Consider the following 224667-nt stretch of genomic DNA (forward strand, 5'->3'; position numbering starts at 1 on the left):
AGCCGTGGATCTGCAGCTCCATGGGGTCGCCCATGGGGGCCAGCTTGACCACCGTCACCTCCGCCCCGGGCACCATGCCCATATCCAGAAAATGCTGGCGCAGGGCACCGTCGCCCCCCACCTGCCGGATCACGGCGCTTTTTCCAACGCCCAATTCTCGTAATGTCATGGCCTCTGCTCCCTTGCTTTTGAATGCGGTCTTTTTGGGTCGAACTCAGTATAGTAGCGCAGCGGGAAAAAGTCAATCCGGGGGATTTCTCATTGTACTCCCAGGCGAAAGAGGATAAAATAGCCGTAAGAGAGGAGAGGGGACGATGGAAATGGAAAAACTGCTGACGCAGCAGCGGGCCTGGTTCCGAACGGGGGCCACCCTGGGGTCAACGGCCCGGAAAAAAGCGCTGGAGGCCCTGTATCAGGCGGTAAAGGATATGGAGGGGGATATCGCCCTGGCCTTGGAGCGGGACCTGGGCAAGGCCCCCTGCGAGAGCTATCTGTGCGAGACGGGGCTGGTCCTCCACGAGATCCGATATCACCTGGCCCATGTGAAGCGATGGATGAGCGCCGGCCCCGGCCCGGTGCCCTGGCTCCACTTCCCCGCCCGCAGCGAGATCCGGTCCCGGCCCCTGGGGGTGTCCCTCATCATCAGCCCGTGGAACTATCCCTTCCACCTGTGTCTCATGCCACTTATCGGGGCGCTGTCGGCGGGGTGCTGCGCGGTGGTCAAGCCGTCGGAGTACGCCCCGGCCACGGCGGAGGTGGTGGAGCAGGTGCTGAAGCGGGCCCTGCCCCAGGAGCAGGCGGCGGTGGTCCAGGGGGGCCGGGAGGAGACGGAAAAACTGCTGGAGCAGCCCTTTGACCACATCTTCTTCACCGGCTCCCAGGCGGTGGGCAAGGCGGTGATGGCGGCGGCAGCCAAAAACCTCACCCCCGTCACCCTGGAGCTGGGGGGCAAAAGCCCGGTGATCTTGGACCACACCGCCGACCTGAAGACGGCGGCCCGGCGCATTGCCTTCGGCAAAGTCTTGAATGCGGGCCAGACCTGCGTGGCCCCGGACTATCTGCTGCTGGAGCAGGGGCTGCAAGAGAAGTTCCTGGCCCACTACCGGGCGGCCCTGGAGGACTTTTTCCCCGGCGGGAATCTAAGCCAGATGGCCCGCATCGTTTCCCGGCGGCATTTTGCGGAGAAAAAGGCCCTGCTGGCCGGACAGAACGCCGCCATCGGCGGGGGGTGGGACGAGGAGACGGGGAAGATATCCCCCACGGTGCTGGTGGATGTTGACCCGGCCTCCCCGGTGATGCAGGAGGAGATCTTCGCCCCCATCCTGCCGGTGATCCCCTGGCAGACGCTGGACGAGGCCATCGCCTTTGTACAGGAGCGTCCCCGGCCCCTGGCTCTGTACCTGTTCACCGGGGACAAGGCCGTGGAGCGGCGGGTGCTGGGAGCGTGCGACTTTGGCGGCGGCTGCGTCAACGACACCATTATCCATCTGGCCTCTCCCGGTCTGCCCTTCGGCGGCGTGGGCCCCTCCGGCATGGGGCAGTATCACGGAAAGTACAGCTTCGACGCTTTCAGCCATCCCCAGGCCATTGTCCACCGGGGGAACCGGCCCCATATCCCGGTGCGGGACCTGCCCTATACAAAAGAAAAGGAGCGGCTGGCTCGGTGGCTGCTGAAATAAAAATACCGCCCGCCCCATCGATTCACAAATGGGGCGGGCGGTGTGTCGTTTTCAATCAGAGCAGCTCCTCGGCCAGCTGGGTGAGCTGTCGGCGGCTGTCCTCGTTCAGGGCGCTGCGGATGGTGACGGCGGTGGGGCAGAGGGTGATGTTCTTCATCTCCTCCAGCCTGGCCCGCATGAGCCGGGCGGCGGTGGGCGCCCAGGAGCCGTTTTCCATCAGGCCGACCTTGCGGCCCTGGAAGTTTTTCGCCTTCAGGTGGTTCAGCAGCTCCTCCACCGGGGGGAACAGCCCGCCGTCATAGGTGATCCCGGCCAGCACCAGCTTGCCGCAGTAGAAGGCCTGGGTCAGGGCGTCGGACACATGGGTGGCGGTGAGGTCGCAGGTGGTCACGGCCACGCCCCGCTCGGTCAGGATGTCGGCCAGGGCCAGGGCGGCCTGCTGGGTGTGGCCATAGATGGAGGCATAGGCCACCAGCACCCGGTCTGGCTCCTCCGGGCGATAGCTGGACCACAGGTCGTAGAGCTCCAGGCAGCGGCTGATCTCCTGGGTGAGCACCGGGCCGTGGAGGGGAAGAATGGCCTCCACCGGCAGGGGGGAGAGCTTTTTCAGCAGGGCCTGGACCTGAGCGCCGTATTTGCCCACGATGTTCAGGTAATACCGCCGGGCCTGGGGTGCCCAGGGGTCCTTCTCGGTGAGAGACAGCGCCCCAAAGCGGCCAAAGGCGTCGGCGGAGAAGAGCAGCTTTTCGCTCTCCTCATAGGTCACCATCACCTCGGGCCAGTGGACCATGGGGGCCATGAAGAAGCGCAGCCGGTGGCTGCCCAGTTCCAGAGCGTCCCCCTCGCCCACGGTGACCAGGCGGTCTGCCGGGGCGGCGTCGGGGCCGAAGAACTGGCCCATCATGGCAAAGGTCTTGGCGTTGCCCACCAGTTTCATCTCCGGGTAGCGGGCGGACAGGCGGGCGATGTTGGCGGCGTGGTCCGGCTCCATGTGGGAGATGACCAGATAGTCGGGGGTGCGGCCATCCAGGGCGAAGTCCAGGTTCTCCAGCCAGGCGTCGGTGGCCCGGGCGTCCACCGTGTCCATCACGGCGATCTTCTGGTCGGTGATGACATAGGAGTTATAGCTCACGCCGGCTGGCTGGACGGGATACTGCCCCTCGAACAGGGTAAGATCCGGGTCATCCACGCCCATATAGGTCACCGCGTCGGTGACAGGATAAGCGTTCATAAAAATGTCCTCCTCAAGCGCAGATTGGGAAAGGATATTTGGGTGAAAACACAGCGGCTCCGCCAAAGGGGGAGCCATTGGGCATAGTATAGCAGGGGCGGGGAGCCAGTGCAAGAGATAATTCATAAGACCGAAAAGAATGCAGGAAAAAGACGGGGAGACGTTAAAAAATACAGCGGAGACTTTCCAAGCAAAAGTGTGGACCTTTGTGCAAAATATCTCTTGACTCAAAGTTGACTTTAACTAGTATGATAGGAGTATCAAAAAAGCCGCGTCGTCAGGCGCGGCGTGAGCAGAGAGGAGCAAGTACATATGGCGGCACTGATCGCGTTTTATTCCCGGGCGGACGAGAACTATTTCGGCGGCGACCTGCGCTATATCAAGGTGGGCAACACCCAGCGGGCGGCGGAGATGATCCAGGAGGCCGTGGGCGGGGAGCTGTTCCAGATCCGGCAGCAGGAGCCCTATTCCGCCGACTATCGCACCTGCGTGGACCAGGCCAGACGGGACTGGCAGGAGAAGGCCCGGCCCGCCCTGGCGGCCTTTCCCGAAAGCCTGGAGGGCTATGACGACATCTATCTGGGCTATCCCAACTACTGCGGGGACATGCCCATGGCGGTGTATACGTTTCTGGAGCACTTTGACTGGTCCGGCAAGCGCATCCACCCCTTCTGCACCCACGAGGGCAGCGGCATGAGCGGCACCGAGGGCAAGATCGCCCAGACCTGCCCCGGGGCGACGGTGTGCAAGGGCCTGGCCATCCATGGCTCCCACATCGAGGACAGCCGCAAGACCATCCAGAGCTGGGCCGCGGGCAAATAAAAAACCAAAAAGCAAGATAGAAAGCACGGAGGTAAGCGTTATGAAAATTCAGGACAAGCAGAGCTTTGAGCAGCAGAATATGTTCGGCACCGGCACGGCCAACACCGCCTATGCCCAGTTTTTCATCGGGGATTCCTTCCTGAACCCCCTCACCGACCCCAAGGGCGGCCTGTTCGCCGCCAACGTGACCTTTGAGCCCGGCTGCCGCAACAACTGGCACATCCACCACGCGACAAAAGGCGGCGGCCAGCTGCTGCTGTGTACCGCCGGCGAGGGCTGGTATCAGGAGGAGGGCAAGCCCGCCGTCAGCCTGAAGCCGGGCAGCGTCATCATGATCCCCGCCAACGTGAAGCACTGGCACGGAGCCAAGGCGGACAGCTGGTTCAGCCACATCGCCGTGGAGGTCCCCGGCGAGGACTGCAAAAACGAGTGGTGCGAGCCTGTCAGCGACGAGGAGTACGGCAAGCTGGAGGGCTGAGACCCGATCTGACAACTTAAATCGATAAAAAACGCCGCCTGCTGGAGGGAAGAAACTTCCGGCGGGCGGCGTTTTTTGCGCGGAGAGCGCTTAGGACAGGCTTTGATACCAGGCCAGCACCGCCGCCAGGTTCTCCTCCCGCACCCGGTGGGCGCCATGGAACATCATGTCCAGCATGTCCGCCTCGTCAGGGGTGCGGTCTGCTTTGGCGGCCAGTTTTTTTCCGGCGGTCTTGACCATGATGGTCATCATCAGGCGATAGAGTCCCCGGAGCTTTTTCAAATCGAAGTTTCCTTGCAGGGTGAACAGGGGGATGCCGCCGGGGATGGCCGACTTGCCCCGGATGACGTCGGTCTGGGTCCCCGTCCGGGCCATGGCCACGGCGCAGACGGCCCGGACCCGGTATTTTTTCGCGGCGGCGGGATAACCCTGGACCTGGCCCGCCCGGACCCAGCCCAGATAGAGGACCTCCGCCCCGGGGGAGAGGGACTGGTCTGCCTGAGACAGGGGGAAAGCGGGCAGGCCGGTGGCCTGGGACAGCAGGGCGGCATAGCGCTGGGTGCTGCCGGTGTTGGTGGTGTAGAGAATGGCGTCCATGATGATCGACCTTTCCTGTTTATAGTGATGAGTTAGGAGTGATGAGATAGGAGTTAGGATAACTCATCACTCCTACTTCCTAACTCCTAACTGAGTGACAAGGTTTAGGGCTGTGTCTGGCTGCCGCTGATGTTTTCCACCCGGGAAATGAAGCGGTCTATGTGGCTGTTCAGGGTGGCGAATACCGCCGGTTTGTCCTCCGCCCCATCATAGAGGGCGTAAAGCAGGTAGATAGGGCCGTAAAACTCCAATGCCAGCTGCGCGCCCAGGTCCGCGTCCCCGGTGAGACCCTGGAATACCTCCGCCATGTATTTGGTGGGGCCGGAGGCCAGATAGGTCTGGAACAGCTGGCCCAGGGCCGGGTCGTGATACTGCTCCAGGGTGAGCATCCGGCGGAAGGCGGCGGAAAATGGCTCCTGGGTCCAGTGGGCGAATTGAGCCTGGGTATAGGCCCGGATCTTGTCCGCCGGGGCCTGTAAATAGGCCTGCGCCGCGCCGCTGTCCCGGGCCAGGGGCATCTGATAGTCCCGGGCGCGCTGCTCGTCCAGTTGGTTCATATGGGCCACGATCTGGTCTAAAATGGACTGTTTGCTGGGAAAATGCTTATAAAGGGCCGCCTTGGTCAGCCCCAGCTGCTTTGCGATGTCGCTCATAGAGGTGCCCAGATAGCCGCTTTGGGCAAACAGCTCCAGGGCGGCGGATAAGATGCGTTCTTTTGTCTCCCCTGCCATGATATGTCCTCCTGAAAACAAAAAGTGACCGATTGGTAACTTAATTATAGTTATCGAGCGGTCACTTGTCAAGAGAAAGATCATAATGGTAGTGTGTTTTGCGCCGCACGGATGGATTTTGCCCATTTTGTCAAAAAGAGGCAGGGCGGAACGCGCATAGCCGGGGCGCTGGGGGCCATGCTAGCAGTGGATGTTCCATCCACGACCCAACAAACCAAAAAAGAGAAAGGGAGAAACAAATCATGTCTAACTCTAACAACAAGGGCAACAACATCATGGTCCCCAACGCGCGCCAGGCTATGGATCAGTTCAAGATGGAGGCCGCCAGCCAGGTGGGCGTGAACCTGAAGCAGGGCTATAACGGCGACCTGACCAGCCGCGAGGCCGGCTCTGTGGGCGGCCAGATGGTGAAGAAGATGATCGAGGCCTATGAGAACGGCATGAAGTAAACCCAAGCCTGCTAAGAAGTAGGCAAGCCTGCGTCCGCCCCTTCGCGTTTGAGGGGGCGGGCGTGTTTTTTGTGAAAAGGCGACACCGGGCGGGCTTTGTCTCTTGCGGCGGGGCGGCAAGACCGATATAATGATTTTATACCCAACGGAGACATATAAGATACACGGGCGGCGGAAACGCGGCCCGGAGGAGGATATGACCATGGAGAGTAACCAGATGTTTCATGTGACCATGGGCCAGACGGCCCGGGACTATCCCGCCGGAACGACCTTTCAGACCATCGCGGACCAGGTGCAGGGGGACTATCCCCACGACATTTTGCTGGTCAACCGGAACGGCAAGCTGTGTGAGCTGCACAAAAAGCTGGACCGGGACTGCACCCTGACCATGGTCACGGCGGCGGACCGGCCCGGGATGCAGACCTATGAGCGCACCGCCCTGCTCCTGCTGCTGAAGGCCTTTTACGATATTGTAGGCCGGGATAACGTGCGCCGGGTGCGGGTGGAGTATTCCCTGAGCCACGCCCTGTTCCTGCGGGCGGCGGGGGACTTTACCCTGGACAAAGCCCTGCTGGAGCGGGTGGAGGCCCGGATGCGGACCCTGGCGGCGGAGAAGACGCCCATCGTCAAGGAGTCTATCAGCACCGACGACGCGGTGGAGCGCCTGCGGAATATGGGCATGGAGGACAAGGCCCGGCTGCTGAGTTATCGCATGAGCTCCCGGGTGAACCTGTACAGCATGGGGGATTTCACCGACTATTTCTACGGCTACATGGCCCCCCACGCGGGCTATGTGAAGTGCTTTGCCCTGGAGCCGTTTGAGGACGGCTTTGTCCTCCGTCTGCCCAGCCAGAGTGACCCGGAGCACCTGGGGGCGTTCCAGCCCTCCATCAAAGTATTTCACGCCATGCACGACATGGCCCGGCGCACGGCGGCCCTGCACATCGACAACGTGGGGGAGATCAACGACATGATCTCTGCCGGACTGTCCACCCAGATGATCCTGGGCCAGGAGGCCCTGATGGAAAAGCAGATCGGCGACATCGCCCAGGAGATCGCGGACCGCTCCGACGTGCGCTTTGTGATGATCGCCGGGCCCTCCTCCTCGGGCAAGACCACCTTCTCTCACCGGCTGTCCACCCAACTGATGGCCTGCGGCCTGATGCCCCACCCCATCGCCACGGACAACTATTTCAAAAACCGGGTGCTGGCCCCCAAGGACGCCGACGGGCAATATGACTTTGAGTGTCTGGAGGCCATGGACGTGGAGCAGTTCAACACGGACATGGGCCGCCTGCTGCGGGGGGAGACCATCGACCTGCCCACCTATAACTTCAAGAAGGGGGAGCGGGAGTATAACGGTGAACAGCTGACCCTGGGGAAGAACGACGTGCTGGTCATCGAGGGCATCCACTGTCTCAACGACCAGTTCCCCTATGCCCTGCCCCGGGAGAGCATGTTCAAGATCTATATCAGCTGCCTGACCACCCTGAACGTGGACGACCACAACCGCATCCCCACCACAGACGCCCGGCTGCTGCGGCGCATCGAGCGGGACGCCCGCACCCGGGGCTACAGCGCCCAGGCCACCATCCGTATGTGGCCCTCCGTCCGCCGGGGGGAGGAGCGGAACATCTTCCCCTATCAGGACAGCGCCGATGCGGTGTTCAACTCCGCCCTCATCTATGAGACGGCCCTGCTGAAGACCTATGTGGAGCCCCTGCTCTTTGGCGTGCCCCGGGACAGCCAGGAGTATGTGGAGGCCAAGCGTCTGCTGAAATTCCTCAGCTATTCTCTGCCCATTCCCGCCGACGACGTGCCCAAGACGTCTCTGGTGCGGGAGTTCATCGGCGGCGGGTGCTATAAAGTCTGAATAAATAAAAAATTTCAGTCAAAATACACATTGACACATGAGAGCCTCCCATGGTATAAAAAACTCGTTCGTTTTTTCGGACGCTGAGTGCCAAGCGCACGTTTTGACCATCCCCCATCCGGGGGGATCGAGGCTACACGGACGGCCGGGTCAAATGCCGAAAACCCGTCGAAGAGCCGGGGACCGCACCGCGGGTGCGGATTGGCAACGTGGTTGCCTTATTGATCGGGCGGAAGGGCCCGGATTTTATAAGTTCTGCGCCAAAGGGCGCGCACCGCTTGTAAAATGGTCAATAAGCGTGATAGGCTTCTGCACGGCAGAGGGGTGAACGAGCGTCACGGGAATGATCTAAGACAGTACAGGGTATCGGTGCGCCGCAAGCGCAGACCGATACCCTGTTTTTGTGCCTGGAGAGAGCGGGGGAGAGGAGGGAAGAAAACAGAAGGAGACAGGCGTGATTCTGAAATAGAAAGCTGTGTGTTGATGATGAAGCACGTTATGAACAAGCCCAACAAGCTCCTGTCCCTGGCGCTGGCCCTGGGGATGTCCGCCGCCCTGCTGGCCGGGTGTGGACAGCAGAGCGCCCAGAGCGCCCAGAGCGATTCCGCCAGCGCGTCCTCCGCCGTCTCCGGAAGCCAGAGCGCGCAGGACGGGGAGAAGGTCCGGGTGGGCCTGGCCTGGCTGGCGGATTTTGAAAACGGCCAGGTGGACGAGGACACCCAGGCCTATATCGACGCGGTGACCCAGGCCGGGGGCGAGCCCGTCCTGCTGGAGCAGGCCACCGACCTGGACAGCGCCAAGGCGGCCCTGGACACGGTGGACGCCCTGATCCTCACCGGGGGCGAGGACGTGGACCCCAGCTATTACAACGAGGCGCCCGACCCCATGCTGGAGGAGCCCAACCCCGCCCGGGACACCTCGGACTATTGGATGATGACCGCCGCCCTGGACGAGGATTTCCCCACCCTGGCCACCTGCCGGGGGATGCAGGTGATGAACGTGGTGTGCGGCGGGACGCTGTATCAGGATCTGCCCACCCAGTTTGACAGCGACGTCCAGCACCGGGACCCGGAGCTGGTGGACTTCACCTATCACGACGTGACCATCGAGGATGGCAGCCTGCTCGCCCAGATCATGGGCGCGGGCAAGCTGAACGTGAACTCCTGGCACCACCAGGGGGTGAAGACCGTGGGGGAGGGCCTCACCGTCACCGCCCGCTCTGACGACGGCCTGGTGGAGGCCCTGGAGATGCAGGACAAGACCTTTATGCTGGGCGTCCAGTTCCACCCCGAGTGGCGGGTAGTGGAGGGGGACGACTCCTTCCTGCCCTTCTTCACCGCCCTGATGGACGCGGCCAAGTAAACAGACCCGAAATAAAGCCAAAATAAATCCAAAACAAGGCCCGGCGCGCAGTGTGTTTCTGCGCGCCGGGCTTGCTTATGCCTGGGTCATATCCTGCTCTGTGCGGCCAGGGCCTTCGCCCGGTCCAGGGGGAGCTTTTTGTCCAGATAGTCCTGATACAGCCCACAGAGCGGCTGAGTCTCGCCAAAGGCGATCTGCCGCCCCTTCTCCAGCCAGAGCACCTTGGTACACAGCTGGCGGATCTGCTCCAGGGAGTGGGACACCAGAATGGTGGTGGCGCCCCCGGCGATGATCTCCCGCATCTTCTTTTCGCTCTTTTTCTTAAAGGCCCCGTCGCCCACGGATAGCACCTCGTCCAAAATCAGAATGTCCGGCTGGACCAGGCTGGCGATGGAGAAGGCCAGGCGGCTCTTCATGCCGGAGGAGAGCTGCTTAAAGGGCCGGTCCTGAAAGTCACGCAGCTCCGCAAAGTCGATGATCTGGTCATAGGTCTGGTCCATGAATCTGCGGGTGTAGCCCAGCATGGCTCCCCGGAGATAGGCGTTCTCCCGCACGGTCAGGTCGCCGTCGAAGCCGCTGGCCAGCTCCAGCAGGGCGGCGATGCTCCCCCGGCGGGTGACACGGCCCTGGGTGGGCTCCATGATGCCCGAGATGGCCTTCAGCAGGGTGGACTTGCCCGCGCCGTTTGTCCCGATGATGCCCAGCATGTCCCCCTTTTCCAGGGAAAAGGTCACGTCCCGGTCCGCCCAGAACTCCGTCACGTGATAGTTGCGCTTGATGCGCCGCAGGACGTATTCCTTCAGACCGATCTCCTTAAAATCCCCGGTGATATAGCGGATGGACACGTGATCTAACTCTAAAATACTCATGACGCGCCTCCGTTACACATAGTACAAAAACCGGTGGTTGTACTTCTTATACATCCAGCACCCGATCCCCAGCACAATGGCCACGTCCGCCGCCATGAGCAGGTGGAACCAGAGGGTGGGCACCGTGGCCTCGATGACGATCTTGCGGAAATAGCGGATGAACAGGTAGACCGGGTTCAGGAGGAAGAGGCACTGGGCCGTGTAGCTGTACCGGTCAATGGTATAGAAGATCGCCGACATATACATGAGCAGCTGAGTAAATACCGTCCACAGGTACTGAATATCCCGGAAAAACACGAACATAGCGGATAAGATCAGCCCTACGCCGATGTTGAACAGGACCAAACAGCCAATGGGATACAGCAGCAGCACGAACCGCCAGGTGAACGTGATCCCATCCAGCACACAAAATACGAAGAACACACACAGGGTCAGGCCGAAATTGATGAGGGTCTGCACGTTCTTAGAAAACAAAAAGAGATACTTGGGCACGTTGACCTTGGTAAAAATAGCGGAATTGCCCATCAGGGAGGCCATGCCCTGAGACGTCGCCTCGCTGAAATAGCTGAATACCAGGTTCCCGCAAAACAGATAGGTGGTATAGTGCTCCGTTCCCCGGCCAAAGAACTGGGTAAAGACCAGTTTCATGACCAGCAGCATCAGCAGGGGAGACAAAATGCTCCACAGCATCCCCAGCACGGTCCGCTTATATTTTTTCTTGAAATCTCGCTTGACCAGCTCCTCAAACAGGAATTGGTGTTGCTTTAGCTTTTGAATCATAGCCGCTCCTCGTCAGTCCCGGAAGTAGAGGTCCCGGGTGTATACCTTGTCCATCACCGGCTCCAGCTCCGGGCTGTAGCGGTTGGCGATGATGACCTGGCTGACGCACTTGAACTCCTCCCAGTCCCGCAGGACCCGGCTGCCGAAAAATACGTTCTCTTTCAGGGTGGGCTCATAGATGACCACCTGGGCCCCCTTGGCCTTGATTCGCTTCATGATGCCTTGTATGCTGGACTGGCGGAAGTTATCGGAGTCGGCCTTCATGGTCAGGCGGTACACGCCGATGACGCAGGGGTTCCCGGAGGAGCCGTTCCGCCCCTGGCCGTCGGGGCCGTAATACCCCGCCTTCTCCAGTACCCGCTCGGCAATAAAATCCTTGCGGGTGCGGTTGGCCGCCACGATGGCGCCGATGATCTCGTTGGGCACCTGGTCATAGTTGGCCAAAAGCTGCTTGGTGTCCTTGGGCAGGCAGTAGCCGCCATAGCCGAAGGAGGGGTTGTTGTAATAATTTCCGATCCGGGGGTCATAGCCCACGCCCTCGATGATCTGGCGGGTATTCAGGCCGCGCACCTCGGCATAGGTGTCCAGCTCGTTGAAGAAGGACACCCGCAGGGCCAGATATGTATTGGCGAACAGCTTCACCGCCTCCGCCTCGGTGGCCCCCATCCGCAGGACGGGCACGTCCTCCTTCAGCGCCCCCGCCCGCAGCAGCTCAGCAAAGGTCTCTGCCGTCGCCACCAGGGGCTTGTCCTCCGTGGGCGTGCCCACGATGATCCGGGAGGGATAGAGATTGTCATACAGCGCCCGCCCCTCCCGCAGAAATTCCGGGGAGAAGAGGATGTTTTCACAGCCGTATTTCTCCCGCAGCGATGCGGTATAGCCCACGGGCACGGTGGATTTAATGACCATCACAGCGTTGGGATTCACCGCCATGACCTGGCGGATCACCGCCTCCACCGAGGAGGTGTCAAAGTAGTTTTTCACCGGGTCATAGTTGGTGGGCGTGGAGATGATGACATAGTCCGCCCCCCGATAGGCCTCCTCCCCGTCTGTGGTGGCGGTGAGCTGGAGGGGCTTTGTTGCCAGATATTCTTCAATTTCCCGGTCCGCCAGGGGCGACTTGCGGGCGTTGATCTGGTCCACCTTCTCCTGCACCAGGTCCACCGCCACCACCTGGTTCTTCTGACTAAGCAGCACGGCGTTGGCAAGGCCAACGTAGCCGGTGCCCGCGATTGCGATTTTCATAACCTTCCTATTCCCCTGTATTATAGTTCTACCAGCGCCGGATAAAATTGCGATAGGAATCTTTTTATTGTCTTAAATTCCTTCCAATCTTCTTCCGAATATGGTTGTATTCCTGCCTCCGCCAGTCGCGAAAAATACAGTGCGCGCATGCTTTGTGGAATTGTATCTACGAAGTTAGTATTTAATTTTTCATAGAACTCAAGTGATAATTGCTCCACTAACTTCAACGCTTCATCAGGTATATTACTCACGGTGTTTGATACAATGTCCCTGCCAACATGCTTCAATTCGTACAGGCTTAAAAAATCAAGGGCAAAGTTCGTTCCAAAGGAAACGATATTTTTCTTATCTGGAATCTCACATTCGCCCAGGTCTATGTCTCGGTTAAATCTTTTGCACACGATTTCAGTCAAAATTCGTTTTCGATATTTCTTTTCAGATTTAGGTGCTGCTAACGATTGCAGGGAATCCGCTATAATTTCCGGCATAAAATGTGTCACTATAATAGCAGTTCCAACTTCGGTTAATCCGTTTACGAGCCGTACATCCTTCAAACCGAGTTCTGAAAATGGGAGTGTTTTTACATTATAGGCAGCGGGAGGTCTTTCCCAAAACTGCCCAATAGTTGCTTCTAAAATCGTGCCAAAAATATTGTATCTTGCTCCAGTAGCGGCTTGAAACAGGAGCGCTCCGCTTCCCATAAAAGTCCAAGATTCTCGATCATATTTCAGCTTTCGAAAGTTTGTTTTCAATATGTATGGACGAAACCTTTCGAAAAATACCGCCTCACGCTCAAACCATCCGCCAAAATCGACTGCAACTAATTTTGTAGAATCCTCTGGCAATAAACACATCGCAGCTAAACTGTCAAAGCCGCCGCTGAAATTCAACATAGCAATTTCGCGGCTTTCCGGTAGTGATTTCACACAGTGTCCTTTTGTTTGGACTTCTGCACCTGTAAATTTTTTGATACTGTTTACACACTCGGTTGAAACTTCTACGTCAAAAAGAATGCTATGATATGTTCTCCCACACAGAGTTGCCAATGCAAGAGCTATCGCATCGGTAGTTATATTTTTGACCGGTGGATTTGTTTCGAATGTTAAAATATCGGCATTTTCTCTTTTACTGGATTTTACTTTACAAGAAAATGTTCCTGCTTCTATACAAAAATCAGTGAATTCTATTTTTTCGCTCATTATCTTAGCGCCTCCATCAGGTAATCGTAATTACTAGGAATACTATAAAAACTCCTATTATGTTTACAAATTTCAAATTCTTTTACTAAACTATCCAGGCTGGAGGATATCTCAGTTTCTCCTCCAGTTCCTGCCTGTTTTTGTGTTTTTAAATTGTACACTGTAGTATTTAATGCGAGATCCGCATAGCTGTCCTTCACTTCATCCCAAATTTGTGCCGTAATCAATTTTCGTTTTAGTTCAAGTAATGCCTCAGAAAACAGCATTGGTGTTAAGTGAACCGTACTCTGTAAACTCGTTCCCGTGTCTACTCGATAATGCACAAGCACCTGATTTACTACCGTAATTTTTTCAGCCTGAGCCATTGCTGACATTGTGAAGGCTAAGTCATTACACCGCTTTATCTGCTGAAAAGATAGACCTTTTTCTTTAATAAACTCGCTTCTAAACAACTTCGTCCATGGAGCCGGGCTGGTAATCTGGAAAATGTATCGTGAACAGTCTTTCCGATTAAACGGCAATTTTTTTGGCGCTCTTTTAACATTGAGAAGCCAGTTAGCTGGTTCATATATACCAGTATTTGTATGGTATCGGTCAGCTCCACACAAGCAAATATCGGCTTTGTCTTCCTCTACTTTATGCACCATTGTTTCCAGCATATTCGGTTCAAACAAATCATCCGCATCCAGAAAGAGCAAATATTTTCCACGTGCGGATGCCATTCCATTATTCCTTGCAACACTGGCATAAGCGTTTTTTTGTTGAATAAATAATATACGCTTGTCGTGCTTTGCTAAGTCTGAAATAATCTCTTTTGAACGATCTGTTGAGCCATCATCTACACATATCAGCTCGAATGCTGTAAGTGTCTGAGATAAAATACTTTGAATGCACGCTTCTAAGTACTTTTCAGCATTGTATACCGGAACAATAACGGACACTATTATGCCGCATTCATTGACTTTTTTTGAATTTGCGTGTTTGAAAGTCTGACGTTTTTTGTTCCTGTGTAGGGCGACATAGATATCCTCTAGCCCAAGGTGTGAAAATACACGCATGATAGTATATTCCCACCCATGCTCCTTGTAACAACGGATGGCACCTCGAACCTTTCGAGGGATAAATGTAATAAAACGCCCAATCCTATATGTTGCAGAATCATGGATAGCATTTATTTCTTTGTGAAGGCTTACTACCTGATGCTGCAAATAGTTAATTGTCCTGGAATCTTCATCTTTGCGTCCGGTGGGCAGTGGTGTTATTGCTTTCTTTTCCGCTATTGCACTTGTGGACGCAGTGTAGGGCATTTTTTCAAATAAGGCTCTGTAGCTGATCCACTCTCCTTGAAGTAATTGCCGCTTTGCTTTTTCTGACAATTGCTCAAAAGTAGTTTTGCTTGCGCGGTACATCCGCTCGACGCGAAGTAATAACCCATCGCGCCCTTCTGTTTCCATCCAATCAGTTTGCAGATATTCCATCAATAAGTTGGCAAATACAATGAACTGACCGTCAAAATTCCGAACACTTTTCTGTGCGGTCATGGTTGAGTTTTCCCGAACCCGACGCATGTATAGATTATCTGAAATGCATTTGGCTCTGGATGCTCTGACTAATACCAGCGGGGTAAATAATTCGTCTTCATGAATGATTCCTTCAAAAAAGCGAATACCTGTCTGTTTCAAAAAACGTTGATTGAAGAACTGTAAAGGAACACCACTGCGGAACCGGTCCTTTTCCCCGAATAATTGAAGTAGTTTTCTACCCGTAACCGCTTTTTTTGTTAAGTCTTTTCTATGATAGTATTCGAGATAAGATAAATGCGTTTTCTGCAACTCTCTGTTTTCAAAAAAACTGTCTCCGCCGAAAAATAAAATATCGAGTTGCTCTGCTTCTGCGCATTCGTATAAACATTCCAAAGCTGTGTCTAAGATATAATCATCACTATCCAAAAAATAAAGATAATCTCCTTGTGCCAAGTCCATACCCTTATTTCGCGCAGATGATTGACCACCATTTTCCTTGGAATAAACGAGAATTCTGGCATCTCTATGAGCATACTCGTCCAAAATTCTTTTCGAGTCGTCCGTAGACCCATCATCTATGCAGATAACTTCGATATCCTGCAATGTCTGATTCACTACACTGTCCAGGCACTGTCTCAAATATTTTTCTGTATTATAAACAGGGACAATTACTGACACTTTCGGCATTTCTTTCTCTCTCATTTCACATTATTGTTATAATTCCTGTGCCACTCTATCTATATTTCCGCTTCACAATGCAGCCCTTTACGCCCCAAATCCGCACCCCGGCGACGATATGCCGCACTCGGTTTTTCAGACTCCTCAGGTCTTCTTGGCCGTCCGTTCCATTTTCCCGCAGCTGCTCACAGACCCGCCGCCAGGCATAGGGAAACGGCAGCGCGGCCATGGGGGAGAGGTCCACTTCTTTTAAGAACTCTTGTAACTGCCCCAGCACCGCCGCCCGGTTTTCCTCCGGCGCGCTGCGCGCCACGGCCAGCAGGTCGGTCATGCTGCAATCTGTCAGCATGGCCCGCACTGCGGGCGGCTGGTCTGCCATGGCCTGTTCCGCGGACCGCCAGGCAAAAAACAGGCTGTCCAACTGCCGCCACCGGCCATTTCCCGTCAGCGCGGCGCGGTTTTTCACCTGATAGCAGACACCGCAGTCCATCAACAGACTGACCGCCTGGGCCCTTGCCAGCCACCGAAAGTAAAAGCCCCGGTCATTTCCGCAGGGAATCTCGTCGAACCGGAGCCCGTTTTCCTTCACCCAGCTGCGGCGATACAGCTTGTTCCACGGCGCTACCGTGTTATACATGAAAAGCGCCGGTTCCCGGAGGAAGGAGGTCACCCGCTCCCGGCCATTCAGCAGACAGGGGACCAGCTTCTCCTCCCCGGTCTCCCGGTCCCGGACCCGGTATTGAAAAACGCAGACCTGCGCCCCCGTCCGCTCCAGACTGTCCACCGCCCGGCGGTAAATGCCGGGACACACCGTATCGTCCGCGTCCAGAAAGTGCAGATAGATCCCTCTGGCATGGGCCATTCCGTTGTTTCTGGCCGCCCCCGCCGAGCGGTTTTTCTGGCGGATCAGCTGAATTCTGGGGTCCTCCGCCGCCATCTGTTCGATAATCGTCGTGCTGCGGTCTGTGGAACCGTCGTCCACGCAGAGTATTTCTAAATCATGTATCTCCTGCGCCTGAACGGACCGCAGGCAGCGGCTGATCGTCTCCTTCGGCGTTAAACACCGGAATGACGACGGAAATCGTTGGTTTCTCCATGCTCACTCCCCATATATGTGCGCTCGATTCGCCGGGCGACGTCCGCCACATCGAATCCGCCCTGGCGGACCTGTTCTGCGCCAGACGTTTGTTCGGCTTCAGGTAATTTTAGCAGTGCGTTTGCCCACGCAGCAGCGCCCTCATCCAGCGGCAGCCGGGTCACCAGCGGGGTGACCGCCGCCTCCGGGGGCACATGCTCCGAGCAGACCACCGGCAGTCCCGCCGCCTGGGCCTCAATGGCCACGATGCCCAGGCCCTCGAACAGACTTGGGAAGGCGAACACGTCCATGGCCCACAGCAGCCGCTCCGGGTGCTGTGTCGTGCCGTAAAACAGCACCCGGTCCGTCAGCCCCAGCCGTTCCGCCTTCTCCTTCAGTGCGTTCAAATCGCCGCCCTCGCCCACCAGGAGCAGGCGCAGGTCGGGCCGCAGCTTCGCCCCCTGGGCCAGGACATCCAGCAAAAAGCTCTGGTTTTTCTGTTGGCACAGCCGCCCGATATTTCCGATCACAAACTGGTCCGTCAGCCCCAGCTCCCGGCGGACGTCTTCCCGAACAGCGGCATGGAAGCGGAAGCGTTCTGTGTCGATACCGTTGGGGATAAACGTGAAGCCGCACCGGGCCAACAGCTCTGTCGGGAACAGGAACCGGGCCGCCCGCTCCGAGCAGGCCCAAAGCGCCGTGGCGTCCGCCGCGCAGCGCTGACTGCACCGGCGATGGAGCCACAGCTTCAGCGGACGGGTCAGGCTCTGCCGCAGGTCGGTGTTGTGGCTGTGGGCGATTCGCACCGGGACCCCCGCCCGCTTCGCCAGGTGCGCGTAGTACAGGGACATCCCCTGGAAAATATTCAGGTGGACCACGTCATAGCGTCGCTCCCACAGCAGGGCCGCAAAGCGCCGGTGGTTCTCCGGCAGGTTCCGCTGGCTGCCCGAGAGCTCCCGAAACCGGACCCCGTGCTCCCGCAGCGCCTGGGTGAACACGCTGTCTTTCAGCTGCGCGGCGACGATGTCCACCTCCAGGCCGGTCAGGTCCATGCGGAGGAGGATGTTGTGCAGAAAGGACTCAATGCCGCCGGACTCCCAGCTCTCGCAAAAGCAGCAAATTCGCCTCATCTCACTCCCACCCCACGTACAACCGCCACAAAATGATTCATAATTATTATTACGTAACAATTTAATGCGGCATAACAACATAGATATTCTTTTATACCATAACACTTTTAGACAATAAAAACAAGGCTGAATGCGGGATATATGAGACGAAAATTAAATTATGAAAATCATTGGACCAACCCCAGCTTATCCAGCTGCCGAAGGTACTCTTTCCCCGTGGACATGAGGTAAATCCGTGTGGTCTCAATGCTGCTGTGCCCCAGCACGTCGGCCAGGCGCACCACGTCGTGGCAGGAGCCGTAGAAGGACCGGGCGAACAGACTGCGGAGGTTGTGGGGAAACACCTTGCTCCGCTCTACGCCCGCCGCCTCGCAGAGGGCTTTCATGCGAGTCCAGATAGATTGTCTTGAAACAGGTAAACCGTCTTGGGTGAGAAATAGCTTGCCCGAGGCGATTTTTTGCTGTTTGGCGTACTTTTGCAGCTTGCGGCACAGGCGGTGGGGGAGCAGGATGGTCCGAATCTTGCCCTTCAAGGCAATCTCCGCCACGCCCGCCCGAATTGCCTCTACGGTGATGTACTTTAGTTCCCCCACCCGAATTCCAGTGGCACAGATGGTCTCTAAAATCAGCTCCATCCGCAGGTCGCCCTTCTCATGGGCCGCCTGGACCAGACGCTGGTACTCCTCCTTGGACAGGTCCTTTTCGGATTTGCGGAACATCTGCCGCTGGAGCTTGAGATACTTCACCTTGCAGTCCTCCCGCCCCATGCAGGTGAAGAATTTGTTCACCGCCGCCAGCATGGCGTTTACGGAGATGGGGCGATAACCGGACTCGGACAGCGCCGTTTTCCACTCCATGGCCAGTTCCTTGGTGACGGCTTGGCCATCCGCCCACTCCGCAAAGCGGGTCAGAGAGCGGAGGTAGGCCTCGATGGTGCTTTCTTCTCGCTCGTCGTGGCGCAGGTAGTCCTCGAACTGGTCAAATTCCCGCTCTGTCAGCTGTAACTTCTTTTTCATGATAAAGTCCTCCAATATTAAGTGTTGAAACTATTGTAACAGTAGCAGGCGGAGCGGCGCTGATTTGGCCGAAAAGCACAGGATATCTTGGCAGGGGAGTGGGGCTGATCGGCTGGCTCCCAACCATTTTCCAGTTTACTTGGAAAAAGGATTGACAACCGGTAACAAAAGTGTTACAATTCAGTTACAGTTTTAAATGACGAGGAGGAATTCCATTGGCAAGCGAGAATATTCCTCTTTCCTATAAAGGGCACCCCCTGCGTCGGAAAGACAACCTGATTTATTACGGCACCATGGCCGAGAAATACATTGTTATGCTGCGGATCCTGTCCACCAAGAAGGTGGACGGCCTGGAGATGGCCGACAAAGTGGACGTTCAGCTCCAGCTCACCGACCCCGACCTGAAGAGCCGGGACCGGGTGGTCAAGAAGAGCGAGAAGGACAGCCTGTATTCCGCCATGGACGTGGCGTCTGTGTGGCTGGAACGGGCTCTGAGCTCCAAGTAACAAACCTGCCGCTTTACACAAGCTGCATCAGTAGAGAAAGGAAGGAACTCCGACATGCACTTTAATAAGACCTTTGCCGCCCGTATCCTTGCGGGCTTGATGATCGCCAGCACCATGGCTGTTCCCGCCATGGCCGTCAGCGGGACCGTGAACTCCGGCAACACCACCCTGAACCTGCGGGAGGGGGCCAACACCGAGAGCAAGGTCCTGGCTGATCTGCAAAACGGCAGCAAGGTCGAAGTGCTTGCCACCGCCGAGAACGGCTGGTATCAGATCGCCGTGGACGGTCTGACCGGCTTCGCCTTTGGCGAGTATCTCATTCTGGACGGGGCGGAGAACGCCGTCACCGCAGCCGCCTCCAGCTCCCCCGTAGAGGCCGCTGCCGCTGCGGAAGAGGTGGCCCAGGCCGCCGAGAGCGCCGTGCAGGCCACCCGCTATGGCCAGGTCATTGCCTCCAGCCTGTACATCCGCACCGGCGCCGGGACCAACTATGACAAGGCTGGCAGCCTGAAGAACGGCGCCATCGTCACCATCACCGGCGAGACCAACGGCTGGTACAAGATCAGTTCCGGCTATGTGAGCTCTGACTACGTGTCCATCGTGGACGAGGCCACCGCCAAGGCCGCTCAGGCCGCCGCCGCCAACACCTCCAACGGCCAGAAAATGGCCGAGTTCGCCCTGAAGTATGTGGGTTACCCCTACGTCTATGGCGGCAGCAGCCCCAAGGGCTTTGACTGCTCCGGCTTTGTGAAGTATGTGTGCAACCAGTTCGGTTACAACGTCAACCGCACCGCCTCCGCTCAGATGGACAACGGCACCTCCGTCTCCCGGGACCAGCTTCAGCCCGGCGACCTGGTGTTCTTCCGCAAGTCCGGTAGCTCCAGCCGCGCCTCTCACGTGGGCATCTATGTGGGCGGCGGCAAGTTCGTCCACGCCTCCACCTCTAAGGTGGGCGTCATCGTCAGCGGCATGAACGAGGCCTATTATACCTCCGGCTTCGTGGGCGCCCGCCGCCTGGGCTGAGTTCCCCAACATTAAAGTGCATACATATAAACGCCCTGCTTCTGAAACGAGAAGCGGGGCGTTTTCGTGTCTATATGTCAGCCTGTTAGGGATAAAAGAGCTAAAAGCGGCATAGGCTTTTATCGGTGATGAAATGGTGAGACGGGTTTTACGCGTTTTGCCCTGGGTGGTGCTGACGGAGGGCGTGGGCGGGCTGTCTGCCTGGCTGACCCGGGATGGCATGGCGGAGCTTGACGCCCTGCGCCAGCCGCCCCTGACCCCGCCCAGGGCGGTCTTCCCAGTGGTGTGGGCGGCGCTGTATGCCCTGATGGGCTGGGGCGCCGCCCGGGTGGCCGCAGCGGCGTCGGGACGGGCGCGAGCGAGGGCGCTGACCGCCTTCTTCTGCCAGCTGGGGGCCAACGCCCTGTGGACCGTCCTGTTCTTCGGCCTGGGCTGGCGGGGCACGGCGCTGCTGTGGCTGGTCATCCTGTGGGAACTGATCCTGTGGATGCTCCGGGCCTTTTCACAGGTGGACCCCCTGGCCGGGCGGCTCCAGCTGCCCTATCTGCTGTGGGTGACCTTTGCGGGGTATCTGAATCTGGGAATATGGTGGCTGAATCGGTAAAAAAGCGGACCGCTGCGGGTAGATCGCAGCGGTCCGTTGTTTCGTTGGCGCTGATTTTAGTTGGCCCGGAAGGCCGGGTCGGGGTTTTCCAGCCGGGCGTAGGCGTGTTTCCTGGCGACCAGGAAGAAGATAAGGTGGGCCAGGCCGGTGATGGTCCAGGTGACGGGATAGGAAAAATAGAGGGTGGCAGGGCTGTGGAACAGGGGGAAGACGGTGGCCACCCACACCAGCCGCAGGCCGCAGGCCCCCACCAGGGAGACCACCATGGGGATGACGGAATAGCCGATGCCCCGCAGGCCGCCCACCATGGTGTCCATAAAGCCGCCCAACAGATAGGGACAGCAGATGAAGCTCATGCGGATCAGGGCCTGACGGATGACCTCCTCCTCGCCGGGGGCGTAGATGCTGACCAGGGGGCGGCCAAAGAGATAGGCCAGGTTGCCCAGCACCAGGCCGGTGGTCATGGAGAAGGTGACGCACAGGAACAGCGTTTTATCTACCCGCTTGCACTTGGCCGCGCCGTAGTTCTGGCCGCAGAAGGTGAGGGCTGTCTGGTAGAAGGAGTTCATGGCGGCGTAGACAAAGTTCTCGATGTTGGAGGAGGCGGCGGAGCCGGCCACCAGGGCCGCGTCGTTAAACGAATTCAGGGAGGACTGGATGACCACGTTGGACAGGGAGAACACGATGCCCTGGAACCCGGCGGGCAGGCCCACCTGAAGGATGCGCCGGACCACGGACCACTCCAGCCGCAGCTTGCGCAGCTCCAGATGGAGGGGACCCGTCTCGCCCATGAGACAGCGGAGGACCAGGGCGGCGGAGATGTACTGAGAGATGATGGTGGCCAGAGCCACGCCGCCCACGTCCATGCCCAGGCCGATGACGAAGCACAGGTTCAGGACCACGTTGACGATGCCAGCCGCCGTGAGGAAGTACAGGGGCCGCTGGGTGTCCCCCTGGGCGCGAAGGATGGCCGCGCCGAAGTTATAGAGCATGTTGGCAGGCATCCCCAAAAAGTAGATGCGCAGATAGACGGTGGCCAGGTCGATGACGTCGGTGGGGGAGCTCATCCACTCCAGCAGCTGGCGGACCATAATAACGCCGAACACGGCCATGCCGACGCCGCTGATGAGGGCCAGGGTGATGGAGGTGTGGACGCTGCGGCTGACGTTGTCGTGCCGCCCGGCCCCCAGATCCCGGGCCACCACCACGTTGGTGCCCACGGACAGGCCCACGAACAGGTTGATCATCAGGTTGATCAGGGCGGAGTTGGAACCAACCGCCGCCAGGGCCTCCTTGCCCGCATAGCGGCCCACCACCACCACGTCGGCGGCATTGAACAGCAGCTGAAGGATGCTGGAGGCCATGAGAGGCAGGGCAAAGAGAAGGATCTTGTTCCACAGCGGGCCATTGCACATATCAATATGATGTTGTCGGCGGATCATAGCGAGAAAATCACCTCTTCCGGGGATCTGGGCGGGGAGTTTAGCCGATCCCGCCCAGAGCAAAGCCCAGGATCAGAACAAGAATGGTCAGGGGCACATAGACATAGCGGCCCACTGCGCCGAAGGCGGCGCTGATGGGCTTTTTCCGGCCCAGCTGGAGCTCCTGCCGCAGCTTGGGCCAGCCCAGCACATAATAGACGGACACCGCGCCCATCACTGCGCCGATGGGGACCACGCCGATGGTGATAAAGTCCATCCACTGGCCCACGTTGGGCTCCGCCTCCAAAAAGAGGCCCACGCCCAGCGTGATGGCGGAGCACAGTAAAACGGCCAGCTTGCGATTTAAATTGAAGTGGCTCTGCCAGCTCTCCACCACCGCCTCGAACATGTTGATGAGGGAGGTGATGCCCGCAAAGAACACGGACAGGAAGAAGAACACGGCAAACAGCTGGCCCATGGGCATCTGCTGGAACACGGCGGGCAGCGTGAGGAACATCAAAGAGGGGCCCCGGGCCACGTCCAGCCCATAGGCGAACACGGCGGGGATGATGGCCACGGCGGAGAGCATGGCGGCCAGCGTGTCGAAAAAGGCGGTGCGGAGGGAAGCACCGGGGATGTCCGCATCCTTTTTCAGATAGGCCCCGTAGACGATCATGCCGGAGCCGGTGATGGACAGGGAGAAGAATGCCTGGCCCATGGCCATGATCCAGGTCTCGGCCCGCAGCAGCTGCTCCCAGTGGGGGACGAACAGGAAGCGATAGCCCTCGCCGGCTCCGGGCAGAGTGAACACCCAGGCGGCCAGCACAAGAAACAGCAGGAAAAACAGGGGCATGAGCACCTTGCTCACCCGCTCGATGCCGGCGGACACGCCGAAAATGAGCACCAGACAGACCACGGCCACCACCACGGTATGCCATATGGGGTTGCCAAAGCTGGAGGCGGCGGCCTGGAAGAAGGGGGCGGGATCGGCGCTCATCAGCTGACCGGAGACGAAACCGGCCAGGCTGTTGAGTACCCAGCCCAGGATCACCGCATAACCGATGGCGATGCCCAGCGAGCCCATCAGGGGCAGCCAGCTGAGTGCGCCGCCCAGCTTTTTCTTTCCCCGAGCGGCAAAGCAGTATTCATAGGCCCCGATGGTGCCCGTTCCGGCCAGTCGGCCGATGCCGAACTCGGCGGACAGGCCCACCCAGCCGAAGAGAAGGACGAAGAACAGATAGGGGATGAGGAAGGCTGCGCCGCCATACTGTCCCAGACGGTAGGGGAACATCCAGATGTTGCCCAGGCCCACGGCGGAGCCTACGCAGGCGATGATAAACCCGAAGGACGAGCCGAAGCCGCCGTTGCGGTGGCCGGAATGTGAAGTTGGTTCAGACATGATAAGAAACCTCCGTTTGGTCGTATTTGGGGGAGTGCCCGGTCAGCCCTTGGCGGGGAGGATCTCAATCCAATAGCCGTCGGGATCAGAGATGAAATAGATACCCATGGCGGGGTTCTCAAAGCAGATACAGCCCATAGCCTTGTGCTTTTCATACATGGCCTGAAAATCGTCGGCGGTGAAGGCCAGATGGAACTCGCACTCGCCCAAATTATAGGGCTCTTTCCGATCCCGCAGCCAGGTCAGCTCCAGCTGAAAGGGGCTGCCTGTGGCGTCGGCCAGATAGACCAGCTTGAAGGACTGGTCCGCCGCCTCCTTCTCCCGCACGGGGGTCAGGCCCAGGGCCTGCTTGTAAAAGGCCAGGCTGCGGTCTAAGTCCAGGACGTTGAAATTGAAATGATTGAATCGAAGCATACATGATCTCCTTACTCAGCGGCGTCACCGTATGATATTTGACTATGCTTATTATATCGAAGGTGTGGAAAAAAAGCAATGAAAACCGGTCAAAACAGACAAAAGGCGACGGAGGACCGGCAGCAAAGGTCCTCCGTCGCGGGGATTCAGATCAAATTAGAAGGGGCGATCACAGAGATCAGCCGGTGAAGCCATGGACAAAGAACTTGATGAAGGCGATGGTCTGGGGCTGATAGATGATGTCCACCAGGAAGGCGCCCACGATGGGCACCACCATGAAGGCCCGGCGGGACATGCCATACTTCTCGGTGACGGCGGTCATGTTCACGATGGCGGAGGGAGTGGCACCCAGGCCGTGGCCGCACAGACCGGCGCACATGACGGCGGCGTCATAGTTCCGGCCCAGGACGCGGAACACCACGAAGTTGGCCACCAGGATCATGAAGATCACCTGGCACACCACGACCAGCAGCACGCCGCCCACCAGACCGGCCAGCTCCCACAGCTTCAGGGTCATCAGGGCCAGGCCTAAGTACAGGTTCAGCATTACGTCGCCGATGCCGTCCACCAGGGAGAAGCTGAAGTTGTACAGGTGGAAGCGGTCATTCAGGTTGCGGACGATGACGGCCACGAACATAGCACCCACATAGGTGGGGAAGCTCATGTCGATCAGCTGGCCGATCTTGCCGGAGATAACGGTGCCCACGGCCATGCAGACCAGGATGACCACCACGTTCTTGATGACGTCCAGGCCGGTGAGCTTGGCGCCGCTGGCGGCGTTGACGCTCTCGATGTCGTCGTAATTCTCGTTGTTCTCCTCGGGCTTCAGGTCATACTTGACGATCAGCCGGCGGCCCACGGGGCCGCCGATGAGCACGGCGCTGATCAGGCCGAAGGTGGCGGCGGCAGCGCCCACCAGCTGGCCCTGGTCATAGCCCATCTTCACAAAGGTGCTGCCATAGGACAGAGCCGCGCCGTGTCCGCCGATCATGGAGATGGCGCTGGACAGCAGGGCATAGGGGGCGGGCAGGCCCACCGCAGTGCCCACGGCGATGCCGATGACGTTCTGGAAGATGGAGATGATGCCGGCGGTGAGCCAATAGATAATCAGCAGCACGCCGCCCTTTTTCAACAGGGAGAAGCTGGCGCCCAGGCCCACGGTGGTGAAGAAGGCCAGCATAAAGGGATCCTGGAAGGTGTTGGTGAAGTTGAAGGTGAAGGTGTTGGTGGAATATCCGGCCCAGGTGATGAACATGAACAGGAAGCCGCCCACCACGGGGGCGGGGATGCAGTATTTATCTAAGAGCGTGACCTTTTTCTTGATCCAGAAACCGATCAGCAGCAGGATACCAGCCATGGCCGTGGTCATGACGGTGTCGGTGCTGATGGTCAGGATATTGTCAACCGTTTCGAATGTCATGTTGAAATTCCTCCTCAATAACAGCGTGTTTTTGCGCGGTCTTGCCTGCCTTTGCGTCCTCCACCGGTGCTGCCAGCCTATGTATCAAAAGCATATGACTCCGGGGCGCACAAAAGCACTCTCCTTTGGGATTTTATTTTGCAGGAAAGGCGTCCTCTCCCACTTAAAATCCTTAGATTAAGTATAGCTGTTTTTTTTTCTTTTTTCAAGTGGGGGCGCGAAGGAGGGCGAGAAATGCAAGTCGCGGATCATAAGAGGGGAAGATATACCTCTTGACATCTGCACGGAGGAAAACAGAGAAAAACAAAGGGCAGCGCCCGGGCCGTCTGGCGGACGGTCCGGGCGCTGCTGGTCAGATCAAAGAGGGAGATAAGAGAGATTTTTGTGTGATGTGTTACTTGTTGTCGTTCTCGTGGAGCTTTTTGCCCGCGTGGGCGATGACCTGGAGCATGGTCAGGGCGGCCAGCCGCTCGGTGCAGCCGGTGGGATCATAGGTGGGGGCGACCTCCACCAGGTCCATGGCCACCACCTTGCCGGTCTGGCAGATGGCCTTCAGCATGTCCATGCTCTCGTCATAGGTGATGCCGCCGGGCAGGGGGGAGGCGGCGCCGGGGGCCAGAGGCATGTCATAGCCGTCGATGTCGAAGGTGATGTAATAGGCCTCGGCGTCGGGGATTTGGTCCAGCACCCACTGCACGCCGTTGGCGTGGAGCTGGCGGGCGGAGATCAGCTTGCTGCCATAGGCCCGGGCGTCGTCATAGTCGCTCTTCTTGCCGCTGCCCATGCCGCGCAGACCGATCTGCACCATTTCACCGATGTGGTCCATCTCAGACATGCGGCGCATGGGGCTGCCGTTGCCCTGGACCAGGGGACCCACGTGGCTGGTCCAGTCCAGGTGGGCGTCGAACTGGATGACGCAGATCTTCTTGCCATACTCCTCCAGGGCCCGGCCCACGGGGATGCTGATGGAGTGGTCGCCGCCCATGACGATGGGGATGGAACCGGCGCGGATGATGCGGCGGACGGCCCGCTCGATGCACTGGAAGGAGTAGTCCCGGTCACCCTGAAGCACGTCGGCGTCGCCGCAGTCGGCGATGGTGATGGGGGCGGCCAGCATCTGCTCGTCGGCCTCGTAATCATAATAGCCCACGTTGCCCCGGCCATACTGGGTGGAGGCCTCGCGGATACGGCGGGGACCCATGCGGGCGCCGCTGAGGAAGCCCACGCCCATGTCGAAGGGCACGCCCAGCACGCCGAAGTCGGCCTTCAGTTCGTCCAGATCCAGACAGATGGGATAGCGGCCAAAGGAACAAATGCCCGTGATGGGCTGGCTGATGAGTTCAGGACGCATGATAAATGACCCCTTTCAAAATTCTAAAATTCCTGTTTTTCACACCGAAATACGTTTCCGTTCCCCGACGGGCCCTGTTTGGCATCCGGCCCCGTCGGCGCTGCTTTGTTTATCGTTTATGCCCAAATTATACTCAAAACGCCGCCCCTTTTCAATCGCTTTTACAAAGTCAGGAGGATTTTTTGGGAAAGAAAACAAGATTCTTTTTCGGCCAACGCTTAACGATTTTAAAACCGGCCCTTTCCGGGCACACAGAAAGCTCTTTACAACGGGGGCGAGATACCGTAAAGTGAAGGAGAGATATTTTTTCCCTGCATCTGCGCTTAGCGGGTGCGGAATGAGACAAGGCGAGAAAGGAACAAAAAACATGGCAAGCAAACAGACGAAATTTGTAACGCCGGAGGAGGCCGCCGGGGCGGTGCGGTCCGGCGACTGGGTGGATTATGGCTTTGGCGCGGGCTTTCCCGAGCTGGTGGACCGGGCCCTGGCTGCCCGGAAGGGCCAGGTGAAGGACGTGAAGGTCCGGGGCGGCCTGGTCATCCGCCCCCGCATCGAGATCGTGGAGCAGGACCCGGAGCGGGAGAGCTTCTCCTATTACAGCTGGCACATCGGCGACTATGAGCGCAAGCTGCAAAAGCGGGGGCTGGTGACCTTTTTGCCGGTGGTGCTGCGCTCCCTGCCCTATCTCTATCGGGATGGGCACATCCGCTGCGACGTGGCGGTGGTCCCCGTGTCCCGGCCCGACGGGGAGGGCTATTGCGGCCTGGGCATCTCCAACTACGCCTGGCGGACCATTTTCGAAAGCGCCCGCACGGTGATCTTCGAGATCAACGAGCACTATCCCTGTCTCCAGGGGGTGGACGGCTCCCACCGGGTCCATCTCAGCGAGGCGGACTTTGTGGTGGAGGGGGTCCACGAGCCGCTGCCCCAGCGGTCCTATCGGGAGCCCAGCGCCACGGACATGGAGATCGCCCGCCGGGTGGTGGAGCTGATCCCCGACGGGGCGGTGCTGTCCCTGGGCGTGGGCGGCGTGCCCTACACCGTGGCCAAAATGCTGGCCCAGTCGGACAAGAAGGACCTGGGCTGCCACACCGGCACCATCAGCGACCCGTTTCTGGAACTCTACAAGGCGGGCAAGCTGACCAACGCCCGAAAGGAGCTGGACGCTGGGCTGTCCGCCTGGAACCTGGCCATGGGCAGCCAGGAGCTGTATGACTGGCTTGCCGCCGAGCCGGGCCTGTTCCACCCCGGGGACCTGGACTACATCCACTCGGTGGACCGCATCAGCCGCCTGAGCAACGTCATCAGCATCAACGGCGGCGTGCAGCTGGACCTGATGGGCCAGGAGAACGCGGAGAGCGCCGGGTCCCGCCAGCTGTCCGGAATCGGCGGGCAGATGGACTTTCTGGAGGGGGCCTTCCGCTCCAAGGGCGGCAAGGGCTTCATCTGCATCAACTCCTCCCGGGTGACCAAGGAGGGGGAGCGCAAGTCCAACATCCTCCCCGCCATCCCCGCGGGCAGCACGGTGAGCGCCCCCCGGACCATGATCCAGTATGTGGCCACGGAGTATGGCGTGGTCAGCCTGCCCGGCAAGTCCCTGCGGGAGCGGGCCGAGGCCATGGCCTCCATCGCCCACCCAGACTTCCGGGAGGAGCTGCTGCGGTACGCCCACGAGCACTTCTAAGTAATAGAGAAGAGAAAGACGCGGACGGCCCAGACACACATTTATATAAAATAGTATAAATCTCGGGAAAGCTGGAAAAAATCCTTGCATTGCGGGGAAAGCTATGGTAGAATATCAAAGCATTATGCGTGGGAGTGTGGATTTTTCGCCCGGTGCCCGGCTTGCCGGGTTGGCGGGAAATATGAAGCCCCCAGAAGAATTCAACTGAAATTTAGGAGGAAATAATCATGGCAGTCGTATCTATGAAGCAGCTGCTGGAGGCCGGCGTTCACTTCGGCCACCAGACCCGTCGGTGGAACCCCAAGATGGCCACCTACATTTACACCGAGCGCAACGGTATCTATATCATCGACCTGCAGAAGACCGTGAAGAAGCTGGAGGAGGCCTATAACTTCGTCCGCGAGCTGGGCGAGAAGGGCGAGACCATCCTGTTCGTCGGCACCAAGAAGCAGGCCCAGGAGGCCATCAAGGAAGAGGCCAGCCGCGTGGGCATGTACTGGGTGAACGCCCGTTGGCTGGGCGGTATGCTGACCAACTTCAAGACCATGCGCGGCCGCGTGGACCGTCTGAACCAGCTGAAGAAGATGCAGGAGGACGGCACCTTCGACATGCTGCCCAAGAAGGAAGTCATGAAGCACATGGGCGAGATCGCCAAGCTGGAGAAGTATCTGGGCGGCGTGACCGAGATGAAGAAGCTGCCCGGCGCCCTGTTCGTCGTTGACCCCCGCAAGGAGCGCAACGCCATCAACGAGGCCCGCAAGCTGAACATCCCCATCGTAGCCATCGTGGACACCAACTGCGACCCCGACGAGATCGACTATGTCATCCCCGGCAACGACGACGCCATCCGCGCCATCAAGCTGATCTCCTCTGTCATGGCCAACGCCATCCAGGAGGGCAAGCAGGGCCAGGACGAGGCCGCCGCTCCCGCCGAGGAGACCGCTGAGTAATTTTTCCCGGCACACATCTGATCTGTGAAACCAAGGTGCGCCCGCCCGTGCGCGGGCCGGGCGCGCCTTTTTTAAAACCAAAATAACGGAGGTAATGTGATTATGGCGATCACTGCGAAAGACGTACAGGCCCTGCGCGAAATGACCGGCGTGGGCATGATGGACTGCAAGAAGGCCCTGACTGAGGCCGAGGGCAACATGGACAAGGCCGTGGAGATCCTCCGCGAGAAGGGTCTGGCCGCCTCTCAGAAGAAGGCTGGCCGCATCGCCGCCGAGGGTATGGCTTATGCCGCCGTTGTGGACGGCGTGGGCGTGGTGGTCGAGGTCAACGCCGAGACCGACTTCGTGGGCAAGAACGAGAAGTTCGTGGACTTCGTCAAGGGCGTGGCCGCCGTTGTGGCCAAGGTCCAGCCCGCCGACCTGGAGGCCCTGATGGCCGCCGACTTCGGCAACGGCCGCACCGTGCAGGAGGAGCAGCAGGAGATGGTCCTGGTCATCGGCGAGAACATCAAGATCCGCCGCTTCGCCTTCTTTGTGGACGGCGTCTCCGTGCCCTATATCCACGCCGGCGGCAAGATCGGCGTGCTGGTCAACCTGGACACCGACCTGGCCCCCGAGCAGGTCGCTGAGGTGGGCAAGGACATGGCCATGCAGATCGCGGCTCTGAATCCCCGCTTCCTGGACAAGTCCGAGGTGGACGAGGCCACTCTGGAGGAGGAGAAGAAGATCCTGCTGGTCCAGATGGAGAACGACCCCAAGATGGCTGCCAAGCCCGACAAGGTGAAGCAGGGCATCGTCACCGGCAAGCTGCGCAAGTTCTATGAGGAGAACTGCCTGCTGCAGCAGGAGTTCGTGAAGGACAACTCCATGAGCGTGGAGCAGTATGTGGCCAAGGTGGCCAAGGAGCAGGGCGGCTCCATCAAGCTGAAGGCCGCTGTCCGCTTCGAGAAGGGCGAGGGCATCGAGAAGAAGCAGGAGAACTTCGCCAAGGAGATCGCCAAGCAGCTGGCCAAGTAATTTGCCCCCTGTTTGCAGCATCTTTTCTGAATACAGCAAGACCGCCGCGTGGAGATTTCCATGCGGCGGTCTTTTGTCATAACAGGGAGAGAAAGGAGTTCACGCCTCCAGCGCTTCAAAAGCCTCCAGCAGCCGGGCAGGACCCTGGGTCCACATGCCGGTGTCCAGGTCATAGAGGGCGTCGTACACCGGGGAGGAGATGAGCTGGATCAGGGCCTGCTCTGTGGGGATGTTTCGCTTCTCCGCAAGCAGTTCCACCGCCATGCGCAGGGTCTCTCCCGCCAGATGCTCCTTGGCACCGGTGGTGGTCCGGGACGCCTGCTTGACCACCGGCTGCAGGCTGTCCAGGGCCCGCTGGGTGGCAAAGCAGTACAGGTCGGGCAGCGTCCTGGGCGGGAGGAGGTTCTGGATGGACTGGGCCAACTTCTGGTCGTCGTGTTGCTCCCAGGGGTCCAGAGCGCCGATCATGTTGACGTTGATGATACGGTCCATGTCCTCGTCCGGGAGCTTGCTGGCGAGGATGTCGTGATCGGAAGGAAAGGGCTGCCCCGCCCGGCCCGCGGACATCCGCCGCAGCCAGGGGACGGTGAAGGGCGGGATATACAGCACGTCCAGGGTCCTGTCATCCAGCCAGTCGAAGGCGGTGACGACTCCCCGGAGGTCGGCGGGCGTCTGCCCCAGGCAAGCCGCTTTGTGGGCCGCCTGCCGGGCCAGCACCCGGGCCTGGACCAGGTCATCGGTCAGGTAAAAGCCGGGGCCCATGTCCCCGGAGGAGAAGCACAGGTCAGGCTCCAGGCGTTCCGCCGCCTGACAGCCCCAGTGATAGAGGATCATAGCGTCACCCCGTGATGGACCAGAATTTTATCCATATCGTCCAGAATGTACTCGTCACCGGACAGGCTCAGGAGGCCGTAGCACTCTGAGACGAAGCCGAACAGGTCGTGCTCCTGAAACAGCTTCAGCGCCGCCCACTTGTCCAGCTGGTGCCGAGCCATAAAGCCCCGAAACAGCTGGACCTGCATGGAGAGGATGTCCGAAGTCTGATCGTTTTCGTCTTCCAGAAAATCTTGACCTGCCATAGTAATCGCCGCCTCCTGTTGTTGGATACCCCCATTATAGGAGAAAATACACGCCTTTTCAACCTGAGTTTTTGCGCAAAAGCCCCGCCGACACTTGACACCGCCGCCGGGGGATGATAATATAATAAAACTGTAAGCGCGTAGAGCGGAAAGAGTAGCGGCTTGGTCCAAAGAACAGAGAGGGCCCTTCATCGGCTGGAAGGGGGCCTGCGGCGGCAAGGCGTGAAGTGCGTCCGGGAGCGCGGGGCGTAATGGCCCCCGGCTTGGCCCCGATAGCGGCCAGCAAAGTGAGAAATGAGAGTGGAACCGCGAGTTTTCAGTCGCCTCTTATGCCCGTGTGGGCGTAAGGGGTTTTTGTTTTTCCCGGGACAAGTCCGGGGGAGGAGAGGAAACGCAGATGTTTAAAATGCTCAACGAGACGCTGGAGGCCTATCAGCGGCGGGACCCCGCCGCCAGGTCCAAGCTGGAAATTTTGCTGCTGTACCAGGGCGTCCACGCGGTGCTGTATCACCGGGTGGCCCACTGGCTCTACTGTAAGAACTGGCGGTTTTTGGCCCGGTGCGTGTCCCAGTGGAGCCGCTTCTGGACGGGCATCGAGATTCACCCCGGGGCCAAGATCGGACGCCGCCTGGTCATCGACCACGGCATGGGCATCGTCATCGGCGAGACCGCCGAGGTGGGGGATGACTGCCTGATCTACCACGGCGTGACCCTGGGCGGCACGGGCAAGGACCAGGGCAAGCGCCACCCAACCATCGGCAACAACGTGCTCATCAGCTGCGGGGCCAAGGTATTGGGTCCCTTTAAAGTGGGGGATAATTCCCGTATCGCCGCCAACGCCGTGGTCCTCAGCGAGGTGCCCGACGACGCCACCGCCGTGGGCATCCCCGCCCAGATCGTCCGCATCGCCGGACGGACCACCCACTTCGCCGACGACGTGGACCAGACCAGCGTGGAGAATCCCACCCTGGAGAAGCTGGCCGCCCTGGCCGACCGGGTGGAGCAGCTGGAGCGCCAGCTGGCCCAGAAAGAGAACTGACCCACAACAGGGGCGACGCCCCATTACCACAGAAGAAGGAGAGAACACCATGCTTTTGTATAATTCCGCCACCCACAAGAAGGAGACCTTTCAGACCCACACCCCCGGCCACGTGGAGATGTACACCTGCGGCCCCACCGTGTACCACTTCGCCCACATCGGCAATCTGCGCTCCTATATCATGGAGGACGTGCTGGAGAAGTTCCTGCGCTACGACGGCTATGACGTGAACCGGGTGATGAACATCACCGACGTGGGCCACCTGGCCAGCGACGCGGACACCGGCGAGGACAAGATGCTCAAGGGCGCCCGCCGGGAGCACAAGACGGTGATGGAGATCGCCCAGTATTACACCGACGCCTTTTTCCAGGACTGCCGGAAGCTGAATATCAAGCGGCCCGACGTGGTCCAGCCCGCCACCGGCTGCATCGACGAGTATATCAAGATTGTCTCCGCCCTGCTGGAGAAGGGCTATGCCTATGTGGCGGGAGGCAACGTGTACTTCGACACCTCCAAGCTCAGCCGCTACTATGTCTTCAATGACCACGACGAGGAGGATCTGGCCGTGGGCGTCCGGGAGGGCGTGGAAGAGGACGTGAACAAGCGCAACAAGAACGACTTTGTCCTGTGGTTCACCAAGTCCAAGTTCGAGGACCAGGCCCTGAAGTGGGACTCCCCCTGGGGCGTGGGCTATCCCGGCTGGCACATCGAGTGCTCCGGAATCTCCATGAAGTATAACGGCGAGTATCTGGACCTGCACTGCGGCGGCATCGACAACGCCTTCCCCCACCACACCAACGAGATCGCCCAGTCCGAGAGCTATCTGGGCCACCCCTGGTGCCCCCAGTGGTTCCATGTCCACCACCTGAACACCACCACCGGCAAGATGTCCAAGTCCAAGGGGGAGTTCTTGACCGTCTCCCTGCTGGAGGAGAAGGGCTATGACCCCCTGGCCTATCGCTTCTTCTGCCTCCAGAGCCACTATCGCAAGGGCCTGGTGTTCACCTGGGAGAACCTGGATAACGCCGCCGGGGCCTATCAGAAGCTGGTGAATAAGATCGCCGCCCTGGACCCCAAGGACGGGGAGGTGGACCAGGCCGTGGTGAAGGAGTATGAGGACAAGTTCCGCCAGCAGATGGGCAACGACCTGAACACCGCCCAGGGCGTCACCGCCCTGTACGACGCCCTGAAGGCCAAGACCAACGGGGCCACCAAGCTGGCCATCCTGGGCAGCTTTGACGGGGTGCTGTCCCTGTCCCTGCTGGAGAAGGCCCAGGCCCGCCGCCAGGAGCAGGCGGAGCTGCTGGCCAAGGAGAAGGCCACCTCTCAGGGGGGCTACACCGTCACCGGCGAGGGCGACGCGGACATCGACGCCCTGGTCCTGGCCCGTGGCCAGGCCAAGAAGGCCAAGGACTTTGCCAAGGCCGATCAGCTCCGCGACCAGCTGAAGGAGATGGGCGTGGAGGTCACCGACGTCCCCGGCGGCGCGGTGTGGAAGCGCGTGTGAGTCTGAAAACAGCATAATATTTAGGATAAACTCCCTTCGTCCCCCGGCGCGCAGCCGGCAGGGCGGAGGGAGTTTTTTAAAATTCCCCTTGACAGGGCAGAATAAAAGACGTATGATAGACCCATAAATAAGAATAATTCTTATTAATAGAATTGAGGAGGAAAATTAAGATGCCTGAACTGAAGGGAAGCAAGACCGAGCAGAACCTGCGCACCGCCTTTGCCGGGGAGACCCAGGCCCGCACCAAGTATGACTACTTTGCCTCGAAGGCCAGAAAGGACGGCTATGTCCAGATCGCCAAGCTGTTTGAGGAGACGGCTGCCAACGAGAAGGAGCACGCCAAGATCTGGTTCAAGCTGCTGAACGGCATCGGCTCCACCGAGGAGAACCTGAAGTCCGCCGCCGAGGGGGAAAACTACGAGTGGACCGACATGTATGCCCACATGGCCCAGGAGGCCCGGGAGGAGGGCTTTGACCACATCGCCGACCTGTTCCAGCAGGTGGGCCAGATCGAGAAGGAGCACGAGGAGCGCTATCGCAAGCTGCTTGCCAACGTGGAGAACGGCCTGGTCTTCTCCCGGGAGGGGGACATGGTGTGGCAGTGCAGCAACTGCGGCCACATCGTGGTGGGCAAGCAGGCCCCCGAGGTCTGCCCCGTCTGCGCCCATCCCCAGGCCTATTTCCAGCTGAGAGCGGAAAATTATTAAGAGAGAATAGCAAAAACGTCCTGCCGCAGGGGCCATCTGGCTTTGCGGCAGGACGTTTTTTGTTTGGATGTCTTACAGGACCTTGGACAAAAACAGCTGGGTGCGGGCGTTCTGGGGGTGGTCGAAGAACTCCTTGGGGGTGTTCTGCTCCAGGATGTGGCCGCCGTCCATGAACAGGACCCGGCTGCCAACCTCACGGGCAAAGCCCATCTCGTGGGTGACCACCACCATGGTCATGCCCTCGTCGGCCAGCTGCTTCATGACCTCCAGCACTTCGCCCACCATCTCGGGGTCCAGGGCGGAGGTGGGCTCGTCAAACAGCATCACCTTGGGCTGCATGGCCAGGGCCCGGACGATGGCGATGCGCTGCTTCTGGCCGCCGGAGAGCTGGTTGGGATAGGCGTCCGCCTTCTCCTCCAGTCCCACCCGCCGCAGCAGGGTGGTGGCCAGGTCGTCGGCCTGGGCCTGGGCCATCAGGCCGGTGCGCACCGGGGCCAGGGTGATGTTCCTGCGGATGGTCATGTTGGGGAACAGATTGAAGTGCTGGAACACCATGCCCATCTGCTGGCGGATCTTGTTGATGTCTGCCTTGGGGTCGGTGATCTCGGTGCCCTGGAAGGTGATGGTGCCCTTGGTGGGGGTCTCCAGCAGATTCAGGCAGCGCAGGAAGGTGGATTTTCCAGAGCCGGAGGGGCCCAGCACCACCACCTTTTCGCCGGGGGCGATGTGCTCGGAGATGTCGTCCAGTACCAGGTGGTCGCCGAAGGACTTGGACAGATGTTTAACGTCGATCACTTTGACGCAGCCTCCTTTCCAGCTTGCCCTGGAGCCAGGTGAGCAGCATCACCATGACCAGGTAGATGACGGCGATGCCGAGATAGGGATACATCACATCATAGGTCTTGCTGCCCACGGCCTTGGCCGCGTAGACCAGTTCCTTGCCGCCGATGATGTTGATGAGGGCGGTGTCCTTGAACAGGGTGATGAACTCGTTGCCCAGAGCGGGCAGCACGTTCTTAAAGGCCTGGGGCACCACGATAAAGCGCATGGTGTCCAGATAGTTCAGCCCCAGGGAACGCCCGGCCTCGTTCTGGCCGGAGTCCACGCTCATCAGACCGCCCCGGAAGATCTCGGCGACATAGGCCCCGGAGTTGATGCCCAGGGTCAGGGTGCCCACCAGGGTGAACTCCCGGCTCTTGCTGAAGATGACAAAGCCCATGATCAGCAGCTGGACCATCATGGGGGTGCCCCGGATGATGGTGGTATACACTTGGCAGACGGTGTTGAGCAGACCCAGGACAGGGTTCTTGCGGCCGGGGCGCTGCTGGTCGTGGGCAGTGCGGACCACGGCCACCAAAATGCCCAGAATCACGCCCAGGATCAGGGCCATGGCGGTGATGCGCAGGGTGTTCAGCACGCCGTCGATATACAGCTGCCAGCGGCCCCCGTCCACAAAGGCCTTGTAAAAGCCCACAAAGGTCTTTTCCGCAAAGGGGAGCGTCTCTCCCCCCATGATGCGCTGGTTCAGGGAGGAATACAGTTCCGCCAGGTTCACAGACATGCTCCTTTCTGTTTGTTCTCATAGGGAAAAAGGGCGGCACAGCGCCGCCCTTTTTCTGCAAGCCGCGACGGATTTAGTTCGCGGAGATGTACTTGTCCACGATGGACTGGATGGTGCCGTCAGCGGTCAGCTCCTCCAGCGCGTCGTTGATGGCATCCAGCAGAGCGGTGTTGCCCTTGGCCACGCCGATGGCGTAGTCCTCGTTGGTGAACTCGCCGTCCAGGATCTTCAGACCGGGATTAGCGGCCACATACTCCTGAGCGGGCATGTTGTCGATGACCACGGCATCGATCTGGCCGTTCATCAGGGCCTGGACAGCGGCAGCGCCGTCATCATAGGGGGTGACGTGGTCCTCGCCGAAGCCGCCGTTCTCCACGGTGTCGGAGCAGTAGATGTAGCCGGTGGTGCCCATCTGGCAGCCGATCATGTTGGCGTTGGCCAGGTCATCCACGGTCTGGATGGGGGAGTCCTCCTTCACGATGACCACCTGCACGCCGTTGGCATAGCTGTTGGAGAAGTCCATCACAGCCTGGCGCTCCTCGGTGACGGTGACACCGGCCATGACCATGTCGCTCTTGCCGGTCTGAGCGGCCTGCAGGGCGGCATCGAAGCCCATGTCGTCCACCTGAAGCTCCAGGCCCAGCTTCTGGGCGATGGCGCCGGCCACCTCGATGTCGATGCCCTCGAAGGAGCCGTCGTCGGCCACCATCTCATAGGGAGGGAAGGAGGCGTTGGTGGACATGGTCAGCTTGCCGGGGGTGACGGTGGTAAAGGCCGCGTCGCCGTTGCTGACAGAGCCGCTGGCAGAACCGGAGACGGAACCGGCGGCAGAGCTGGAGGCGGCGGAATTGCTGCCGCCGCAGGCGGACAGGCCCAGCGCCATGACAACAGCCATGGCCATTGCAAGAATCTTTTTCATAGTAATGGGATCTTCCTTTCTTATTTCCCCGGGGCGGACCCCAGGGCGTTAGCTTGAGTATACCCCAGCAGCCTATGCACAGTCAATAGATAAATATACAAATAACCCGGAAAAACAGGGATTTTTTCGTGATACGGGAAAATCAGGGCCGGAGAAAGGGAAAGAACACAAAATGAATATACAGAAAAATATGTATATTGCTGAGGCGGGCAGCAGAAAAATTTTTCTGCCCCCTTGCTTTTTTTCGCCGGCGCGGTATGCTATTACACATGAACCCGGGCCTGGGGGCCCTGATCTCTAGGAGGAAACCATGATACAAAAAGAAAGAAAACACCCCCTGCAGTGGCTGCGGCGGGACATTGGGGAGCATCTGGACCGATATTTGGCCCGGTTGGTGTTCCTGCTGGGCCCCTGGCTGTGCCTGTGGATGGTGGAGGTGCTCAACCAGAACGATGTATTCCAGGACCTGGATGTCTGGCAGGTGGCCATGAACCTGATCTGGTACTATGCCCTGTTCTTTGTCTGCCGTCTGATCCTGGGCCGGCTGCGCCGGGCGGCAGCCTTGGGCGCGGTCCTGTCTTTCCTGGTGGGACTGCTGAACCACTATATCCTGCGCTTTCGCGGGCGCATTCTGTTCCCTGCCGACGTGGCTGGGTGGCGGACGGCGGCCAACGTGGCCGACGGCTTTGACTATTCCATGGACCAGTACATCGTCCAGGCGGCCATTCTGCTGGTGGGCTATCTGTTCCTGGTGTGGATGTGCGCCCCCCAGCGGAAGCGGGCACGGCTGCCCCTGGCGGCGTCCATCCCCCTGTGGGCGGCCATTCTGGGCTATACCTACGCCTTTTTCTTCACCGGGATGCTGCCCGCCCTGGACATCTATACCCAGCAGTGGGTCACCCAGCGCAACGGCTTTCTGCTGAACTTCACCGTGGCCCTGCGGTACAGCTCGGTGGACAAGCCCCGGGATTATTCCAAGCAGGCGGTGCTGGACCTGATGGAGCAGTACCCCACCGTGGCGGGGGACGACAGCGTCACCCATCCGGTGAACATCATCGGCATTATGGACGAGTCCTTTGCCGACTTTACCATCTTCGACAGCTTTGAGTCCTCAGAGGACCCCACGCCCTTCCTTCATTCCTTGAAGAAAAACACGATCAAGGGCTGGATGTACTCCCCCGTCACCGGCGGGGGCACGGCCAGCGTGGAGTTTGAGTATCTCACCGGCTTCTCCACCTATTTCCAACCGCCCCACACCGTGGCCTATCAGCTGTATGTGGACGAGGGGATGCCCTCCCTGGCGGCTCTGGCGGGGAGCCAGGGGTATGAGACCACCGCCTTTCACCCTTATAAGTCCTCCGGCTGGAACCGGCCCCTGGCCTATCACGACCTGGACTTTGATGACCAGATGTATGAGGAGGACGTGGTGAATCCCCAGTATATCCGCCACTATGTGTCCGACGCGTCGGACTTTCAGATGATCTTCCAGACCACCCAGCAGCAGGTGAAGTCCTTCTTCTTCAACGTGACCATGCAGAACCACAGCGGCTATGCCCAGGGGTGGAACAACCTGGAGCGGACCATCTCTCTGCCAGACAGCCTGAAGCTGGCAGACAGCAACGCCGAGCAGTATTTCGCCCTGGCCCGCCAGACGGACAACGCCCTGCGGGAGCTGATCGGCTATTACAGCCAGTGTGACGAGCCGACTATGATCGTCTTCTTCGGCGACCACCAGCCCCCCCTGAAAAACGCCTTTTACGAGCGGCTGTATGGCAAGCCCCTGGACCAGCGGACCACGGAAGAGGTGATGCGGCAGTATGCCGTGCCCTTCTTCATCTGGACCAACTACGACCTGAGCGGGGCAGAGGCGGACATGCAGACCGAGGACGTGGTCATCAGCCCCAACTATCTGGGGGTGCTCACCGCCAAGCTGGCCGGGCTGCCCCTGACGGGCTATATGAACTTTCTGGACCAGATGTATGCGGAACTGCCCGCCATCACCCCCGTGGGCTTTGTCACCCGGGATGGAGACTTCCTGTCCAAGAAGGAACTGAGCGACCAGCAGCAGGACTGGCTGGACCAATACGCCATTTTGAACTACTGCGGCATGGTGGACCTGTTCGACCAGGCCCGGCCCATGTTCTGCATGGACGAGAATTAAAACAAGGCTGCTGCCCTGACACCAGAGCAGCAGCCTTTTTGTGCGCTTTTTTGCCTTCCCACTGCCAGGGGGAAGGTGGCATGGCGAAGCCATGACGGATGAGGGTGACCATCGTGGGTGCGGTGGCCATCGCGGGCGGACACAGAGGTCCGCCCCTACATTCGATGTCGATGGTCTGGTGTAGGGGCGGATGTCCTCATCCGCCCGGACAATGACCCGACAAGCATCGACGGGCCGCTGAGGACAGCGGCCCCTACAGGCGGCCTGCGTAACACGCCGTAGGGGGCGACCTCTGTGTCGCCCCGCGTTCACCCCTTCGGCTTACTCTTAAACACCGCGGCCACCACAAACCCGAAGAAGATCGCCGCCGTGATGCCTCCTGCGGCTGCGGTGACGCCGCCGGTGAGGGCGCCCAGCAGGCCCTGCTCCGCCACCGCTTTCCGCACACCCCGGGCCAGCAGATGGCCAAAGCCGGTGAGGGGGACGGTGGCCCCGGCTCCGCCCCAGTCAGCCAGGGGCTGATAGAGACCAAAAGCGCTGAGCAGCACCCCGGCGGTGACATAGCCGGTGAGGATCTTGGCGGGGGTGAGGGCGGTGCGATCGATCAAGATCTGCCCCAGGGCGCACAGCAGCCCGCCCAGCAGAAAGGCACGAATATATTCCATAGAGCATGACTCCTTTTTAAGTTCCCTCCGGGGCGGTCAGGGCCACGGCGTGGCAGATGCCGGGGATGGACTCCCCCTGGGCGGTGGCCACGGGGGAGTGGAGGGCCCCGGTGGGGCAGAAGAGCAGGTTTTTCCACCGCCCCTCCGTCAGCCCAGTGAGGAGATAGCCGGTGAACACCGCGGCGGAACAGCCGCAGCCCGAGCCGCCGCAGTGGACGTCCTGGCGCTTCTGGTCAAAGAGGAGACAGCCGCAGTCGGTGTGGTTGTCCAGGACGATACCCCGGCGCTCCAGCAGCTCCAGCAGCAGCTGACTGCCCAGCCGCCCCAGGTCCCCGGTGACGATCAGGTCATAGAAGCCGGGGCTGCGGCCCGTGTCCTGAAGGTGGGCGGCGATGGTGTCGCAGGCGGCGGGGGCCATGGCCGCCCCCATGTTGTTGGCGTCCTTCACCCCCAAGTCGACCACCCGGCCCACGGTGACGTGGGTGATCTTTGGTCCCCTGCCGGAGCGGGACAGGATCACCGCCCCGGCGGCGGTGGCCGTCCACTGGGCGGTGGGGGTGCGCTGGCCGCCATATTCCAGGGGCGTGCGGTACTGCCGCTCGGCGGTGCAGAAGTGGGAGGAGACCACCACCCCAGCCCGCTGGCCAAAGCCGCCGTCCAACGTCATGGCCGCCAGACACAGGCCCTCCCCCAGGGTGGAGCAGGCCCCGTACAGCCCAAAATAGGGCAGACCGTGGGCTCGGGCGGCATAGGACGCGCCGATGCACTGGTTCAGCAGATCCCCGGCAAACAGCCAGTCGGGCTGGGGCGCGCCGGGGCCAGCCCGGTCCAGGGCCAGGGAGAGGGCCTGCTGCTGCATCAGCCGCTCCGCCCGCTCCCAGGAGGGCTGCCCCAGAGAGTCGTCCTGGGCCACCACGTCGAAATAAGGCCCCAGGGGGCCCGCCCCCTCCTTTTGGCCCACCACATTGGCCCAGCCCGCCAGCACCGGGGGACAGGCCAGGGCGGCGGTCTGTCCGCCCAGCTTCTTTTCCGTCATAGAGCACCACCTCGCCCAAACATTGCGGGATTAGCTTGCCCGAGACAGACGAAATTATGCCGCTTTTCAGAAATGCTGGGAAGAAAACGGCGGAATGCTTGCAATATGGTCCATCCTATTGTAAAATAAACAGAAGTGCCCATTTTAGAAATGAGAGACGAGAGCGGAGAGGCGGTGAAGCATCGTGAGCATGACGGTCATCCAGTCGGTGGACCCCAGAAGTCCGGCCCACCGGGCGGGGCTGCGGGTGGGGGAGACCCTGACCCACATCAACGGCCACCAGATCGTGGACGTGCTGGACTATAAGTTCTTCAGCTATGACACCCGGCTGGAGCTGGTGCTGCGGGAGGAGGACGGCTCCACCCGCACCGTCCGCCTGCGCAAGCGGGAGGGGGAGGACCTGGGGCTGGAGTTCCAGACCTATTTGATGGACCGGGCCCGCTCCTGCGCCAACAACTGCATCTTCTGCTTTGTGGACCAGATGCCCCCGGGGATGCGGCCCAGCCTGTATTTTAAGGACGACGACGCCCGGCTGTCCTTTTTGCTGGGCAACTATCTGACCCTGACCAATATGTCGGACCGGGAGGTGCAGCGGATCATCGACCTGCGCATCTCGCCCATCAACATCTCTGTCCACACCACCGACCCGGAGCTGCGGGCCATGATGCTGAAAAACAAGCGGGCGGGCCGGACCATCGACATTATGCGCCGCTTTGCCGAGCATCACATCATCATGAACTGCCAGATCGTCTCCTGCCCCGGCATCAACGATGGGCCTGCTCTGGACAAGACGCTCAATGACCTGGCGGAGATGTTCCCCTCGGTGAACAGCGTGTCGGTGGTGCCCGTGGGGGTGACCAAGTTCCGGGAGGGGCTGTACCCCCTAAAGCCCTATACCCAGGAGCAGGCCGGGGCGGTCATCGACCAGGTGGAGGCTTTTGCGGCCAGGCACCTGGAAAAGCAGGGGACCAGGCTGGTGTGGTGCTCGGACGAGTTCTATCTCATCGCCCGCCGTCCTCTGCCCGAGGAGGAGTTCTTCGAGGAGTTCACCCAGCTGGACAACGGCGTGGGGATGCTGCGGATGCTGATGGAGGAGTTCCACCGGGGGCTGAAGCTGATGGAGCCGGAGGAACTGGCCCAGGCCCGGCCCTTTGCCATCGCCACCGGCGTGTCCGCCGGACCTTTTTTGGCCCAACTGGTTGACCTGGCCCGGGAGAAGTGTGATACAATAAAGGGGACCGTATACCCCATCGCCAACCGGTTCTTCGGGGAGACCATCACCGTGTCCGGCCTGGTCACGGGGGGCGACCTCATCGACCAGCTGCGGGGCAGGGACCTGGGGGAGCGGCTGCTGATCCCCACCAATATGCTCCGGGCGGGGGAGCGGGTGTTCCTGGACGACGTGAGCCTGGACGACGTGGAGCGGGAGCTGGGCGTGCCGGTGATCCCGGTGGCCCAGGACGGCTATGAGCTGCTGGACGCCATGTGCGGTCTGGCCACCGCCCCGCCGGACTTTAAGCCCAACCTGCCCGAGGACGAGTATTACCGCTATAACCCGGGGACACGATAAAGAGAGACCAACAGCGGGCGGCTTTCGCCCGGGAGAAAATAGGAGTGAGTGATCGCGTGAAACCTTTAGTAGCCATTGTGGGACGGCCCAACGTGGGCAAGTCCATGCTGTTCAACAAGCTGTGCGGCCAGCGGCTGTCCATTGTGGAGGACACCCCCGGCGTCACCCGGGACCGGCTGTATGCCCAGTGCGAGTGGCGCAACCGGGTGTTCGACATTGTGGACACCGGCGGCATCGAGCCGGGCACCGACGACCAGATCCTGTCCTTTATGCGGGAGCAGGCGGAGATCGCCATCCAGGCGGCCACCGTCATCGTCTTTGTGTGCGACATCAAAACGGGCATGACCGCCGCCGACCAGGAGGTGGCCAACATGCTCCTGCGCTCCCGCAAGCCGGTGGTGCTGGCGGTGAACAAGGCCGACCAGACCGGGCGGGAGAACCCGGACGTGTATGAGTTCTATAACCTGGGCCTGGGCGACCCCATCTCCGTCTCCGCCCTCCACGGCCACGGCACCGGCGACCTGCTGGACGCCTGCTTCCAGTTCTTCCCCCCGGACGAGGAGGAGGAAGAGGAGGATGACGTCATTAAGGTGGCCGTCATCGGCAAGCCCAACGTGGGCAAGTCCTCCCTCATCAACCGCATTCTGGGGGAGGAGCGGGTCATCGTCTCCAACGTGGCGGGCACTACCCGGGACGCGGTGGACAGCTACTTTGAAAACGCCAAGGGCAAATACCGCTTTATTGACACCGCCGGAATGCGGAAGAAGTCTAAGGTGGACGACCGCATCGAGAAGTTCTCCGTCCTGCGGGCCACCATGGCCATCGAGCGCAGCGACGTGTGTCTCATCATGATCAACGCCCAGGAGGGCGTCACCGAGCAGGACACCAAGGTGGCCGGTCTGGCCCACGAGGCGGGCAAGGCCTGCATCATCGTGGTGAACAAGTGGGACGCCATCGAAAAAGACGGCAAGACCATGGACAAAATGCGCCAGGACGTGATGCGGGATTTGAGCTATATGACCTATGCCCCCGTCCTGTTCATCTCCGCCCTGACGGGCCAGCGGGTGGACCGGCTGTTCGACCTCATCAACTACGTGAACAACCAGGCCGCCACCCGTATCTCCACCGGTATGCTGAACACCGTTCTGGCCGACGCCACCGCCCGGGTGCAGCCCCCCACGGACAAGGGCCGCCGCCTGAAGATCTACTATATCACCCAGACGGGCATCCGTCCCCCCCACTTCGTCTGCTTCTGCAACGACGCCCGGCTGTTCCACTTCTCCTATCAGCGCTATCTGGAAAACCAGATCCGCAGCACCTTCGGCCTGGAGGGCACCCCCGTGCGCATGACCATCCGGCAGAAGGGCGACAAGGAGGGGTAAGGCGTGGGTGCGCTGGTTTATTTCCTTGTGGGCTACAGTCAGCTGTGGCTGGCCGCCCTCGTCGCCTATTTCTGCGGCTGCTTCAACGGGGCGGTGATCGTCTCCAAATATATCCTGCGGGACGATGTGAGAAACCACGGCAGCGGCAACGCGGGGCTGACCAACTTCTTCCGCACCTTCGGCGGGCCGCTGACCGTTGTGGTCATCCTCACCGATGTGCTGAAGGCCATCGTCGCCATTCTCGTCTCCGTGTGGCTGGGCGGGCTGTTCGACCCCCGTATCCTGCCCACCACGCCCCTGGAGAACCAGGCCATGATCCTGGTGTTCTTCAAGTATTGGGGCGGCCTGTTCTGCCTGCTGGGGCACATGTTCCCCTGTATGTTCCACTTCAAGGGGGGCAAGGGCATTTTATCCGGCGGCACCATCGCCATTATGATCGACTGGCGCGTTGCCCTGGTGGTGTGGGGCGGCTTCCTTATTTTGGCCGTGCTTACCCGATATGTGTCCCTGGGTTCCTGCTGGGCGGGGGCCAGCTTCCCCTTCATCACCTGGTTTGTCTATCGCAGCGTGCCCGTGACGGTGTTGGCCGTCATCATCGGCGGGCTGATCCTGTACATGCACCGGGGCAACATCCACCGTCTGCTCACCGGTACGGAAAATAAATTCACTCTGCACAAAAAATCCTGACAAGGAGGACGCAGCTATGAAGATCACAGTATTGGGAAGCGGCGGCTGGGGCACGGCCCTGGCGCTGCTGCTGCTGGAAAACGGAAACGACGTGACCCTCTGGTCCTATCACCAGGCGGAGTCTGACACCCTGCGCACCACCCATGAGAACCCCCTGCTGAAGGGGGTCGTCATCCCGGAGGAGATGAAGTTCACCTGCGACCTGTCCGCCGTGAAGGGCTGCGGCCTGGTGGTCATGGCCACCCCCTCCTTTGCCGTGCGGTCCACCGCCGCCCAGGTGAAGGACCTGCTGGACCCGGGTACCATCGTTGTCTCCGTGTCCAAGGGCATTGAGAAGGACTCCTCCCTGCGCTTAAGCCAGGTCATCGAGGCGGAGATCGGGGACAAGTGCCCTGTGGTGGTGCTGTCCGGCCCCTCCCACGCCGAGGAGGTGGGCCGCCACATTCCCACCGGCGTGGTGGCCGCCGCCGACGACCCCAAGATCGCCGCGCAGGTCCAGGATCTGTTCATGAACCAGCGCTTCCGGGTGTACACCAGCGATGACAAGATCGGCACGGAGATCTGCGCCGCCCTGAAGAACATCATCGCCCTGTGTGCCGGCTGCTGCGACGGCATGGGCTGCGGGGACAACACCAAGGCCCTGCTGATGACCCGTGGCCTGGCGGAGATGGCCCGGCTGGGCGTGGCCCTGGGCGGCAAGAAGGAGACCTTTACAGGCCTTGCGGGCGTGGGCGATCTGATCGTCACCTGCTGCTCCATGCACTCCCGCAACCGCCGGTGCGGCATCCTCATCGGCCAGGGCAAGCCGGTGCAAGAGGCCGTGAAGGAGATCGGCGCGGTGGTGGAGGGCTATTACGCCGCCGCCAACGCTCGCACCCTGGCCCAGAAGACCGGGGTGGAGATGCCCATCGCCCAGGCGGCCTATGAGGTCCTGTACGAGGGCCGCGACGTCCACGGCGTGGTCACCGACCTGATGACCCGCTCCAAGCGCTCCGAGCACGACGAGAGCTGGGAGAGATAAGTTCAAATCAGCCAATCAGGGGCTGCCGCATGAGCGTTTTGCTTGTGCGGCGGCCCCTTTCTGCCGGAAGAGACAAAAACAGCGAAATCACAAATTTGTGAACTTCTCCTCCAACGGATTGACGGGACAACGGCGGGGATGATATACTAACTTAGTTTGAAATTGTTTGTAACGGCGAGGTGCGCGTATGTGGTATTCCAAAGACTGGAAGGACTATGAACTCATCGACTGCGGCCGGGGGGAGAAGCTGGAGCGCTGGGGCGACCAGCTGCTGGTCCGGCCCGACCCCCAGGCCATCTGGAACACCCCCAGGACCAACCGGGGGTGGAAGCACAACTCCGGGCGCTATGCCCGTTCCTCCACCGGGGGCGGCCAGTGGCAGAACAAGTCCATGCCGGACCGGTGGACTGTGTCCTATCGGGACCTTACCTTTAATGTAAAGCCCATGAACTTTAAACACACCGGCCTGTTCCCCGAGCAGGCGGCCAACTGGGACTTTGCCCGGGAGCAGATCGAAAAGGCCGGGCGGCCCATCAGCGTGCTGAACCTGTTCGCCTACACCGGCGGGGCCACCGTGGCCTGCGCCGCCGCGGGGGCCAGCGTGTGCCACGTGGACGCGGCCAAGGGCATGGTCCAGTGGGCCCGGGAGAACGCCAAAAGCTCCGGCCTGGAGCAGGCCCCCATCCGCTGGATCGTGGACGACTGCGCCAAATTCGTGGAGCGGGAGATCCGCCGGGGCAGAAGATACGACGCCATCATCATGGACCCGCCCTCCTATGGCCGGGGCCCCACCGGCGAGGTGTGGAAGCTGGAGGACAACCTGTATCCTTTTGTGGAGCTGGTAGCTGGGGTGCTGTCTGACGACCCGCTGTTCGTCATTCTCAACTCCTATACCACCGGCCTGGCCCCCAGCGTGGCCACCTATATTCTGGAGACCATCGTCTCCAAGCGCTTCGGCGGACACACCCAGGCGGACGAGCTGGGTCTGCCCGTCACCGAGAGCGGACTGTTCCTGCCCTGCGGGGCCACCGGGCGCTGGACCCGGGGCTGACCGAAGAGGTATAACCTGGCGCGACGCGCCCATAAAAAGGAAAGATAGATATGGATAAGCCGATCATCAAAACAGAGGGCCTGCGCTTTTCCTACACCACGGCGGAGGGCGTGTCCCCGGTGGTGCTGGACGGCGTGGACCTGGACATCCAGGAGGGGACCTTTGTGGCCGTGCTGGGTCACAACGGCAGCGGAAAGTCCACCCTGGCCAAGCACATGAACGCCATCCTGCTGCCCTCCGGCGGAAAAGTGTACGTGGATGGCATGGACACCGCTGACGAGACCCGGCTGCTGGACGTGCGCCGCACGGTGGGCATGGTGTTCCAGAACCCGGACAACCAGATCGTGGCCAACGTGGTGGAGGAGGATGTGGCCTTCGCCCCGGAGAATCTGGGCGTCCCCCCGGAGGAGATCCGCCGCCGGGTGGACGACGCCCTGAAGGCCGTGGGGATGTATGAGTTCCGGGAGCACGCCCCCCATCTCCTCTCCGGCGGCCAGAAGCAGCGCATCGCCATCGCCGGGGTCATCGCCATGCAGCCCCGGTGCATCGTCCTGGACGAGCCGACGGCCATGCTGGACCCCATCGGCCGGGCGGACGTGATCCGCACCATCAAGCAGCTCAACCGGGAGCGGGGGGTGACGGTGGTGCTCATCACCCACCACATGGACGAGGCCGCCCAGGCAGACCGCCTGGTGGTCATGGCCAAGGGAAAGGTGGTGGCCGACGGCAGCCCCAAGGAGGTCTTCTCCGACGTGGAGGGCCTGCGGAAAGTGGGCCTTACCGTGCCCTATACCACCCAGCTGATGTGGGAGCTGCGCCAGGCGGGCTATGACGTGCCCCTGGACGCCCTCAGCGATGAGGAGTGCGCCGCGGCGCTGTTCGACCTGCTCCAGAACCATCAACAGGCGGGCTGAGCCCGCTGGGACCTGGGCGTGATCTTGCAAGAGACATGCACCACGAGAGATAAAAGGACTGACGCTATTTTGAACGCCATTATAGAGACAAAGCAGCTGACCCATATCTATTCCGCCGGCACCCCCTTCGAGCGGGGCGCCCTGCTGGAGGTGGACTTCTCCGCCATGGAGGGGGAGTACCTGGGCATCATCGGCCACACCGGCTCGGGCAAGTCCACCCTGATCCAGCATCTGAACGCATTGCTGAAGCCCACCTCCGGCCAGGTGCTCTTCCAGGGCCAGGACGTGTGGGCCGACCCCGCCCGCACCCGTCAGACCCGTTTTCAGGTGGGGCTGGTGTTCCAGTATCCCGAATACCAGCTGTTTGAAGAGACCGTGTATAAAGACATCTCCTTCGGCCCCAAGAACATGGGCCTGGACGAGAAGGAGGTGGACCGCCGGGTGCGGGAGGCCGCGGCCTTTGTGGGCCTGCGGGACGACCAGCTGGAGAAGTCCCCCTTCGAGCTGTCCGGCGGCCAGAAGCGCCGGGTGGCCATCGCGGGGGTCATTGCCATGGAGCCGAAGGTGCTCATTCTGGATGAACCCACCGCCGGGCTGGACCCGGTGGGCGTGGAGTCCATCCTGGGCAACATCCGGGACTATCACCAGGCCCACAACGCCACCGTGATCCTGGTGTCCCACTCCATGGAGGAGGTGGCCCGGACGGTGGACCGCCTGGTGGTGGTGAACGACGGGAAGATCCCCTTCCAGGGCACGCCGCGACAGGTGTTCCAGCACGGGGACGAGCTGGAGCGCATGGGCCTGGGTGTCCCCCAGCTGACGAGGGTGTTCCACCGGCTGCGGGCCATGGGGGCCGACGTGGACCCCTCGGTGTATACCCTGGAGCAGGCCAAGACCGCCCTGCTGGAAAGACTGGGCCACGCTGGAAAGGGGGCGGTGTAAATGGCGCTGAAGGATATCACCCTGGGGCAGTATTTCCCCGGCAGCTCCCCCGTACACCGCCTGGACCCCCGGACGAAGATCCTGGCGGTGGTGCTGTATATCACCGCCCTGTTCCTGGCCAAGTCCTTTGTGACCTATGGCATCATGTTCCTGGTGCTGTGCGCCTCCATCGCCCTGTCCAAGGTGCCGGTGAAGTCCATCCTCCGGGGCTTAAAGCCCGTGCTGTTCATCGCGGTATTCACGGCGGTGCTGAACCTGCTGTACACCCCCGGCGAGCACGTGCTGGCCAAGCTGTGGATCTTTACCATCACCCTGGAGGGCGTGTTCACCGCCTTCTTTATGGTCATCCGCATTATGATGCTGATCGCGGGGACCTTTTTGCTGACCTATACCACCTCGCCCATCCTGCTCACCGATGGGCTGGAGTCCCTGCTGGGGCCGCTGAAGAAGATCAAGGTGCCCGTGCACGAGCTGGCCATGATGATGTCCATCGCCCTGCGCTTTATCCCCACCCTCATCGAGGAGACGGACAAGATCATGTCCGCCCAGCGGGCCAGGGGGGCCGACTTTGAAAGCGGCAACCTGATGCAGCGGGCCAAGGCCATGATCCCCCTGCTGGTGCCCCTGTTCATCTCCGCCTTCCGCCGGGCCGACGAGCTGGCGGTGGCCATGGAGTGCCGCTGCTATCACGGGGGAGAGGGCCGGACCCGTCTGCGCCAGCTGAAATACGGCGGGAACGACTGGACCGCCCTGATCCTGTTTTTGGTCATCACCGTGGCGGTGGGCGTGCTGGGCCGGTTCGGCCTGTAACTTCACCCATTTTAGGAGGGGACTATGGAACGGAATATCGCCCTGAAACTGATGTATAACGGCACGGCCTATCACGGCTGGCAGGTGCAGAAGAACGCGGTCTCCGTGGCGGAGACTTTGGAAAAGGCCCTGGCCACGGTGGTGTGCCACCCGGTGAAGTGTACCGGGGCGGGGCGCACCGACGCCCATGTCCACGCGGAGACCTATGTGGCCAACTTCCGCACCACCTCCACCATCCCCTGTGACCGCATCCCCCTGGCGGTGAACACCCGCCTGCCCAAGGACATTGTGGTGGTGCGGGCCACAGAGGTCCCCCCGGAGTTCAACGCCATCGGCTCCTGCCACAAGAAGGAGTATACCTATCGCATCTATAACTCCCGCCTGGGCAACCCCTTCTATGTGGACCGGGCCTGGTTCTATCCCAAGCGCCTGGACGAGAAGATCATGCAGCGGGCGGCGGACCAGTTTGTGGGCACCCACGATTTTCGGGCCGTCCGCTCCGTGGGCACCGAGACCCGGACCACCGTGCGCACGGTGTACTATTTCAACGTGGAGCGCCGGGGCGACCTGATCGAGAGCCGGGTATGCGCCAACGGATTTTTGTATAATATGGTCCGGGCCATGGTGGGCACCATCGTCTATGCCGCCGAGGGCAAGCTGGCCCCGGCGGACATCCCCGCCATCCTGGACTCGGGCAATCGCACCCTGGCCGGGCCCACTGTGCCCCCCGGGGGGCTTTACATGACCCAGCTGTGGTATGACGAGGACGTGCTGTAACGAACGGGAGCGAGAGACATGAGCGAACAGCAGGAGAAAAAACCGAATATTTTTCTGCGCCTGCTGGCCTTTCTGGTCACGCTGGCCCTGGTTTTAGGGGCGCTGGCCCTGGTGGTATACCGGGACCGGCTGAACTTGGACGCGGTGAAGCGCTGGCTGTCCTTCCGCAAGGTAGAGACCGGGGACACCGGCGAGGCCGCCCCCTTCACCCACGCCGGGGGCGACAAGCTGTCTGTGGAGTATCTGGAGGACGGGGTGGTGATGACCTCCGCCTCCGGCGTCCACTACTACTCCTTCTCCGGCGAACCCTATGCCGAGGAGGTGGTCACCATGGAGAACCCGGTGCTGTGCGCCGGGAGCCGGGCCGCCGTGGCCTATGACGTGGGGGGCCAGTCCCTGTTCGTGCTGCGGGGGAAGAGCGAGACCATGGACCTGTCTCTGGACAGCGGCGAGCTGCTGTCCGCCCGGGTGAACGACAGCGGCTATCTGGCCGTCACCGCCCAGCAGAGCGGCTATAAGGGCGCGGTGACCCTGTATAATGCCGGGGGAGAGAAGGTCATCCAGATCAACCTGTCCTCCACCTTTCTGGTGGATGCGGCCCCATCCCCCGATGGGCGGACAGTGGCCGCTGTGGCTATCGATTCTGACGGGGGCAGCTTCCGCAGCCGGGTGCTGTTCTATCAGGTGAACCAGAAGGAGCCCAGTCTGGAGGTCTCCCTGGGCGGCTCGTCGGTGCTGGACATGCGCTATACCGACAGCGGCCTGTGGGTGCTGGGGGAGAGCAGTCTGATGATCGTCTCCCCGAAAGACGGCAGCGTGCAGACCTATTCCTTCGGGCGCTCCTACTTAAAGGGCTGCGATTTAAGCGGCGACGGCTTTGCCCTGGTGCTGCTGGGCCGCTATCGGGCGGGTTCCGCCGACCAGGCAATTACCGTGAACGCCCAGGGGGAGCAGCAGGCCGTGCTGAGCTTGGGCGGCCAGGTGCTGGACTTCTCCGCCGGGGGCAGCTATTGCGCCGTGCTCACCGGCACGGGCCTTACCGTGTATGACCCGGACATGGAGCAGGCGTCGTCCATGCAGTCCACCATGGGGGCCAGAAGGGTGGACATGGGGGCCGACGGCACCGCCGTCCTGGCCGACAGCCAGCGGGCCTGGCTGTATATCCCGGGCTGATCTGCCCTTAAGCCCAGCGCCGCAGTTTTGAATGGAGGCAAGCATTCTTTATGAGCAATGTGTTAGATATCATCATCATCGCCGTGGTGGCCGTGGCGGCCTGGCGTGGCTATCGCAAGGGCCTGGTCATGACCCTGTGCGGATTTTTGGCCGTGTTTGTGGCCCTGGCCGGGGCCACTGTGGTCTCCAACGCCCTGGCCGGACCGGTGAGCCAGGCCATCCGCCCGGCGGTGGAGCACCAGATCCAGACCGCCTTTCAGCACAAGGCGGACGAGACGGCCCAGTCCGCCATCGACAACAGCCAGAGTGCCGCAGACCCCACCATGGAGGAGGCGGTGACCATCCTGAAGGACTCTAAGGTCTATCAGGGCTTTGTGGAGGGCTTTCAAAAGGCCCTGAACGACGGCATCGTGGCCGCCACCACCAACGCCGCCCGGGCCATCTCGGACTATGTGGCCCGGCAGATCGCCAAGACGGTGCTGTATGCCGTGGCCTTTGTGCTGATCTTAGTGCTGTGGACCATCCTCAGCCGGGTGCTGGACCTGGCCTTCAAGCTGCCGGTGCTGTCCACCCTGAACCGCTGGAGCGGCGGGGCGGTGGGCCTGTGCGAGGGCGTGCTGCTGGTGTTTGTGGTGTGTACCCTGCTGAAGGGCGGCGTACTGCCAGAGGAGGTCGTGGAGAACTCCCACCTGCTGAAGCTGCTGTAATGGCCCAAAATGCAAGCCGCGCCCTGGGAACAGGGGGCGGCTTATCAAAAATTGCCGCCCGACGCATAAAGTGGAAGCCGGAGGGGGACCTTTTCCGGCCCCAATTCACGACAAGTTCATAATTGTGCGTTATAGTATCATCTAAGAAACCCTTTTCCCGAAAGGAATGTTGTGTTATGCAGCCGACTATGTGCAGCCGCTGCGGCAAAAACGTCGCAGTGATCTTTATCACCAAAATGGAAAACGGCACCACCAAAAACGAGGGTCTGTGCCTGAAATGCGCCAGAGAGATGGGCATCAAGCCCATTGACGATATGATGAAGAAGATGGGCATCAACGACGAGGACCTGGACAACCTGACCACCGAGATGATGTCCGCCTTTGGCGGGGCCGAGGGCCTGGAGGGCCTGATGAACCAGCCCCAGGGCGAGGACGGGGAGGAGGACGACGGGCGCACCGCCACCTTCCCCTTCTTAAACCAGCTCTTCGGCGGCGGAGTTGCCCCTCAGCAGCCCGCCGGGGGAGAGTCCGGCCAGAAGAAGGAGGGGGAGGACGGAAAGAAGTCCGGCCCCAAGCACCCCAAGCGGAAGTTTTTGGACAGCTACTGCATCTCCCTGTCCCGCAGGGCCAAGGAGGGCAAGCTGGACCGGCTCATTGGCCGGGACCGGGAGCTGGACCGGGTCATTCAGATTTTGAACCGCCGCCAGAAGAACAACCCCTGTCTCATCGGCGAGCCCGGCGTGGGCAAAACGGCCATCGCCGAGGGCCTGGCCCAGAAGATCGCCCAGGGGGAGGTGCCCTATAAGCTGCTGGACAAGGAGGTCTATCTGCTGGACCTGACCGCCCTGGTGGCGGGCACCCAGTTCCGGGGCCAGTTCGAAAGCCGCATGAAGGGCCTGATCGAGGAGATCCGCAAGCTGGGCAACATCATCCTGGTCATTGACGAGGTCCACAACATCGTGGGGGCCGGAGACGCCGAGGGGTCCATGAACGCGGCCAACATCCTAAAGCCCGCCCTGTCCCGGGGGGAGATCCAGGTCATCGGTGCCACTACTCTGAACGAATACCGCAAGCACATCGAAAAGGACACTGCCCTGGAGCGGCGCTTCCAGCCTGTGATGGTGGAGGAGCCCTCCATCGAGGACAGCGTGAAGATCATCGAGGGCATCGCCCCCTATTACGAGGCCTATCACCAGGTGACCGTCTCCCCGGAGATGTGCCGCCGGGCGGTGGTGATGAGCGAGCGGTATATCACCGACCGCTATCTGCCCGACAAGGCCATCGACCTTATCGACGAGGCCTGCTCCAACGTGAACCTGCACAACCAGGCCCTGGCCCGGGTGGCGGCCATCAACAAGGAACTGGCCGACCTGGCCAAGGAGCAGGAGGTCATGTCCGCCGCCGGAACGGAGGACGCCTATCGCCGCCTGGCCGAGATCAAGAGCACCCAGCTGAAGCTGGAGGGGGAGCGGCAGGGTCTGGAGGAGCAGCCCCAGCCCGAACTCACCGAGGAGAACCTGGCCAACGTCATCGAGCTTTGGACCAACATCCCCGCCAGCCGCATCCAGGAGACAGAGTATCAGCGCCTGGCCCAGCTGGAGCAGCGCCTGGAGAGCCACGTCATCGGCCAGAACGAGGCCGTGGAGGCAGTGTCCGCCGCCATCCGCCGGGGCCGGGTGGGCATCAGCCCCAAGCACAAGCCCGTGTCCTTCATCTTTGTGGGCTCCACCGGCGTGGGCAAGACGGAGCTGGTGAAGCAGCTGGCCGCCGACCTGTTCGACAGCCCTGACGCCCTCATCCGTCTGGACATGTCCGAGTTTATGGAGAAGCACGCCGTGTCCCGCATCATCGGTTCCCCTCCGGGCTATGTGGGCTATGACGAGGCGGGGCAGCTGACGGAGAAGATCCGCAGAAAGCCCTATTCCGTGGTGCTGTTCGACGAGATTGAAAAGGCCCACCCCGACGTGCTGAACATCCTGCTGCAAGTACTGGACGATGGCCGGGTGACCGACGCCCATGGCCGCACGGTGAACTTTGAAAACACCGTCATCGTCATGACCACCAACGCCGGCAGCAACACCAAAGTTGGCTCCGTGGGCTTTGGCCGCACCGCCAACGAGCAGGGGAAGGACCGGGCCATGAAGGCCCTTCAGGACTTCCTGCGGCCGGAGTTCATCAACCGGGTGGACGAGATCGTCTACTTCAACCAGCTCACCCGGGAGGACTTTAAGGGCATCGCCGCCCTGATGCTGGGGGAGCTGGCCCGGGCCATGGAGGAGAAGCAGATCGCCTTCACCTGGGACAACGCCCTGCTGGAGCACCTGGTGGAGAAGTCCTACTCCGCGACTTACGGCGCCCGGAACCTGCGCCGCCTGATCCAGAAGGAGCTGGAGGATACCATCGCCGTCCGGCTCATCGAGGGCTATGCCCACCCCGTAAGCCAGATGCAGGCCACCGCAGCGGACGGCCGCATCCAGCTGACCGCCATGTAACTCTCCGGGCGGACCGAAGGCTTTTCCAGGCCGCCGGTCCGCCCGGTTTTTCTTGACAACCCACAGTCGATATAGGATAATACTCACATATGACGCATTTCGCGCCCGTCCAGAAGAAGGAGCTGTTCGCCATGGTAAAAGTCAACCAGAACTATTTAAAGCTGCCCGGCAGCTATCTGTTTTCCGAGGTGGCCCGGCGCATCGCCGCCCACTCCGCCGCCCATCCCGAGGCCAAGATCATCAAGCTGTCCATCGGCGACGTGACCCGCCCCCTGGTCCCTGCCGTGGTGGAGGCCATGCACAAGGCGGTGGACGAGCAGGGGACCTATGAGGGCTTCCATGGCTATGGCCCCGAGCAGGGCTATCCCTTCCTGCGGGAGGCCATCGCCCAGTTCGACTATCAGAAGCGGGGCGTGGACATCCAGCCCCAGGAGATCTTCATCTCTGACGGCGCTAAGAGTGACTGCGGCAACATCGGGGACATCTTCGACGTGGACAATGTGGTGGCCGTGTGCGACCCCGTCTATCCTGTGTATGTAGACACCAACGCCATGGCGGGCCGGGCCGGGGACTTTGTACCCGAGCTGGGCCGGTGGAGCCGCCTGGTGTATATGCCCTGCGTAGAGTCCAACGGCTTTATGCCCGAGCCCCCCAAGGAGAAGGTGGACATCATTTATCTCTGCTTCCCCAACAACCCCACCGGCTCTATGGCCACCCGGGAGCAGCTGAAGATGTGGGTGGACTATGCCAACAAGAACGGCTCCATCATCCTGTATGACTCCGCCTATGAGGCCTTTATCTCTGACCCCGACATTCCCCACACCATCTTCGAGATCGAGGGGGCCCGCACCTGCGCCATCGAGTTCCGTTCCTTCTCCAAGACCGCCGGCTTCACCGGCACCCGCTGCGCCTATACCGTGGTGCCCATGGAGCTGGAGCGGGACGGGGCCAAGCTGAACACCATGTGGAACCGCCGCCAGACCACCAAGTTCAACGGCGTGCCCTACATCGTCCAGCGGGGCGCCGAGGCCGTTTATACCCCCGAGGGCCGCCGCCAGATCATGGAGTCCATCGCCTATTACCAGAACAACGCCAAGGTCATCCGCGAGGGGCTGACCGCTGCGGGTCTGGAGTGCTTCGGCGGCGTGAACGCCCCCTATATCTGGATCAAGACCCCCAACGGGATGCCCTCCTGGGACTTCTTCGACTTGGTGCTGGCCAAGGCCAACGTGGCCACCACCCCCGGCGCGGGCTTCGGCCCCAGCGGCGAGGGCTTTGCCCGGCTCACCGCCTTCGGCGACGCTGAGGCCACCAAGGAAGCCGTGGAGCGGGTGAAGTCCGTCCTGTAAGGCCAATGCCCCCATAAAAACGTCCCCGGCTGCGTACAGCGCGGTTACTGTACGGCAGCCGGGGGCTTTGGCATATGCATATAGAGAAAACGGGTCACAGCCGCACGGGCACGGGGTCCGCTGCCGTCAGGCTGTCCGGGGTGACGGAGCAGCCCAGGGCAAACACCTCTACCCCGGCGGCAGCGGCCTGGCGGAGGGCCTGGCCGAACTGGGGGTGGGTGACGTCGTTGGGCTGGACGTATTTGGCCCCGGCAAGCTGGACGATGAAGCACAGGGCGGCCTGATACCCCGCCTGACGGGCGGCGGCCAGCTCCTCCAGGTGCTTCACCCCCCGCAGGGTGGGGGCGTCGGGGAAGCGGACCACGCCGTCCTCCTCCAGAGTGACCCCCTTCACCTCCACAAAGCCCCGGTCTGACGCCGTCTCCCAATAGAAGTCGAAGCGGGAGGTACCGAAGGTGGTCTCCGGTTTGAGCAGGGTCAGTCCCGGGCGGAAATGGCCCGACTGGGCCCACTCCAGAAAGACCCGGTTGGGGGCCTGGGCGTCCATGTTGACCAGCAGGGGGCCGTGGGCCGTCGCCTTTTCCACGGCGACCAGGTCATATTTCGTCTTTCGGGCGGGATTGCTGCCCGGGACGAGATAGACCCGGCAGCCGGGGAGGAGCAGCTCCCGGCAGCGGCCCGTGTTCTTCACGTGGCAGGTCTCGGTGCGGCCATTTAGCTCCACCTGGGCCACAAAGCGGTTGGGCCGGGACAGAAACGTCCCGGGGATACAACTGGAGTATCGCATAAGCATTACCTTTCAAACGCAGATCAAGACGGCCAAGTAGCGGGGCCGCAAGACCCAGTATAAACCGACAGAAGGGAAGAGACAAGACCCATGGAGAAGGAAGAGAGAAACGCCTGTTTCAGCATCGTCATGGCCGCCGCCCTTTGGGGCTGCATGGGCGTGTTTTTGCGGCTGCTCACCGGGGCGGGACTGCCCTCTAACGCGGGGGTGGCCCTGCGGGGCTGCCTGTCGGCCCTGCTGTATGGGCTTTATCTGGCCATCAAAGAGCCGAAGGCCCTGAAGATCGATCCCCGGCACTGGTACTATTTCTTCGGCAGCGGCGTGTGCTCCCTGATGCTGTCCGGCATGTGCTATTTTCACACCATCCAGGCCAGCTCCATGGCGGTGGCGGCGGTGCTGCTGTATACCTCTCCGGCCTTTGTCATTCTGCTGTCCGCCCTGTGCTTCCACGAGAAGATCACCCTGCAAAAACTGGGGGCGCTGGTGGTGACCTTTGCGGGCTGCGTCCTGGTCACGGGGCTGTTCCCCCTGGGGCAGCAGTCGGTGGCCCCCGGGGTGATCCTGTGGGGATTGTGCGCCGGGTTCACCTATGCCCTGTATCCCATCTTCAATAAGCTGGCCCTGCGGGACTATGGGGTGAACACGCTGACCTTTTATACCTGCCTGTTTATGGGCCTGTCCGCCCTGCCCTTCTCCGGCCTGGTGCAGCATCTGGACCGGCTGGCCGACCCCAAGGCGCTGGTGGGGGCCGTGGGCATCAGCGTGTTCTGCTGCATCGCCCCCAATCTGCTGTATAACCGTGGCCTGCGCCACACGGAGACGGGGCGGGCGGCCATCCTGTCCACGGCGGAGCCCATGGTGGCCGCCCTGCTGGGGGTGCTGGTCTATCACGAGTCGGTGACCGTCTATAAGCTGGCGGGCATCGCGGCCATTCTGGCGGCGGTGCTGTTGATGAACGCAGGAGGCCGGAAGCGGTGATTTACAACGGCCCGGAAGTGGGCTATACTAGATAGAAATCAAAACATTCGAGGTACTCTATGAAAAAACGCATCATTCCCCTGCTGCTGGCCCTTGCCCTGGTGTTGACCGGGTGCGGGGGCGGCAGCTCTGCCGACACGGACAACGCCCGGCTGCGGGTGGTGACCACCACCTATCCCATCTATCTCTTCGCCAGCGCCCTGACCCGGGACGTGGACGGAGTGGTGGTGGAGCGGCTGGACACCGGGTCCACCAGCTGCCTTCACGACTATACCCTGTCGGTGAACGACATGAAAAAGCTGAATCACGCCCAGGTCATCGCCCTGAACGGGGCGGGGCTGGAGGACTTTATGGACGACGCCCTGGCCACCTCTGAGGCGGCGGTGATCGACTGCGATGAGGGGGTGGACCTGCTGCCCGCCCTGAACAGCCACGACGTGGAGGAGGATCACGCGCACGACGCGCATGACCACGACCACGAGGACCACGACCACGGGGACATCGACCCCCACTATTGGATGGACCCCCGGCGGGCGGTGCAGATGATGGAAAACCTGGCCGATGGGCTGAGTCAGGCCGACCCGGCCCACGCCCAGGACTACGCCCGAGCAGCCCAAAGCTGCACGGCGCAGCTTAGCGGCTGGGCGGAGGAGCTGAACGATCTGTTTGACAGCGCCCGGCGGCAGGAGGTGGACTTCTCCGGCCTGATCACCTTCCACGACGGGTTCCAGTATTTTGCCGCCGCCTATGACCTGCCCCTGCTGGCCTCCATCGAGGAGGAGGCGGGCAGCGAGGCCAGCGCCAAAGAGATCGTGGAGATCACCGACCTGGTGAAGGAGAAGGGCATCCCCGTCATCTTCACCGAGGTCAACGGCTCCGACGCCACCGCCCAGGCCATCCACCGGGAGACGGGCTGCGCCGTGGCACAGCTGACCATGGTCATGGACGGGCCGGACGATCAGCTGGTAAACTATTATAACGCCCTGCTGGCCAACGCCAAGGCCGTGATCGACGGCTTTGCGGGAGAGGAACTGGTGAAGTAACGTGAGACAGATCAAACACGGCAAGCTGGCCGCCGGATGCGCCGACGCCTGCTGCCTGAAGCTGGCGGACCTGTCCGTCAGTATGCAGGGGGACGCCATCTTACAGGATGTGTCCTTCCACCTCCACTGCGGGGAGATCGTGGCCCTCATCGGTCCCAACGGGGCGGGCAAATCCACCCTGTTCCGCAGCATCCTGGGCCAGCTGCCCTATAAGGGTTCCATCACTTTCTCCCCGGCGGGGGGACCGGCCATCCGTCTGTCAGACGGGTCGGTGACCGGGGGCAAGCGCCCGTTAGTCGGCTATGTGCCCCAGGCCCCCAGCTTTGACCGGGGGGACCCGGTGTCCGTGCTGGACTTCTTCGTGGCGGCCACGGCCAAGTGGCCCGTGTGGCTGCCCATCCCCAAGAAATACCGGGACCAGGCGGCGGCCTGTCTGGCCCGGGTTCACGGAGAGGACCTGCTGGACCGGCCCATGGGCGGCCTGTCCGGCGGCCAGGTCCAGCGGGTGCTGCTGGCCCTGGCATTAGAGCCAGTGCCCCACATCCTGATCCTGGACGAGCCTCTGTCCGGCGTGGACATCGAGGGGGAGCACCAGCTGCTGGAGATGCTGGACGAGCTGCGCACCCAGTATGACTTGTCCATCTTCCTGTCCACCCACGACTTTGCCACCCTGGACCAGTACGCGGACAAAGTCATCCTGCTGGACCACAAGGTGCTGAAGATGGGTCCCCCGGACGAGGTGCTGTCCTCCCCGGAGTTTTATCAGACCTTCCATCTGCGCATGGGGAAAGGGGGGGAGCACCAATGACCTGGTGGTATTCCCTGGTGTCTCTGCTGCCCTTCGAGTGGGCCGCGCCGGACACCATGCTGTTCATGAAAAACGCCCTGCTGGCGGTGCTTATCATCTCGCCCCTGTTCGGCATCCTGTCCACCATGGTGGTCCACAGCCGTATGTCCTTCTTCTCTGACGCCCTGGGCCACTCCGCCTTCACCGGCATGGCCATCGGGGCCATCTGCGGCTTTCAGGAGCCGACGTGGGCGGCGGTGATCTTCGCCATTCTCTTCGCCCTGCTCTTCAATGTGGTGCGGCGGCGGTCCGCCCTGGGCAGCGACACGGTGATCGGGGTGTTCTCCTCCACCGCCGTGGCCCTGGGCATCTTCCTGTCCACCCTGAACGGGCGCTCCTTCACCAAGTTCAACAACCTGCTCATCGGCGACATCCTGTCGGTGGAGCCGGGGAAGATCGGGGTGCTGGCCCTGATCCTGGTGCTGGTCATCGCCCTGTGGGTGCTGTCCTTCAACCAGCTGATGCTCTCCGCCGTCCATCCCGCCCTGGCCGATAGCCGGGGCATCCGGGTGTTCTGGCAGGAGACGGTGTTCTCCATCGCCATCGCCGTGGTGGTCACCCTGTCCATGACCTGGGTGGGCCTGCTGGTCATCAACTCCCTGCTGGTGCTGCCCGGCGCGGCGGCCCGGAACGTCGCCCGGAACATGTGGCAGTATCACCTGCTGTCCTTCCTGGGGGCGGTGTGCGCAGGGGTGGCCGGACTGCTGACCTCCTACTACATGGGCCCCTCCGCCGGCGCGTCCATCACCCTGTATTTGGCGGCGTGGTTTTTGGTCACATTTTTGCTGCGGAAGAAGAATTAAGAGATATAAAAATAAGGGGACCTGTGGGAAAAACACAGGTCCCCTTGTTTGAGAAATACCACGTCAGCGGGTGAGCAGAGCAAAGAGTTGGTATACGTAGAATGTTAAAAAGAGCATTTTAAATAATTCGCTCTGGATACGCATACGTTTAAAGAAGTTATCGTTGCCTAGCACTACGCTATAAATAACAGGAACAACGGCAATAGAACCTAATTTTATAACTAAGTCGGTGTCCATACTCGCAAAGCTCACCCCGTTACTAATAATAATTTTGTCCATCAAGTTTCAGATTTGTAAGTGCCATTGTTATAAAAGATTTTCTGAACCTTTCCGTTCTTCATGAAAATTCCCTCCATTCAGAATATTTTAGAGATTAGAGCGGTTCTAACGTCTGCCGTGAAGTGAAATTACAGAAAACGGCAAAATTAACTAAAAACATTTGACTTATATCCAATCTTTTTGTTTGTATTGACATTATAATGGCTTTTAACACATCTGTCAATAGACGGCACGAGTTGCACACGGGCTAAATGTTTAAGATTTTCTTAAATCTGTTATAGCCTACTTGAAAGACGGGAGCACAAGATGATAAGTTGAGGATACCAAATAGGCAGAACAGGAGGGCCGCAGATGAGAAACGAAAAGAACCGGATGAAGTGGGTGGCGGCGCTGTGGACTGCGGCGGCGGTGGTGTGGGCCATGGTGCTGCTGCTGGATGTGGTCTATGACAGACATACCTCCGGCGGCCTGGTCCTGCTGCACCTGGCAGCAGCGGGGCTGAATATCGCGGCGGCATGGCTGGCGTGGAGGAGCTGCCGGAGACATTGAGGCGAAAAAACAGCCGCTGGTTAGGCGGCTGTTTTTCTGAAAATTTCAGGTGTCGATATCCACCAGCACGTTATCTGTGCCATGTTCTTCAAATTCGGCGATGTAGGCGTCAATGCGGCTGGTGAGTTCGGCGTAGTTGCTCTCGTCGATGGGCACGTCGTCCATATCCCGGCGGGCCAGGTCCTCGGCCAGGATGTCAAAAAAGACGTTGTTTTCATACTCGGCGATGGCCTCGTGGATGCCGCCCTCCACAAAGGCTCGGGAGGGGACGATCTCCCCCTGATACAGCTCGGCCAGGCCGGGCATACCCTCTATGGCGGCCCGGGCGAAGACCAGGCTCTCCACCTCGTCATAGTCGGCAAAGCGCTCCTGTCCCCGGGTGGAGTTCAAGATCCAGTTGCCGATGTAGACCAGGTCCAGCAGACGGCGAAACTGTTTTTTGCTCAATTCCAGCTTCATAGATGGGACCTCCTTTCCTGGAGTTAGAAACTGGGTCATTCTTATTATAATCGGCGGGGCCCATTTGTCAAATGGAAGAAAAATTTCCCCTTGTCATTCCGATGGAAATGGCATAAAATAAACTCTGCCTGAATTTGGGCCCCCAGCCTTTACAAGCGGGGGCAAAGCGTGTATAATACCCCCACCTGTGGACGTCTCTGGGCGAACGTGGGAATGAGAGCCATTTGGAGGCGGAACAATGGAAAAAGACGTGGTCATCTCCATCAAGGGGATGCAGAAATACGAGGGCAACGACCCGGACACCGTGGAGCTGGTGACAGCGGGCCGCCTGATGAAGGACAAGGCCGGTTACACCCTCAGCTATCAGGAGAGCGAGATCACCGGCCTGGAGGGCACCCTGACCACCATTCAGGTGGAGGGGGAGCAGGTGACCCTGATGCGCATGGGAGAGTTCAACTCTCAGATGGTGTTTCAGGAGGGCCGGCGGCATCTCTCCATGTACAATACACCCTATGGCGCAATGTCCGTTGGGGTGAATACCCGGCACCTGCTGGCCGACCTGAGCGACAAGGGGGGCGACATCGAGATCGACTATGCCATCGAGATCGACCACGCCATCGCCGGACGCAGCGTGTTCCAGATCAAGGTGCGGGAGGCCGACGGTGCCACCCTGCGGCAGTAAAGCCTTTATGCGTTTTCGCCCCGTTGGGGCGAAAACGATGTGTGAGTTCGATTTTGATAGAAAAGGTGATAATATGAGCAACATGATCCAGGCCGCCCGGCAGCAGGTGGCCCAACTGACCCAGGCCGCCTATGAGAAGGCGGCCCAGGCCGGCGTTCTGCCCGCCGGGGTGGAGGTGAACGCCACCATCCAGATCCCCAAGGACACCGCCCACGGGGACTATGCCACCTCCTTCGCCATGGCCGGGGCCAAGGCCATGCACATGGCCCCCCGGGCCATCGCCCAGGCCATCGTGGACAACCTGGAGCTGGAGGGCAGCTTCTTTCAGAAGGTGGAGATCGCCGGGCCCGGATTTTTGAACTTCACCCTGGGCCCCAAGTGGTTTGGCGACGTGCTCTCCGCCGTGGAGACCCAGGGCGCGGCCTATGGCTCCGGGGACGAGGGCCACGGCAAGCGGGTGATGGTGGAGTTCGTCTCCGCCAACCCCACCGGCCCCATGCACATGGGCAACGCCCGTGGCGGCGTGCTGGGCGACACCTTGGCCAACGTGCTGCGCCGGGACGGCTGGGACACCTGGAAGGAGTTCTATGTGAACGACGCCGGCAACCAGATCCACAAGTTCGCCGTGTCCATCGACGCCCGCTATCGCCAGATCATCCAGGGGGAGGAGAACGTGCCCTTCCCCGAGGAGGGCTATCACGGGGACGACATCAAGGCCCTGGCCCAGGCGGTGTACGCCGCCCACGGGGACAGTTGGCTGAAGCTGCCCGAGGAGGAGCGCCTGGACAAGCTGGCCGAGTATGGCCTGGCCGTGAACATCCCCAACATGAAGGCCGACCTGAAGCGCTATGGCATCGAGTATGACCAGTGGTTCTTCGAGTCCAGCCTGCACCAGTCCGGCTATGTGGCCGAAACAGTAGCCCTGCTGGGAGAGCGCGGCTATACCTATGAGAAGGACGGGGCCCTGTGGCTGAACACCACTCAACTGCTGAAGGAGAAGTATCTGCGGGAGGGCAAGACCCAGGAGCAGGTGGACAAGCTGGACCTGAAGGACGACGTGCTCCGCCGGGCCAACGGCTTTTACACCTATTTCGCCGCCGACATCGCCTATCACCGGAACAAGCTGGCCGTGCGCAACTTCGACGTGGCCATCAACATCTGGGGTGCCGACCACCACGGCCATGTGGCTCGCCTCCAGGCCGCCCTGGACGGCCTGGGCCTGAACGGCTCTGAGCGCCTGGTGGTGGTGCTGATGCAGCTGGTGAACCTGATGCAGGACGGCAAGCCCGTGCGCATGTCCAAGCGCTCCGGCAAGGCCATCGCCCTCCACGATCTGCTGGACGAGATCAGCGTGGACGCCGCCCGGTATTTCTTCAACTCCCGGGCCTCCACCAGCCCCCTGGACTTTGACCTGGACCTGGCCGTGCGCCAGGACAGCGAGAACCCGGTGTACTATGTCCAGTATGCCCACGCCCGCATCTGCTCCCTGACGGCCCGCCTGGCCGAGGAGGGCTCCGCCGTCCCCGCCGCCGCCAACGTGGACGCCGCTCTGCTGAATGCCCCCGAGGAGCTGGCCCTGGTGAAGGCCCTGGCTCAGTATCCCGAGGAGCTGCACCTGGCCGCCCGGGACTATGACCCCAGCCGCATCAACCGCTATCTGGTGGCCCTGGCCGGGGATTTTCACCGGTTCTATAACGCCTGCCGCATCAAGGGGGAGGAGCAGCACCTGCTGCTGGCCCGCCTGAAGCTGGCCGACACCGTCCGCGCCGTCCTGGCCAACGGCCTGGGCCTGCTGGGCGTGTCCGCACCCGAAAAAATGTGATAAAATCATTCCCCCCAACGGGGGGAATGAAAAATTGCCGCCGTACTGCTGTGCGGCGGCTTTTCTTTGGAAGGAGGGAGCTTATGGCCCAGCTGACTGATGACTTGGCCCGGCTTTTGGCGGGGCGGCAGCCCGACCTGATGGACAAGCGGGGGGAGTTCTCCGTGTTGGTCCCCCTGGTGGAGGGGGACGAGGGACTGTCCCTGCTGTACGAGGTGCGGGCAAAGACCATGCACAGCCAGCCGGGGGAGATCTGCTTTCCCGGAGGCCGGGCGGAGGGGAACGAGACGCCGGAGGAGTGCGCCCTGCGGGAGACCTGGGAGGAGCTGGCCATCCCGCCCCAGGCGATTCAGATCTTGGGACGGCTGGACTTCATCGCCCACCGGGCGGGCTTTCTCATGCACGCCGTGGCCGCGAAAATAGACCGGGCGGCGGCGGAGCATATGCGCCCCAGCCCCGCGGAGGTGGCCGAGACCTTTCTCGTTCCCCTGGACTTCTTTCTGAAGAATCCCCCTCTGGACTTAAGCTATGACCTGGTGCCAAATCCCGGGGACGACTTCCCCTATGAGCAGGCGGGTATCCCCCGGGACTACGCCTGGCGTCTGGGGCGGGAGACCGTGCCCGTCTACCGCTGGCGGGACCGGGTGATCTGGGGGCTCACCGGACGCATTACCCGGAACCTGGTGAGCTATGTCCGCCGCCTGGCCGGGGAAACATAAAAAATTTTTCAAAATCCCCCAAAAATCCCGCCGGAGCTATTGACAGAGGGCGGGCGTGCTGATAAAATAACAGAGCCGCTTTGAGTGGGACATCTGTGCGTTCAGATGGACAAGCGGGGTAAATAAACCCCCTCCCAGGAGAGCGAGTCCGTAGTGAAGGAGTTGAAATAAATGCAGGCAATCATTGTTACCGGCGGCAAGCAGTATAAGGTGAGCGAGGGCGACGTCCTGTTCATCGAGAAGCTGGAGGCCGAGGCCGGTCAGAGCGTGGTGTTCGATCAGGTGCTGGCCGTTCTGGATGGCGATAAGGCCACCTTCGGCGCTCCCACCGTGGAGGGCGCTTCTGTGGATGCCACCGTGGTGAAGAATGGCAAGGGCAAGAAGATCCGTATCTTCAAGTATACCCCCAAGAAGGGCTACCGCAAGCGTCAGGGCCATCGTCAGCCCTACACCAAGGTGCAGATCGGCGCGATCAAGGCCTAAATGACCACCGTGACCTTCTGTTCCGAGGGCAGCCGCATCGTGGGCTTTGAGGTCAAAGGCCACAGCGGATACGCCCCCCAGGGCGAGGATATCGTCTGTGCCGCCGTTACCAGTGCCGTCCGGCTCACCGAGTGCGCCATTAACGACGTGCTGGGGCTGGAGGCCGCCGTGAAAGTGCGGGAAAAAGACGCGTCCATCACCCTGAAGCTCCCCAGCACCCTGGGCCAGACCAACGAGAGCACCTGTCAGGCACTGCTGACGGCGCTGATGGTCCACTTCGTCCAGTTGGCTGAGGAGTACCCCGACTATATTTCTGTCTTGGAGGTGTAAGTTTATGCTGAATATCGGTTTGCAGTTTTTCGCCCACAAAAAGGGCGTTGGTTCCACCCGTAACGGCCGCGATTCCGAGGCCAAGCGCCTTGGCGTGAAGCGGGGCGACGGTCAGTTCGTTCTGGCCGGCAACATCATTGTCCGCCAGCGCGGCACCCACATTCACCCCGGTGTCAACGTGGGTAAGGGCAGCGATGATACCCTGTTCGCTCTGAAGACCGGCAAGGTCAAGTTCGAGCGTCTGGGCAAGGATCGCAAGCAGGTCTCCATCGTTGAGGAGATCGCCCAGTAATTTTTGCTGACAAAAGCCGCAAACGGAAACCGTTTGCGGCTTCTTTTTTCACAAGCTGTCCGCCGCGCAAAGCAGCGGGCGGCCCGAGCAGGCTTTGTGAGGAGGGCTTTTTGATGGAATATCGGAAATTTCCCCAGGGCTATGTGCTGCGGCTGGACCCGGGGGAGGAGATCGTGGACGGTCTCACCCGTCTGGCCCGGCAGGAGGACATCCAGCTGGCCAGCGTCACCGGACTGGGGGCGGCCAACGACGTCACCGTGGGCATCTTCAACAACACGGAAAAGCAGTTTCAGGCCCGGCACTGCCAGGGGGAGTATGAAATCGCCTCTCTGGTGGGCGGCATCACCCGGAAGGACGGGGAGCCCTACCTCCATCTGCACATCACCTTCGGCAGCCCCACCACCGGGGAGGTGTACGCGGGCCATCTGGCCAAGTGCGTCATCAGCGCCACGGCGGAGCTGTTCGTCCAGACCTGGGACGGACAGGTGGGGCGCAGATTCAGCGACCAGATTGGCCTGAATCTGCTGGATTTTTAATATAATATATCATGAAAGGAGGCGCATCCTATGGCAGCGCCTTTTGTAGATACCGCGCGCATCACCGTCCGTTCCGGCAACGGCGGCAACGGCGTGGTCTCCTTTCACCGGGAGAAATATGTGGCCGCAGGCGGCCCTGACGGCGGCGACGGCGGACGGGGCGGCAACGTGGTGGTCACGGTGAATGACCACATGTCCACCCTGATGGACTTTCGCTATAAGCGCAAGTATGTGGCCGAAAACGGCATGGACGGCCAGGGCAAGCGCTGCACCGGCAAAGACGGGGCCGACCTGATCCTGCGGGTGCCCCGGGGCACCATCATCCGGGACGCAGAGACCCGGGAGATCATCAAGGATATGTCGGACGAGCAGCCCTTCATCCTGTGCAAGGGCGGCCGGGGCGGCTGGGGCAACAAGCACTTTGCCACCCCCACCCGCCAGGTGCCCCGCTTTGCCAAGGCGGGTCTGCCCGGGGAGAGCCGGGACGTGGTGCTGGAGCTGAAGCTGCTGGCCGATGTGGGTCTGGTGGGCTTCCCCAACGTGGGCAAGTCCACCCTGCTGTCGGTGGTCAGCCGGGCTCAGCCCAAGATCGCCAACTATCACTTTACCACCCTGTTCCCCAACCTGGGCGTGGTCTATGTGGAGGAGGGGGTCTCCTTCGTCATGGCCGACATCCCCGGCATCATCGAGGGGGCCGCCGAGGGTGCCGGACTGGGCCACGACTTCCTGCGGCACATTGACCGCTGCCGCCTGCTCATCCACGTGGTGGATGTGTCAGGCTCTGAGGGCCGGGACCCCGTGGAGGACTTTGAGGCCATCAACGCCGAGCTGGAGCAGTATTCCCCGGAGCTGGCCTCCCGGAAGATGATCGTGGCGGCCAACAAAGTGGACATCATGACCGACCCCAGCCTGCTGGAGAAGCTCCGCGCCCACGTGGAGAGCAAGGGCTATGAGCTGTTTGAGATCTCCGCCGCCGCCCACCAGGGGGTGCGGGAGCTGGTGAAGCGGGCCGCCCAGGAGCTGGCCCAGCTGCCCGCCGTGGTGGTGTATGAGCCCACCTATGTGGAGCGGCCCCCGGAGGTGGATACCTCCGGCGAGGTGAGCATCCAGCAGTTCGACGAGACCTGGGTGGTGGAGGCCCCCTGGCTCCAGCGGCTCATCGCCAACGTGAACTTCTCTGACTTCGAGTCACGGAACTGGTTTGACCGGATGCTCCGCCAGTCTGGCCTGTTCGACAAGCTGGAACAGATGGGCATCCACGACGGCGACATCGTCTCCATGTACGACCTGGAATTTGAATATCAGCGCTGAGTAAAACCGCCCCCGGCTGCCGCTTGTTTCTATGCGGCAGTTGGGGGCGGTCATCATACCGCATTACTTCTGGCGGAACTGGGCGGTGAGAGACAGAACGGCGGTGCGCTTGTCCTTGCTGCCCAGGCACATCCACTCCGTGGAGGAGATTACATAGCCGGGGTGCAGAGAAAACCACCAGCGATAGAACGAGGTTATCATGGTGCGATTCATAGCAAAGTCTCCTTATATCAAATGTTCTTCTCAACAAGCGCTTGTTTTGATTACGGTCATAGTGTATCATAGGATATATAATTAGAAAAGCGAATTATTTAAATGTGTATTATGAGAAAAAATAATGGACAAGGGAGAGAAAAACGCCATGGCGACCAACATCCAGAAGTATCTGGCCTTTTTAAAGACGGTGGAGTATGGCAGCTTTACCCGGGCGGGGGAACTGCTGGGCTACACCCAGTCCAACATCAGCCACATGGTCAACGACCTGGAGACGGAGTGGCGGGTGTCATTGCTGGAGCGGAAGCACAGCGGCGTCAGCCTGACCTCTGACGGGGTGGCGCTGATGCCATACATCCGGGCGGTGTATGACGATTATCTGAAATTGCAGGCCCAGGTGGATGCCCTAAACGGCCTTCAGATGGGCATTCTGCGCATCGGGACGCTGTCCAGCGTGGCCACCAGCTGGCTGCCAGGGGTGCTCAAAGATTTTCGCCAGGATCACCCGGGCATAGATATTGAGCTGCTACTGGAGGAACAGGAGGGCATTGAGCGCTGGCTGATGGAGGGGCGGATTGACTGCGGCTTTCTCCGCCTGCCCACCCGGGGGGAGTTCGACAGCACCTTTTTGTGGACGGACCGGCTGCTGGCCATCCTGCCGGAGGGGCACCACCTGTGTGCCTATGACCGGGTGCCCATCCAGGCCCTGGGGGACTATCCTTTTATCTTCCCGGAGCGGGAAAATATGAATGAGATCCTGGAGATCATGGACATTCTGAAAGCCAAGGGCGTGCGGATGAAGCCCCACTTCATCACCGGGGACCACTATTCCATACTGGCCATGATCGAGATCGGGCTAGGCATCAGCGTGCTGTCTGAGCTGGCATTGCAGCGGGTGTCCTATAAGATCGTGGCAAAGGAGTTTGACGAGCCCCAATACCGCCAGGTGGGCTTTGTCCTGCGCCGGGGGAGCACCCTGTCCGCTGCTGTGCGGGTTTTTGCAGAGCATGTGAAGAGCCTGTGGGAGGAGAGCGGTCAGGCCGACTAAAAGGCCGTCCGTACCTGCACCCCCGGCCTGCCCTGCTTCATTGCCTCGACCAGCAAGAGGGAGGGGGCGTGTTTGGGGCTGTGGGAGAGAAGGGTCAGGCGCTTGGGCTCCAGGCCGTGGGCCCGGAGGGAGCAGATTATGTCGGCCAACCGCTCCGGCCGGTGACACAGAGCGAAGCGGCCCCCGTTTTTCACCAGATATCCGGCGGCGGCGCACAGCTGGTCCAGGGTGCAGAACTCCTCGCTGCGCGCCGGGCCGCCGCTGCCCCCGGTGTTCACCGGGAAATAGGGCGGGTTGGAGACAACTAAGTCAAACTGCCCCGCCGGGAGAAGCCTGTTCCGCAGGTCGCCGGTGATGACCTCACCCGTCAGATTGTTTTGAGCCAGGTTGTCCCGGGCGGTCTGGGCGGCCAGGGGGTCCCGCTCCACGGCGGAGAGGGCCAGGTCGGGCGCCCGCCGGGCCAGCAGAAGGAGCAGCGCCCCACTGCCCGTGCCCAGGTCGCACACCCGCCAGCCCCGGCGCAGGGTGGCGAAATCCCCAAGGGCCAGGGCGTCGCTCCCCAGGGGGAACACGCCATCGGGCCAGGAGAGGGTATAGGGGTCTAAATATTCGGTGTGCATGGTTGCCGCCTCCTGATATGATACAGGTTGTGTTTCCTGCCCCCGAAGGGGGCGGGAAACACGTGGTCTATCTGAAAAGAATATACCACAATCCGCCCCGCTGTGCTATAATAAACGAAAAACAACGCCCGGTCCCGTTTTCCTCCTGAAGGGAGCGCGAAACGAAAAAATCGGGCGAAAGGAGTATTTCATGGCAGGCACGCTTTATCTGGTCCCCACGCCCATCGGCAACCTGGGGGACATCTCCCAGCGCATGGCCCAGACGCTGGCAGAGGCGGACTTTATCGCGGCAGAGGACACCCGGGTGTCCATTAAGCTGCTCAATCACCTGGGGCTGAAAAAGCCCATGCTGACCTATCACCGCCACAACACGGAGACGGGGGGCCAGGCGGTGCTGGACCGGCTGCTGGCGGGGGAGAACTGCGCCCTGGTCACCGACGCGGGGATGCCCGCCATCTCCGACCCGGGGGAGGAGCTGGTGGCCCGGTGCGCCCAGCAGGGCATCCCCGTGGTGACCATCCCCGGCCCCTGCGCCCTGGTCACGGCCCTGGCCGCCTCCGGCCAGCCCACCGGGCGGTTCACCTTTGAGGGCTTTTTGGCCATGAACAAGAAAAACCGCCGGGCCCACTTAGACGCCCTGCGGGACGAGGAGCGGACCATGATCTTCTACGAGGCCCCTCACAAGCTCCAGGCCACCCTGAAGGACCTGTGCCAGACCTTCGGAGCGGACCGGCCCGTGTCCCTGTGCCGGGAGCTGACCAAGCTCCACGAAGAGATCCGCCGCACGACCCTGGGAGAAGCGGAGGAGTATTACCGGGAGAACCCACCCAAGGGGGAGTTTGTCCTGGTGGTCCGGGGCGCGCCCCCCAAGCGGGAGGAAGAGGCCACCCTGGAGGACGGCCAGGCCCTGGTGGAGGAGCTGATGGCCCAGGGGACCTCTCAGCGGGACGCGGTGAAGCAGGCGGCCAAGACCTTAGGGCTGTCCCGCAACCAGCTGTATGACGCCGTGGTGGGCAAATAAACGCCAGACAAGTACAAACAAAAAGAGAAAGTCCCCACGCCGAAGGCTCCAAACTTCGGCGTGGGGACTTTTATGTATTTGGGGGTCAGCTTACAGCTTGCCCTCCCGCAGGGCCTTCAGGCAGCCAGCACAGATGTTCTTCCCGTGGAAGACCGTGATGTTGTCGGCCTCATCGCAGAAGATGCAGGCGGGCTGATATTTCTTCAGCACGATGGACTCGCCGTCCATGTAGATCTCCAGACAATCCTTTTCTGCAATGTCCAGAGTGCGGCGAAGCTCGATGGGGAGCACGATGCGCCCCAGCTCGTCCACCTTACGAACGATACCGGTAGATTTCATACCAACAGATCCTTTCTCTTTTCGTGTCCTATATAAGCGAGTGTTGTCATTTCGTCAACGGTATTATTCTAGCGAAAAAGGGGAAAATTGTCAACTGTTTTCCGTGCATTTCTTTGAAAAGAATGAAGAAAATTTTTAGAATAGAACTCACGTTCTGGTATAACGCTGAATTATACGTCATATCATGGAAAAAAGGGGGCAGATGGCGTGGTTATGTCGATTCTGTGGACGGGGATGACGGCGGCATCCATACTATTTGGAATAGCTGGGGGCCGGGGAGAGGCGGTGGCCGCGGCGGCGGTGACGGGGGCGAAGGACGCGGTGGAGCTTTGCCTGTCCATGGCGGGGATGCTTTGTCTGTGGACGGGGGTGATGGAGGTCATGCGCCAGTCCGGCCTGGCCGGGGGATTATCCCGGCTGCTGCGCCCGGTGCTGGGGCGGCTGTTCCCCGGCGCGGCCCGGGACGGGGCGGTGATGGACAGCCTGTCGGCCAACGTGTCCGCCAACCTGTTAGGGTTGGGCAACGCGGCCACGCCCTTAGGGATCGAGGCCGCCAAGGGCATGAGCCGGAGCAGCCCCGGCGCGGCCAGCGACGAGCTGTGCCTGCTGGTGGTGTGCAACACCGCGTCCATCCAGCTGCTGCCCACCACGGTGGCGGCGGTGCGGGCGGCAGCGGGGTGCGAAAGCCCCTTCGATATTCTCCCGGCGGTGTGGCTGGCCTCCGCCCTGTCGGTGGGGGCGGGGATCTTGGCCTGCAAGCTGCTGTCCCGGCTGTGGCGGGGGAGGTGAGGGCATGGAGCTGATGACCCAGATGCTGGTGCCCTGCGTGCTGGCGGGGACGGCCCTTTATGGCACCCTCCGCCGGGTGGACGTATACGGGGCCCTGGTCCGGGGAGCGGGGCAGGGGCTGGAGACCCTGGCCCGAATTCTCCCGGCCCTGGTCTGCCTGCTGACGGCGGTGTCTATGGTCCGGGCGTCTGGGCTGCTGGAGGCCCTGGCGGGCTGCCTGGCCCCGGTCTTGGGGCGGCTGGGGCTGCCGTCGGAGCTGCTGCCCCTGATGCTGGTGCGGCCCATCAGCGGCTCGGCGGCCCTGGGGGTGGGGGCCGACCTGATAAACGCCTACGGCCCCGACTCTGCCCTGGGGCGGACGGCGGCGGTGATGCTGGGCTCCACCGAGACCACCTTTTACACCATCGCCGTCTACTTCAGCGCCGCAGGCATTACCCGCACCAGATACGCCGTTCCGGCGGCCCTGTGCGCCGATCTCGTCGGCTTTCTGGCCTCCGCCTGGGCGGTGGGGGTGGTGTTTGGGTGAGGCTTATTCCTCCGGCCCCTCCGATTCTTCCGATTCCTCCGGCCTGGGGGCGATGGGCAGGATGACCTGGGTGATGAACTTGCTGGGGTCCTTGTGCTGGGGCGGGCCCTCCAGATAGGTGTGGCGCAGGGTGCCCAGGGGGACCAGCCCCCGGGCGTTGGCGTGGTCCAGCAGGCGGCGGCCCACGGCGGGCAGCTCCTCATAGGCCCCGTGGTGAAAGATGCACAGGGCCTGGAAGGCGGGCAGGGTCTCCACAAACTCCCCCCGGCTCTCCGGAGGCACGGCCACGCAGAAGGCGGCCCGGGCCGGGTCGGCGATGGGATACTCCACAAAATACATCCGCCGGGTGGTGTCCGTGCCATGGGAGCGCATGGCCTCCAGGGCCGTGGAGCGCAGCAGGGCCGTCCGCTCCGCCACCGACTGGCTGCGATAGACCCGGCGATACACCCGCTGGGGCGGCAGGGCGATGGCCTTGACCTGGGCGGGGGTGACCTTGGAGCGCTCATAGAGCTTTTCAATGTTCAGATTCAGCTCGTCCCGCATCTTCTCCAGGCGGCGGATCAGGGGCGTCAGGTCGGCGGAGCCCTGGAAATAGTCCCGGATCTCGTCCAGGGTCAGCCCCAGATTTTGCAGGCTGCGGATGCTGCGCAGCTGGGTGAAGGTGTCGATGGTGTAATACCGGTTGCCCGTGGCCCCGTCCCGCCCGTCGGGCCGGATGAGCCCCCGCTCCTCATAGTGGAGGATGATGCGCCGGGTCACCCCCAGGGCCTTGGCGATCTCCCCGATGGAGAACAGGTCTTGATCGTTTTTCATAAATTTAACCTCGTGAGAGAAAAAAGTTCTTGCATCGTACATCGATGTACGGTGTATGATGCTATCATACATGATTCGGGCAAAATTGCAAGTGGAATGTGGAGCCGTCACCCGTCCTAGGCGCAATTTGGCCCGCCCGCCGAAACAGACCGCGGTCTGTTGTCCTCCGCACACGGAGGACAATGTTCCTCGGCCCCATCGGCGGGAAACCGGAGAGACAAAGAACGGGAGGAACGAGCCATGAAGAAAAAAGCCCTGAGCCTGCTTCTCACCCTGGCCCTGTGCCTGTCCCTGCTGCCCACAGCAGCGTGGGCAACAGAGGACGAGGGCGGAAGCAGCCCTGCTGCGCAGAGCGGGGAGACACACACTGATCACCCCGTCTGTGGCAATCTGGGGAGCGATTGCCCTGATCCTGGCCACAGCGGACATACTAACCTCACGGGCTGGATAGCAATCAGTGATGAAGCTGGTCTGAACGCCGTACAGAAAAATGGTCACTATTATTTGACCCGGGAGGTTGAAATCAACCGGACTTGGGAGCCTAAGGACGGCGTAGTGCTGTGTCTGAACGGTAATACCCTCCAGGCCAACGGCGATTTTGATGCGATCAAAGTCGACAATGGTTATACCTTTACTCTGACGGATTGCGCGAATAACGGTACGGTCACACACGATACGGGGAAAACCGGCAGCGGCGTATATAATTATGGCGGAAAGTTCAATATGTACGGCGGCAATATCACCGGAAACAGTGCTAGTATTGGTGGTGGTGTAAACAACTACGCAACGAGAGACGCGATATACCAGTATAATACCTATCCAGCCACCTTCAATATGTACGGCGGCAGCATCACAAATAACGCCGCTGTAAGCAGCGGCAAGAACGACAGCAGCGGCAACGGAGGCGGTGTGTATAACTATACAACGCCAGGTCATGCAGGTACGTCACAGTCGAATGTTTGGGGTACTTTCAATATGTACGGCGGTAGTATTGCCAATAACAACGCTGTGAACGGCAGTGGTGTATACAACTGGGGCGGTGACATCAAAATAACTGACGGTAGCATTACCGGCAATACCGCCACCTCCCACGGCGGTGTGTACCTCAACGACGGTGAGTTGAGAGTCGAGCGCGGCGCGGAGATTGCTAGAAACAAAACGGACGATGGGGCAAACAGTAATGTGTATCTCCTGACTGACGAAACAGTAATCGTTGATTCGAGCTTTGACGGCGAAGTCGGCGTGACCTCAATGAATCCTGCTGCGGGTCTTGTTGTCGCTTCTCCGGCCTATGGCCAGACGTTGAACAGCACCCACGCCGAGAACTTCTCCAGCGACGATGACGGCTATGAAGTCAAGCTCAGCAGCAACAAGCTGGTGCTGACTGCAAAGCCCAACGAGCACAAGCACTTCCTCTGCGGCGGCGATGTCTGCACTGAGGTGGGCGACCACACCGACACGAATACCACGTTTACAGCGTGGAATGAGACGGACAAGCTGCCTGACACTGCGGGCAGCTATTACCTGAAGGATAATGTGACGCTGTCCAGCACGTGGGAGCCTGTCAGTGGCACGGTGCTGTGCCTGAATGGAAAGACTGTCCAGGCCAGCGGCGACTTTGATGTGATCACCATTGGCAATGACGTTACCTTTACCCTGACGGATTGCACAAATAACGGCAAGATCACGCACGTCAGCGGCAAAAGAGGCCGTGGCGTGTATATGATGAAGGACAACCAATTTGATGCGACCTTTAACATGTATGGCGGCAATATTGTCGGCAATAATACAGTAGGTGAGTACCAGAGCGGTGTCGGTGTTCTGGCCCATGGTACGTTCAACATGTATAACGGCAGCATCTCCGACAATCATACCCTCAGTGACTGGAGTTACGGCGGCGGCGTGCAGTTTACCGGCACCTTCAATTTGTATAACGGGACCATCACCGGGAATAGCTGCACACGCGGCGGCGGCGGTGTAAATGCGGAACCCGGTTATATCAAGGGAAAGTACACCGCCAGCAACTTTACGATGTATGATGGTATCATCAGCAACAATACCTCCAGTGCCAATCCCGGTGGTGGTATGTCCGCAAATGGTGATTTCACCATGCACGGTGGCAGTATCACCAATAACAGGGCGACGGTTGGCGGTGGTGTCTATGGCGGCTATAGATTTACTATGACTGGCGGCAGCATCACCAATAATAGTATTACGAGTCAAGACAGCCCCAGCGGTGGCGTATACCTTAGTTTGGATGCCAAGATCACCTTCTCCGGCGATGTGGTTATCTATAACAATACAAATGCCAGCAACAAACAGAGCAATTTCTATTGGCGTAATAGTGCCCAGTATTACGTTGCCCCCATTGCGATCGGAGAAGGCGGACTGGGGGCCAATGCCAAGATCGGTATTACCACCTATAAAGAACCCACCGAATCGAAGCCGCTGGTCATTGTGGGCGCAAACGAGACGAATTACAGCGAGAAGTTTATCAGCGACGCAGGATATTATGTCAACTATAATGACAGCAAGCAGCTGGAACTTTCACTGACAGCGCAGGGTCACACCCACACCTGGAACAAGTATGTTCTGGACCCCACGGACCACAGCCGGGTCCTGCTGTACTGCTCTGACAGCACCTGCAATGCTTCCGGCGGTTCCGTTACCGTTAAGGCCCCCACAAAGCTGACCTATGCCGGTACGCCTCCCCGCGCCACGGTGGAGACGAGTGCGGATTGGAAGGGTCCCGAAGCTGGCAATATCACCATCTTGTATGTGAAGAAACTCGGTGAAGGCAGTTGGACTATCTTTAACACGGAGCCTTACACTGGAACTGGGACCCACTATGCTTATATTCGGTTCCTCAACAATAATAATACCATCGTGGAGGCCTATGCGGAGTATGACCTCGTTGAGAAAAACGACGTCACCGACAAGATCACCTTCGACGGCGGGACGCTGACCTACACCGGTTCTGGTCTGCGCTATGAAAAGGCGACCATCAGCGAGGGTTATAACGGCAAATTTACCTATACCTATTGGGTCCCCAAGGGCGGCAGCACCGGGGAACTGGACGCCAACGGCCTGCCTCTGGCGGTGGGTACTTACACCGTGATCGCCACCTATGAGGACGATGACAACTACGGCACCGCCCGCGCCATCCTGGAAGTGGTGGCTGGGTCCAACAACAATAATTCTTCCTCCTCCGGCGGCGGAGGAGGCGGGCGGACCAGCTATCCTGTGAACGCCCCCAGCAAGAGCGACAACGGCACCGTGACCACCAGCCCCAAGAATGCTACCAGCGGCAGCACCGTGACCATCACCGTGAAGCCTGACGAGGGCTATGTGCTGGACACCATCACTGTCATTGACAGCAAAGGCAACACCGTGAAGCTCACCGACAAGGGCAACGGCGACTATACCTTCACCATGCCAGCCGGCCAGGTGGACGTGAAGGCCACCTTTGCCAAGGCGGCGGAGGAGGAGACCAGCCCCTTCGACGACGTGGCCCGCAGCGACTATTATTATGACGCCGTGAAGTGGGCGGCGGAGCAGGGCATCACCGGCGGCACCGGCAGCGGCAAGTTCAGCCCCGCCGACGCCTGCACCCGTGCCCAGATCGTCACCTTCCTGTGGCGGACCGCAGGTTCTCCCGCGCCCAAGGGCATGAGCAGCTTCACCGACGTCCCTGCCGACGCCTATTATGCCAAGGCGGTGGCCTGGGCCGTGGAGAACGGCATCACTGCCGGGACCTCGGCGGACAAGTTCAGCCCCGACGCCACCTGTACCCGCGCCCACGCCGTGACCTTCCTGTTCCGGCTGGCCAAGGGCTCCGCCACCGGCGCCCCCGGCTTCCTGGACGTGGCGGCGGACGCCTACTACGCCCAGCCGGTAAAGTGGGCGGTGGACAACGGCATCACTGCCGGGACCTCGGCGGACAAGTTCAGCCCCGACGCCACCTGTACCCGCGCCCACGCCGTGACCTTCCTGTTCCGGCTGGCCAAGGGCTCCGCCACCGGCGCCCCTGGCTTCCTGGACGTGGCGGCGGACGCCTACTACGCCCAGCCGGTAAAGTGGGCGGTGGACAACGGCATCACCAGCGGCATCGGAAACGCCAAATGTCAATACTAAAACCCGAATTTCTTTGAAAAATTTTTTATAGGCTTTATAGGCTTGCAAGAAACACGTTGAAAAGTTCCGCAGAGGTGTGCCAGTCCAGGATTAGCCGTGGGTAATTATTTATCCAGTCCTGGACCCGGCGCACCTCTTTTTGTGTTACCTTGCGGAAGTCCGTGCCCTTGGGGAAAAACCACCGGATAAGCTGGTTCTGTTTCTCGTTGCTGCCGCGCTCTCCGGGGGACCTGGGGTGGCAGTAGTAGACGTGGGTGCGCTTCTCTCCGGGCAGCAGACAGGAGCGCTCCATGCCCTTGCAATCTGCAAATTCGCTCCCGTTGTCCACGGTGATGCTCTTGAACACCTGGCGGAACATAGCGGTCCCCATGCGGCGCTCCAGTCGGTCCAGAACGCCCACGACGCTGGCGGCGGTGTCGTCGTGCATCTTGCGGATGATCTCGTCCCGCGTCACGCGTCCGGTGAGGACGCACAGGGCGGCCTTGGTGCCCTTCTTACCCACTACGCTGTCCATCTCCCAGTGGCCCGGCTCCTCCCGGTTGTTGATGTGCTCCGGGCGATGCTCGATGCTGTCCCCTCTGGGGGCTTTCGCTGCTTTCACGCGGTTGTAGGTCCGCTTCTGGTCACTCTTGTAGCGCAGCTCCTTGTTGGTCAGGGGCCACAAGTCCCCGTTCTCGATGTACTTATACACAGTCTGACGACATAATGTGCAGGAGAAGGTGGTCTCCGGCGTTTTGCCCAGCATGGAGCAGGCAGCAGACGGGGAATACCCCTCGGAGATGGTTTTGACCAGCCACCGGGCCAGCCGGTGGTCTTTGCCTATTTTCAGAGGCTTTTCCATGTTCTTCTTGCGGTCCAGGTGGTAGTCCTTGGCGACATCGGCGGAGTAGGAGATATAGGTGGTCAGGTCGCTGCGTTTCAGCTCCACCGCGCCCCTCCGGCACTCGTCGTAGACCGTGCTGTGATGCACGCCCAGATAGCGGGCGATCTGCGGCTTGCTGTACCCCTCGCGGAGCATTTTTTCAATGGTCAATCTGTCGTTCCAGGTCAAGTGTGCGTCCTTATATCTCGGCATAGGAAAACCTCCATTTGCAATACTTTTGCATAGCATTTGTATATCTTTAGCACACTTTTTTCGGCCATGTCAATAGCGCCGGAAGATGCAAAAATCCCCCTACTATCCGTAGGGGGATTTCAAAATTTTTTATTCTTTTCCGGTCAGCCAGTCCATCGTCACGCCCAGGACATCGGCAAAGATCATCAGCTCGTAGTCCGTCACGAAGCGGTCCCCGGTCTCTATCTTGCTGATGGCCTCCCGCTCGATGAACACGCCCTTGACCTGCATCCTCGCAGCGAGGTCCGCCTGGGAGATGCGTTTGGTCGCCCGCACCTGGTGGATGCGGTCCCCGGAGATATTCTTTTGTCCCTCAAAATCGTAAATCTTCACACGCAGCCCCTCCTTGGCACCTTGACAGTACCACGGAAAAGGACTATCTTTGTAATAAAGATTTACAACCTTTATCGTTTTGGTACAAAAAGTGGGAATGTCTCACTTCACGTCCGGCAGCTTCTCCAGCATACCGGCGGCCTCCAGCAGATTGTAGATGATCTGGGCCGTGGCCTCGCGGGTGATGGGCTTCTGCCATCCGTAGTTGCCCGCACCGTCTCCGGCGAAGATACCCTTGCGCTTGCAGTAGTCGGTAGCCTCCTTGGCCCAGGCGGAGGGGTTGTCCCCGGTGTCGGCGCAGCTCGTGAGCTGTTTGGTGTCCATAGCTTCTTCATCCTTTCCGGCCTCTGCGGCCTCCAGTCTTTTGTTGACTTCTGCGGCGATCTGGCCGTGGCGGCTGTAAAGCCAGTCACCAGGGCAGGCTTTCGCCGCAAACCAGCGGTGGACGGTCATGTTCTGCTGGTCCACTTTCCCGATAAGGGACTTGTCGCCCTTCCAAAGCAGCCTGGGGATGCCGTTGCGCTGGCAGATGTCCACCAGCAGATCAATGAGGGACTTGTAGGCCGCGTCGGAGACCGGCCACGGGTCCTTGGCAACGGTGTTCGCCACCTCGATGGTGACGGCCCGGTTGTCGTTGCTGGCGGAGGAGGTGCACCACGAGCGGTTGGCCTCGTCCACATACAGACCGATGCGCCCGTCGCTGCCGATGCCGTAGTTGCTGCTGGCCTGGCGTTCCTTGTTCTGGAACAGTTCGCCGCAGCGCTCAACGGACAGGTTCCCGGCCATACAGTGGATGGAGATGGTGTCGATGGCGTGCTTGCGCTTGCCGGAATGGTTGGGGGACAGCTTGGTGTAGCTGACCAGCGGGCTGTTACTCATTGCCCGCACCTTCTTTCAGAACGCCGTGGTTGAGTTCGTAGACGGCGGCCTCAATGAGCGCGTCGATGCGGTCCTCGTCCAGGGTGATGCCGTGCTCCGCCAGCCAGTTGAGGACGTAGGCTTTCTTCTCCTCGCCGCGCCCGCTGCCACGGTAGATTTGCTCCGCCGCCGTCACGGCGATTTTCACCCAGGCATTGATCTCCGCCTGCTGCTGGGCCGTGGTCCGGCTCTTGATATAGGGAATGACCACGGCGGTGATGACGGCAGCCGCAAGGGCAGCCGCCGCTTCAATGATGGTCGTAATATCCATGATGCGCTTCCTCCTTTAATCTTCGCTTTCCTTAGTCACGCCGCGAACTGCCGTCTGGAGCAGGAAGCCCAGCAGAAACCATACCTTGTCCTTGATCTTCTCCATGCAGATTTCTGCCCCCATCTTTTCGTCATAGTTCTCCGCGCTGACGCAGGCGCTACTTTCTACAAGCTCGAAGCCGTTCCGAAGCGTGGCGCGGACAACGGTAACTTTGCCGCCCAGGGTCGATACCTCCTTGGCAGAGATGAAATTATCCACCATTTCCTGGCTGATGGATGGCTTAGAGGTCCGCAAGTTCGGGTTTGTTGTCAGTTCCAGATATGCCTTTTCAAACACGGCCTTGGGGCTGAAACTCTCGTAGCCGTCCGGGTAGCGGACCTTATAGCCCTCCTCCACGGGGTCCATGCTCTTGGGGGTGGGCTGGCCCTCCTCGTAGACCCTGCCGCCCTTGCGAACAGCGGGGACCGCCTCAATGATTTTCGTGCCGATATAGGTTTTCATTTCGATTTCCTCCTTTAGCAATCTCGTTTGATTTTCTTCTCCGGTGCGTTGCTCTTGCCGAACACCGCCCCGTCGTTGTGCTCGAAGATGTTCTCCACCACCTTGAGGACGTTCACGCCCAGGATGGTCTCGATGGCCTGCTCGGACAGGTCCACCACCGGGAACACTTGGCCCAGGCGCACCGTGGCGTACAGGGCGATGAGGTAGGACATCGTGACCCACCCCAGCGCGGCGATCTGCGTTGTCACGAACAGCCGCCGCGTGGTTGTCTTAATGTTCTTCATCTCGTACCGCCTCCAGATGGTCAATGCGGTGGTGTGCGGACTTGGCGCTGGCCTCCACGGCAGCCAGACGGCCCTCCACCGCTGTGTTGGTCTTGCGCTGCTCTCGCTGTTCCGTCTTGATCTCGTCCGTGTTGGACTTGATGTACCCCAGCTCTGTCAAAACGGTGCCGAGCTGTTGGCCGCTGCTCCTGTCGTCTTTCCCCTTGTTTCGGGAGAAGGTGGCATAACTGATGACAGCGCCCAGCACCGTGCATACCAGTCCCACAATGATGTTCCACTCCATTGGTATCACCTGCCTTTCCCATTGAGCATATCAAAGCCCCACGTCCTTTTCGCCCCGAAGCAGATAAAAATTTGAAAGAGAGGGTCCACCTATGAAAGCCTTGGTCTATATCGTGTGCGTCGCCGTAGCAGCGATGGTGCAAACCGCCATAAGCATGAGCGGTGTACAACTCGGCGGCCTCCCCGTGGTCCTGCTGTATGGCGCGGCCTTGGTTGTCGCTACCGCCGCTTGCAAGGCCGTCCAGCGCAGGAAAATGCGTCCGGCCATACCGAAAGAACGATGGTACACCTGCCCGAAGTGTGGGCAGCTCGTCCCGGAGGGAAAGCCGTGTGACTGCGAAAGCCTTTCTCCCCAGCCAGGGAAGAAGTTGTGCGGCACACCGTTCATCCAGGCGGGCCAGACCCCGCCCGGAGTTGAAACCGAACAACCGAAGCCGGGAAAGCGGTCTCCGGTGGTCCCGCTTTGCATAGCCGTTGCTTTGCTGGTGGTATGCACCTGCATCCTTGGATACCGTGTCTCCGTGCTCACGGCAGCGCGGGATGACCTGGCAGTGGAGAATAAGCAGCACCAGGCGGAGATAAGCAGCTTGCGGAACGCATCCGCTCCCTCATTTTCGTCGTGGTCCGAATGGAAAAAGCTGTCCGATGCGGGGTGCATCGACATCTCCTATGATGAATGGCTCACATTCATGGGTGAGCGGGAGAATGGGGCTGCCAGCAGCTTCTTGAGGGAAAAGGCAGAGGCGCAGCGTGAGGAAGCGGACCGCGAATACGGGCCGACGGCGTATGGCAGCACCTGCTGGAGGCTCTGGAGTGATTTGTCAGATGCCGGATATACCGGCAGCACATTTGAAGATTTTGCGGAGGCATACTCCGCCCAGAAGGGTGGCAGTCTCACACTCACGCAAGAGAGTACCGGGAAAACCTGGCACTCCAAATAAGAGAAACCGGGCAGCGGATTGCTGCCCGGTCTTTCTTTCGGAGCTATGATGATGACCCGCTTGCCCTGCTGCCGGAGCCGGCCGCCAAGACACTGGAGCGTCACCGTCTTGCCCGCGCCGGTAGAGCCTCCGATCCACCAGTTTCCGTTGGTGTATTTGTAGTCATCGTAGGGATCCAGAAAGACCGGAGATCGGTTGTAGAGGTTCAGACCGAGGAAGATACCGTTGTGGTCACTCAGCTCGTAGGAGGCAAAGGGAAAGGCCGCAGCAACGCCCGAAGTCAGGGCATTGCGCCGGGCCTTGCGCTCAATGTCGGGGTCAAGCGCCAGGATCGGGAGCGAAGAAAGGAACGCCTGCTCGTTTTTATAGTCACAGCGCCGCGCAATCATATCAACGGACACACACAGCTTTTCCACTTCCGTGACCCGCTGTTCCAGTGTCTCAGTATCGGAGGCAGTCACTTCGATCAGAGTGTGCATATAGTAGAAATCCTCGCCCTGACGGTTCATAACATCCTTCAGGTAAAGACCGGAGCTGATAGCGCTGTCCAGTTCCTCATAGTCCTGGCGGGTATCGCCCACATCCCGCATACGGGAGCGGTTGACCATGGTAGTTTGCGAGATTTTGGATAGGATTTTTTCTTTTGACTGCCGCTTAACAAGAAAGCTCATATTGACGCCTTCTCCGGCCGCCACCAGAGGCGCAAGCCAGCAGGAGCCAACCGTGGTGGTATATCCGTACCCCGTGACATAGAGGTAGGTATGAAAAACACCGTCCACTACGATATAGTCACGGCTTTTGGTGTCCACGGTGGTCGGAGACAGAATATCCAGAATGGTGGTGGAGCCCGCTTCCAGCTCTGTGAGATTGGGTTTCTCTTCTCCAAAAATCAGCGTCTTCAAAAAGGGCTGCTTTTCATTCTGCTGCTCTTCTTTCGCCTGCTTCTCCTTTTTCGACTTTGCGGGGGTGGATTTTACCGCCGCCTTTTTTTTGAGTTTCTTTTTAGCCTGCATAGTCTCACTCCTCGTAAATGCCGTGTACGGCAGTAGTCATATCAAAGACACCATCGGGCAACCGGACTCGTTGGCTGGTCTTTTTGCTCAGGATCTCGTACAGGAGCTTCAGGATGAAGTTGTCACAGTAACGGGGTTCCAGAACTTCCAGTTCGCAGATATCCAGATACCGTCGCGCAGTGTCCGCCTCTTCATTGAGCCGCTGCACGATGGCCTGCACAGTGTTTCGCTTCGCCCGCATATTTGCTTCATACTGAAACGCCAAAAAGAAGCGGTGCCGCATGGCATTACTGGCTATGCCGAGCCCGATCTCGTGGATATTGTCCTCGATCATCTCCCGACATGCTTCATTGTCCTCATTCTCCGCATAGCGCTGCATCTGCTCAACATACGCCTGTGTATCCGCAGGCAGAGTGCGTGCCACCATCTGCAGCGTATCCGGTGCGATTTTCAAATAGGCCGCAAAGTACGATATCCTATCGTAGCTGACTACGCCGGGATAGCGGTGAGAATACTGGTCCCGCACCGTATGAAGTTCCGCTGCTGGAATCTCCAACAGTAGAAAATGAGTCGTATTCTCTGTTTGATACCCCGCTTGATTTAAGTCAAGTGGATTACATCAAATATGGAGATGCGATCATTTCCGCAAATGATCAGTAAAAAGGGAAAGACTGACTGAAAAACGAGCAGATCGGCTTTTGAGGCTGATCTGCTCGTTTTCTATGTATTATTGCTGCGCTTTCAGGTGCTTCACGGCGGTATCCACCAGCTCCAGCTTTTGCTCCGTGGAGCAGGGCAGCTTCTGGAGGGATTTCAGCGCCTGTTCTGCCTGAAATTTTGCAAGCTCATGGGCAAGTTCCTTTTGTGCTTGCTCTGACTTTGGATAGATTAGAAATACTTCCATGGCTGCCCTCCTTTCCGAAGCTTTTGATGCTTAATTCTATGTGCGTTTTCCGATGCATATGCCGTATCTGAATATCCCCAGACTTCAAATTCAGCATACCACCGAGGCTTGGCCGCAGTTACCAGATGGGTCAAGCTGAAATATGCTGCCATGAATCTTAAAAAATTAGCAATTTGGAGCTGGAAAAGCTCCCTTTTCTCTTGCCTATTACGCTATTTCTCCGATAATTCTAAGAAAACCCCCGTCCTCATTTGCTGAGAACAGGGGTTCTTTGACGATCGAGTATACTCGAATCGGGGAGACTTTTGAAGTTTTTTGACAGACTGAGGGGCGGCGGTAAGCACTGCTTACCGCCGCCCCTTACTGACGTTTTACTGATCTGCGCTATTTTAAACATGAGCATTTGAACCCATGGGGTATCGTCTGAACTCCCCAGGACGCATTCTTCAGATCCCCAAAAAGAACCCCTGGCCCAACAATTCCTCAATGTCGGACAGCGACTCCATGGCGTGATCATGATCCTGCATTGCCACTGCCGCCAAAAGATAGTTGCAGACACAAAATAGCGCGGTCAATGAGCTCTTATACGACACTCCTGTCGTCTGACAAGGCAAAATGATGTCTCCATACGGATGGATCTCTGAATTTCCGGCCTTGGTAAAAAGGATTACTTTTACACTTTTCCGCTTGATCCAGGAAACCAGATTGGCCGTCATCCGGGAATACCGCGGGGTCAAAAAGGCGATGCACACATCCTCCTGCTGAATGCCGATCACCTGCTCTGGATAGGCCAGGGAAACGCCATCCACCAGGTGCACGCCCGGCTTGATCTGGCCCAAGCGATACCCTAAATAGTGGGCCACGGAAAAATTACCGCGGGTACCAATGATATAGACACTTCTGGCATGAACGATGGCGGAGACTGCTTCGGCCAGGACAGCCTCAGACAAAACGGACAGGGTCTCCTGTATGTTATCCACATCCGCCTGAAATGTCTGGAGAAGCAGGTGGTCTTCCTTTTCTGCCTGCACGGAACTCTTCAGCCGTTCAGGCAGGCTGACTTTTCCAAGAATGCTCTGCTGCAGATCTTGCTGCATATCCCCATAGCCTTGATACCCAATGCTGCGGGCAAATCTGATGATAGAGGTAGTGCTAACGCCGATCTGATCCGCCAGCTCCTCCAATCTTTTGAAGGGAAGCGTATCTAAATGCTCCAGAAAGAAATCCGCTATGGTGTGCTGCGTATTCGTCAAATGGTCATACGCATTTTGAATTTTCTGTTGAAACTCTCTCATGGAATCCTATCCTTCCTGCTGGAGCGTCATCTTTCGGCCAGAAGCGGCCGCTGCCCTACTGGGAATGATAACCTAATTATACCGTGGTTTTTAGTGTTTGACAAGAGCGTTTGGAAATTCAGCAGCTTTCTCACCGGCCATATGTGGTCTTAGGGGTGCTGAAAATACGCCGGGTGGAACAGCTCCGTAAGATCGCGCAAATGGCTGCCGGGGTTTTCGCTGCTGGCGCGAAGCAGCGAGTTGATCTTGTCCAGCCGCTCCCCTGACTTCGGCGCTCCGTTTTTGGAGATGGGCGCTTCCAGGGCCAGGGCCAGATCGGCCACGATATCTCCCACAGCGCCGCCTGAACGTCCAGAGGGTATGGTGATCATGCCGTAGCTTTGGGCATAGGCATGGGTATCCAGCGCCTCTGTGATCGTACCGACCTGGTTGGGTTTTAGAATGAACCCATCCAATGCATCGCACTCATGCGCTTTTTGAAGCCGCTTCTGATTTGTGACAATGAAATCGTCCCCGATCAGCTTGACCCCCTTCAGCCTTTGGTGCGCCTTTATAAAGCCATCCCAGTCGTCCTCGGACATCAGGTCTTCAATAAACAAAATGGGATACTTCTGTATCAGCTCGGCAGCGCGGTCGATCAATTCCTCTCTGGACACCCGGTGTCCGGCATAGAGATAGGTGTCCGACTGCTTGTCATACATTTCGCTGGAAGCGCAGTCTAGGCAGTAAGCCATCTTGTCGCTGCACCCGCATTCCTCCACCGCCTGTGCCATCAGCTGCAAAATGACATCGGGATCATCACTTGGAGCGGCCCATCCGTAGGAACCGCCCAGGAAGGGCTTCTTGCCGCCTAAATACCGGCCGATCACCTGTTCCAGATGCTGATACACTTTCACTGCCAATTCAACGGCCTCCTCCACCGAGTCCGCCTTCCAAGGTGCCAGCATAAATTCGTTAAAGGGCTGCGTCAGCTGCGGATACCGCCCTCCGTTGATCACATTAAACGTGGGCAGCGGGATCCCCGTCAGCGCACCGCCCTTGAGATAGCGGTATACCGGCACCTTGTGGGATGCGGCGGCGGCCCGTAGGCAGGCGATCGAGACACTGTAGATCGAATTTCCGCCCAGGCGCTCCTTATTCTCCGTCCCATCCAGCTCCAGCATACGCGTATCGACCGCCCGCTGATCGGATGCGTCCATCCCGAGCAGCGCGGGAGCAATGATTGTCTCCACAACATGCACAGCCTTGTGGACGCTCAGGCCATCGAACTCCTTTGCGTCATGATCCCGGAGGATAAACGCCTCGTGTGCCCCCACCGATGTCCCCGTCGGAGCGGCTCCGCGGCCCATGCTGCCGTCGCCGGTAAATACATCCACCTCCACCATGGGTCTGGCCTTGCAATCCAGCACTTGACGCGCCGTGATTTTTTGGATCGTCGTATTCATTCTTTATTCTCCTCTCCGCCGCTTATCTCCGGCACATACATAATGTTTAAATCGCACAGGTTCGTCCCTGTGTTGCCGGTCAAAACCGCGCAGCCAACGGCGGAGAGCGCCTCGCAGCTGGAATGCCCCCGCAATGCGCCATAGACATCCACGCCGCCCCGCTCCATATCGGCCATACTGCTCGAATCGGTGATCCCCCCGGCATATGTCGTAGTCCCATCGGTTCCCTCCGTATCAATGGAGAGCAGACAGACTCCCTTGGCCTTGGCCGCAGTCACCGCAAAGCTCAGCGTCATCTCCTGAGAGGGGCCGCCGTGGCCGGTGATCACGCAGCCTTCTGGGATAGTGGTCACCGACTCTCCCGCTGAAATGATCACACACGGGGCCTGAACGGGACGGCCGTAGGACTGTATCTCTCTTGCGATGGAAGCCATAAGCGTCCCCATGTCACGCGCTTCCCCGTCGATAAAAGTGGAAAGAATCACCGCGGGAAGGCCCATCCTCTCGGCGGCACGCTGTGCCGCCGCTGCGCTGTCCGGCAGGGTATTGATCTGATAATAGGTGTTCTGCGGGAACGCCTTGGGTGTCTCTCCCGCCGGCCCGCAGGTGGTAAGATACTGTATGACCGAGCTTGGGAGCCGCTTCCAGAGATCATATTTCTGAATGCAGTTTAGTGCGTCCTGGATCGTGGTCTGATCCGGTCCCATCGGGGTGCCGAAATAGTTCTGCCACGGGACGGAGATGTCACGGGTGGGCGGATTGGATACGGAGTCGCTGATGTTGAATCCGATGAGCTCGGCTCCGCGCTCCGCGATACGGCGCGCCATCTGCCCCCCGTTCATGCGGGAAATATGTCGCCGCACCGCGTTGATCTCTAAAATGGCGGCTCCAGATTTCAGCAGAATATCCGTGGCCTTCTGCTCATCCTCTAAAGAGATGCCATCCACCGGACAACTCATCAAAGCGGAAGAGCCTCCGCTCATCACGCACAGGAACAGATCCTCCTCCGCTGCATGATCAATGAGATCCAGTATTTCCAAGCAAGCCTCATAGCCGTCCTGATTGGGGATGGGGTGTCCGCCGATCCTGACTCTGGTGCGCACGAACCGATCTTCCGGCTCTAATATCTTCACCACCGCGATCCCATCGGTCAGACGATCTCCCAGCGCATCCTCCACAGCCATCGCCATCGCGTTGCAGGCTTTTCCTGCTCCAATTAGATATACATGCCGCTTTTTGCTCAAATCCCAGCAGCGCTCGCCGATCTTCAGCAGATTTCCCTCGCATTTTAAGATAGAGCGGATCCTGCCATAGGCATCCAGCTCCTTTAGCACTGAGTCTGTAATATCAAGGACGACCCTTCGCGACTGCCGACACCCGTAAGAAAGAAGTTCCTCGCGATTTTTAATTTTCCATCTCATAAACAAACCTCCAAACAGCTATTCTCACCAGGTTCAACAATGTATGATCCGATACATTTTGCGGTTCCGAGCCTATGAAATAGTGCGCTGGCTTAGAATTCTCTTATAAGTTGAATGGCCTCTCTGTAAATCGCTCGGTAAAAAAAGTATAACATTGTACAACGCAGCATTCAATACAGCAATATCAACAGAAAGCGGACCGTCATTTTGTCTAAAATTTTTAGTTCATATCGCAATAAATATATTGACATGTTCAATTTTTACGTTGTATACTGTTTATAGTCTCAGATGTGTATGGAAGTATTCAGACATTAACGGGTTGATTTAACTAGATGAAGGGATGTGTGTCAATGTATCGGATCGGTATTGACGTAGGCGGAACCTTTACCGATGTTACGCTGCTAAACGCAGAAACAGGTGCCTACTATACCTACAAATTGTCCTCCACCTTGCATGACCAGTCTGAAGCAATTGCAAACGGAACCAAAGAGACGCTGGAGCTCTATGGGATTCCTGTGGATCAGCTGGAGTATTTTGGCCACGGAACTACCGTTGCAACCAACATGATCATCGAACGAAAGGGCGCAAAAACCGCTCTGCTCACCACCAAGGGCTTCCGCGATCTGCTGGAGATTGGCCGTCAGGTCCGTCCCTCGCTGTATGACATCATGGAGGATAAGCCGGAAACCCTTGTGCGCCGCGCATTGCGTTGCGAGGTAGACGAGCGCACCATGGCCGATGGCTCTATCCTTCGCACGGTGGACCGGGACGAGGTGATGCAGGTGCTCGACCGCCTGAAGAAGAAAGGCGTAGAGTCGGTAGCGGTGTGTTTCCTTTTCTCTTTCCTGAATCCCGAAAACGAGCGGATCGTGGAGCAGTGTATCCAGGAGACTTGGCCCGAGGTCTATTGCTCTATCTCATCCACCATTCTCCCTGAATTTCGTGAGTTCGAGCGTCTGAGTACCACCGTCATCAACTCCTATCTGGGGCCCAGAATGAAGATGTACATCCACAATCTTCAGGAACGCATCCGCGAGATTGGCGTAAAGGTCGAGCCCTATATCACCCAATCCAACGGCGGCGTAATGTCTATCTCGTCCACCATTCAGACCCCTGTTCAAACCGCTCTGTCCGGTCCAAGCGCCGGTGTTATGGGAGCCATCTATGTCGCCAAGGCGGCCGGCTTCCAGGATATCATCACCTATGATATGGGCGGGACCAGCACGGATGTCTCGCTGGTAAAGGGTGGCATCGCCGAGTACACCACCAAGCGCAAGGTCTGCGGCCTGCCCTCGGGTGTCCCCATGATCGATGTCCATGCAGTTGGTGCCGGAGGCGGTTCTATCGCCCACATCGACAATGCGGGTGCGCTGAAGGTGGGGCCGGAGAGCGCAGGGGCCAACCCCGGTCCGGTGGCCTATAATCTGGGCAACCAGCAGCCCGTTGTCACCGATGCCAATTTGGTCTTGGGACGCATCAATCCCCATTATGTGTTAGGCGGTCGGCTGAAAATCGATGCTCAGCTGTCCCGCGCAGCCATGAAAAAGCAGATTGCGGATCCAATGGGGCTCTCCGTCGAGGCGGCAGCCCAGGGCGTGATCAGCGTGGTCAACTCCAACATGGCGCGCGCCATTCGAGTGATCACCGTGGAAAAGGGCCACAACCCCTCTGATTTTGCCCTGGTGGCATACGGCGGTGCAGGTCCGCTTCACGCCGTCCATCTCGCTCAGGAGATGGGCATCCGCACCGTGCTGATCCCACCCGCTCCCGGAGCACTGTGCGCACTGGGTCTGCTGACGGCTGACATTAAGAAATGCTATGTAAAGACCTCGCTCATTCCTTACGATCAGGCAACGCCGCAGCAGATCAACCAGGCCGTTTTGGCTCTGATGGAGGAAGGAAATCAATGGCTGGCCTCTGAAAATGTTCCCGAGCAGCGGCGCAAGTTTCACAATGTGGCCGAGATGCGCTATGTGGGGCAAAACTACGAGCTTCAGGTGGAAATCCCCTCCGGTGCCATCACCCAGTCGGACTTGGTGCAGATGAAGGAGGACTTCTTCCGGGCGCATGAAATGAACTACGGTTACTATAATCCCAACGCCCCCGTCCAATTCGTCAACTTCCGCAGCGAAGCCATTGGCGAGGTGCAAAAGCCTACCTTGGCCGAACTGACGGAAACCATGGAGGAGCCTTCCGGTGCGGTGATTGAGTATCGCGACGTGTACTTCGAGGAAACCGGAATTGTTCGCTGCCCCGTCTATGACCGCAGCAAATTTGGCCGCTGTCCCCGCGTGAACGGGCCGTGTATCGTGGAGCAGATGGATTCCACCACCGTCATTCCGCCCGACACTTGGTTCAAGGTGGATCTCCACGGCAATTTGATCGTAAATGCATTCGGCGACAAGAAAGGAGGAGACGAGGCGTGAAAATTGACGGCATCTTGCTTGAGGTCATCGGAAACACATTTATGTCCATCGCTGAGGAGATGGGTGCCGTGCTGGTCAAGTCCGCGTACTCCACCAATATCAAGGAGCGCAAAGACTGTTCCTGCGCATTGTTTGATGCAGAAGGACACACCATCGCTCAGGCGGAGCATATTCCCATGCACCTTGGCTCCCTCCTCGGCCTGATTGGGGAGATCAAGAAGAACTACGCTCCAGAGCAAATCCATCCCGGCGACATGTTTATTGCCAACGACCCCTATAACGGCGGTGGCACGCATCTACCGGATATCGCCGTGGCATCCCCCGTCTTCTACCAGGGACAGGTGGTGGCCTATGTGGCCAATATCGCGCACCACAACGACGTGGGAGGTCGTGTACCGGGCTCCAACGCAGCGGACTCCGACTCCATCTACGCCGAGGGCATCCGCATTCCTCCGGTAAAAATTTTTCAGAAGGGGGAGCTGGTGGAGGACATTCTGAATCTCATCCTGCTCAACTGCCGTGTCAACCACATCCGCCGCGGCGATCTGAACGCACAGTTCGCCTGCAACCGAAAGGGTGTGCAGCGCATGGAGGATGTGTGTGCCCGCTACGGTGTCGCCACCGTAACCGCATGCATGGAGGAACTACTGGACTATTCCGAGCGCAAGATCCGCATGGCCTTGGCCAAGATTCCCAATGGATCTCACACGTTCTCCGACTACCTTGATTCCGACGGCGTGGGCAGTGGTCCCATCAAGCTGTCGGTCACTGTAGAGGTCAAAGATCAAGATATCGCCCTGGACTTTACAGACAATCCCGATCAGGTGAAGGGTGCCATCAATCTCCCTCTGTCCGCCCTCCGCGCCGCCGTTTATTACAGCGTGCGGAGCATCGTTGACCCCGCGCTTCCCGCCAACGGAGGATACTATCGGGCCATCGAAATCAAGACCCGGCCAGGATGTATCTTGGGCTGCACCGAGCCGGCCGCCTGTGCAGGCCGCAGCGACACAGCCCAGAGGGTGGCCGATATGGTCTTCGGTGCCATGTCTCAGGTGGTACCGCACCGGGTGATGGCAGGGAGCAACAGCTCCATCACCGGCATTTACTTCGGCGGCATAGATCCCAAGAGCCATGAGTATTATGTCTATATGGAGACCTTCGGAGGGGGCTCCGGTGCCCGTTTCAACAAGGACGGCCTGAGCTGCGTACAGGTTCATATGACGAACACCTCCAATCTCCCCATCGAGAGCATGGAGATTGAGTTCCCTTATATGGTGGAGCAGTACACCTTGGTCCCGGATTCCGGAGGCCCTGGTAAATTCCGCGGCGGCCTGTCCATGTACAAGGACATTCGGGTGTTGGGGCACGACAGCCAGTTTACTGTGAAAGCGGACCGCCAGAAGACACCTCCCTGGGGACTGTTCGGTGGGAAGCCCGGTCTGCCCGGTGTCATCACCATCTACCCCGGCACGCCGGACGAGGCGGTAATCGACTCCAAAAAATCCGGGACCACCTTAAAAGCAAACGGGGTGCTCCGCTGCCAGATGCCAGGGGCCGGCGGTTATGGCGACCCGATGGAGCGAGATCGCGCCATGATCGTCCACGATCTGGAAGAGGGATACATTACATGCGAGAGCGCGATGCGCGACTATGGCCTGACAAAAGAGGAACTGGACGAGATCGAGGTATTTGGGAGAACGTGATGAGGGGTCACGTTTCCAATTTGACACAAAAATAATTGAAAGAGGAGTGTTTTGTATGCGTTACAAGAAGTTTGGCAACACTGGAGAGAACCTTTCTGTTTTGTGCCTGGGCACTTGGGCCCTGGGCGGCAAGCAGTTTGGTGCCGTCACCCAAGAAGATGCCGTGGCAGCGGTACATGCTATGATCGACTGTGGCGTAAACATCGTAGACACCGCTCCCATCTATGCCTCCGGTGGTTCAGAGGAGGTCCTTGGAAAGGCTTTACAGGGGGGATACCGTGACAAGGTGTTCCTGATCACTAAATTCGGCAGCGAGTTTGTAGACCCAAACGACAGCGACAAGGGCACCATCAAAGACTCCAGCCGCAAAAACATGCTCAAATCCATTGATGCCAGCCTGAAGCGCCTTCAGACCGACCACATCGACGGGTATCTGATGCACTGGGATGACCGGGTGGGCACTCCCATCGAGGAGACCATCGGCTGCATGAAGGAGCTGAAAGCCGCCGGCAAGGTACGATTCCTGGGCATGTCCAATCTGGAGCGCGAGCTGGCGGACCGTCTGCTGGCAGACGGAGTGCTGGACATCGTCCAGTATCCCTATAACATGGTCAACCGTACGAAGGAGGACGTTCTGAAATACTACGCAAGCCAGGGCTGCGGCACCATGGGCTATGGTTCCCTAGGCGGAGGAATCCTCACCGGTCAGTTTAGAGAGGTGCCAACCTTCGGTCACGGCGATATGCGTGCCTCCTTCTATGGCCCTATGTTCACCGAGCCCGGCTTCTCCCAGATTCAGGCACTGCTTAAGGTCATGGACGGCATCGCCGAAGCCCACAAGGCCACAGTCGCCCAGGTGGCCATCAACTGGTCGCTCGCCCACGATTATATCCACACCGTCCTCACCGGCGTGGGCAATGCGGCGGAGGCAGAGGAAAACTGCGCTGCGGCTGCGTGGGAGCTGACCGCACAGGAGAAGCAGGCGCTGGACGAGGCTATTTCCAAGATCCACATTTACAGCTGAGAAAAGGGGTGGATGATTTATGTATTCTCTTCCCACAAAGGATTTTCTCCAATACATCAACGGCGAGCTGGTTCACGGGCAGGGGCGCACAACACAGATCTGCTGCCCCGGCAACGGGGAGCCGGTGGCTCAGGTGGCTCTAGCGTCTAAGGAGCAGGCTCAGCTGGCTCTGGAGGCGGCCCGCGATGCTTTCCCCGGATGGAGCGCACTGACGCTGGAGGAACGGGGCGCCTGGATGATGAAGCTGCGGGACGCCATCCAGCATGAGAGCGAAAACCTGCTCACCCTGCTCATGCTGGAGAGCGGCAAGTTGCGCTCCCACGCAGCCTTTGAAACGGGCAGTCTAACCGGCTACCTCAGCTTCTTCCTGGAGCAGGCCAAGAGTGAACACACCCAGGGCATCCGGGACGCCGCCGGCGGAAAAAACATGTTCCTGGCCGTACGGGAACCCGTGGGCGTGGTGGTCGCTGCGCTGGCATGGAATTTCCCTATGCACAACCTGGCCACCAAGTTAGGGCCCATCCTGGCCTCCGGATGTACCGCTGTGATCAAGCCCGCCACAAAAACACCTCTTTCCACCCTCTACTTCGGAGAGCTTCTGCATCGAATCGGATTCCCGAAGGGCGTGATCAACTTTGTGGCCGGGGATGCCAAGGAGATCGGAACCACGCTCTGTGAGAGTCCTATTCCCGCTATGATCACGATGATCGGTTCCACCAGCGGCGGTCTGCGCATGGTACGGGATTCTACCACCAGCGTAAAGCGCTTCTCCATGGAGCTGGGCGGAAATGCTCCCGTGATCGTGGCCCCCTCTGCAGATCTGGCCGCAGCGGCTGCTCATGTGATCGGAAATAAAATGCGCTGTGCAGGGCAGACCTGTGTAGCACCCCAGCGCGCCTTTGTTCACAGAAGTGTATACCAGGAATTTCTGGAGCTCTGCACGAAGATTGCTTCGGACGCACAGTGCGGCACATTGGATGAGCAGGCCAACACAGGTCCGCTGATCGATGAGGCATCGGTGGTTCGAATGGAATCCCTGGTGGCAGATGCGGTTGAAAAGGGTGCTAAAATCGTATGCGGTGGGGCCCGCCCCGCCGATAAAAAGGTCGGCTGCTATTTTCTGCCTACCATTCTTACCGATGTCACCCCCGATATGCGTGTGTTCCGCGAGGAGGTCTTCGGTCCGCTCCTTACTCTTCTCCCCTATGATACGGAAGAGGATGCCATCCGCATGGCCAACAATACCGAATACGGGCTCTCCTCTTACATCTGGTCCAATGATGTGAGCCAGGTATGCCGCATGTCCCGAGGGCTTCAGTTTGGCATTGTCAACGTCAACGGACCGGGAACAGGACCGGCAGTCCCCCACGGCGGTTGCAAAAACAGCGGGATCGGAAAGGACGGAAGCCGGTATTCCCTGGAGGAATACACTTATATCAAAGGCATAAGAATGGCAATTTCCTGAGATAGAAATCGAGGAAATAGAGATATACCGGGAGCCGATATGGATATCGAACTTCGTTGCCCATGTCGGCCCCCATTATTTTCTATATAGGAGGGAAGACCATGACATTGATGGATGTCGCTCACGACTTTGCAGTTGTCAGTATTCTGTTGGCCATCGGATATTTTCTTCGCATGAAAGTTAAACTGTTTCAGCGTCTCTTCCTCCCCGCATCTATCATCGGAGGCCTGGTCGGTCTCATCATCGGACCTCAGATCCTGGGACTATACTCCCCGGTGTATGTGACCTATACCGACAGCATCAACGAGTGGTCCGGTGTACTGCTGGCCGTTACCTTTGCTTGCTCATTTTTGGGCGAGTCAATGGAAAAAATATCTAAACAAGCAATCGCGGCGACCTTAGTTGGCGGCATCGCTCATCAGGCCCAGGCGATCTTGGGTCTGATCGTTGCTTTTATGTTCCGCGCAGTAATCCCTCTTGGTTTTGGGCTGATTCCTCTATTTGCTCTTTACGGCGGCATTGGTTGGGCCGTTCCTGTCGCGACGATTTTTGAGGAGGAGGGCTATTGGACCGATGCGGTACCGGTCGCCATCACCATCGCCACGATCGGCGTGGTCTGCGGGATTGTCTTCGGCATTGTGATCGTCAACATCGGCATTCGGAAGGGGCTGCTCAAGCACACGACAGCTTCCCTGAACGATCTGCCTGAGGAGTTCCGCACCGGATACATTGTCATCGGAAAGCGGCCGTCCATCGGCAGCGCAGTGTCGAAGACCTCATCGGTGGATCCGTTTACCCTACAGTTGGCCTTTGTGGGTGTCGTGGTCGCCTGTGCCATCGGTCTGCGGAATTTCCTGATCAGCATTGACCCATTCTGGACGAATCTTCCTCTGCTGTCCACATCCCTGTTTTGCAGCGGCGTGATTGGAATCATTATCGGCAGAATTCCAGCCCTTCATCAGTTTATAGACCGCGAAACCATCGAACGGATTTCCAACGTCTCTTTGGAGTATCTGATCACTTCAGCTGTGGCAACCACCTCCATCCAAGCTTTCATCACTTATTTGTTGCCTATCGTAGTTATCTCTGTGGTGGTCATCGCCGCAACGACATGGATCTCCATTTTCTTTTCCAAGCGCTGGTGTCCCCAGGATTGGTTTGCTTCCGCCGTGGCGCAGTACGGCGCCTACATGGGGTTGCTCTCCACCGGCCTGCTACTGGCCAAGGTAGTAGATCCTGACCACAAAACAGTCGCAGCTGAAACCGTTGCAGCATCCTGCACATTGGGCTACAGCTACTCGCTTCCCTATCTTCTTATTATGCCTATGCTCATTATCCGCAATCCCAAACTCGTCTTTGGAATCAGCGTAGTCCTGTTGTTTGTTTTCTTGATTGCAGGTGAAATATTCCGCAAAAAAGAAGCCGTATCTAATTGAGTGCCTGGAAGAAGATATTTCACAGCAATTGCAATGCCGCAGCACTTATACTGCCGATTACTATTCTATAAACATTGTATGCCACCTTTTATAACAAAAATCTCCTGCGTTCTTTGATCGTGGTTGTCAAACCGCTTTCATTTGAACGCAGGAGGTTTTTTTGCTAAATGTAAATTCCTTCCGTTGTTTACATCTAAAAGACAAAGAAAGCCGCCAAGAAGGTCAAGGATGGCATTGAGGAGACGCTGACCTACGGTGACTTCCCCAGCGAGCACTGGACGCGCAGCCGTACCGACAACGTGATCGAGCGGCTGAACCGTGAGATTCTCCGCATATACTTTTCGCAGCAAATGCTCTTTCGGCACCAGCTGGTCTATGATCACGAACTCTACCATGTCCCGGTCCAGTTTCCCTCGCCCCAGCGTTTTTCATCACTCTCTTCTATTTTAACAGCTAAATAAGAAAAAGCCCAGCTTTGGCCGGACTTTTTCGTGGTAATGCGAGGTGTTGCTATGAAAACAACAGACAAAACGCAGGGGAAGCAATACGTCATCTATTCCCGCAAATCCAAATTTACCGGGAAAGGCGAAAGTATTGAGAACCAGATTGAGCTGTGCCGCCAATATATTGCAATGCACTTTGGCGAAGACGAGGCGGAGCATGCGCTTGTATATGAGGATGAGGGCTTTTCCGGCGGCAATCTGGAGCGCCCGCAGTTCAAGAAAATGATGAAGGACTCCCAGAAGATCGCCTTTGCCGCCATCGTGGTCTACCGCCTCGACCGCATCAGCCGCAACATCGGCGACTTTGCCAAGCTCATCGAGGACTTGGGCGACCGGCACATTGACTTCATCTCCATCCGCGAGCAGTTCGACACCAGCTCCCCCATGGGGCGTGCCATGATGTATATCGCGTCGGTCTTTTCCCAGCTGGAGCGGGAAACCATTGCCGAGCGCATCCGGGACAATATGCATGAGCTGTCCAAGACCGGACGCTGGCTGGGCGGCACAACGCCCACGGGCTACGCCTCGGAGAGCCTGTCCAGCGTGACGGTGGACGGCAAGGTGAAGAAGGCCTGCAAGCTCAAACCCATCCCGGAGGAAATCCAGCTGGTCAAGACAATCTTCGAGGTGTTTATGGAGACTGGCTCTCTCAGCAAGACCGATCAGTATCTGTTGGAGCATCGCTGTGTCACGAAGCGCGGCAAGCAGTTCACCCGCTTTGCCATCCGGGGCATTCTCACGAACCCGGTCTACATGATCGCCGACGACACGGCGTATCAGTATCTGAAAGAAAATAATGTTGACCTGTTTGCCGAGCGCGCAGAATTCGACGGCGAGCACGGCGTCATGGCATATAACCGCACCCTCCAGCGCCCCGGCAAGGCAAACCAGATCCGCCCGATGGAGGAATGGATCGTGGCGGTGGGTAAGCATCCGGGCATCATCGCGGGCAGCGATTGGGTGCGGGTGCAGGCCATGCTGGATGTAAACAAATCCAAGAGCTACCGCAGACCGCGCAGCAACGTGGCGCTGCTGTCCGGGCTGCTGCGCTGCGGCGAATGCGGCGACTATATGCGCCCGAAGCTGACCAACCGCAAGAATGCGGACGGCGAGCTGATCTACACCTATATGTGCTCCACCAAGGAGCGCAGCCACGGCACGGTCTGCTCTATGAAAAACTGCAACGGCAACACGCTGGACGCTAAGATCATCGAGGAGATCCGCAAGCTATCCGCCGACAAGGAGACCCTTGCCCGGCTGCTGGCGCAGACCAAAAAGGTCATCAGCGGCAGCAAGGAGGGCTACGACGCAGAGCTGGCGCTGCTCCGGGAAAAACGCGCCGAAACGGAGGACCGCATCAAGCGGCTGGTGGAGTCCCTGTCCGTTGCCAGCGACACCTCTGCGAAGTACATCATGGAGCAGATCGACGCGCTCCATCAGGAGAGCGAGACGCAGCAGCTACGCCTTGCCGAGCTGGAAGCCCTCACCGAGCAGAGCCGGATGCTGCATCAGGAGTTTGCCTTCCATCAGGAAATGATCGAATCCTTTGCCAGCGCGGTGGATTCTGCCACGCTGGAGGAAAAACGCCGCCTGCTGCGCACCATCGTCAAAAAGGTGGTCTGGGACGGCAAAAATGCCTATGTTTACCTCTTTGCGGAGGATGGAGAGGCGGATTTGCCACCCATTGACCAACCTATGTATCCGTTGGGAGAGGATAGCGAATAATATTCTCATGTTTCGACGGTACTATTTCGTCAGTAAACACCCTCTATTGCCGAAATGGTATTGACGAAACGGAGAAAAGCAGTATAATGTAATTGTACCAAATCGGCAATAGTGAGTATCTGTTGCCAAAATAGGACGGTTTGCGAGGTGATTATCATGTTCAATCAGGTTCATCTAACGGCATTGGCCGGCATGAAGAGTTTTAGCTTTGGGGATTTCTTTATGACCAATCAGGATAATGGCTGCCCGCTTGGAGAAGAGGCTATGCGCAAGAGACTGCGTGGCCTGGTGAAAAGCGGAGAGGTCGTTCGAGTCGGCCGGAATGCGTATTGTGTCTCCGGAAATAAGATGAGCAATTATCGGCATGAATACTCAGAGGAGGCCTGCGCTGCTGCACGGGCTATTCGGGAAGCGTTTCCTGCGGTGGAGTTCACCATTTTTGAACTGGTGCAACTCAACGAATTTGTCAATCATCAGTTGGCACACAATGTTCTGTTCCTCTCCGTGGAGGATGATATTATTGATTTTGTTTTCGACCTGCTCAAGGAGCAGTTCCCTGGCAAGGTGCTTCTCGACCCGACTCCCGAACTGTATCACCAGTATTGGTATGATGGCATGATCGTATTAAACAAACTGGTCACTGAGGCTCCCAGAGGAAACGAGGAAGCATGGCATACCCGCCTTGAAAAGATGCTGGTGGATTTGGTTTCTGACCCTCTGCTGCAGGAAGTGATCAGTAAGAGCGAATATCCAGCCATCTTTGAGGGGGCTTTTTCCGGCTATGTGATCGACGAGAGCTGCCTGTTCCGCTATGCCAAGCGCCGTGCTGCTGAAAAACGGCTGAGGGCGCTGATCCGAGAAAAGACAAATATTACGTTAAGAACGGAGTAACGATATGATACAGCCAATCAGCTTTTCAGAAGAGCATATCCGGGAACTTCAGAAAACCAGCAAGCGTGACCCCGTACTGTTGGAGCGTGCGGTCTACGCCTTTGGACTGCTGGAGGCTCTGGCCCGCGTGGGAATGCCCTTTATTTTCAAGGGCGGCACCTGCCTGATGCTCCTGATGGACCGTCCGCGTCGATTGTCCACTGACATTGACATTATCGTGAAACCGGGAACGGATCTGGATGCCTTTATCGAAGAGGCATCCAAGATATTCCCCTTCCAGAGTGCGGAAGAGCAAAAACGCATCGGTAAGAATAATATCGAAAAGAGCCATTTCAAGTTTACCTATGATTCTCCGGTAAACCACAAGCCGCTGTATATCCTTTTGGATGTTCTGTTCGAGGAAAACCATTATGCCGAGGTCATCAGCAAGGAGATCCGAAATGAGCTGCTGCAAACGCAACCGGAATATCTGACGGTACAGATCCCCAGCGCAGACTGTATACTGGCGGATAAACTCACCGCATTTGCGCCCCATACCACCGGCATTCTCCTGAATGACGGCAAGGATATGGAGGTCATGAAGCAGTTTTACGATGTGATTTCGCTGCTGGATATCTTTGAGGACACTGAGAAAGTGCGCCATACATACACGGGAATCGCCAAGGCAGAACTTGCTTACCGCGGCAGCGATGCCAGTGTGGAAGACTGCCTTCGGGATACATTCGATGCAGCGCTTTGCCTTGCGTCCCGAGGAAAAACCGAGGCTGAGGAATATCCTCTGTATGTGAAGGGCATCCGTGATCTGCGCGGCCATATCTACGCAGAAAACTATAGCCCGGAGATCGCCGCCACCAGAGCGCCCAAGGTGATGTATATGGCGGCGTGCCTGCTGACAGGCAATGATTACGAGCGAATTGAGGATGCTGCGGCGTTTGCCGGCGAAAAGTTGACGGTGGACAAGCTGATGCCGCTGGCCTACCTGAGAAAAGTCAGCTCAGAAGCATATGCCTACGCCATTAAAACGGATCGTTTGATCGCCGAATAAAGTGTCAGCTTCCCGCACAGCAGATTACAAGGCTGCTGTGCGGGTTTTTTTGTTTTCAAGATATGGCTTTCAATAAGAACGAGCGAAAATGGAAAAGGATTGCCAAAAATGGTAGTACAATGATATAATTTGTTTCGCGTGGTAGCAGTTGCCTTTTTTATCGCTAACTCGTATAATGATGATACGCATTATGAAAGGCGAGGAAGTTGAACATGGCCAGAGTATCCACAAAAGAAAACAAGAATATCTACCAGCTTACCAGAGAGGGACTGAAGCTCTCTAGGGATGCTGCCAGTGAATTGCTGGAGTCCATTCCTCCGGAGCGCATCGAGAAAATTGAAAACGAACGGTCTCTCCCTCATCCGGATGAAGTGCTGGCCATGTCGGATAAGTATAAGCAGCCCAGCCTATGTAATTACTACTGTGCCAATCAGTGTCCCATCGGACAGGAGTACGTGCCGGAAATTAAGGTCAAAGACCTCTCTCAGATCGTCCTGGAGATGCTGGCTTCGCTGAACTCGATGGGTAAGCAGAAGGATCGTCTGATCGAGATTACCGCAGACGGTGAGATTTCCGGCGATGAACTGGAGGATTTCATCTTCATTCAGGAGGAGCTGGAGCGGATCTCCATCACCGTGGAAACGCTGCAGCTGTGGTCGGAGTGGATGCTGGCTACCGGCGTCATTGATGAAGAACAGTACAACGCTCATAAGCAGAAACGTCTGGAGGGGCGCACCTGAGTTTCGGGTATTTCTCCCACACAGTGAAAATAGGATGCCTTATTTTGCTGAAACTGTGATTTATTCCCAAGCTGTCATGTCTTACAATAGAGCCATCATAGGAAACAGCAACTGAAACCACAGCAAAGCGAGGTGTCACACATGAATCCGAAGCTGAGAATCATGACCATCCGCCTAATGAAAAAGATGGTGGAGCACCCTGGATATGCCGCATGGATCGGTATTGAGGGGAGCATGACCAGGAACCGGCCAGATCAAAGTGAGCGGTCAAAATGAAACTCATGAGACCTCACGATGATGTGGGGTCTCATATTCATTTGCGGAAAGGAGCGTGAAGTATCAATGAAATTCTATGATGAACAATTACAGAAGCTTCAGGAACAGATCGCCCGGAAACGGCAGTTGGAAGCACAGATTTCCGAATTGCGCACCCAGCGTAGTACGCTCTCTGCCCGTGTTCGGGAACTGGAAGCCATCAAGATGCAGGAACAGGCAGATGTAGACAAGCTGGAGGGCCGTAGCCTTGCAGCGTTTTTCTATAATGTCATCGGAAAGATGGACGAGCAGCTGAACAAAGAACGCGAGGAAGCCTACGCTGCCAGAGTCAAGTATGATGCCGCTGCCCGCGAGCTGACTGCCGTGGAGGATGAGTTGGCCCGATATGAGGCTGAACTGTCCGGCCTGCGTGACTGTGAGCGTCAGTATGATGCCGTGCTGCAGGAAAAGGCTGCTGCTGTGAAGAGCGTTGGTGGCCCCACCGCAGAGGAGATCTTGAAACTGGAGGAACGGCTTGCATTTCTGGAAAGCCAGAAGCGTGAGCTGCGGGAAGCCGTATCTGCCGGCAATAGTGCGCTGGGTACCGCAAATCAGGTGTTGTCCAGTCTGGACAGTGCCGAGGGCTGGGGCACTTGGGATCTGTTTGGCGGCGGCCTGATCTCCGATCTTGCCAAGCACAGCCATCTGGACGAGGCTCAGGGCAACATCGAACACCTGCAGTCCCAGCTTCGTCAGTTTAAGACAGAACTGGCTGACGTGAGAATCAGTACCGATATGCAGGTCAATGTGGACGGCTTCCTGCAGTTTGCCGATTACTTCTTTGACGGCCTGTTTGCTGACTGGGCGGTGCTGGATAAAATCAGCCAGTCTCAGGAGCAGGTACATTCCACCCGGCGTCAGATTGAAAGTGTCCTTTCCCGACTGAATGGGATGCAGCGTTCCGTGGAGCAGGAGCAGACCCAGCTGGAAAGCAAACTGGATACCCTTGTTCGGGATGCCAAGATCTGAATTGGTGGTGTCCTCATGAGCGAAGAAACGCAGACGAGATCCGATTGCGTGTTGTGGGTCGACCACACCAATCGGATCATCTCGTCCAAAAAAGCCGAGGGCTTTGAAGCAAAGGTGTTCCCTACACGGGAAGAGAAAATCGCCTATGCGTTTAGAAAAGGCACCTCTGGCTATCGCATCCAATAACCATGTGAAATCATAAGAAGGGAGGCTGCCATGAAGTACGCAGCTGATTTTAGACAGATCGCCCGTGAAGCATTAAGCGGCAAATGGATGATCGCAGTGCTGGTGGGCCTTGTGGCCATGTTGTTGGGTGGCACCGGATCTGATGGCCCGAAAGTAAATTTGAACATTGATGCTTCCGGAGCCCATGCAAACTTTGAATTTGCGGGCCAGACTATTTTCTCCACCGGCGGAGGGCTGAACTCTGATATCGGTGCATTTCTGGTTGGCAGCGCCATCTACATCACCATTGCCGCCATCATTATGGCTGTTGTCTATTTCGTGCTGGGCAGCATTATCAGTATTGGCTATGCCCGGTTCAATCTGGATTTGGTGGATTGCGGTGAACCCGCATTTGAGACCCTGTTCGGCTACTTCTCCTACTGGAAGACTGCCGCTGTCGCAAAGCTGCTCCAGAGCGTGTATGTCCTGCTTTGGTCGCTGCTCTTTATCATCCCCGGTATCATTGCCACCTACAGCTACGCTATGACAGAGTTCATTCTGGCAGAGCATCCGGAGCTGACGGCCAGTGAGGCCATTGCACGCTCCAAAGAGATGATGTCCGGTAACCGCTGGTGCCTGTTCTGCCTACACTTCAGCTTCATCGGCTGGGACATCCTCAGCTCCCTGACGCTGGGCATCGGCAACCTGTGGCTGCGCCCCTATAAGCAGGCGGCCAACGCTGTATTCTATCGAGAGATCTCCGGCACCAGCTATGCCGCATTTGATCCCTCCTATACCTAAACGCCCTGTTGTTGTGTGATCCCGGGGGAGGGGTCAATGTATGCTTGTATTTACGCAGATGCTGGAGACAGCAGATGAGCGACTGAAAATTGAACAGATATTCCATACATACGGAAACCTAATGTTCCACGTGGCCAACAAGATTCTGAACAATGACCACGACGCTGAGGATGCGGTACAGCAGGCACTTTTTTCGATTTATCAGAACCTTGAAAAATTTCGATGATCTGCTTGATATTGGGAACTTTTGGCCGTTTTTTGCGTCTATATATACAAAGGATTTATGCCTGATATGAGAAAAAGGAGGCTGCTGACATGAGGCAGAAAAAGAAATGGATGATTCCTCTTTGTGTGATTGGAGGGCTGCTTTTGGTTTGCGCAGGCCTTCTTTGGTATATGGTCAGTCATTCTATGGATTTTTCGGTGGGGCGCTGTTTGGTGGCGGATAATGGATCGTATATGTTCATCGACGGCAACTCGCCCATTGTCATGAGCAACCGCAAGGACAAGGAAGGACTGTTCTCAGACTTGGAGACGGGCGATAAGATCCTGCTTCTCCACGACGGCATCGCGGAATCCTATCCGGGCAGGACCGGAGCATACTGGTGTATGAAGCTGGAAGACGGCACACAGGCCGATATCCCAGAGCAAATCATGGAAGAGCTTGCGGAACTCGGCTGGACCATAGTTGGCAACGAAACAGATCCAGATGCTGGAGCCCCTGAACCGGAAGCATACGCTTTTGAAGCCCAGTACATCCGAACCAATGGCGGATCTGATGAAGCGAGCTATCCTTACCATACCGTAATCAGTTCCCGAGCAGAACTGGAAGCCTACTACGAGGCACGCAAGGACATTTACAATCTGGAGCGGAGAGAGAACGTCTACGCCGACAGCACAATCGGATTCCTGGATGCCTGTGACAAGTATGATGATGCCTATTTTGAACGGCAGAATCTGGTGCTGATCGTACTGCAGGAAGGCAGTGGCTCTATCCGGCATGAGATCACGGATGTGCGCCGCCACAGCATGGAGAACGGTGCATTGGACGGATGGGATATTACGATAGACGTCAAGGCACCGGAGGTTGTGACGGATGACATGGCTCAGTGGCACCTGTTTCTTGAAGTACAGATGGGCGACGTGATCAAACCCACCGATAAGGTATGGATCAATGGAACATTGAGCGAGCGCACGCCGGCAATATCCGGTCTTGTTGGCATCAGCCGTACACCGGCGACTCACGCCTATCAGGACCCCTGGGGTGTGAAGCTGACCGCAAAGAATATCACCCCGTCCGGATTGACCATTGTTTGTACGCAGCAGGACGGCAAGCCCACCGGCGAGCTGAATACCGGAAGCTATTATGGATTGGAAGTTCTGCGGGATGGGGAATGGGTTGCGGTCGAGCTGCTTCCTATGGAGTATGAGCTTGCCTGGACGTCAGAAGCATGGATGATCCCTAACAATGCGGAAACAGAATGGGAAGTGAATTGGAGCCGTCTGTACGGAGAGCTTCCCGCAGGTTCCTACCGGATCAGCAAATCGGTTATGGATTTCTGGGGTACCGGTGATTCTGACACCAAAACCTATTATGCAGGCTTTGATCTCGTGGACGCCGCTGACACAAGTAATGTTTCCTACGAACACGGCGGATTTGGCGTCAGTGTGCCGCTTCTTTCTGGTTGGGAATACAAGGTTGAGGAATACAGTGCCGATGGCATGAGCTATGGCGTCAGTTTCCGACCCGCTGGTGAAGATGGATGGATCGATTTCCACTATTGGCCTACATTCGGCGTCTGCGGCACCGGATTGTCAATGAAGGAATTTGGAAATGGCTCCATGGGCACCTACGATGGCGGTGCTATCTGGAACTTTATCAGTTACCCTGCCAGCAAAGGCAACTTTGTGGCAACGACCCAGGGTGTAAATAGCTGGTGGTCACGCTACGGCGAGACTGCTATGGAAATCATAACGCAGGTAATCTGCACAGACACCATCGTAGACTAAGGAGGGTACGCAGTATGAAACGAATTGTAGCGCTATGCCTCGCAGCGGCTTGCCTGATTTCTATGGTAGGCTGCGCAGGAGATACCAACATGGAAGAAAAGAAACCCAACAGTACTGCATCGGCTTATGCGCTTGCACTGGCAAGTTACCCGGAAATGGCTCCCTACCCCAATGAGATGGAGTATTTCGATGAAAAGACCGGCGAGTTTGACAGCGATGGCTTTGATGTGGTCTATGACGCCTGGCAGGCGGACAGAAAAGCCCAGCGCAGTCAGCCGGAGGGCTATGCAGACGGTCTGGAAGCTTTCTTTGCCAGCTCGATCCGGGAGTTTCTCAGCAATTCCAACGGTGCGAACAAGGTCTACTCTCCCATAAACATCTACATGGCCCTTGCCATGCTGGCAGAGGTGACGGACGGTGAAAGTCGCCAGCAGATCCTTGATCTGTTGGGCAGTGAAAGTATTGAGACTCTGCGCGCACAGGCAGCCAGTGTTTGGAACGCCAATTACAGCAATGACGGTGCCGTGACAAGCATTCTGGCAAACTCCCTGTGGCTGAATGAGTCCGTGAATTTCAACCAGTCCACCATGGACAGTCTGGCAACGAATTACTACGCCTCCTCCTTCCGTGGCGAGATGGGCAGCGAGGAGTTTAATCAGGCTCTGCGGGACTGGATCAATGAGCAGACCGGAGGACTGCTGGAAGCGCAGGCTGATGGACTGTCGATGGACCCTGAAACCGTTATGGCTCTGGCCTCTACCATCTACTACCGCGCCAAGTGGCACAGTGAGTTTAACGAGGGCAGAACGGAAAAGGGCCTGTTCCACCTGCTCAGTGCTGATGGAGAGACCGTGGAGTGCGACTTTATGCACAAGGGCGGCAGCAACACCTATTACTGGGCGGATCAGTTCGGTGCCGTTTCTCTGAGCCTGGAGGGCAGCGGTAAGATGTGGTTCCTCCTGCCTGACGAGGGCGTGACTATGGATGATCTCCTGAACGATGAGCAAACGATGGAGTTCTTGAACAGCAATGGAAACTGGGAGAACAGCAAGCACCTGATCGTGAATATGTCCGTTCCCAAATTTGATGTAGTCTCTGATTTTGACCTGGGAGAAGGCCTTCGTGCCCTTGGTGTCACAGATGTATTTGATGCCCAAGTGGCCGATTTTACCCCCATGACTTCGGAAGTTGCAGAGATCTTCCTTTCCAAAGCCGACCATGCAGCCCGCGTGACCATCGACGAAGAGGGTGTGACCGCATCGGCATATACCGTCATGATGATGGCCGGAACTGCAGCGCCTCCGGAAGAGGAAATGGATTTTGTACTGGACCGTCCGTTCCTGTTTGCCATCACTGGCTATGATGGATTGCCACTGTTCGTTGGCGTAGTCAATCAGCCGGTACAATAAATTGCTTGTTTACAGAAGCGGGGTAGAGAAAGGCACCCCCGCAGAGGGGCATCAACCAAATACCGTTCATGAGCAGAGCATGAGGCCACCGGATAATTTCCGGTGGCCTCGCTTTGCATTATATAGGCTGATGCCCCTTATTTGCCCTGATAGGCGCGATACAGGAAGGTAACAATCTGGGCACGGGTGCAGCCGTTATTGGGGCTGAACGTCGTAGCGGATGTGCCGTTGGTCACACCGTTTTCCACAGCCCACGCAACAGCGTCAGCGCAGAAGGAATCAGCCGCCACATCGGTAAATCCGTTCACCGTAGTGGGAGCGGTGCCCATCGCACGGTACAGGAAGGTCACGCTCTGGCCGCGGGTGCAGGTGTTGTTAACCCCGAAGGTGCCGTCAGCCAGGCCGTTGATGATACCGTTTTCCAGCGCCCATGCCACTGCGTCATAGCAGTAGCTGCCAGGGAGTACGTCAGCAGGAACCTTAGCCGTACCCTTGGGAGCAGGAGAACCGGCGGCGCGCCACAGGAAGGTGACGATCTGAGCGCGGGTGCAGGAATCGTTGGAGCCGAACAGGCCGTTAGCCTTGCCGTTGGTAATGCCCTTCTTCACAGCCCATTCTACAGCCTTGGCATAATACGCATCGGCGGGAACATCCGCAAAGATGGAAGCCGCCTGTTCCTCGACAAACTCAGCGGAAACAGTGACCTTGCTGCCGGGCATAGTGAAGGTATACTTGCCGTTGCCTTTATCGGTGAGCTTGAGCTTATTGCCGCTGGCGTCCTTGACGATGAGCTTGTCCAACTCGTAGCCCTTATCTGAGGTCACGGTGATGGTCACGCGGTCGCCCTTGGAAGCGTTCTTGGGGCTGACGGTCACATCGCCGTTCTTGGTGCTGGGTGCGGTCACTGCATAGCTGGGATCACGATCCCCATGGCTACTGGAGCCGCCGGAGGACGGACGGGTCAGCTTTGCAATCGTCTCCGCTTCAACAGTGGTTTCCTGTGTACCAGCCGCATCCTTAAAGACCTTCTGGCAAACAGAGCAGGTGTAGTATTCATTATTGCCGGTTTCTGTATAAGTCGCAGCCTTGGCTTCGGTCTTGGTCAGACTATTCTTCTCCATCTGGCAAGCCGCCACGCCCATGTGGACGGTAGGCAGTTCGTCAATTCCTCTCTCGGCGTTGCTGCGGTGGTCGATACGCTCTGTGCTTCCGGCGCGTTCAAGATAGCTGTTTGAAATATCAGCCCATGCCTTGCGCCACAAGAGGGTGTTGTCCTTGTCGTTCCAGCCTGTAAGGTCAACCTTGTGGGTTTTGTATCTGCCGCTGGGCAAGCGGATACGCTCGCCGTTTTCGTCAAGGTCATATTCCTTTTTGGACTTCGCCGCCCATGTGCCGCGCTCGTCAAGGGGGCGCATGGTAAGCATGATGTGACAATGGGGGTTGCCGCTGTCGGTGTCGTGAATGGCATAATCAACGCACATTCCTCTGGAAACAAATTGAGAGGAACAGTATTCCCGGACAAGCCGGATCTGTTCCTCTCTGGATAATTCTATGGGGAGCGCCGCGTCAATCTCTCTGGCTAGCTGGGCGTTCCCGGCTTTCTCGTAAAGCTCCACGCTGTTCCACAAGGTTGAACGGTCAGAGAAAGAGGACGAGGCATGGGGCGGCAGCATGATTTCAGAATGGACTACGCCGCCTTTTCTTGTGTAGTCGTGGGTCAGCCCGTCCCACTCGTTTGTCAGCTTTTCTCCGCTTCGGTAGGCGGCTGCGGCAACGGCTGATTTGCCTTTTCCTCGGCTCACAATGCCGATGTTCCAATGGTAAATGGCTATGGGTATCACCTCCCGGATAGGATAATAAAACCCGCAAAAATGGTACAGACGCCAAAGGCGGGTGTACTGTTTTTGTGGGTGTGCAGGGATAGCCGCGAAGCGGCGCAAGGGGGCGCGGGTCTCCGGTGGAGACCTCAAAGCGTTTCACGCTTTGAAGCGCCGACCGAGCCGGCAGGCGAGACCAGCCCCTTGCTGCGGCAAAGCCGCTAATGTCGGTCAGAGGGGGAAGCAAGCGGCTTTCTCTCTGTGCCGACAAGCCCTCGGCAGAGCGCACACGCCCGCAAGGGTGTATAAGTGCGCCCTTAGTTCCTAAGCCAAAGGAGATGCTTCCCACTAAAACGGGGGCATCTCCTGCTTTGTTGCTATGGAACGAATGACCTTATGCTGAGGAGGTATATACAATGGCTCAAAAGCGGCGTGAAAAGATTTTCTCCGAATATCCGGATGTTGTTACTGTGAAGCAAATGTGCGTCATGTTGGGCGGGATCAGCATGAAAACGGCCTACAAGATGCTTGAATGCGGTGATATTCGCCACCTAAAAATCGGCAAGTCCTTCAAGATCCCCAAAGTGTGCATTATTGAATATTTGGTTGGCGAATATTAAAAATATCGGCGCACGGATTTCAAAATAAAGTCTTGAAGCACATTGGAGTGGAAACGGGTAAATGGTATAATAAATCTGCCATTGGCAGATAGGTTATGCCGCTACAGAAAAGGAGGTAATTATGGTAGCGGGTCATCTGCAAACCAAGAAAGGTTATTACTATATTGTGCTGAATATGAGGTCCGACACCGGCGCCCGCAAGACTAAATGGATTGCGACGGGCATTCCGGAGGGCGGAAAAAAGAATTTGAAGCAAGCCGAGGAGCTGCTGACAAAGGCCAGATGTACTTATGAGGACACGGTAATTCATACCGAGCCGAAGTCTAAGACGACCGTTGCCAGCGACATCCTTTTCGCCGACTACATGATCAAGTGGTTGGGTATTATTAAAAACTCTGTGGAGGTAGACACTTATGCGGGATATGTAAATAACGTCAAAAAGAGAATCGCTCCGTACTTCCGTGAGCTCGGCGTGACTTTGAGGAATGTCACTGCGCTGGATATTGAGAATTTCTACAGCTACTGTTTCAATGAACTGAATTTGAAGGGTACGACTGTACAGCGTTTCCATGCCAATATCCATAAGGCCATGAAGTATGCTGTGAAGCATGATTTGATTATCGCAAACCCTATGAACAAAGTGGAGCGGCCCAAGGGTCAAAAGTACACCGGTTCTTTCTACAGCATTTCTGAACTGGAGGAACTGTTTGATGCAATCAAGGGTGATCCTTGTGAGTTTCCGGTTCTGATGGCAGCCTTTTATGGTCTGCGAAGAAGCGAGATCATGGGCTTGCGTTGGCAGGCGATTGATTTTGAAAATAATCAAATCACCATCGACCATACCGTGGTACAGTGCGTCTGTGACGGTGTGGCGATGACCGTAGAAAAGGATCGGACTAAGAACAAGTCCAGTTGTCGGTCAATGCCGTTGGTTCCGCAGTACCGTGAACTGCTGCTCAGTATGAAGGAGCGACAGGAGAACTGTCGGAAGCTGTGTGGTAACTGCTACACAGAGAGCGATTATATTTTTGTCAATGACCTGGGTGTTCCGTATAAACCCAACTATGTAACCCAGCATTTTAAGCTCGTCTTGCAGAAGCATGAACTGCGAGACATTCGTTTTCATGACTTGAGGCATACATGCGCCTCGTTGCTGCTGAAAAACGGTGTGCCAATGAAAGATATTCAGGAGTGGTTGGGACACAGCGATTACAATACCACGGCAAATATTTATGCCCACCTGGATACAACATCCAAGAGCACATCGGCAACGAGAATGACCAGCGTGGTCAGCATCAATCCCAGTATCTGCGTGAACGTGTAAGAGAGAACACGGAGAGAACAGGGCAAAATACCCTGCATTTTCATAGATAAAGCGTAGATAAAAAAGGAAACGCTTGATGCCTCAAATGCTGAGGGATCAAGCGTTTCTGAGCTGGTGCCGGTGACCGGACTCGAACCGGTACGGTGTCGCCACCGGTGGATTTTGAGTCCACTACGTCTACCAATTCCATCACACCGGCAAAACTAAGGACAGTATACACGAATTTGCTCCGTTTGGCAAGGGGGCGGGCCGGACTTTTTTATTTACTTCTCCCCCCCGCCCATGATATAATGTCAGGCGAGATTTCAGCGGCGGGAATTCCGGGAAACTGGAGCCGGGGGAATGGGGTGAGATGCCCCGCGAGCGGGTCGCTGTGATGCTCCCTGAAAACAGAGGAGATCAGTCAGAATGCCCGGACCGCCGCCCCGCTCACGTCCCACACGGGACGCATTCAGAAAGGAGAGATCAATAGGGATGAAAAAACGCGCACTATCCCTGCTGATGAGCCTGGTCATGCTCGTCAGTATGCTGCCTACCACGGCCTGGGCAGCGGATACAACAGAGACCACAAGGCCCACCACGGTAAACGTGGACTTTACCGCTCAAGCGGCAGGGACCTTTTTGATTGCCCCCCAGTTTAACGTGGAGGTATCCAGTGACGAGGCCGAGAACTTCGGATATAAGGATAAGGTTACCGACGGCGTTTCCGCTTTGGATGTGCTGGTGAAGGCACATGAGTTTATTTTCGGTGAGGATTTCACCAAAAATAGCAGTGCGGACTATTTGGAAGTCAGTTCTTCCGGCTTTGTAACCAAGCTGTTTGCCACTACAACCACAGCGATTGGTTTTACCCTCAACGGTGCATATCCCCATGACGGAACAGCGGCCTCCTCCGGTGGCTACAAAGGCACCACCGTGGCCACACAGGCTGTTGTTGACAACGACAGCTTGGAATTTTTCATTGACCAGGATCATGAGAGCTGTTCAGACAATCTTGCATGGTTCTGCCAGAATGGTGTGTTCACAGATACCGTTACTGCAAAACCGTCTGCAGCGGTGGATGTGGTTTTGAAGAGTATCTCTTATAAGGGCGGATATATGTTCCGCGATGCTGAAGCTATGCACGGTGCCGGTTCTGCTGTCGTGGGAGCCCAGTTGGCCTGGGTCAACACCGCTACCGGTGAGATAACGGATATTGAACATGCCGTTACCGACGCAGACGGCAAAGTGACCCTCGCTATGCCCGCTGACGAGGGGACCTCTTACCTGACCGCATATAAGAATAGCGAGAGCAATCCTTTGGTTATGTCCCTGACTAAGGTGGTCGCGGACACCAATGCCACAGAAGCGGATTCGTGTGCACTGACGAGTCTGGTCATCGAGGACATGGGCAGCGCCCCCTTGGAATTGACACCTGCGTTCAATTCTGATGTCACGGAATATCGGGCATCTGCCGCGGCGTTCCCCGAAACGCTGAATTTCCTGTTTGTAACTGTTGCTACCGCGGATGAAAATGCAACGGTCAAAGCAGATCTGAATGGGACAAAGAAGAAACTTGTCTTCGGAGGGAAGAACAACTTCCTCAATGTCATGGTTCCCGGCCAGGACAATGTCCTTACCATCACCGTGACCAATGGGGACCAGAGCAAGGTTTATACCGTGACCATTCCCATGGCGGCGGACCCTGCGGCTCCTGTGCTGGTGGGGGACAAGACCGCCGCTGCCACGGTGAAGAAAGGCGGCAGCTATACCCTGGACCTGACGAAGGTTTTTGCCAAGGGCACTTCTGATGCTGACCTGACCTATCAGGTCAGTGTGGACGACAAGACCGCCGTTGAAGCGAGCGCCGACTATCGTTATGCCGCTGATGCTGCGGGGGTTCATACGCTGGTGTTCACCGCCAAGAGCGGAAAACTGACCAGCCCCACCTATACTGTCACGCTGAACGTGCAGCCCGAGACGGACCTGGTGATGCACAATATCGCCGCCAAGTATGCCGCCTCCGGTGTGGTGCAGGACGACAACTCCTATTGGCTGGCGGCGGATATGATGGCCTATGAAAAGACCTTCCCTGAAACGGCCAATCAGCTCAGGGCGGAGCATAAGCAGGCCATGATGGAACTGGCGGTCAAGACAATGGAAACTTCCACCAAGCCTAATGACCTGGCCAAGTCCATCATTGCCCTGACTGCTATGGGCTATGACGCTACCAAGATCACTACCGATTCCGGCGCGGCGCTGGACGGGGTGGCGAAGCTGGCGGAGAGCGTCAGCGACAAGAAAAATGTCGGCGACTTTTTTATTTACACCGTGCCCTATGTGATCATCGCCTTCCAGCAGTACAGCGACGCCTATCAGGCGCAGCTGGATCAGTGGGTCGCCTATACCCTGGCGCATAAGGATAGCTGGATGGACACCAAGTGGGGAACTGACAGCATGACTCCCATTATGCTGGCGCTGGCCCCCTATGTGGCGACCAACCCCAATGTGAAGGACGCCATGGACAAGGCCGTGACTGCCATGGCTGCGTATCAGAAGAAGGACGGCTCTGTTGGCAATGGCGCATCCACCGGTCTGGCAATCGCCGCTGTCTCCGCCCTGGGGATGGACCCAGCTGCCTTTGTGAATGCGACCAGCGGCAAGAGTCTGGCGGACGGCCTGATGAGCAATGTTCTGAGCAGCGAGGACGGATTTGACTCGAATGCAAATTCTTTCGGAACCGAGCAGGGCTTCCGCGGCCTGATTGCTCTGGCTAACGCTAAGAAAGGCCAGCCTTACCGCCTGTATGATTTCAGCGGCCAGACTCTGGTCCCCGCCGTGGCGACCTTCTGGGCCAAAAACGCCGCTGTTTCCGTCAAGACCATCCCCGAAGATGCCGCTGTGGTGGTGAAGAGCGGGGAGACCGAGGTGGCTGCGGATAAGGTCCACGGCGCCTATGACCTGGCCGCCGGGGAGTACAGTTACACCGTCAGCTGCTCCGGCTATCAGACCAAGACGGGCAGCTTTACCGTCACCGAGGCTGAGGCCGCCAGCCACGCCCAGAAGACCATCAACGTCTCTCTGGTCAGCGAGGGTTCCGGCTCCGGCAGCGGCAGCAGCACCAAGAGCTACACCGTCACCGTGCGGGTGATGGTGCCCCCCGCGGACCGCAGCAAGAGCTATACCTATAAGCACGATTCCAGAAGCTACACCAATCTGCTGACCACCACCAGCAAGGTGACCGTGGCCGCCGGAAGCTCTGTGTGTGACGCTTTTATTACCATTCTGGATCAGAACGGCATCGACTATGTGGAGCAGGACAACGGCTACTTCCCGACCATCGGCGGCTGGTCCGAGTATGACCGGGGACCGAACTCCGGCTGGATGTACCGCGTGAACGGTTCCGTGCCCTCCGTGGCTCTCAGAGACTATGAGCTGACGGGCAACGCCACCGTGGTGTGGTACTACACCGACGACTTCAGCAACGACTATGGTTCCGAGAGCTGGAACGACAACAGTTCCTCCTCCTCCGGCACCACCACTACCCCCACCACCCCCGCCAACCCTGTGCCCGACAAGACCATACCGTTTAACGACGTGAAGTCCAACGACTGGTATTATCAGTCCGTGCAGTATGCCTATGACAACGGCCTGTTCTCCGGCGTGAGCCATGACAGCTTCGCCCCTAGCGACTCCATGGACCGCTCCATGCTGGTCACGGTGCTGCACAGCCTGGACGGCAAGCCCGCCGCAGGTAAGGGCGGCTTTACCGACGTGGCCGACGGCGCGTGGTATGCCAATGCCGTTGCCTGGGCCGCCGAGCACGGCATCGTCAGCGGCGTCAGCGACAGCGCCTTTGCTCCCAACGGGGCCATCACCCGGGAGCAGCTGGCCGTGATGCTCTATCGCTACGCCCAGTATAAGGGCTATGACGTGAGCAAGACCGCCGACCTGTCCGGCTATGCCGACCAGGGAAGCATCAGCGACTGGGCGGCCCAGGCCGTTCAGTGGGCCTGCGGCTCCGGCCTGATGACCGGGCGCAGCGCCAACAGTCTGGCCCCTGCGGGCACCCTGACCCGTGCCGAGGCGGCCACCATGCTGAAGGCCTTCTGCGAGAACGTGAAGAAGTAAGAATAAAAAGCAAGTTTGACCCATTCCTGTCCCGCCGCCTGTACGCCAGACGGCGGGACGGGGCGTAATTAGGGAGGAGACAACATGCACATGAGACGAAAATTCGGCAGCCTGATTTTGGCTCTGGCCCTGGCGGCAAGCTCTGTCACCGGGGCGCTGGCCGCAGCCTCCCCGGCCCAGGGGGCCTATGACCGGGCCGCCGCCTTTGTCAGCAGGGCCGTGCCCGCCCCGGAGGTGTCCAGCATCGGCGGGGAGTGGGCCATCATCGGCCTGGCCCGGGGGGGAGCTGAGCGCCCCCAGGGCTATGACGGGGGCTATCTGAGCCGAGTAGAACAGACCGTGAAAGAAAAACAGGGTGTGCTCCACAGCCGGAAGTACACCGAGTACAGCCGGGTCATCCTGGCCCTGTCCGCGTTAAATCAGGACGCCCGGGACGTGGGGGGCTATGACCTGACCCTGCCCCTGGGGGACTTTGACAAGACGGTGTGGCAGGGCATCAACGGACCCATCTGGGCGCTGATCGCCCTGGACAGCCGGAACTATCCCATGCCCCAGAACCCCCAGGCCAAGACTCAGGCCACCCGGCAGATGTATGTGGACCGCATTTTGTCCCGTCAGCTGTCTGACGGCAGCTGGAGCCTGTCCGGGGAGGGGAGCGGCGACGTGGACGTGACCGCCATGGCATTGCAGGCCCTGTCCCGGTATACCGACCAGGCGGCGGTGAAGACGGGCGTGGACCGGGCGCTGAGTTGGCTGTCCGGCCAGCAGCAGGCAGACGGCGGCTTTGCCACCGGCGGCGCGGCCAACGCCGAGAGCTGCGCCCAGGTGGTGGTGGCCCTGGAGAGCTTAGGCCTGCCCCTGACGGACAGCCGCTTTGTGAAAAATGGGGCCACGGTTCTTAACGCCCTGCTGGGCTATCAGCTGCCCGACGGCAGCTTCTGCCACGTGAAGAACGGCGGCAGCAACCTGATGGCCACCGAACAGAGCCTGTACGCCCTGGCCGCCGTAAAACGGGCCGAGCAGGGAGAGAGCGGGCTGTATGTGATGGAGGGGCTGGAGACCGCGAGTAGGAATACCTCTGAAGTGGGTACCCTGATCGTGGGCTGGAGCGCCCGGACCATCGCCGCCGTCGCCCTGACGGCAGCTTTCGCCAGTCCTAAGTAAACCAAGCAGACGGAACGCCAGTTCCGTTTCCTGGGCAAAGACGTGGGGACACGGATTGCCACGTCGCCCTGCGGGCTCCTCGCAATGACAGTAGGGGCGGACCTTTGCGCAGCCGTTGGCGACGAAGGAGCCTTACGGATGTGGCATACCCCTTGCGGGTACTGTGTCCGCCCGTGCGTTCTGCGGGAAATGCCCGCGCCCGGGAAAGAGAACTGGAACAACAGGGAGAACAGCTATGAAATTAAACGGAAAAAAGTGGGCGGCAGCGGCGGCCATTTTGGCGGTGCTGGCTTTTGCCTTTTGGTACGGCGGCGACGCCCCCGGCCTGCACGGGTGGTCGGCGGGAGGGGCGGACGGCAGCGAGAGCATCAGCGCCTCCGTCTCCGCAGACGGCTCCCAGTCGGAGCCGGAGGCCCCGGAGAGCAGCGCGTCCGATACCTCTACCCAGGAACCGGAAGAGCCGGAACCTCAGCCTGACACAAGTGCAACTTCTTCTGCCATGGACATCGACCCCAAGACGGGCCAGGACCAGTATCACACCGACCCGGTGCCCCAGGGCAAGCCCGCTCCGGCGGAGCCCCAGCAGACCGAAAAGGCCCCGGAGGTGAGCCACTGCACCATCTCCATCTCCTGCGCCACCATTTTGAATCACATGGACTGGCTGGACCCGGACAAGACGGAGCTAGTCCCCACCGACGGCTGGCTGCTGCCCGCCACCCAGGCGGAGTTCCATGAGGGGGAGAGCGTATTCGACGTGCTCCAGCGGGTGTGCCGGGACAACGGCATCCACATGGAGTTTTCCAACACCCCCATGTATAACAGTGCCTATATCGAGGGCATCGGAAACCTGTATGAGTTCGACTGCGGGGAGCAGTCGGGGTGGATGTACGCGGTGAATGGCTGGTTCCCCAACTACGGCTGTTCCCGCTATGCCCTGAAGGATGGGGACACGGTGAAGTGGGTGTACACCTGCGACTATGGCAAGGACGTGGGCGGGGCCTACTATGCGGGGGACGGCGCGTGAGAGACGGATTTGCGGGCTGCCACCCGGCGGTGAACGCCCTGTTTTTCGCCCTGGTGCTGGCGGGGGCCATGATGTTAGATCACCCCGTCTGCCTGGCCATCTCCCTGTGCGGGGGGGCGGCCTGTCACCTGTCTCTGACCGGGCGGCGGCAGACGGGGCGGGCTATTTGCTATGTGCTGCCGGTGATGGCGCTGGCGGCGGCGGTGAATCCGGCGTTCAGCCACGCGGGGGCCACCATTCTGACCTATCTCCCCTCGGGCAACCCCCTCACCCTGGAGAGCCTGGCCTATGGCCTGGGGGCCGGGGCCATGCTGGGGGGCGTGATGCTGTGGTTTGCCTGCTGCACCAAGGTGATGACGGCGGACAAGCTGGTCTATCTCTTTGGCCGGGCCGCCCCGACCCTGTCCCTGGTGCTGAGCATGACCCTGCGCTTTGTGCCCCGGTTCACCCGGCAGCTGCGCCTGGCCGTCCAGGTCCAGCGGGGCCTGAATAACGAGGAGCCGGACGGCCTTTGGCGGCGGCTGCGCCTGGGGGTGCGGGCGCTGTCCATCGTTGTCACCTGGTCGTTGGAGAACGGGGTGGAGACGGCGGACTCCATGCGCGCCAGGGGCTATGGCCTGCCCGGACGGACGGCCTTCTCCATCTATCGCCTGACGGAGCGGGACCGGCGGGCCCTGGCCTGGCTGCTGGGTTGGGGGAGCTATGTGCTGTGCGGGGCCCTGGCCGGGGGACTGCGCTGGCGGTATTACCCCACCATGCGTGGGGGAGCCGTCACCCCCATGACGGCCAGCTTTTTTGTGGGCTATCTGGCCCTGTGCGTGACGCCGATCATTCTGGACTGGGAGGAGGGGAGACGATGGAGACGTTCCACATCCAAAACCTGAGCTTTACCTATCCCGGCCAGAGCCGTCAGGCCTTAGAGGGCCTGTCCCTGGACGTTGCGCCGGGGGCCTTTCTGGTGCTGTGCGGCCAGTCGGGCTGCGGCAAGACCACTCTGCTGCGGCAGCTGAAGCCGTCTCTGGCTCCCCACGGGGACCGGACGGGGACCATCCTGTTCCAGGGCCGCCCGCTTGAAAGTCTGGACCGGCGGGAGGAGAGCCAGGGCATCGGCTTTGTGATGCAGTCCCCGGACAATCAGCTGGTGACGGATAAAGTCTGGCACGAGCTGGCCTTCGGTCTGGAGAGCCTGGGCCTGCCCACCCCGGTGATCCGCCGCCGGGTGGCGGAGATGGCCAGCTTTTTCGGCATTGAGGACTGGTTCCACCGGGAGTCGGCGGAGCTGTCCGGCGGGCAGAAGCAGCTGCTGGCCCTGGCCTCCGTCATGGTGATGCAGCCGGAGGTGCTGCTGCTGGACGAGCCCACCAGCCAGCTGGACCCCATCGCGGCGGAGGAGTTTTTATCCGTGCTGGGCCGGATCAACCGGGAGCTGGGCACCACTGTGATTTTAAGCGAGCACCGCCTGGAAGAGGCCCTGCCCCTGGCTACCGCCGCCGCCGTGCTGGACGGGGGGCGGCTGTTGGCGGCGGGAGAGCCACGGGAGATCGGCCAGGTGCTGAAAAATCGGGGCCACGCCATGTTCCGGGCCATGCCCACCCCCATGCGGGTGTGGGCGGCGGCGGAGACGTCAACCCCCTGCCCCGTGACGGTGCGGGAGGGCCGGGACTGGCTGGAGGACTTTCAGAAAGACCGCGCCTTTCAGCCCCTGCCCCCGGAGCCGGAGCGGCGCTATCCCACCCAGCCTGTCCTGACGGCGGAGGAGCTGTGGTTCCGCTATGACCGGGAGGGCCGGGACATCGTGCGAGGGCTGTCTTTAAGTGTGCGCCCCGGGGAGTTTCTGGCTCTGCTGGGGGGCAACGGGGCGGGTAAATCCACCGCGCTCACCCTGCTGGCCGGGGTGAACCGGCCCCAGCGGGGGGAGATCTTCTGCCGGGGCAGGACGGCCCTGCTGCCCCAGGACCCCAGGACGCTGTTTTTGAAGAAGACGGTGGAGGAGGATCTGCTGGACGTGTGCCGGGACCGGGCGGCGGTGGAGCGGGTGTGCCAACTGTGCGGCATCACCGGCCTGCTGGGCCGCCACCCCTATGACCTGTCCGGGGGAGAGCAGCAGCGGGCGGCTCTGGCGAAGGTCCTGCTGCTGGAGCCGGACGTGCTGCTGCTGGACGAGCCCACCAAGGGCCTGGACGCCGCCTTTCAGGACCAGCTGGCGGAGATCCTGAACCGGCTGCTGGCCCGGGGTGTGGCCATTGTCATGGTCAGCCACGATGTGGCCTTCTGCGCCGACCACGCCCACCGGTGCGCCCTGTTTTTCCAGGGGAGCATCGCGGCGGAGGGGAGCCCCCGGGACTTCTTCTCCGGCAACCGGTTCTATACCACGGCGGCCAGCCGCATGGCCAGGGACATCCTGCCGGGGGCTGTCACCGCCCGGGACCTGATCGTCTGCTGCGGCGGGACGGTCTTGCCCCTGGAAGGGGCGGCGTATCAGCCTCAGGAGCACGCCCCGGCGGAGGAGCCAAGTAAACCCCGCCCGCTGCCTCTGTGGCGGAGGGTGGTGGCGGCTTTCTCCGGGGCCATGGCCCTGGCCGCGCTGGTCCAAGCCCTGCGGGTCACCGACCTGTCGGCCCTGATGACCGCCGCCGGACTGAGCCAGGCGGCGGGGGGCGAGCTGGGCCGGACTGTATGGTTCCTCATGTGGGCACTGGTCTGCGCCATTGCCCTGGGCGGGGGAGAGGGGAGGCCCCTCCAGACGCTCCCAGGCAGAAAAAAACTCCCCCGCCGGACCAAACTGGCGGCTGGGTGTCTGCTCCTGCTGGTCCCTATCACCCTGTTCGCGGGCACGTTCTATCTGGGGGGGCGGAAGTATTATTTCATCGCCCTGCTGATGCTGCTGGAGGGGATGCTGCCCTTCTTCCTGGCCTTTGAGGGGCGCAGGCCGGGGGCCAGGGAGATCGCCATTCTGGCTTCTCTGTGCGCCATGGGCGTGGCGGGCCGGGCGGCCTTTTTCATGCTGCCCCAGGCAAAACCGGTGCTGGCCCTGACCATCTTATCCGGGGTGGCCCTGGGGGGCGAGAGCGGTTTTTTGGTGGGCAGCGTGACCATGCTGACCTCTAACATCCTGTTCGGCCAGGGGCCATGGACCCCGTGGCAGATGTTCGGCATGGGCATCGTGGGCTTTTTGGCCGGGGTGCTGGCCCGGACGGGCTGGCTGCGCCGCAGCCGGGGGAGCCTGTGCGCCTTCGGCGCCGTGAGCGCCATCGTCATCTACGGCGGCATGTTGAACACCGCCTCCGCCCTGATGGCGGCGGGGGAGCTGAATCGGGGGGTGCTGCTGACCTATTACCTGGCGGGCTTCCCCATGGACTGCGTCCACGGCCTGTCCACGGCGGCTTTCCTGTGGCTAGGCGCAGAGCCTATGCTGGAGAAGCTGGAGCGGCTGAAAACCAAATATGGCTGGATGAACGAAGAATAACAGGCCGCCCCTCCCGACAAAATGGAAGGGGCGGTCTGCTATCAAAAGGGGATCGAAGGATCAGATCGTGAAGGGGACGGAACAGTCGGCCAGCAGCTGGTTGCTCTCCACCAGGTGCTCCATGGCCTCGATGCGCTGATACATCAGGTCGTCGTTCTCCATGAAGGTGACGGTCTGACGGGCGTGGTCGTGGACCTTTTGGGTCACGGGGGACATGGCCTTGTGGTCGCTGAGGTCGATGGCCTGAAGGGCGGTGAGCATGGTCATGGAGACCAGGCTGCGCAGCTTCTGCACCGCCTGATACAGCTGGCGGGCGGCGGTGTCGTCCCGATAGACGGGGCTCTCCTGACCGGCGCTGACTGCGGCGTTGAAGGCGGCGGCGGGGGCGCACAACAGGGCAATGTCGCCCAGCAGACCGGCGGTGACATACTGGGGGATCATAAAGCCGTTGTTCAGGCCGGGATTCTTCACCAGGAAGGCGGGCAGGCCGCTGAGATGGGGGTCCACCAGGCGCTCCATGTGTACCTCGGTGAGCTTGGCCACGTCCATCACGGCGATGGCCAGGGAGTCGCAGTAGAGCTCGATGGCGGTGGCGTCCCAGTTAGAGCCCATGAGGGCGGTGCCGTCGGGCAGGAAGATGGGGTTATCAAAAACGGAGTACAGCTCCTCCATCAGGGCGTCGTAGGTCTGACCGGCCATGCGCTTGGCGATGCCGTGGACGTGGGGGATGATGCGGGTGTTCATGCTGTCCTGCACCCGCAGGGAGCGGGACTCGTCCATGATGGCGCTGCCGCTGAGAATGTCCCGCAGGAACTGGGCGGTCTCGGTGGTCTCCTTGTGATTCTTCAGGGCGATGAGCCGGGGGTCATAGGCCTTGTCCGTGCTGCGCAGGGCCTCGCACACCAGGGCGGCGGTGAGGTCGGCGTGGCGCATGGTCATGACAAAGTCATAAAGGGCCAGCAGGCCCACGCCCAGGGAGTGGCTGGCGTTGGACAGCAGGGCCAGACCCTCACGGGCCTTCACCTTCAGGGGGGCGATGCCCTTCTCCTTCAGCACCTCGGCGGTGGGGCGGACCTTGCCGCCATCGATCAGGCGGCCCTCGCCCATATAGGTGATGGCGATGTAGGGCTGGAAGGATAGGCCGCCGATGGTGCCCTCGCAGGGGGCATAGGGATACAGGTCGGCGTTGAGATAGGTGCGGATCTGCTCCAGCATCTCCAGACTGACGGCGGAATAGCCCTTGCCGATGCTCATCAGTTGCATGAGCATCAGGGCACGGGCCTCCTCCTCGCTGAGGGCCCGGCCCACGGAGCAGCCGTGGCTGCGTAGGATGTTCTCCTGGAGCTGGACCATCTCGTCCTCGGTGATGCGATAGCGCACGTTGTCGCCAAAGCCGGTGTTCACGCCGTAGACCCCCACGCCGCTGGCGATGGTGGCCTCCAGAGACTTGCGGCTGGCGGTGACCCGGTCCCGATAGCCCTGGGAGAACTCCACCTTGGCGTGGTACCGGGCCACGGCCACAAATTCTTCAATAGTATTGCGGCAGTCATCCAGAACCACCGTATGGATGGTCTGGGCATCCTGTTTGATCAGCATAATGTGATACTCCTTTTTTTCGCTGCGCCGTTCCCGCTCTCCAGTGCCTGGCACGGAGAGCGGGAACGGCTTCGTTTTTGGCCGTTCAGTTTTTCAGGGGAGAGGCTCAGGCGCGGGCGATCTCCTTGGGCTGGGTGGCCAGAGAGACCACCACCAGCACGATGGCGCTGAGGATGCCGCTGAGCAGCTCGCCGCCGATGCCGGCGATGTTAAAGCCGGTGCTCAGGGCGAACATCACGAACACGCCGCCAGCCACAAGACCGGCGATGGCGCCCTGCTTGGTGGTCTTCTTCCAGAACACGCCGAAGACGATGGGGCAGAAGACGCCGGCGGTGAAGATGTAATAGGCGTTGAAGCAGGCGTCCAGGATAGAGGGGAGCATCATGGACACCACCACGGCGGCAACGCCGGCCACCACGGTGAAGATCTGAGACACGGTGACCAGCCGCTTGTCATTGGGGTCGGCGTCCTTGGCGAAGTACAGCAGATAGAAGTCCGTCATAAAGTGGGAAGAGGCGGCGGACAGGCAGGAGTCGGCGGTGGACAGGATGGCGGACAGGGAGGCCGCGATGATGATGCCCACGGCCCAGTTGGGCAGCACGGACATGGCCAGAATGGCATAAGCGGCGGCGGAGTTGCCCTGGGCAGCCAGCTCGGGGTGCATGACCCGGGCGATCAAGCCGCAGATAACGGGGGTGGCGGCGATGAACATGATCAGGATGGCGGAGCAGACAGAGGTCTGAAGGGCCACCTTGTGGCTCTTACAGGCGAACAGGCGCTGATAGATGTCCTGGCCGATCATCACATACATAAAGCCGGGGAGGATCATCCACAGCAGGGTCTTGAAGTGGGCGGGGGTCATGAACACGTTATAGTCGGTGGGCAGCTCGCTGGTCATGGACTGGAGGGCGGAATTCAGTCCGGCAAAGCCGCCCACGTCGCCCAGGGCCACCACGGTGACCCAGATGACGCCGATGATGACCAGGATGATCTGGAAGCCGTCAGTCACGGTGACGGCCTTCAGGCCGCCCATGGAGGTCAGGGCGATGATGACCACCATGGCCAGCACGGCGGCCAGCGTGGCGGCTACGACGCCAAGGTCGCGGCCAGCCAGCAGAAAGTCGTTGATGGTGGCGTTTTTCTTGCTGTAGAACAGACCGACGCCGAACAGAACGACCATGTAGATCACGAGTGCAACATAAATTGCTGTCATTTGGGGTCCCTCCACTTTTTTCTTTTTTGAGGTGAACGACACCCGGTTTCTCTTGCAGCGACGGCCAACGCAGACAGGGGAAAATTGGTGGTCCTTCATCTCTTCACAGCGTCAGTATATCAGCACAGCGTCAGTTCTCCGTCACCTGGAGCAGACCGGGCAGGGGGTCGGCGCTGCCCAGGTCCAGGCGGTGGAGCAGCTCCAGCTCGAACACCCCGGCCTTGCCCTTCAGGGCGCTGCGGCTCTGGGCGCAGTAGCTCTCGCAGGACTGGTCCAGATAGCGGTCCAGGGGGGCGGGGGGCTGGTCCATGCGGTCACACAGGCGGCGCAGCAGGCCCTTGACCAGATAGCGGTGGACCTTATACTGCATGGCGTGGAACTGGTCGCCCCCCTGGTCATAGTGATAGGCAGTGAGGGCGTCCAGATCGGGCACCGAGGCGGGGGACAGGTCGGCCAGGGCCTGGGCGATGTTCAAATGGAGGATGCGGCGGCTGAGCGCGGGGATGCGGGAATAGGTCAGCTCCCGGAACTCCGCCTGGGCAAAGGCCAGGGACAGGGCCCCGCCGTCATACACCTCTGTGAGGATGGACCGGCGGCACAGCTCCTGGCAGACATACAGCAGGTCCAGAGTGGGCTTGCTGCTCACCCGCTCCAGCACGGGATAGGGGGCCCGGTCCGGGAACATGGCCACCAGGTTCAGCACCTGAAGCCCCTCGTCGGTGAGACCGGACAGGCGATAGGACAAAATCTCCTCCATGTTCCGGGGCAGGACGGTGGGCCGCCCGTTTTCCATGATGCTGCCAATGAGCTGGGTAAGGAGAAAGGCGTTGCCCTGGGTGTCCTGATAGATGCGCTCCTTGTCCGCCTGGGGCAGACTCTGGGCCCCATAGAGCTGGATGAACTCCATGGTCTCGTCCTTGGTGAAGGGGGAGAGGTGGCAGCAGCGGCACAGGCCGTCCTCCTCCAGCCCCCGCAGCAGGGGGGTGGCCACCGGCCCGCTGGGCTGGCGGCAGGTGGCGGCGAACAGGATGCGGCTGGAGTCGGCCTTGTGCAGCAGCTGGTCCAGCAGGTCGGCGCTGATCTTGTCCATCCACTGGATATCCTCCAGCACCAGCAGCAGGGGGCGCTTCTCCGCCGCCAGCGACAGGATCATCAGCACGCTGTCGAAGGACATGACGCTGTCGATGAGCATGTGGGCCTTTTTCTCCACGCTGCCCTCTCCGCTGCCGAACACGGGGAACAGGGCGCTGACGGCCTGGCGATAGGCGGTGGGGATGGGGATGTCCTCCTTGCGGATGTAGCTGGCGATGGACAGCATCACCGCCTGCCAGGGGTAGAGATACTCCTCCTGCTTGGACTTAAAGCAGGAGGTGGTGACAATCTGGGCGTCGGACGCGCTGGTCCTCCGGGTCGGCCCGGGCGTTCCACTCCTCCATAATGGAGTAGTACAGGGCGGAGGTCTCCTTCAGGGGCGTGATGCCCAGCCAGTCGGACATGGCCTTGTGCAGGCTGCGATAGACCAGGGCTGCCCGGTTATAGTCCCGCCTAGCCCGATACAGCTCCATCAGAGAGACGGACACCGTCTCGCACAGGGGCTCCTCCTGGAGATAGCGCTGCCAAAAACGCTCGGCGTCCGTCTCGCGGCCCTCGGCCAGGGCGGCCTTGGCCGCCGCGTCCAGCTGGAGGAGATATTCGTCCCGCAGGGCGGTGCGGGTCTTTTCCAGCCACTGGTCATATTCAAAGCTGCCCGGGACGGAGAAGGCGGGGAGAAAGCCGCCCACATAGTCCTCCAGACGGCGGCGGGACAGAAAGTCGTCCACGTCCAGCCGGAAGGTCACGTCCGGGTTCAGGGTCAGGCTGTCCCGGCCCACGGGGCGGATCAGCTCCACCGGGGCGGCCTTTTTCAGCTGATACAGGTTGTCCCGCAGGTGGCGGTGGGCCAGGCTGTCCTCCTCGCCGCCCTACAGCAGCCCGGCGGCCTCCTCCCGGGTGGCCTTTTTCTGCACCAGCAGATAGAACAGCAGGGCCTGGGCCTTCTTCAGTCGGATGTTCAGGGGCTTTCCGTCGCACTCCACCCGGGGGTGCTGCAATAGCCAGGCGCGGACCAGGTGTTTTTCCATTGGTCGGTCCCTCCCACGATGATCTTTTCTCTATTATCTCCTATTATCATCACCTGTGCGTCACTTGTCAAAAATTTAAGTGACGCGGGGCTGAGAGGCCCCAAAAGACCGGGCAAGAGCGGGACCAGAGACAGCCCGTTTGAAGGGCGGACGGCGAAAAAGACATCGTCCCGCAATTGTGTTCAAACGGGGCAAAAGTGAAAGAAAAAATGCAAAACCGGGTTCAGAAAGTGACGAAGCTCGGTGGAGGGGATAAACGGAAACTTAACGCCGCCGATACTTTTTTTGTATATTTGACAAGAAAATTCGGCTTTTTTAATCTGGATACGCCCACATTCTTTAAAATACAAAGCGTAAATTTGCGGTAAAATCATTGCAGGATACAGGTCGGGGGAATATAATACTTTTTGACAAAATTCAGAGACGGCTGGCCGTCTCGGACAAGGAGCAGTATGAATTACACAGAAGCAAGAGTATATTTGGACGAGGTTTCCAAATACGGAAGTGTGCTTGGCTTGGAGAGCATGAGAGAACTGCTGGATCGCCTGGGCAACCCCCAGAACGAGTTGAAGTTCATTCACATTTCCGGAACCAACGGAAAGGGATCGGTCCTGGCGTATCTTTCCACCATTCTGACGGGCGCGGGCTATCGCACCGGACGCTACATCTCTCCCACACTGTTTTCCTACCGGGAGCGCATCCAGGTGGATCAGGTGTACATCGAAAAGGAGTCCCTGGCCCGCCACGTGACGGCCATCGCCGCCGCCGCCGAGGATATGCAGAAGGCCGGTCTGCCCAGCCCCACCGTCTTCGAGGTGGAGACCGCCCTGGCATTCCTCTATTTTAAAGAGAAGCACTGCGACATCGTCACCCTGGAGGTGGGCTGCGGCGGTCTGCTGGACGCCACCAACGTCATCACCACCACTCTGGTAGAGGTGATCGCCTCCATCAGCATGGACCACATGGACGTGCTGGGGGACACCCTGGCCAAGATCGCCGCGCAGAAGGCGGGCATCATCAAGCCCAACACGTTAGTAGTCTCTGCCCACCAGGAGCCGGAGGCCGCCCAGGTCATTAAAGAGACCTGCCAGCGGCAGCACAGCGGCCTTCAGGTGGTGGACGAGGGCCAGCTCCGGGACGTACACTACGGCGCGGACATGCAGACCTTCTCCTATAAGAACTGGGAGAACATGACCATCGCCCTGGCGGGCAGCTATCAGATCAAGAATGCCGCCCTGGCCCTGGAGGGAGTGGAGGCCCTGCGGAAGCTGGGCTTCCAGATCACCGACCACCAGGTGCGGGACGGGCTGCTGCGCACCGCCTGGCGGGGCCGCTTCACCACCCTGCGCCACGACCCCGTGGTCATCATCGATGGGGCCCACAACCCCGGCGCCGCCCGGGAGCTGAAGCAGTCCCTGGAGCTGTATTTCCCCGGAAAGAAGCTCTATTTTGTGATGGGCATGTTCAAGGACAAGGACTATGACCAGGTCATCGGCATGACGGCCCCCCTGGCCCAGCACATCATCACCGTAGAGACCCCCAACAACCCCCGCGCCCTGCCCGCTGAAGAATTGGCGGCAGCGGTGGCCAAGGTGAACCCCTCGGTGGAGGCCGCCGACAGCATCGCTCAGGCGGTGGAAAAGGCCCTGGCCATGGCCAAGAAAGAGGACGCGATCATCATCTTCGGCTCTCTGTCCTTCCTGGGCGAGGCCGCTGACGCTTTGAATTAAAAGGAGGCGCACAACATGGATTCTGAGAAGATCAAAGAGGGCGTTCGCCTGATCCTCAGCGGGATCGGCGAGGACATCAATCGCGAGGGCCTGCTGGAGACCCCTGACCGCATCGCCCGGATGTATGAGGAACTGGCCGGGGGCTATACCGACGACGCGGCCAAGCACCTGAAAAAGCGCTTCCACGTGGACAACAACGACATGGTCATGGAGAAGGACATCCACTTCTATTCCTTCTGCGAGCACCACATGCTGCCCTTCTATGGCACGGCGGCCATCGCCTATATCCCCGACGGGGAAGTGGTGGGTCTGAGCAAGATGGCCCGGACGGTGGAGGTGTTCGCCAAGCGGTTCCAGCTGCAGGAGCGGCTCACCGCCCAGATCGCCGACGCCTTTATGGAGGAGCTGAAGCCCAAGGGCGTGATGGTCCTTATCCAGGCCGAGCACATGTGCATGACCATGCGGGGCATCAAAAAGCCGGGCACCAAAACGGTGACGGCGGTGACCCGGGGCGTGTTCAACGATGACGAGCGCCTGCGCACCGACTTCTATCGGATGCTGGAGCACCGCTGAGTTGGAGCGGGTCAATGCCATCTGCCGCCACCCCCTGTGGCGGGACAGCGTCCGTCAGATCGCTCACCTGGAGCGGGACAGGCAGTTCTGCCGCCACGATCTCGTTCACTTTCTGGACGTGGCCCGGCTGGCCTACATTGAAAATTTAGAGCGGGGGCTGGGCGTGGACAAAGAACTGATCTACGCCGCCGCCCTGCTCCACGACATCGGGCGGCATCTGCAATACACCCGGAATATCCCCCACGACCAGGCCAGCGCCCAGCTGGCGGAGGTCATTCTGGCCGACTGCGGCTTTTCCAAGGCTGAGCGAGCGGAGGTGGAGGACGCCATCCTCCAGCACCGGGGCCAGCAGGACCGGCAGCGGGAGGGCCTGGCCGGGCTGCTCTATGGGGCGGATAAAGCCTCAAGAGCCTGCCTGTTCTGCCCGGCGGAGCCGGAGTGCAACTGGAGCCCGGAAAAGAAAAACATGACGATTCAAAAGTGATGAGTTAGGAGGTAGGAGTGATGAGTGATCCGGTCAACTCCTACCTCCTAATTCCTAACTGCTAACTAGAATAAAGGAGCCGTTTTACTATGATGAGAATTGGAAACCATACCTTTGATGTGGAGCACGACTGCTCCATCATGGGCATTCTGAACGTGACCCCCGACTCCTTCTCCGACGGCGGGCGCTGGAACAACTTAGAGGCCGCCCGTCTCCACACCGCCGACATGATCGCCCAGGGCGCGGCCATCGTGGACGTGGGCGGCGAGTCCACCCGTCCCGGCCACGTGCAGATCAGCGTGCAGGAGGAAATCGACCGGGTGGTCCCCGTAATCGAGATGATCAAGAAGAACTTCGACACCCCCGTGTCCATCGACAGCTATAAGAGCGAGGTGGTAGAGGCCGCCCTGAAGGCGGGCGCGGACCTGGTCAACGACATCTGGGGCCTGAAATATGACCGGAAGGTGGCCGACCTGATCGCCCAGTACAAGGTGCCCTGCTGCCTGATGCACAACCGGGAGAAGGCGGAGTACAACAACTTCCTGGACGACTTCTGCCAGGACATGCGGGACAGCCTGGCCATCGCCAAGGAGGCCGGCATCGCCGACGAGCAGATCATCCTGGACCCCGGCGTGGGCTTCGGCAAGAACTACGAGCACAACCTGACTATCATCCACCACCTGGAGCGGCTGTGCGATATGGGCTATCCCGTGCTGCTGGCCACCTCCCGCAAGTCCTGCATCGGCCAGGCCCTGGACCTGCCCACCGACCAGCGGGTGGAGGGCACCATGGTCACCACCGTCATGGGCGTTTTGAAGGGTGCGGCCTTTGTCCGGGTCCACGACGTGAAGGAGAACCTGCGGGCCATCCGCATGACCCAGGCCATCCTGCGGGACGGGAAGGACTAAAGCCATGACGCTGCCTTATGACGAGATCCACGTAGAGGACCTGGAGGTCTTCGCCCACCACGGCGTGTTCCCCGAGGAGAACCGCCTGGGGCAGAAGTTCGTCATCTCCCTGGTCCTGTATGTGGACACCCGCCCGGCGGGAACGGCGGACCGCCTGGAGCAGTCCGTCCACTATGGGGAGGTCAGCGCCTTCCTCACCGACTATATGCACCAGAACACCTTCCAGCTCATCGAGACGGCGGCGGAGCACATGGCCGAGGAGGTCCTGCTCCACTATCCCCTGGTGAAGGGGCTGACGCTGGAGCTGAAAAAGCCCTGGGCCCCGGTGGGCCTGCCCCTGAAGACCGTGTCGGTGAAGATCACCCGCTTCTGGCACACCGCCTACATCGCCCTGGGCTCTAACCTGGGGGACAAGAAGGGCTATCTGGACGGGGCGGTGAAGGCGCTGGACGAAGTCCACGGCTGTAAAGTGGAATCGGTATCCAGTTACTTGAATACCAAGCCCTATGGCGGGGTGGAGCAGGACGACTTCCTCAACGCCTGTCTGAAGCTGAAGACCTTCCTGCCCCCCCACGAACTGCTGGACCGGCTCCACGACATCGAGCAGGCCGCCCACCGGGAGCGGCTGATCCACTGGGGCCCCCGGACCCTGGACCTGGACATCCTGCTGTATGATGACCTGGTCATGGACAGCGACGATCTGGTCATCCCCCACGTGGAGATGCACCTGCGGGACTTCGTGCTGCTGCCCCTGAAGGAGATCGCCCCCAACAAGCGCCACCCCATCCTCCACAAGACCGTCGCCCAACTGGCGGCGGAGGTGTGCGGGGATTGACCGCGTGATTGAAATAAAAAACCAGCCCCGCGCTGCCAGGTATCCGGCGGCGCGGGGCTGGTTTTGTTGTTGTCAAAAGGGTGAAGGGCAGTCACTCCCCGGACGCCTCCAGGGCGCTGCGGATCATGGCGGTGATCATGGTCAGCTGCTTGGGGGTGGCCGTCCGGAACAGCTCCAGCAGCGCGTCCATGTCCTGAAGCCCCAGGTCGGGCAGTGCGTCGGCCAGCAGATAGGTGGGGGACACCCGCAGCGCCTGACACAGCAGCACGAACACCTGAAGGCTGGGGACCTTGGCCCCTGATTCGATCTGCCGGAGGTAGGTGGCATTGATGCCGCACGCCTCGGACAGGCGCTCACTGGTCAGGCCCCGCTCCTTCCGAGCGGTGTTGATGCGTTTTCCAAGCAGCGTTTTGTCCATATGCCCACCTCCGAATATAAGCTGATAGCATTAAAATTGTATGCTTATAGCTTACATATTCGTTGACAGGAAAAATAGCAGCTGTTAGAATACTAAATGTTAGCTATTAGACTACAGAAGGCGGCGAGAGAGATGAACACAGACCGCAGCTGCGCAGTATTTGGACAACATCCCCTGCGTTTTCCCTGGGGCTTTGACGAGGAGGCGGAGGGCTGCCGACGCATGGAGCTGGAACTGGCCCAGAGCATTCTGGAATTGCGTCAGCAGGGGGTGACAGAGTTCCAGGTGGCCTGTGACCCTGGGGTCGGTCTGTATGCAGGGGAGATCGTTCACGCATTGGCAGAACAGGAGAGAAATATCCGTCTTGTCTGTGTCATGCCACACGAGGGGCAGGCTACTAAGTGGACGCCCCAGCTGCGAGAGCGCTATTTCGATATGTTGGCCTTCTGCGACGAGGTCAGATGTCTGGCACCTCGGGCGCAGCCGGGAGGGCAGCTGTTGGCCTATCAAAAAATCGTTCGGGACACGAACATGACCTTGGCCGTGTATGCCCCGGAATTGGCCAATGGCAGCCCGGAGGACAAGGCCGCCGCCTACGCCATGGCGCTAAACAGGCCCATGCTGGTGATAAAGCCGGACGACTGCAATCCGCTGAATTGGTGAACATTTCGGAAGATTTTTTTGTGCTGTTACGGGGAATCAAGTATAATGAAGAAACTAAACTAAATGCTACCAGCAGGCGAGGAGAGAATGGGCATGGAAGGACATGGACCGTTGACAGACCCGCTTTCGTCCCAACAACAGCACAGGCGCAAAACCGGGGGCTCCATCTGGAAACGGATGGCGGCTGCCGGGGCCTTAGCCTGTCTGCTGGCGGGCGTTTTGACCGGCTGCGGGGGCGTGGTGCCCCGGGCCAAGGCGGACGAGGACCGGCCCACCGTCACCGTGGGCTGCGACACCTATTCTCCCTTCAGCTATGTGGACGTAGACGGCAACCTGACGGGCATCGACATCGAACTGGCCAGCGAGGCCTTCTCCCGCATGGGCTATGAGCCGGAGTTCACCATCATCAACTGGGAGGAAAAGAAGGACCTGCTCCACAACGGGGACATCGACTGCGTCTGGAGCAGCTTCACCATGGACGGCCGGGAGGACGAGTACCGGTGGGCCGGGCCCTATATGCGCAGCCACCAGGTGGTGGCGGTGAATGTAGACAGCGACATCTACACCCTTCAGGACCTGGAGGACAAGGTGATGGCCGTGCAGTCCTCCACCAAGCCGGAGGATATCATCCGCAGCCACGACGGCACCCTGCCCCAGCTGCGCAAGGTCATCTCCGTGCAGAAGCGGGACCTGCTCTTCGCCCTGCTGGGCAAGGGCTATGCCGACGCCCTGGCCGCCCACGACACTTCGGTGGAGCAGTTCATGGCCGAGAGCGGCCTGGAGTTCCGCATCCTGGATCAGCCCCTGCTCACCGTGGGCCTGGGGGTGGCCTTTGACAAGGACGACACCCGGGGCCTGAACACAAAGCTGGACGAGGTGCTGAAGGAGATGAAGGCGGACGGGACCACCCGGGCTGTTCTGAGCGAGTATATGTCCGACCCGGACCGGTATCTGGAGGGCGGAGATGAAAGCTAAAAAAGTCACCCTCCGCTGGCGGCAGCTCATCCCCGTGGAGATACTGGTTGGCATTCTGCTGATGACGGTGATGTTCGTCATCGCCTCTAACGACGACATCTCCACCGCGGAGCAGGAGCTGGTCAGCAAAGTGGAGTATATGAAGGAGCAGTGCAACAACAGCCAGCTCATCAACCTGGCCTCCGAGGCCAAGAGCCTGCTGCGCCTGACGGAAAGCGCGGAGCAGATCCGCTGGCGGATGAAATATGGCCCGGAGCTGAGCCGAGCGGCCACGGTGGACGACGCCCTGGCCACCCTGGCCAAGGACAGCTATCTGGACGGCCTGTTCCTGCTGGGGCCGGACGGCACGATCACGGCCCAGTATAACAGCGTGAATGTTCCGGCGGACCGGCTGATGCCCCGGCTGGACCTGAATTCTCTGCTGGACACCATGGACTTTCAAGAGAAGACCTATGTGGTCCGGGTGAATTTTGAAAACGGCTCCTTCATCGACGTGGCCGCCGTGGGGCGGGCGGACGAGAGGGGCGTGATCGTGGGCTATTACTACACCTCCGCCGGATATGCCAAGGTGTTCAACAACTCCATCCGCTCCCTCATTGCCAGCTATGCCCCGGAGCGGGACGGCACCGTCGTGGTCAGCGCGGGGACCCACGTGCTGGCCTCCAATGACAAGACGCTGGTGGACACGGAGATCGATGACACGCCCATTTTAAAGCGCATCATGGAGCGGGGCACCGGGAAAAAGCTGATCCACGCCAAGGACGGGCGCACCGTGCTGGGCCACGACTTCGGCCTGATGGAGAAGAGCCGGGACTATTACATCTACGCCTTTATGACCGAGCGCACCGTGTTCGCCACAACCCCCCAGGTGATGCTGTACACCCTGTTCGTCTACCTGATGCTGCTGGTGATGGTCCACATGCTGTGGTGGCGGACGGAGCGGGGCTATCACAAGGAGACCCTGCGGGTGCAGCGGGAGTATACCCAGGCCCTGGAGGCCAAAAACGCCCAGCTGCGGGAGGTGGCGGCCCAGGCCCAAAAGGCCAACGAGGCCAAAAGCCGGTTCCTCTCCCGCATGAGCCACGACATCCGCACCCCCATCAACGGCATCATCGGCCTGCTGAACATCGACGAGGCCCACTTTGACGACCAGGCGCTGCTGCTGGCCAACCACCAGAAGATGAAGGTGTCCGCCGACCACCTGCTGTCCCTCATCAACGACGTGCTGCAGATGAGCAAGCTGGAGGACGGGAACACCGTTCTGACCCACGAGGTCATCAGTCTGGTGGACCTGACAAGGGACATCGTGACCATCGTCATTGACCGGGCCACAGAGCGGGGCCTGATCTGGGACTATGAAAAGGGAAAGTCCAACATCCCCTATCCCTATATCTATGGCAGCCCCGTCCATCTGCGGCAGATTTTTTTGAATATCTATGGCAACTGCATCAAGTATAACCGCCCCGGCGGCAGGATCACCACCATCGTGGACACGTTAGAGGAGCATGACAACATCTGCACCTATCGCTGGACCATCTCTGACACCGGCGTGGGCATGAGCCAGGAGTTTTTGCAGCGCATCTTCGAGCCCTTTGCCCAGGAGAAAAACGACGCCCGCAGCGTCTATCAGGGCACCGGCCTGGGCATGTCCATCGTGAAGAGCCTGGTGGACAAGATGGGCGGGACCATTGAAGTGTCCAGCCAGGTGGGGGTGGGCTCCACCTTCGTCATCACCATCCCCTTTGAGATCGCCCCGGCCCCGGAGGAAAAGGCCGCCCCCGCCCCGACGCCAAGACCATCCCCATCCTGGCCATGACGGCCAACGCCTTTGACGAGGACGCGAAAAAGTGTCTGGAGGCGGGCATGAACGCCCACCTGGCCAAGCCCCTGGAAATGAAAAAGCTGATCGAGACCCTGTCCGGCTGCTGCGGGACAAAAGCATAACGGCATAACAAAACGCTCCCCCCGTGACCGGACTGGACCAGCCTGCGGGGGGAGCGTATTTTCTTAATAGAGCAGCTCGAAGAGGCAGCCCCACACATAGTCCAGTTCTTCAAAAGCGATGTGAGGGGAGAGCTGGAAGCGGAGACCGTCCCCGTCCAGGCGGGTGCGGACACCGAAGCGCGTCTCCAGCTGCCGCCGAATATCATCGGCGTCGTGGCCAGGGAAGCGAGCACGGACTTGGCCGGTCTTTTGGTCGGCGGAGAGGAGCTCCGGCCCGCCGGGGCCGAAGTCCTGGAGCCGGGCGGCCAGGTGGCGGACCTGCCGGGCCAGATGCTCCGGGTCATAGCCCTGGAGGAGAGGAACTGTAAAGTCAATGTGCTTCATAGACGTGTCTCCATGGGGATGCGGATGAGATAGTGGTTGTTCTTCATCTGCCGCAGCAGGGTGGGCAGCACCCGGACGGCCCCGGGGTCGGCGTCCATGGTGAGATAGACAGTCTGGCGGTCCAGCCGGTCCAGGCGGCGCAGGGTGTTGGCGGAGAAGGTGTTCACCCCGGAGGACAGGGTGGGGGAGAGGGACAGGCTCTGCTGCCAGCACACCCAGCCCTGGGCGGAGAGGGCGGCGCGCTGCTCGTCCGGCACCATGGCCAGGGTGGTGCGGCTGTGGGCCGTGCCAGCCAGCAGCTCGCTGCCCCGCTCCAGCAGCCGCCGGGTCTGGTCGGCGGTGTCCCCCAGGGCCAGCAGGCCCACGCTGTGTCCCTCGCCCAACATGCGGCGGACCAGGTCGCCGTGCTCCTCCAGCACCTGGGGGGTGAGGAAGAAGACGGCGTAGGCTGCCTTGGCGTCCAATGCGTCCAGCAGATCGGCCAGGCTGTCCCCGTCGGTGCAGCGGAAGGCCAGATAGACGGACACGTCGCTTGCGGTGACGGGTTCCTCCACTGCCGGGTCGGTGCTGGGGGTGGAGGGGGTGACGGTGCTGGGGGTGGAGGGCGTGTCGCTGCCGGGGTTCAGGCTACGGTTATACTCCCGCAGGCGCATGTTCAGCAGATTCTCCGCCGCCTCGATGAATTTGGAGTCGGACAGGACCACCGCCTCGTTCTTGATGCGCAGCAGATAGCCCTGGCGGATGGAGTTATAGGAACGGCTGAGTCCGAAGAAGGTACACACGGTGTTCAGGGGCACATAGGGCCGCCCGTTGCGCATGACGGCCCGCACGTCGTAATAGGTGTCGGTGGCCAGGTCCCGGCAGGTCCCGGCGTTTAAGTCGAAGGCCAGGATCTGCCGCAGGTTATAGACGCTCACCGTGGCGGTGGATGGGTCATAGGTGCTGCTCAGCCCCAGGTCCACGCCGGTGGAGCCGCTGTCGAACACGGTGTATGGCACGTAGATCAGGCTTTTATACCAGATGGGCATGGTGTCCGCCGTGAGGGGCAGCACGTTGTCGTTCACGGCGGTAAAGCACACCTCCGCCGCAGCGGCGGGGGGCGGAATGAGCAGACCGAGGCACACCAGCAGGACCGCCAGCCGCCCCAAAAGCCAGGAATGGCGCTTGTTCAAATGATCTCCTCCCTGGAGAAGGGGCAGAGAAGCCCCTGGGATGGTCTCATTTTACCACAGGATGCCGCCGGGGGCAATGAAAAAAGCGCGCCCGGGCAGCTGGTCCGGGCGCGCGGATATTGCTTGATCGCCTTTACACGGGGATCAGGTCCAGGGGGCGCTCGCCCCGGTACATGGCCAGGGCGTTCTGCACCGCCCGGCGGCGCAGGTCCAGCACCGACTCCTCCGAGGCGTAGGACACGTGGGGGGTGATGAGGATGCCGGGGACGGACAGCAGGGGGTCGTCCATGGCGATGGGCTCGTGGCAGACCACGTCCAGCACCGCGCCGCGAATGACGCCGGTCTTCACCGCTTCAATCAGGTCGGCCTCGTTCACCAGGGGCCCCCGGGCCACGTTGATGAGCACGGCGGAGGGCTTCATCTTACGCATCAGGTCCAGGTCAACAAGGCCGGTGGTCTCGGGCATCAGTCGCACGTGGACGGAGACGAAGTCCGCCCGGGCCAGGCCCTCGTCCAGCTCCACCTTCTCCGCGCCGAATTCCCGGGCGGCCTCGTCGGTGACAAAGGGGTCATAGGCCAGAACGGTCATGCCCAGAGCGTGGGCCCGCTGGGCGGTGACCTTGCCGATGTAGCCAAAGCCCATGAGCAGCAGGGTCTGCCGGCTCAGGCGGTGGACGGGCTGGCTGAGGGCGGTGACGCCCCACGCGCCGTTTTTCAGCTGGCCGTACAGGGCCTCGATGGGCTTGTAAAAGTGGAACATGGCGGCCAGGACATAGTCGGCGATGTCCTCGGTGCAATAGCCGTTCACGTTGGTCACGGGGATTCCGGTGGCCTTGGCGGCCTGCACGTCCACGTTGTTATAGCCGCTGCCGAAGACGGCGATGCCCTTGCAGTTTTTGAGCTTGGAAATGACGTCGGCGGTGACGTCGGCGGACACCTGGGCAAAGACCACGTCCGCCTGGGCGCCAAAGTCCTCCAGGTCCTGCTGAAAGGGGATGCCGGAATAGCGAATCTCGCAGTCGGGATAGGCGGCCTTCAGGGCGGCCTCCTCCACGGAGTAGTCGGGCCACTCGTCGTCGATGATCCAGAACAGGGGCTTTTCCATGAGAAATTCCTCCTAATGGTGGATTGGGCGGGTTTAGATGCGCAGGAAATTTTCCGACCAATCCAGGTGATTTTTCAAAACTTCGGTGAGCTTGTCCAGGTCCCGGCTGCGCAGGACCTTTAAGATCTCCAGGTGCTGGCGGACGCTCTCCTTGGTGTTGTTCAGCGCCTCGGCAGACAGGTCCAGATAGCGGCGCAGGTTGGAGTCGTTGCTGGCCACGATGGACTTGATATAGGGGTTGGTACAGTGGTCCACCAGCATGACGTGCAGCTCCCAGTCCAGGTTAGAGAACTCCCCGTGCTGGGGGTGCTCCCCCCGCTCGCAGGCGTCATACACCTCCTGGAACCGACGCTCCATGTCGTCGATCTCCTGGTCGGTGATGCGATAGATGGAGGTCTTGATGGCCTGCATCTCCAACAGACAGCGGATCTCATACAGGTTCTCCATGTCCTTGGAGGACAGGGGCTTTACATAGGCCCCCACGCCGTTTTTGATCTCTAAAAACCCCTCGGAGGCCAGGGAACGCAGGGCCTCCCGCACGGGGGTGCGGCTCATGCCCAGGTCCTCGGCCAGGCGGCTCTCGCTGAGGATGTCGCCGGGGGCGATGCGCCCCTGGCAGATGGCATCTTTGATCTGGTTATAGGCCTGTTCAGACAGGTTGGTCTTTCGTCTTGTCTCAAACATGATAAAATTAGATCACCTCTTGCCTTTCTATGGGTCGTTTATGGGAAAAAAGAACGCACAGTCCACAATCTGTATACAGCCTGTGCGAAATAAAAATACGCCCTGAGCGCTTCTCGCTGAAGGGGCGAATATGCTACTATACGTATGATACCCCCGGAAGCGGGAAAATGCAACAAAAATTTTGCAGGGACCTGGAAAACTTTTTAGCGGCTTTTTTATCTTTTGGAAGAAAAGAGGGAGAGAAGTGCCCCGTCCCCTTGACAATCCCCGAAAACATGATACAATAACAACGCAAAATGTAACGACGAAGCAAAGCCCGGCCACGTGCCGCCAGCGAGAGGGGACAGTGAAAGCCCTTGCAGACGGACCGGGAACGCCACTTCACCAGCGGCCCGGGATGACCGGGACGGCCCATCCCCGTTACCGGATGACTTGAGACAGCGCCGTTTTCGGCGCTAATCAGGGTGGTACCGTGGAATTTTTCCGCCCCTGACATTTGGTCAGGGGCGGTTTTTTCGTTGCGGAAAAGCTGGCGCGGCTTTGCCCGATGGGGGGTGAACGAGGCATGAGACAATGGAGAAAGCGGGTCGGGGCCCTGGCCCTGGCCGTCACGGTGGTGCTGAGCCTGTTTTTGCTGGCCGGCTGCAAGGGGAAGCCCCTGCCCGAGGGCATGGACAAGGAGACCGTCCAGACCAAGGCGGAGGAGGTCCTGGCCCTGCTGGCCGATGGGGACTATACCCAGGTGGCCGAGCAGTTCCGCCAGGACGTGCGGGAGGAATACGGCGTCACGGCGGACACCATCATCCAGGCCATGGAGCAGGTAGCGGGCGCCGGGGCCTATGTCAAGCTCACCGACTCCACCGTGGTGGGCGGCGAGAACGAGAGCTTCGACGGCGAATACGCCGTGGCCGTGCTCTATTGCAAGCACGAGAAGAAAAAAGTGGTCTATCAGTTCTCCATCGATCCCAGCTATCAGCTCATCGGTTTTTCGGCACAGATCCGATAAAGAAGAAAGCAACAATAAACGGAGGTATTTTCCATGAAAGATCCCAAGCCCTTTGGGGTAAACGAACTGCGCGAGATGTTCCTGCACTTTTTTGAGACCAAGGGACATCTGCGTCTGCCCAGCTTCTCCCTGATCCCCCAGAACGACGCCAGCCTGCTGCTCATTAACAGCGGCATGGCCCCCATGAAGCCCTTCTTCACCGGGGAGCAGGAGCCCCCCCGTCACCGCGTGACCACCTGTCAGAAGTGCATCCGCACCGGTGACATCGAGAACATCGGCAAGACCGCCCGCCACGGCACCTATTTCGAGATGCTGGGCAACTTCTCCTTCGGCGACTACTTTAAGAACGAGGCCATCCACTGGGCCTGGGAGTTTTTGACCAGCCCGGAGTGGGTGGGTCTGGACCCCGACCGCCTGTTCCCCTCCGTCTTTGCCGGCAACGAGACCACCCCCGCCGACACCGAGGCCTTCCGCATCTGGAACGAGGAGATCGGCGTCCCCGCCGACCACATCTTCAAGTTCGGCAAGGAGGACAACTTCTGGGAGCACGGCTCCGGCCCCTGTGGTCCCTGCTCTGAGATCTACTATGACCGGGGCCCCAAGTATGGCTGCGGCAAGCCCGGCTGCACCGTGGGCTGCGACTGCGACCGGTATATGGAGGTCTGGAACGTGGTGTTCTCCCAGTTCGACAACGACGGCGAGGGCCACTATACCGAGCTGAAGCAGAAGAACATCGACACCGGTATGGGCCTGGAGCGTCTGGCCGTGGTGTGCCAGAACGTGGACTCCCTGTTCGACGTGGACACCGTGATGAACATCACCAACAAGGTCACCGAGATCACCGGGGCCAAGTATGGCCAGAGCCACGCCATCGACGTGTCCCTGCGGGTCATCACCGACCACATCCGCTCCGCCACCTTTATGATCTGCGACGGCGTGCTGCCCAGCAACGAGGGCCGGGGCTATGTGCTGCGCCGTCTGCTGCGCCGGGCCGCCCGCCACGGCAAGCTGCTGGGCGTGAACGAGCCCTTCCTGTACCGGGTGTGCGACACCGTCATCCATGAGAACGAGGGCCACTACCCCGAGCTGCGGGAGCGCCAGGACTATATCACCAAGGTCATCCGGGTGGAGGAGGAGAATTTCGCCAAGACCATCGACGGCGGCCTGAAGATCTTCAACGAGATGCTCGCCGGCCACAAGGCCAAGGGGGAGAAGACCTTCTCCGGCGGCGACGCCTTCAAGCTGTACGACACCTATGGCTTCCCCATCGACCTGACCCTGGAGATGGTGGAGGAGCAGGGCATGACCCTGGACGAGGAGGAGTTCCACAAGCAGATGGAGGAGCAGCGCCAGCGGGCCCGCAAGGCCCGTGAGGCCCTGGGCGATCTGGGCTGGGCCGGCGTGGAGTTCGGCAAGGACATCCCCGAGACCCAGTTCATGGGCTATGACCAGACCACGGTAGAGGGGGCCAAGGTGGTCGCCCTGGTGGTGGAGAATGAGCAGGCCGAGGAGCTGATGCCCGGCGTGGAGGCCATCGTGGTGCTGGATAAGACCCCCTTCTACGCCGAGATGGGCGGCCAGATCGGCGACCAGGGCACCCTCACCGCAGACGGCGTGACCTTCGCCGTCACCGACGTGCAGAAGAACAAGGGCGGCAAGTATATGCACTACGGCAAGCTGACCCAAGGCACCCTGAAGGTGGGCGACACCGTCACCGCCGCCCTGGACGTGGAGCGCCGCAAGGCCATCATGCGCGCCCACTCCGCCACCCACCTGCTGGACAAGGCCCTGCGCACCGTGCTGGGCGACCACGTCCATCAGGCCGGCTCTCTGGTGGAGCCCGACCGCCTGCGCTTTGACTTTACCCACTTCTCCGCCCTCACCGCCCAGGAGCTTGGCAAGGTGAACGCCATCGTCAACGAGGCCGTTCTGGAGGGCTATGACATCGTCACCCAGGAGCTGCCCATCGAGGAGGCCAAGAAGAAGGGCGCCATCGCCCTGTTCGGCGAGAAGTATGGCGACACCGTCCGTGTGGTGGATATGGGCAGCGGCTACTCCGTGGAGTTCTGCGGCGGCACCCACCTGGACAACACCGCCAAGGTGGGCGTGTTCCACATCTCCAGCAAGTTCTCCGTGGCCTCCGGCGTCCGCCGCATCGAGGCCACCACCGGCAAGGCCTCTCTGGCCGTGATGAACCGGAACCAGGAGATGCTGTTCCAGGCCGCCTCCGTCCTGAAGGCCAAGCCCGGCGAGCTGCGGGAGAAGGCCGAGGCCGTGATGGCCGAGGTCCGCCAGCTCAGCCAGTCCGTGGAGAAGTTCAAGGCCCGGGAGGCCGTCAGCGAGGCCGAGCGCTTCCTGTTCTCCGGCCACGATGTGGGCGGACTGAAGGTCCTCACCGCCACCGTGCCCGAGGCCGATGCCAACCGCCTGCGCAAGATGGGCGACTTCCTGCGGGACAAGGAGCCCAAGGTGGTGGCCGTGCTGGCTGCCGTCAACGGGGAGAAGATCACCTTCCTGGCCGTGTGCGGCAAGGATGCCGTGAAGGCCGGCGTGAAGGCCGGGGACATCATCAAGCAGGTGTCCGCCATCGCCGGCGGCTCCGGCGGCGGCAAGCCCGACTCCGCCATGGGCGGCGGCAAGGACCCCCTGATGGTGGACAACGCCCTGGCCATGGTGGACAACGTGGTGTCCATGAAGCTGGGTGTGTGAGATGCTGCCACAGGACCCTGCGATCCTGCTCAGCTATGTGAACACCAAGCTGCGGGACTGCTATCCCAGCCTGGCCGCCCTGTGCGACGACCTTCAGGCGGACGAGCAGGCCCTGGCGGACAAGCTGGCAGCCATCGACTATCACTATGACCCGGAGCGGAATCAGTTCGTCTGACCCGCTGAAGGCCCCTCTCCCGCCCGGAAGAGCGGGGGAGGGGAGATAGATCCCGATCCCCACCCCTGCGGGGGTGGGGACGCAAAAAGGGATATCAAAAACAGAAGGGAGCTGAATTTCATGTCTGATTGTCTGTTCTGCAAGATCAGCGCCGGGGAGATCCCCTCCAACAAGGTCTATGAGGACGAGCTGTGCTACGCCTTTTATGACATCGATCCCCAGGCGCCCACCCACTTCCTGGTCATCCCCAAGGCCCACATCGGCTCCGTGGCCGAGGTCAGCGGGGACAACAGCGCCGTGGTGGCCCACATCTTCGAGGTCATCGCCAAGGTGACGAAGGAGCTGGGCCTGGACAGCTACCGTGTGGTCTCCAACATCGGGGAGCAGGCGGGCCAGAGCGTCCACCACCTGCACTTCCACGTCCTGTCCGGCCGGGATATGACCTGGCCCCCGGGCTGAGAAAAGGGCATAGATAAAAATGAAAGGGACGTTCCCTGTGATGCTGCGATCACGGGGAACGTCCTTTCGATTTTCAATATACCACGCAGGTCATGCAGGCATTTCGTCACTGCGGCGGGTACGCTTCAGCCCGAGGAACGGAGGGACCACAGAGCGCGGTTGGCCCTGCTCGTGGGCTTTTTTCAACTGGTACTCATGGAGCGCGATGGAGTCCAGCAGATCGCGCTGGGTCTGAGAGGCGGAATAATAGGAGATACCATAGCGCTTGCAGACTACGCTGAGCTGCTCCAGCAGTTCCACGGCTTCTGGCGACATATTCTTGACTTCGATATCCATAAAATGACCTCCCATCAGGAAAGATACGTGTTGAAGATAGAGATGGCGGCATGATCTGCGATCATCAGCATAATAGGACCGCCGGAGTATTTGGGGAAGATCCGAATGGCACCAAAATCCTGAATATAGTGCCGGGCCAATTCGGTTGTTTTAGCCTCAAACGTGACGACGCCATTTTTACCGGAATCAATGGAGAGCTGGATGCCGAACGCAACCATCATGCGGCCAATATTCAGATATTTCTTTTTTGGGGTAAGGGTGGGATTGCTGGCGGGGTGGCTTTCAATATACTGAATATAGACAAACATGCTGGACTCTGTTTCGCGGTAGGCGCCAAGGGCGATGATCTCGCCGGAAGCCGTCCGTGCGGTGTATTTTTCAAGAGACGGATCGCGGATGAATTCACTGGTCCAATCGGTCTGCCAGCCCTCTTTTGTGGCGGCAAGGTCGGCATCTGTTGCCCTGTCAATGTCCACGGGAATACGCGCACCGGTCTCCGATGAATTCACAAAGTATTGCAGGACCATATCAACTCACCCCTCTGTCCTAGTATAAACAATTATACTGGCAAAAGAGCGAAAAGACAAGGTCAACTTCGAAAAAGCCCCCGCCGTCTTTCCAATTGGGTCAGACGGCGGGGGTTCTTCAAATCACAGGTCAACTCAACCGGCCACGAAGCCCAGGATGAGGTAGCCAATCACGGCGATGCCGCCGCAGATCAGGGCGTAGGGCAGCTGGGTCTTGACGTGGTCCAGGTGGTCAGAGGCAGAGCCCATGGAGGACAGGATGGTGGTGTCGGACAGGGGGGAGCAGTGGTCGCCGAACACGCCGCCGCCGGCCACCGCAGCGAACACAGCCACCACGATGGGGTTCAGCTCGCCGCCGGACATGTTGAAGGCCAGGGGCAGGGCGATGGGCATGCAGATGGCGAAGGTGCCCCAGGAGGAGCCGGTGGCGAAGGCCATTACGGCGGCCACCAGGAAGATCACGGCGGGCAGCAGATGGGGGGTCAAAAAGCCCTCGGTGACGGAGATGATGAAGTTGGCGGTGCCCATGGACTTGGACAGGCCGTTGACGGAGTAGGCCAGGGCCAGCAGCACCACGGCGGGCAGAGCGCCCTTGATGCCGTTCATCATGGTGTCCATGACCTCTTTAAAGGGGATGCCCTGGATCATCATGCTGATGGTCATGAAGATGACCACCAGGGTGAAGGCCTCCATGGTCTTGGCGGAGTGATAGGCCACATAGGTGGACAGGGCGGTGACCACGATCATCAGCACGGGCAGCAGGAAGTTCAGGAACACCCGGGGGGTGAAGCCCTCATACATCTCCATGCCGGTCAGCTCCTTGCCGATGAGGGGCTGGGCCCCGTCGGCCAGGACCTTGCCCGTCTCCATGGCCCGCTGCTCGGCCTTCTTCATGGGACCAAAGTCCTTGATGATGCCGGAGCCGATGAGGCCCACGAAGATGACGGCGGCCAGGGGATAGAAGTTAAAGGGGATGGCCTTGAGGAACAGGGCGGAACCGTCCTCGGCGGTGGCGATGCAGCCGATGCCCACTGCCAGACCGCTGAGATAGGCGGCCCAGCCGGTGATGGGCACCAGCACGCTCACAGGGGCAGAGGTGGAGTCGGCGATGTAGGCCAGCTTCTCCCGGGAGATGCGGGCCTTGTCGGTGATGCTGCGCATGGTGCAGCCCACGAACAGGGGGCTGAAGGAGTCGCTGAAATAGACGAACATGCCCAGCACCCAGGCGGTGAGCTGCGCGCCCCGGCGGGACAGGTGCTTGTCGTGGACCCACTGGGAGAAGCCCTGAATGGCGCCGGTCTTCTGGAAATAGGCCACCAGAATGCCGATGAGGGTGTTCAGCAGCATGACCCAGGAGAAGCTGGTGGTGCCCAGGTTTTCCTTCAGGAGGGTGGGAAAGCCCAGCAGCAGGGTGTCCACCAGACTGTCGCCCATGACGATGCCGGACATGGTGGTGCCGGCGATGCAGGCCACGGCCAGGGCCACGATGGTGTTCTTGGTGGCGAAGGACAGGACGATGGCCAGAATGGCGGGGATGATGGAGATGATGCCCATGCTTGTCAATTCTTCCATGTGATCTCTCTTTCCTATTAAATTTTAGTCAAAAAACAGCGCTGCTGTTTTTTGATGAGTGGCTCTTACAGCTTCACCTGGTCCAGGGGCAGGAAGTTGTCAGAGCGGGTGACGGTGGCGTGGGGGGCGGGGTCCAGCTGGCGGTCAGCGATGTGCAGGATGTCCTCAGGGCGGACCCAGGGGCGGTTTTGCAGGGCGCTGGTCTCCTCGTGGGTCAGATAGCCCTTATAGGCGGTGAGGGCGCGGCGCAGGAAGCCGTCCCGCGCACAGGCCTCGGCCACGCCGTTGTTCAGGATGGAGCGGAAGTGGCCGATGACAGAGGCGGCATAGGCGATGGAGGTGGAGTTGGCGATGGCGCCGGGGATGTTGCTGACGCAGTAGTGGACGATGCCCTCCTCGATGTAGCGGGGGTTCTCGTGGGTGGTCTCGTGGAAGGACTCGATGGCGCCGTTGTCGTCGTTGCTGATGTCCACGATGACGGAGCCCTTGCCCATCAGCTTGAGCATAGGCCGGTCAATGAGAAAGTCGTTGCAGCCCTTGGGCCACTTCACGCAGTTGAGGACCATGTCGGTCTGGGGCAGCAGGGCGGCGATGTTCTCCTTGGTGCACAGCAGGGTGTCCACCCGCTCCTGATACTGGCGCTTCAGGGTGCGCAGCAGGCCGATGTTGATGTCCATCACGGTGACCCGGGCGCCCAGGGCATACAGCACGGACAGGGCCGCCTGGCCCACGGTGCCGCCGCCCAGGATCAGCACGTTCATGGCGGGGGAGCCGCCCAGACCACTGACGAACTTGCCCTTGCCGCCGTTGATGGACAGCATGGACTCCAGGCCCATCAGCGCGCCCTGCTTACCGGCGGCCTCGCAGTTGGGGGAGCCGTAGCGGTGGCAGTCCTCGGCGGTAAAGGCGATGCACTTGCTGTCCAGAATGGCCTGGACCTCCTGGGGGTGTGCGGCGGGGTGGATGCAGGTGAAGATGATCTGGCCCTCCCGCAGCAGGGGGAACTCGCAGGGCTCCAGCTCCTTGACCTTGGTGACAAAGTCGGCCTGGGCATAGATCTCCTCCATGGTGTCCACCAGGCGGGCCCCGGCCTTCACATACTCCGCGTCCTCAAAACCGGCCTTCTCGCCCGCGCCCTTCTGGACCAGAACGGTGTGGCCGTCGGCGGCGATGGAAGCGATCTCGTTGGGGGTGGCGATGGTGCGATACTCGCCGTTTTTGATGTCCTTCAGCAGTCCGAATACCATGATACTTGACTCCTTCAAAATAAAATTTTTCAATGCTCCTTACAAACAGAAAGCGCCGAAGCAAAAGCTCCGGCGCCGCGTGGGTGTCTGTCTTTCGCCCCATGTGACAAGCGCTCTCCCGGGGGCTGGCGGCCCCAGGGAACAGTCCTGTGCTTCTTCAGCCCAGGCCCAAGCGGCTTGGTGAAAACCGCTTTCGGCGGATTGCCCTTTCCCCACAGGTGGGTACTGTTGCGCTCCGCGCCTCTTTATCACACGATTCTTTATTTTAAAGAGTGCCCCCCGGTTTGTCAATCGTTCCCGGACAGTTCCCGCCCGATTCATCACTTCTCCCAATTTCCCGCCCAAAAGCAGATGGATTCCCGCCATATTTCAGGCGCTGAAGAGAAAAAACGCCCCCATTTTCCCCGGTGCAACCGCTGGTTGCCAAATTGAAAAGCCAGGTTGGTGGACAGAAGGGGCCGATTTTGCTATGATGGAACCACCAGAGAGAAGGAGTGTGGAGCCATGACGTTAGGACAGCGCATTTACCAGCTGCGGACGAAGATGCATCTATCCCAGGGGGACCTTGCAGATAAATTAGAGGTGTCCCGCCAGTCGGTGTCCAAGTGGGAGACGGACGCCTCGGTGCCCGAACTGGACAAGCTGGTGCGGCTGAGCCAGCTGTTCGGCGTGACATTAGATTCCCTGGTGATTGGGGCTGAGCCAACTCCCCAGCCGGAGCCGACGGCCCAGCCCGCCCCGGAGCCGGAATCTGCCCCGGCCCGCCAGAGCGGGAGGAAGATAGCCGGTTGGGCGCTCATTGCCCTGGGCGTGGTGATCGTGGTGCTGTTTTTGGCCCTGACCGGCTCCCTGGTGGGGACCATCTTCAGCCTGCCCCTGTTCCTGTGCGGCCTGATCTGCCTGACCGTCCGGCGGCATCCGGGGCTGTGGTGCGCCTGGGTCCTGTTCCTGCTGACGGACGGCTATTGGCGCTATGCCACCGGGGTCACCTGGCATCTGATCTGGCTCACCCCCATCTTTGAGCCCAGCTGGAACTACGCCCGCCTGGCCCTGGGCTGGGGAGAGGCAATTTTGGCCTTGGCTCTGGCAGTGGGCACCGCCCTGTGCTTGGGGAAAAAGCCTCTGTCGGGCCAAAAGGCACTGCTGGCCCTGGCGGGAGCCTGGGTAGTCTTCGCCGCCGTGCGGTTCCTTCCCAACGGGCCCACGAGCGCGTTGATACGCACCGCCTTAGATTGGCTGGCCCTGTCCGCCCTGTCCGCCGCCCTGACCGTCACCCTGAGATGGGTCCGGGGGAGAAGGGCGGAGAAGCCGAAAGAGCAGTGACGCAGGCAGGTTGTGTTGCCCCTGGTTTTCCGGTATAATAGAGCCAAAGAAAGCCGATGAGGAGGGAAGCCCCATGATGCTGGACACAGACGCCATCGTCTCTATGGCAGAGGCCGAGGAGATTTTCCCGGGTGACGCGCATCGCAGACCAATATGGACAGGCGGTCATCTTCAAACACGATAAGCCGAGATATGTTGTAATCGATTTGGAGAAAGTCTCGCTGACAGACGACGAAAAGATCGATCTTGCCGCCGCAGAAATTTTGAAAAAATACAAGCCAGCTTTTCAGGAGTTGGCAAAATGAATCAAAGGGCCGGGTCCTGCGGGAACCGGCCCTTTGACTATGTAGAGTTATTCGTTCAGCATCTTCGTATACTTCTCCAGCACGTCCGCCACCGTCTCCTGAGGCAGGTGGTCCAGGGGGATGGGGACGGGCGGGGCGTCGGGGTAGTCGGACAGGGGCTTTTCGTACCAGGCCACGTCCAGCCACTGGCCGTTTTTATAGCCGGAGTTGTGCTGGGTGCCCAGCAGGCGGAAGCCCAGGGCGGCGTGGAACGCCTCGCTGGCGGGGTTGGGGTGGGTGACGATGCCATAGACGGTGCGCATCCCCTGAAGCCCCAGCAGCTCCATCAGGGCCAGATACAGGGGCCGTCCGGCCCCCTTGCCCGTGGCGGCGGGGGAGAGGTAGATGGACAGCTCCCCGCTCCACTGATAGGCGGTCCGCACCCCCAACAGGTGGGCGTAGGCATAGCCGATGGGCTGCCCGTCCTCCTCCAGCACCAGATAGGGGAAGCGGGCCTGCACGTCGGCGATGCGCCGGGCAAACTCCTCCCGGCTGGGCACCACATATTCAAAGGTGACGGTGGTGGACAGATAGGGGGCGTAAATGGCCAGCAGGGCGTCCACATCCCCGGGCCGGGCCAGTCGGATGGTTTTCATGGCGTTGCTCCTTATGCGTGATGCATGTGTTTGCGTTACAGGCGGATGCGCTCGATGCCCTCCACGGCGGCCTGGACCATGGCCTCGATGTCCAGCCCGGCCTCTGCCGCCTCGGCCTCCTCCACGGTGGGGCGCAGACGGGGGTGGCGGGGGGTGAACACGGTGCAGCAGTCCTCATAGGGCAGGATGGAGGTGTCGTAGGTGCCGATCTTCCGGGAGATCTGCACGATCTCCTCCTTGTCCATGCCCACCACGGGGCGCAGCACGGGGATGTCCACCACCTGGCCGGTGACGGTCATGGCGTCCATGGTCTGGCTGGCCACCTGGCCCAGGCTCTCGCCGGTGACCAAGGCCTTGGCCCCGCAGCGCTTGGCCACCCGCTGGGCGATGCGCATCATGAACCGGCGCATGACCAGGGTGAACATCTCCTCGGGGCAGGAGCGGCGCAGCTCCTCCTGAATGGCGGTGAAGGGGACCACGTGGACAGTGAGACGGCCACACCAGGGGGTGAGCAGCCGGGCCAGCTCCAGCACCTTCTCCTTGGCCTCGGGGGAGGTGTAGGGGTAGGAGAAGAAGTGGACCATATCCAGGGCCACGCCCCGCTTGGCGATCATATAGCTGGCCACGGGGGAGTCGATGCCGCCGGAGAGCAGGCTGACCGCCCGGCCATTGATGCCCACGGGCAGACCGCCCGCGCCGGGGTCGGGGTTGGCGTGGACAAAGGCGGCGTAGTCCCGGATCTCCACATAGACGGTGAGCTCCGGGTGGTGGACGTCCACCTGAAGGTTAGGGTAGAGCTCGTCCAGCTCGCCGCCCACATACTGGCTGAGCTGGATCGACGTCATGGGGAAGGTCTTGTCCGCCCGGCGGGTCTCCACCTTAAAGGTGCGGGCGGTGCGCAGCCGGTCATCCAGATACTCGTGGCAGGCCTTTAGAATGGCGTCCTTGTCCTTTTCACAGGCCCGGGCCCGGCTGAGACCCACCACGCCGAAGACCTTTTTCATGGCCTCCCAGGCGGCGTCCATGTCGCAGCTGTCCTCCATGGGCTCCACATAGGTGGTGGACTGGCGGGTGTACACCCGGAAGCGGCCCAGGCCGTTGAGACGGCGGTGGATGTTGGCCTGGAGCTTATCTTCAAAGCTGTGGCGGTTCAGGCCCTTCAGGACCATCTCCCCCAGCTTCAGCAGGATCATTTCATTCATGGGTATCTCTCCATTCAAGTGACAAAATATCTTGCGTTCTGAATTGGGCTGTCATTCCGAGGAGCGAAGCGACGTGGGAATCCGTAACCTTCGTCCCTTGGCCCCCTTGTGAAAGGGGGCTGGCATCGCCGTAGGCGATGACTGAGGGATTCCGTTTTCAGGATAGCTTTCCTGTGGTCGGAATCCTTTCGTCACGGGCTGCGCCCGTGCCACCTCCCTTTAACAAGGGAGGCTGCTGGACGCAAGAACGGATTGCCGCGTCGGGGCTGCGCCCCTCCTCGCAATGACAGGAAACAAATTTATTATAAGGGGAAGCGCCTCATTTGTCGAGAGGGGATTTACCGCCGCAGGTACTCCGGCGGACGGAATTGCAGGGCCTCGGCCAGGTGGCCGGGGCGTATCGATTCGCTCTCCTCCAGATCGGCGATGGTCCGGGCCACCCGCAGGATGCGGTCATAGCTGCGGGCGGTGAGACCCATGCGGGCAAAAGCCCCCCGCATGAGATTCAGACAGTCCTCGTCCAGGGCGCAGAAGCGGTCCAGCTCACTGGGGCCCATGCGGGCGTTGCAGGTGGCTTCGGACCGGATGCTCTGTAAAGTGCGGACCCTGTTCACCCGCTGGCGGATCTGGTCAGAGGACTCGCCGTTCTGCCGGGTGGACAGCTCCTCAAAGTCCAGGGCGTCCACCTGGACGAACAGATCGATGCGGTCCAGCAGGGGGCCGGACAGGCGGGAGAGATAGCGCTTGACCTCGGCGTCGGAGCAGTGGCAGCGGCCGGAGGGGTGGCCGTACCAGCCGCACTTGCAGGGGTTCATGGCGCACACCAGCATGAACCGGCTGGGATAGGCCACCGAGCCCGCCGCCCGGGATATCTGCACCTCCCCGTCCTCCAGGGGCTGGCGCAGCACCTCCAGCACTTCTTTGGGAAACTCGGGCAGCTCGTCCAGGAACAGCACCCCGTTGTGGGCCAGGGAGATCTCCCCGGGCCGGGGATTGGAGCCGCCCCCCGCCATGCCCATGGGGGAGATGGTGTGGTGGGGGGAGCGGAAGGGCCGGGTCTCCACCAGGGGGCAGCGGGAGGAGGTGAGACCCATGACGGAGTGGATCTGGGTGGTCTCCAACGACTCAGCCAGGGTCATGTCGGGCAGGATACCGGGCAGACGGCGGGCCAGCATGGACTTGCCCGAGCCGGGAGGGCCGGACATGAGCACGTTGTGGCCCCCGGCGGCGGCAATTTCTAAAGCCCGCTTCACCTGCTCCTGGCCCTTCACCTCGGCAAAGTCCGGGCCGGTGTGGACGGCCTCTCCAGGCTGCCAGGGCGGGGCGGGGGAGATGGGCTCCTCCCCGGTGAGATGCCGGGCCAGCTGGGCCACGTCCCGCAGGGGATAGACCGCCGGACCCTGGGCCAGGGTGGCCTCGGCGGCGTTCTCCTCTGGGACGAAGAGGGACTGGATGCCTGCCTCCTTGGCGGCCAGGGCCATGGGCAGCATCCCGGCGCAGGGGCGCAGCTGGCCGGACAGGGACAGCTCCCCCAGAAAAGCGCAGCCGGGCTCGGTCAGGCGGATCTGTCCCCCGGCGGCCAGAATGCCCACCAGAATGGGCAGGTCGTACAGGGTGCCCACCTTTTTCAGATGGGCGGGAGCCAGATTCACCGTGATGCGGCTAACGGGAAAGGCGAAGCCGCAGTTTTTGATGGCCGAGCGCACCCGCTCCCGGGCCTCGGTGACGGCGGCGTCGGGCAGACCGACAATGGTAAAGGCGGGCAGGCCGCCGGACAGGTCGCACTCAGCGGTGACGGGATAGCCGGACACTCCGTGCAGACCCAGCGAGGGGATCGAGCAGACCATAGGTGTTCCTCCCAAGCTGCGGGCCAGGCCCGCAGACAGCTTTTTACAGGACCATTGTACCTTTTTTTTCACAGAATTGCAACGGATGAACGAAAAGTTACCGAAAAAGAGGGAAAAGAAAGAAAGTGGCCGGGAATTGAGCGAAGTGACGGAAGGGGAAAGAACATAAAATAAAAAATTGTGCGCTTTTACCAGTGAAAAAGCACCAAAATCCCGGAGAAAGTTTCTTTTTTCAATTTACAAACAGGCGAAAAAGTGTTAAAATAGGGGCCGTTGAAAAACAAGTATCCGCTCTCCACCTTTGCCGGAGGGCGGCGCTGTCGTGTCTGCGGGCCGCCGAGGGGCGGCTGAGGGCAGGACGGATGTGGAGCGAACTTGGACAGACGGGCTTCCGTATGTCCAAACCCAAATTAGGAAGAAAGTAGGGAACTCTATGGCAAGAAAATTCAAAACCATGGACGGCAACAACGCCGCGGCATATGTCAGCTACGCCTTCACCGAGGTGGCGGGCATCTACCCCATCACGCCGTCCAGCCCCATGGCCGACTATGTGGACCAGTGGGCCGCCCAGGGCCAGAAGAACATCTTCGGCACCACCGTTAAGGTCATCGAGATGCAGTCTGAGGCCGGTGCTGCCGGTACCGTTCACGGCTCTCTGAACGCCGGCGCCCTGACCACCACCTACACCGCCTCTCAGGGCCTGCTGCTGATGATCCCCAACATGTACAAGATCGCCGGTGAGCTGCTGCCCGCCGTGTTCCATGTGTCCGCCCGTACCGTGGCCACCCACTCCCTGAACATTTTCGGCGACCACTCCGACGTGATGGCCTGCCGCCAGACCGGCTTTGCCATGCTGGCCGAGGGCAACGTGCAGGAGGTCATGGACCTGTCCCCCGTGGCCCACCTGGCCGCCATCAAGGGCCGCGTTCCCTTTATCAACTTCTTCGACGGCTTCCGCACCTCTCACGAGATTCAGAAGGTCGCCATCTGGGACTATAAGGATCTGGCTGAGATGGTGGACATGAAGTCTGTGGAGGACTTCCGCAAGCGCGCCCTGAACCCTGAGCACCCCACCATGCGCGGCTCTCACGAGAACGGCGACGTCTTCTTCCAGCACCGCGAGGCCAGCAACACCTACTACGACGCTCTGCCCGAGATCGTGGAGGAGTACATGGACAAGGTCAACGCCAAGCTGGGCACCGACTATAAGCTGTTCAACTACTATGGCGCCCCCGACGCTGACCGCGTCATCATCGCCATGGGCTCCATCTGCGACGTGGCTGAGGAGGTCATTGACTATCTGAACGCCAACGGCCAGAAGGTCGGCCTGATCAAGGTCCGCCTGTATCGGCCCTTCCGCGCCGACAAGCTGGTGGCCGCCATCCCCGACACCGCCAAGAAGATCGCCGTGCTGGACCGCACCAAGGAGCCCGGCGCTCTGGGAGATCCCCTGTACATGGACGTGATCACCGCTCTGGCCGGCGCCGGGATCACCGACAAGGTGGTCGTGGGCGGCCGTTACGGTCTGGGCTCCAAGGACACCCCGCCCCGCAGCGTGTTCGCCGTGTATGACAACCTGGCCCAGGACAAGCCCAAGGACCACTTCACCATCGGCATCGTGGACGACGTGACCGGCTCCTCCCTGGAGGAGAAGACCTCCGCCAACACCGCCGCCGAGGGCACCATCGAGTGCAAGTTCTGGGGTCTGGGCGGCGACGGCACCGTGGGCGCCAACAAGAACTCCATCAAGATCATCGGCGACCACACCGACAAGTACGTGCAGGCCTACTTCCAGTATGACTCCAAGAAGACCGGCGGCGTGACCATCAGCCACCTGCGCTTTGGCGACAAGCCCATCCGCAGCCCCTATTACATCAACAAGGCCGACTTTGTGGCCTGCCACAACCCCTCTTACGTGACCAAGGACTTCCCCATGGTCCGCGACGTCAAGCCCGGCGGCGTGTTCATGATCAACTGCCAGTGGTCTGACGAGGAGGTGGCCCACCACCTGTCCGCCAACGCCAAGCGGTATATCGCCGAGAACAACATCCAGCTGTATACCATCAACGCCATCGACCTGGCCCGTGAGATCGGCATGGGCAAGCGCACCAACACCATCCTGCAGTCCGCCTTCTTCGCCCTGGCCAAGGTCATGCCCGAGGCGGAGGCCATCCAGTACATGAAGGATGCCGCCACCCACTCCTACCTGAAGAAGGGCCAGGACATCGTGGACATGAACCACAAGGCCATCGATGCCGGCGCCACCGCCTTTAAGAAGTACGACGTGCCCGCCGACTGGAAGAACGCCGTGGACGAGCCCAAGGAGAGCAAGCTGTCCGGCCCCGCCAAGCTGGTGAAGATGGTGGAGAGCATCCTGGAGCCCGTGGACCGCATGGACGGCGACAGCCTGCCCGTGTCCGCCTTTGTGGATCACGCCGACGGCACCTTCGAGCTGGGCGCTGCCGCCTATGAGAAGCGCGGCGTGGCCGTGTCCGTGCCCACCTGGGATTCCGCCAAGTGTATCCAGTGCAACCAGTGCGCCTATGTCTGCCCCCACGCCACCATCCGTCCCTTCGCTCTGACCGAGGAGGAGGCCGCCAAGGCTCCCGCCGCCGCCAAGATCGTGGACGTGAAGGCCGGTAAGGGCAAGGGCGTTTACAAGTACAGCATGGCCATCAGCCCCCTGGATTGTATGGGCTGCACCGTCTGCGCCAACATCTGCCCCACCAAGGCTCTGACCATGGTCAACCAGGAGGAGGAGCTGGCTCAGCAGGACGTGTTCAACTACATGGTGGAGAACGTCACCGTGAAGGAGGACGTGGCCGACCTGACCGTGAAGGGCAGCCAGTTCAAGAAGCCTCTGCTGGAGTTCTCCGGCTCCTGCGCCGGCTGCGCCGAGACCGCTTATGCCCGTCTCATCACCCAGCTGTTCGGCGACCGGATGTATGTGTCCAACGCCACCGGCTGTTCCTCCATCTGGGGCGGCCCCGCTGCTACCTCTCCCTATGCCACCAACGCCGAGGGCCACGGTCCCGCCTGGGCCAACTCCCTGTTCGAGGATAACGCCGAGCACGGTCTGGGCCTGTATCTGGGCCAGAAGTCCATCCGTGACCGCCTGGCTGCCAAGACCCGCGCTCTGATCGCCGTGGAGTGGACTCAGCCCGCCCTGAAGGAGGCCGCTCAGAAGTGGCTGGATACCATGGACGACGGCACCGCCAATCAGAAGGCCGCCAAGGAGTATGTGGCCGCTCTGGAGCAGGGCATCGCCACCGTGGACGAGCTGGCCGCCGTGCCTCAGATGAAGGATCACGCCGCCGAGCTGAAGGCCAAGGGCGAGAAGTTCTGCGACTGCGACGCCTGCAAGCTGGTCAAGGATATCCTGGACGAGAAGGAGTATCTGGCCAAGAAGTCCGTGTGGATCTTCGGCGGCGACGGCTGGGCCTATGACATCGGCTTCGGCGGTGTGGACCACGTGCTGGCCTCCGGCGAGGACGTGAACATCTTCGTCTTCGACACCGAGGTGTACTCCAACACCGGCGGACAGGCCTCTAAGGCCTCCAACATCGGCCAGGTGGCTCAGTTCGCCGCCGCCGGTAAGGTGATGCCCAAGAAGTCTCTGGCCGAGATCGCCATGACCTATGGCTATGTGTATGTGGCCCAGGTGTCCATGGGCGCCAACCCCAACCAGACCCTGAAGGCCATTGCCGAGGCCGAGGCCTATCACGGTCCCTCTCTGGTCATCGGCTACGCCCCCTGCGAGATGCACTCCATCAAGGGCGGCATGGCCAACTGCCAGGCCGAGATGAAGAAGGCTGTGGACTGCGGCTATTGGAACCTGTTCCGCTTCAACCCCGAGCTGAAGGCCCAGGGCAAGAACCCCTTCACCCTGGATTCCAAGGCTCCCGCCGGCGGCTATCAGGAGTTCCTGATGAACGAGGCCCGCTACTCCAGCCTGACCCGTTCCTTCCCCGAGCGCGCCAAGGAGCTCTTCGCCCTGAACGAGGAGACCGCCAAGAAGCGCTACGACAAGCTGACCCGCCTGGTCAAGATGTACGGCGAGGAGTAATTCCTGCCGCAGTAAATGTAAAGCAAGCCCCCGCTGGGAACCAGTTGGTTCCCGGCGGGGGCTTTTACAATGTCCGCCATTCAAAAATGCGAAAAGACGAATTTCCCGGAGGGGGTCAGGTCGTTGTCTGTCCAGGGGCGATTAGTTGGGGTGCCCGGTTTCAGGGCGGCGGAGGTCTCGTTTTTGTCGCAGAGGGACCAGCTGGCCCAGCTGATGCCGTTTTGGTGGAGGAAGTTCAGCCAGGTCTCGCTCTCCTGGGTGAACACGCCGCCGCTGCCGTCGGCCCGGCTGGCGCCCCACTCGCTGACGAACACCGCCAGCCCGCGCTTCTGGGCGTCGGCGATGCGCTGGCGCAGCCAGGCTCCGTGGGTGCCCGCGTAGAAGTGACAGGTGTACATCAGGTTGGTCCCCACAACGGGGTCCGCCGCCGGGTCCTGAAGGTCCTGGCTCCAGGTCCCGGAGCCGATCAGAATGATGCTGTCCGGGGCGTTGGAGCGGATGGTCTTCACCAGCGCCTGGGCATAGGGCTTGATGTTGTTCTTCCAGGTGACGCCGCCGTTGGGCTCGTTGCAGATCTCATAGAGTACCGCCGGGCTATCGGCGTACTGGGCGGAGACCTCCTGGAAGAACGCCTGGGCCTCCTTCAGATGAGTGAGGGGGTCGCCGTCGGACAGGATGTGCCAGTCGATGATGACATACATGTCGTTTTCGATGGCGGCGTCCATGGCGGCATAGGCCGCTTTCTTGATCTGAGCCGGGCTGGAGAGGTAGCCGCCCTCGCCTGTGTACATGGCGACGCGGAAGAGGTTTGCGCCGTAAGCGGCCGTGTTGGCGATGGCCTGTTTCGTGGTGTACTGGGGGAACCACTGGATGCCGTGGCTGCTCATGCCGTGCAGCTCCACCGCCGCGCCGTGCTCGTCGCAGAGCTGCGTCCCCTGCACGTGGAGTTTTCCGTGCTCAGACACGCCGCCGCCCGTTTTGACCGTGGGCGTGGGCGCGGGCGAGACTGCGGGTTTATCGGGCAGAGCCGGTGTTTCCTGGCCGGAGAGGACCTGGGCGCGGCGGATGATGGTGCAGGCCTCGGCCCGGGTCAGGCCGCTTTTGGGGTTAAAACGGCCCTGGTCGTCTCCTGCCACCACGCCGCAGCTGTAGGCCGCCAGGACCTTGTTGTAGTACCGCCCGTCCAGCGCGGAAAAGTCCGCCATTTTTGCCGACTCCGTGACATAGTCGCCGGTCTTGTCGGGCAGCAGGGCGCGCATGAGGATATTCACCGCCAGCTGGCGGGGGAGGGGAAGGTCATATTTTTCCCCTGTGGGGGGCAGCTCGTCCCAGTCATACCACCCCGCCTCCAGCGCCGCCTGCATGGTCCCGGCGGCCCAGTGGGAGGAGGACGAGGCCGCTGGTTCCAGCCCGCCGCACCGCCCCACGATGGAGACGAACTCCGCCGCGGTGATGGTGCGCCCGGGGCGGAAAGTGCCGTCGGGATAGCCGCAGATTAGCCCCTCGGCGGTCATATCCCCCACGTCGGCGGCAAACCAGTCTGAGCTCTTCACGTCGGAAAACGCCGCCGCTATCGTTGCGGGGAGACAGAGCAGCAGAAGAAAGAGCAGGAGGAAAATATTCAGGTTTCGTTTCATGGGCGGGTCACCTCTGTATCCGTCGAAGTACTGATGTCGGCGGGGTCGTAGCTCATGATCAGCTGGTCCTGGCCGTCCACGGATCTGGAGTACATGACGCCCCTTTTGATGTCTGCCAGAACGTCCTCGTACATGGCGATGGTCTTGTCGATCTCCTCCTGGGTCCAGGTGAATTTGTGACCGTTGACCCGGTCAGTCTCGCCAAGGAGGCTTTGGAGCTGCACCTTTTCGTCCGCGAGCCACGCCTTGTACTCATCATACGTCCACCACTGGACGTTGGGCGTGGGGAAGCGGGCTTCGAATTCCTCGTCTGTCAGCGGCTCGAAGGTCGTGCCCTCGTCGAAGCTGTAATAGGTCTTGCCGTCGTCTGGATCTACATAGGACATAAGGGAAACCGAATCTACCTCAGTTTCAACGTCGTTCATATTCGCTTCCAAGTTGGCGGAGGTGGCAAAGACCGTCACCGTCCCGACGACAAGCGCCGCCGCCAGAAGCAGGGAGATGACCGTGATTTTTCTCGTTTTCATAATGGCTGTGATCCTTTCTTCCATCGCGTTTTTGCTGAAATGATTGCAGAGAGGGGCAAAACCGCTCCGTGTTTCCTCCATACGGATCAGAACTTTCGCATAAGAGGCTCTCGTCCCGCTGCCAAAATGGTGGACAACGGTTTCATCGCAGGATAACTCGATATCTCTGTTTGCGAGGACGTACATCACCCATACCAGCGGATCGAACCAATGCACACAGACTGCGGCGAGCAGCAAAAGTTTAAAAATGACATCGAAACGGCGGATATGAACAAATTCGTGTTCTAAAATATGTTGCAGCCCTGTTTCATCTTCCCAGTCCATTCTTTTGGGCATCAAAATGACCGGGCGAAATATGCCGAACGTAAGCGGGGAAGAGATGCGGTCAGTCTGCCGGATAGAGATCCTGCGCCGCAGCGGGTGTGCCTGGAGCCACCGCCGGGATACCTCATTTTCCAGCGGCAGGGACATTTGAAATTCCTGATAGCATTTCCAGTAGGCCACGGCGAACACAGCCGCGCAGAGGACCATGCCCACCGCCCAAACGACGCCCCATACCGAGATCGTTATGCTTGCGGAAGAAGCGGGCTGCGGCACGGCAGAGATAGCCTGCCCTGTTGTAAAGGCAGGAAATACTGTGTCCGCTGTCAGTGGTGAAGTTTTTCGGCCCAATAAAGAATAGATGCTTATGCTGGAGGGCAGAGAAAACGGTATCAGCAGGCGCGCCAACGCAGCATACCAAAGCAGGAGAAACGTTTTCTTTGGCACGCGGTCCATTGCCAAAGCGCGGATGACTGTAATGACGAAGATCAGCACGGCCCCGGACACACTCATTTGCAACAAGCTCATGCCGCGCACCTCATTCCAGGTCGCCGACGATCTGTTTTAGCTTTTCAATTTGTTCTGCGGAAAGTTTTTTCCTGCCGAGAAGCGCTGCAAACAGCTTGTCGGCAGAGCCGTCATAGACTTTGTCGATCAGTTCATTTGTTTCCGCCTCCTGGACCGCTGACTTAGGGATCAAAGCGTGACACATAAATCCCGGCTCGCTGCGCTCTATCGCGCCTTTCTTGATGCAGCGCTTGATGAGGGTATAGGTCGTGTTCACATTCCAGCCCAGTTCCTTTGTCAGATGCTTGGCAATGTCCTTGGCAGGGGCATCTCCCTCGTGCCAGAGAACGTCCATCACCTTCAGTTCAGAATCAAACAATTTGATGTCCATGCATAAACCTCCGTCTATAAGACTCTGGTAGTAGCTACACGTATATAATACCGCAGTCTTATGACGATGTCAATACTACTGGCGTCTTAAAATAATGCTTTTGTTGAGTACCTCGCAGACGAAGAATTCATTGAATAGAAAAGAGCTACCTGACTTCATTTGAAATCAGATAGCTCTTTTCTTGTGAATAAAGTTCAGTATTTATGGGCTTATTTTAGCCTCAGAATTATTCCCACTCAATGGTCGCCGGGGGCTTGGAAGTCACGTCGTAGCAAATTCTGTTGATCCCCTGGACCTCGTTTACGATTCTGGTGGAGATCTTGTCCAGGACGTCGTAGGGAATGCGGGCCCAGTCGGCGGTCATGAAGTCGCTGGTGGTGACGGCGCGGAGGGCCAGGGTGTAGTCATAGGTCCGGCCATCGCCCATGACGCCCACGGAGCGGGTGTTGGTCAGGACGGCGAAATACTGGTTCAGATTCTTATCCTCACCGGCCTTGGCGATCTCGTCCCGGAAGATGAAGTCGGCCAGACGCAGGGTGTCCGCCTTGTCCTTGGTGATGTCGCCGATGATGCGGATGGCCAGGCCGGGGCCGGGGAAGGGCTGGCGGGAGACCAGATACTCGGGCAGGCCCAGTTCGCGGCCCAGCTGGCGGACCTCGTCCTTGAACAGCAGGCGCAGGGGCTCGATGATCTCCTTAAAGTCCACATAGTCGGGCAGACCGCCCACGTTGTGGTGGCTCTTGATGGTGGCGGCGTTGCCTGCGCCGGACTCGATGACGTCGGGGTAGATGGTGCCCTGGGCCAGGAAGTCCACCTTGCCGATCTTCTTGGACTCCTCCTCGAAGACCCGGATGAACTCCTCGCCGATGATCTTGCGTTTGCGCTCGGGCTCGGTGACCCCGGCCAGCTTGCCCAGGAAGCGGGCCTCGGCGTCCACGCGGACAAAGTTGATGTCCCACTTGGCAAAGGCGGCCTCCACCTCGTCGCCCTCGTTCAGGCGCATGAGACCGTGGTCCACAAAGACGCAGGTGAGCTGATTGCCCACGGCCTCGGCCAGGAGGGCGGCCACCACGGAGGAGTCCACGCCGCCGGACAGGGCCAACAGGACCTTGCCGGAGCCCACCTTCTCCCGCACGGCGGCGATGGCGGTGTTCTTATAGTCGCCCATGGTCCAGTCGCCCTTGGCCCCGCAGACCTCATACAGGAAGTTGCGGATCATCTTCACGCCGTTTTCGGTGTGGTTGACCTCGGGGTGATACTGCACACCGTAGAAGCCCCGCTTCTCGTCGGCGATGGCCACGTTGGGGCAGGCGTCGGAGTGGGCCACCAGAGCGAAGCCCTCGGGCACCTTGGCCATATAGTCGCCGTGGCTCATCCAGGACACGCCCTCGGCGGGCAGACCCTTGAAGAGCTTGCAGTCGGTGTTGTAATAGGTCGGCGTCTTGCCGTACTCCCGGGCGGAGTCGTCCTGGGCCTCGGTCACCTGACCGCCCAGGGTGTGGGCGATGAGTTGGCAGCCGTAGCAGATGCCCAGGATGGGCACGCCCCAGGTGAAGATCTCGGGGTCCACGTGGGGGGAGGTCTCCAGATAGACGGAGTTGGGGCCGCCGGTGAAGATAATGCCGATGGGGTCCATGGCCTTCAGCTCGGCCAGGGGAGTGGTATAGGGCTTGACCTCGCAGTAAACGCTGCACTCACGGACCCGGCGGGCGATGAGCTGGTTATACTGGCCGCCGAAGTCCAGAACGATGACAGTCTGGTGAGACATACTGGCACGATCCCTTCTTTTCGTGATATTTTCGCCCTTCTGCACCTTTTTTGCATATTGTGCTGCAAAACAGGGGAGAAGGACACAATTATTTAACAATTTATTAACCTTTTTCTGCTTGTTTTCCTCCGCCCAAAAGCGTATGATAGGGGCAGAACAAGAGAGAAAGGAGGTTGAAGATATGAACGGAACCAACTGGAGCAGCTTGGCCGACCTGGAGGACCTGATCTATGAGAATCAAAAGACCGTGGCCAGCGAGCGGTAACGCAAAATCAAAAACCCACGCAAGAAACCACACCGAAGGGTGTGGGTTTTTTGTTTTTCAGGGCAGTTCAGCGGAGACATAACGTCCACGCTGAATGTCGAACGGGACAGCAGAGACAAAAAACAGCTCGTCCTGCAGCGGACCGGAGCCATCATCCTGCCAATAGCCGAAGCACAGCCGGTAATGACCATCGGGCAATGTTCCATAGGGCTCCATGTACGGTGTAAAGGCATACTGCTCTCCGGGAGCGATCGTCATTCCTGTGCCGGCAGTGACAAAGTCCCGGCAGGGCACATCGTACCACTGACCGTCCAGCTGCACCTCAACGCCGCAGTAGTCCGGCGGGTCCCCGTGATAAAATGTCAAATCGCTGCCGTTGAAGAATGTGGCAGTGCTGATGCGGCGGGGGACAATTCCAGCCGGAGCTGGGTGCCGGGGCAGGAGGGAGGCAGTTGGGACAGGGTGAGCGCTTCGGGGTCCAGAACGACAGGCCGGGTGGTGCGCCAGATGGCTGCCCCCAAGATAACGGCACCCAGGGAGAGCACAGACAGCAGCTTCCACCATGTAAGGAAAAACCGCTTCATAATAATGACCTCCTTTTTGTCCTTTCTCTTATATTAGACGGGGAGAGAGACAAAAGGTTCCGGGTGCTTCAAGCTCCCCGGCGCTTTTTGACAAGCGCCGGGGAGTTTTTGGTTGGGTCTTTAGATCTTGGTGATGTCGATGGGCTCCAGGTCCTCGGAGCGGCTCTGCTGCCGGACGGTGAGCAGGGCACGGGCGGTGTCGATGGCGGTGACGCAGCCCACGCCGTGCTCCACAGCGGAGCGGCGGATGCGGAAGCCGTCGGTGTCGTGCTTGCGGCCCTTGGTGGGGGTGTTGATGATCAGGTCCACCGTGCCGGAGGCGATCATATCCAGGATGTTGGGGTGGGCCTGAAGACACGCGGTTGACCCGTTTGCACTCCACACCCGCCTCGTTCAGGGCGTCGCAGGTGCCGGAGGTGGCGAAGAGCTCGATGCCCATCTCCTCAAAGCCCCGGGCGATGGAGACGATCTCCCGCTTGTCCTCGTCCTTCACGGTGAGGATGATGCGGCCGCCCCGCTTGGGGGCGCGCAGACCGGAGCCCTTAAAGGCCTTCAGCAGGGCCTGGGAGAAGGTCTTGGCAATGCCCAGCACCTCGCCGGTGGATTTCATTTCAGGGCCAAGGCCGGTGTCCACGTCAGTGAGCTTCTCGAAGGAGAAGACGGGGGCCTTGACGGCGTAGTAGTTGGCCTCCTTATAGATACCGGTGCCGTAGTCCAGGTCTTTCAGCTTCTGACCCAGCATGACTTTCGTCGCCAGGTCGATGATGGGCACGCCGGTGACCTTGGAGATATAGGGGATGGTGCGGGAGGAGCGGGGGTTGACCTCGATGACATAGATGTCGTCGTTATAGAGGATATACTGGGCGTTGATGAGGCCGATGACCCCCAGGTGCTTGGCCATGTTCCGGGTGTGCTGAAGGATCAGATCCCGGTGCTTCTGCTCCAGGTGCAGGGGAGGATAGACGGCGATGGAGTCGCCGGAGTGGACGCCGGCCCGCTCCACATGCTCCATGATGCCGGGGATCAGGATGTCCTCGCCATCGAACACGCCGTCCACTTCCAGCTCCCGGCCCATCAGATACTTGTCGATGAGGATGGGGTGCTCCTGTACGGTCAGGTTGATGATGCGCATGAACTCCTCGATGTTCCGGTCAGAGTAGGCGATCTCCATGCCCTGGCCGCCCAGCACGTAGGAGGGACGGACCAGCACGGGGTAGCCCAGCTCGTGGGCGGCGGCCAGAGCCTCCTCCACGGTGAAGATGGTGCGGCCCTTGGCCCGGGGGATGCCGCACTTCTGGAGAATTTCGTCGAAGCGCTCCCGGTCCTCGGCGGCGTCCACGCCGTCGGAGGAGGTGCCCAGAATCTGCACGCCCATCTCGGTGAGGGCCTTGGCCAGCTTGATGGCCGTCTGGCCGCCGAACTGGACCACAGCGCCCCAGGGCTTCTCCTGCTCCACGATGTTCTGCACGTCCTCGGCAGTGAGGGGCTCGAAATACAGCTTGTCGGCCACGTCAAAGTCGGTGGACACGGTCTCGGGGTTGTTGTTGACGATGATGGTCTCGCAGCCCAGGCGCTTCAGGGCCCACACGGAGTGGACGGAACAATAGTCAAACTCGATGCCCTGGCCGATGCGGATGGGGCCGGAGCCCAGGACCAGGACCTTCCGCTTGCCGGAGTCGGCCTGGATGGCCTCGTTCTCCCCGTCGTAGGTGGAGTAGTAATAGGGGGTCTCGGCGTCGAACTCGGCGGCGCAGGTGTCCACCATCTTGAAGGAGGGGATGATGCCATACTTTTCCCGCAGGGCCTTTACCTCGGCCTGCTTCATGCCGCACAGAGCGCCGATATAGCTGTCGGCAAAGCACATCTCCTTGGCCCGCTTCAGCAGGTCGGCACCGGGGGCGCCCTTGCACTGCTTCAGCTCCTCCTCCATGTCGATGATGCGCTTGAAACCGTCCAGGAACCAGATGTCCATCTTGGTGATGTGGTTGATCTTCTGGGGGGAGAAGCCACGGCGCAGAGCCTCGGCCACTACGAACAGGCGCTCGTCGGTGACGTTGACCAGCATGTCCTCGATCTCGTCGGTGTACAGGCCCTCCAGCTTGTCCAGCTTCAGGGCGCGGACGTTCAGCTCCAGGGAGCGGATGGCCTTCATCAGCGCGCCCTCGAAGGAGTTGGCGATGGCCATGACCTCGCCGGTGGCCTTCATCTGGGTGCCCAGGGTGCGGCTGGCGGTGGTGAACTTGTCGAAGGGCAGGCGGGGGATCTTCAGCACGCAGTAGTCCAGGGTGGGCTCGAAGCAGGCGGTGGTCTTGCCGGTGACGGCGTTGGGGATCTCGTCCAGGGTATAGCCCAGGGCGATCTTGGCGGCCACCTTGGCGATGGGATAGCCGGTGGCCTTAGAGGCCAGGGCGGAGGAGCGGGACACACGGGGGTTGACCTCGATGACCGCGTACTCATAGGACTCGGGGTTCAGGGCGAACTGGCAGTTGCAGCCGCCCTCGATCTCCAGGGCGGAGATGATGTTCAGGGCCGCGCTGCGCAGCATCTGGAACTCTTTGTTGGCCAGAGTCTGGGTGGGGGCCACCACGATGGAGTCGCCTGTGTGGACGCCCACGGGGTCGATGTTCTCCATGGAGCAGACCTGGATGACGTTTCCGGCGGAGTCGCGCATGACCTCGAACTCGATCTCTTTCCAACCGGCGATGCAGCGCTCGATGAGCACCTGGCCCACGCGGGACAGGTTGATGCCGCGGTCAGAGATCTCCCGTAGGGACAGCTCGTCATAGGCGATGCCGCCGCCAGTGCCGCCCAGGGTATAGGCGGGGCGGACGATGACGGGATAGCCGATCTCATTGGCGAAATCCACGGCGTCCTCCACGCTCTCCACCACCTTAGAGGTGACGCAGGGCTGGCCGATCTCCTCCATGCAGTCCTTAAAGCCCTGGCGGTCCTCGGCCTTACGGATGGACTCGGGGCTGGTGCCCAGCAGCTTCACGCCGTATTTGGCCAGGGTGCCGTTCTCGTGGAGGGCCATGGCCAGGTTCAGGCCGGTCTGGCCGCCCAGGGTGGGCAGGATGGAGTCGGGCCGCTCCATCTCGATGACCTGGGTCACAGAGGGGATATTCAGCGGCTCGATATACACGTGGTCGGCAATGTCCTTGTCCGTCATGATGGTGGCGGGGTTAGAGTTGACCAGGACCACCTCGATGCCCTCTTCCTTCAGGGCGCGGCAGGCCTGGGTGCCGGCATAGTCAAACTCGGCGGCCTGGCCGATGACGATGGGGCCGGAGCCCAGGACCAGGACCTTTTTGATATTCGGATTCTTAGGCATTACTGGTCACCTCCCATAGACGCGATAAAGCGGTCGAACAGATATTCCGTGTCCTGGGGACCGGGGCTGGCCTCCGGGTGGAACTGGGTGGTAAAGCAGTTGGGGCGCTTATAGCGCAGGCCCTCGCAGGTGCCGTCGTTCACGTTCACGTGGGAGACGGTGGCCACGTTGGGGTCCACGCTGTCAGACAGGACCATATAGCCGTGGTTCTGGCTGGTGATGAACACCCGGCCGGCCTCCAGGTCCCGCACGGGGTGGTTGCCGCCCCGGTGGCCATAGTCCAGGCGGCCCGTCTTGGCGCCGGTGGCCAGGGCCAGGATCTGGTGGCCCAGGCAGACGGCGAACATGGGCACGTTGCTGTCATACAGCTTCTTCACCTCGGCGATGATGGACACGTTGTCGGCGGGGTCGCCGGGGCCGTTGGACAGCATCACGCCGTCGAAATGCCCGGCCAGCACCGTCTCGGCGGGGGTGAGAGCGGGGAACACGGTGACGTGGCAGCCCCGGCGGCGCAGGCACTCGATCATGTTCTGCTTCACGCCGAAGTCCATCATGGCCACCCGGTACTTCTCCTCGCCATAGGCGGGGCAGTCCTCAGGCTGTTTGCGGGAGACCCGCTCCACGGTGCCCTCCACCCGGAAGGCCCGGATCTTCTCCAGGGCCTCCGCAACATTAAAATGCTCCGCACAGGTGACCATGCCATTCATGCTCCCCTGACTGCGGAGTATTTTCGTTAACGCCCGGGTGTCGATGCCCTCGATGCCGGTGATATCATGCTTCTTCAAATAGTCGTCCAGGGTGCCCTCGCAGCGGAAATTGCTGCCCCGGGGGGACAGGTGCCGCACGACAAAGGCCTCCGCCCAGGGGCGGCCAGACTCGTTGTCCTCGTGATTCACGCCATAATTGCCGATCAGGGGATAGGACATCACGATGCCCTGCCCCGCGTAAGAGGGATCGGTCAAGATCTCCTGATAGCCGGTCATTGCGGTGTTGAACACCATCTCGCACACCCGGTCGGAGGTGCCGCCGATGCTGGTCCCGGAGAAAATGCTCCCGTTGGCCAGGATCAAGGTCGCTTTCATCAATATCTCACACGCCTTCCGTTCCAGTTCTTTGTGGTCACATCTACGTCAACACAAAAGGTTTCAAATTATTGTATCGGAAAACGGGGCTTTTTGCAAGATGCCGGGAGGATTTTTTTCTGTATATTTTTCACGCTTTTTCCGGGAAAACTTAAGGAATATTTTTTCTTCAGGCGGGAATGCTGAAAACACACGCCGGGAGGGGGAAACCAGCCCCGGGCATCCGGCTTTTGCAAAGGGGGGGCGGGGCCATGTTTACCGGAGTGGTGCGGGCGGGCATCCTCTATCTCGTCATCATCGCCGGGGTACGGCTGATGGGCAAGCGCCAGGTGGGGGAGCTGGAGCCTTCGGAGCTGGTGCTGTCCCTTATCATCGCTGACCTGGCCTCCGTGCCCATGCAGGACTATGGCATCCCCCTGCTCACCGGGGTGGCTCCCATCCTCACCCTGCTGGCGCTGACCATGGTGCTGTCCGTGGGAACCATGAAGAGTCGGCGGCTGCGGGCCCTGCTCTGCGGGCGGCCCAGCATGGTCATCCGCAATGGAAAGCTGGACGTGGGGGAGATGCGCCGGAACCGGCTGACGGTGGACGAGCTGCTGGAGGAGCTGCGGTGCAAGGGCTACGCCGACCCCGCCGCCATCCGCTATGCCATTTTAGAGACCAACGGCCAGCTGTCTGTCCTGCCCTATGCCGCCCAAAAGCCGCCCACTGCCCAGCAGATGGCCCTCTTTGTGGCGGAGACCGACCCGCCCCGGGTGCTGGTGAGCGACGGAGAGATTTTGGAGGGCAACCTGCGGGCTCTGGGCCGGGACAGGAATTGGCTGAACAAGCAGCTAAAAAGCGTGGGCTGCGCCGGAACGGACAGCGTTTTCCTCCTGCTGTCCAACGGCAGCGACCCGCCTTACGTTGTGGAGAGGGAGGGGGAGCCGTGAAGGGGAGCGGGACAGAGATCAAGCAGCTGGCCGCCGCCCTGGCCCTGCTGATCTTCCTGCTGGGGTGCAGCCTGGGCAACGCCTGGTACGCCCAAAGGCTCACCGAAACGATCACCAGCCCTCTGGAGCAGGCCCAGCGCCTGGCCCGGGCGGACCGGTGGGAGGAGGCGGCGAAGCTGACCCAGGGGGCCTATGACAACTGGAACGGGCACCACTTTTACCTCCACGCCGTGCTGCGCCACTCGGACACCGACCAGATATTGCGGGCCTTTCGGGCGGTGCTGGAGTATCTGAAGCTGGAGGAGCTGGACCAATACGCCGCCGCCAACGCCGACCTGATGGCCCAGCTGGAGCTGTTGGCCGAGATGGAGCAGGCCACGCTGGTGAATGTGCTGTGAAGACAAGACGGCCCGGACGCTGGAGTAAACCGGCGTCCGGGCTGTTGCGCATAGATCAGTCCCCCACAGTGTGGCGGCGGAGGGCTTCGATATAGGACAGGGCGAAGCGGCTGGGGACGGTGCGCTTGTGGAGGAGATAGCCGATCTCTATGTGGTCGTCCACGTCCAGGGGCACGGCCACGATGTTAGGGCCGTTCAGGGTGCTGTTGATGACGCCGCTGCAAATGGTATAGCCGTCCAGGCCGATGAGCAGGTTGAACAGGGTGGCCCGGTCGCTGACCATGATCTCCTTGGCGTACTCCAGGGTGCTCAAGATCTCCTCGGAGAAGTAGAAGGCGTTGTGCTCCCCCTGCTCATAGGACAGCCGGGGATAGGGGGCCAGGTCGTCCAGGGTGATGGACGGGCGGCTGGCCAGGGGATTGGTCTTGCTGACGAACACGTGGGGGCGGGCGGTGAACAGGGAGTGGAACTCCAGCTCGTGCTCCCGGATGACCCGGGTGAGCACCGGGGTGTTGAAGGCGTTGAGATAGAGCACGCCAACTTCGCTGCGCAGCCGGGCCACGTCCTCGATGATCTCATAGGTCTTGGTCTCCCGGATGCAGAAGTCATACTCCGGCCCGCCGTGCTCTTGCAGCAGGTCCACAAAGGCCTCCACCGCGAAGGAATAAGTGCTGGGTGGACACGCTGAACCGGTGTCGCCGGGGGGCGGAACCGGTGTAGCGCTCTTCAATCAGGTCGGTCTGCTCCAGCACCTGGCGGGCATAGCCCAAAAACTCGTCCCCCGCGGGGGGTGAGGGCCACGCCCCGGTTGGTCCGGCTGAAGATGGTGATGTTCAGCTCCTGCTCTAGGTCATGGATGGCGGCAGTGAGACTGGGCTGGGAGAGAAAGCGGGCCTGGGCCGCGCCGCTGATGGTGCCCGTCTCGGCCACGGCGGTGACATATTTCAGTTGTTGCAGCGTCATGGGATCAGTTGTTGCCGCCGGTGGGGATATAGGGGATCAGGGCGCTGGCCACGCCGGAGATGGGCATGGTCTGCAGCCAGATCTTGCCCGGGCCGGTGAGCACGGTGTTGAAGAAGCCCTCGCCCCCCAGCAGCTTGTTCTTCAGCCCCTTCACCTGCTGGATGTCGATGGACACGCCGCCCTCAAAACCCAGCACGTTGCCCGTGTCCACCACCATCTGCTGGCCGGGACCCAGGGTATACTCCACCAGCTCGCCGTCCACCTCGGCAAAGGCCATGCCGGAGCCGGACAGGCGCTGCATGATAAAGCCCTCGCCGCCGAAGAAGCCGCTCCCCATCTTCTTATTAAAGTGGACGGACAGGTTCACCCCGGTCTCCGCGGCCAGAAAGGCCGCCTTCTGTAGGATGACCTCCCGGCCGGGCTGGATGGTCAGGGGCAGGATGCGCCCGGGGAAGCTGGAGCCGAAGGCGATCATGCCCGCGCCGTGGGCGGTGTAGATGTTCTGGAACATGCTCTCGCCGGAGAAGGCCTTGGAGAACATCTTGCCCAGGCCGCCGCCGGAGGTGCTCATCTCCATGTTGGGGGACATCCACACCATAGAGCCCTTCTCCGTCACCATCTTCTCCCCGTCGGCCAGCTGGCAGACCACCACGGGGAAAGCCCCGCCCTTCAGTTCATATGTCATAGTATCGCTTCCTTTCTCTGTTTATATGGAAATGACCCGTAGGGGCCGATGTCCTCATCGGCCCTCGCGATGACTGTCCGGGAAACAGCGGGCCGCTGGGGACAGCGGCCCCTACCGTAAATGCTTTGCTGCTATCAGTGTACCGCCTTTTTTCACCGGGCGCAATGAATAGAATGGGAAAAGCATGAAAAATTAAGATAGTCTTAAAAAACGTCTTGACAAATACCTTGGGGGGGTATATGATACGGATACCCGACAGGGGTATTTGGAGGGAATATGAGCGAAGAAAAAAAGGGCTGCTGCTGTGGGGCCAAGACCACCCAGCGGGCAGAGGAGCAGAAGAAAAAGCTGGTCAACCGGCTCAAGCGGCTGGAGGGACAGATCCGGGGCATCCAGGCCATGGTGGAGCAGGACGCCTATTGCAACGACATCCTGATCCAGTCGGCGGCGGTGAACGCCGCCATCAACGCCTTTAATAAGGAACTGCTGGCCAGCCACATCCGCACCTGCGTGGCGCGGGACATCCGGGAGGGGAAGGACGAGGTGATCGATGAGCTGGTGACGACGATACAAAAGCTAATGCGATAAGCGACCTGTCATTGCGAGGAGGCCCAAAGGGCCGACGCGGCGATCCGTTCTTGCGTCCAGCAGCCTCCCTTGTGAAAGGGAGGTGGCACGGGCGCAGCCCGTGACGGAGGGATTCCGACCACAGGGAAGCTGTTCTGAAAACGGAATCCCTCAGTCAGCTTCGCTGACAGCCCCCTTTCACAAGGGGGCCAAGGGACGAGGGTTACGGATCCCCACGTCGCTGCGCTCCTCGGAATGACAAGTAGGATACCCACAGAAAAGAAGGAGTAGCATGGAACAATATAATGTGACCGGGATGAGCTGTGCCGCCTGCTCGGCCCGGGTGGAAAAGGCGGTGTCCAAGGTCCCGGGCGTCACCGCCTGCTCGGTGAGTCTGCTCACCAACTCCATGGGGGTGGAGGGCACCGCTGCGCCGGAGGCCATCGTGGCCGCGGTGCAGGCGGCGGGCTATGGGGCCAGCGTGAAGGGAGCGGGACAGAGCGCCTCTCCCGCCGCCCAGGAGGACGCCCTGGCCGACCACGAGACCCCCAAGTTGAAGCGGCGGCTGGCGGCATCCATCGTCTTTCTGTTGGTGCTGATGTACTTCTCCATGGGGCACATGATGTGGGGCTGGCCCCTGCCCCACTGGTTCGACGGGAACCACGTGGCCATGGGTCTCGGTCCAGCTGCTGCTGGCGGGCATCATCATGGTCATCAACCAGAAGTTCTTCATCAGCGGCTATCAAAGCCTGTGGCGCAGAGCCCCCAACATGGACACCCTGGTGGCCCTGGGCTCCACCGCCGCCTTTGTGTGGAGCGTGGCCGCCCTGTTTCTTATGACCGACGCCCAGCTCCACGGCAACATGGACCGGGTGATGGAGCTGATGGACGAGTTTTATTTCGAGTCCGCCGCCATGATCCTCACCCTGATCACCGTGGGCAAGATGCTGGAGGCCCGGTCTAAGGGCAAGACCACCGACGCCCTGAAGGGCCTGATGCGCCTGGCCCCCAAAACGGCTGTGCTGCTGCGGGAGGGCCAGGAGGTCACTGTTCCCGTGGAGCAGGTGAAGGCCGGGGACCTGTTCGTGGTGAAGCCGGGGGAGAGCATCCCCGTGGACGGCGTGGTGGAGGAGGGGGCCAGCGCGGTGAACGAGTCGGCCCTCACCGGCGAGAGCATCCCCGTGGACAAGGCCCCCGGGGACCAGGTGTCCGCCGCCACCATCAACCAGTCGGGCTATCTCCGCTGCCGGGCCTTGCGGGTGGGGGAGGACACCACCCTGTCCCAGATCATCAAAATGGTGGGGGACGCGGCGGCCACCAAGGCCCCCATCGCCAAGATCGCGGATAAAGTGGCCGGGGTCTTCGTGCCCACGGTCATCACCATCGCCGTGATCACCACCGCCGTGTGGCTGTTTTTGGGCCAGAGCTTCAGCTTTGCCCTGGCCCGGGGCATCTCGGTCCTGGTCATCAGCTGCCCCTGCGCCCTGGGTCTGGCCACCCCCGTGGCCATCATGGTGGGCAGCGGCCTGGGTGCCAGAAACGGCATCCTGTTCAAGACCGCCGTCTCCCTGGAGCAGGCGGGGAAAATCAAGGTGGTGGCCCTGGATAAGACGGGGACCATCACCTCCGGCCAGCCCCAGGTGACGGACGTTCTACCCGCCCCCGGCGTGACAGAGGATCAGCTGATGGACGCCGCCCTGGCCCTGGAGGCCCGCAGCGAGCACCCCCTGGCCCGGGCCATCCTGGCAAAGGGCCAGGAGGAGGGCCGCACCCCGGCGGAGACGGAGGACTTTACCGCCCTGCCCGGCAACGGCCTGACCGCCAAGCTGGGCGGCCAGACTCTGGTGGGCGGCAGCCTGCGGTTCCTGTCGGAGCAGACGGACGTCTCTGCTGAGACTCAGCGGCAGGCGGAGGACCTGGCCCGCGGGGGCAAGACGCCCCTGCTCTTTGCTCGTGACGGGGCCCTGCTGGGCATGATCGCCGTGGCCGACGCCATCAAGCCGGACAGCCCCCGGGCGGTGGCCCAGCTGCGGGAGATGGGTGTCCACGTGGTCATGCTCACCGGCGACAACGAGCGCACCGCCCAGGCCATCGGGGCCCAGGCGGGGGTGGACGAGGTCATTGCCGGGGTGCTCCCTGGCGGGAAAGAGGAGACCATCCGTGCCTTACAGCAGCGCGGTCCTGTGGCTATGGTGGGCGACGGCGTGAACGACGCCCCGGCCCTCACCCGGGCGGACGTGGGCATCGCCATCGGCGCGGGGGCCGACGTGGCCATCGACGCCGCCGACGTGGTGCTGATGAAGAGCACCCTGGCCGACGTGCCCGCCGCCATCCGCCTCAGCCGGTCCACCCTGCGGAACATCCGGGAGAACCTGTTCTGGGCCTTCATCTATAACGTCATCGGCATCCCCCTGGCCGCCGGGGTGTTCGTCCCCCTGGGACTGACCCTGAACCCCATGTTCGGCGCGGCGGCCATGAGCCTGTCCAGCTTCTGCGTGGTGTCCAACGCCCTGCGGCTGAACTTCTGCAAGCTGTACGGCAAGGACGGCCCCGCCCAGCAGGCCGCCCAGAGCGAGAAAGGGGACGGCCAGACCTGCACCCTGCGTATCAAAGGCATGATGTGTGAGCACTGCGAAAACCGGGTGCGCACCGCCCTGGAGGCCCTGCCTCAGATCACTTCCGCCCAGGTGAGCCACAAGGCGGGCACGGCCATCGTCACCCTGAACGCCCCCGTGGACGACGAGACCATGAAGCAGGCCGTGGAGGAACAGGGCTATCAGGTGAAGGCCATCAAGCACTGATCGGAGTGCGCAAATACGTGTGAAACCAGCCCCGCCGCCGGGCGCGGCGCTGTCCTGAACGGCGGGGCAAGGAAACAAAGATACATTATAATATGATTCAGGAGGAAACGACCATGTTTAAGACGACCATGAAAGTAGAAGGTATGATGTGCGGCATGTGCGAGGCCCATGTGAACGACGCCGTCCGCCGGGAATTCCCCAAGGTGAAGAAGGTGACCTCCTCCCACGGCAAGGGGGAGACGGTGGTCATCAGCCCCGAGGAGCTGGACCAGGAGGCCCTGAAGAAGGCCGTGGAGGCCACGGGCTATCAGGTGCTGTCGGTGACCAGCGAGCCCTATGAGAAGAAGGGGTTCTTCTCCTTCGGCAAATGAGCGGCAAATAAGCCCGGCGGGAAAGTTTTTGCCCGCCGCAGTTGTCAACGGGAGAAAAGTGTGCTAAAATAGACCATATCCATTACTGCGCCGCCAAACAGGCGCACAAGGAGTGTGGCAAGCATGAGTGAAAACAAGGAATATGTTTCCCGCTGCGATGAGCTGGGGAATATCCATATCTCTGAGGAGGTCCTGGCCGGCATCGCCGCCGCCGCCGCGCTGGAGGTAGACGGCGTGAGCAGTCTGGCCGCCAACCTGGGCAGCGACATCGCCGAGCTGCTGGGCAAGAAGAACCTGGCCAAGGGCGTGCGGGTCAAGACCGAGGAGGACAAGGTGGAGGTGGAGCTGTCCGTGCTCATCGTCTATGGACACACCATCCCCCAGGTGGGCAAGGCCATCCAGGATGGGGTGAAGGCCGCCATCGAGTCTATGACCGGGCTGGAGGTCTCCTCCATCAACGTGAACGTGGGCGGCATCGTGTTCCCGCCCAAGGACGCGTAACAGCGCAGAAAATCGAATCACAAAACGCAAGGGGTCCGCTTTGATCGAGCGGGCCCCTTGTCTATGTTCGCTAAAAAAACAGCGGGTCAAATCGCCTTGATGCGTAAAAAAGTGAAATTGCGCTTTACTTTCACCACGTGACGTGCTATTATAGTGCTGTAAACGACAGGGGCCGGCGGCGTCGGGGCCGTCGGCTGACAAGTACGAATTCTGTGTTTAAAAACGGCGAAGGAGTAATGCTCTGTGAACAAACAGTTGGTTTCCGCCATTGAAAAGCATTGGCAGCAGGCGGTTGAACTCAGCGATGACCTGTATGCTCACCCGGAACTTCCCGACCAGGAATTCCGCAGCAGCCAAAAAGTCGTGGACATGCTGAAGGCGGCGGGCTATGAAGTGGAGTACCCCTATATGGGCTATCCCACCGGCTTCCGCGCGGTGCTGAAAAACGGCGAGGGCCCCTCGGCGGCCCTTTTGATCGAGTATGACGCCCTGCCCGAGCTGGGCCACGCCTGCGGACATAACGCCCACTGCGCCATGGCCGTGCTGGCCGCCCTGGCCCTGGCCGAGGCCAAGGACCAGTTCCAGGGGACGGTGTATGCCTTTGGCACCCCCGCAGAGGAGGAGAACGGCGCCAAGATCGGTATGGCCGCCAAGGGCGCTTTCGACGGGCTGTCCCTGGCCACCATGATCCACAGCTGGAGCGGTCCGGCCAGCATCTCTGACATGGACGTGCTCAGCCTGCGGTGCTATCTGGTGGAGTTCAAGGGCGTCAGCGCCCACGCGGTGGCGGGCCCCTGGAAGGGGCACAGCGCCCTGGCCGCCGCCCGCAAGTTCATCGACCTGATCGACGCCCGCCGGGAGTGCTTCACCCCCGATGTCCACGTGAACAGCGTCTTTAAGGAGAGCGGTCTTCAGCCCAGCATCCTGCCAGACCGGGCGGTGGTGCGCATCGAGTTCCGCACCGACTCCATGGCCAAGCTGGAGCAGGTGGACGAGATCATCGAAAAGTGCGCCAAGGGCGCGGCCATGGCTCTGGACTGCACCGTCAGCTTCTCCAAGGGGACGGAGGACTTTGCCGACATGGTCCGGGTGCCCGTGCTGGAGGATGCGGTGGAGGATCTGCTCCACGAGATGGGCCGGGCCAGCGAGCCGGTGAGAATTCCCAACGGCTCCTCCGACGTGGGCAACGTGAGCTATCACTGCCCCGCCATCCAGCCCCTGCTGACCATCGGCGAGACGTTCTATGCCCTGCACACACCGGAATTCCGGGAGGAGACCATCAAGGAGCCCGCCCACCAGGCCATTGCCGACGGGGCCAAGCTGCTGGGCTCTCTGGTCCTGCGGGCCCTCACCGACGAGGAGTTCCGGGACGCGGCGCAGAAGTCTTATCTGGCCCAGAAGGAGAAAAAGCTGAACCCCTGATCCTGGTTGGTATGAGAAGCATTTGTGTTGTGTAAACAAAAAAGGAGTGCTGGTATATGTCAAACGGAAACATGTTGAAAAAGAAAAAGGGGATCACACTTCCGCACATCTATATCCTGCTGTTTTCCATCATCGTGGTGTGTACGATCCTCACCTGGATCTTGCCCGCCGGTGAGTTTGACCGGGTGGTGAACGAGGCCACGGGCCGCACCGTGGCCGTGGCCGGGACCTTCCACACGGTGGAGCAGTCGCCGGTGGGAATCTTCCAGATGTTCCAGGCCATTTATAACGGCATGTGCGACGCCGGGTCTGTCACCTTCTTCGTGTTCATCTCTTACGCCTCCATCAACATCATCATCAGCAGCGGCGCGTTCAACGGTCTGGTCGCCGGTCTGCTGAAGGTCTTCAAGGGCAAGGCCCGCGTGGCCATCATCCCCATCTTTATGTTCATCGTGGGCATCGCCTCTTCCACCATCGGTCTGTTCGAGGAGTGGTTCCCCTTCGTGCCCGTCTTCGCCGGGATCGCCGTGGCCATGGGCTTTGACGCCGTGGTGGGCGTGGCCATCGTTGCCTTCGGCGCCGCCATGGGCTACTCCGGCGCTATGATGAACCCCTTCACCGTTGGCGTGGCCCAGGGCATCGCCGAGGTGGCCCCCATGTCCGGCATGGGCTATCGGTTCTTCTGCCACATGGCTCTGCTGGTGGTTGGCTCCGCCCTTACCATCCGTTACGCCCTGAAGATCCAGGCCGACCCCAGCAAGAGCCTGGTCTATGGCGAGACTGAGCACATCACCATGAGCGAGGACGATGTCCAGAACTCCCCCTTCGGCATCCGGGAAAAGCTGGTCCTGCTCATCCTGCTGGCTGGCATCATCGCCGTGGTCTACGGCTGTAAGGTCTATGGCTGGTACTTCGCCGAGCTGTCCGCTGTCTTCGTCATCATGGGCATCCTCAGCGCCATCGTCATGGGCTGGGGCCCCAACAAGATCGGCGAGCTGTATTCCAAGGGCTTCACTGACATCGCTATGGCCTGTATGATGATCGGTCTGGCCCGGGGTATCCTGATGGTCCTCCAGGCCGGCAACATCATCGACACCGTGGTGTATTACTTCTCCCTGCCTCTGGCGGCGTTCCCCTCCTGGTTCTGCGGCGTGGCTATGCTGGCCATGCAGACTCTGCTGAACTTCCTGATCCCCTCCGGTTCCGGTCAGGCCGCCACCTCCATGCCCATCATGGCCCCCCTGTCCGATCTGCTGGGCGTGTCCCGCGACACTGCCGTCCTGGCCTTCCAGTTTGGCGACGGCCTGTCCAACGTCCTGTGGCCCACCGCCTTCCCCGCCGTCCTGGCCGGTCTGGCTGGCATCAAGGTGGAGAAGTGGTGGAAGTTCGCCATCCCCGTGGGCGTGGCCCTGTTCCTGACCCAGGCCGTGCTGATGATCCTGGCTGTGGTCACCGGGTTTGGCATGTAAGTCACCTTGAAAACGATCCATACTTAAAAACCATCGTAGGCCGCACCGAAAGGTGCGGCCTACGGCTTTATGTCTTACCCAGCGCCCAGTGGAGCAGGCACAGCAGGGCGAAGCCGGGTGCGCCCAGCAGGCCCAGCACCAGGGCGTTGGTCAGGTTGACCCCCAGCCCAAGCCCTAAGGCGGAGCCGAACCGGGCCAGGGCGGCCAGCAGGGCCAGTCCCGCGCCGGAGCGCAGGGCCAGGCGCATCAGCCGCCCCACCAGTCCCCGGAGACACAGCAGTGCGCACAGCCCCAAGATCGCGGCGCACCACAGGGCGGGGGAGCCAAGGCCGGTCACGGCTGGGCCCCCAGCTGCTTCAGGCGGCGGAGGAGATAGTTGTACCGGGCCTGAAGGGCGTTGATCTCGAAGACATAGGACTCGATCAGGTCCCCGTCGCTGGTCTGGTTAAAGCAGCCATAGGCCTGGTTGATCTGGGCGCGGGTGCGGGAGAGGGAGGACATCAGCGCCCGGCGCTCCGCCTCGTCCGGGTCCCGGGCGCGGCGGGGGGAGATGCGAACTGGCTGGATCATGGGGCAGGCTCCTTTCTGTTCCGGTTTATCCCATTGTATGGATATTCTGGACAGATATGCCGCCGGATAACCGGCCAAACGGAGCGAAAGCGAGAAAATTCCCCGGATCGCGGCAAAACGGTCCGGGGAATCAAAACATGTTTGACAACATGGGGGAGAAGGGGTATAATCTAGCAGCTAAAATGAGAGTAGTGCGGTTTTTGTAACCGAATTCCCGGCGGACAGCGGGTGAGAGCGGCCCTTGAAACCGCGCCCGAATGGGATCTACACCCCAACGGTATCCTGGATCACGTCCCACAGGGAGATGGGACTCAGCTCCAGCCGGTTGCAGCGCCGAACAAAAGAGAGGGCGTCGGCGGCGTTGAGAAACACGTCGTGGATCGCCAGGATCTCTGTGGTGCGGTTCTGCTCCACCTGACAGGCACAGACGCCATAGGCGCTGTAGTTGCCCAGGTCAGGATCGAAGCACTGCTCCGGCACGGAACGATATTCGATCATACTTGTGGCCCCCTTTCTTGTTGGCTTGGCTTTTGCTGGGTCTACTATACCACACGCGGGGCCGCCTGGACCGTTGCCGATGAAAATGAAGGGGCTGCCGATGAATTTGACAAATCGAGCAGACGTTCGACTGAAAAACCCGTCTATTTTGTTTGCATAACGACAGAAAAGTCACAAATTGGTTTCGACGATTTTGTAACCGGAGAGGACTATTTTTATGCGCATCGCGATTTGTGAGGACAGCCAGCTGGACCGGGAGCTGCTGGTGGGCGTGGTGGACCACTATGCCGCCCAGCGGGGCAGAAGCATCCAGGTGACGGCCTATGGCGGCGGCCTGGGGCTGATCCACGACGTGGAGGACGGGGAGCACTTTGACCTGGCCTTTCTGGACAACCTCATGGACGACATTCTGGGCATTGAAGTGGCCCGCCGCCTGCGGGAACTGGATTTTCGCGGTCCGCTGGTGTTCATCTCCTCCACCGACGCCTATGCCGTGGCCGGGTATCAGGTGGCCGCAGCGGCCTATCTCCTCAAGCCCTATGACTATGAGACGGTGGCGGAGGTGCTGGACAAGTTCCTCCCCGAGGGCGGCCTGGAGGGAATCTATGCCGTCCACCGCCGTTCCGCCGTGGTCCAGCTGCCCTATCGGGACATTTTATATGTGGAAAGCCAGAACGCAAAGTGCGTGTTCCACTGCCGGGACGGCCAGACCCACGTGGTCTATAAGACGCTGAACACTGTGGAGCAGGAGCTGGGGGACCGGCGGTTCCTCCGCTGCCACCAGAGCTTTCTGGTGAACATGGACCAGGTCCAGTCCGCCGACCAGGCCTTCCACCTGTCCAGCGGGGACGCGGTGCCCATCCGTCAGCGGGAACTTAAGCGCATCCGGGAGCGCTATCTGAACTATCTGTCCGGGAAGGGCCGCCCTGCCGTCAGGCCAGAGTGACAAAGTCTCCGCTGGCATAGCCGGTGACGCCGTCGTACTCCACCAGATACCAGCCGTCAAACTGGTTGAACACCGTCAGCCGCGCCCCGTCCGGGGCCTGGGCCAGGATGGTCCCGTCGGTATCCGGGCGGTCCCGGATGTTCAGCACTCCCCAGGAGACGTCCACCACAGCGGGGCGGTCCTGCCGGGTGGAGAAGAAGGGGATGCCGAAATACTCCGTGAGAGACAGGGCCAGATTGCGGGCCACCGCGTCTAAGTTATTTTGAATCCAGACGGCGTCCGATGTATTGTCGTGGAAGGCCAGCTCCAGAAAGACGGAGGGGGCCCGGACCCGGCGCACCTCCCCGATGGCAGTGGTGGGCTGAGCCCGCACCAGGTTGGGCAGGGGATAGATGGCCTTCAGCCCGTCGGCGATGATCTCCGCCGCCCGCTGCCCCTGGGCGCTGCCGGGGTAGTAGAACACCAGCGACCCCCGGGCCGAGCCATACCGTCCCGGCGGCGCGGCGTTGGAGTGCAGGGCCAGGTGCAGGTCATACCGCCCGGCGTTGGAGGCCGCGATGGACGACACCGCCGTCATCTCCGGCGTGTTGCGCACATACCGGATGCCTGAGGCGTCCAGATAGGGCACCAGCTTGTCGGCCAGCAGATTCATGTACTGCTCCTCCGTGCCCCCGGTGACGAACTGATTGTTCTCCTGGGTGGAGGGGGAGAGATAGATGATGGGCATAAGAACACCTCCTACAAGTGCCCCATCCTATGAAAGACCCACAAAAACGGTGAAGCGCCCCCGGCGGAACAGATTCGTTCCAGCTGGGGGCGCTGTGCTGTTCAGTTTATTCCTCCTGACACAACCTCTCCAGCCCCGGGCGGTCTAAAATCTGGATGCGGCGATAGCCCAGGTGGACCAGACTGCGGCGGGACAGGTCGTTTAAAATGCGGCTGACGGTGACGCGGCTGACGGAGACGGAGTCGGCGATGTCGTCCTGGCTGCACTGGAGACAGTCGTCCCCGTCGGCCAGGGAGAGGAGATAGCGGGCCACCCGCCACTGGGCGGGGCGGAAGGCCATCTGGTCCACCTGGTGGGACAGCAGCCGCACGGTGCGGGCCAGGTATTTCATCATGGCCAGGGCCAGCTCCGGGTCTCGGGCGATGGCCTGGGTGACCAGCTCCCGGTCAATGGGCACCAGCTGGCAGGGGGTGAGAGCCACGGCGGAGGACACCCGGGGCAGCTCGTCCAGAAAGGACGCCTCGCCGAACAGGCTGCCCGCCCGATAGATGTTCAGCACTCGCTCGTCCCCGGTCTCTGACTGGATGAAGCTCTTCACCCGGCCCTCCTTTAAATAGTAGAAGCAGGTGGCCTCCGTTCCCTGGAGATAGATGAGAAAGCCGGGGGAGCAGCGGATGGCCGCCCGGCTCTGGGCAAAAGGCTCCCAGATATGGGCGGGCAGGTCCATCTCGCCCAAGGTCTGTCGGTCCATAGAGACACCTCCCAAAGAGTAATGTGGTAGAATCCCTCAGTCATCGCCTTCGGCGATGCCAGCCCCCTTTCACAAGGGGGCCTAATAAAGCATACTATCAGCCCCCCTTGTGAAAGGGGGGAGGGCCGCGAAGCGGCGGGGGGATTCCGCGTGCTTGAAAGAATTTTCTTCAATTATAACATGCTTTACATTTTTTTGGCAAGCACCCTGTCATACTATAGGACAGTCACAAAGCAATGCGCACTGAGGAGGAATTTTCAATGGGAATGACCATGACGCAGAAGATCCTGGCGAAGGCCGCCGGGCTGGACCGGGTGGAGGCCGGACAGCTCATCGAGGCCAAGCTGGACATGGTGCTGGGCAACGACATCACCACCCCCGTCGCCATCACCGAGTTTGAGAAGGCCGGCTTTACCCAGGTATTCGATAAAGATAAGATCTCCATCGTTCTGGACCACTACACCCCCTGCAAGGACATCAAGTCCGCCGAGCTGTGCCTGAAGGCCCGGAACTTTGCCCACAAGCACAACATCACCAACTTCTTCGACGTGGGCCATATGGGCGTGGAGCACGCCCTGCTGCCCGAGAAGGGCCTGTGCGCCCCCGGCGAGGTCATTGTGGGCGCCGACTCCCACACCTGTACCTATGGCGCGCTGGGCGCGTTCTCCACCGGCGTGGGCTCCACCGACATGGCCGCCGGTATGGCCACCGGCCTGCTGTGGTTCAAGGTGCCCTCCGCCATCAAAGTCACCCTGAAGGGCAAGCTCCAGCCCCACGTGTCCGGCAAGGACGTGATCCTGCACCTGATCGGCCAGATCGGCGTGGACGGCGCTCTGTATAAGTCCCTGGAGTTTGCCGGGGAGGGCGTTGCCTCCCTGTCCATGGACGACCGGTTCACCATCTCCAACATGGCCATTGAGGCCGGCGGTAAGAACGGCATCTTCCCCGTGGACGAGAAGACCATGGAGTATATCAACGGCCGGGTGAACCGCCCCTGCGAGGCCTTTGCCGCCGACCCCGACGCTGTGTATGACAGCGAGGTGGTCATCGACCTGAACACCCTGGAGCCCACCGTGGCCATGCCCCACCTGCCCGAGAATACGAAAGTGGTCAGCGAGGTGGCCGGGCTGCCCATCAATCAGGTGGTCATCGGCTCCTGCACCAATGGCCGCATCAGCGACCTTCGGGCCGCCGCCGCCGTGATGAAGGGCAAAAAGGTGGCCGACAACGTGCGCTGCATCGTCATCCCCGCCACCCAGGACATCGTGCTCCAGGCTATGGCCGAGGGGCTGATCCAGACCTTTATCGAGGCAGGCGCCGCCGTGTCCACCCCCACCTGCGGCCCCTGCCTGGGCGGCCACATGGGCGTGATGGCCGAGGGGGAGCGCACCGTCTCCACCACCAACCGGAACTTTGTGGGCCGCATGGGCCACGTGACCTCTGAGGTCATTCTGGCCAGCCCCGACGTGGCCGCCGCCTCTGCCATCGCGGGCTGCGTGGCCGACCCCCGGAAGCTGTAATTTGACTTGGCCCGTTGGACCGGAGACATAGGAAAGGACTGAAACTTTACATGAAGGTTTATAAATATGGGGCCAATGTTGACACCGACGTCATCATTCCCGCCCGTCATCTCAACGATCCCTCCCCGGCGGCCCTGGCCTCCCACTGCATGGAGGACATCGACCCCGACTTTTCCTCCACCGTGGAGGAGGGGGACATCATCGTGGCCGGACCCAACTTCGGCTGCGGCTCCAGCCGGGAGCACGCCCCCCTGGCCATCAAGTCCTGCGGCGTGAAGTGCGTCATTGCCCCCTCCTTCGCCCGCATCTTCTACCGCAACTCCATCAACATCGGCTTCCCCATCGTGGAGTGCCCCCAGGCCGCCGAGGAGATCCAGGCCGGGGACCAGGTGGACGTGGACTTTGACAGCGGCGTGATCACCGACAAGACCACCGGCAAGACCTATCAGGCCGCGCCCTTCCCCGCCTTTATCAACGGCATCATCCAGAGCGGCGGCCTGCTGAATTCTTTGAAAGCGAGAGGTGTGGCGAAATGAATTATAAGATCGCGCTGATCCGGGGCGACGGCATCGGCCCCGAGGTGGTGGGCGAGGCGGTCAAGGTCATGGAGACCGTGGGCGCCAAGTTCGGCCACAGCTTTGAGTTTGTAGACGTGATGATGGGCGGTTGCGCCATCGACGCCGTGGGCAAGTCCTATCCCGACGGCACGGAGGAGAAGTGCAAGGCCTGCGACGCGGTGCTGCTGGGCGCGGTGGGCGGTCCCAAGTGGGGCCACTCCAGCGACCCCACTCAGCGGCCCGAGACCGCCCTGCTGTCCATCCGCAAGGACCTGGGGCTGTACGCCAATCTGCGTCCCGCCGCCCTGCGCCCCGCCATGGCCGGGGCCTGCCCCCTGAAGAAGGAGACCGCCGAGAAGGGCATCGACCTGATGATCGTCCGGGAGCTCACCGGCGGCGTGTACTTCGGCAAGCGGGAGCGGTATGAGACCGCGGACCGGGGCATCGAGGCCGCCGACCGCATGGCCTATTCCGAGATGGAGATCGAGCGCATTGGCCGCCGCGCCTTTGAGCTGGCCCGGATGCGCAATAAAAAGGTCGCCAGCGTGGACAAGGCCAACGTGCTGGAGTCCTCCCGCCTGTGGCGGGAGGTGATGCACCGCCTGGCAAAAGAGTATTCCGACGTGGCCTATGAGGACGTGCTGGTGGACAACGCCGCCATGCAGCTGGTCCGGGACCCCGGCCAGTTCGACGTGGTGGTCACCGAGAACATGTTCGGCGACATCCTGTCTGACGAGGCGTCTATGATCACCGGCTCCATCGGCCTGCTGCCCTCCGCCTCCATCGGCGACACCGCCCCCGGCCTGTATGAGCCCATCCACGGCTCCGCCCCCGACATCGCCGGGCAGGACAAGGCCAACCCCGTGGCCACCATCCTGTCTGTGGCCATGATGTTCCGCTATTCCTTCCAGCTGCCCCAGGAGGCCAAGGCCATTGAGGACGCGGTGGACGCCGTGCTCAACGAGGGCTGGCGCACCGCCGACATCGCCGCCCCCGGCCAGCAGGCCATCGGCACCCAGAAGATGGGCCAGCTCATCCGGGAGAAAATTTGACCCCCAAAACTTGCAAAAATTTCAGTTTCTCTTTTGACACCCAGACGCGGACCGAGGCAGAACGCCCCCGGTCCGCGCCTTGTTTTTCCGGCATATTTCCCAAAATCAGGCCCGGTTTTTTAAGCGGCCAAAAGCCCCAAACCCCTGGGGGAGCGGGGAAGAGGGGAGACCATCGTATAAAATGACGAATTCTGAAACTGCTTTGACTGCAAAATTCATTTTTGCCATAAGAATGAAAAAATCTATTGCACTTTTGCAAGTTCGTGGGTATAATATCCCATGCAAACAGTCTCTGAGAGGAATTTGATCTGTCCGAATTTTCCCTGAAACGGGCCGCCAAGGAGAGGGCCTGACGCCGGGGCCGGACGCCTTTCAGAAGTGAGATAGGAGCGGAGACCGGGAGAAGCCGGGCCGCCCGACGGGAGGAATCTTTTATGAAATCTTTGTCTGAGTTCGCACTTGCCATCCAGCCCTCCAGCACCATGGCCATCGACGCCATGTTCAAGCAGATGAAGGCCGAGGGCCAGGACGTCATCGGCTTCGGCGCGGGCGAGCCCGATTTCCCCACCCCCGACCACATCAAGGAGGCCGGTATCCAGGCCATCCGCAACAACGATACCCGCTATACCCCCAGCGTGGGCACCGTGGAGCTGCGCAAGGCCATCTGCCAGCGGCTGAAGGCCGACTGCGGGCTGGACTATGACTTCAAGGACATCGCCGTGTCCAACGGCGCGAAGACATGCGTCTATGTGGCCCTGCGCGCCCTGGTCAACCCTGGGGACGAGGTGATCCTCCCCGCCCCCTATTGGGTCAGCTATATCGAGCTGATCCGCATGGTAGGCGGCGTGCCCGTGGTCATCGACACCACCGAGGCCGAGCACTTTAAGATCACCGCCGAGAAGCTCGCCGCCGCCATCACCCCCAAGACCAAGTGCATGATCCTGAACAACCCCTGCAACCCCACCGGCATGATGTACAGCCGCAGCGAGCTGGAGGGCATCGCCAAGGTGTGCGTGGACAACGACCTGTATGTCCTGTCCGACGAGATCTACTACAGCCTGACCTATGACAACGAGCAGTTCACCAGCCTGGCCGCCCTGGGGGAGGCGATCAAGGCCCGCACCCTGCTCATCAACGGCGTGTCCAAGTCCTATGCCATGACCGGCTGGCGTATCGGCTATATCGCCGCCCCCGCCAACATCACCAAGGTCATCGGCAACTATCTGGGCCACTGCACCGGCAGCCCCAGCGCCATCTCTCAGAAGGCCGCCCTGGCCGCTCTCACCGCCCCCCAGGACCAGGTGGAGACCATGCGCCAGGCCTTTGAGGAGCGCCGGAACTATATGGTCCAGCGCATGAACCAGATCGAGGGCATCAGCTGCATCAAGCCCGAGGGCGCGTTCTACGTGATGATGAACGTGGAGAAGATCGTGGGCAAGGAGCTCTTCGGCCAGGTCATTCACTCTGACAACGAGTTCGCCAGCCTGTTTCTGAAATATGGCAAGGTGGCCGTGGTCCCCGGCAGCGGCTTTGGCGCTCCCAACTTCATCCGCTGGTCCTATGCCGCCTCCATGGACAACATCAAGGCCGGCCTGGACCGCCTGGAGATGTTCCTCCAGGGCAAGGCCGTGTGATTTGAACCGAATCTGAGCCGACAGCCGTTAAGGGAAAGCGCCATGAGCAGCCCCCTTAACGGCTGTGTTGCTTTCGGGCTTATGAATTTTTCTTAAAACTTTTTGGAAACAGTGGTATTCGGAAAATAAATACGATATAATAGAAAAAACGAGCCCTTTTGCGCCTGGAGCGCGGGGCGGACGCGGGGGAGAACCCTGCGAAAATCGGACAAAAAGAGGTCGAAACTATGCCTACCAATACTTATGAGAGCCCCCTTTCCTCCCGCTATGCCAGCGATGAGATGCTGTATCTGTTCTCCCCGGACAAGAAGTTCTCCACCTGGCGGCGGCTGTGGGTGGCCCTGGCCCGGGCGGAGATGGAGCTGGGTCTGCCCGTGACCCAGGAGCAGGTGGATGAACTGGAGGCCCATCTCACCGACATCGACTATGCCAAGGCCGCCCAGTGGGAGAAGAAGCTGCGCCACGACGTGATGGCCCATGTCCACACCTATGGCGAGCTGTGCCCCAAGGCCATGCCCATCATCCACCTGGGGGCCACCAGCTGCTATGTGGGCGACAACACCGACGTGATCCTCATGCGGGAGGGTCTGGAGCTGGTGCGGCACAAGCTGGTGCGGGTTATCAACTGCCTGGCCAAGTTCGCCCGGGAGTATAAGGCCATGCCCACCCTGGGCTTTACCCACTTCCAGGCTGCCCAGCTGGTCACCGTGGGCAAGCGGGCCACCCTGTGGATGAACGAGCTGCTCATGGACCTGCACGAGGTGGAGTATCGCATCTCCACCCTGAAGCTGCTGGGCTCCAAGGGCACCACCGGAACCCAGGCGTCTTTCCTGGAGCTGTTCGAGGGCGACCACGAGAAGGTGAAGGAGCTGGAGCGGAAGATCGCCAAGGAGATGGGCTTTGACAGCGTGGTCCCCGTCAGCGGCCAGACCTACTCCCGGAAGATGGACGCCAATGTGCTGTCCACCCTGTCCGGCATCGCCCAGTCCGCCAGCAAGTTCGCCACCGACATGCGCCTGCTGTGCCACCTGAAGGAGGTGGAGGAGCCCTTCGAGAAGAACCAGATCGGGTCCTCCGCCATGCCCTATAAGCGCAACCCCATGCGGTGCGAGCGCATCTGCTCCCTGGCCCGCTATGTGATGGTGGACGCGGGCAACCCCGCCATCACCACCGCTACCCAGTGGTTCGAGCGCACTCTGGACGACTCCGCCAACAAGCGCATCTCCGTGCCCGAGGCGTTCTTAGCCGTGGATGCCATCCTGAACATCTATCAGAACGTGGCCTCTGGCCTGGTGGTCCACCCCAAGGTCATCGAGAAGCACGTGCTGGAGGAGCTGCCCTTCATGGCCAGCGAGAACATCATGATGGACGCGGTGAAGCGGGGCGGCAACCGCCAGGAGCTTCACGAGCGCATCCGGCTCCACTCCATCGAGGCGGGCAAGAACGTGAAGGACCTGGGCCTGCCCAACAACCTCATCGACCTCATCGCCGCCGACCCCGCCTTTGGCATGACCCGGGAGGAGCTTACCGCCCATCTGGAGCCCAGCCGCTATATCGGCCGCTGCCCCCAGCAGGTGGAGGAGTTCCTGGACGAGGAAGTGGCTCCCATGCTGGAGCAGTACGCCGACGCCCTGGACGAGAAGGCCACCGAGCTGAAGGTCTGATCTTTTGATTTTGATTTGAAAACCGGCCCCGTCCCGCTCATTCAAGAGAAGCGGGGCGGGGCTGAACAAGAAAGGAGGGAGGCGGCCATGAACAAGCGCCACCAGTATGGACCCTATATCGCGGTGGGCGTGACGGCCTTTGCGGTGATCGCGGCGGCGCTGCTGCTGTTTTTTACCCTGTTCCACCTGTCCGCCCTGCGGGCCTTTCTCCGCACCCTGGCCCACATCCTGCGGCCCATTTTCCTGGGCATGATCTTCGCCTTTTTGCTGCTGCCCGTCCACCGGGGCATCTTCGGCTTTCTTGTGGCCATGACCCCGGAGAAGCGGCTGAAGAATAAGGGGGACGTGCAGTTTCTCAATGTGCTGGCCATTATCCTCAGCCTGCTGCTGGCGGTGTTCCTGTTGTATCTGCTGCTGGCCATGGCTCTGCCCCAGGTGTATCTCAGCATTGTGGGCCTGGTGAACGCCTTCCCGGATTACATCAACAGCGTGCAGGAGTGGCTGCAAAAGTTTTTGGCGGATAACCCGGACATCCAGAACACGGTGATGTCGGTGTACGTCTCCGCCGCCGCCTCCCTGGAGGACTGGCTGAACGCGGACATCCTGCCCAATCTGGAGTCGGTGACCACTACAGTGCAGTGGCTGCGCCAGTCGGTGCTGCCCAATCTCACCGGCGTGATGTCCAGCGTGTCCGCGCTGGTGGTGTCCCTGGCCCTGCTGCTGAAGGATCTGCTCATCGCCCTGATCGTCACCTTCTATCTGCTCATCCGCAAGGACGTCTTTGCGGCCCAGTCCAAAAAGATCGTCTATAGTATGCTGCCCACCCACGTGGGCGACCTGGTGGTGGAGGAGACCCGCAGCGCCTATCGCATCATGAGCGGCTTTATCAACGGCAAGCTGCTGGACTCCCTGATCATCGGCGTCATTGCCCTGGTGTGCTGCAACCTGCTGAAGTTTCCCTATCCCGCCCTGCTGGCCACCATCATCGGCGTGACCAACGTCATTCCGTTTTTCGGGCCATTCATCGGGGCCATCCCCTGCGGTCTGCTGGTCTTTCTGGACAGCCCCATCAAGTGCGTCTATTTCGCCATTTTTATCCTGGTGCTCCAGCAGTTCGACGGGAATATTTTAGGCCCCAAGATCCTGGGGGACTCCACGGGGCTGGCATCCTTCTGGGTGCTGTTCTCCATCCTGCTCTTCGGCGGCTTGTTCGGCTTTGCGGGCATGGTGCTGGGCGTGCCCGTGTTCGCCATGATCTACAGCGTCCTCCGCCGCCTGGTCCACTACGGCCTCCGCCGCCGCGGCCTGCCGGAGGATACCAAGTTCTATCTAGGCAAAACGGGACCCATGGGGAAGTAAATCAAAATTTAGGGACGGTTCCTGTGAGGTATGTCACGGGAACCGTCCCTATCGTTATATTTCCTGTTCATGCGTTGGCCGGTTCTCCGCCGTCCAGTTCTTTGGGTTGGTGTCGTCCGGGGTCAGCCCGGCCAGGATCGCTTCGTAATGGGCCACCTTGCCATCCATGTATTTCGCGGTGGCCTTGGCCTCCTCCACCCGCTTATAGGCCTCCTCCCGCTGCTTCAGGATGATGGCATATCTGGCCCGGAGGTTTTCCTCCGACTCCTCCAGCAGGCACAGGCGGCAATAGGTCTGGATGTCCTCCAGGGAGGCACCGCAGCCCTTCAGACATTGGATGCCCTGCATCCAGTTGACAGATTCCTCGTTGAACACCCGGCGGTTGCCGCCGTCCCGCTGGCAGGGCAGCAGGCCCTTGTCGGTGTAAAAGCGCAGGGTGTGCTCGGTGACGCCGAAGCGCTTCGCCATTTCTTTGATGGTATAATTCATGTCCGTTCCTCCGAAAATTCTTGCTTGACTTCGTGTTACACGAACTTGTTAGAATCATGATAGCACAGAAGATCAGCCTGTGCAAATCCAAAGGAGGACGGAACATGGAATATTTGACGTTACAGAACGGCGTGCAGATGCCGCTGGTGGGCTTTGGGACCTTCATGCTGAGCGGCGAGACCTGCGTCAAGGCCGTTGCGGAGGCCATTCAAAGCGGCTACCGCATGATCGACACGGCGGAGGCCTATGGCAACGAAAAAGAGGTGGGGGCGGGCATCCGGGCCAGCGGCATTGACCGCAGGGAGCTGTTTCTCGTCACCAAAGTGAACTTCAAGTCTTACGAGCACGCGGAACAGACGGTGATGCAGTCGCTGGAGAACCTGGGAACGGACTATCTGGACCTGCTGCTGCTGCACTGGCCCTTTGCCAACTACTACGGGGCGTGGCGGGCGCTGGAGAAGCTGTATGAGGCGGGGAAGGTGCGGGCTATCGGCGTCTCCAACTTCGAGCCGGACCAGCTTTTGGACCTGATCGCCTATAACAAGGTGGCCCCGGCGGTGGACCAGATCGAGACCAATCTCTACTGCCAGCGCAGCGCCGAGCGGGGCTGGATGGACAAAAAGCAGGTGGCCCACATGGCCTACGCGCCCCTGGGGCAGGGGAACCGGAACGAGATGTTCCGGGAGCCCGCCGTCCTCGCCCTGGCCGAAAAATACGGCAAGACCCCGGCCCAAATTTTGCTTCGATTCCTGACCCAGAAGGGCATCGCCGTCATCCCCAGGAGCACCCAGCCGGAGCACATTCGGGAGAATTTCGCCCTGTTCGATTTCAAGCTCACCGCCGACGAGCTGGTCCAGCTCTCCGCCCTGGACAAAAAAGAACCCTTGATCGGAAAGCCGGAAACGCCGGAGCTGGTGGAGTTTTCGTTGACGTGGTGAAGGAGACGGCAGGATGAAGCATGTACTATTGTTAGGTGCCACGGGCACAGCGGGCAGCGCCCTTACCCAAAGGCTGCTTGCGGACACAAATTGCCGCCTTACCGTATTTGCCCGCCATGCCGGGGCGATGTACGCCGACACGGACCGTATCACGGTGGTCAACGGCAACGCGGAGCATTTCGACGAGTTGAGGACCGTGATGCCGGGACATGACGTGGTGTACTGCGCCATTTCCGGCGATGCGCTGCCCAAAATCGCAGAGAATATCGTTGCCGCAATGACGGAGACCGGCGTAAAGCGGTTGATTTTCATGGGTGCAGTAGGGATATATAATGAAATTCCTGATGAGATCGACGGCGAGGATAACCTGGACAACGAGCCTGCACAGATACCCAATCGAAGAGCGGTAGATGTGGTGGAAACCAGCGGTTTGAATTACACGATCCTCCGACCCGGCTATCTGGGCGAGGGCGACGAAGATGATTTCGTCCTTACGGTCAAAGGGGAATCGGCAAAAGGATATACCACGCCGATCCCTGCGCTGGTAAAATTTGCAGTGCAGCTTATCCTGGATGACCAGCTTTACAGCAGAGAAAGCGTCAGCATCACACATGATGCTGCGAGAAAGTAAACGGGACGTCGTCTTTGGTGGCCGGAATCGCCGCCCACCCCTGGACATGATGGAGGAGCTGCTGATGATCTGACCAGCCCATGCGAACCCCAAGCGCCCAACCCCTTCGCACCTAAAATTCCCCCGCAGCAGAGTTGTTTTCGGAAGAAATATCCTGTATAATACCCCTGAAGCAGGATAGAACCTGGGAATCTTCTCTGCTTTGAACAAAAGTGCCAACCAAACTTGTGCGCTTTTCCTGTCGCCCCCGCATGGGGGACGTGGATTAAAATAACAGACAGTGTCTGTTATTTTGTCGTGGTCACATTGTCGCTCCTAATATAGGGGCCTAGATTGAACCGCCACGCAATGCGTGGTACACTAAGACCATCAAGACAAACTACTCGTGAATTACGCAAGGGAGAGGAGGGGTGACCGTGGCGCTGGAGAATAGGCTGGGGATACTGGATTCTGCGGAGCTGGCCCGGGAGGAGGAGCGGCTCAGCAAGCGGCGGGCGGTGGAGCTGTTCGAGAGCGGTGCGCTGGACCAACTGGAGCCGGGCACGGTGGCCGCGCTGCGGGAGATACACCGGCAGCTGTTTCAGGACGTCTATGCCTTCGCCGGGGAGTTGCGCACAGTGAACCTGGCCAAGGGGAACTTCCGTTTCGCGCCGCTGATGTATCTGGAGGCGGCGCTGGCGAACATCGAGAAGATGCCCCAGGGCTGCTATGACGAGATCGTCGAAAAGTATGTAGAAATGAACATCGCCCACCCCTTTCGGGAGGGCAACGGGCGCAGCATGCGGCTGTGGCTGGACCAGATGCTGAAGGCGGGTATCGGCCAGGTGGTGGACTGGAGCCGGGTGGATAAAGAGGACTACCTGCTGGCCATGGAGCGCAGCCCCATCAAAGACGTGGAGATCAAAGTCCTGCTGAAAAGCGCCCTCACCAGCGATGTAAACAGCCGGGAACTCTTTATGAAAGGCATGGACCACAGCTATTTCTACGAGGGGTATGCCACGTTCAGGACGGCGGAAGTCTGAGAAGAACAGCCTAATCACAACAAAAACGAAAGAAGGTCACCCTCATGCTATACCCACTCCTGACCCTGTCCGACCAGACGGAGATGCTCTATTCCGAAATAAAGCCGGATGGGCGGGTGAAGGTTTATGTGGAGAAGCCCGATGCGAAGGACTGTTTTCACAATGCGGTCTGCTGGCTGCCCGGGTATACCTGGGAGGGTATCTTCGGTTTTACCCCCGCCGAGATCCGGCGTTATGAGCAGCTCATCCGGGCCGAGGCGCACCGAATTCCCTGTCGCCCCCTGTGAGCGGGGCGTGGATCGAAATATGCAGGCGATCAACTTAGAAGCCAAATTGGAAGCCAAGTTAAGGGCCGTTCTCTTTGCGGGAACGGCCTTTGCTATTTTTGGTCAAAAGGGGCCGATTCAGGAAAAAAGTCCTTGCAAACCGTGAAAATTTTCTCTATAATGGAAAACCGTGTTTGTGTTATAAAATAGATTGCAAGGAGAGAGATGTGTGAGTGATTTGAAACCTCAGCTGCTGCTGTCGCTGAGAAACTATTCCAAAGAGGCCTTTGTCAAGGACCTGGTGGCGGGCGTCATCGTGGCGATCATCGCCCTGCCCCTGTCCATCGCCCTGGCGCTGGCCTCCGGCGTGTCCCCGGAGCAGGGACTGTACACCGCCATCGTGGCGGGATTTTTGATCTCCGCCCTGGGGGGGAGCAAGGTGCAGATCGCCGGGCCTACGGCGGCCTTTGCCACCATCGTGGCGGGCATCGTGGCCCGCAACGGCATGGACGGCCTGGCGGTGGCCACCATTCTGGCGGGCATTCTGCTCATCATCATGGGCCTGCTGCGCATGGGCAGCATGATCAAGTACATCCCCTATACCATTACCACCGGCTTCACCGCCGGCATCGCCGTGACCATTCTGATCGGCCAGATCAAGGACTTTATGGGCCTGACCTTCCAGACCGCCCCCGTGGAGACCATGGAGAAGCTGGAGCAGGTGGTCCTGTGCATCGGCACCATGAACGTCACCGCTCTGGCCGTGGGCTGCCTGGCCCTGGCCATCCTGATCTTCTGGCCCAAGACGCTGAAGAAAATTCCCGCCTCTCTGGTGGCGGTTATCGTCACCGCAGGTGTTGTAAAGGGATTTGACCTGCCGGTAAATACCATCGGCGATTTGTATACCATCTCTGGCTCTCTGCCCCACTTCCAGCTGCCCGCTCTGTCCTATGAGACGGTGGCGGCGGTGCTGCCCGACGCCTTAACCATCGCCATTCTGGCGGCCATCGAGTCGCTGCTGTCCGCCGTGGTGGCCGACGAGATGATCGGGGCCCGGCACAACTCCAACATGGAGCTGGTGGCCCAGGGCGTGGGCAACGCGGCCTCCGCCATGTTCGGCGGCATCCCCGCCACGGGAGCCATCGCCCGCACGGCGGCCAACATCAAAAACGGCGGCAATTCCCCCGTGGCCGGCATGGTCCACGCTGTGGTGCTGATGCTGGTGCTGGTGCTGCTGATGCCCTATGCCGCCCTGATCCCCATGCCCTGCATCGCCGCCATCCTGTTCCAGGTGGCCTATAACATGAGCGGCTGGCGCACGGTGGTCAAGGTGGTGAAGACCTCCCCCAAGAGCGACGTGGCCGTGCTGGTGCTCACCTTCTTCCTGACGGTGGTGTTCGACCTGGTGGTGGCCATCGCCGTGGGCCTGACCCTGGCCTGCCTGCTGTTTATGAAGCGCATGGCCGACGTGGCCGTGGTCCAGGAGTGGGAGTATGTGGAGGACACCCAGGACGATCAGGGCCGCTATAAGCCCGTGCCCGCCCACGTCATGGTCTATGAGGTCACCGGCCCCATGTTCTTCGGCGCGGCGGACAAGATTCCCCACATGGACCGGGAGACGGACAAGTCCGTCCTCGTCCTGCGCATGCGCGCCGTCCCCGCCCTGGACATCACGGCGCTGAACGGCCTGCGCCGCCTGTGGGAGGAATGCCGCCGCCAGGACATCCAGGTGGTGTTCTCCCACGTGAACGAGCAGCCCATGTCCGTGTTCCAGAAGTCCGGCCTGCTGGACGAGGTGGGCCGGGAGAACTTCCAGCCCAACATCGACGCCGCATTAGATCGCGCCGCCCAGCTGGACGGCGTGGCGAAATAAAGCCTAGAAAAACATAAGAGACAAACCACCGCCCGAACCGGGGAAGACCTGGTTCGGGCGGTGTTCGTCATGTCATGTAAAGGATCATGTGATTTAAAAAACAAAGTAACACAGCGGGACGAGCAGGGCGGCCAGCAGGAGCGCCGCGCAAAAGCCAAAGACGGACTTGACAATATCGCAACACGATATTACAATGGCCATAGAGAAATATCGTGACGCGATATTAAAAGCCTGGTAGAAGGAGGGCTGATATGAAAGACCGCGGCGCACTCACTGAGCCGATGTTCTATGTGCTGATGTCTTTTCTGCGCAGCGAAATGTGCGGGATCGAGATCACGGAATTTGTAGCGCGTAAAACGCATGGCCGGGTGCGGCTTGGGCCCGGAACGCTCTATACCCTGCTGGGGAAATTTCAAGACGAGCACCTGATCGAAGAGACACAGACGGATGGGCGCAGGCGCAGCTATCGCATCACCGGAAAGGGGCGGGAGGTCTTTCGGGACGAGCTGGCGCGGCTGAAAACCTGCGTCCTTGACGGAGAAGAGGAGAGCGTATGAGCAGGACTGTGATTCGAGTGACGCCAGTGGGAGGGTTTGACATTCCCGAATTAGAACGCTGGCTGGCTGCCATGTCAAAGAAGGGGCTGCGCTTTTCTATGACCGCCGGACTGCTTACTGTTTTTGAGCGTGCTGAGCGGCGGACGGTTCAGATCCATTTGGAGCCCATTCGGGGAGCGGTAGAAGACGACCCAGAGTTGAATGCCCTTTACGATGACGCGGGATGGAAATATTGGGGAATATTCCGGGGGAGCTTTTATGTCTTTGCCTCTGATGACCTGACCGCACGGGCGCATACAGATGTAGAGACGCACGAGTATGCGCTGAAGCGGTTTTTCCGGGGAAAAGTGATCGGCGGGGCGCTGCTTGCCTTGGCAAACGCACTTTTGCTGGGTCTTTATCAAAGGGGTGCTCCGTGGAAGATCGACTGGACATGGCTCAGATATTTTCCGGTGGAGACCTTTTCGAACAAGCCGGTGCTGCCATTTCTGCTGGCGGCGTTGGGACTGCTGCTGATCGACCTGTCGTATTTGCTTGGACTTTGCCGCCTGCTGCGATACCGAAAGGCCATCAGAAATGGGACGGTACCCAATAGACACAAAAAGGTCGGTTGGCTGTCGGCGATAGGGTCAGTGATTTTAATCCCGGTCCTTATCAATAGCGTACAGCTGCTTTCGGGGGCAAATTACCGGCCCTATGATCTGGTCGGTTCCGGTTTTGTCACGCTGGCGGATATTGAGGGGTCAGATCTGCGGCTCTCTCATGATGCGTTTTACAACATGGACTATATCGCCCACGAGGGAACGCTGCTTGATGCTGAATCCTGGTATTTTCAGCAGTATGCGGCGTTCGGCGTGGATGACAGCCCCAATGATGTGCCCCGTCTGGAAATCACCGTCACCCGTTACCCATGGAATGCGCTTGCCGAAATGCGGATGGCGGAACTTGGCAGGCAGAAATTCGACAACTCTGGTGACAATCAGAGGTTTGATGTTCTGGACGAATGCCTATATGCGAAATGGGAAGGATGGACCCACACCAGTGAGATGACCGGAGAAACGCGCGCCTTTTTGCCCGGCGGTATCCTTGCACTGCGCCAGGGGAATACCGTCCTGTTTGTAAATTACTATGGAGAACAGGACCTTTCTGAGCATATGGAACAGTTTGCGCGAATGCTAATAAATCTGTGAATATTTGCGACCCTTTACTTGCACAGCGCAGCACAAAGCCCCATAGGTCCACGACGGGCCTATGGGGCTTTCAGCGTTAACGTTTCGTTGTGGTCACCCCTGTGCCAGCGGTACTGCGGTAGGGGCGTCGAAGGCGGGGTTGGTGAGGTAGACGTTTTTGGCGTCCATGCGCTCCTTGCACAGGCGCAGGCACTCGCCAAAGCGCTGGAAGTGGACGATCTCCCGCTCCCGCAGGAAGCGGATGACGTTGTTCACGTCCGGGTCGTCGGACAGGCGGAGGATGTTGTCATAGGTGACCCGGGCTTTCTGTTCGGCGGCCAGATCCTCGGTGAGGTCGGCGATCACGTCTCCGGTACACTGGATGGACCCGGCGGTCCATGGGAAGCCGGAGGCGGCGGTGGGGTAGACCCCGGTGGTGTGGTCCACGAAATAGCTGGCAAAGGGCGTCCCCTTGATCTGGTCCTCCGTCAGGTTCCGGGTCAGCTGGTGGACAATGGCGGCCACCATCTCCATGTGACCGAGTTCATTTGCTCCTTGATGATATCCATAACAGTCATGAAGACTAGGTTTTCAGTTCCACGGATAGATCCACGGGGGGAGAGGCCCAGTTGGCGGCGCGTTTTTGGCGCTGGAGCTTTTCCCGGCGGTAGATGATCTTCTCGATGCAGGCTTTCAGAAGCCGGTTTTTCTCGGCGGCGGAGAGGTCGGGCGTATCCAGGGCGTTCAGGGCGTCGGTGAAGCGGGCCAGCTTCTCCTGCCAGTCGGCGGGGGAGGGCATGGCGGTGCGGGCCTCCTGAAGGGACTGCTGCACGGCCTGTTTTTCCCGCAGCAGCTTCTCGTTCAGGGCACGGAATACGTGCTCCGGCATACGCTTGGCGGGGTCGGGGTCGGCCTGGGCCTCCCACTGGGCGATCTCCTTTTTGTCCAGCTCCCGGGCCTTGGCTTCCAGCTGGCGGACCAGGGCCTCCTGCCGGCGGCGGGCGTCCTGATTGTTGGCCCTGAGCTCCACGTTGAAGTCGTGGATGTTCTGCCGCAGGATAGACTTTACCTGTTCGATGATCTCGGCGTAGCCGCAGGAGGAGGTGCCGCAGTTAGACTGATTCTGACACAGGAGCCGGGGGGCGGAGCGCTCCACGCCGCCCTTGGTATAGGTGCGGTAGACCATGGCGCGGCCGCACTGGCAGTACAACAGTCCAGCCAGGGGATTGACGACCTGGGCGCTTCCCTTGACCCGGGGGTTCCGGCCCTGCTTCTCCTGGGCCGCCTGGAAGAGGGCCTCCGGCACGATGGCGGGGTGCTTTCCTTCGTACACCAGGCACCCGCCGTCCCGGGCCCTGGGCCTGGTGTTGATGATTTCGCTGTCTGAGACGGTGGTCACGGTCTTGCGCCAGTTCCAGCGGACCTTGCCCACGTAATGGACGTTGGACAGCAGGTCCTTCAGGGCGGCGGGGGACCAGTATTCACTGCGGGGCGGCTGGATACCCATGCCGTCCAGGCGGTGACATATCTTCTGATAGCCCAGGTCCTCGTCCACGTACCAGTGGAAGATCATGCGCACCACGTCGGCCTGGGTCTTGTTCTCGGCCAGGGTGGGGTATTTCCGCTTGCCCTCGGTGACGAAGACCCGGTCATAGCCATAGGGCGGGTGGGAGCCGATATAGTTCCCCTGGCTGACGGAGAGCAGGCGGCCACGGTTCAGTATCTTTTTCGTGTACTCCAGATAGTCGTTGCCCCGCTTCAGTTCCCGTTCAAAGACGTCCCAGTCATATTCGTCGCTGAGGTCGTAGGACCTGGGGGGCGTGAGGACCAGGGTGTGGGTGTGCTTGAGCAGCTTCATCATGCGGCCAATGTCCTCCAGATCGCCGCGGGTGAGACGCTGGGGTTCCACCACCAGGATGGCCCGGATGCGGGGGGATTCCATCAGGCGCAGGACCTTCTGCACCTCGGGGCGGCCCTTGATGGTCTCACCGGAGACCACCTCCCGGAATTTGTTCTCCTCCGGCACCACGCCGCCCAGGGTCCGCTGGGCCCACTCGTCCAAAATCGTCTCGTGCTTGGCCAGGACCTCCTCCACGGTGAGCAGGGGGTCGTCTGACTGAGACTTGCGGAGGTAGGCCAGGACCTGGTCGGGCCGAAAGTCGATTTGTGGTTGGTAGTACATGGGCGGGCCTCCTTTGGGAGATGGGTGGTGATAACGATTTTGTTGGTGCCAACAAACATCTGACACTCCGCTGATTGGTTGCTTTTAAAATGACTTTTGGGGGTTAAAACTCCTTCAAAATATGATAATTGACTATTTCAAGCAAATACAGTATCATATTTATGATTGAAGGGAGGAATGATGCGTGTCTGGAAAAAGCCCCAAAACAACAGATTCGCTGATGCGGTATTTACGAGACCAAAAAGGGATTGCGATTGGCGGGTCTGCCCAAAAGCGTAAACTAATGAATATTGGATACTATCACGGGTATAAAGGGTATCGATATATTCACAAGGCTACGAACGTCATTCCGTATACAAATTTTGATGAGCTGACGGCTGTATACGAGTTTGACGCTCAATTAAAGGCTTTATTCTATCCGTTTGTTATGCAAATCGAGACCGCTTTCAAGAATTATGTTCTGGAAACTGTCGTTGGATCAGTTAAATCTGACAGCTTTATCGACGTGTATTGCCAACTGCTTGATAACTACAAGATGTTTTCTGTATCTGGGAAGGTGTTTAAAAACACCAGAGATCGCAAGCAAGCAGAAGACAGGTATAAGCGAGAATTGAAACGCCGATTGGATTTGCGGAATCGTATCTATAAAGTCCAAACAGATGCTTTTGGCAATGGAAATAAAATTGCAGAACACTACCTGAATAAGGATGTAAACCTTCCGATTTGGGCAATTTTTGAGTTGTTGAGTCTAGGTGAGTTTGGTCACTTTGTGTCGTGCTTGAATTTTAATTGCAGACAAGCTATTTCTGCGAAAATTGGAATCAGAAGTTCAGACGATACCAACGCGCTGCTGCCACAGCGTCTTATCTATGCAACAAAAGACCTTCGTAACGCCATTGCACACAATGATGTTGTCTTTGATACCAGATTCCGAACCGGAAACATTGATAAGCAAGTTAGTAATGCTATTTCAAATGCGACTGGTGTCCCTGTTTTAACCTTCGAGACCGTTACTGATTATGTTGTGCTTATCGTATACCAGCTTTCATTGCTCAGAATATCAAAAAATGAAACGAAGCGGTTGATCTCCTCTTTCGTAGACTGCACTGAAAAACTTCGCAAGGCGATTCCTGTTTCCGTATATAATCAGATTATTCTGACGGATAATAATGTAAAAATCGCTGCATTGCGGAAATTTGTCAAAGCAAAAACAAAATAATTCTTGCTTTTTCGCAGAATACGTAGTATATTATAGATGTGAATTGCGGTATGTCTCTACGGAGCATACCTAGGGGGATTGGATGCGTCCGGTCTCCCTTTTTTATTTATATCATGCCCCGGCCATCGGCCTGGGGCTTTTTTATGTCCTGGGCAGGTCGCGCAGCTGCATCCGGCGGATCTGATCGCAGTTCAGGCGGAGGCCATAGCGCCGATTGAGCAGGTCCATGATGATCTTGGCTTTCCAGCCGTAGCCGGTGAATCGAGCAAGATCACGCTGGGCCGCGGGCGGGAGTTCGGATAGGATCATTGATGGCCTCTCTTTCTATATCATGCTGGATTTTCAATCCACGCCCCCGTAGAGGGCGACACTATATCATACTAGAAAACGCCACGGCTTTGCCCAGTATTTCCACGTCGTTTAGATCCTCACCCTCATATTCCATGTCGGCGTACAGGGGGTTGCAGGCCCGGAGGATGATGCGGCGGCCATTGTAATAGACCTTCTTCAGGGTGGCTTCCTCACCGATGCGCACGGCGGCGATCTCGCCGTTTTCCACCTCGGGCTGCTGGCGGATATAGACCACGTCGCCGTCCCAGATGCGGGCGTCGATCATGCTGTCCCCCTTGCAGAGCAGGGTGAAGTCACAGTGGATGGTAATGGGCACGTCGTCGTATTCGCTGATGTTCTCCACGGCCAGGATAGGCTTGCCGCAGGCGATGGCCCCCAGCCGAGGCTTCTTCACCGTCCGCGGGAGCGGGAGACAGTTGGAGGGGAGCTTAGGGGCAGGTGGTGCTTCCGTATCCCCCATTAGCCACAGCGTGGTCGTTTCAAGAGCTTTTGCAAAAATAGCAATTTTAGATTGAGTTATATCATTAACCCCAGATTCGATTTTTGCGATGGAAGAGCGATCCTTATAGCCGACACGATGAGCTAATTCTTCCTGAGATAGACCGAGTTCTTCACGACGACTTTTTATCCGTTCATATAGACGCATGAGCTCACCCCTTGTAATTGTATTTATTACAAACACATACTAACATCTTGGTGATTGTGTGTCAACAAAAATTTATAAATACGAAAAATAGTGTTGACTTTAAATCACGCACGTGCTATCATCTGGTTGTGATTAAAAATCACGAACGGAGGTGAGAATCGTGACTGATACCGTGGAACTCGAAATTGCTATGAAACGAGCGGGAAAGAGCAAAAGAGAGACAGCGAAGGCATTGGGTCTGTCTGAAATGGGTCTTTATAAGAAGATTCAGAATGAAAGCGAGTTCAAAGCTAGCGAAATCGCAGCACTGACAGACTTTCTTGGGGTCCCGTCAAGATTTATGCGCAAAATTGTTTGCAGGCTCCGGCTGAGTGAAGTCAGCCGGCAATAGAGGCGTCATCCAGAGCCGCCTCCAGGTGCTTCATATTCATGTATTTCTTGCAGCCCCACTGGGTACCTGCCACATGGCGAAGGCGGGCACAGACCAGCATCAGGGCGGAGTTGCCGTCAGGGAACGTCCCCACCACGCGGGTTCGGCGGCGGATCTCACGGTTCAGCCGCTCGATCACGTTGTTGGTACGGATGCGCGTCCAATGCTCGCTGGGAAAGTCACAATAGGTCAGCGTTTCCTCAATGCCGTCCTCGACTTTCTTGGCGGCCTCCTTCAGCTTCATGGCGCGCAGCTCGGCGACCACGGCTTTTGCCTTCTCGCGGGAGGCCTTTTTGCTCTCCTGGGCGTGGATCGCCTTGAGCATTTTCGCTACAATTTTGACCTTGGATTTGGGCACAACAGAGAAAACATTGCGGTAGAAATGCACCGTGCAGCGTTGATATTTGGCGTCCGGGAACACCTCGCCCACGGCCTCTAACATACCCAGACACTTGTCCCCGACGATGAGCTTCACGCCGTCCAGTCCGCGTCCACGAAGCCACTGGAAGAAACTGACCCAACTGGCCTTGTCCTCTTTCATGCCCTCGGCAGCGCCTAAAACCTCACGAAAACCGTCCTCATTCACGGCGATCGCCACCAAAACAGCAACATTTTCGTACTCTCCGCCCCAGTTGCGGCGCAGGTAGATGCCGTCCACGTAGACGTATGGATAGTGGCCGCCCCGCAAGGGGCGGTTGCGCCAGTCCTCGATGTGAACGTAGGCTTTCTTGTTCAGTTCGCTGATGGTGGCGGGCGAGACCTTGCTGCCCCACAGTGCCTCCGTGATGTCCTCCACACGGCGCACGGAGACGCCTGCCAGGTACATCTCGATGAGGGCCTCCTCCACGCTGCTCTCCCGGCGGCGATACCGCTCGATGATGGCAGTCTCAAAGGATACGCCCTTGAGCCGGGGTACGTGGAGCGTGACATCGCCAGAAGTGGTGGTAAGATTACGGTCATAGTGGCCGCTGCGGTAGCCCTGACGGGCCTCGCTGCGCTCATAGCGGGCCGCCTGCGTCAGGGACTCCGCCTCCTTTTCCAGCAGCTCGTTCAGGGTTTCCTCCACGCTGCCGCGAACCAATTCCTTGATTTGGCCCTTGATTACTTCCTCGTTTAGCTGTACAATTTTCTCGGACATAGTTTGCTGTCTCCTTTCGAATGTTTGTGTGGTAACTTCATTCTACCAGAGCCTGCAAGCTATGTCTTCTTTTATGCTTTTTCCAATTTGCGCAAGTTATTGTACATTATCTTTCTTGGCCTTTCTGCCAAAGAACGGGACGCTATCTTTTTTTGCAAGGAAACGTGATTTTAAATCACCAACCGTAGCGAAGAAAACCATCCCAGCTGGTGAAAGCGGAGACGGTGGAAGGAGATGAGTGTATGGAAGGCATTTTGTTTCCGCGAGGCGTGGATTCTGCCCGGGTGATTCAGGTCATTGTGACGAAAGCCGCCCGGGGCTCCGGCTCAAAAGACCAACCTACGCGGACTGTAACTGAGTACTGGTCCACTGATGGGAAGAAGCTGGCGGAAAATGATCCTTATTTGCGGGATATGGATTCCGCTTCCTCGAACGCCAGCTCGGAGTCGATGTAGGTAAGCATGGCTTTTATGAAACGCTTCATTTCAGGCAGACCTAGGTCCTCGTGCTTTCGGACATAGTGGGTCTCATCATTACCAATCCAAGTGGAGCGTTGGGCCAAAGTCTTGATACGGGTACTTTCGATGCGATTGATGCTTGCCCCCAGCGGTTCAGATTGAATTTTTTCGGTATCGTCCGGGTAAATGTGGCATAGATAATCTTTCACGAGAATTTCGAGTGCTTTCCGGTAGCCTGGGCCACAGATTTGGAAAAGTTGTTGTGATTCTGCTGATTCGGCCTGTGTGTATGTTTCGACGAAGCCGGGTGAGAGCTGTTTAATTGCATCAGAGTATGAGTCCAACACTGGGGTCATAGGAGAGACCGAATGAAGGTGACGAAATGGTATTCCTTGTGTGTCGGCAGGACCAGTTGCCCAGTAGGTGCATAAAAACACAGATCGGCAGTTGTAGCAGAAACACAATAGGTGTAGGTCATACGTCCGAAGATAGTATGCGGTGTTTTCGTTTTTAGCATAATGCGCACTAAGTACTTTTGGTAGTAACGCATGGTGACATATAGGACATTCCGTGATTTCTGAATAAGCACAAGTCATACGATTGTGGTTTGCTTTGTCGTCAATGTTATAAGCGGAAATAACTTCTATAGGCATATGCCTACCTCCTTAGTGTCTGACCGGGGCATCGGAAAATCTATCAGGTGGTTTTGGGAGACATTGTAGGAGTCAGCCATTGCAATGAGGACTAGCGCTGACAGGACAGTTTTGCCGTCATACCACTCGCTGATAGACCTATTCCGTCTGTGGTAATTCTACCATGAAGAAAGGAAAAAGTCACCAGTAGAGTTGTGAGATTGTGGATAATCTCTCAATAGAGCTGATAGGAAAGGGAGGAGAGGGGGTGCCGTATGTGCGGTAAAAACCGTAATTGGCAGGCACAGGGGAACATGAGGACAGGCCGCAGGGGCATAGTGTTACATCAGATCAGGCCCGCGCCTTTGGGCGGGGCGAAAATAGAAAAGGAGTTGATCGTATGGGACGCAAGTGTAACGACGTGTATGGCGAGGAGAAGGTCTATTACTATCCCGGTGCCATTGTGCGGGTGCGCCGCCCGATCCTGACGGAGGAGGAGCGGGCCCGGCGGATGAAGATCATCGAGAAGGCCGCCGCCGACCTGCTGATGGCGGCGTATCGGAAAAAGTAAGAGAGAGGCGAGAGAGCATGACAGAACGAAAGAGACAGCGGACCCGTCGGGAGCGGGCCGCCAGATGGGCGGAGTTTTGGGCCATTGTGGCTGTGTGCGGGTTTTTGACCCTGATTTTCCTGCTGGGTATGTGTACCGCCTTTGCGGTGGTAGAGACGGCCTGGTGAGTTTGGCAAGGAGGAGAGAACGATGAGTTTGGCAGAGTGCTACAAGTGCGCGATCCTCTCGGTGCTCCGGGATGAGACGCTGGACGTTGCGAAAAAAGCGCAGGTGCTGGAGGTGCTGGTGAACCATAAGCGCCAGGAGGAGTATCTGTCGCGGCCCCTGGGGGAGCAGCTGGAGGAGACGTGCTGATGGCGATCTTCCCCAAAGCCACCCGGACCAGCTTCGCCCGGCTGCTGCGCAAGCGGGGCTATACGCTGCCCCGGAACCGGGAACTGATGTTCTCCAACGTGGGGCACGGCTTCTTTTTGATGTGGGAAGGCCCGGATGGGGAACCCCACCGGGCCTATTATACCGGGGTGGCGGGTTGCCCCGTGCTGGTGGTGGACCAGGACACGGTTCAGCTGACCATGGCCGAAGTCATCGGCCTGGGGGATGGTGCGCGTGACCCGTGGAGGTCCCAGAAAGCAAAAAAATCCCCCGCCGACGCAGGACAGCGCCGACAGGGAACCTAACAACAAGGACATGATACCACATCCCGGAGAGAAAGACAAGGGGGGAACCTGATGGAGAGTAAAATTCGCTTTCTGCGGCGGAAGCCGTTTGTCACCGTCTACCGGGAGGTGGCCCAGGACGGGCGGCTGAGCTTGGAGACCCGGGGCCTGTTCGTCCTGATGGCCTCCCTGCCCGAGAACTGGCAGTATACCGTGTCCGGCCTGGCCAAACAGGCCGGATGCGGCAAGGACCGGCTGCGCCGGATGCTAGGGGAGCTGGAGCGGGTGGGCTATCTGGTCCGGGAGCAGGCCCACGACGCCGGGGGCAAGTTCACGGGCAACCTGTACATCCTCCAGGACGAGGCACCCATGGCCGAAGAAAACGGCAGCGCTGGGGAAATTAGTGCGCCTGCACCGTTGTCCGGGAAACCCGACAACGGTGCACAGGAGCGGGAACCGTTGTCGGAAAACACCGATGACGGGTCTGAGCCGTCAGCGGGAAAAACCGTTGACGGTTTTCCAGACGGAACATAAGAAGATAGATAGACTAGAAGATATTCCCCCCTATAGTCCCCCCACGGGGGGACGTGCCCGAAGGAAAAAAGCACAGGACAAGCCCTCGGTGCCCACCTGGAAGCCGGAGCGCTTTGCGGCCTTTTGGGCAGCCTATCCAAACGGGAAGGCGAAGAAGCGGGCCGCTGTCGCGTGGGACAAGCTCAAGCCGGACGACGCCCTGCTGCGGCAGATGGGCCTGGGGCTGAAACGGGCCCTGGTCTCGGCGGACTGGCAGAAGGACGGAGGGCGGTATATCCCCATGGCCTCCACCTGGCTCAACGGCAGGCGGTGGGAGGACGAGGACAAGCCCGCCCCCTCCGCCAGACCGGACAGGCCCCGCCAGCAGCGGCCCTTCCACACGGAGATCATCGACGGGGAGGAGGTTGTGATCTTTGACGACGCTCAGACCACTTGAGGCGGAGAACGCCGTGATCGGGGCCATCCTGATCTCCCCGGAGTGCCTGCCGGTGGCCGCCGGCATCCTGAGCCCGGGGGACTTTGGCCTGGAGGCCAACCGGCAGCTGTTCCAGGCGGCCCTGGCCCTGACCCGGGCGGGAAAGCCCGCCGACCCGGTGCTGCTGGGCCAGGAGGTCCGGCGCATGGGCGGGTCCGTGTCCAACGAGTACATCATGCAGCTGATGGACGCCACCCCCACGGCGGCCAATGTGGAGGAATACGCCCGGCTGACCCGGGAGAACGCCGTGGCCCGGGGCATTCGGGACCTGGCGGGCCGCTGTCTGGAGCGGCTGGACCAGCAGGCCCGGCCCCAGGACATCCTGGAGGAGACGGCCCGGACCCTGGAGCAGCTGGAACAGCAGGGGACAGAGCGGGAGCTCATCGGCCCCCAGGAGGGAATGCTCCGCTTCTACCGGCACCGGGAGACGGTGGACCGGGGGGAGGGAAAGGGCTTTGTGCCCACGGGCTACCGGGACCTGGACAACGTGCTGGGGGGCGGGATGCTGGCAAGCGGCATGTATGTCTTGGCCGCCCGCCCGGGCATGGGCAAGACCACCCTGGCCATGAACATCGCGGACCGGGTGGCCAAGCGGACAGGGCCGGTGCTGTTTATCTCCCTGGAGATGGACGTGGAGCAGCTGGAGGCCAAGCGCGCCGCCCGGGAGAGCGGCGTGCCGGGAAACAAGCTGCTGATGCAGCGCCTGACGGATGCGGAATACACCAAAGTGGCCCAGGCCGCCGACGTGCTGAACGAGCTGCCCCTGTACGTCAATCAGAAGGCCAGCGCCACCGTGGCGGAGATGGAGACCCTGGCCCGGAAGGTCCCGGGGCTGGCCCTCATCGTCATTGACTATCTGGGCAAGGTGTCCCCCGGGGAGCGGGGGCGGCTGAGCAGCCGGTATGACTACACCACGGAGATATCCGGGGCCATCAAGACCATGGCCCGGCGGTTCCGGGTGCCCGTGCTCACCCTGGCCCAGCTGAACCGGGAGAGCGAGGCCCGCCAGGACCACCGGCCCCAGCTGTCTGACCTGCGGGATACGGGGGCCATTGAGCAGGACGCCGACGGGGTGATCTTCCTGCTGCGGCCCGAGTATTACGAGGGTCCGGGGGACCGGGACCCCTACGCCCCGGAGGAGCTGAACGTGCTGGTGGCCAAAAACCGCCACGGCCCCACGGGGGAGTGCCAGATGGCCTTTTACCCCGGCACCAGCCGGGTCCTGCCCCTGAGCAACGACCCCAGAAAGGCCTACCGCAGCTCAGAGGCCTTCAAACAGGCCCGGGCGGAGGACAGAGAACAGGCCAGAGACAGAGGAGGACGAGATCAGTCGTGAGCAAAATACTCAAACAGGTGCGCTGCGGGCGGATGGTGTATGCGGTGGTGTACACCCCGCCTGCCGCCGGGGATGGGCCCCGGGCCAGGGCGCAGAAGCGGAAAGCCTCCAGCGCGGCCCGGGAGCGGCTGAACGCCAGGACCTCCTTCGCCAAGCTGGAGCGGGTGCTGGCGGCCAACTTTGACGACGGGGACCTATTCATCACGCTGACCTATGAGGACGGGCGGCTGCCCGAGAGCCGGGACATGGCTGTGCGGAAGATACGCTCTTTCCTGGCCAAGCTGCGGGCGGCCCGGAGGGCCAGGGGCCAGCCCACCAGATACATCTATGTGACAGAGGGCGGCTGCCCCGGGGGCCGTCTCCACCACCACCTGGTCCTGAACGGGACGGGGGAGGACCTGGAGGAGGTCCGCCGACTGTGGATCTATGGCAGCAACGTGGAGATGACCCGGCTGAAATTTGACCGGGGCCACACCTATGAGGACCTGGCGGCCTATCTGACCAAGGAGCCCCGGGAGTGGGGCCACCCCCAGGTGGGGGAGCGGACCTGGACGCCCTCCTTAGGGTTGGACCGGCCGGAGCCCCAGACCGAGCGGGTGCCCGACTGTGTGACACTGACCGCCCCGCCGGAGGCGGAGGTGCTGGCCAATGAGGGCCCGGTGCGAAACGGCTATGGGGAATTCGCCTGGATCAAGTACATGCTGCCAAAATCTGACACAGAGCACCGGCCCAGGGCCAGGCGGCGACGGAAAAGAGAATAGCCTTTTTTGATTTTTCAGTCTCGGGGGTAAGTATATTAACTTGCGTTTCCGGGGAAAAGGGGGAGAAAAGTGTTGCGCTCCAGGGAAGGCTATGGTAAACTATTGGTGAAAGACGGAACAGACGTTTGGGTGCTGTGTCCACAGTGCCGAATGATGCGGCTGATCCGCCTTCCACCCGACGGATGTGTGCGGGGGTTCCCGTATTGCAGGCGATGCAAGCGGGAGCAATATTTGAACATCGATTTGAGCCTGAGCCATTGAGCCTGAGCCGCATGTTCCGCAGAACGCGGAGCGTGTTGGTTCGGGCTCTTTTTGTTTTGCCTGCGGAGGTGATAGCCCATGGGCAGACGGCCACTGAGACCGTGCAGGGCTCCCGGGTGCCACATCCTGGTCCCCGGGGGCTTCTGCCCGGCCCACCAGCCAAAGAGAACTGAGCGCAGCGCCCGGGCGGCGTCCTGGCGCTGGATGTACGGCACGGAGACGTGGGGTGAGCTGCGCACAGAGCAGCTGTTGAAGGAGCCCTTCTGCCGGGCCTGTGCCGCCAGAGGACTGCGGGTCCGGGCCACAGACGTGGACCACATCCGGGACCACAAGGGGGACTGGGACGTGTTCACGGACCGGAATAATTTGCAGAGCCTGTGCCACTCCTGCCACAGCCGCAAAACGGCGAAAGAGATGCACAAAACCGCCGCGTTTTAAACGGCGGGACAGAGGATGAACGGGCCGGACGCTTGGATGCGCCCGCGCCTGCCCCACGCCCGGGGGCGGTTCCTTGCGGACGCCCCCCCGGTCAAGAAAGTTTGGGCCGGGGCGCAGAATACCGCAGGCACCCCTTTGTGGGGGAAAAAGTCCCCATGGGGAGTGGGGGAAGGAGGAGACGGAGATGCCGGGGAAGAGACAGCCCACGGATGTGATAAAAGCCAACGGGCGAAAGCACCTGAGCCGGGCGGAGGAGGCCCAGCGGCGGGCCGGGGAGGTGAATCTGTCCACGGCCAAGACGGCCAGGCCCCCCAGCTGGCTGCCGGAGGAGCCGAAGGAGCTGAAGAAGTCCTTTCGGGCCCTGGGCAGGCAGCTGATCGAGGCCAAGCTCTTCACTGAGCTGGACCGGGACACCCTGGGCCGCTATGTGGTGGCCCAGCACCAGTGGGAGCTGGCCAGCAAGGCGGCGGGGGAGGCCCTGGAACAGGGCGACCAGGAGAAGGCCGACGGCTGGAGCCGCATTCAGGACCGGTATTTCAAGCAGGCCCGGGCCTGCGCCAACGACATGGGTTTGACCGTTACCAGCCGGTGCCGCCTGGTGGTGCCGGGAGCGGGGGAGCAGGAGGAGCCGGAGAACCAGTTCCTCCAGCTGATCCAGGGAGGGGCGAGCCACCTTGCCTGAGATGCTGCGTCTGGCCCCCGGGATAGAGGTCCCCGCCCCGGAGCCGGGGACGAAACTGCGCTATGCCCCGGAGGCGGCGGAGCGGGTGATCCAGTTTTTCAAGCTGCTGGTGTTCGCCCAAAACCGCTGGGCGGGCAAGCCCTTTGTGTTACAGCCCTGGCAGGAGGAGATGATCCGGGCCTTTTACGGGGTGCAGGTGCTGGACGACGAGGGAAATTGGGTGCGCTACCGGCGCTTTCTTTACAACGAGATTCCCAAGAAAAACGGCAAGACGGAGCTGGCGGCGGGCCTGGGCCTATATCACCTGTTGGCCGACGGGGAGGCCATCCCCAACGTGGGCATTTTCGCCGTGGACCGGGAGAACGCAGAGACCCTGTACAAGGCGGCCAAGTATATGGTGGAGCACACGGCCATGAGCCAGCCGCCCCACCGGCCCATGGTCTATTGCCGGGACAGCGTGCGGGAAATTCGCACCCGGTTCGGCGGCCTGATGAAGGTCTATTCCAACGACGTGGAAAACAAGCACGGGCCGTCCTTTTCGGCTATCCTGTGCGACGAGCTCCACGCCTGGAAAGGCCGGGGCGGCAGGGCCCGGTGGGAGGTGCTGACCCAGGGCTCGGACGCGGCCCGGCTCCAGCAAACCGTTTTGGTGCTGACCACGGCGGGAGACGACCCGGACCGGCAGTCCATCGGCTGGGAAATTCACGAAAAATGCCGCCGGGTGCTGGCCTGGCGGCGGGGAGAGCCGGAGCGGCCCATGGACGAGGACGAGACGGAGTGGCTGCCCATTATGTATGGCATCTCCACCCTGACCGGGGACGACCCGGACAAGATCGCGGCGCTGGATATCTATGACGAGGCGCTGTGGAAGCGGTGCAACCCCAACTATGGAGTGATCTTGCAGCCCCGGAAATTCCGGGCGGAGGCCAAGGCGGCCAAGCTGAGCGAGGGGTCGGAGCGCTCCTTCCGGTGGCTGCGCCTGAACCAGTGGGTGGCAACGAAAGACGTGGGCTGGATACCCCTGACCATCTATGACAAGACCCAGATCGGGCCCTCCGCCAAGGGGGAGCGGGAGGAGTGGGTGCGGGAGCACCTGGCGGGAAAGCGGTGCTACGGCGGGCTGGACCTGTCGGCCACCACCGACCTGACCGCCTTTGTGCTGCTGTTCCCGCCCCAGGAGGGGCTGGACAGCTGGGTGATGCTGCCCCGGGCGTGGCGGCCATTGGACGGCGTGGTGGAGGCGGAGCGCCGGGACCACGTGCCCTATCGGGATTGGGAACGGGCGGGCTTTCTCCACCTGTGCCCCGGGGACCTGATCGACTACAGCGCGGTGGAGCGGGCCATTTACGAGGCGGCGGAGGACTTTGACCTGCAATGCCTGGGCCTGGACCCGGCGCTGAGCCGGACGCTGGTGTCCCGGCTGACGGCCCCCTATAACGACGCGGGGGAGCCAAAGCCGGAGATCGCCTGCATCGACATCCCCCAGGGCATGCTGCACATGAGCCCGCCCACTAAGGACCTGGAGCGGCTGATCCGCAGCCGCAAGATGCTCCACGTCCACAACACCTGCGCCCGGTGGTGCTTTGGGAACGCCCGCTGTTATGTAGACGCCAACGAAAACATGAAGCTGATGAAAAACCGGTCTATGGGCCGCATCGACATTACGGTGGCCTGGGTCATCGCCCTGGCCACGGCCACCATCATGGCGGCGCAAGAGACCTTTGACAAGACCACACTGGGGGAGGACTGGAGCCTATGAACGAGAGAAAAAAGCCCCGCTGGAAGGTGCTGCTGTGGCTGTATCTGGACGACGTGCTGGCGGTGGGCGGCAGCGGGTGTCTGACGGCAGCTGCCGGGCTGGCCTTTGGCGGGGCGGCGGCCCTGGCCGTGCTGGGAACGGCGCTGCTGGCCGGGGCCGTGGCGGCCGCCAAGGGAGGGAGACGATAAAATGCTGCTGCGCAACGCCATGGGCCCGCCCAGAGCGGCGGCGGAGTACCGCACCGTGAGCTGGGAGGAGGCCAACCGGAGCTTTCGGGACCTGTTTCTGTCCGGCGGAGACTATGACACCGGCGTGGGCGGGGCGGAGCGCCTAAGCCCGGTAGCGGCGGCCCACCGGATACTGTGCAACGACTTTGGCATGGTGCCCTTCTCCATCTACCGCAAGCAGGGCCAGGCCCGGGAGCCGGTCAGCCTGCCCGAGCTGGACCAGGTGTTCAAGACCCGGCCCAACCGGGACATGACCCCCTATATGCTGGGCCGCACGGTGATGAGCAACGCCTTTTGGCACGGCTTTGGAGCCGTTTGGAACCGCCGGGGGCCAGACGGGCGCATTGTGGAGCGGGTGCCCCTGCCCTCGGACTGCTGCACCATCCGCCAGGACCGGGAGACGGGGGAATATTTCTATGACTACAGCGTGGACGGCGTGCTCCGCACCTTCTCCGGCTATGAGCTGAGCTTCCTCTATTTTGAGAGCTATGACGGGGTGCGGGGCCGGGGCTTCCTCCACCTGGCCCGGGAGACCGTGGGCGGGGAGGGGGCGGCCCAGCAGTATGGCCGAAAGCTGTTCCAGAACGGGGCGATGATCTCGGGCATCGTGGAGGTGGACACCGACCTGAAAAAGGAGGGGCGGGACGAGATCAAAGAGCAGTTCGCCCGCTACAACCCCTATGGGGACGACGCCTTTAAGGTGGCGGTGCTCACCCGGGGCTATAAGTACACCCCCATCGGCCTGAACCAGCGGGACGCCCAATACATCGAGAGCCGGACCTTTGCCGTGGAGGAGGTGTCCCGGTTCACCGGCATCCCCAAGCACATGTTACAGAGCGGAAAAGAGAGCTATGAGAGCAACCAGCAGCAGCGCATCGTGTTCGTGACGGACACGCTGATGCCCTATGTCGTCCAGTGGGAGGAGGAAAACACCTATAAGGCCCTGGACCGGGCGGAACGGGCAGAGGGGCTGTATTTCAAGGGCAACCCCTCGGTGCTGCTGCGGGGAGACGACAAGAGCCGGGCCGAGTATTTTGAAAAGATGGTGCAAAACGGCTTGATGTGCCCGGACGAGTGCCGGGCTCTGGACGAGCGCAACCCCATCCCCGGGGGCCAGGGGCGGCGCTTTTGGATTACAAAGAATTTGGCCCCCATGGAGTGAGGAGGAGAGAAACATGGCTGACATTGCACTGCGGGGCGAGCTGTGGGACAACGACAGCGCCGACGTGCTGCGCTGGTGGGGGTTCCGGGACATCGTGGCCCCCATGGACATTCAAGCGGCCCTGGAACAGGCCGCCGGGGAGGACGTGACCGTGCTGGTGAACTCCCCCGGCGGGGACATGACGGTGGGCGGCGAAATTCGCTCTATGCTGCGGCGGTACAGCGGCAAGACCACGGCTCTGATCCAGGGCTATGGGGCCAGCGCGGCCACCCTGGCCGTGTCCGCCTGCACCGTCATCCAGAGCGAGCCAGGGGCGCTGCTGTGCTATCACAACCCGGTGGCCGAGGCCCAGGGGGATTTCCGGGATATGAAGCGCAGCGCCCAGGCCCTGAAGAACGCCCGGGACTGCATTCTGGAGATGTATCAGGCCCGGAGCGGGACCCGCAGCCGGGAAGAGCTGATGGACCTGATGAACCAGAACATCTGGATCACCCCCACCCAGGCCAAGGAGTATGGCCTGATCGACGAGATCGTGGCCCTGGCCGGGGCAGACGAAGGGGAGACGGACCCGGCGGCCTTTGTGGCGGCGGCGGGCAGCCGCTACCGCCTGACGCAGGCCATGCGGCAGCAGTATCGGGACCACCTGGCGGCGGAGAAGACCGCCGCCGGGCAGAGAGAGCGGGCGGAACGCATCCGGGCCAGGCTCCGGGCGCTGAATAGCTATTAAACAGAAAGGATGTAAAGCAAATGGACTTTATGGAGAAAATCGTGGACCTGCGCAGCCAGAAGAAGAAACTGGCCGACCAGGCGGCCAAGCTGGTGGAGGAGGGCAAGCTGGAGGAGAGCGGCAAGCTGGCCGACCAGATGGAGGCCCTGAACCGGGACATTCAGAGCGTGGAGCGTCTGCTGGACGCCGCCCGGCAGAACGCCCAGCCCCTGGACGGGCAGGGGGAGTATGACGGCGTGCTTCACGGGGAGATGCCTGATAATAGCGGCAAGAGCAAGGAAAATAGCTTTACGCCGTTCAGCTCTCTGGGCGAGCAGCTGAAGGCCATTTATAGCTTTCGCAAGGGCGGCGTGCGGGACGAGCGGCTGGAGAAGATCAACGCCGCCGCCGGGGTGAACGGGACCACCGGCGCGGACGGCGGCTTTCTCCTTCAGGAGGACTTTGCCGGGCGCATCATGGACAGCGCGGTGCAGTCCTCTCCGCTGCTGAACCGACTGGACCGCTACACCTGTTCCAACGCCGCCAACGCCATGCGCTGGGTGAGCGTAGATGAGACGGACGTATCCGCCAGCGTGTTCGGCGGGGTGCAGATGTATTGGGCATCGGAGGCCACCGCCGTGGCGGCCAGCAAGCCCGCCTTCCGGGAGATGAAGCTGGACCTGGAGAAGATGATGGGCGTGTGCTACTGCACCGACGAGATGCTTCAGGACGCGACCTTCCTCACCGGCTTTATGGGCAACGCCTTTACTCTGGCCGGAGACCGGCTGCTGACCGAGGCGGTCATCAGCGGCGACGGCACGGGCAAACCCACCGGCCTGCTGAACAGCGGGGCCATTGTGACGGTGGACAAGGAGACCGACCAGGAGGCGGGCACGCTGCTGGGGGCCAACGTGGTAAAGATGGTGGCCCGGGCCATGCCCCGGAACCGGGACCGCCTGGTGTGGCTGATGCACCCCGACCTGGAGGAGCAGCTGCCCACCCTGGCCATCCACAGCGGGGAGGCGGCCAAGTTCCTGTGGAACCCCGAGGGCGGCTTGGGCAACTTTGACATGCAGCGGGTGCTGAACAAGCCGGTGCTGCTGGAGGACTGCTGTCCCGCCCAGGGCAGCAAGGGCGACGTGATGCTGGTGGACCCCTTCCAGTATATCCTGCTGACCAAGGGCACCGCCAAGCAGGACTGGAGCATCCACGTGGAGTTTCTCACCGACCAGAACTGCTTCCGCATGGTGTTCCGGTGCAACGGCGGGCCCAAGGTGAACAAGCCCCTGACCATCAAGAACAGCACCAAGGCCCGCAGCCCCTTTGTGGCCCTGGCGGCCCGGGCGTGAGCGCGGCGGCCATGACGGTGTTTGCAGACCGCAAGGCGGCTCTGATGGCCTATTGCCGCATCGACCAGCTGGAGGACGGGGAGGAGGCCCTGCTGGAGGGGCTGTATTGGGCCGCCGTGGGCTATCTGTCCCAGGCAGGGGTGGAGGAGCCGGAGGCCGGTTCCCTCCGCCTGGCCCAGTATGACCTGTGCGTGGACCACCTGGTGCTGGAGGCATACGACCACCGAGGCCCCGTGGAGGGGGCGGCAGAAAATCCGGCGTTCCGGAGAATGCTGAATCAGCTGAAGATGAGCGGGTGAAAAATAAAAAACCGCCCCGGGGTGGGGGCGAGAAGGAGCGATCTACATGACCACTGCGGGAGAGATGCGGGAGCGGGTGGGGGTGCTCTCTTTGGTCTATGACCGGGAAGCGGACGAATACCGCTGGGCGGAGGTGCGCCGGGTGTGGGCCCGGGCGGAGCTGGACAGCCGGAGCAACCTGTTTTCCAGCGTGGGCATCGGGGCCAGAGGGGTGACCTTCACCCTGCGCCGAAGGAGCGGGCTGGACCTGCACCACGCCTTTGCGTGGCGGGGCCGGCACTGCTTTCTCACGGCCATCCTGCCCGACGGGGAGGACCGGGGATATCAGACGGTGAAGGCCGCCCTGTGCCAGGTACGGCAGTGCCAGAAGGACGCGGACAAGGACCCGGCGGGCAGCCGGTTCCCCGGGGTGCTGACGGAGAAATATGTGGGCCACGACCAGCCGGACATCCACGGGGAGGTCACGACGGACTATGTGCTGGTGACGCCCAAGTCGGTGACGCTGGCCCCGGGGAGCTGGGTGACGGTGGACGGGGCCTATTACAGGGTGCTGGAGCCCCACACCCTGGACGAGTGGAAGAACGAATTTGAAGTTCGCCGGAGGGAGGACTGCTGATGCGGGTGAAGCTGGACAAGAGCCGGTGGGACCGCTTCTGGTCCTATTGGGAGCGCGAATTGCCCGGCCAGATCAAGACCGCCAAGGGCCAGGCCGTAAGGGCCGCCGGGGAGGCCATCCGGGACGAGGTGGCGGGCCAGGTGCGCAGCCGGGTGAACGACCCCAGGGGCCGGGTGGAGCGGTGGCAGCAGCTGAGAATGGGCAGCGGGGGCGGCTATATCGCCGTGTCCCCGGTGAGCGACGAGGCGGTGCAGGTGACCCGGGGCGGGAAAAACACCACGTCGAAGGACGTGACCCGCTATTTAGAGCGGGGCCACGGAATCCGCCCACCCTCGGGCCGGGCCGGGCGCTATGTGCCCCGGGTGCGGTCTGGCCGGACCTATGTCCCCGGACGGATGTTCTATAGCTGGGCGGCGGCCAACGCGGAGAAGCTGGCCCTGAAGGCGGCGGACCGGGCCATGGGCAGGATCGCGGACGAGATCGACTATTGAGGAGGAAAACGGCATGAACATCACGCCGGAGCAGATCGGCGCGGCCCTGGCGGCCAGGGTGGAGGAGGCGTTCCCGGGGGAGACGGTGTATCAGGATATCACCCCCAGGGACTTTGCCCGGCCCAGCAATCTGGTGGTGCTGGAGAAGGTGGAGCTGGACCCGGCGTCCTTTGGCCTGGCGGCGGTGGAGCTGCGCTTTCAGTGGAAGCTGACCACCTTTGCCAAGGTGGACGAGGTCCACGACAGCCACCTGCCAGAGCTGACCGCCCGGGCCATGGCCCTGCTGGCCCTGTTCGGCCAGGGGTATGTGAAGGTGGCAGACCGGGCGCTGAAGGTGCGCTCGGCCACGGCGGACACCGGCGGCTATGACGCGGCGGAGGTAACGGCGGCGCTGACCCTGACGGTGGACCGGGGGGAGTTCACCCCCGGGGAGATGCTGGACATCATGCGGGCGCTGAACACCCGCTTTGAGACGAAGGAGGAAGAGACATGAGCACTTTGACCATGCCCACGCTGATGGTGGCCTTTCAGCAGCGGGCAAACACGGCGGTGGCCCGGAGCCAGAAGGGCACGGTGGCCTTTGTGATCCGGGACGCGGCGGCCAACTCCGCCGACCAGACCTATGCCCTGGCCAGCACGGGACAGATCCCCAAGACCCTGGGCACGGCCAACCAGGACGCCGTCCGCCGGGTGTTTCAGGGCAGCCCCAAGAAGGTGCTGCTGTATGTGATGGGGGCGGAGGCCGTGATCTCGGCCCAGAGCCCCCTGCTGACCTGGCTGGGGACCCAGAAATTCGACTATCTGGCCGGGCCGGACGACCTGACGGCGGAGGAGGCCGCCGCCCTGAAAAAGTGGGTGGTGGAGCAGCGCAGCGACAACAGCGCCATTTATAAGGCGGTGCTGCCCGACACGGTGGCGGACAGCGAGGCCATCGTCAACTTCTGCGCCCAGGAGATTCTGGCCGGGGGCGAGACCTTTACCGCCGCCGCCTACTGCGGGCGCATCGCCGGGCTGATCGCCGGAACGCCCATGACCCAGTCAGTGACCTATGCCGCCCTGGCCGAGGTGGAGGACATCCACCGCATGACCCCCGTGGAGATGGACGCGGCGGTGGGCGCGGGCAAGCTGATCCTGTACCACGACGGGGAGAAGGTGAAGCTGGGCCGGGGGGTGAACTCCCTGACCACCACCGAGGGCAAGGGCGACGTGTGGAAGAAGATCAAGCTGGTGGAAATTCTGGACATGATCGCCCAGGACATCCGTCTGACCATTCAGGACAAGTACATCGGCAAGGTGAGCAACAGCTATGACAACAAGCTCCAGCTGGTGACGGCCATCAAGACCTATTTGCAGAGCCTGGCCCGGGACGGGCTGATCGAGGCGGACTTCGCCGTGGACATCGACCTGGACAGCCAGCGCGCCTGGCTGGAGAGCCAGGGCACCCCAACCGTGGACCTGAGCGACCAGCAGGTGCGCCAGGCCAACACGGGCACCCAGGTGTTTTTGGTGCTGGACGTGAAGCCCATCGACGCCATGGAGGACGTGCGGGTGGTCATTCGGGTGTGAGGCCCTGAAATTGCCTTCCCCCAGGGGAAGGCTTTAAGGCGTGGCGATCACGATATTTTGGGAGGTAATCGAGTATGGCAATGGACAGTGCGGCACGGGTGATGAACGGCACCTGGGGCCAGATTTGGGAGGACGGCACGGAGATCGCGGAGGTGTCGGCCTTTCAGGTGAAGGTGAGCAAGAATTTTGACACCATCAACATCTGCGGCCAGATGGCCGAGGACCGGAAGCTGACGGGGGTAAAGATCACGGGCAGCATGACGCTGCACAAGGTCTATTCCCGGGGGGCGGACGACGTGGAGCAGGCCATGAGCGGCCACGACCTGCGCAAGACCCTGGTGGGCAAGCTGGACGACCCGGACGCCTATGGCGCGGAGCGGGTGGCCGTGTACGGCGTGAGCTATGACGAGCAGGTGCTGATGGACTGGGAGGCCGGAAAGGCCGGCAGCATGACCATCTCCTTCCAGGCCACCAACGTGGAATATCTGGACAAGGTGGAGGCCTAACCACCAAAACTAAGTGGCATCGCCACTTAGTTTAAATTTCTCTCACGAAACGTTTAGAGCAAAAACGAGAAAGGACAAAGAACATGGACAAAAAGCCCACTGTGAGTGTGCTGGACCTGCTGCTGCGGCCCGACCTGCCCGACGTGCGGCGGGAGCTGCCGGAGAAGCGGGTGGAGGTGAAGCGTCTGAGCCGCCTGGCGGGGGAGCCGGTGGTGTTCCGGCTGAAAGCCCTGACCTATGACCAGACCCGCCGGGTGCAGGACAAGCCCCGGGGGGAGCAGGCGGTGGAGATGGTCCTGCTGGGCTGCACAGAGCCCAACTGGCGGGCCCCCGGCCTGCTGGACCCGGCGAAGAACATCGCCACCCCCATCGACGCCATCAAGGCCAAGCTGACGGCGGGGGAGATCGACGAGCTGGCCGTTGAAATTCAGATGCTGGGCGGCTATATCGTGCGGGCGCTGGAAGACGTAAAAAACGCCTAAAGGCGGGAGACGACCCGGCCCTGGGCCTGCTGTTCTATCTGTTCCGGGTGAAAAACTGGGGCCTGAGCGACCTAAAGGCCCTGTACGAATCCCGGGACGGCTGGCAGGAGATCATCCAGGCGTTTTTCGCCTATGAAATTCAGCTTTGGCAAGAGAAATAAAAACCGCCCTCCCGAGGTGGGAGGGCGGAAGAGACATCGTTAGGAGTAATGCAAAATCAACTTTTTATTTACGCTGAGAGCGCTTATTGGTGCGTGGCGAGATAGGCAAAAACCCAAATAAAGATGGCGGCGGCAACAAGAATACCGAAGAGCACCCAAAATATGCGATTCAACTTCTCATTATCCATTGTATGAGGCCAATGTTAACCGAAAACGGCAATAAGCAGCGTCAAAAAGCCTAACCCAAATATGACGAGAAGGACACCCTCGTTATCATCCATAGTTAAACACCTCTTCAAACGGGTCTCTTTACAATCTGAGTATATACAAAATAAATAAAAATGTCAATCAGGAGGTGAAAAAAGTGGCCAATGAAGTGAACATTATTGTGAAAATGACCGAGGATATCACCGGTTCTATGAAGAGCATGACCGGAGCTAGTCGGTCATTGAGCAAGGAATTTGAAGCCCTTCAACGCCAAGGTGCGGCCCTGGGGACCCGGTATGAATCTCTAAATAAGTCTTATGCCAAGAGCACGGCCGAGGCCGAAAAGCTGAAAGAGCGCATGCGCGAACTTAAAAAAGAGGTCAAGAAGGGCGGAGAAGGGGCTGAGGAGGCATCAAAACAGTATGAAGAGCTGCTGGCCCAACATAACCGCCTGACTGACGCGGCAAAAGGCTACAAAATCTCAGCCAATGAGACGATTAAGAAAATTAACGACATCGGCGTAGCGACGCAGAAGCTAGAGGACAAGCAAGAAGAAGGGTTTATAGGGAAATTTTTGGGAGGAGACAAGCTCCGAGTTGGTTTGATGGGCAGCGGCATTGTTAAGGACCTTGGAAATAGCGTTTCTAGCTATATGGCGGCCCGAATTGAAAGTGTTATTGGGCAGCCCACTGCGGATATGATCAACAGTGTGCTTTCTGGCACTATATCCGGCGCTGCCGCCGGTGCGATTGCAGGCTTGCCTGGAATGGCCATTGGTGCAGGACTTGGAACACTTTCCGGCGTAGTTAATGCCAAAACCCAAAATTTCCAGAAAGAAAACGAATCCTTCAAATCCTACTACAAAGACCTCTATGACACGGTGAACGCCAACACGGCGGAGAGCCTGACCAGCGGGAAGACGCTGGCGGCCAAGCGGGAGACCACGAAAATCTCGTTCAGCACCCTGCTGGGCGGCGAAGATCAGGCGGATCACTTCCTGGCCGACGTGCTGAACACGGCCAACACCACGCCCTTTCTGTATGACGACCTGGTGGGCATCTCCAAGACCATGCTGTCCTTCGGCACGGCGGTGGAGGACGTGATCCCCACCCTGACCACGGTGGGGGACGCAGGGGCGGCCCTGGGCCTGAGCACCGGAGACATCGGCACGGTGGCGACCTATCTGGGCCGGATGAAGTCCAGTAATAAGGCGTCGCTGGAATATCTGAACCCCCTGATGGAGCGGGGCTTTTCCGTGTTTCAATGGTTGGCGGACGCCAAGGGCACCAGTGTGGGCAGCGTGTATGACATGATCTCTAAGGGCCAGCTGAGCGGCACCGAGGCCGTGTCCGTCATTTTGCAGAAGTTCGAGGAGCTGTATGCCGGGCAGATGGACAAGCAGTCTAAGACCACCGAGGGCCTGGAGAGCACCTTGCAGGGTTTGCAGGAGAACATCCAGGCGGCCATGGGCCAGGGGTATAACAGCGTGCGGGATGCGGGGATGAGCCAGGAGATCACCGCCTACGGCGGGGAGCTGGGCAAGGCCCTGGAGACGGCCAACCGCATCGCCGGGGAGAACAAGGCCTATCTGGACAATTTACAGGAGAAGTATCAGATCGAGGCCCTGGGGGCCGTGCTGCGGGGCAGCGCCACCAGCGTGTATTCCGGGGAGGATAAAGAAAAGCTCCAGGCCATGCGGGAGGAGTATAGCCGGGCCATGTATCAGTATAACAACGGGGACCAGGAGGCGGGGTTGAAGCTGGAGAACATCCAGGAGAACGCCCAGGCCCTGGCCAAGGCGGCCTTTGAGGCCAGCGACGCCTATCAGAGCTATCAGAGCGCGGAGCTGGACCAGATCGGGGACATCCGGGACAACGTGGCCGGACTGCGGGAGGCCTGGGCCGCCGGGTTGAAGATACAGAACGCCTTTACCATCGGCCTGGGCGGGCCCGTGGTGGGCAGCCTGACCAACCCCCAGCGGTCCGCCGGGTCCACGGATATGACGGCGACGGAGCGGGAGGAGATCGTCCAGCGCCAGCGGGGCAACCCCCAGCGCTCGGCGGCCTATGTCCCCTATGCCTCCCACGCCTTCGGGCTGAACCGGGTGCCCTTTGACGGCTATCTGGCCATGCTCCACCAGGGGGAGCGGGTGCAGACGGCGGAGGAGGCCCGCCGCAGCCAGCGCCGGACGGCCCCCACCGTCCAGATCACGGGGAACCAGTTCTCCGTGCGGTCAGAGGGGGACATCGACGCCATCGCCGCGCGCATCGCAGACGAGCTGGAGGCCAGGAGCCTGGCCTATGGAGGGTAAGACATGAAGATCGTGCTGCTGAATCCCAAGACGGGGGAACAGCTGTCTATGCCGGTGACGCCGGAGCAGTGGCGGGTGGAGCTGGGCCGCAGCGTGGAGCAGCTGGACATGGCCCAGGTGGGGCAGGTGAATCTGCCCGGGCTGGAGGCCCTGTTCAACGAGCAGAACACGTTTTTGCTCCCGTCCAGCGGGCGGAACTATACCGACGTCTGGTACAGCGGCAGCCCCTATGTGTTTGTGGAGCTGCTGGTGAAGTGGAGCCGGGCGGGGGAGCCCCTGCGGCTGATCGTGACGGGAACGCCGGTGAACGTGCCGGTGCTGCTGGGCCCGGTGCGCTATGGGGAGCAGGACGGCACGGGGGACGTATATGTGACGCTGACCTTTCGCCAGTATCGGGAACTGACGGCGGTGACGGTGGAGCAGCCCGCCACGGGCAACCAGAGCCGGACAGAGCCCAAGGCCACCCAGACCGCCCAGAGCTACACGGTGAAAAAGGGGGATACCCTTTGGGGCATCGCCCGGAAGTTCTATGGCAACGGCCAGCTGGCCTATTCGCTGGCCAGCTACAACGGCATCAAAAACGCCAATCTGATCTACCCGGGACAGACGGTGAAACTGCCGGAGAAATCCAAACTGTGAGGTGAAACGATGGCATTTTTGGACCGGGTGGTGCTGACGGCCTGGAGCCGGGACGGGAAGGAGAAAGCGGAGATATCCGGCCTGGTGGCCAACCTGACCTGGAGCGGGAGCTATACCGACTGCGCCCGCAGGCTGACCTATTCTATGCTGCCCCAGGGGCTGAGCCAGCTGGGGGGCCGGGTGCGGATGACCATGGGGACGGAGGTGCTGTTCGACGGCTTTGTGTTCGCCCGGAGGCGGGGGACACTGGACAAGACCATTTCTGTGACGGCCTTTGACCGGGGCATCTACTTAAAGCGGAACCAGACCTATCGGAAGGTCCGCCGCCAGACGGCGGAGGGCGTGACGGGGCAGCTGTGCCGGGACTATGGCATCCCCTGCGGCACTCTGGCGGCCACGGGGGTGCCCCTGGACCGGAACTTTATGGGCAGCAGCCTATATCAGGTGATCCAGACCATGTATACCCTGGCGGCGGAGCAGACGGGAAAACGCTATCAGCTGCGCTTTCGGGGGGAACGGCTGGAGGTGGTGGAAAAGGCCCGCAGCTGGGAGACCATCCGCCTGATCCCCGGCTCGAACCTCATCTCCTGCGACAGCGAGGACAGCATAGAGAATTTGGTGACGTCCGTGGCCGTGTATGACGACGAGGCCCGGCAGCTGGCGGTGTATGACAGCCCGGAGGGCCTGCGGGGGCTGTATGGCCTGATGCAGCAGGCCATCAAGGCGGGCAAGAAGGACGACCCGGCCAAAACGGCCCGGCAGACTCTGGAGGACAACGGGCCAAAGACCACCATCACCGCCCGGTGTCAGGGCAGCATCAAGCTGAAAACGGGAAACACGGTGGTGGTCCATGAGCCGGTGACGGGGACGGACGGGCTGTTCTGGGTGCAGTCAGACAGCCACAGCTGGAGCAAGGGCCTGTATCAGACCACGGTGATGCTGGAGTTCCGCAATTTGATGGACAGACAGACGGCGGGCAGCGTGCCCACCAAGTGATAAAAGAGCAGGGGGGGAGAGACCATGGACGGATACGGCAGAATGTATCAGGTTTTGCGCCAGACAGCCCGAGAGGAGGGGGGAAGTTCCCTGCGCCTGCGCCGAGGCCGGGTGGTGAGCGCCGCCCCCTTGCGGGTCAACGTGGGCGGCCAGGAGCAGGAGGCGGACCGCTTTACCCTGACGGTGAACGTGACCAGCGGGGACAGCGTGCTGCTGCTGACGGAGGACGACCAGACCTTTTATCTCATCGGAAGGGTGGTGGGCGGATGATGGAGCTGTTTCCCGCCGTGCAGCCGGAGGCGGAGCCCACGGCCACAGACAGCCTGCCCCTGTGCCGGGAGACGGCCTGGGATTTTATCCAGGAGCGGCCCATCTACTCCGCCGGGGAGCCGGTGGAGGTGACGGGGGCGGAGGCGGTGCGGGTGTGGGTCTGGAAGGCCCTGAAAACGGCCCGGTGCCGCTATGACATCTATACCTGGGACTTTGGCTGTGAGGCAGAGAACCTGGTGGGCCAGCCCTTTACCGCCCAGGTGAAGGAGAGCGAGGCCGCCCGCTATGTCCGGGAGGCTTTAGAGCCCAATCCCTACATCACCGGGGTGCGGCAGGTGGCCGTCTCCTTTCAGGGGGACCGGTTGGACGTGACGTGCCAGGTGGAGACCATTTACGGAGAGGTGGAAGTGCATGTATGAGGCGCTGACGGTGGAGCAGATCAAGACGAACATCCTGAACCGGCTGACCACCAACTTGCAGACCCGGGAGGGGAGCTATACCAACGACGTGATCTCCGCCGCTGCGGCAGAGATCGCTGCGTGCTACCACAGCATGGACGCGCTGGTGCCGTCCTTCTATCTGGACGAGACCAGCGGGGCCTATATTGACCGCCAGGCGGCGGTGGTGGGCATCGCCCGGAAGGAGGGGAGCGCGGCCGCCTGCGTCATTCGGTTCACAGGCAGCGACGGGGCCCAGGCCCCCGCCGGGACGCCCTTTTACACGGAGGCGGGGCTGGCCTTTGCCCTGGAGGAGACCGTGATCCTGGCCGGCGGGACGGGAGAGGGGCGGCTGGTCTGCCAGGAAGTGGGCCGAAAGGGCAACATCGCGCCGGGGGAGATCACCCAGACCCTGCGCAACTACACGGGCATTGACAGCTATACCAACGAGGCCGCCACCGGCGGCGTGGACCGGGAGAGCGACGAGGCGCTGCTGGAGCGCTATCTGGCCCGGATGCGCCGGACGGCCACCTCGGGCAACCCGTATCACTATCAGCAGTGGGCGGACAGCGTGGAGGGGGTGGGGGCCTCCCGGGTCATCGCCAAGTGGAACGGGCCGGGGACGGTGAAGGTGATCTTGGCCGGGCAGGACTTCGGCCCCGCGCCGGAGGAGGTAGTCACCGCCTGCGGGGCGTACATCGAGCACCAGCGCCCGGTGGGGGCGGAGGTGACGGTGACGGCGGCCCAGGGGGTGGAACTGGCTGTGACGGCAACTGTCTCCATTGACGGGACCACCACGAAGGGGAAAGTCCAAACGGCGTTTCAGGCGGCCCTGGCGGCCTATCTGGCCGGACTGGTGAAGACGGCCTTCACCCGGAATCTGGACGGCGAGTTGGACGACGTGGCGGGGCAGCGGTACACGGTGAGCTATAACCGGGTGAGCGCCCTGCTGCTGAGCGTGCCGGGGGTCATCGACCACACGGCCCTGACAGTGGCCGGGGGCACGGCAAACGTGAGCGTCCCGGCGGACGGGGTGCCCGTGCTGACGGAGGTGACAGTGACATGACGGCGCTGATGGCCCGCTACCCGGACTTTTACCGGGGCAGCGGGGAATTTGCGGACATGCAGCAGGCCCTGGAGCCGGAGGTGCTGGCCCTGTGGCAGGCCCGGGACGGGCTGATGGACCAGCTGCAGCTGGACACGGCCACCTGGGGGCTGAAATACTGGGAGGAGACGCTGGGCATCGCCGTGGAGGAGGAGAAGGCCCCGGAGTTTCGCCGCAGCCGCATCCGCTCCAAGCTGCGTGGGGCGGGCGTGACCACAGTGGCCATGATCCAGAACGTGGCGGAGAGCTTCTCCAACGGCGCAGTGGCGGTGACGGAGTTCCCGAGCCGATACCGCATTGAGATCAAATTTGTGGGCAGCATCGGCACGCCGCCCAACATGGACGACCTGACGGCGGCCCTGCGGGAGATATTGCCCGCCCATCTGGCGTGGGACTATGTGCTGGTGTTCAACACCTGGGCCGTGGCGAAGGCCCGCACCTGGGGCGAGCTGAAGGGCCGCACCTGGGGACAAGTGAAGGGGGAGAAGTGGGAATGAAAGAGACGGAAAAACTGAAGCTGAAACTGCCGGAAATCAGCGACTGGGCCGATATCACCGCCCTGAACGACAATTTTCAGGCGCTGGACAGCTGGCTGGAACAGCTGAAAAGCGACATCATCGCAAAGCTGAACGACACACCAGCCAAAGAGCACACCCACACCAAGAAAGACATCACGGATTTTCCCACGTCGCTGCCCGCCTCGGACGTGTACGATTGGGCCAAGCAGCCCGAAAAGCCCGTTTATGCGGCGGGGGAGGTGGGGGCGGCCCCAAGCGGCCACACCCATGATGACCGGTATTATACGGAGGCGGAGGTCAATAGTCTGCTGGCCGCCAAGCAGAATGCCTCCACGGCTATTACCACCGGCAATATCGGCAGCCAGACGGTGAACAAGGCTAAGTATGCCAGCGGGCAGAGCAGCACCGGGGCGGTGCTGCGGAACGAGGCGCTGTATACGTCCGACACGACCCCCACCGCAAACGGCCAGATCAACTGGACCTACGGTTAAGGCGGTGAGCGCATGGGAAGCAAGTTATTGGTGGGTGGAACCGGCTATGAGGCGAAGGGCGGAAAGGTCCTGGTGGGCGGGACGGGGTATGCCATCAAGCAGGGGAAAACGCTGGTCAGCGGGACGGGGTATGATATTGCGTTTCAGAAGACGGTGGGGAATATGCCTATTGGGACGGTCATTAACATCAATATCAATAACACCATTTACGAGGCTGTTGTCGTTCATAAAGGAAACCCAGACCCGTCTATGTATGATGCAAGCTGTAACGGCGTGTGGGTTTGGTTAAAACGGTCGGGATTTTCTTTCAGTAGCGGAGGGAGAGATGACGTTACATACTCATTTGATAGATACAATCGGGAATTTGACGAAAGTGAAGCATTTTATTGTTGCAACACATTGGTGTACAACCGGTTAAAAAGCGCAACACCGTCGTTTGCATCTCTCATAAAGAGTGTAAAAGTCCCATATGCAGACAATTCGAAGGGGAAAGTTTTAACGCTGTCTCAGGGCGTTTCTGCGTTTGTATTTCCACTGTCTTTGATTGAACTAGGATACTCTCCTGACAGTGACATCCCGAAAGACGGAGCGAAACTGAGTTATTTCAACACGGACGCTGACAGAATTTCAGCCGGAACGGATCATTATCAAACAAAAGGACCATATGTGACAAGGACCGTTTCTATGTCCGACGTTTCAAAAAGCTATCGCATTAACGGGTACGGGCAAAAGTATATTGAGCGCAAATATATTGTTGCATCTTTTTCACCGGCATTCATCCTACCCTATGACGTGAAACTGAACGACGACAATTACATCATCACATAAAGGAGGACAAGCATGATCTATGTGAAAGTAAACGGAACCCTATACCCGGCCACCATTGACGGCCAGATGCAGGACTACACCTGGGACAACCGGGAGACCAAGACCATCACCATGCAGGGGACCTATGACGAGATCGTGGGGCTTTTCAAGGACGGTACTCCATGGAGCATCGTCATGAAGGAGACGGTCCAGAAGCGAAATGAGGACGGCTCCCCTGTGCTGGACGAGGCTGGGAACCCGGTCACGGAGGAGCAGACCAGCGAGTGGGACAACAGCGAGTTTGCCATGTCCGGCCCCATCACCGACAACCGGGACGGCACGGTGAGCATCAAAATGGGCAAGCCCACAGACCTGGAGGATGCCATGGAGCTGCTGCTGGGAGGTGAAACGGCGTGAGCAATAAGGCAAAGGCGATCCGCAATCTGTACAAGCACGGGCGGCTGACTAAGGAGCAGGTGGAGGCGGCGGTGCCGGGTATCATCACCCGGGAGGAATATCTGGAGATCATCCAGACCAAGGCATAAAAAATGCCGCCCGGGTGGGCGGCGGATAAACGGATTTCGGGAGAAATGCAAGGGGGGTGATGAGATGAGTTTGGGGGAGATCGTGACGGCTTGTATGGGGTCCTCCGGCCTGACGGCGTTGATTTTGGCCGTGCTGCAGCGCCGGTGGGCCAAAGAGGACAAGCAGAGCGCAATCTTGAACGGGCTGAAGGTGCTGACGGTGGACCGGGTGCGGTATCTGGCCCAGTGCTATATCCGGGACGGCGATATCAGCCTGGAGGACAAAGAGAATTTGCAGGACATGCACCGGGCCTATAAGGCCCTGGGGGGCAACGGGCATCTGGACACCGCCATGGCGGCGGTGGAGAAGCTGCCCATCCGCAATGAAGGGAGGTGAAAAACATGGAGAACATCGGGATCGCCAACGTGGGCATTGCCAGCGTGGCGGCCATCACCGTAATTTGCTACCTGGTGGGGTTGATCGTCAAGGCCAGCGGCCTGAATGATAAGTACATCCCTATCTGCTGCGGCGTGGCCGGGGCTGTGCTGGGGCTGGTCGGGCTGTATCTGGGGCTGCCGGATTTCCCGGCGGCGGACCCCGTTACCGCGCTGGCAGTCGGCATTGTCAGCGGCCTTGCGGCCACCGGCATCAATCAGATGGCGAAGCAGCTGAGTAAGTAACACACGCAAAACGCACGGAAACGCACGGAAACACACGAAAAACACACGCGAATGCGCAAGAAATGCGCGGAAAGGACGAAAATATGAACACCAACATTCTGTACGGCATCTATAAGCTGAATCACGAGACCGAGGGCGAGGACCTGACCGTTTCCATGGCTAAGTTCCAGGCCGAGCACCCCAACACCGTGAGCCATGAGGAGGCCAAGGCCATGCGGGAGTTCGTGGGCCGCCACGGCAAGGCCCTGGCGGTGGCT

226 protein-coding genes, 1 tRNA gene, 6 pseudogenes and 1 riboswitch (1 of these 234 only partly in view) are annotated in these 224667 nt (G+C 60.1%); of the genes and pseudogenes, 148 read left to right on the forward strand and 85 right to left on the reverse strand.

Translation table 11 applies throughout. The annotated features are described in order from the left end of the window. Positions 1–169, reverse strand: a 169-nt coding sequence (locus ACSAMP_RS08155) for a FeoA family protein (protein ID WP_457800404.1), incomplete at its 3' end; no start/stop codon positions are given. A 145-nt stretch (positions 170–314) separates the two neighbouring features. Between ACSAMP_RS08155 and ACSAMP_RS08160 the strand changes: the two genes are divergently transcribed. Beyond that, positions 315–1679 (forward strand): aldehyde dehydrogenase family protein, encoded by a 1365-nt coding sequence (locus ACSAMP_RS08160; protein WP_457800107.1) that lies wholly within the window; start codon positions 315–317, stop codon positions 1677–1679. 55 nt (positions 1680–1734) lie between these two features. Here ACSAMP_RS08160 and ACSAMP_RS08165 read toward each other — a convergent pair whose 3' ends face one another. After that, positions 1735–2910, reverse strand: coding sequence for an FprA family A-type flavoprotein (locus tag ACSAMP_RS08165; protein WP_457800108.1), 1176 nt, complete (start codon positions 2908–2910; stop codon positions 1735–1737). A 312-nt stretch (positions 2911–3222) separates the two neighbouring features. Here ACSAMP_RS08165 and ACSAMP_RS08170 point away from each other — a divergent pair, with 312 nt between their 5' ends. Next, entirely contained in the window at positions 3223–3732 is a 510-nt protein-coding gene (locus ACSAMP_RS08170) for a flavodoxin (RefSeq protein WP_441796565.1), read from the forward strand. Between the two features lie 40 nt (positions 3733–3772). Continuing rightward, positions 3773–4210: a cupin domain-containing protein gene (locus ACSAMP_RS08175; protein ID WP_441796564.1), complete on the forward strand. Its 438-nt coding sequence runs from the start codon at positions 3773–3775 to the stop codon at positions 4208–4210. 90 nt (positions 4211–4300) lie between these two features. On the opposite strand, the gene ACSAMP_RS08180 is transcribed toward ACSAMP_RS08175, so the two are convergent. After that, the gene (locus ACSAMP_RS08180; RefSeq protein ID WP_457800109.1) at positions 4301–4807 is read right to left on the reverse strand and encodes a hypothetical protein; all 507 of its coding nucleotides are present in this window, start codon (positions 4805–4807) and stop codon (positions 4301–4303) included. A gap of 104 nt (positions 4808–4911) precedes the next feature. Continuing rightward, positions 4912–5538, reverse strand: coding sequence for a TetR/AcrR family transcriptional regulator (locus ACSAMP_RS08185; protein ID WP_457800110.1), 627 nt, complete (start codon positions 5536–5538; stop codon positions 4912–4914). A 275-nt stretch (positions 5539–5813) separates the two neighbouring features. On the opposite strand from ACSAMP_RS08185, the gene ACSAMP_RS08190 reads away from it, so the two are divergent. From ACSAMP_RS08190 to ACSAMP_RS08200, 3 genes are all read left to right on the forward strand, one after another. Continuing rightward, on the forward strand, positions 5814–5987 hold the full coding sequence (locus ACSAMP_RS08190) for an alpha/beta-type small acid-soluble spore protein (RefSeq protein WP_441796641.1): 174 nt from the start codon (positions 5814–5816) through the stop codon (positions 5985–5987). A gap of 202 nt (positions 5988–6189) precedes the next feature. Continuing rightward, complete coding sequence (locus ACSAMP_RS08195) at positions 6190–7860, forward strand: uridine kinase family protein (protein WP_457800111.1); 1671 nt, start codon at positions 6190–6192, stop codon at positions 7858–7860. Positions 7861–8343: 483 nt separating this feature from the next. Continuing rightward, on the forward strand, positions 8344–9222 hold the full coding sequence (locus ACSAMP_RS08200; RefSeq protein ID WP_457800112.1) for a gamma-glutamyl-gamma-aminobutyrate hydrolase family protein: 879 nt from the start codon (positions 8344–8346) through the stop codon (positions 9220–9222). 86 nt (positions 9223–9308) lie between these two features. Here the strand turns inward: ACSAMP_RS08200 and ACSAMP_RS08205 are convergent, their stop codons facing one another. The 8 genes from ACSAMP_RS08205 to ACSAMP_RS08240 form a co-directional block, all read right to left on the reverse strand. Further along, the gene (locus tag ACSAMP_RS08205) at positions 9309–10091 is read right to left on the reverse strand and encodes an ABC transporter ATP-binding protein (RefSeq protein WP_457800113.1); all 783 of its coding nucleotides are present in this window, start codon (positions 10089–10091) and stop codon (positions 9309–9311) included. A 12-nt stretch (positions 10092–10103) separates the two neighbouring features. Beyond that, on the reverse strand, positions 10104–10871 hold the full coding sequence (locus tag ACSAMP_RS08210; RefSeq protein ID WP_457800114.1) for an ABC transporter permease: 768 nt from the start codon (positions 10869–10871) through the stop codon (positions 10104–10106). A gap of 12 nt (positions 10872–10883) precedes the next feature. Beyond that, positions 10884–12116 (reverse strand): nucleotide sugar dehydrogenase, encoded by a 1233-nt coding sequence (locus tag ACSAMP_RS08215; protein WP_457800115.1) that lies wholly within the window; start codon positions 12114–12116, stop codon positions 10884–10886. 20 nt (positions 12117–12136) lie between these two features. Then, positions 12137–13315, reverse strand: a complete 1179-nt coding sequence (locus ACSAMP_RS08220; RefSeq protein ID WP_457800116.1) for a hypothetical protein — start codon at positions 13313–13315, stop codon at positions 12137–12139. Beyond that, positions 13315–15525 carry a glycosyltransferase gene (locus ACSAMP_RS08225; protein ID WP_457800117.1) on the reverse strand — a complete coding sequence of 737 codons (2211 nt, stop codon included), beginning with the start codon at positions 15523–15525 and terminating at the stop codon, positions 13315–13317. The genes ACSAMP_RS08220 and ACSAMP_RS08225 overlap by 1 nt, the downstream gene beginning before the upstream one ends. Before the next feature lie 46 nt (positions 15526–15571). Then, on the reverse strand, positions 15572–16558 hold the full coding sequence (locus ACSAMP_RS08230; RefSeq protein ID WP_457800405.1) for a glycosyltransferase family 2 protein: 987 nt from the start codon (positions 16556–16558) through the stop codon (positions 15572–15574). A 14-nt stretch (positions 16559–16572) separates the two neighbouring features. Then, positions 16573–17721, reverse strand: coding sequence for a glycosyltransferase (locus ACSAMP_RS08235; protein WP_457800118.1), 1149 nt, complete (start codon positions 17719–17721; stop codon positions 16573–16575). 167 nt (positions 17722–17888) lie between these two features. Further along, positions 17889–18737, reverse strand: coding sequence for a tyrosine-type recombinase/integrase (locus tag ACSAMP_RS08240; RefSeq protein WP_457800119.1), 849 nt, complete (start codon positions 18735–18737; stop codon positions 17889–17891). A gap of 215 nt (positions 18738–18952) precedes the next feature. Here ACSAMP_RS08240 and ACSAMP_RS08245 point away from each other — a divergent pair, with 215 nt between their 5' ends. The 3 genes from ACSAMP_RS08245 (at position 18953) to ACSAMP_RS08255 (ending at position 20870) form a co-directional block, all read left to right on the forward strand. Further along, a complete protein-coding gene (locus ACSAMP_RS08245) occupies positions 18953–19243 on the forward strand; it encodes a hypothetical protein (RefSeq protein ID WP_441796556.1) in 291 nt (96 codons plus the stop codon). Between the two features lie 54 nt (positions 19244–19297). Then, a complete protein-coding gene (locus ACSAMP_RS08250) occupies positions 19298–20266 on the forward strand; it encodes a C40 family peptidase (protein WP_457800120.1) in 969 nt (322 codons plus the stop codon). Between the two features lie 166 nt (positions 20267–20432). After that, entirely contained in the window at positions 20433–20870 is a 438-nt protein-coding gene (locus ACSAMP_RS08255; protein WP_457800406.1) for a TspO/MBR family protein, read from the forward strand. A 56-nt stretch (positions 20871–20926) separates the two neighbouring features. Here the strand turns inward: ACSAMP_RS08255 and ACSAMP_RS08260 are convergent, their stop codons facing one another. The 5 genes from ACSAMP_RS08260 to ACSAMP_RS08280 form a co-directional block, all read right to left on the reverse strand. Continuing rightward, positions 20927–22312, reverse strand: a complete 1386-nt coding sequence (locus ACSAMP_RS08260; RefSeq protein WP_457800121.1) for an MATE family efflux transporter — start codon at positions 22310–22312, stop codon at positions 20927–20929. Between the two features lie 40 nt (positions 22313–22352). Next, positions 22353–23690: a sodium-dependent transporter gene (locus ACSAMP_RS08265; RefSeq protein ID WP_441796552.1), complete on the reverse strand. Its 1338-nt coding sequence runs from the start codon at positions 23688–23690 to the stop codon at positions 22353–22355. A 42-nt stretch (positions 23691–23732) separates the two neighbouring features. After that, positions 23733–24104 carry a VOC family protein gene (locus tag ACSAMP_RS08270; protein WP_457800122.1) on the reverse strand — a complete coding sequence of 124 codons (372 nt, stop codon included), beginning with the start codon at positions 24102–24104 and terminating at the stop codon, positions 23733–23735. 178 nt (positions 24105–24282) lie between these two features. Continuing rightward, complete coding sequence (gltS, locus tag ACSAMP_RS08275; protein ID WP_457800123.1) at positions 24283–25524, reverse strand: sodium/glutamate symporter; 1242 nt, start codon at positions 25522–25524, stop codon at positions 24283–24285. 394 nt (positions 25525–25918) lie between these two features. Next, complete coding sequence (locus ACSAMP_RS08280) at positions 25919–26875, reverse strand: agmatinase (RefSeq protein WP_457800124.1); 957 nt, start codon at positions 26873–26875, stop codon at positions 25919–25921. Between the two features lie 367 nt (positions 26876–27242). Here ACSAMP_RS08280 and ACSAMP_RS08285 point away from each other — a divergent pair, with 367 nt between their 5' ends. From ACSAMP_RS08285 to tsf, 3 genes are all read left to right on the forward strand, one after another. Continuing rightward, positions 27243–28559, forward strand: coding sequence for an acetyl-CoA hydrolase/transferase family protein (locus tag ACSAMP_RS08285; protein WP_457800125.1), 1317 nt, complete (start codon positions 27243–27245; stop codon positions 28557–28559). A 227-nt stretch (positions 28560–28786) separates the two neighbouring features. After that, positions 28787–29509 carry a 30S ribosomal protein S2 gene (gene rpsB, locus ACSAMP_RS08290; protein ID WP_441796548.1) on the forward strand — a complete coding sequence of 241 codons (723 nt, stop codon included), beginning with the start codon at positions 28787–28789 and terminating at the stop codon, positions 29507–29509. 102 nt (positions 29510–29611) lie between these two features. Next, entirely contained in the window at positions 29612–30526 is a 915-nt protein-coding gene (tsf, locus tag ACSAMP_RS08295; protein ID WP_457800126.1) for a translation elongation factor Ts, read from the forward strand. Between the two features lie 99 nt (positions 30527–30625). Here the strand turns inward: tsf and ACSAMP_RS08300 are convergent, their stop codons facing one another. Both ACSAMP_RS08300 and ACSAMP_RS08305 read right to left on the reverse strand, forming a co-directional pair. After that, a complete protein-coding gene (locus tag ACSAMP_RS08300) occupies positions 30626–31360 on the reverse strand; it encodes a DUF3990 domain-containing protein (protein ID WP_457800127.1) in 735 nt (244 codons plus the stop codon). Continuing rightward, positions 31357–31605, reverse strand: coding sequence for a DUF3791 domain-containing protein (locus tag ACSAMP_RS08305; RefSeq protein WP_441796545.1), 249 nt, complete (start codon positions 31603–31605; stop codon positions 31357–31359). Before ACSAMP_RS08305 ends, ACSAMP_RS08300 begins: the two co-directional genes overlap by 4 nt. Before the next feature lie 397 nt (positions 31606–32002). Between ACSAMP_RS08305 and cysE the strand changes: the two genes are divergently transcribed. The 3 genes from cysE to rbr all read left to right on the forward strand — a co-directional run bounded on the left by cysE (position 32003) and on the right by rbr (position 34858). Beyond that, the gene (gene cysE / locus ACSAMP_RS08310) at positions 32003–32644 is read left to right on the forward strand and encodes a serine O-acetyltransferase (protein ID WP_441796544.1); all 642 of its coding nucleotides are present in this window, start codon (positions 32003–32005) and stop codon (positions 32642–32644) included. A 49-nt stretch (positions 32645–32693) separates the two neighbouring features. Continuing rightward, on the forward strand, positions 32694–34151 hold the full coding sequence (gene cysS, locus ACSAMP_RS08315) for a cysteine--tRNA ligase (protein ID WP_441796543.1): 1458 nt from the start codon (positions 32694–32696) through the stop codon (positions 34149–34151). Between the two features lie 170 nt (positions 34152–34321). Next, positions 34322–34858, forward strand: a complete 537-nt coding sequence (rbr, locus tag ACSAMP_RS08320) for a rubrerythrin (protein WP_441796542.1) — start codon at positions 34322–34324, stop codon at positions 34856–34858. Between the two features lie 72 nt (positions 34859–34930). Here the strand turns inward: rbr and ACSAMP_RS08325 are convergent, their stop codons facing one another. The 3 genes from ACSAMP_RS08325 to ACSAMP_RS08335 all read right to left on the reverse strand — a co-directional run bounded on the left by ACSAMP_RS08325 (position 34931) and on the right by ACSAMP_RS08335 (position 37338). Further along, positions 34931–35653, reverse strand: coding sequence for an amino acid ABC transporter ATP-binding protein (locus ACSAMP_RS08325; protein WP_186878758.1), 723 nt, complete (start codon positions 35651–35653; stop codon positions 34931–34933). Beyond that, positions 35640–36371, reverse strand: a complete 732-nt coding sequence (locus tag ACSAMP_RS08330) for an amino acid ABC transporter permease (RefSeq protein ID WP_186878863.1) — start codon at positions 36369–36371, stop codon at positions 35640–35642. Before ACSAMP_RS08330 ends, ACSAMP_RS08325 begins: the two co-directional genes overlap by 14 nt. Positions 36372–36492: 121 nt before the next feature. Further along, positions 36493–37338 carry a transporter substrate-binding domain-containing protein gene (locus tag ACSAMP_RS08335; protein WP_457800128.1) on the reverse strand — a complete coding sequence of 282 codons (846 nt, stop codon included), beginning with the start codon at positions 37336–37338 and terminating at the stop codon, positions 36493–36495. Between the two features lie 310 nt (positions 37339–37648). On the opposite strand from ACSAMP_RS08335, the gene ACSAMP_RS08340 reads away from it, so the two are divergent. Further along, complete coding sequence (locus ACSAMP_RS08340) at positions 37649–39499, forward strand: LTA synthase family protein (protein ID WP_457800129.1); 1851 nt, start codon at positions 37649–37651, stop codon at positions 39497–39499. A 308-nt stretch (positions 39500–39807) separates the two neighbouring features. On the opposite strand, the gene spoVAE is transcribed toward ACSAMP_RS08340, so the two are convergent. Both spoVAE and spoVAD read right to left on the reverse strand, forming a co-directional pair. Beyond that, the gene (gene spoVAE, locus ACSAMP_RS08345; protein WP_457800130.1) at positions 39808–40164 is read right to left on the reverse strand and encodes a stage V sporulation protein AE; all 357 of its coding nucleotides are present in this window, start codon (positions 40162–40164) and stop codon (positions 39808–39810) included. A gap of 16 nt (positions 40165–40180) precedes the next feature. Continuing rightward, positions 40181–41200, reverse strand: coding sequence for a stage V sporulation protein AD (gene spoVAD, locus ACSAMP_RS08350; protein ID WP_457800131.1), 1020 nt, complete (start codon positions 41198–41200; stop codon positions 40181–40183). A 190-nt stretch (positions 41201–41390) separates the two neighbouring features. Here spoVAD and ACSAMP_RS08355 point away from each other — a divergent pair, with 190 nt between their 5' ends. The 13 genes from ACSAMP_RS08355 to ACSAMP_RS08415 all read left to right on the forward strand — a co-directional run bounded on the left by ACSAMP_RS08355 (position 41391) and on the right by ACSAMP_RS08415 (position 56075). Further along, positions 41391–42770, forward strand: a complete 1380-nt coding sequence (locus ACSAMP_RS08355) for a DUF512 domain-containing protein (RefSeq protein ID WP_457800407.1) — start codon at positions 41391–41393, stop codon at positions 42768–42770. 56 nt (positions 42771–42826) lie between these two features. After that, positions 42827–44152, forward strand: coding sequence for a ribosome biogenesis GTPase Der (gene der / locus ACSAMP_RS08360; protein ID WP_441796489.1), 1326 nt, complete (start codon positions 42827–42829; stop codon positions 44150–44152). Between the two features lie 3 nt (positions 44153–44155). Further along, positions 44156–44839, forward strand: a complete 684-nt coding sequence (locus ACSAMP_RS08365) for a glycerol-3-phosphate acyltransferase (protein ID WP_457800132.1) — start codon at positions 44156–44158, stop codon at positions 44837–44839. 16 nt (positions 44840–44855) lie between these two features. Continuing rightward, a complete protein-coding gene (locus ACSAMP_RS08370) occupies positions 44856–45860 on the forward strand; it encodes an NAD(P)H-dependent glycerol-3-phosphate dehydrogenase (RefSeq protein ID WP_457800133.1) in 1005 nt (334 codons plus the stop codon). Positions 45861–46047: 187 nt separating this feature from the next. Further along, complete coding sequence (locus ACSAMP_RS08375) at positions 46048–46911, forward strand: class I SAM-dependent methyltransferase (protein WP_457800134.1); 864 nt, start codon at positions 46048–46050, stop codon at positions 46909–46911. Between the two features lie 50 nt (positions 46912–46961). Next, positions 46962–47825 carry an energy-coupling factor transporter ATPase gene (locus tag ACSAMP_RS08380; protein ID WP_441796485.1) on the forward strand — a complete coding sequence of 288 codons (864 nt, stop codon included), beginning with the start codon at positions 46962–46964 and terminating at the stop codon, positions 47823–47825. A gap of 69 nt (positions 47826–47894) precedes the next feature. Then, positions 47895–48767: an energy-coupling factor transporter ATPase gene (locus ACSAMP_RS08385; RefSeq protein ID WP_457800135.1), complete on the forward strand. Its 873-nt coding sequence runs from the start codon at positions 47895–47897 to the stop codon at positions 48765–48767. Then, positions 48768–49577 carry an energy-coupling factor transporter transmembrane component T family protein gene (locus tag ACSAMP_RS08390; RefSeq protein ID WP_457800136.1) on the forward strand — a complete coding sequence of 270 codons (810 nt, stop codon included), beginning with the start codon at positions 48768–48770 and terminating at the stop codon, positions 49575–49577. A 24-nt stretch (positions 49578–49601) separates the two neighbouring features. Beyond that, positions 49602–50354 carry a tRNA pseudouridine(38-40) synthase TruA gene (gene truA / locus ACSAMP_RS08395; RefSeq protein WP_457800137.1) on the forward strand — a complete coding sequence of 251 codons (753 nt, stop codon included), beginning with the start codon at positions 49602–49604 and terminating at the stop codon, positions 50352–50354. An 18-nt stretch (positions 50355–50372) separates the two neighbouring features. Beyond that, positions 50373–51527 (forward strand): DUF5711 family protein, encoded by a 1155-nt coding sequence (locus ACSAMP_RS08400; RefSeq protein ID WP_457800138.1) that lies wholly within the window; start codon positions 50373–50375, stop codon positions 51525–51527. Between the two features lie 50 nt (positions 51528–51577). Beyond that, entirely contained in the window at positions 51578–52234 is a 657-nt protein-coding gene (locus ACSAMP_RS08405; RefSeq protein ID WP_457800139.1) for a CvpA family protein, read from the forward strand. A gap of 176 nt (positions 52235–52410) precedes the next feature. Then, entirely contained in the window at positions 52411–54726 is a 2316-nt protein-coding gene (locus tag ACSAMP_RS08410; RefSeq protein WP_457800140.1) for an ATP-dependent Clp protease ATP-binding subunit, read from the forward strand. Positions 54727–54857: 131 nt separating this feature from the next. Then, the gene (locus ACSAMP_RS08415; protein WP_441796636.1) at positions 54858–56075 is read left to right on the forward strand and encodes an LL-diaminopimelate aminotransferase; all 1218 of its coding nucleotides are present in this window, start codon (positions 54858–54860) and stop codon (positions 56073–56075) included. A gap of 94 nt (positions 56076–56169) precedes the next feature. Here the strand turns inward: ACSAMP_RS08415 and sfsA are convergent, their stop codons facing one another. Next, complete coding sequence (gene sfsA / locus ACSAMP_RS08420; protein WP_457800141.1) at positions 56170–56862, reverse strand: DNA/RNA nuclease SfsA; 693 nt, start codon at positions 56860–56862, stop codon at positions 56170–56172. A gap of 90 nt (positions 56863–56952) precedes the next feature. Between sfsA and ACSAMP_RS08425 the strand changes: the two genes are divergently transcribed. The 5 genes from ACSAMP_RS08425 (at position 56953) to ACSAMP_RS08445 (ending at position 61361) form a co-directional block, all read left to right on the forward strand. Beyond that, a complete protein-coding gene (locus ACSAMP_RS08425) occupies positions 56953–57840 on the forward strand; it encodes a DMT family transporter (protein WP_457800142.1) in 888 nt (295 codons plus the stop codon). 59 nt (positions 57841–57899) lie between these two features. Beyond that, positions 57900–58883 carry a metal ABC transporter substrate-binding protein gene (locus ACSAMP_RS08430; protein ID WP_457800143.1) on the forward strand — a complete coding sequence of 328 codons (984 nt, stop codon included), beginning with the start codon at positions 57900–57902 and terminating at the stop codon, positions 58881–58883. Position 58884: 1 nt separating this feature from the next. Beyond that, positions 58885–59691, forward strand: coding sequence for a metal ABC transporter ATP-binding protein (locus ACSAMP_RS08435; RefSeq protein WP_441796475.1), 807 nt, complete (start codon positions 58885–58887; stop codon positions 59689–59691). Next, a complete protein-coding gene (locus tag ACSAMP_RS08440) occupies positions 59688–60533 on the forward strand; it encodes a metal ABC transporter permease (protein ID WP_441796474.1) in 846 nt (281 codons plus the stop codon). Before ACSAMP_RS08435 ends, ACSAMP_RS08440 begins: the two co-directional genes overlap by 4 nt. Before the next feature lie 630 nt (positions 60534–61163). Continuing rightward, positions 61164–61361, forward strand: coding sequence for a hypothetical protein (locus ACSAMP_RS08445; protein ID WP_457800144.1), 198 nt, complete (start codon positions 61164–61166; stop codon positions 61359–61361). A 45-nt stretch (positions 61362–61406) separates the two neighbouring features. On the opposite strand, the gene ACSAMP_RS08450 is transcribed toward ACSAMP_RS08445, so the two are convergent. After that, positions 61407–61820: a hypothetical protein gene (locus ACSAMP_RS08450; protein WP_457800145.1), complete on the reverse strand. Its 414-nt coding sequence runs from the start codon at positions 61818–61820 to the stop codon at positions 61407–61409. A 238-nt stretch (positions 61821–62058) separates the two neighbouring features. Between ACSAMP_RS08450 and ACSAMP_RS08455 the strand changes: the two genes are divergently transcribed. The 8 genes from ACSAMP_RS08455 to obgE all read left to right on the forward strand — a co-directional run bounded on the left by ACSAMP_RS08455 (position 62059) and on the right by obgE (position 67995). Next, entirely contained in the window at positions 62059–62502 is a 444-nt protein-coding gene (locus ACSAMP_RS08455; protein ID WP_186878767.1) for a YwiB family protein, read from the forward strand. Between the two features lie 73 nt (positions 62503–62575). After that, positions 62576–64324, forward strand: coding sequence for an arginine--tRNA ligase (argS, locus tag ACSAMP_RS08460; RefSeq protein ID WP_441796471.1), 1749 nt, complete (start codon positions 62576–62578; stop codon positions 64322–64324). Positions 64325–64407: 83 nt separating this feature from the next. Then, positions 64408–65043: an NUDIX hydrolase gene (locus tag ACSAMP_RS08465; RefSeq protein ID WP_457800146.1), complete on the forward strand. Its 636-nt coding sequence runs from the start codon at positions 64408–64410 to the stop codon at positions 65041–65043. A 171-nt stretch (positions 65044–65214) separates the two neighbouring features. Next, on the forward strand, positions 65215–65526 hold the full coding sequence (gene rplU / locus ACSAMP_RS08470) for a 50S ribosomal protein L21 (protein ID WP_147562948.1): 312 nt from the start codon (positions 65215–65217) through the stop codon (positions 65524–65526). Next, positions 65527–65856 (forward strand): ribosomal-processing cysteine protease Prp, encoded by a 330-nt coding sequence (locus tag ACSAMP_RS08475; RefSeq protein ID WP_457800147.1) that lies wholly within the window; start codon positions 65527–65529, stop codon positions 65854–65856. Positions 65857–65860: 4 nt separating this feature from the next. Continuing rightward, positions 65861–66148, forward strand: a complete 288-nt coding sequence (rpmA, locus tag ACSAMP_RS08480) for a 50S ribosomal protein L27 (RefSeq protein WP_147562946.1) — start codon at positions 65861–65863, stop codon at positions 66146–66148. 113 nt (positions 66149–66261) lie between these two features. Beyond that, positions 66262–66684 carry a PPC domain-containing DNA-binding protein gene (locus tag ACSAMP_RS08485; protein WP_457800148.1) on the forward strand — a complete coding sequence of 141 codons (423 nt, stop codon included), beginning with the start codon at positions 66262–66264 and terminating at the stop codon, positions 66682–66684. 30 nt (positions 66685–66714) lie between these two features. Beyond that, on the forward strand, positions 66715–67995 hold the full coding sequence (obgE, locus tag ACSAMP_RS08490; RefSeq protein WP_457800149.1) for a GTPase ObgE: 1281 nt from the start codon (positions 66715–66717) through the stop codon (positions 67993–67995). A gap of 63 nt (positions 67996–68058) precedes the next feature. Here the strand turns inward: obgE and ACSAMP_RS08495 are convergent, their stop codons facing one another. After that, the gene (locus ACSAMP_RS08495; protein WP_457800150.1) at positions 68059–68208 is read right to left on the reverse strand and encodes a hypothetical protein; all 150 of its coding nucleotides are present in this window, start codon (positions 68206–68208) and stop codon (positions 68059–68061) included. A 124-nt stretch (positions 68209–68332) separates the two neighbouring features. On the opposite strand from ACSAMP_RS08495, the gene ACSAMP_RS08500 reads away from it, so the two are divergent. Further along, positions 68333–69256 (forward strand): LysR family transcriptional regulator, encoded by a 924-nt coding sequence (locus ACSAMP_RS08500; protein ID WP_457800151.1) that lies wholly within the window; start codon positions 68333–68335, stop codon positions 69254–69256. Here ACSAMP_RS08500 and ACSAMP_RS08505 read toward each other — a convergent pair. Next, the gene (locus ACSAMP_RS08505; protein WP_457800152.1) at positions 69253–69876 is read right to left on the reverse strand and encodes a tRNA1(Val) (adenine(37)-N6)-methyltransferase; all 624 of its coding nucleotides are present in this window, start codon (positions 69874–69876) and stop codon (positions 69253–69255) included. The two genes, ACSAMP_RS08500 and ACSAMP_RS08505, sit on opposite strands and share 4 nt — an antisense overlap. Positions 69877–70066: 190 nt before the next feature. Between ACSAMP_RS08505 and rsmI the strand changes: the two genes are divergently transcribed. Continuing rightward, positions 70067–70897 carry a 16S rRNA (cytidine(1402)-2'-O)-methyltransferase gene (gene rsmI / locus ACSAMP_RS08510; protein ID WP_457800153.1) on the forward strand — a complete coding sequence of 277 codons (831 nt, stop codon included), beginning with the start codon at positions 70067–70069 and terminating at the stop codon, positions 70895–70897. Between the two features lie 90 nt (positions 70898–70987). Here rsmI and ACSAMP_RS08515 read toward each other — a convergent pair whose 3' ends face one another. After that, a complete protein-coding gene (locus ACSAMP_RS08515) occupies positions 70988–71236 on the reverse strand; it encodes an AbrB/MazE/SpoVT family DNA-binding domain-containing protein (protein WP_441796463.1) in 249 nt (82 codons plus the stop codon). Between the two features lie 213 nt (positions 71237–71449). Here ACSAMP_RS08515 and ACSAMP_RS08520 point away from each other — a divergent pair, with 213 nt between their 5' ends. Both ACSAMP_RS08520 and ACSAMP_RS08525 read left to right on the forward strand, forming a co-directional pair. Next, positions 71450–72025: a spore maturation protein A gene (locus tag ACSAMP_RS08520; protein WP_457800408.1), complete on the forward strand. Its 576-nt coding sequence runs from the start codon at positions 71450–71452 to the stop codon at positions 72023–72025. 4 nt (positions 72026–72029) lie between these two features. Further along, complete coding sequence (locus ACSAMP_RS08525; RefSeq protein ID WP_457800154.1) at positions 72030–72551, forward strand: spore maturation protein; 522 nt, start codon at positions 72030–72032, stop codon at positions 72549–72551. A 3-nt stretch (positions 72552–72554) separates the two neighbouring features. Here ACSAMP_RS08525 and ACSAMP_RS08530 read toward each other — a convergent pair whose 3' ends face one another. Then, a complete protein-coding gene (locus ACSAMP_RS08530; protein WP_457800155.1) occupies positions 72555–73364 on the reverse strand; it encodes a MerR family transcriptional regulator in 810 nt (269 codons plus the stop codon). Positions 73365–73604: 240 nt separating this feature from the next. Between ACSAMP_RS08530 and ACSAMP_RS08535 the strand changes: the two genes are divergently transcribed. Beyond that, positions 73605–77498 (forward strand): S-layer homology domain-containing protein, encoded by a 3894-nt coding sequence (locus ACSAMP_RS08535; protein WP_457800156.1) that lies wholly within the window; start codon positions 73605–73607, stop codon positions 77496–77498. Positions 77499–77532: 34 nt separating this feature from the next. Here ACSAMP_RS08535 and ACSAMP_RS08540 read toward each other — a convergent pair whose 3' ends face one another. The 13 genes from ACSAMP_RS08540 to ACSAMP_RS08600 all read right to left on the reverse strand — a co-directional run bounded on the left by ACSAMP_RS08540 (position 77533) and on the right by ACSAMP_RS08600 (position 88220). Continuing rightward, the gene (locus ACSAMP_RS08540; protein ID WP_457800157.1) at positions 77533–78573 is read right to left on the reverse strand and encodes an IS30 family transposase; all 1041 of its coding nucleotides are present in this window, start codon (positions 78571–78573) and stop codon (positions 77533–77535) included. 129 nt (positions 78574–78702) lie between these two features. Continuing rightward, entirely contained in the window at positions 78703–78945 is a 243-nt protein-coding gene (locus ACSAMP_RS08545; protein ID WP_457800158.1) for a helix-turn-helix domain-containing protein, read from the reverse strand. 102 nt (positions 78946–79047) lie between these two features. Next, on the reverse strand, positions 79048–79824 hold the full coding sequence (locus ACSAMP_RS08550; RefSeq protein WP_457800159.1) for a peptidoglycan recognition protein family protein: 777 nt from the start codon (positions 79822–79824) through the stop codon (positions 79048–79050). Beyond that, positions 79817–80134, reverse strand: a complete 318-nt coding sequence (locus ACSAMP_RS08555) for a phage holin, LLH family (protein WP_457800160.1) — start codon at positions 80132–80134, stop codon at positions 79817–79819. The genes ACSAMP_RS08550 and ACSAMP_RS08555 overlap by 8 nt, the downstream gene beginning before the upstream one ends. 15 nt (positions 80135–80149) lie before the next feature. After that, positions 80150–80635: a Gp49 family protein gene (locus ACSAMP_RS08560; RefSeq protein WP_457800161.1), complete on the reverse strand. Its 486-nt coding sequence runs from the start codon at positions 80633–80635 to the stop codon at positions 80150–80152. 14 nt (positions 80636–80649) lie between these two features. Next, positions 80650–80919 (reverse strand): hypothetical protein, encoded by a 270-nt coding sequence (locus ACSAMP_RS08565; RefSeq protein WP_009257826.1) that lies wholly within the window; start codon positions 80917–80919, stop codon positions 80650–80652. Then, on the reverse strand, positions 80906–81202 hold the full coding sequence (locus ACSAMP_RS08570; protein ID WP_321069125.1) for a hypothetical protein: 297 nt from the start codon (positions 81200–81202) through the stop codon (positions 80906–80908). The genes ACSAMP_RS08565 and ACSAMP_RS08570 overlap by 14 nt, the downstream gene beginning before the upstream one ends. A gap of 666 nt (positions 81203–81868) precedes the next feature. Next, the gene (locus tag ACSAMP_RS08575; RefSeq protein ID WP_457800162.1) at positions 81869–83155 is read right to left on the reverse strand and encodes a putative type IV secretion/conjugal transfer ATPase; all 1287 of its coding nucleotides are present in this window, start codon (positions 83153–83155) and stop codon (positions 81869–81871) included. Positions 83156–83159: 4 nt separating this feature from the next. Next, entirely contained in the window at positions 83160–83681 is a 522-nt protein-coding gene (locus tag ACSAMP_RS08580; RefSeq protein WP_457800163.1) for a hypothetical protein, read from the reverse strand. Between the two features lie 201 nt (positions 83682–83882). After that, positions 83883–84059 (reverse strand): hypothetical protein, encoded by a 177-nt coding sequence (locus tag ACSAMP_RS08585; protein WP_457800164.1) that lies wholly within the window; start codon positions 84057–84059, stop codon positions 83883–83885. Between the two features lie 446 nt (positions 84060–84505). After that, a complete protein-coding gene (locus tag ACSAMP_RS08590) occupies positions 84506–85354 on the reverse strand; it encodes a MurR/RpiR family transcriptional regulator (protein ID WP_457800165.1) in 849 nt (282 codons plus the stop codon). 149 nt (positions 85355–85503) lie between these two features. Next, positions 85504–86799: a phosphopyruvate hydratase gene (eno, locus tag ACSAMP_RS08595; RefSeq protein WP_457800166.1), complete on the reverse strand. Its 1296-nt coding sequence runs from the start codon at positions 86797–86799 to the stop codon at positions 85504–85506. Beyond that, positions 86796–88220: a glycerate kinase type-2 family protein gene (locus ACSAMP_RS08600; RefSeq protein WP_457800167.1), complete on the reverse strand. Its 1425-nt coding sequence runs from the start codon at positions 88218–88220 to the stop codon at positions 86796–86798. Before ACSAMP_RS08600 ends, eno begins: the two co-directional genes overlap by 4 nt. Before the next feature lie 350 nt (positions 88221–88570). Here ACSAMP_RS08600 and ACSAMP_RS08605 point away from each other — a divergent pair, with 350 nt between their 5' ends. From ACSAMP_RS08605 to ACSAMP_RS08680, 16 genes and pseudogenes are all read left to right on the forward strand, one after another. Further along, the gene (locus ACSAMP_RS08605; protein WP_457800168.1) at positions 88571–90646 is read left to right on the forward strand and encodes a hydantoinase/oxoprolinase family protein; all 2076 of its coding nucleotides are present in this window, start codon (positions 88571–88573) and stop codon (positions 90644–90646) included. Continuing rightward, on the forward strand, positions 90643–92349 hold the full coding sequence (locus ACSAMP_RS08610; protein WP_457800169.1) for a hydantoinase B/oxoprolinase family protein: 1707 nt from the start codon (positions 90643–90645) through the stop codon (positions 92347–92349). The genes ACSAMP_RS08605 and ACSAMP_RS08610 overlap by 4 nt, the downstream gene beginning before the upstream one ends. A gap of 55 nt (positions 92350–92404) precedes the next feature. Further along, positions 92405–93373, forward strand: coding sequence for an aldo/keto reductase (locus ACSAMP_RS08615; RefSeq protein ID WP_227147607.1), 969 nt, complete (start codon positions 92405–92407; stop codon positions 93371–93373). Positions 93374–93392: 19 nt separating this feature from the next. Further along, positions 93393–94838: an aldehyde dehydrogenase family protein gene (locus ACSAMP_RS08620; protein WP_457800170.1), complete on the forward strand. Its 1446-nt coding sequence runs from the start codon at positions 93393–93395 to the stop codon at positions 94836–94838. A gap of 101 nt (positions 94839–94939) precedes the next feature. Beyond that, entirely contained in the window at positions 94940–96274 is a 1335-nt protein-coding gene (locus tag ACSAMP_RS08625) for a sodium/glutamate symporter (protein ID WP_457800171.1), read from the forward strand. A 197-nt stretch (positions 96275–96471) separates the two neighbouring features. Beyond that, a pseudogene (locus ACSAMP_RS08630) lies at positions 96472–96606 on the forward strand (transposase); the annotation flags it as partial. Between the two features lie 180 nt (positions 96607–96786). After that, positions 96787–98502, forward strand: coding sequence for a recombinase family protein (locus ACSAMP_RS08635; protein WP_457800172.1), 1716 nt, complete (start codon positions 96787–96789; stop codon positions 98500–98502). A gap of 156 nt (positions 98503–98658) precedes the next feature. Then, positions 98659–99393, forward strand: coding sequence for a DUF6577 family protein (locus ACSAMP_RS08640; protein ID WP_457800173.1), 735 nt, complete (start codon positions 98659–98661; stop codon positions 99391–99393). A gap of 4 nt (positions 99394–99397) precedes the next feature. Then, entirely contained in the window at positions 99398–100438 is a 1041-nt protein-coding gene (locus ACSAMP_RS08645) for a nucleotidyl transferase AbiEii/AbiGii toxin family protein (protein ID WP_457800174.1), read from the forward strand. Positions 100439–100650: 212 nt separating this feature from the next. Beyond that, complete coding sequence (locus ACSAMP_RS08650; RefSeq protein WP_457800175.1) at positions 100651–101178, forward strand: XRE family transcriptional regulator; 528 nt, start codon at positions 100651–100653, stop codon at positions 101176–101178. Between the two features lie 342 nt (positions 101179–101520). Beyond that, complete coding sequence (locus ACSAMP_RS08655) at positions 101521–102462, forward strand: coiled-coil domain-containing protein (RefSeq protein WP_457800176.1); 942 nt, start codon at positions 101521–101523, stop codon at positions 102460–102462. A 15-nt stretch (positions 102463–102477) separates the two neighbouring features. Then, the gene (locus ACSAMP_RS08660; protein WP_457800177.1) at positions 102478–102648 is read left to right on the forward strand and encodes a hypothetical protein; all 171 of its coding nucleotides are present in this window, start codon (positions 102478–102480) and stop codon (positions 102646–102648) included. 30 nt (positions 102649–102678) lie between these two features. Next, positions 102679–103428 (forward strand): DUF975 family protein, encoded by a 750-nt coding sequence (locus ACSAMP_RS08665; RefSeq protein WP_457800178.1) that lies wholly within the window; start codon positions 102679–102681, stop codon positions 103426–103428. A 40-nt stretch (positions 103429–103468) separates the two neighbouring features. After that, positions 103469–103654, forward strand: coding sequence for a sigma factor (locus tag ACSAMP_RS08670; protein WP_457800179.1), 186 nt, complete (start codon positions 103469–103471; stop codon positions 103652–103654). A gap of 89 nt (positions 103655–103743) precedes the next feature. Continuing rightward, on the forward strand, positions 103744–105438 hold the full coding sequence (locus ACSAMP_RS08675) for an immunoglobulin-like domain-containing protein (RefSeq protein WP_457800180.1): 1695 nt from the start codon (positions 103744–103746) through the stop codon (positions 105436–105438). Positions 105439–105452: 14 nt separating this feature from the next. Continuing rightward, a complete protein-coding gene (locus ACSAMP_RS08680; RefSeq protein ID WP_457800181.1) occupies positions 105453–106847 on the forward strand; it encodes a serpin family protein in 1395 nt (464 codons plus the stop codon). 137 nt (positions 106848–106984) lie between these two features. On the opposite strand, the gene mobQ is transcribed toward ACSAMP_RS08680, so the two are convergent. Beyond that, a complete protein-coding gene (mobQ, locus tag ACSAMP_RS08685; protein ID WP_457800182.1) occupies positions 106985–108688 on the reverse strand; it encodes a MobQ family relaxase in 1704 nt (567 codons plus the stop codon). 392 nt (positions 108689–109080) lie between these two features. Here mobQ and ACSAMP_RS08690 point away from each other — a divergent pair, with 392 nt between their 5' ends. Continuing rightward, positions 109081–109284 (forward strand): helix-turn-helix domain-containing protein, encoded by a 204-nt coding sequence (locus ACSAMP_RS08690; RefSeq protein WP_295702631.1) that lies wholly within the window; start codon positions 109081–109083, stop codon positions 109282–109284. A 121-nt stretch (positions 109285–109405) separates the two neighbouring features. After that, on the forward strand, positions 109406–110608 hold the full coding sequence (locus ACSAMP_RS08695) for a tyrosine-type recombinase/integrase (RefSeq protein WP_457800183.1): 1203 nt from the start codon (positions 109406–109408) through the stop codon (positions 110606–110608). A gap of 112 nt (positions 110609–110720) precedes the next feature. On the opposite strand, the gene ACSAMP_RS08700 is transcribed toward ACSAMP_RS08695, so the two are convergent. Further along, positions 110721–110807: transfer RNA gene (locus ACSAMP_RS08700), tRNA-Leu, on the reverse strand. 275 nt (positions 110808–111082) lie between these two features. Here ACSAMP_RS08700 and ACSAMP_RS08705 point away from each other — a divergent pair. From ACSAMP_RS08705 to ACSAMP_RS08725, 5 genes are all read left to right on the forward strand, one after another. Then, entirely contained in the window at positions 111083–114718 is a 3636-nt protein-coding gene (locus ACSAMP_RS08705) for an S-layer homology domain-containing protein (RefSeq protein ID WP_457800184.1), read from the forward strand. A gap of 90 nt (positions 114719–114808) precedes the next feature. Further along, positions 114809–115882, forward strand: a complete 1074-nt coding sequence (locus ACSAMP_RS08710) for a prenyltransferase/squalene oxidase repeat-containing protein (protein ID WP_457800185.1) — start codon at positions 114809–114811, stop codon at positions 115880–115882. A gap of 235 nt (positions 115883–116117) precedes the next feature. Continuing rightward, complete coding sequence (locus ACSAMP_RS08715; protein WP_457800186.1) at positions 116118–116906, forward strand: DUF4430 domain-containing protein; 789 nt, start codon at positions 116118–116120, stop codon at positions 116904–116906. Continuing rightward, positions 116903–117790: an energy-coupling factor transporter transmembrane component T gene (locus tag ACSAMP_RS08720; protein WP_457800187.1), complete on the forward strand. Its 888-nt coding sequence runs from the start codon at positions 116903–116905 to the stop codon at positions 117788–117790. Before ACSAMP_RS08715 ends, ACSAMP_RS08720 begins: the two co-directional genes overlap by 4 nt. After that, positions 117763–120372 carry an ATP-binding cassette domain-containing protein gene (locus tag ACSAMP_RS08725; protein ID WP_457800188.1) on the forward strand — a complete coding sequence of 870 codons (2610 nt, stop codon included), beginning with the start codon at positions 117763–117765 and terminating at the stop codon, positions 120370–120372. The genes ACSAMP_RS08720 and ACSAMP_RS08725 overlap by 28 nt, the downstream gene beginning before the upstream one ends. 60 nt (positions 120373–120432) lie before the next feature. Here ACSAMP_RS08725 and ACSAMP_RS08730 read toward each other — a convergent pair whose 3' ends face one another. From ACSAMP_RS08730 to ACSAMP_RS08750, 5 genes are all read right to left on the reverse strand, one after another. Continuing rightward, complete coding sequence (locus ACSAMP_RS08730; RefSeq protein WP_457800189.1) at positions 120433–121968, reverse strand: HAL/PAL/TAL family ammonia-lyase; 1536 nt, start codon at positions 121966–121968, stop codon at positions 120433–120435. Between the two features lie 106 nt (positions 121969–122074). After that, the gene (locus ACSAMP_RS08735; RefSeq protein ID WP_457800190.1) at positions 122075–123181 is read right to left on the reverse strand and encodes a sodium:solute symporter family protein; all 1107 of its coding nucleotides are present in this window, start codon (positions 123179–123181) and stop codon (positions 122075–122077) included. 130 nt (positions 123182–123311) lie between these two features. Continuing rightward, positions 123312–124499, reverse strand: a complete 1188-nt coding sequence (locus ACSAMP_RS08740) for an ATP-binding protein (RefSeq protein ID WP_457800191.1) — start codon at positions 124497–124499, stop codon at positions 123312–123314. A gap of 40 nt (positions 124500–124539) precedes the next feature. Next, positions 124540–125070, reverse strand: a complete 531-nt coding sequence (locus ACSAMP_RS08745) for a bacterial transcriptional activator domain-containing protein (protein ID WP_457800192.1) — start codon at positions 125068–125070, stop codon at positions 124540–124542. 72 nt (positions 125071–125142) lie between these two features. Beyond that, positions 125143–125301, reverse strand: a complete 159-nt coding sequence (locus ACSAMP_RS08750; RefSeq protein WP_457800193.1) for a hypothetical protein — start codon at positions 125299–125301, stop codon at positions 125143–125145. A gap of 452 nt (positions 125302–125753) precedes the next feature. Between ACSAMP_RS08750 and ACSAMP_RS08755 the strand changes: the two genes are divergently transcribed. The 5 genes from ACSAMP_RS08755 (at position 125754) to folK (ending at position 129831) form a co-directional block, all read left to right on the forward strand. Next, entirely contained in the window at positions 125754–127031 is a 1278-nt protein-coding gene (locus ACSAMP_RS08755) for a bifunctional folylpolyglutamate synthase/dihydrofolate synthase (RefSeq protein WP_457800194.1), read from the forward strand. 15 nt (positions 127032–127046) lie between these two features. After that, positions 127047–127604, forward strand: a complete 558-nt coding sequence (gene folE, locus ACSAMP_RS08760) for a GTP cyclohydrolase I FolE (protein WP_457800195.1) — start codon at positions 127047–127049, stop codon at positions 127602–127604. Position 127605: 1 nt separating this feature from the next. After that, entirely contained in the window at positions 127606–128088 is a 483-nt protein-coding gene (locus ACSAMP_RS08765) for an HD domain-containing protein (protein ID WP_457800196.1), read from the forward strand. A gap of 92 nt (positions 128089–128180) precedes the next feature. Next, positions 128181–128996 (forward strand): dihydropteroate synthase, encoded by an 816-nt coding sequence (folP, locus tag ACSAMP_RS08770; RefSeq protein WP_457800409.1) that lies wholly within the window; start codon positions 128181–128183, stop codon positions 128994–128996. Positions 128997–129000: 4 nt separating this feature from the next. After that, the gene (folK, locus tag ACSAMP_RS08775; protein WP_457800197.1) at positions 129001–129831 is read left to right on the forward strand and encodes a 2-amino-4-hydroxy-6-hydroxymethyldihydropteridine diphosphokinase; all 831 of its coding nucleotides are present in this window, start codon (positions 129001–129003) and stop codon (positions 129829–129831) included. Positions 129832–129922: 91 nt separating this feature from the next. On the opposite strand, the gene ACSAMP_RS08780 is transcribed toward folK, so the two are convergent. After that, entirely contained in the window at positions 129923–130249 is a 327-nt protein-coding gene (locus tag ACSAMP_RS08780; protein WP_457800198.1) for a helix-turn-helix domain-containing protein, read from the reverse strand. Between the two features lie 132 nt (positions 130250–130381). On the opposite strand from ACSAMP_RS08780, the gene ACSAMP_RS08785 reads away from it, so the two are divergent. From ACSAMP_RS08785 to ACSAMP_RS08800, 4 genes are all read left to right on the forward strand, one after another. Next, a complete protein-coding gene (locus tag ACSAMP_RS08785; RefSeq protein WP_457800199.1) occupies positions 130382–130912 on the forward strand; it encodes an SLOG family protein in 531 nt (176 codons plus the stop codon). Between the two features lie 93 nt (positions 130913–131005). After that, positions 131006–131887, forward strand: a complete 882-nt coding sequence (locus ACSAMP_RS08790; RefSeq protein WP_457800200.1) for a substrate-binding periplasmic protein — start codon at positions 131006–131008, stop codon at positions 131885–131887. Further along, positions 131877–133703, forward strand: coding sequence for a sensor histidine kinase (locus ACSAMP_RS08795; RefSeq protein WP_457800201.1), 1827 nt, complete (start codon positions 131877–131879; stop codon positions 133701–133703). The genes ACSAMP_RS08790 and ACSAMP_RS08795 overlap by 11 nt, the downstream gene beginning before the upstream one ends. After that, complete coding sequence (locus ACSAMP_RS08800; protein ID WP_441796441.1) at positions 133700–133831, forward strand: response regulator; 132 nt, start codon at positions 133700–133702, stop codon at positions 133829–133831. The genes ACSAMP_RS08795 and ACSAMP_RS08800 overlap by 4 nt, the downstream gene beginning before the upstream one ends. A gap of 63 nt (positions 133832–133894) precedes the next feature. Here the strand turns inward: ACSAMP_RS08800 and ACSAMP_RS08805 are convergent, their stop codons facing one another. From ACSAMP_RS08805 to ACSAMP_RS08820, 4 genes are all read right to left on the reverse strand, one after another. Next, a complete protein-coding gene (locus ACSAMP_RS08805; RefSeq protein ID WP_457800202.1) occupies positions 133895–134215 on the reverse strand; it encodes a hypothetical protein in 321 nt (106 codons plus the stop codon). Further along, on the reverse strand, positions 134212–135387 hold the full coding sequence (locus tag ACSAMP_RS08810; RefSeq protein ID WP_457800203.1) for a polysaccharide deacetylase family protein: 1176 nt from the start codon (positions 135385–135387) through the stop codon (positions 134212–134214). The genes ACSAMP_RS08805 and ACSAMP_RS08810 overlap by 4 nt, the downstream gene beginning before the upstream one ends. A gap of 133 nt (positions 135388–135520) precedes the next feature. Continuing rightward, positions 135521–136492 carry a C-terminal binding protein gene (locus tag ACSAMP_RS08815; RefSeq protein ID WP_457800204.1) on the reverse strand — a complete coding sequence of 324 codons (972 nt, stop codon included), beginning with the start codon at positions 136490–136492 and terminating at the stop codon, positions 135521–135523. A gap of 33 nt (positions 136493–136525) precedes the next feature. After that, positions 136526–137176 (reverse strand): GntR family transcriptional regulator, encoded by a 651-nt coding sequence (locus tag ACSAMP_RS08820; RefSeq protein ID WP_441796437.1) that lies wholly within the window; start codon positions 137174–137176, stop codon positions 136526–136528. A 565-nt stretch (positions 137177–137741) separates the two neighbouring features. Here ACSAMP_RS08820 and ACSAMP_RS08825 point away from each other — a divergent pair. From ACSAMP_RS08825 to ACSAMP_RS08840, 4 genes are all read left to right on the forward strand, one after another. Continuing rightward, positions 137742–138182 carry a DUF3887 domain-containing protein gene (locus tag ACSAMP_RS08825; protein ID WP_457800205.1) on the forward strand — a complete coding sequence of 147 codons (441 nt, stop codon included), beginning with the start codon at positions 137742–137744 and terminating at the stop codon, positions 138180–138182. Between the two features lie 33 nt (positions 138183–138215). Continuing rightward, a complete protein-coding gene (gene alaS, locus ACSAMP_RS08830; RefSeq protein WP_457800206.1) occupies positions 138216–140891 on the forward strand; it encodes an alanine--tRNA ligase in 2676 nt (891 codons plus the stop codon). A 1-nt stretch (position 140892) separates the two neighbouring features. Next, positions 140893–141066 (forward strand): DUF4250 domain-containing protein, encoded by a 174-nt coding sequence (locus ACSAMP_RS08835; RefSeq protein ID WP_441796434.1) that lies wholly within the window; start codon positions 140893–140895, stop codon positions 141064–141066. A gap of 120 nt (positions 141067–141186) precedes the next feature. Then, positions 141187–141525, forward strand: a complete 339-nt coding sequence (locus ACSAMP_RS08840) for a histidine triad nucleotide-binding protein (protein ID WP_457800207.1) — start codon at positions 141187–141189, stop codon at positions 141523–141525. Between the two features lie 90 nt (positions 141526–141615). On the opposite strand, the gene ACSAMP_RS08845 is transcribed toward ACSAMP_RS08840, so the two are convergent. From ACSAMP_RS08845 to ACSAMP_RS08860, 4 genes are all read right to left on the reverse strand, one after another. Then, a complete protein-coding gene (locus ACSAMP_RS08845; protein WP_441796432.1) occupies positions 141616–141861 on the reverse strand; it encodes a hypothetical protein in 246 nt (81 codons plus the stop codon). A gap of 14 nt (positions 141862–141875) precedes the next feature. Next, positions 141876–142388, reverse strand: coding sequence for a hypothetical protein (locus ACSAMP_RS08850; RefSeq protein ID WP_441796431.1), 513 nt, complete (start codon positions 142386–142388; stop codon positions 141876–141878). Positions 142389–142523: 135 nt separating this feature from the next. Further along, a complete protein-coding gene (locus tag ACSAMP_RS08855) occupies positions 142524–143960 on the reverse strand; it encodes a Na+/H+ antiporter NhaC family protein (RefSeq protein WP_457800208.1) in 1437 nt (478 codons plus the stop codon). Between the two features lie 65 nt (positions 143961–144025). Then, the gene (locus ACSAMP_RS08860; protein WP_441796429.1) at positions 144026–145207 is read right to left on the reverse strand and encodes an alanine dehydrogenase; all 1182 of its coding nucleotides are present in this window, start codon (positions 145205–145207) and stop codon (positions 144026–144028) included. A gap of 100 nt (positions 145208–145307) precedes the next feature. Beyond that, positions 145308–145461, reverse strand: a riboswitch (Lysine riboswitch). A gap of 250 nt (positions 145462–145711) precedes the next feature. Between ACSAMP_RS08860 and ACSAMP_RS08865 the strand changes: the two genes are divergently transcribed. Next, entirely contained in the window at positions 145712–146530 is an 819-nt protein-coding gene (locus ACSAMP_RS08865; RefSeq protein WP_457800209.1) for a helix-turn-helix domain-containing protein, read from the forward strand. Between the two features lie 131 nt (positions 146531–146661). Then, positions 146662–146835, forward strand: coding sequence for a type II toxin-antitoxin system Phd/YefM family antitoxin (locus ACSAMP_RS08870; protein ID WP_457800210.1), 174 nt, complete (start codon positions 146662–146664; stop codon positions 146833–146835). Positions 146836–146882: 47 nt separating this feature from the next. Here the strand turns inward: ACSAMP_RS08870 and ACSAMP_RS08875 are convergent, their stop codons facing one another. From ACSAMP_RS08875 to ACSAMP_RS08885, 3 genes are all read right to left on the reverse strand, one after another. Further along, complete coding sequence (locus ACSAMP_RS08875; protein WP_457800211.1) at positions 146883–147470, reverse strand: GNAT family N-acetyltransferase; 588 nt, start codon at positions 147468–147470, stop codon at positions 146883–146885. Between the two features lie 35 nt (positions 147471–147505). Continuing rightward, entirely contained in the window at positions 147506–148672 is a 1167-nt protein-coding gene (thiI, locus tag ACSAMP_RS08880) for a tRNA uracil 4-sulfurtransferase ThiI (RefSeq protein ID WP_457800212.1), read from the reverse strand. Positions 148673–149010: 338 nt separating this feature from the next. Further along, positions 149011–150519 carry a YifB family Mg chelatase-like AAA ATPase gene (locus ACSAMP_RS08885; protein ID WP_457800213.1) on the reverse strand — a complete coding sequence of 503 codons (1509 nt, stop codon included), beginning with the start codon at positions 150517–150519 and terminating at the stop codon, positions 149011–149013. 433 nt (positions 150520–150952) lie between these two features. On the opposite strand from ACSAMP_RS08885, the gene nifJ reads away from it, so the two are divergent. Next, positions 150953–154585 carry a pyruvate:ferredoxin (flavodoxin) oxidoreductase gene (gene nifJ / locus ACSAMP_RS08890; protein ID WP_441796423.1) on the forward strand — a complete coding sequence of 1211 codons (3633 nt, stop codon included), beginning with the start codon at positions 150953–150955 and terminating at the stop codon, positions 154583–154585. An 80-nt stretch (positions 154586–154665) separates the two neighbouring features. Here the strand turns inward: nifJ and ACSAMP_RS08895 are convergent, their stop codons facing one another. The 4 genes from ACSAMP_RS08895 to guaA all read right to left on the reverse strand — a co-directional run bounded on the left by ACSAMP_RS08895 (position 154666) and on the right by guaA (position 159736). Beyond that, positions 154666–156222, reverse strand: a complete 1557-nt coding sequence (locus ACSAMP_RS08895; RefSeq protein ID WP_457800214.1) for a cellulase family glycosylhydrolase — start codon at positions 156220–156222, stop codon at positions 154666–154668. Continuing rightward, positions 156219–157598: a M56 family metallopeptidase gene (locus ACSAMP_RS08900; protein WP_457800215.1), complete on the reverse strand. Its 1380-nt coding sequence runs from the start codon at positions 157596–157598 to the stop codon at positions 156219–156221. The genes ACSAMP_RS08895 and ACSAMP_RS08900 overlap by 4 nt, the downstream gene beginning before the upstream one ends. A 10-nt stretch (positions 157599–157608) precedes the next feature. Beyond that, complete coding sequence (locus tag ACSAMP_RS08905) at positions 157609–157968, reverse strand: BlaI/MecI/CopY family transcriptional regulator (RefSeq protein WP_457800216.1); 360 nt, start codon at positions 157966–157968, stop codon at positions 157609–157611. Between the two features lie 226 nt (positions 157969–158194). After that, a complete protein-coding gene (gene guaA, locus ACSAMP_RS08910) occupies positions 158195–159736 on the reverse strand; it encodes a glutamine-hydrolyzing GMP synthase (RefSeq protein ID WP_457800217.1) in 1542 nt (513 codons plus the stop codon). A gap of 142 nt (positions 159737–159878) precedes the next feature. Here guaA and ACSAMP_RS08915 point away from each other — a divergent pair, with 142 nt between their 5' ends. Beyond that, a complete protein-coding gene (locus ACSAMP_RS08915; protein ID WP_255654140.1) occupies positions 159879–160001 on the forward strand; it encodes a hypothetical protein in 123 nt (40 codons plus the stop codon). Between the two features lie 57 nt (positions 160002–160058). Here the strand turns inward: ACSAMP_RS08915 and ACSAMP_RS08920 are convergent, their stop codons facing one another. From ACSAMP_RS08920 to ACSAMP_RS08935, 4 genes and pseudogenes are all read right to left on the reverse strand, one after another. Then, positions 160059–160367, reverse strand: a complete 309-nt coding sequence (locus ACSAMP_RS08920; RefSeq protein ID WP_457800218.1) for an immunoglobulin-like domain-containing protein — start codon at positions 160365–160367, stop codon at positions 160059–160061. Next, positions 160364–160585 carry a hypothetical protein gene (locus ACSAMP_RS08925; protein ID WP_457800219.1) on the reverse strand — a complete coding sequence of 74 codons (222 nt, stop codon included), beginning with the start codon at positions 160583–160585 and terminating at the stop codon, positions 160364–160366. The genes ACSAMP_RS08920 and ACSAMP_RS08925 overlap by 4 nt, the downstream gene beginning before the upstream one ends. A 120-nt stretch (positions 160586–160705) precedes the next feature. Continuing rightward, positions 160706–163916, reverse strand: a pseudogene (gene carB / locus ACSAMP_RS08930) (carbamoyl-phosphate synthase large subunit). Continuing rightward, positions 163916–164998, reverse strand: coding sequence for a carbamoyl phosphate synthase small subunit (locus ACSAMP_RS08935; RefSeq protein WP_441797037.1), 1083 nt, complete (start codon positions 164996–164998; stop codon positions 163916–163918). Before ACSAMP_RS08935 ends, carB begins: the two are co-directional and overlap by 1 nt. Before the next feature lie 251 nt (positions 164999–165249). On the opposite strand from ACSAMP_RS08935, the gene ACSAMP_RS08940 reads away from it, so the two are divergent. Together ACSAMP_RS08940 and ACSAMP_RS08945 are read left to right on the forward strand one after the other, a co-directional pair. Next, positions 165250–165930: a DUF421 domain-containing protein gene (locus ACSAMP_RS08940; RefSeq protein WP_457800220.1), complete on the forward strand. Its 681-nt coding sequence runs from the start codon at positions 165250–165252 to the stop codon at positions 165928–165930. Then, positions 165927–166328 carry a DUF4363 family protein gene (locus tag ACSAMP_RS08945; RefSeq protein WP_457800221.1) on the forward strand — a complete coding sequence of 134 codons (402 nt, stop codon included), beginning with the start codon at positions 165927–165929 and terminating at the stop codon, positions 166326–166328. Before ACSAMP_RS08940 ends, ACSAMP_RS08945 begins: the two co-directional genes overlap by 4 nt. A 55-nt stretch (positions 166329–166383) precedes the next feature. Here the strand turns inward: ACSAMP_RS08945 and ACSAMP_RS08950 are convergent. Together ACSAMP_RS08950 and ACSAMP_RS08955 are read right to left on the reverse strand one after the other, a co-directional pair. Further along, a pseudogene (locus tag ACSAMP_RS08950) lies at positions 166384–167291 on the reverse strand (LysR family transcriptional regulator). Between the two features lie 4 nt (positions 167292–167295). Further along, entirely contained in the window at positions 167296–167976 is a 681-nt protein-coding gene (locus tag ACSAMP_RS08955; RefSeq protein WP_457800222.1) for a TIGR00266 family protein, read from the reverse strand. A 276-nt stretch (positions 167977–168252) separates the two neighbouring features. On the opposite strand from ACSAMP_RS08955, the gene ACSAMP_RS08960 reads away from it, so the two are divergent. The 6 genes and pseudogenes from ACSAMP_RS08960 to ACSAMP_RS08985 all read left to right on the forward strand — a co-directional run bounded on the left by ACSAMP_RS08960 (position 168253) and on the right by ACSAMP_RS08985 (position 175107). After that, entirely contained in the window at positions 168253–168564 is a 312-nt protein-coding gene (locus ACSAMP_RS08960; RefSeq protein WP_441797033.1) for a metal-sensing transcriptional repressor, read from the forward strand. A 271-nt stretch (positions 168565–168835) separates the two neighbouring features. Further along, positions 168836–171344, forward strand: a pseudogene (locus tag ACSAMP_RS08965) (heavy metal translocating P-type ATPase). A gap of 113 nt (positions 171345–171457) precedes the next feature. Beyond that, positions 171458–171715, forward strand: a complete 258-nt coding sequence (locus ACSAMP_RS08970) for a heavy-metal-associated domain-containing protein (RefSeq protein WP_457800223.1) — start codon at positions 171458–171460, stop codon at positions 171713–171715. A 123-nt stretch (positions 171716–171838) separates the two neighbouring features. Then, on the forward strand, positions 171839–172216 hold the full coding sequence (locus ACSAMP_RS08975; RefSeq protein ID WP_457800224.1) for an Asp23/Gls24 family envelope stress response protein: 378 nt from the start codon (positions 171839–171841) through the stop codon (positions 172214–172216). Positions 172217–172459: 243 nt separating this feature from the next. After that, complete coding sequence (locus ACSAMP_RS08980; protein ID WP_457800225.1) at positions 172460–173638, forward strand: amidohydrolase; 1179 nt, start codon at positions 172460–172462, stop codon at positions 173636–173638. 56 nt (positions 173639–173694) lie between these two features. Further along, positions 173695–175107 carry a YfcC family protein gene (locus tag ACSAMP_RS08985; RefSeq protein ID WP_457800226.1) on the forward strand — a complete coding sequence of 471 codons (1413 nt, stop codon included), beginning with the start codon at positions 173695–173697 and terminating at the stop codon, positions 175105–175107. Positions 175108–175174: 67 nt separating this feature from the next. On the opposite strand, the gene ACSAMP_RS08990 is transcribed toward ACSAMP_RS08985, so the two are convergent. The 3 genes from ACSAMP_RS08990 to ACSAMP_RS09000 all read right to left on the reverse strand — a co-directional run bounded on the left by ACSAMP_RS08990 (position 175175) and on the right by ACSAMP_RS09000 (position 176175). Then, complete coding sequence (locus ACSAMP_RS08990; RefSeq protein WP_441795612.1) at positions 175175–175444, reverse strand: pro-sigmaK processing inhibitor BofA family protein; 270 nt, start codon at positions 175442–175444, stop codon at positions 175175–175177. Continuing rightward, positions 175441–175677 (reverse strand): DUF2508 family protein, encoded by a 237-nt coding sequence (locus ACSAMP_RS08995; RefSeq protein WP_441795613.1) that lies wholly within the window; start codon positions 175675–175677, stop codon positions 175441–175443. The genes ACSAMP_RS08990 and ACSAMP_RS08995 overlap by 4 nt, the downstream gene beginning before the upstream one ends. Before the next feature lie 264 nt (positions 175678–175941). Next, positions 175942–176175 (reverse strand): DUF6514 family protein, encoded by a 234-nt coding sequence (locus ACSAMP_RS09000; RefSeq protein ID WP_457800227.1) that lies wholly within the window; start codon positions 176173–176175, stop codon positions 175942–175944. A gap of 217 nt (positions 176176–176392) precedes the next feature. Between ACSAMP_RS09000 and ACSAMP_RS09005 the strand changes: the two genes are divergently transcribed. Further along, positions 176393–177121 (forward strand): LytR/AlgR family response regulator transcription factor, encoded by a 729-nt coding sequence (locus ACSAMP_RS09005; protein ID WP_457800228.1) that lies wholly within the window; start codon positions 176393–176395, stop codon positions 177119–177121. Here the strand turns inward: ACSAMP_RS09005 and ACSAMP_RS09010 are convergent. Both ACSAMP_RS09010 and ACSAMP_RS09015 read right to left on the reverse strand, forming a co-directional pair. Further along, entirely contained in the window at positions 177108–177848 is a 741-nt protein-coding gene (locus ACSAMP_RS09010) for an N-acetylmuramoyl-L-alanine amidase (protein ID WP_441795616.1), read from the reverse strand. The two genes, ACSAMP_RS09005 and ACSAMP_RS09010, sit on opposite strands and share 14 nt — an antisense overlap. Positions 177849–177954: 106 nt before the next feature. After that, on the reverse strand, positions 177955–178599 hold the full coding sequence (locus ACSAMP_RS09015; RefSeq protein WP_457800229.1) for a Crp/Fnr family transcriptional regulator: 645 nt from the start codon (positions 178597–178599) through the stop codon (positions 177955–177957). Positions 178600–178859: 260 nt separating this feature from the next. Here ACSAMP_RS09015 and leuC point away from each other — a divergent pair, with 260 nt between their 5' ends. From leuC to ACSAMP_RS09045, 6 genes are all read left to right on the forward strand, one after another. Next, a complete protein-coding gene (leuC, locus tag ACSAMP_RS09020; RefSeq protein ID WP_457800230.1) occupies positions 178860–180119 on the forward strand; it encodes a 3-isopropylmalate dehydratase large subunit in 1260 nt (419 codons plus the stop codon). Positions 180120–180169: 50 nt separating this feature from the next. Beyond that, the gene (locus ACSAMP_RS09025) at positions 180170–180655 is read left to right on the forward strand and encodes a 3-isopropylmalate dehydratase small subunit (RefSeq protein WP_457800231.1); all 486 of its coding nucleotides are present in this window, start codon (positions 180170–180172) and stop codon (positions 180653–180655) included. Continuing rightward, a complete protein-coding gene (leuB, locus tag ACSAMP_RS09030; RefSeq protein ID WP_457800232.1) occupies positions 180652–181728 on the forward strand; it encodes a 3-isopropylmalate dehydrogenase in 1077 nt (358 codons plus the stop codon). Before ACSAMP_RS09025 ends, leuB begins: the two co-directional genes overlap by 4 nt. 434 nt (positions 181729–182162) lie before the next feature. Further along, positions 182163–183362: a pyridoxal phosphate-dependent aminotransferase gene (locus ACSAMP_RS09035; RefSeq protein WP_457800233.1), complete on the forward strand. Its 1200-nt coding sequence runs from the start codon at positions 182163–182165 to the stop codon at positions 183360–183362. A 227-nt stretch (positions 183363–183589) separates the two neighbouring features. After that, complete coding sequence (gene purB, locus ACSAMP_RS09040) at positions 183590–185026, forward strand: adenylosuccinate lyase (protein ID WP_457800234.1); 1437 nt, start codon at positions 183590–183592, stop codon at positions 185024–185026. An 87-nt stretch (positions 185027–185113) separates the two neighbouring features. Continuing rightward, complete coding sequence (locus ACSAMP_RS09045; RefSeq protein WP_441795622.1) at positions 185114–186385, forward strand: AI-2E family transporter; 1272 nt, start codon at positions 185114–185116, stop codon at positions 186383–186385. 54 nt (positions 186386–186439) lie between these two features. On the opposite strand, the gene ACSAMP_RS09050 is transcribed toward ACSAMP_RS09045, so the two are convergent. Continuing rightward, a complete protein-coding gene (locus tag ACSAMP_RS09050) occupies positions 186440–186874 on the reverse strand; it encodes a MerR family transcriptional regulator (protein WP_457800235.1) in 435 nt (144 codons plus the stop codon). A gap of 104 nt (positions 186875–186978) precedes the next feature. On the opposite strand from ACSAMP_RS09050, the gene ACSAMP_RS09055 reads away from it, so the two are divergent. From ACSAMP_RS09055 to ACSAMP_RS09090, 8 genes are all read left to right on the forward strand, one after another. Then, positions 186979–187812 carry an aldo/keto reductase gene (locus tag ACSAMP_RS09055; protein WP_457800236.1) on the forward strand — a complete coding sequence of 278 codons (834 nt, stop codon included), beginning with the start codon at positions 186979–186981 and terminating at the stop codon, positions 187810–187812. Between the two features lie 13 nt (positions 187813–187825). Next, positions 187826–188443: an NAD(P)H-binding protein gene (locus ACSAMP_RS09060; RefSeq protein ID WP_457800237.1), complete on the forward strand. Its 618-nt coding sequence runs from the start codon at positions 187826–187828 to the stop codon at positions 188441–188443. Positions 188444–188859: 416 nt separating this feature from the next. Further along, positions 188860–189465: a protein adenylyltransferase Fic gene (fic, locus tag ACSAMP_RS09065; protein WP_457800238.1), complete on the forward strand. Its 606-nt coding sequence runs from the start codon at positions 188860–188862 to the stop codon at positions 189463–189465. Positions 189466–189509: 44 nt separating this feature from the next. Further along, a complete protein-coding gene (locus ACSAMP_RS09070) occupies positions 189510–189752 on the forward strand; it encodes a hypothetical protein (protein ID WP_457800239.1) in 243 nt (80 codons plus the stop codon). A gap of 19 nt (positions 189753–189771) precedes the next feature. Next, positions 189772–189897: a hypothetical protein gene (locus tag ACSAMP_RS09075; protein WP_457800240.1), complete on the forward strand. Its 126-nt coding sequence runs from the start codon at positions 189772–189774 to the stop codon at positions 189895–189897. Between the two features lie 63 nt (positions 189898–189960). After that, entirely contained in the window at positions 189961–191604 is a 1644-nt protein-coding gene (locus tag ACSAMP_RS09080; RefSeq protein ID WP_457800241.1) for a SulP family inorganic anion transporter, read from the forward strand. 251 nt (positions 191605–191855) lie between these two features. Beyond that, positions 191856–192161, forward strand: coding sequence for a PadR family transcriptional regulator (locus tag ACSAMP_RS09085; protein WP_457800242.1), 306 nt, complete (start codon positions 191856–191858; stop codon positions 192159–192161). After that, complete coding sequence (locus ACSAMP_RS09090) at positions 192158–193351, forward strand: DUF2812 domain-containing protein (RefSeq protein ID WP_457800243.1); 1194 nt, start codon at positions 192158–192160, stop codon at positions 193349–193351. The genes ACSAMP_RS09085 and ACSAMP_RS09090 overlap by 4 nt, the downstream gene beginning before the upstream one ends. Positions 193352–193444: 93 nt before the next feature. Here ACSAMP_RS09090 and ACSAMP_RS09095 read toward each other — a convergent pair. Next, a pseudogene (locus ACSAMP_RS09095) lies at positions 193445–193885 on the reverse strand (manganese catalase family protein); the annotation flags it as partial. 28 nt (positions 193886–193913) lie between these two features. Next, entirely contained in the window at positions 193914–195512 is a 1599-nt protein-coding gene (locus tag ACSAMP_RS09100; protein ID WP_457800244.1) for a recombinase family protein, read from the reverse strand. A gap of 184 nt (positions 195513–195696) precedes the next feature. On the opposite strand from ACSAMP_RS09100, the gene ACSAMP_RS09105 reads away from it, so the two are divergent. Continuing rightward, the gene (locus tag ACSAMP_RS09105) at positions 195697–196731 is read left to right on the forward strand and encodes an Abi family protein (protein ID WP_457800245.1); all 1035 of its coding nucleotides are present in this window, start codon (positions 195697–195699) and stop codon (positions 196729–196731) included. Between the two features lie 141 nt (positions 196732–196872). Here ACSAMP_RS09105 and ACSAMP_RS09110 read toward each other — a convergent pair whose 3' ends face one another. The 3 genes and pseudogenes from ACSAMP_RS09110 to ACSAMP_RS09120 all read right to left on the reverse strand — a co-directional run. Continuing rightward, entirely contained in the window at positions 196873–197040 is a 168-nt protein-coding gene (locus tag ACSAMP_RS09110) for a hypothetical protein (protein ID WP_457800246.1), read from the reverse strand. Between the two features lie 61 nt (positions 197041–197101). Beyond that, positions 197102–197476 (reverse strand): LexA family protein, encoded by a 375-nt coding sequence (locus ACSAMP_RS09115; RefSeq protein WP_457800410.1) that lies wholly within the window; start codon positions 197474–197476, stop codon positions 197102–197104. Between the two features lie 78 nt (positions 197477–197554). Continuing rightward, positions 197555–197728: pseudogene (locus tag ACSAMP_RS09120) on the reverse strand (helix-turn-helix domain-containing protein); the annotation flags it as partial. 160 nt (positions 197729–197888) lie between these two features. On the opposite strand from ACSAMP_RS09120, the gene ACSAMP_RS09125 reads away from it, so the two are divergent. Then, positions 197889–198119, forward strand: coding sequence for a hypothetical protein (locus tag ACSAMP_RS09125; RefSeq protein WP_457800247.1), 231 nt, complete (start codon positions 197889–197891; stop codon positions 198117–198119). Here the strand turns inward: ACSAMP_RS09125 and ACSAMP_RS09130 are convergent. Then, positions 198106–199296 carry an IS256 family transposase gene (locus ACSAMP_RS09130; RefSeq protein WP_457799236.1) on the reverse strand — a complete coding sequence of 397 codons (1191 nt, stop codon included), beginning with the start codon at positions 199294–199296 and terminating at the stop codon, positions 198106–198108. The two genes, ACSAMP_RS09125 and ACSAMP_RS09130, sit on opposite strands and share 14 nt — an antisense overlap. A gap of 400 nt (positions 199297–199696) precedes the next feature. Next, on the reverse strand, positions 199697–200407 hold the full coding sequence (locus ACSAMP_RS09135) for a hypothetical protein (RefSeq protein WP_457800248.1): 711 nt from the start codon (positions 200405–200407) through the stop codon (positions 199697–199699). A gap of 379 nt (positions 200408–200786) precedes the next feature. Between ACSAMP_RS09135 and ACSAMP_RS09140 the strand changes: the two genes are divergently transcribed. The 36 genes from ACSAMP_RS09140 to ACSAMP_RS09315 all read left to right on the forward strand — a co-directional run. Beyond that, positions 200787–200957 (forward strand): hypothetical protein, encoded by a 171-nt coding sequence (locus tag ACSAMP_RS09140; RefSeq protein WP_457800249.1) that lies wholly within the window; start codon positions 200787–200789, stop codon positions 200955–200957. Positions 200958–200974: 17 nt separating this feature from the next. After that, the gene (locus tag ACSAMP_RS09145; RefSeq protein WP_457800250.1) at positions 200975–201124 is read left to right on the forward strand and encodes a hypothetical protein; all 150 of its coding nucleotides are present in this window, start codon (positions 200975–200977) and stop codon (positions 201122–201124) included. A 22-nt stretch (positions 201125–201146) separates the two neighbouring features. Next, positions 201147–201311, forward strand: a complete 165-nt coding sequence (locus ACSAMP_RS09150) for a hypothetical protein (RefSeq protein ID WP_457800251.1) — start codon at positions 201147–201149, stop codon at positions 201309–201311. Beyond that, positions 201311–201634: a hypothetical protein gene (locus ACSAMP_RS09155; RefSeq protein ID WP_457800252.1), complete on the forward strand. Its 324-nt coding sequence runs from the start codon at positions 201311–201313 to the stop codon at positions 201632–201634. The genes ACSAMP_RS09150 and ACSAMP_RS09155 overlap by 1 nt, the downstream gene beginning before the upstream one ends. 51 nt (positions 201635–201685) lie before the next feature. Next, positions 201686–202147 carry a helix-turn-helix domain-containing protein gene (locus ACSAMP_RS09160; protein WP_457800253.1) on the forward strand — a complete coding sequence of 154 codons (462 nt, stop codon included), beginning with the start codon at positions 201686–201688 and terminating at the stop codon, positions 202145–202147. A gap of 88 nt (positions 202148–202235) precedes the next feature. Then, positions 202236–202583, forward strand: coding sequence for an LvrA C-terminal domain-related protein (locus ACSAMP_RS09165; RefSeq protein WP_457800254.1), 348 nt, complete (start codon positions 202236–202238; stop codon positions 202581–202583). Continuing rightward, positions 202561–203958, forward strand: coding sequence for a replicative DNA helicase (locus ACSAMP_RS09170; RefSeq protein WP_457800255.1), 1398 nt, complete (start codon positions 202561–202563; stop codon positions 203956–203958). The genes ACSAMP_RS09165 and ACSAMP_RS09170 overlap by 23 nt, the downstream gene beginning before the upstream one ends. Beyond that, positions 203955–204719, forward strand: a complete 765-nt coding sequence (locus ACSAMP_RS09175) for a rolling circle replication-associated protein (RefSeq protein ID WP_457800256.1) — start codon at positions 203955–203957, stop codon at positions 204717–204719. Before ACSAMP_RS09170 ends, ACSAMP_RS09175 begins: the two co-directional genes overlap by 4 nt. A 339-nt stretch (positions 204720–205058) precedes the next feature. Next, positions 205059–205418, forward strand: coding sequence for a DUF8602 domain-containing protein (locus tag ACSAMP_RS09180; protein ID WP_457800257.1), 360 nt, complete (start codon positions 205059–205061; stop codon positions 205416–205418). A 184-nt stretch (positions 205419–205602) separates the two neighbouring features. Then, positions 205603–206100 carry a phage terminase small subunit P27 family gene (locus ACSAMP_RS09185; RefSeq protein WP_457800258.1) on the forward strand — a complete coding sequence of 166 codons (498 nt, stop codon included), beginning with the start codon at positions 205603–205605 and terminating at the stop codon, positions 206098–206100. Position 206101: 1 nt separating this feature from the next. Next, positions 206102–207859, forward strand: a complete 1758-nt coding sequence (locus ACSAMP_RS09190; RefSeq protein WP_457800411.1) for a terminase large subunit — start codon at positions 206102–206104, stop codon at positions 207857–207859. Next, entirely contained in the window at positions 207856–208047 is a 192-nt protein-coding gene (locus tag ACSAMP_RS09195; RefSeq protein ID WP_457800259.1) for a hypothetical protein, read from the forward strand. Before ACSAMP_RS09190 ends, ACSAMP_RS09195 begins: the two co-directional genes overlap by 4 nt. A gap of 1 nt (position 208048) precedes the next feature. Next, positions 208049–209248 carry a phage portal protein gene (locus ACSAMP_RS09200; protein WP_457800260.1) on the forward strand — a complete coding sequence of 400 codons (1200 nt, stop codon included), beginning with the start codon at positions 208049–208051 and terminating at the stop codon, positions 209246–209248. A 13-nt stretch (positions 209249–209261) separates the two neighbouring features. After that, positions 209262–209975 (forward strand): Clp protease ClpP, encoded by a 714-nt coding sequence (locus tag ACSAMP_RS09205; RefSeq protein ID WP_457800261.1) that lies wholly within the window; start codon positions 209262–209264, stop codon positions 209973–209975. A gap of 20 nt (positions 209976–209995) precedes the next feature. Further along, complete coding sequence (locus ACSAMP_RS09210; protein WP_457800262.1) at positions 209996–211303, forward strand: phage major capsid protein; 1308 nt, start codon at positions 209996–209998, stop codon at positions 211301–211303. Beyond that, positions 211300–211602, forward strand: coding sequence for a head-tail connector protein (locus ACSAMP_RS09215; protein ID WP_457800263.1), 303 nt, complete (start codon positions 211300–211302; stop codon positions 211600–211602). Before ACSAMP_RS09210 ends, ACSAMP_RS09215 begins: the two co-directional genes overlap by 4 nt. Before the next feature lie 46 nt (positions 211603–211648). Further along, entirely contained in the window at positions 211649–212218 is a 570-nt protein-coding gene (locus tag ACSAMP_RS09220; protein WP_457800264.1) for a head-tail adaptor protein, read from the forward strand. Beyond that, the gene (locus ACSAMP_RS09225; protein WP_238045647.1) at positions 212218–212709 is read left to right on the forward strand and encodes a hypothetical protein; all 492 of its coding nucleotides are present in this window, start codon (positions 212218–212220) and stop codon (positions 212707–212709) included. Before ACSAMP_RS09220 ends, ACSAMP_RS09225 begins: the two co-directional genes overlap by 1 nt. A gap of 13 nt (positions 212710–212722) precedes the next feature. Continuing rightward, positions 212723–213202: a hypothetical protein gene (locus ACSAMP_RS09230; RefSeq protein WP_238045648.1), complete on the forward strand. Its 480-nt coding sequence runs from the start codon at positions 212723–212725 to the stop codon at positions 213200–213202. Next, entirely contained in the window at positions 213199–214275 is a 1077-nt protein-coding gene (locus ACSAMP_RS09235) for a phage tail sheath C-terminal domain-containing protein (protein ID WP_457800265.1), read from the forward strand. The genes ACSAMP_RS09230 and ACSAMP_RS09235 overlap by 4 nt, the downstream gene beginning before the upstream one ends. Positions 214276–214349: 74 nt before the next feature. Next, positions 214350–214781, forward strand: coding sequence for a phage tail tube protein (locus ACSAMP_RS09240; protein ID WP_457800266.1), 432 nt, complete (start codon positions 214350–214352; stop codon positions 214779–214781). A gap of 83 nt (positions 214782–214864) precedes the next feature. Then, positions 214865–215263 (forward strand): phage tail assembly chaperone, encoded by a 399-nt coding sequence (locus ACSAMP_RS09245; RefSeq protein ID WP_457800267.1) that lies wholly within the window; start codon positions 214865–214867, stop codon positions 215261–215263. A 525-nt stretch (positions 215264–215788) separates the two neighbouring features. After that, positions 215789–217942, forward strand: a complete 2154-nt coding sequence (locus ACSAMP_RS09250) for a tape measure protein (protein WP_457800268.1) — start codon at positions 215789–215791, stop codon at positions 217940–217942. Positions 217943–217945: 3 nt separating this feature from the next. Next, positions 217946–218581 carry a LysM peptidoglycan-binding domain-containing protein gene (locus tag ACSAMP_RS09255; RefSeq protein ID WP_457800269.1) on the forward strand — a complete coding sequence of 212 codons (636 nt, stop codon included), beginning with the start codon at positions 217946–217948 and terminating at the stop codon, positions 218579–218581. A 9-nt stretch (positions 218582–218590) separates the two neighbouring features. After that, positions 218591–219577: an XkdQ/YqbQ family protein gene (locus tag ACSAMP_RS09260; protein ID WP_457800270.1), complete on the forward strand. Its 987-nt coding sequence runs from the start codon at positions 218591–218593 to the stop codon at positions 219575–219577. A gap of 24 nt (positions 219578–219601) precedes the next feature. After that, the gene (locus ACSAMP_RS09265) at positions 219602–219847 is read left to right on the forward strand and encodes a hypothetical protein (RefSeq protein WP_457800271.1); all 246 of its coding nucleotides are present in this window, start codon (positions 219602–219604) and stop codon (positions 219845–219847) included. Further along, on the forward strand, positions 219844–220266 hold the full coding sequence (locus tag ACSAMP_RS09270; RefSeq protein WP_238043603.1) for a DUF2634 domain-containing protein: 423 nt from the start codon (positions 219844–219846) through the stop codon (positions 220264–220266). The genes ACSAMP_RS09265 and ACSAMP_RS09270 overlap by 4 nt, the downstream gene beginning before the upstream one ends. Next, a complete protein-coding gene (locus tag ACSAMP_RS09275) occupies positions 220259–221350 on the forward strand; it encodes a baseplate J/gp47 family protein (RefSeq protein WP_457800272.1) in 1092 nt (363 codons plus the stop codon). Before ACSAMP_RS09270 ends, ACSAMP_RS09275 begins: the two co-directional genes overlap by 8 nt. Then, complete coding sequence (locus tag ACSAMP_RS09280; protein WP_457800273.1) at positions 221347–221886, forward strand: putative phage tail protein; 540 nt, start codon at positions 221347–221349, stop codon at positions 221884–221886. Before ACSAMP_RS09275 ends, ACSAMP_RS09280 begins: the two co-directional genes overlap by 4 nt. Further along, positions 221883–222398 carry a hypothetical protein gene (locus ACSAMP_RS09285; RefSeq protein ID WP_457800274.1) on the forward strand — a complete coding sequence of 172 codons (516 nt, stop codon included), beginning with the start codon at positions 221883–221885 and terminating at the stop codon, positions 222396–222398. The genes ACSAMP_RS09280 and ACSAMP_RS09285 overlap by 4 nt, the downstream gene beginning before the upstream one ends. Positions 222399–222410: 12 nt before the next feature. Next, positions 222411–223226 (forward strand): DUF6273 domain-containing protein, encoded by an 816-nt coding sequence (locus ACSAMP_RS09290; protein ID WP_457800275.1) that lies wholly within the window; start codon positions 222411–222413, stop codon positions 223224–223226. Positions 223227–223238: 12 nt separating this feature from the next. Next, a complete protein-coding gene (locus ACSAMP_RS09295; RefSeq protein ID WP_457800276.1) occupies positions 223239–223622 on the forward strand; it encodes a hypothetical protein in 384 nt (127 codons plus the stop codon). Beyond that, positions 223619–223750, forward strand: a complete 132-nt coding sequence (locus tag ACSAMP_RS09300) for an XkdX family protein (RefSeq protein WP_457800277.1) — start codon at positions 223619–223621, stop codon at positions 223748–223750. The genes ACSAMP_RS09295 and ACSAMP_RS09300 overlap by 4 nt, the downstream gene beginning before the upstream one ends. Positions 223751–223814: 64 nt before the next feature. After that, positions 223815–224126, forward strand: a complete 312-nt coding sequence (locus ACSAMP_RS09305) for a hypothetical protein (RefSeq protein ID WP_457800278.1) — start codon at positions 223815–223817, stop codon at positions 224124–224126. A gap of 5 nt (positions 224127–224131) precedes the next feature. Then, positions 224132–224410 (forward strand): phage holin family protein, encoded by a 279-nt coding sequence (locus tag ACSAMP_RS09310; RefSeq protein WP_457800279.1) that lies wholly within the window; start codon positions 224132–224134, stop codon positions 224408–224410. Between the two features lie 83 nt (positions 224411–224493). Beyond that, positions 224494–224667: the 5' portion of a hypothetical protein gene (locus ACSAMP_RS09315; protein ID WP_457800280.1), read on the forward strand. It continues 75 nt past the right edge of the window; 174 of the gene's 249 nt are visible here — the first part of the coding sequence; it begins with the start codon at positions 224494–224496; the stop codon falls past the right edge of the window.

It is taken from the genome of Flintibacter sp. SJQ-8 (assembly GCF_054108085.1).

Excerpts from the sequence above, each read along its gene's own strand:
- ACSAMP_RS08535 (WP_457800156.1), top strand. The coding sequence starts at position 73,605 with ATGAAGAAAAAAGCCCTGAGCCTGCTTCTCACCCTGGCCCTGTGCCTG.
- ACSAMP_RS08905 (WP_457800216.1), bottom strand. The coding sequence starts at position 157,968 with ATGGACATCAAATTGTTTGATTCTGAACTGAAGGTGATGGACGTTCTC.
- ACSAMP_RS08340 (WP_457800129.1), top strand. The coding sequence starts at position 37,649 with ATGATACAAAAAGAAAGAAAACACCCCCTGCAGTGGCTGCGGCGGGAC.
- ACSAMP_RS08635 (WP_457800172.1), top strand. The coding sequence starts at position 96,787 with ATGAAAACAACAGACAAAACGCAGGGGAAGCAATACGTCATCTATTCC.
- folE (WP_457800195.1), top strand. The coding sequence starts at position 127,047 with ATGGATTCTGAGAAGATCAAAGAGGGCGTTCGCCTGATCCTCAGCGGG.
- ACSAMP_RS08455 (WP_186878767.1), top strand. The coding sequence starts at position 62,059 with ATGGAAAAAGACGTGGTCATCTCCATCAAGGGGATGCAGAAATACGAG.
- sfsA (WP_457800141.1), bottom strand. The coding sequence starts at position 56,862 with ATGCGATACTCCAGTTGTATCCCCGGGACGTTTCTGTCCCGGCCCAAC.
- ACSAMP_RS09085 (WP_457800242.1), top strand. The coding sequence starts at position 191,856 with ATGAAAGACCGCGGCGCACTCACTGAGCCGATGTTCTATGTGCTGATG.
- ACSAMP_RS08370 (WP_457800133.1), top strand. The coding sequence starts at position 44,856 with ATGAAGATCACAGTATTGGGAAGCGGCGGCTGGGGCACGGCCCTGGCG.
- ACSAMP_RS09130 (WP_457799236.1), bottom strand. The coding sequence starts at position 199,296 with ATGTCCGAGAAAATTGTACAGCTAAACGAGGAAGTAATCAAGGGCCAA.
- ACSAMP_RS09150 (WP_457800251.1), top strand. The coding sequence starts at position 201,147 with ATGAGTTTGGCAGAGTGCTACAAGTGCGCGATCCTCTCGGTGCTCCGG.
- ACSAMP_RS08620 (WP_457800170.1), top strand. The coding sequence starts at position 93,393 with ATGTATTCTCTTCCCACAAAGGATTTTCTCCAATACATCAACGGCGAG.
- ACSAMP_RS08855 (WP_457800208.1), bottom strand. The coding sequence starts at position 143,960 with ATGGAAGAATTGACAAGCATGGGCATCATCTCCATCATCCCCGCCATT.
- ACSAMP_RS08335 (WP_457800128.1), bottom strand. The coding sequence starts at position 37,338 with ATGAAAAAGATTCTTGCAATGGCCATGGCTGTTGTCATGGCGCTGGGC.
- ACSAMP_RS08355 (WP_457800407.1), top strand. The coding sequence starts at position 41,391 with ATGACGGTCATCCAGTCGGTGGACCCCAGAAGTCCGGCCCACCGGGCG.
- cysE (WP_441796544.1), top strand. The coding sequence starts at position 32,003 with ATGTTTAAAATGCTCAACGAGACGCTGGAGGCCTATCAGCGGCGGGAC.
- leuC (WP_457800230.1), top strand. The coding sequence starts at position 178,860 with ATGGGAATGACCATGACGCAGAAGATCCTGGCGAAGGCCGCCGGGCTG.
- ACSAMP_RS08730 (WP_457800189.1), bottom strand. The coding sequence starts at position 121,968 with ATGCTGATCAAACAGGATGCCCAGACCATCCATACGGTGGTTCTGGAT.
- ACSAMP_RS08235 (WP_457800118.1), bottom strand. The coding sequence starts at position 17,721 with ATGAGGCGAATTTGCTGCTTTTGCGAGAGCTGGGAGTCCGGCGGCATT.
- ACSAMP_RS08200 (WP_457800112.1), top strand. The coding sequence starts at position 8,344 with ATGATGAAGCACGTTATGAACAAGCCCAACAAGCTCCTGTCCCTGGCG.
- ACSAMP_RS08195 (WP_457800111.1), top strand. The coding sequence starts at position 6,190 with ATGGAGAGTAACCAGATGTTTCATGTGACCATGGGCCAGACGGCCCGG.
- ACSAMP_RS08885 (WP_457800213.1), bottom strand. The coding sequence starts at position 150,519 with ATGGTCTGCTCGATCCCCTCGCTGGGTCTGCACGGAGTGTCCGGCTAT.
- ACSAMP_RS08625 (WP_457800171.1), top strand. The coding sequence starts at position 94,940 with ATGACATTGATGGATGTCGCTCACGACTTTGCAGTTGTCAGTATTCTG.
- ACSAMP_RS09255 (WP_457800269.1), top strand. The coding sequence starts at position 217,946 with ATGAAGATCGTGCTGCTGAATCCCAAGACGGGGGAACAGCTGTCTATG.
- guaA (WP_457800217.1), bottom strand. The coding sequence starts at position 159,736 with ATGTCTCACCAGACTGTCATCGTTCTGGACTTCGGCGGCCAGTATAAC.
- ACSAMP_RS08780 (WP_457800198.1), bottom strand. The coding sequence starts at position 130,249 with ATGGACAAAACGCTGCTTGGAAAACGCATCAACACCGCTCGGAAGGAG.
- ACSAMP_RS08270 (WP_457800122.1), bottom strand. The coding sequence starts at position 24,104 with ATGCTTCGATTCAATCATTTCAATTTCAACGTCCTGGACTTAGACCGC.
- purB (WP_457800234.1), top strand. The coding sequence starts at position 183,590 with ATGCCTACCAATACTTATGAGAGCCCCCTTTCCTCCCGCTATGCCAGC.
- ACSAMP_RS09090 (WP_457800243.1), top strand. The coding sequence starts at position 192,158 with ATGAGCAGGACTGTGATTCGAGTGACGCCAGTGGGAGGGTTTGACATT.
- ACSAMP_RS09050 (WP_457800235.1), bottom strand. The coding sequence starts at position 186,874 with ATGAATTATACCATCAAAGAAATGGCGAAGCGCTTCGGCGTCACCGAG.
- ACSAMP_RS09025 (WP_457800231.1), top strand. The coding sequence starts at position 180,170 with ATGAAGGTTTATAAATATGGGGCCAATGTTGACACCGACGTCATCATT.
- ACSAMP_RS09235 (WP_457800265.1), top strand. The coding sequence starts at position 213,199 with ATGAGCACTTTGACCATGCCCACGCTGATGGTGGCCTTTCAGCAGCGG.
- ACSAMP_RS08825 (WP_457800205.1), top strand. The coding sequence starts at position 137,742 with ATGAGACAATGGAGAAAGCGGGTCGGGGCCCTGGCCCTGGCCGTCACG.
- ACSAMP_RS08800 (WP_441796441.1), top strand. The coding sequence starts at position 133,700 with ATGACGGCCAACGCCTTTGACGAGGACGCGAAAAAGTGTCTGGAGGCG.
- spoVAD (WP_457800131.1), bottom strand. The coding sequence starts at position 41,200 with ATGACGGAAAAGAAGCTGGGCGGACAGACCGCCGCCCTGGCCTGTCCC.
- ACSAMP_RS09045 (WP_441795622.1), top strand. The coding sequence starts at position 185,114 with ATGAACAAGCGCCACCAGTATGGACCCTATATCGCGGTGGGCGTGACG.
- obgE (WP_457800149.1), top strand. The coding sequence starts at position 66,715 with ATGGCAGCGCCTTTTGTAGATACCGCGCGCATCACCGTCCGTTCCGGC.
- ACSAMP_RS08165 (WP_457800108.1), bottom strand. The coding sequence starts at position 2,910 with ATGAACGCTTATCCTGTCACCGACGCGGTGACCTATATGGGCGTGGAT.
- ACSAMP_RS09200 (WP_457800260.1), top strand. The coding sequence starts at position 208,049 with ATGCTGCTGCGCAACGCCATGGGCCCGCCCAGAGCGGCGGCGGAGTAC.
- ACSAMP_RS08500 (WP_457800151.1), top strand. The coding sequence starts at position 68,333 with ATGGACAAGGGAGAGAAAAACGCCATGGCGACCAACATCCAGAAGTAT.
- ACSAMP_RS08175 (WP_441796564.1), top strand. The coding sequence starts at position 3,773 with ATGAAAATTCAGGACAAGCAGAGCTTTGAGCAGCAGAATATGTTCGGC.
- ACSAMP_RS08305 (WP_441796545.1), bottom strand. The coding sequence starts at position 31,605 with ATGGCAGGTCAAGATTTTCTGGAAGACGAAAACGATCAGACTTCGGAC.
- ACSAMP_RS09275 (WP_457800272.1), top strand. The coding sequence starts at position 220,259 with ATGTATGAGGCGCTGACGGTGGAGCAGATCAAGACGAACATCCTGAAC.
- ACSAMP_RS09230 (WP_238045648.1), top strand. The coding sequence starts at position 212,723 with ATGAACATCACGCCGGAGCAGATCGGCGCGGCCCTGGCGGCCAGGGTG.
- ACSAMP_RS08410 (WP_457800140.1), top strand. The coding sequence starts at position 52,411 with ATGCAGCCGACTATGTGCAGCCGCTGCGGCAAAAACGTCGCAGTGATC.
- ACSAMP_RS08380 (WP_441796485.1), top strand. The coding sequence starts at position 46,962 with ATGGATAAGCCGATCATCAAAACAGAGGGCCTGCGCTTTTCCTACACC.
- ACSAMP_RS08655 (WP_457800176.1), top strand. The coding sequence starts at position 101,521 with ATGAAATTCTATGATGAACAATTACAGAAGCTTCAGGAACAGATCGCC.
- ACSAMP_RS09290 (WP_457800275.1), top strand. The coding sequence starts at position 222,411 with ATGGGAAGCAAGTTATTGGTGGGTGGAACCGGCTATGAGGCGAAGGGC.
- ACSAMP_RS08485 (WP_457800148.1), top strand. The coding sequence starts at position 66,262 with ATGGAATATCGGAAATTTCCCCAGGGCTATGTGCTGCGGCTGGACCCG.
- ACSAMP_RS08640 (WP_457800173.1), top strand. The coding sequence starts at position 98,659 with ATGTTCAATCAGGTTCATCTAACGGCATTGGCCGGCATGAAGAGTTTT.
- ACSAMP_RS08585 (WP_457800164.1), bottom strand. The coding sequence starts at position 84,059 with ATGGAAGTATTTCTAATCTATCCAAAGTCAGAGCAAGCACAAAAGGAA.
- thiI (WP_457800212.1), bottom strand. The coding sequence starts at position 148,672 with ATGAATGAAATGATCCTGCTGAAGCTGGGGGAGATGGTCCTGAAGGGC.
- ACSAMP_RS08450 (WP_457800145.1), bottom strand. The coding sequence starts at position 61,820 with ATGAAGCTGGAATTGAGCAAAAAACAGTTTCGCCGTCTGCTGGACCTG.
- ACSAMP_RS09205 (WP_457800261.1), top strand. The coding sequence starts at position 209,262 with ATGGCTGACATTGCACTGCGGGGCGAGCTGTGGGACAACGACAGCGCC.
- ACSAMP_RS09005 (WP_457800228.1), top strand. The coding sequence starts at position 176,393 with ATGCGCATCGCGATTTGTGAGGACAGCCAGCTGGACCGGGAGCTGCTG.
- ACSAMP_RS09225 (WP_238045647.1), top strand. The coding sequence starts at position 212,218 with ATGCGGGTGAAGCTGGACAAGAGCCGGTGGGACCGCTTCTGGTCCTAT.
- ACSAMP_RS08160 (WP_457800107.1), top strand. The coding sequence starts at position 315 with ATGGAAATGGAAAAACTGCTGACGCAGCAGCGGGCCTGGTTCCGAACG.
- ACSAMP_RS08680 (WP_457800181.1), top strand. The coding sequence starts at position 105,453 with ATGAAACGAATTGTAGCGCTATGCCTCGCAGCGGCTTGCCTGATTTCT.
- ACSAMP_RS08425 (WP_457800142.1), top strand. The coding sequence starts at position 56,953 with ATGGAGAAGGAAGAGAGAAACGCCTGTTTCAGCATCGTCATGGCCGCC.
- ACSAMP_RS08440 (WP_441796474.1), top strand. The coding sequence starts at position 59,688 with ATGACCTGGTGGTATTCCCTGGTGTCTCTGCTGCCCTTCGAGTGGGCC.
- ACSAMP_RS09155 (WP_457800252.1), top strand. The coding sequence starts at position 201,311 with ATGGCGATCTTCCCCAAAGCCACCCGGACCAGCTTCGCCCGGCTGCTG.
- ACSAMP_RS08740 (WP_457800191.1), bottom strand. The coding sequence starts at position 124,499 with ATGCTGTCCATCGCCAGCTACATCCGCAAGGAGGACATCCCCATCCCC.
- ACSAMP_RS08550 (WP_457800159.1), bottom strand. The coding sequence starts at position 79,824 with ATGAGTAACAGCCCGCTGGTCAGCTACACCAAGCTGTCCCCCAACCAT.
- ACSAMP_RS09295 (WP_457800276.1), top strand. The coding sequence starts at position 223,239 with ATGATCTATGTGAAAGTAAACGGAACCCTATACCCGGCCACCATTGAC.
- ACSAMP_RS08715 (WP_457800186.1), top strand. The coding sequence starts at position 116,118 with ATGAAATTAAACGGAAAAAAGTGGGCGGCAGCGGCGGCCATTTTGGCG.
- ACSAMP_RS08815 (WP_457800204.1), bottom strand. The coding sequence starts at position 136,492 with ATGGAAAAGCCCCTGTTCTGGATCATCGACGACGAGTGGCCCGACTAC.
- ACSAMP_RS09100 (WP_457800244.1), bottom strand. The coding sequence starts at position 195,512 with ATGTACTACCAACCACAAATCGACTTTCGGCCCGACCAGGTCCTGGCC.
- ACSAMP_RS08725 (WP_457800188.1), top strand. The coding sequence starts at position 117,763 with ATGGAGACGTTCCACATCCAAAACCTGAGCTTTACCTATCCCGGCCAG.
- ACSAMP_RS08865 (WP_457800209.1), top strand. The coding sequence starts at position 145,712 with ATGACGTTAGGACAGCGCATTTACCAGCTGCGGACGAAGATGCATCTA.
- ACSAMP_RS08820 (WP_441796437.1), bottom strand. The coding sequence starts at position 137,176 with ATGTTTGAGACAAGACGAAAGACCAACCTGTCTGAACAGGCCTATAAC.
- eno (WP_457800166.1), bottom strand. The coding sequence starts at position 86,799 with ATGAATACGACGATCCAAAAAATCACGGCGCGTCAAGTGCTGGATTGC.
- ACSAMP_RS09180 (WP_457800257.1), top strand. The coding sequence starts at position 205,059 with ATGGGCAGACGGCCACTGAGACCGTGCAGGGCTCCCGGGTGCCACATC.
- ACSAMP_RS08220 (WP_457800116.1), bottom strand. The coding sequence starts at position 13,315 with ATGAGCGAAAAAATAGAATTCACTGATTTTTGTATAGAAGCAGGAACA.
- ACSAMP_RS08205 (WP_457800113.1), bottom strand. The coding sequence starts at position 10,091 with ATGAGTATTTTAGAGTTAGATCACGTGTCCATCCGCTATATCACCGGG.
- ACSAMP_RS09305 (WP_457800278.1), top strand. The coding sequence starts at position 223,815 with ATGAGTTTGGGGGAGATCGTGACGGCTTGTATGGGGTCCTCCGGCCTG.
- ACSAMP_RS08860 (WP_441796429.1), bottom strand. The coding sequence starts at position 145,207 with ATGGTATTCGGACTGCTGAAGGACATCAAAAACGGCGAGTATCGCACC.
- ACSAMP_RS08970 (WP_457800223.1), top strand. The coding sequence starts at position 171,458 with ATGTTTAAGACGACCATGAAAGTAGAAGGTATGATGTGCGGCATGTGC.
- ACSAMP_RS09285 (WP_457800274.1), top strand. The coding sequence starts at position 221,883 with ATGAAAGAGACGGAAAAACTGAAGCTGAAACTGCCGGAAATCAGCGAC.
- gltS (WP_457800123.1), bottom strand. The coding sequence starts at position 25,524 with ATGACATTCGAAACGGTTGACAATATCCTGACCATCAGCACCGACACC.
- ACSAMP_RS08430 (WP_457800143.1), top strand. The coding sequence starts at position 57,900 with ATGAAAAAACGCATCATTCCCCTGCTGCTGGCCCTTGCCCTGGTGTTG.
- ACSAMP_RS08405 (WP_457800139.1), top strand. The coding sequence starts at position 51,578 with ATGAGCAATGTGTTAGATATCATCATCATCGCCGTGGTGGCCGTGGCG.
- ACSAMP_RS09280 (WP_457800273.1), top strand. The coding sequence starts at position 221,347 with ATGACGGCGCTGATGGCCCGCTACCCGGACTTTTACCGGGGCAGCGGG.
- ACSAMP_RS08670 (WP_457800179.1), top strand. The coding sequence starts at position 103,469 with ATGCTTGTATTTACGCAGATGCTGGAGACAGCAGATGAGCGACTGAAA.
- ACSAMP_RS08575 (WP_457800162.1), bottom strand. The coding sequence starts at position 83,155 with ATGCAGGCTAAAAAGAAACTCAAAAAAAAGGCGGCGGTAAAATCCACC.
- ACSAMP_RS08505 (WP_457800152.1), bottom strand. The coding sequence starts at position 69,876 with ATGCACACCGAATATTTAGACCCCTATACCCTCTCCTGGCCCGATGGC.
- ACSAMP_RS08995 (WP_441795613.1), bottom strand. The coding sequence starts at position 175,677 with ATGATCCAGCCAGTTCGCATCTCCCCCCGCCGCGCCCGGGACCCGGAC.
- alaS (WP_457800206.1), top strand. The coding sequence starts at position 138,216 with ATGAAAGATCCCAAGCCCTTTGGGGTAAACGAACTGCGCGAGATGTTC.
- ACSAMP_RS08935 (WP_441797037.1), bottom strand. The coding sequence starts at position 164,998 with ATGAAAGCGACCTTGATCCTGGCCAACGGGAGCATTTTCTCCGGGACC.
- ACSAMP_RS08915 (WP_255654140.1), top strand. The coding sequence starts at position 159,879 with ATGATAGGGGCAGAACAAGAGAGAAAGGAGGTTGAAGATATGAACGGA.
- ACSAMP_RS08845 (WP_441796432.1), bottom strand. The coding sequence starts at position 141,861 with ATGGATATCGAAGTCAAGAATATGTCGCCAGAAGCCGTGGAACTGCTG.
- ACSAMP_RS08170 (WP_441796565.1), top strand. The coding sequence starts at position 3,223 with ATGGCGGCACTGATCGCGTTTTATTCCCGGGCGGACGAGAACTATTTC.
- folK (WP_457800197.1), top strand. The coding sequence starts at position 129,001 with ATGACGCTGCCTTATGACGAGATCCACGTAGAGGACCTGGAGGTCTTC.
- ACSAMP_RS08690 (WP_295702631.1), top strand. The coding sequence starts at position 109,081 with ATGGCTCAAAAGCGGCGTGAAAAGATTTTCTCCGAATATCCGGATGTT.
- ACSAMP_RS09245 (WP_457800267.1), top strand. The coding sequence starts at position 214,865 with ATGGACAAAAAGCCCACTGTGAGTGTGCTGGACCTGCTGCTGCGGCCC.
- ACSAMP_RS08710 (WP_457800185.1), top strand. The coding sequence starts at position 114,809 with ATGAGACGAAAATTCGGCAGCCTGATTTTGGCTCTGGCCCTGGCGGCA.
- ACSAMP_RS08600 (WP_457800167.1), bottom strand. The coding sequence starts at position 88,220 with ATGAGATGGAAAATTAAAAATCGCGAGGAACTTCTTTCTTACGGGTGT.
- ACSAMP_RS08940 (WP_457800220.1), top strand. The coding sequence starts at position 165,250 with ATGTTTACCGGAGTGGTGCGGGCGGGCATCCTCTATCTCGTCATCATC.
- rsmI (WP_457800153.1), top strand. The coding sequence starts at position 70,067 with ATGGCAGGCACGCTTTATCTGGTCCCCACGCCCATCGGCAACCTGGGG.
- ACSAMP_RS08925 (WP_457800219.1), bottom strand. The coding sequence starts at position 160,585 with ATGAAGCGGTTTTTCCTTACATGGTGGAAGCTGCTGTCTGTGCTCTCC.
- rbr (WP_441796542.1), top strand. The coding sequence starts at position 34,322 with ATGCCTGAACTGAAGGGAAGCAAGACCGAGCAGAACCTGCGCACCGCC.
- ACSAMP_RS08400 (WP_457800138.1), top strand. The coding sequence starts at position 50,373 with ATGAGCGAACAGCAGGAGAAAAAACCGAATATTTTTCTGCGCCTGCTG.
- nifJ (WP_441796423.1), top strand. The coding sequence starts at position 150,953 with ATGGCAAGAAAATTCAAAACCATGGACGGCAACAACGCCGCGGCATAT.
- ACSAMP_RS08615 (WP_227147607.1), top strand. The coding sequence starts at position 92,405 with ATGCGTTACAAGAAGTTTGGCAACACTGGAGAGAACCTTTCTGTTTTG.
- ACSAMP_RS08560 (WP_457800161.1), bottom strand. The coding sequence starts at position 80,635 with ATGAAAACCTATATCGGCACGAAAATCATTGAGGCGGTCCCCGCTGTT.
- ACSAMP_RS08520 (WP_457800408.1), top strand. The coding sequence starts at position 71,450 with ATGTCGATTCTGTGGACGGGGATGACGGCGGCATCCATACTATTTGGA.
- rpmA (WP_147562946.1), top strand. The coding sequence starts at position 65,861 with ATGCTGAATATCGGTTTGCAGTTTTTCGCCCACAAAAAGGGCGTTGGT.
- ACSAMP_RS08540 (WP_457800157.1), bottom strand. The coding sequence starts at position 78,573 with ATGCCGAGATATAAGGACGCACACTTGACCTGGAACGACAGATTGACC.
- ACSAMP_RS08650 (WP_457800175.1), top strand. The coding sequence starts at position 100,651 with ATGGCCAGAGTATCCACAAAAGAAAACAAGAATATCTACCAGCTTACC.
- ACSAMP_RS08645 (WP_457800174.1), top strand. The coding sequence starts at position 99,398 with ATGATACAGCCAATCAGCTTTTCAGAAGAGCATATCCGGGAACTTCAG.
- ACSAMP_RS08465 (WP_457800146.1), top strand. The coding sequence starts at position 64,408 with ATGGCCCAGCTGACTGATGACTTGGCCCGGCTTTTGGCGGGGCGGCAG.
- rpsB (WP_441796548.1), top strand. The coding sequence starts at position 28,787 with ATGGCAGTCGTATCTATGAAGCAGCTGCTGGAGGCCGGCGTTCACTTC.
- ACSAMP_RS08735 (WP_457800190.1), bottom strand. The coding sequence starts at position 123,181 with ATGACAGCAATTTATGTTGCACTCGTGATCTACATGGTCGTTCTGTTC.
- ACSAMP_RS08840 (WP_457800207.1), top strand. The coding sequence starts at position 141,187 with ATGTCTGATTGTCTGTTCTGCAAGATCAGCGCCGGGGAGATCCCCTCC.
- ACSAMP_RS09210 (WP_457800262.1), top strand. The coding sequence starts at position 209,996 with ATGGACTTTATGGAGAAAATCGTGGACCTGCGCAGCCAGAAGAAGAAA.
- ACSAMP_RS08605 (WP_457800168.1), top strand. The coding sequence starts at position 88,571 with ATGTATCGGATCGGTATTGACGTAGGCGGAACCTTTACCGATGTTACG.
- ACSAMP_RS08180 (WP_457800109.1), bottom strand. The coding sequence starts at position 4,807 with ATGGACGCCATTCTCTACACCACCAACACCGGCAGCACCCAGCGCTAT.
- ACSAMP_RS09055 (WP_457800236.1), top strand. The coding sequence starts at position 186,979 with ATGGAATATTTGACGTTACAGAACGGCGTGCAGATGCCGCTGGTGGGC.
- ACSAMP_RS09000 (WP_457800227.1), bottom strand. The coding sequence starts at position 176,175 with ATGATCGAATATCGTTCCGTGCCGGAGCAGTGCTTCGATCCTGACCTG.
- ACSAMP_RS09160 (WP_457800253.1), top strand. The coding sequence starts at position 201,686 with ATGGAGAGTAAAATTCGCTTTCTGCGGCGGAAGCCGTTTGTCACCGTC.
- ACSAMP_RS08250 (WP_457800120.1), top strand. The coding sequence starts at position 19,298 with ATGCACTTTAATAAGACCTTTGCCGCCCGTATCCTTGCGGGCTTGATG.
- ACSAMP_RS08475 (WP_457800147.1), top strand. The coding sequence starts at position 65,527 with ATGACCACCGTGACCTTCTGTTCCGAGGGCAGCCGCATCGTGGGCTTT.
- ACSAMP_RS08850 (WP_441796431.1), bottom strand. The coding sequence starts at position 142,388 with ATGGTCCTGCAATACTTTGTGAATTCATCGGAGACCGGTGCGCGTATT.
- ACSAMP_RS09185 (WP_457800258.1), top strand. The coding sequence starts at position 205,603 with ATGCCGGGGAAGAGACAGCCCACGGATGTGATAAAAGCCAACGGGCGA.
- ACSAMP_RS09195 (WP_457800259.1), top strand. The coding sequence starts at position 207,856 with ATGAACGAGAGAAAAAAGCCCCGCTGGAAGGTGCTGCTGTGGCTGTAT.
- ACSAMP_RS08785 (WP_457800199.1), top strand. The coding sequence starts at position 130,382 with ATGAACACAGACCGCAGCTGCGCAGTATTTGGACAACATCCCCTGCGT.
- ACSAMP_RS09220 (WP_457800264.1), top strand. The coding sequence starts at position 211,649 with ATGACCACTGCGGGAGAGATGCGGGAGCGGGTGGGGGTGCTCTCTTTG.
- ACSAMP_RS09075 (WP_457800240.1), top strand. The coding sequence starts at position 189,772 with ATGCAGGCGATCAACTTAGAAGCCAAATTGGAAGCCAAGTTAAGGGCC.
- ACSAMP_RS08695 (WP_457800183.1), top strand. The coding sequence starts at position 109,406 with ATGGTAGCGGGTCATCTGCAAACCAAGAAAGGTTATTACTATATTGTG.
- ACSAMP_RS08240 (WP_457800119.1), bottom strand. The coding sequence starts at position 18,737 with ATGAAAAAGAAGTTACAGCTGACAGAGCGGGAATTTGACCAGTTCGAG.
- ACSAMP_RS08285 (WP_457800125.1), top strand. The coding sequence starts at position 27,243 with ATGGCAAGCAAACAGACGAAATTTGTAACGCCGGAGGAGGCCGCCGGG.
- ACSAMP_RS09270 (WP_238043603.1), top strand. The coding sequence starts at position 219,844 with ATGATGGAGCTGTTTCCCGCCGTGCAGCCGGAGGCGGAGCCCACGGCC.
- ACSAMP_RS08875 (WP_457800211.1), bottom strand. The coding sequence starts at position 147,470 with ATGAAAACCATCCGACTGGCCCGGCCCGGGGATGTGGACGCCCTGCTG.
- ACSAMP_RS08300 (WP_457800127.1), bottom strand. The coding sequence starts at position 31,360 with ATGATCCTCTATCACTGGGGCTGTCAGGCGGCGGAACGCCTGGAGCCT.
- ACSAMP_RS08570 (WP_321069125.1), bottom strand. The coding sequence starts at position 81,202 with ATGGAGTGGAACATCATTGTGGGACTGGTATGCACGGTGCTGGGCGCT.
- ACSAMP_RS09010 (WP_441795616.1), bottom strand. The coding sequence starts at position 177,848 with ATGCCCATCATCTATCTCTCCCCCTCCACCCAGGAGAACAATCAGTTC.
- ACSAMP_RS08955 (WP_457800222.1), bottom strand. The coding sequence starts at position 167,976 with ATGACATATGAACTGAAGGGCGGGGCTTTCCCCGTGGTGGTCTGCCAG.
- ACSAMP_RS08225 (WP_457800117.1), bottom strand. The coding sequence starts at position 15,525 with ATGCCGAAAGTGTCAGTAATTGTCCCTGTTTATAATACAGAAAAATAT.
- ACSAMP_RS08390 (WP_457800136.1), top strand. The coding sequence starts at position 48,768 with ATGGCGCTGAAGGATATCACCCTGGGGCAGTATTTCCCCGGCAGCTCC.
- ACSAMP_RS08985 (WP_457800226.1), top strand. The coding sequence starts at position 173,695 with ATGTCAAACGGAAACATGTTGAAAAAGAAAAAGGGGATCACACTTCCG.
- ACSAMP_RS08705 (WP_457800184.1), top strand. The coding sequence starts at position 111,083 with ATGAAAAAACGCGCACTATCCCTGCTGATGAGCCTGGTCATGCTCGTC.
- ACSAMP_RS08960 (WP_441797033.1), top strand. The coding sequence starts at position 168,253 with ATGAGCGAAGAAAAAAAGGGCTGCTGCTGTGGGGCCAAGACCACCCAG.
- spoVAE (WP_457800130.1), bottom strand. The coding sequence starts at position 40,164 with ATGGAATATATTCGTGCCTTTCTGCTGGGCGGGCTGCTGTGCGCCCTG.
- ACSAMP_RS08900 (WP_457800215.1), bottom strand. The coding sequence starts at position 157,598 with ATGAGCTTGTTGCAAATGAGTGTGTCCGGGGCCGTGCTGATCTTCGTC.
- ACSAMP_RS08515 (WP_441796463.1), bottom strand. The coding sequence starts at position 71,236 with ATGAAATCTACCGGTATCGTTCGTAAGGTGGACGAGCTGGGGCGCATC.
- ACSAMP_RS08660 (WP_457800177.1), top strand. The coding sequence starts at position 102,478 with ATGAGCGAAGAAACGCAGACGAGATCCGATTGCGTGTTGTGGGTCGAC.
- truA (WP_457800137.1), top strand. The coding sequence starts at position 49,602 with ATGGAACGGAATATCGCCCTGAAACTGATGTATAACGGCACGGCCTAT.
- ACSAMP_RS08215 (WP_457800115.1), bottom strand. The coding sequence starts at position 12,116 with ATGAAAATCGCAATCGCGGGCACCGGCTACGTTGGCCTTGCCAACGCC.
- ACSAMP_RS09110 (WP_457800246.1), bottom strand. The coding sequence starts at position 197,040 with ATGATCCTATCCGAACTCCCGCCCGCGGCCCAGCGTGATCTTGCTCGA.
- ACSAMP_RS08565 (WP_009257826.1), bottom strand. The coding sequence starts at position 80,919 with ATGAAGAACATTAAGACAACCACGCGGCGGCTGTTCGTGACAACGCAG.
- leuB (WP_457800232.1), top strand. The coding sequence starts at position 180,652 with ATGAATTATAAGATCGCGCTGATCCGGGGCGACGGCATCGGCCCCGAG.
- ACSAMP_RS08525 (WP_457800154.1), top strand. The coding sequence starts at position 72,030 with ATGGAGCTGATGACCCAGATGCTGGTGCCCTGCGTGCTGGCGGGGACG.
- ACSAMP_RS08835 (WP_441796434.1), top strand. The coding sequence starts at position 140,893 with ATGCTGCCACAGGACCCTGCGATCCTGCTCAGCTATGTGAACACCAAG.
- ACSAMP_RS08265 (WP_441796552.1), bottom strand. The coding sequence starts at position 23,690 with ATGTCTGAACCAACTTCACATTCCGGCCACCGCAACGGCGGCTTCGGC.
- ACSAMP_RS08805 (WP_457800202.1), bottom strand. The coding sequence starts at position 134,215 with ATGAAGCACATTGACTTTACAGTTCCTCTCCTCCAGGGCTATGACCCG.
- ACSAMP_RS08260 (WP_457800121.1), bottom strand. The coding sequence starts at position 22,312 with ATGATCCGCCGACAACATCATATTGATATGTGCAATGGCCCGCTGTGG.
- ACSAMP_RS09190 (WP_457800411.1), top strand. The coding sequence starts at position 206,102 with ATGCTGCGTCTGGCCCCCGGGATAGAGGTCCCCGCCCCGGAGCCGGGG.
- ACSAMP_RS08975 (WP_457800224.1), top strand. The coding sequence starts at position 171,839 with ATGAGTGAAAACAAGGAATATGTTTCCCGCTGCGATGAGCTGGGGAAT.
- ACSAMP_RS09060 (WP_457800237.1), top strand. The coding sequence starts at position 187,826 with ATGAAGCATGTACTATTGTTAGGTGCCACGGGCACAGCGGGCAGCGCC.
- ACSAMP_RS08495 (WP_457800150.1), bottom strand. The coding sequence starts at position 68,208 with ATGAATCGCACCATGATAACCTCGTTCTATCGCTGGTGGTTTTCTCTG.
- ACSAMP_RS09260 (WP_457800270.1), top strand. The coding sequence starts at position 218,591 with ATGGCATTTTTGGACCGGGTGGTGCTGACGGCCTGGAGCCGGGACGGG.
- argS (WP_441796471.1), top strand. The coding sequence starts at position 62,576 with ATGAGCAACATGATCCAGGCCGCCCGGCAGCAGGTGGCCCAACTGACC.
- folP (WP_457800409.1), top strand. The coding sequence starts at position 128,181 with ATGAGAATTGGAAACCATACCTTTGATGTGGAGCACGACTGCTCCATC.
- ACSAMP_RS08755 (WP_457800194.1), top strand. The coding sequence starts at position 125,754 with ATGAATTACACAGAAGCAAGAGTATATTTGGACGAGGTTTCCAAATAC.
- ACSAMP_RS08895 (WP_457800214.1), bottom strand. The coding sequence starts at position 156,222 with ATGAAACGAAACCTGAATATTTTCCTCCTGCTCTTTCTTCTGCTGCTC.
- ACSAMP_RS08590 (WP_457800165.1), bottom strand. The coding sequence starts at position 85,354 with ATGAGAGAGTTTCAACAGAAAATTCAAAATGCGTATGACCATTTGACG.
- ACSAMP_RS08375 (WP_457800134.1), top strand. The coding sequence starts at position 46,048 with ATGTGGTATTCCAAAGACTGGAAGGACTATGAACTCATCGACTGCGGC.
- ACSAMP_RS08415 (WP_441796636.1), top strand. The coding sequence starts at position 54,858 with ATGGTAAAAGTCAACCAGAACTATTTAAAGCTGCCCGGCAGCTATCTG.
- ACSAMP_RS08330 (WP_186878863.1), bottom strand. The coding sequence starts at position 36,371 with ATGGGGGGAGAGACGCTCCCCTTTGCGGAAAAGACCTTTGTGGGCTTT.
- ACSAMP_RS09015 (WP_457800229.1), bottom strand. The coding sequence starts at position 178,599 with ATGGACCGACAGACCTTGGGCGAGATGGACCTGCCCGCCCATATCTGG.
- ACSAMP_RS09070 (WP_457800239.1), top strand. The coding sequence starts at position 189,510 with ATGCTATACCCACTCCTGACCCTGTCCGACCAGACGGAGATGCTCTAT.
- ACSAMP_RS09035 (WP_457800233.1), top strand. The coding sequence starts at position 182,163 with ATGAAATCTTTGTCTGAGTTCGCACTTGCCATCCAGCCCTCCAGCACC.
- ACSAMP_RS08750 (WP_457800193.1), bottom strand. The coding sequence starts at position 125,301 with ATGGAAAAACACCTGGTCCGCGCCTGGCTATTGCAGCACCCCCGGGTG.
- cysS (WP_441796543.1), top strand. The coding sequence starts at position 32,694 with ATGCTTTTGTATAATTCCGCCACCCACAAGAAGGAGACCTTTCAGACC.
- ACSAMP_RS09135 (WP_457800248.1), bottom strand. The coding sequence starts at position 200,407 with ATGCCTATAGAAGTTATTTCCGCTTATAACATTGACGACAAAGCAAAC.
- ACSAMP_RS09265 (WP_457800271.1), top strand. The coding sequence starts at position 219,602 with ATGGACGGATACGGCAGAATGTATCAGGTTTTGCGCCAGACAGCCCGA.
- ACSAMP_RS08795 (WP_457800201.1), top strand. The coding sequence starts at position 131,877 with ATGAAAGCTAAAAAAGTCACCCTCCGCTGGCGGCAGCTCATCCCCGTG.
- ACSAMP_RS08675 (WP_457800180.1), top strand. The coding sequence starts at position 103,744 with ATGAGGCAGAAAAAGAAATGGATGATTCCTCTTTGTGTGATTGGAGGG.
- ACSAMP_RS08555 (WP_457800160.1), bottom strand. The coding sequence starts at position 80,134 with ATGGATATTACGACCATCATTGAAGCGGCGGCTGCCCTTGCGGCTGCC.
- rplU (WP_147562948.1), top strand. The coding sequence starts at position 65,215 with ATGCAGGCAATCATTGTTACCGGCGGCAAGCAGTATAAGGTGAGCGAG.
- ACSAMP_RS08280 (WP_457800124.1), bottom strand. The coding sequence starts at position 26,875 with ATGCGTCCTGAACTCATCAGCCAGCCCATCACGGGCATTTGTTCCTTT.
- ACSAMP_RS08790 (WP_457800200.1), top strand. The coding sequence starts at position 131,006 with ATGGAAGGACATGGACCGTTGACAGACCCGCTTTCGTCCCAACAACAG.
- ACSAMP_RS08190 (WP_441796641.1), top strand. The coding sequence starts at position 5,814 with ATGGTCCCCAACGCGCGCCAGGCTATGGATCAGTTCAAGATGGAGGCC.
- ACSAMP_RS08445 (WP_457800144.1), top strand. The coding sequence starts at position 61,164 with ATGAGAAACGAAAAGAACCGGATGAAGTGGGTGGCGGCGCTGTGGACT.
- tsf (WP_457800126.1), top strand. The coding sequence starts at position 29,612 with ATGGCGATCACTGCGAAAGACGTACAGGCCCTGCGCGAAATGACCGGC.
- ACSAMP_RS09140 (WP_457800249.1), top strand. The coding sequence starts at position 200,787 with ATGGGACGCAAGTGTAACGACGTGTATGGCGAGGAGAAGGTCTATTAC.
- ACSAMP_RS09310 (WP_457800279.1), top strand. The coding sequence starts at position 224,132 with ATGGAGAACATCGGGATCGCCAACGTGGGCATTGCCAGCGTGGCGGCC.
- ACSAMP_RS08665 (WP_457800178.1), top strand. The coding sequence starts at position 102,679 with ATGAAGTACGCAGCTGATTTTAGACAGATCGCCCGTGAAGCATTAAGC.
- ACSAMP_RS09145 (WP_457800250.1), top strand. The coding sequence starts at position 200,975 with ATGACAGAACGAAAGAGACAGCGGACCCGTCGGGAGCGGGCCGCCAGA.
- ACSAMP_RS08185 (WP_457800110.1), bottom strand. The coding sequence starts at position 5,538 with ATGGCAGGGGAGACAAAAGAACGCATCTTATCCGCCGCCCTGGAGCTG.
- ACSAMP_RS09240 (WP_457800266.1), top strand. The coding sequence starts at position 214,350 with ATGGCAATGGACAGTGCGGCACGGGTGATGAACGGCACCTGGGGCCAG.
- ACSAMP_RS08530 (WP_457800155.1), bottom strand. The coding sequence starts at position 73,364 with ATGAAAAACGATCAAGACCTGTTCTCCATCGGGGAGATCGCCAAGGCC.
- ACSAMP_RS08210 (WP_457800114.1), bottom strand. The coding sequence starts at position 10,871 with ATGATTCAAAAGCTAAAGCAACACCAATTCCTGTTTGAGGAGCTGGTC.